This window comes from Vibrio splendidus (genome assembly GCF_024347615.1).
Taxonomy (GTDB): domain Bacteria; phylum Pseudomonadota; class Gammaproteobacteria; order Enterobacterales; family Vibrionaceae; genus Vibrio; species Vibrio splendidus.
Map to the genome: position 1 here is coordinate 115,343 of NZ_AP025509.1, position 230,686 is coordinate 346,028.

The window sequence follows — 230,686 nt, forward strand, 5'->3', positions numbered from 1 at the left end:
ACTGATCACGACCAGAAGCGTAGCGGTAGTAGTTATAACGAACTTTGCTCTTCTTGTAATAATCTTGATGGTAATCTTCTGCTGGCCAGAATTTTTCAAACTTAATCAGTTCTGTTTTTAGTGGTTCACCAAAGATCTGAGCTTTGTCTATCTCCATCATGAAGTTTTGAGCGACGTCTTTCTGTTCTTGGTTATGATAGAAAATAGCAGGTCGATATTGTGGACCTCTATCTACGAAAGAGCCTTTGTCGTCGGTTGGGTCGATGTGTTGGAAGAATTGGTCAAGCACCTGTTCATAGCTGACCACATCAGGGTTATAGGTCACATTGATCACTTCGATGTGGCCAGATTTACCCGATGAAACTTGTTTGTAGGTTGGGTTTTCTAATTCACCACCAGAATACCCAGAGATAACGTCTGTCACGCCTGTCAGTTTTTCTAGATCGGATTCTGTACACCAAAAACAACCACCAGCCAGTGTCGCGATTTCAGTTTTACCTGAATTAGCCGTTTTATCCATTGTATTGGCAGTGCCAGTCTGGCTTACAAACAGCGAAATCAGTGGTAATGCAACCACGAGTGATACCAATATTTTAGATAATTTATTCATAGATACCTCATCTTGACGTTTTTCTCATTCGATTTTGAATGTACGAATAGAGACAGGTTTTAGATGGAAAAAATTACACTATTCATGAAAAAAATATCTCAAATAGAAAATCTTGCTCATAAATGCCGCCAGTAGTAGGGTGTAGGCATTGATATAAAATACCAAATAATGATGACGTTTTCGTACATCTAAGGAACAACATGCAAGCAGAAGTTAAATGGGTCGAAGGCTTTAAATTCCTAGGTCACTCTCAATCAGGCCATTCTATTGTTATGGATGGAAGCGGCGGTGCTACAGCGCCAAGCCCTATGGAGATGGTGCTCATGGCCGCTGGTGGTTGTAGCTCTGTTGATGTAGTGGACGGTTTGAAATCTGCAGGCCAGAACATCACTGGTTGTAATGCAAAACTTGAAACAACACGCCGTGAAACCGCACCAAAAATCTTTACCGTTATTAATATTCATTTTGAAGTATCGGGTGACAACCTTGATCCTGAGCTTGTTGCTAAAGTCTGTGCGGATTCATTAGAGAAATACTGTTCAGTATGTCTGATGCTAGGTGCAGGCGTAGAGATGACTCATAGTTGGGAAATCGTCTAGTCTTCTGATTGTACAGCTTGGCGGTAGGCTAATCTTTACGGCTTACGGCTTACGGCTTATCGCTTGCGGTTTATAGGCATAGCCAGATAAAGAAAAGGGCGGAGCACTTTAAAGTGCTCCGCCCTTATTATTTTAACTAAGGTAGAGTGCTGTTATTCAGCAGCTTCTACGATAACTTCTTCAACTTTGACTTCTTCTTGGTATTCAAAACCAGGGATCGTTGCGTCAACACGACGGTTTTGAGCACGACCTTCAGCTGTAGCGTTTGATGCAATTGGATTCTCTTCGCCTTCACCTGAAGCTGTAATACGGTCTGCTTCAATGCCTTGCTCTTCGATGTATGCGGCTACAGCAGCAGCACGTTTCTTAGAGATCATTAGGTTATACTCAGCTGCACCTGTTGAGTCTGTGTGACCAACAACAGCTACTGAAGACTGAGGGTGAGCTTTTAGTACTTCAACTAATGGCATTAGCGCAATTTTACCATCTGTAGATAGTTCAGTGCTGTTAGTTGCGAACATTTCTTGAGAGTAGCTCTCTGTTTGCGCTTTAGTTACAACGACAGCCATCTTCTCTTCAACGACAACTGCAGGCTCTGTGATTGGCTCAGATGGCGCTTGAGTCACTGCTACTGCAGAAGCTGTTGCAGCCGCCGCTGATGCTGTTGTGTTGCCAGTACCGAAGTTGTAGCTAACACCGACTGATAGTAGGTTCGAGTTCAGGTCTTGAACGTAGTTGTCGTCGAAATCATCAAAATATTGGTATTCAACACGAACTGCCCAATCAGAAGAAAGCTGCTTCTCTAGACCGATGCCAGCAGAAAGAACAACGTCATCTTCGCCACCGTGTGAAATGTAAGCAGGACCTGCTTTAAAGAATACGTCGAATTCTTGTTGTACTGCTAGGCGGTACATTGGAGTCAATGAGATGGCAATGATTGGGTCGCTGAATTGGCTTGTAGTACCATTTTTTGTAAAACTAGTTTTGTAGTCTCCAAGGAAATCAGAGCTTAATTCAATACCAAACTTGTCTGAGAAGTTATAGCCAGAGTAAATACCTGCGCCGATTGCATCATCATCACACTTCGTACCGTCAACACACGCACTGTCTAACCAGCCCATGCCCACTTTTGCACCCACATAAGTGGTTGCAGCGATAGATGGAGCCGAAGCCAATCCCGAAGCAGCGATGACAGCACACATGATTTTTGACAGTCTTTTCATAATCTTATCCTTGGGTTTATTTTTTATTTTTGTCTGAACCTGCTTATAAAAGATAACTTACTGGTTTACGACACTGCTAAAGTAAGTAAATCAAGGCGTTGGCTCAGGTTGAAACGATTTAGAATTCATTGACGTATTGTTAATCTGATTGCGTATTGGAGTCAATGAAATTGTTAAAAATTATATATTTAAGGTGCTATTTACTGATTTGTTTGTCAATTAAATGTTGTCTTAAATGTTGGAAAACAAAGAAACCTCGTATCACGGTTAGTTGATACGAGGTTTTAAGTTTTATTCTGACGAATTATTAGGTTACATAATTGGATTTGCTTGAATTATGGACGATCACCCTCAAGCAATCGCTTTTCGATATCTGCAATCACTCCAGGTAGGTCTGCAATGGTATCGATCAGGTAGTGCGGGTTTGATTTGTTTAGCTTAACGCTTGCTTTTTCACGTGCAGCTGTAAGTGTTGTCTCGTCTGCATCTAAATATTCTTGGTATGTTAAGCCTGCTTCGTTACCCGATAATACAAGTCCAACTGTCCACATGCCTGCGTTGTGACCTTCATCGATACCAGGTGCTGCATCATCTACTTTCACACACGCTGAAACGCTGGTTACGGCAAGGTCGATTACGTTTTTAAGTGCCATAAATGGAGCAGGGCGACCGCCTTGAGGTAGGTCATCGGTTGCTACGATGTTGTCAGGGTGGTAACCGTAATCTGCAGCCGCAGGGATTAGCACATCCATCACTTCACGTGGGTAACCTGAACAAGACCCGATCTTCACGTTCTTCTCTTTTAAGTTATTGACCACTTCTATCGCGTTTAAAATTGGAGCTGCGTGATCGGCTACTTTCGCTTTTTGAAGAGGCATGAATGCCGCGTAGATCGCGTCAACATCTTCACTTGTCATGGAGCGTCCGAATTGAGCCTTCCAACGAGCGTCAACGGCTGGAATTCGACCAACTGCTTGGATGTGGTCCCATTTGCCGATCCCCATAGGTTCACGCGCTTCTGCTAAGTCGATATCAAAGTCGAAACCTTGTCTGAATGCTTCAACAAAGATGCTGGTTGGAGCAAACGATCCAAAATCAACGATAGTGCCAGCCCAGTCAAAGATAACCGCTTGGATAGGTGATGTCGTGTTCATAATAGTGTCCTATTGTGTGTCACTTCCCGCCTGTTTAAAACTCAAAGGTTCAATCGGGAGGTTACGGGTTGTTTTAGGTTATTGGTTGCTTGAAATTATTGCTTCAAGGCACGCTTTAAAAGGAGATTCAAAGGTATTCAAAGTCATTGCAGACTTTTGCTATCGCTTTTTCGAATACAGTCAGAGCGATTTCTAGTTCGCTGCGGCTGATGATCAATGGTGGGCTTAACTGAATCACGTTACCTTGTGACACCTTAAAGCTCAGGCCATCGTTCAGGCATTGGTAAAGTACTGCTTCTGCTTCGTCGAAAGCTCTGGTCTTAGTGATATGGTCGGTGACCAATTCCACGCCCCAAAGCAGGCCGATGCCGCGAACGTCACCAATAACTGGGTATTTCTCTTTCATTTGAAGCAGCTGCTCACGCATAAATGCGCTGTCGGCTTGTACTTTTTCAAGTAGGTTTTCTTGCTCAATCACTTCCATGGTGGCGAGTGCTGCCGCGCAACCAAGTGGGCTTTTTTCATGGGTGTAGTGACCAAGGGATACTTGCGCTGCCGTGTTGTATTTGTCTTTAGTGATCATGGCTGCGATTGGAACTAAGCCGCCGCCAAAACCTTTACCGATACAAAGAATGTCAGGTTCGATATCAAAAGCTTGGTGAGTGAACCATTCGCCACTGCGACCCATACCGTTTGGAATGTCGTCGATGATCAACATGACGTTATGCTTATCACAAATCTCACGGATGCGCTTCCAGTAAGCTTTGCTTGGTACTTGCACGTCTGTGTTACGAACTGCTTCTGCAATGAAGGCACCAATGCCACCTTCTTTTTCAATCACATATTCTAGGTAATCGGCGTAGTGCACATCGCATGCAGCCTCACTTTCACCGCCTGCGTTTTGCCCACGAAGCGGGAAAGCACCACGGTAGGAAACCGCTGGTGGAATACGTTCTACGCCAGCCATTAACGGCCCCATACCCTCGCGAAAACAAGCTTCACCACCCACTGAAATTGCATCCAGTGACGCGCCGTGGAATGAATCCCATAGCGACACTACTTTGAAGTTGTTGGTGACATGTCGAGCCAGCTTGAGCGCCATACCAATAACTGAAGTACCACCGGGAGCAAACAACACGCGATTCAAATCACCACCGCAGATCTGTGTGAGTTTCTCAGCACACTGAACGGCCGTCTCATTGGTGAAGCGACGTGGTGAAAATGGCAACGACGCCATTTGCTGAGTCACTTTATTAATAATATGTGGGTGGCCATAACCAAGCTGATGAACATTGTTACCGTGAAAGTCCATGTACTTTTTGCCCGTCGCATCTTGAATGTAGATGCCTTCGGCTGCTTCAAGTGTGTCTAGGCAAGGCGTTGACATGGCTTGATGAAGAAACACGTCAGAGTCACGCTTTAACATCGCTTGAGTCGCATCATCGTTTAGTGATTCGTTCCATTTTTCGCGTGCTGGCGTGGTATTCACATCGCCTTCGCTTCGAAAGTGCGTCGCCTTTAGAATCGGCTCTTGATTGGTCGTCGTCATTATTTGATGTCCCAGTACATAGCGTTTTTCACCGCGCCAATGAGAGCTTCAATGTCTGACGGGTAAACTTCACCGATGTTACCGATTCGGAAGCAGTCTGCGTTTGAAACCTTGCCCGGATAAATCACAAATCCTTGCTCTTTCAAACGGTCATAGAATTCTTTGAATTGGTAATCGCTATGAGTTGGAGAATAGAAAGAAGTAATGATAGGTGAATGAAGGTCATCATTAAGCAGTGGTTCAAAGCCAAGGGAACGCATACCTGCAACCAATGTGGTTTGGTTGGTTTGGTAGCGACTATGACGAGCTTCGATGCCGCCTTCTTGTTCCAATTCAAGTAGAGCTTGGTAGAAAGCGCGCACTGTATGAGTCGGAGAGGTGAAGCGCCATTTACCATGGTTGCTTTCCATGCAGTGCCACTGGTCAAACAGGTCAAGGCTTAATGAGCGAGCTTGGCCTTTGCACTTCTCTAGTTCTGACTGCTTTGCAATAACAAAGCCGAACCCAGGTACACCTTGAATACACTTGTTTGCCGAGCTGATCATGTAATCGATACCTAAGTCAGCAATATCCATAGGAATTCCACCAAAGCTCGACATCGCATCTAGAATGACGGTTTTGTTGTGCTGTTTTGCCAATTTGGCAATTTCTTCAATTGGATTCAGCATACCCGTAGTGGTTTCACAGTGGACAATCGCTACGTGAGTAATGTCTGAATCCATGGCCAATGCCGTTTCCATTTCGTTCAAGTCAGGTTGTGATGTTTCACCTGGGGAAACGACATGGCATGGAATGTTTAAGTATTCTGCGATTTGAGCAATCCGAGCCCCATACGCACCGTTGTCAACAACAAGAAGCTTACCGCTTTTAGAAATAACGCTACCGATTGTTGCTTCAACTGAAGCGGTGCCGCTACCTTGCATTAGTACGCTCGTGTAACCCGTTTGCTTAGTCGCCGAAGTCACTAGCTTGCTACGAATCACTTCAACAACGTCTTTGTTGTATTCATCATCCCAAGTACACCAATCTTTTAGCATCGCTTGGCGAACGGTTTCAGAAGTAGATAGAGGACCCGGTGTCAGTAGTAGGTATTCGTTTCTCATGTTCAATTCTCGTTATCTGTGTTTTGGACTATACCAATATTTACGGTTACTTTAACAACCAATTTAAACGGTCGTAAATAGCCCAAACGTTATTTTCACAAAAGCTTCATATTCAAATTTGTCACTTGTGTTGAGAAAATTTCCGATCTTTAAATTGCCATTTTTTGTTCATTTAACCGTCATAAAAGTCGATTAGGTTAATACTCATCATCTGGTACATACCAACGTAAAGGCGTGTACTAGTCACCTAAATGAATTTATGGGTATAGGTGCCTCTTGATGAGGCTTCTAACTTAAGAAACGTTAAACCTAGGCAGCTTTAAACCTCGATAACTTTTAATTTTGGCAACTTCTCACTTTAGAGTTGAGCCTGACTGGAGAAAATGATGAAAAACCGTTTTATGAAAGGATCACTTGCAGCGTTAGTAACTCTACTCGCTGGTAATGCTTATGCAGCACAGGAAGTGACGGTTTACACCGCTTTTGAAACTGACATTTTAGCGAAATACAAGAACGCATTTGAAAGTGAAAACCCAGACATCAACATCAGGTGGGTACGTGATTCAACTGGGATCATGACGGCAAAATTATTGGCCGAAAAAAACAACCCGCGCGCAGAGGTAGTTTGGGGACTTGCTGGTTCTTCAATGGCACTGCTTAAAGAAGAGGGCATCCTGAAACCTTATACGCCTCAAGGTGTAGAAGCATTACGCGCTAACCTTAACGACCCGCAATCTACTCAAGCTTGGTATGGCAACGACGCATTTTTCAATGCGGTTTGTTTCAACGAAGTAGTTGCTAAGCAATTGAAACTACCTGCACCTAAATCTTGGGATGATCTAACAAAGCCTATCTACAAAGGACACATTGCAATGCCAAACCCAGCGTCTTCTGGTACCGGCTACATGCAGGTTTCGGCTTGGTTACAAAACATGGGTGAAGACCAAGGTTGGAACTACATGCAGAAGCTAGACCAAAATATTGCTCACTACACGCACTCTGGTTCTAAGCCATGTGTTCAAGCGGGCATGGGTGAAGTCGCTATTGGTATTTCTATGGCGAGCCGTGGCGCTAAGCTGAAAACTCAAGGCGCTCCACTTTCAGTTATTACGCCTGAAGGCATCGGATGGGAATCTGAAGCGGTAGGCCTTGTTAAGCCTTCTGATGCAGCACAACGTGTTATCGATTGGTCTATTTCTAAAGCGGCAAACGAGCTTTACATCGAAATGTACCCAGTTGTTGGTCACCAAGATGTGACAGGCAAAGCAGAGAACTTCCCTAATGTAGAAAAGAACATGGCAAAAATGGACTTCGCTCGCATGGGCAGCGAACGTGCCGACGTTCTTAAAACATGGTCTGAGAAGTTTGATGCTAAATCAGAGCCAAAATCTTAATCTGACGACCTATTCAGTTACGTAACTATTTAACTATTTAGCTCATTAGAAGTTAGAGATCAGTAAAGGAAGGCTTCGGTCTTCCTTTTTTAGTTTACGCCTTTAGGTTTTAAGTAAGGTACAACAAATGACAAAGCACTACTCATATTGGTTCAAGCAAGCGTTAGAACAAGAGTTTGGCAACATCAATGAGGGGCTAGATTCGGCGAAGTCGCTCCAAAAAGACGTCAACTGTGATATCGCCATTGTTGGCGGTGGCTATACGGGTTTATGGACGGCGATTTTAATCAAACAACAGCAACCCGAAAAGCATGTTGTCGTGATTGAAAAAGGTCTATGTGGTAGCGGTGCTTCTGGTGCGAACGGCGGTTGCATGCTGACGTGGTCAACTAAGTATCCGACGCTGAAAAAGCTCTACGGAAAAGAACAAGCGAAATGGTTGGTTAAGGAATCGGAAAAGGTTATATACGAGATTGAAGCCTTCTGTAACGAACACAAGATTGACGCGCATCTATATCGAAGCGGTACTTACTACACGGCGACCAATGAAGCGCAAAAGGGTGGAATGGAGCCTGTTGTTAATGAGCTGGTTAAGCAGGGTATCAATAGCTGGAAGAAGTGCGACAATTCTTTGGCTGATAAAGCGGGATCTGATCGCCACATTGAGGGTTACTACTCAGAAGCTGCGGGTAGTGTGCAGCCAGCGTTATTGGCGAGAGGTTTGCGCCGAGTCGCGCTCGAACTGGGTGTTGAAATTCACGAAAACACAGAGATGACATCACTCGACTATGGCTCCCCAGCTCGAATTCAAACCAAAGGCGGTTCCGTATTTGCGGATAAAGTGATTTTGGCACTCAATGCGTGGATGCTCGATCACTTTAAAGAGTTCAAACGCAGCATTGTGGTTGTCTCTTCAGATATGGTAATGACCAAGCCTATTCCTGAAAAGCTCAAGCAATTTGGCCCAGAGAAAGGGGCGGCGGTGGTGGATTCGCGTATCTTTGTCCACTACTACCGAGATACCCAGGACGGACGACTCATGTTGGGCAAAGGCGGCAATAAATTCTCGTTCGCCAATCAAGTTGAAAGCATGTTTAACCAAACGACCAACTACCTGCCGATTCTCAATCAATCGTTCCAAAAACTGTTCCCTAAATTGGAACAAAGTGAATTCGATTACAACTGGTCTGGCGGCTCAGATCGTTCGGTCACCGGATTGCCATTTTTCGGTAATCTAAAAGGCCAAAGCAACATCTATTATGGGCTTGGTTATTCAGGCAATGGCGTTGCTCAAACCCGTATGGGCGGAAAAATTTTGTCTTCAATGGTACTCGATATCGACAATGCTTGGACACGAAGTGGTTTAACTAAAGGCCCGTTAGGACACTTCCCGCCAGAGCCATTTCGTTGGGTAGGTGCGATGATGGTGCGTGATGCGGTGCGAAGAAAAGAGAACGCGGAAGATTCTGGTAACACGCCATTGTGGCTAGATAAACAGTTATCCAAACTCGCAGGTGCGGCGGGCAAAGCCGACAAGGTTGAATCATAGATTAATCTAACGTTTAAATTAGAAGTTTACATTTAGGCTCTCAGTGATTTATGGGCAAGTCACTGAGGGCTTTCAACGTTGAACAAACTTTTAATGCTGAACAAATAGCAATCTTTAATGCTTATTATATCTGCAATATAACTGTCATTTAGCTACTATAAATTTGTCACTCAACTGCAATATTCTCAGTTTAAATTTGGTATATACCATATAGAGAGTGCTGTAGTATGAGCAACCAAACTTATTTGAATATTGAAAACGTTGTAAAGCAATTTGGCCAATTTACAGCGTTAAAAGACATCTCCCTATCGATAGATAAAGGCGAGTTCGTCTGCTTCCTTGGCCCATCTGGCTGTGGAAAAACCACCTTATTACGTGCGATTGCAGGTCTAGACTTGCCAACTTCAGGTTCTATTGAGCAGAACGGTAATGATACGACCTTCTTGCCACCAGAAAAGCGCGACTTTGGCATCGTGTTCCAATCTTACGCTTTGTTTCCAAATCTCACTGTAGAAGAAAACATTGCGATTGGTCTGAAAAATCAAGGCATGTCGACCAAAGAAGCCCTTGAGACGGTTGAGTCTTGGTTAGAGACCATCGGCTTACCAACGTCTGGCCAAAAGTACCCAAATCAGCTATCTGGTGGACAACAGCAGCGTGTTGCTCTGGCTCGCGCATTAGCGTTGTCTCCAGGCTTGTTGCTACTCGATGAACCGCTGTCTGCGTTGGATGCGAAGGTAAGAACACATCTGCGTGACGAGATCTGCCAACTGCAACGCAAGTTGGGTATCACCACTATCATGGTGACGCACGACCAAGATGAAGCCTTAACGATGGCAGACCGAATTGTGGTGATGAACCATGGTGTCATTGAGCAAGTAGGTGCCCCACAAGAGATCTACCAAAAACCCGTCAGTCGTTTTGTGGCTGAGTTTGTTGGCAGCATGAACTTCATTCAAGCTTCTGTCGCAGCGCAAGGCAAGATACGTATTGCTGAGTCGATGTTACCGTTGCCGGGTTTAGATAACCTCACGCCAAAACTTGGTGATGTTTTCGATATTGCCGTTCGTCCAGAGCAAATCCAGTTTGTGGATCGTTTTAGTGAGTCATTACCCGTGAGAATCGTATCAAGCGAATTCTTAGGGGCGTTTTATCGTGTTGAGTGTCAATTGCAACATGACTCCACGGCGAAAGAGATCATCGTTGATGTATCAGTCAAAGAGTTCAATCGATTGAAGCTGCGTCGCAGTGATATTCGTTATGTGGCGTTTGACCAAGAAGGCCTGAGAGCTTACCCATCGAAAAGCCTGCAAGTGATGAAAGACGAGGCGGCGTAAATAATCATGGAATCGACTCAAATGATGCAATCTAAGCTGCTAATTCAACGACGAGTACAGCCTTTTCTTGCTCGATTAAGTAAAGACAACGTAATCCTATTTGGGCTGTTGGCCTTTTTGTCTGTGTTCATGACGCTGTTTATCCTGATGCCACTGTGGGCAATGTTGAAAAAAAGCGTTCAGAATGCAGACGGAGAATTTGTAGGATTACAGAATTTCGCAACGTATTTTGCTTCTCAAAGCATGTGGCAGTCGGTAGGCAATACGTTCACGCTTGGGTTGTTAGTGACCGTTGTCGTGGGAGTATTAGCGTTTGGCTATGCCTATGCTTTGACTCGTTCATGCATGCCTTTTAAGGGGCTTTTTCAGGTGTTGGGTTCAGCGCCGATTCTGGCTCCTTCATTGCTTCCAGCGATCAGTTTGATCTTCTTATTTGGTAATCAAGGTATCGCTAAAGAAGTCTTAGGTGGTAACTCGGTGTACGGCTTGATTGGTATCTCACTGGGCCTGATATTCTGGACGTTTCCACACGCCTTAATGATTCTGACTACTTCATTGAGAACGTCTGACGCTCGTCTGTATGAGGCGGCACGTGCACTCAATACTTCATCGCTAAAAACCTTCTTCATGGTGACGTTACCTGCGGCAAAATACGGCTTGATAAGTACCTTGATCGTTGTGTTTACGCTGGTGGTTTGTGATTTTGGTGTGCCAAAGGTGATCGGTGGTAGCTACAACGTTCTGTCTACCGATATCTTTAAGCAGGTAGTAGGGCAACAGAATTTCTCTATGGGCGCGGTGACCAGCATCCTATTGCTATTGCCTGCGTTGCTTGCGTTTACCGTTGACCGCTGGGTTCAAAAGAAACAAAAGAGCTTGTTTGATACTCGCTCCGTCGCTTACCAACCAGAGCCAAACACTCTACGTGATGGCGTGTGTTTACTCTATTGCACCGTAATTTCAGTGGCTGTTGTTATCGTGCTAGGCATGGCGATATACGGATCTATGGTCACTTTCTGGCCTTGGAATAAAACGCTAACGCTAAATAACTATAACTTCGCAGAGATGAGTACTTATGGTTGGACGCCATTTTTCAACTCTTTAACCCTCGGTGCTTGGACTGCGATTATCGGTACCGTATTGATTTTCTTAGGCGCGTACTGCATTGAGAAAGGCCGCGCATTTGGTCCTGTTCGTCAGGCAATGCAAATGCTCAGTGTGGTACCGATGGCCGTTCCGGGTATGGTGTTGGGTTTGGGGTATATCTTCTACTTTAATGATTTGAGTAACCCACTAAACTTCTTATATGGCACGATGGCGTTCTTGGTGATTAATACGGTGGTTCACTACTACACAGTCGGCCACATGACAGCGTTAACCGCATTAAAACAGCTGCCTGAGGAAATAGAAGCGACGGCGGCTTCGGTTAACCTACCGCAATACAAGCTGTTCTTTAAAGTGACGGTGCCGGTTTGTTTACCTGCGATTTTAGATATTGCGACATACCTGTTTATTAATGCACTTACCACGACATCTGCGGTAGTATTCTTGTATTCTACCGATACGATACCTGCGTCAGTTTCAGTACTGAATATGGATGATGCGGGGCAAACGGGTGCAGCAGCTGCCATGGCGGTGATGATCATGATATCGGCAGCGAGCGCGAAGTTGATTCATATGTTAATCAACAAGTTATTCGAGAAGCGCACCCAAGCTTGGCGTAAACGCTAGCGAACCATTTTATATTGCAGTTGGCCAAGGAGTGGCTGACGACAAGAACAAGAATAGAAGGAAATGAAGTGCAGTACGTAAAAATCAAAGATGTCGTCGTAGAGCAGATAGAGTCGGGGATGTTAACACCACGACAGAAGCTGCCTGCGGAGCGAAAACTGGCTGAATCGTTTGATACAACACGAGTTACGTTACGTGAAGCCTTGTCTTCACTTGAAGCGGAAGGACGAATTTATCGAGAAGACCGACGTGGTTGGTTTATCTCTCCAGCGCCACTGCGCTACGATCCAACACAAACGCTGAACTTCACGAATATGGCTTTGTCGCAGAATCGTAAGCCAAAAACAGAGTTGGTGGCGGCGAAAGGCATGTTAGCAACCAAGGAAGCAACTAGGCTTCTTGAGCTGCAACCTTTTTCGGATGTTTATCGAGTAGACAGAGTTCGTTACCTTGAAGACAGGCCCGTTGTGTATGTGACCAACTACATTCGACCTGAGCTGTTCCCTAACTTGCTTGATTATGACTTGTCGAAATCGTTGACGGACATCTACCGCGAGCACTTTGGTGTGGTGTATCAGAAGATCCGTTACCGAGTGAGCACAACGTCTTTGCTTGGCGAAACAGCGCAAGCCCTGCGCGCGACTTCTGGCTCTCCGGCTATGGTGGTTGAGCGTGTTAATTACAATCAAGACGGTGATTTGATTGATTGCGATATTGAATATTGGCGTCATGACGCGATCAGCATCGAGTCGATCGCACAGCTAGAGCGCTAGTCATACGTTATAACGTTGGCATATCTGCAATTATGCAGGATTGCCCAATTGAAACGCTCAAAGGTCTCTTATTCGGAGGCCTTTTTTATCACCTGTTGTCAGCCGTTGTGCTAATTCATCAATAATTTAGGAATGAAATGGAATTCTCTGCGATTGTAATCGTGATCATTTCGGCTTTGCTTCACGCGGGTTGGAACGTTCTAGGTAAATCTAATCAAGGCTCGGGCTCGTCTTTCTTCTTAGCCTCTGGCTTTGCCGCCGCAGCGATATTGACGCCTTACTTGATCTGGTATGTTCACAGTGTTGGACTGTCAAATATCTTACTTCCATTCTGGCAACTGGTTTTCTTGAGTGGGATCTGTCAAATCATCTATTTGATTGGGTTAGGCGCGGCCTATAAACAAGCTGATATCGGTGTGATTTACCCAATGGCACGGGCACTGCCTGTGTTGATGGTGGGTTTAGGCACGGTGTTGATAGGCTATGAATTGTCGGCGAATCAATGGATTGGGTTCACTTTGATTACCTTGGGTTGTTTGTTTGTACCACTTAAGAAGTTTTCAGATCTTAGGTTAAAAGCGTATCTCAACTTTGGCGTACTGTGGGCGTTGATCGCGGCCATTGGTACCACGGGCTATTCCATCATTGATAAAGAAGCGCTTTTGTTACTCGATCCTTTGAGCACACCAGTTATAACTAACAAGCACACCGCGATTTTCTATCTAGGCATTCAGTTTTGGGCGATTGTGATTCCACTGAGCCTGTGGTTGCTCGTGTCGAATCAAAAAATCGAATTTCATAATGCTTGGTTATTGCGTAAAAGAGCAACACTTGCTGGCATCATGATGGCTTCGACTTATGGCTTGGTGCTGTTTGCGATGACCATGACTGAAAATGTCAGCTTGGTTGTCGCTCTAAGGCAAGTAAGCATCATCTTCGGCGTAGTGATGGGGATCTACTTTTTAAAGGAAAAGTGGCACGCCACTCGCGGTGTAGGTGTCTCTTTTATTATTGCAGGCTTAGTTATCTCACTGACTTAAAAGGTTTTTTAATTTCCTTTCCTACTTACAATGTGACTTTTCAGTCACATTGCCCTTATTGATAGCAAACGTTTTACTAATGTTAAAGATGTGATCCTTCTCATAGACAAGGCTGTAAAGTTACCGGTAACATTCACCTCAACGTTACCGGTAACATATAATAACAAGCCGGACTCTGTGAAACTCATAAGGATACCCAAATGAAAGCTCTGACTAAAACGCTGATTGCCGCTTCCCTCACTGGTCTATTTGCTACTTCAGCAATGGCTGCAGACTTTAAACTTAAGATTCAATCTTCAGATCCGTCTGGCGATTTGAACTTCAAGGTTCAGCAGAAGTGGGCTGAGCGAGTAGAGACGATGTCTAACGGACGTATTGATATCGATCTACTTCCTGTTGGCGCTGTGGTTAAGCACACAGAAACGCTTGGCGCGATCAAGATGGGCATCCTAGATGGTCACATCACAGCAACAGGTTACTTCTCTGGTAAAGATCCAGCTTTTGGTCTTATCGGTAACATGGTTGGTGCATGGTCAGACACAACACAGCTGCTTCAGTACATGAACTACGGTGGTGGTAATGAGCTAATGACTGAACTGTACAAGCCTTACGGTGTTCAGTTCGTTGGTGCTTCAACAACCGGCGTTGAATCATTCATTTCTAAAAAGCCAATCGACGGTGTAGCGGATCTTAAAGGTCTTAAACTGCGTGCGCCTGAAGGCCTAGTACAACAAGTATTTGCAGCCGCGGGTGCGACTCCAGTAAACCTGCCAGGTTCTGAAGTATTTACTGGCCTAAGCAAAGGCGTAATTGATGCAGCGGACTACACGGTATTCTCTACCAACCAAAAAGCGGGCATGAACGACATTGCAACACACCCAGTTCAACCGGGTTTCCATTCACTACCGCTTATCGATATCTCTATTTCTCAGAAGAAATGGGACAAGATGCCAGCTGATCTACAAACAATGCTGCAAACATCAGTGCGTGACTTCTCTTACGACATGACGACTCAGCTGAAAATGGCTGACCAAGCGGCACTTAAAGAAGCTCAAGCGAACCCAGAAATCACTATCCACGATTGGTCTCAAGAAGAGCGTAAGAAGTTCCGTGAAATCGCGAAAGGCCAATGGAAAGTATTTGCAGAGCGTTCTGATAACGCAGGAAAAGTTTACACCTCAGTGACTGTGTTCCTAGAAGAAAACGGCTTACTGTAATTTAAACTTAGTTTACTGACGGGGGAGGGCATTGCTCTCCCGTATTCTCCCAGGATATTTGGCCCATGACAGACAAAACTCCCCATGCCCCAGCTGAAAACGACGAGCAACCAAGAAATGCGCTTGATCGTTTTGTTATAAAGTTCAGTAATCTCGTGAGCTGGTTTTTTATCTTTACTGTATTGATTTCATTTTATGAAGTTGTGATGCGTTACGCATTCGATGCCCCGACCACATGGGTACATGAAACAGCTTCTTTCATCGGTGGTTCTTTATTCATTATTGGTGGTATCTACGCGTTTGCTGCGAATAAGCACGTGCGTGTGGTTCTTATCTACGATTCAGTGTCTAACCAAGCACGCAAATATCTTAATCTTGTTCACCACATTGTTGGTTTGGCCTTTGCTGGCATGCTCGCTTATGCGGCTTACTTCACCGCAGAGGAAGCATGGTTTGCACCATGGGGTGAATTCCGCCTTGAAACATCAGGTTCAGTGTTAAACGCGCCTTATCCTGCGCTGCTGAAAGGCCTGATCTTTGTCGTTTTGTGTGTTCTTGTTGTCCAGTTTGTATTGCACCTAATCCAAGAGTTGATGGGTCTAAGGAAGAATGACGATGTTTGATTTATCTTCTATTGGTATCGCATGGGGCAGTTTGCTCATGCTGGTTATGATGATTGGCTTGCTACTGACCGGTATGCAGCTAGCGTTCGTAACAGGCTTTGTCGCGATTTTCTTCACTCTATGCTGGTTTGGCCCTGATGCCTTACCTTTGATCGCAAGCCGTACCTACAGTTTTGCTTCTGGTTATGTGTTCTTAGCAGTACCGATGTTCGTTTTGATGGCGGCTTTATTAGACCGTTCGGGCATTGCTCGCGATTTGTTTGATGCAATGAAATCTGTCGGCCGTAAAGTTCGTGGTGGTGTGGCAGTACAAACCTTATTAGTCGCGGTTCTATTGGCTTCCATGTCCGGTGTTATCGGGGGTGAAACGGTATTACTGGGTATTCTCGCACTGCCACAAATGCTTCGTTTAGGTTATGACCGTAAGCTTGCTATTGGTACAACCTGTGCAGGTGGCGCACTTGGTACCATGCTTCCGCCAAGTATCGTACTGATCATCTACGGTATGACAGCTAGCGTATCGATTGGCGACCTGTTCAAAGCTTCTTTCTTGCCAGCGTTTATCCTTGCGGGCTGTTATATCGGTTACGTATTGATTCGCTGTAAGCTGAATCCTTCTCTGGCTCCTCTTCCGAGTGATGATGAGACAGAAGAAGATATCGCAAATCAGCCAAGCTACTTCAAGGCTCTGTTCTTCCCACTGCTTTCTGTAGCAACAGTTCTAGGCAGTATCTACACGGGTATCGCTTCAGTAACAGAAGCGTCTGCATTGGGTGTGGTTGGTATCATGATCAGTGCGCTAATCCGTGGTGAACTGAACTTCAGCATGTTGAAAGAGAGTGCCATCGCAACCATGCGTACCTGCGGCATGATCATGTGGATTGGTATCGGTGCAAGCGCATTGGTTGGTATCTACAACCTGATGGGCGGCATTGATTTTGTTGAAGAAACCATCCTTGCGCTCAGTGGCGGTAACGCGACAGTAACGCTATTAATCATGATGGCTATCTTACTGGTTCTAGGCATGTTCCTTGACTGGGTAGGTGTGGCACTTCTAACAATGCCAATCTTCGTTCCGATCATCACTGGCCTTGGGTTCGACCCAGTTTGGTTCGGTGTTGTGTTCTGTCTAAACATGCAGGTGTCGTTCTTGTCACCACCATTTGGTCCAGCGGCTTTCTACCTGAAATCGGTAGCACCAAAAGACATCAGCTTAGGTGAGATTTTCTCTTCACTACTGCCGTTCATTGCACTTCAAGTATTGGTGCTGGCACTGGTTATTATCTTCCCTCAGCTCGCGCTTTGGTGGCAATAACAGCAAAGGTTCCTGAGCGAATCTAATGTTCAGGAACCGATCATCAGCAACACAAGTTTAACTATTAGATTCGATTGTCAGCCCCTGTTTTGGTTGGGGCTTAGGGAAGGCTTGCCTTATGAAAAGCAAAAAAATACTCGTGATGGGCGTATCTGGATGCGGAAAAAGCCTAATTGGTAGCCGTATCGCACAGGCTTTAGATCTTCAATTCTTTGATGGCGATGACTTCCATCCGCAAAGCAATGTAGAAAAAATGCGTCAAGGTATTCCGCTGACTGACGAAGATCGTCAAGGATGGCTAGAAACACTCAACAAGCAATACATTGAGCAGCCAAGTGCTGTGATTGCATGTTCTGCATTGAAACCTCAATATCGCGACATTCTACGGAAGAACAATGAAGGTTTAGTTATCGTGTACCTACAAGGTAGCTTCGACACCATTTGGAACCGCCACAAAGCGCGCGAGAACCATTACTTCAATGGTCAAGAAATGTTGAAAAGCCAGTTCGCAACCTTGGTTGAACCGAATGAAGCCGATGCGTTGTTTGTTGATATCTCACAAGATGTCGAACAGGTAGTAGAAAGTGCACTCAAACAAATTAAGCAGATAGGCTAAACCATGACTCAGTTAAAAAACGACATCGCGATGATTGGTTTAGGCGTTATGGGCAAAAGCCTTGCACTCAACTTACTGGATAACGGCTTTAACGTTACTGGCTTTGATTTGAATACAGACAACATTGAGCGCGCTAGTTCAGAAGCAAAGCTGCTTAATGAATTGTTTACTGGTAAAGGTCAGTTCACACAAGGGACTAGCCTTGAGCATGTACTGCAAGGGCTAGCGAAGCCGCGTGTAATCGCTTTGTCGGTTCCTGCTGGAAAACCTGTCGATATCGTCGTCAATAGCTTGCTTGATGCTGGCTTAGAAAATGACGACATTGTTATCGATACAGGTAACAGCTTATGGACAGATACCGAGGCACGCGAAGTGAGCTACAAAGGCAAACTGCGCTTCTTTAGCACCGCCGTTTCTGGTGGTGAAGAAGGCGCTCGTGTTGGCCCTGCGCTGATGGCGAGTGGCGACCAATCGGCTTGGCAATATGTGAAACCGATGTGGGAAGCGATTGCTGCAAAAGTGGATGCTAATGGGCTACCGGTTGCTCAGTTTGAAGCGGGTGAAGCGTGCGCGGCGTATGTTGGTCCTTCAGGCTCTGGGCATTACGTTAAGATGGTTCACAATGGCATTGAATACGCCGACATGCAGCTTATCTGCGAAGTGTATCAGTTCATGCGTGATGTACTTGAAATGCCAGCTCAAGAGATTGGCCAAGTTTTCGAACAGTGGAACAACGGTGTACTTAATAGTTACCTGATGGAAATCAGCGCTGATATTCTTCAACAAGAAGATGTGGCGACGGGTAAGCCATTCGTTGATGTTGTGCTTGATAAAGCAGGGCAGAAAGGCACGGGATTGTGGACAGCAGTTAACAGCCTTCAAGAAGGGTGTCCAACCCCAACCATTGCTCAAGCGGTTTATGCACGTGCGATGAGCGGTCAGAAATCACAACGCGTTCATGGCAGTAAGCTTCTTAAAGGCAATGTTGCCGATGCGAGTCAGTTGGATAAAACAGAAGTTATTTCTGAGCTTCATGATGCTCTATATTGCGCCAAGTTGTCTGTTTATGCACAAGGCTTTGATTTATTAAAGACAGCGTCAGACAAAGAGGGTTGGAATCTCGATTTCACTCAAATAGCTAAGATCTGGCGAGCAGGTTGTATTATTCGTGCAGCATTCTTACAAGGTATCACATCGGCTTATCAACAAAATGGTGAGCTGGCGAACCTGTTGTTTGACGAGGTTTTCATCAAACAAGTGGAAGAGCGTGAGCTTGTTTGGCGTATCGCCGTTGCTAACTCAGCTTTGTATGGTGTGTCGATGCCGGGAATTAGTTCTGCATTAAGTTACTTTGATTCTCTGCGCTGTGAAGTGTTACCAGCGAATCTATTGCAAGCGCAACGTGACTATTTTGGTTCTCATACCTATTCGCGAGTCGATAGAGAGGAAGCCGAAAAATTCCATGTTACTTGGAGTCAGTCCCCAAGAACTGAAGTAAAAGTAAACGCTTAAACAATCAATAACGCCCTCAACAAGAGGGCGTTTTTAATTATGATGCTGTATCAACATTTTACTAAATTAGGCTTCAAATTCCACGTCAGTCGGATACACTGTTACCAGTAACATAACTCAAAAATAATAATTACTAATTATGTCGAATAAGAAAAAACGTCCAACATTACAAGATGTTGCCAACTTAGTTGGTGTCACAAAAATGACCGTCAGTCGCTGCCTGAGAGACTCTTCTCAAGTATCAGAAGCACTGCGAGATAAGATCAGCGCTGCAGTAGACGAGCTAGGTTATATCCCTAACCGCGCACCAGACATTCTTTCCAACGCAAAAAGCAATGCGATTGGTGTTTTGGTCCCCTCGTTAACTAACCAAGTTTTTGCTGAAGTTATTCGTGGTATTGAGCAAGTCACCGCGCCTGCGGGTTACCAAACCATGATTGCTCACTATGGCTATAGCGCAGAACTGGAAGAGCAGAGCATCGCTTCGCTGCTTTCTTACAACGTTGACGCGATTATCCTTTCAGAAAACGTTCACACTGATAGAGCGCGTAAAATGCTGCAGACTGTTTCTATCCCAGTGATTGAAATTATGGATTCGGTGTCTCCCCGTATTGAACAAGCGGTTGGCTTTGATAACTTCGAAGCGGCAAGAGCAATGACCAAAACCATGCTCGACCGGGGGCGAACCAATGTTGCTTACTTAGCGGCTCGTATGGATGAACGTACGCGCTTAAAAATGGCCGGTTATGAACATGCGATGCAAGAAGCCGACAAAACGCCAGTAACGCTGCAAACGGAAGACGCTTCCTCGTTTACTCTTGGTGCAAAACTGATTGGTGAGTTACTTGAGAAACACCCTGAAGTGAATGGCATTTTCTGTACTAACGATGATTTGGCCATTGGTGCTTTTTACGAGTGTGTACGACGTGGTATTCAGGTACCAGAGCAGATGGCGATTGCAGGTTTCCACGGACACGACATCACCGTGGCGATGACGCCGCGTTTAGCGACTGTAGTAACACCTAGGGAGCAGATCGGTAAAGTCGCTGCAGAGCAAGTTGTAGCGCGTTTGCAAGGTAACAATGAATGGGTGGCAAAGCTGGATCTTGGTTATGAGATTGAAGTAGGTGAGAGTATCTAATCTTACACTTCGGCTTTGATCTTCATCGGATTCAAACTAAGACGCCCTTAACGATATGAACTTCGCTAAGGGCGTTTTCTATTTATCTAGCAAAAAGATGTATGTCGTAACAGACTTAACCTGCTAAAGCTTGAGCATCTTGTTGCTTCAACACTTTGTGGCCATCTTCAGTGACGCCACGTTTCCAATAACTACTGATGTAGATGTTCTCTTTCGCGACTTCTTTTTCGTTGCGGAAGTACTGTCTTAGTTCGCGCATGCTTTCAAATTCACACGCCGTCCAAATCGAAACCTGCCCCTCTAACCATTCTGTGTTGCGAACTGTTTGTGAAAGTGTTTCTTTAGTTGCATCTTCAATTAACCAAGTGACTTTTATACCTTGAGGTACTTCAAGTGTTTGCTTGTCTGCTGCTGAATTGATCTGAATGACAGCGTGGCCTGCTGCGTGTTCCGGAAGCGTTTTTACTTTTGCAGAGAGCGCAGGTAGCGAAGTCATATCTGCCACCAAGAAGAACCAATCCGATTCTAGATTCAGCCCTTGAATTAATCCAGGGCCTGCCACTGAAACCGTGTCACCTACTTCTGCGTTCATTGCCCATCTTGCAGCAAAGCCACATTGCAGATCTGTGGTGATGTGGCGTACGAAATCAACCTCAATCGACTTTTCGACAGGGTTGTACTGACGAATGGTGTAAGTGCGCATGGTTGGGCGCTCACCTTCGTTCAGTTGACTTAAATCTGTGGTGCCGAGTGGCGAGAACAAAAGCTTGATGTAGCCGCCGGCACATTCGGTTGGGTACTTACTTAATCCTTCACCGCTAAGCGTTATACGCTGCATATTCGGTGTAATGGTTGAGGTTTGAGTAACGGTTAATGTGATAGGGCTAGGCTTGCTCATATAAGGCTCTCTTAGATTTTGATTTCCACATCATAATCCTGAACAAGAAAACACTCAATACTAATAATTATCATTTACTTTTATTTACACAAGCGCAACGTAACTTGAACCCGATATCAATAGAAACAAAAATATCGACAAAAAAAGCCCTTTAGAAAACTAAAGGGCTTGGTGTATTGGAACTGTTTAACGTGAGCAGAATTAGCTGTTTGCTTGCTCTAGTTCGATAGTTTCTTCAGCGGCTTTCGCTGCTTCTAGCATCTTACGAATAATGAACGATGCAGCCATTGCGATACCCACCATTACAACCGCTAGGATAGTTAATAGTTGGAAGTAATCACCGTAAACCGTTTGAACGATTTCTTGTGTGATCTCTTGGCCTTTCTCAAGTGCAATAGACGTTGAGAATACAGCACCAACAATGCCTGATAGTGCGATTGCGACAGAGAATAAGCTTACTGAGAAGTTCTCGATGTGCTTAGGTGCAACAGACAGAATGAATGCTACAACCATAGAACCAACAATAACCTCACCAAATGCTAGGAAGAAGTGGATTGCTAAGAACACTTCAGGGCGAATCAGAATATCTTCACCAACGGTTGTTACTGCCATCGTTAAGATACCGAAAGCGATCGCCGTCAGAATGAAAGAGAAACCTACTTTGGTTGCGGTAGAGAAATGAATGTTTTTCTTTTCTAGTTTAGAGAAGATGCCCGTAATGATAGGGCCTGCAACCATACACCAAAGTGGGTTCATTGCCATCGACGCTTCAGGGGCTACTGGGATGAAACCGAATAGATCGCCACGCATTGTGTTGATTGCAACCATTGTCATCGATGTCATCATTTGACCGTAGTATACGAAGAAACATGTCGTCAGGAATGTGATGATTAAGATCGTGCCCATCTTCAGCATGTCTGACTTCTTCGATTTCATCATCAAAGAGACAAAGTAGATGATCGCTGCACCACCAATTGCGTACACGATGTTCTGGCCGATATCCATGTTAGAAAACATGAAGAATACCAAACCAATCATTGCAGCAGAAAGGCCAAGGAACGCAGCCCAGTGTTTAGTGCTTACTGGTTTTTGGTCGATTTCAGCACTTGCTTCAACAAGGCCTTTGCGAACAAAGAGCATCATCAGAAGTGCGGCACCTGCTAGAGCAGCTGAAAGAAGGAAGCCACCGTGGAAACCAACAACAAGCACTAGCATCGGGAACAAGTACTGGCCTAAAAGCGCACCAATATTGTTGACTGAGTAGTTGATAGGGTAGCAGTTTTCGAAATCTTCCTGAGTTTTGAACGTGCGTTTGTAAAGACTTGGGTAAGAAGGGGACATCAAACCACGCGCATAACTCGCTAAAGCAATACCACATAATGCCATTGGAACATTGGTCGCCGCGGCACCGAGTACCAGTAGAGCATAACCACTTGCGAACCCTAGAAAGGCAATGGTCAACGATCGGTATGCGCCTAAAAATTTGTCGGCGATGAAGCCACCTGCAATAGCAAATAGCGGTCCGATTGCAGAGAAAGCACCAACAACCATCATTGTGTCGGCTTCATTGTAGTTAAGATCTTCAAGGAAGAAACGAGTCAAGATCACCATGACGCCATAGAACGAAAGTCCAAACATCATTTGGCAGAACATCATTGATTTGTTTAATCTATTCCACATTATTTTATTCTCACATTAGTATTAAGATGTAGTGTAATAACCTAATTATAATACCATCACTAGCAATACATAAAATGAAACATGCATCCCAAACAGAACTTTACTCGATATACCTTTTCTTATGAGTGCATTGATATTTCTCATGAATGAAATTTGCAATGTTAGATTTTGATAATGGATGCATAACTGTGAGAAATTTAACTACCTTCATTTGTGGCTAAGTAATGAACGGATAAAGGAAAAGTTAACATTGGCCATCTTGTAAAATGTTCAAGTGAGTATCACTTTCAATTGGCTGTTGGATTTTAGTCAATAAAAAAGCCAGCTTGGTGGCTGGCTTTTGTTTGGATATCGAAAACTAAGTTTACAATAACGGTTCTGAGTGAGGCGATTTCTCATAGTGCGTGTCAACGATGTATTGCGTTTCAACTATTCTCTGTATCTCGACTATTCATCGCATCTAGCTATTCACACGGTGGCGCCATGTGGATAAACATATGCTAATATCACTACCAAATGGGTCTTTATGGTTGTGATATGAAAAAAGCATATTCTTACATTCGTTACTCTTCACCTCAACAAGCAAGCGGTGATAGCTATCGCCGCCAACTGGCGGCTACACAAGCCTACTGTGATGCTCATGGCTATGATCTTGATACTGAGCTATCCATTTACAAAGAACTTGGTGTAAGTGGATTTAAAGGCGACCAAGAGCACTTAAAGCAATTTATCAATGATTGTGAAACGGGAAAGGTCAAGAAAGGGAGCTTGCTTGTAGTCGAAAACCTTGATCGGCTTTCTCGACAAGCGATTAATGTCGCTATGCGACAATTCCTGAGTCTTCTCGAATACGTTGATATTTACACCTTACAAGACAAGAAACACTATTCGAACAATGACGGGCGAGATAGTGAAAACCAACTTTTAGACATAATGACAAGCCTTATCATTATGTCGAGAGCGCACGAAGAAAGCCTTACAAAGCAAAAAAGACTAAAAGAATCTTGGTCAAACCAAAGAAAAAACGCTCATAAAATCAAAATGAGTGGCTGTTATCCTCATTGGTTGGTTAGGTCTGACGATAAAACGGAATTTTTTATCAAAGAAGACCGAGCGCAAATCATCAAAGATATGCTTGATATGTGCATAAACGGACTGGGAGCAACTCAAATACTGCGCCATTTAAATGAAAACCTTGAAAAGTACCCACCACCATCACTCAAGAAAGAGTTTTGGGTTAGGTCAACGGTTAAACGACTTTTGTCTGATCGAAGATTGCTTGGTGAGCATCAACTTTACAAAGGGCATCATGCCAACCGTGAACCTGTTGGTGAGCCAATAAAAAATTATTTTCCACAAATCATTGATGAAAAAACATTTGTTAGTGCTCAAATTTCATTAAAATCAAGAAAAATCGGTGCGGGAAAAGTAAAGAAAGGAGTTTTCTCGAATGTTTTTAGAGGTTTTTTGCGCTGTGGTCATTGTGTTTCAACAATGGAATACGTCAACAAATCAAGCAAACAAGCTTCCACGCTGTATTTAACTTGTAGTAATGCAAAGCGAGGGGGAGACTGCAAACACTCCAAACATTACCGTTATACACCGTTAGAGCACATGTTAATTCATTTATCTACGGCTAACGGTTTTATGCCAAAGCCTGAACAACCAAATGATTTACATCAACAAATGGAATTACTGAAACATAAAAAGGAACAATCCAATAAAAAGCTCTCTGTATTACTTGAACAAGACTTTACTGCGCCTTTGATAGTGGCAAAGATGGAACAATTAACGGTAGACATTGGAAAACATGATGAACAAATAAGAGATATTGAAGAAAGACTGTTGATAATAAAGCCTGATTATCAACATGAAGAACTGTATCACGATGTGATTATTGAATCTGATACAACAAAGAAGTTTACCAATAGAACGATGTTTAATGGTTATCTGAATAAGAAAATTAAGAGTGCATATATTTATTCAATAGGACTATTGCCCTGTATTTTATTTAAAATGCAAAACAAGAATGTCCATACACTTGTTTTAGACGAACGTTATAATTTTGGAGGGTGTACGTTACCAAATGAAAAAGAAACGCTTATAAGGCTAAATGGTGAAGCCTTAGCACCTGTTGATGAAGTTATCTGGAAGATGCTGAACAATTTGATTGATTTGTTGGGTGATGTTGATGAGAAAGACGAATCGATGATCAAATTGGGTAGGAAAATAAGTCTTTTGATGAGTAAATTTATTATGGATAATCAAAATAACGATTTGTTAAATGAAATAATGATCTTAATTAAAAAAAATAGTCGCAAAGCGACAGTCTCTGAAAATTGTAAGGGCTGAGTCTTTTGTATGATTTTAATTATGAAAAATGTTTTATTTTTAAGGTCATTTTTGCCCCCCTAAATGTAAAAGGCTGGTGAACAACCACCGCCTTTCCTCTAAACTTATAATCTCTCGAAATTAAAGTATTTCTCAACTTGATAAACTTTCAAACGATCATGGAAAAAATCCCCATTATAACAAATATCCTCTAAAATAGCTTTTTTAAACTTTAAAATAGGTGGTAAATCATTCTTAACACCATAAAAAAGCCTTGTTCCTGAGTAGAGCCTCATAAGACTTTCTTTTGGTATAAATGCAAATTCGCCCTCAACAACAACACTGTTTAAAAGTTCTTTTTCAAGTTCACCATAATCAAACTCGAGATTAACGTGTATATACATCGAATAATAAATATTGCATTTATTTTTTCTTTTTGTATCCAACTTCTCTAAGAATCCGTTTTTAACAAGACTTCTGACAATTCTTCGAGTGTTTGAAACATCTAATTTTTCTTTATTGATTATATTGTAGTTATTAACAAATGCTAAAACATTTAACTCAAAAACCTCATCTTTTTTAGACAAAAAACCAAATCTTAATACATAATCAACCATTTGTAAGAACACATAAAGTTCTTTTTTTGTTAAAGAACTATCAACAAAGCCATCTAAAACCGAATATTTGTCTATAAATCTCTTTTGTTTCATATAAAACCCTCTTTTATTAAATCTATATAAATAAAATACCACACATATAAAAGGTGTCAATACTGACACCCATAAATATTAAAAATAAACAAGAATTAAAATTATTTTTTAAACAAAAGCGCAAGTAAAAAATGAACACATTTCAAAAAAACCTTATTTTAAGGGAACAAATCAAATACAAAAGACTTAAAAAATTAAATCAAAGATAATAAGGTATACCATTATCTTGCGTTTGGTGGTTTTTTATGGGTGTCAAAAATGACCTTAAAATTATTTAACCGAAATAAGAAAAAGATTTTTTTAAACAAGCAACTTAACAATAATGAAAATATTAGTGGATTTAGATTCATACTCCAAGATCTTGCTATGGAGTATACTGAAATTAATCTAAAAATTTAGATTGAAAAATTGTTGTAAGTTTTGACAACTTTTTTATACTCCATACAAAATGGAAATAGTTATAATTCTAAAAATTCCCCGAGAAAAATTACATTGCAAGACGAAAGGTATATACTCTACTCCAGTGTGTTGGAGTATTTTTATAAACCGTAAAAGTATCATCTTCGCTCAATACAACATCCTTCCAGTCAAAGGTAAGCAACTTAAAATTAAGAATAGAGAGTTTAACATTCTGATGGTGGTACATAATGGATAAAGTAACTCAATGGACAGACACACGATTTTGCTCTTTCCAGAGAATGTTTGAACGAAGTGAGTAATCGCTCTTTTTATTGAACTCGTAAAGTTCTCAACTTTGCTCTATATATTAAATCTTTTAAATAGATATATATATTATATAGCGATCACGACTTGTGTTAAAAAAAACGATCACGACTTGTGTCTTTTTGATAAATGGTCAGTTTTAGACTTTATTTGCTTCTTTCGAGCTATCAATTTTATAACTCCCTGAGTTATGACAAGCTACGTTACGACAATCTGGCTGTACTAAATTTAAGACATAACATAATCAAAGGCATACAATTTCGCTCTTTCCAGAGAATGTTTGAACGAAGTGAGTAATCGCTCTTTTTATTGAACTCGTAAAGTTCTCAACTTTGCTCTATATATTAAATCTTTTAAATAGATATATACATTATATAGCGATCACGACTTGTGTTAAAAAAACGATCACGACTTGTGTCTTTTTGATAAATGGGCAGTTTTAGGCTTTGTTTGTGTTTTGTTTTAATGAGGAGTTGTGAATTAGTGGATGGTTATTATCTTTGGATTGATAATTATTTTTAATTTAATAGTGGGTGTGAGGTTGACTAAAAGTATAGTTCTGGTAGAACTTCTATTAAGGCAGAAAAAAAACCTTCATAAAATGAAGGCCCCCTCTCTTAACGCTTATAACTTTCCCCAAAGTTAACTACAATATAAATCTAATTTAGGATTTGTCAAGAGTTAATTTTGAAAAAAGTTGTTTTTCTGTCTGATGATTATAACAAAAACGGAAGGATATAACAAAATGACTTATAAAAACAAATTTAAAGAAACATTTTTCAACATCAATAGAAAACACCTAACTGACAAAAGTGTAAAATCACGCTTTATCAACCCTTCACTAAACGAATCGCAATTAAAGTTTAGAAACTACCTATTATCACGCACTCAAATGATGAAAGATAAGAAAAACACTTTCTTTGTATCTTTATCAACAAGAGACTCTAAGCGTTGCGACTACCCATTTACCAACGAAAAATCAATCACAAGCATTGTTAGCGAGTGGAATGACCCTTATTTCGATCTATCATATGAATATGACCATACAACGGAAAGACAGGCACTGAGAGTGGCTGTAAACCCTGTATACTTCGATGATTTTGCCAATGCTTCACTTCGTGTGGAAATCACCTCTGTAAACACTAAATCTTTTTCAATCTTTGCAAGAGAATTGAAAAACATCTTTATTTCATCAAATGAAGAAAATTACATATACCTAAACGATTTTTGTGGCGAGGCAAACAAGTTTAATACCACTTCTATTACATGTTTGAAGATGCGTCATCAAACATTCAAACACGCACTAAAAAAAGCCCTAAACTCATGTAAAACTGTTGATTCCGAATCAATTAGATGGTGTAGAAAAACATACAGATTTTTCTACAAACTAACTACGGCTACAACAACATTTAAAGAAATGGTTAAAAATATTCAAAAATTAGGTTCTGAGCATGTTGTGGGAATTAAAAACTTGCTTAATAGCATCCGTAATACGCCTAAAAATGAAAAAACTAATGAACAGCACAGCTTTGCTCAAAAAGAAGCAAAGGACGCTTTAAACAGCATAAATAACAACAAAGTAAACGAAAAAACAAATGACAAGATTTTAAGTGATGAAGAATTTGAGGACTTTATACTTAATTTTGAGTTTTAAATTAGAGTTAAGCTCCATTGTGTTTTTTGAATTATTTTAAATAAATGGTTTAATATAAAAAAAAGGAGATTTTTATGAAAAAATATGGATTCACATTAATAGAGTCATTAATTGGTTTGTCAATTAGTGCTATTGCCGTTGGTGGCATAATGAAGTTTCAAGCAAAAAACACAGAAAAAGAATTAACACAACGATTTATAGACCAGTCTTATGAAATAGTAAGGGCTGTCGATCATAGGATTGCAGTCGATGGTTATGATCCTGATTTATGGACTAATAAAACGTGGAAAAATGAATCAGAAATAGTTAATAACTTGATAAATAAAAGCTTAACATCAAAACATTTAAAAAACTGTAGCGGTGGAACGTGGAATCCTGCAATAAATTCAGAACAAAAAACAAAAATAATTGCATGTAAACAGTGGGAAACAAGAAATAATAATGGAGAATCAATGAAAGCCAATATTTCTGTTGACTCTTCTGGTTTTATCCAAGGTTTTAACTTATACATAAGCTATACAAATAATGCAGATTTCAAAAATAACTTTATGAACATAAAGAAAGCAATGCTGAAAACAGAAAATGGTATAAACCAAGAAATCACAGGTTCTCATTACATTGATTTTGTATCAATTGGCACAAAATCAGAGATTGCTTCTTCTAAATGCTTACAAAATTTAAGTGATTGTGCGATAAGGTTTTCCATTGATAGAAATGGAGGGAATGAATATATTCGTGCCGATGGTTCAAATTCAATGATCGGAGAGCACCTTACGTTTGTAGAGACAAAGGGGCAAGCCCCAATGAAATGTGTAAGGTGGAAAAACACAAAGGGTGATGGTTCTGGGGTGTGGAGTAGAAATGCATTAGATGATTGTGGAGTTGGCGTATATAAAGAATCTGGTCATCCAGCAGTTGTTGATGTGGCAGCAGAATCAGGCACATTTGAAAATATTTTACTTGATAGAGAGTGTAACAAGTATATTAGGTCTGGGAATGATGTAATTGCATCAGGGAAATCCCCTTGTGGAACAACATCAAATGGTGAAATAGTTCAAGTAGTAGAAAACATTCAAGCAAGAAAAGCGACAATACAAGATGCTTCATTTGCTGTTGCTAATATTAAATCATTAAAAGCTGACACTATATCCACAAAAACTCTGGAAGCTTCATCGTTAATCAAATCTTTAAATGCAGATTTTAGTGGTTGGGTAAGAATTGGCGGCAATGCAACAGTTTCAGGAAATTTGAAAGTTGGCGGTCTTACTGCTTTAAAAAATGCCACTGCTGATGCTATCGGGACGACCAGACTTGTGGCAAATAATGTAACATCGAAAAAAGGTAGATTTGACGAAACAAGTGCAAGAGATAAGATGTCTGCGCCAATAGGCGATTTTGATAACATAAACAGCGAATTAGCTAAAATTAAAAACGCTATGAACGAACTAAGTTCATCTAATAACAATGATGGTTTAGAAGCTTTGTGTAATTCGATTGATGACGTACACATATCCACATATTGTGCAGGAGGAGGTAGACATGAACGTAGGTATCATAGATATAGAAGTTATTATTGGGATAGTAAAAGCAAACAATGCGAAAATCGAACCTATGATAGACGTAGTGGAACTTGTTAAATATAGTTAGTGAATAACCACTGTCTTCTGGCGGTGGTTGTTTACCAGTTGCAAAAAAAAATTATTACAATATTCAGTTTGTGAGTAATTAAAATAAAAGAACTCTTTCGAGTTCTTTTTAATACAGTTATTAATTGGAGTTGAACTTTTTCTTTCATATGGTTTCATGTATTTATGAATTAATTTAAATAAAGGAAGTTAACTTTGTACAATCTAATTATAGCATTATTGGCTATTTCACTATTTTCATCGGCATTATGGGTTGGTGTAGATTATTTGAATTATGAAAAACATGATCAAAAGATCACTAAATCAAAAATAATAACTGATTTTCAAACTTATGAACTGGCTATAAACACTTATAAAAAAGCAAAAAACATATACCCATCGAATAGTAATTGGGAAAACGACATGAAATCTTTGAAGTTAATGTTACCCAAAAAATTCCGAAGGGTTGTATAAATATAATGCAATGCAAAGCCCTTATGATAAATCGGCTCAAATTGTTGGTGTTTGCTTAGAAAAAAACATAAAAAGTTCATACTTAGGAGTTGTAGAATCTCTACATGAAAGAGGAATCACTGTTTTATCTGACACATGTTTTTCTTTGGAAGATAAATTATTGGTCAAATCGGAAAAAACTGTGCATTTTGCATTGACTCAATGGATTGAGGTGGATTGGAGACATGTAAACAAACCTACTAAAACAGGCGTAAGCTATGGTAAGTGGTCTAATTGGGTAAATGACGGTGCAATCTTCCATTGTGGTACATATTCACCTGACGCTTCAACTGTTAATCAAGGGAAAAGCTTCACTCAAACGGCTTCATGCAAACAAAAACAGAAACGTACAAGAGATGTTTTTGATGTTTATAGTAATGGAATAACAACAAAAAGGGATGCACAAAATCAAGAAAAAGAGATCTCTACAAATCATTCAAGAAGTGCAATAGGGACAATCCCTTGTATTACAAGATCTGATTTAGAATCTATGGTTATTAATGGTGATGATGTTACAAGGGTGAATACAGGATGTATTACTGATTTCGGTGGTATTTTTTATAGATCAGATTCATTTAATCAAGACATTAGTGGATGGGATGTGGGAAATGCTTTTTATTGGCGTAAATTCTCCAATGATTCAGGTTTGTCAGAACACCAAAAGCCGAATAAGTTTAGGTAATTTCAGAAAAAGAACTCTTTCGAGTTCTTTTTTTTGTTTAATACGGTCATTTAATTAAAGTTAAATTTATGAGAGATTGATTATTTTCATTTTTATGATTTCATATTATTAGCAACAAAATATTTTAATAAAAGGATTTAATATGAAAAAAATAATAATGTTAACTCTTGCAATGTTAGCGAGTGGAGTGTCAATGGCTAAATACGTAGTCATTGTTCAGAATGGCAATGGTTCAGAATATAAAATAAAAGAACCAACAAAAACAGGAACAAGTTACGGCAATTGGTCTAATTGGGTGAATGAAAGTGCAATTTTCAATTGTGGCACATATTCACCTGACGCTTCAACTGTTGATACAAGTTCAAGGGTTAATCAAACGGCTTCATGTAAACAAAAACAGAAACGTTCAAGAGATGTTTTTGATGTTTATAGCAATGGAACTACAACAAAAACCGTTGAAAATGAAAATAAAAATATTGATGTTACTGATTCAAAGAGTGTTTTTGGGTGTATAACAAGATATGCTTTAAAAACCATGATCTCCAATGGTGATGATGTTACTCAAGTTAATACTGGTTGTATCACTGATTTTAGCTCGCTGTTTTTTTACAAAAAATCATTTAACCAAGACATCAGTGGTTGGGATGTTTCAAGTGGGACTAATTTTGCGGGTATGTTCTTTGGTTCAAGTTCATTTAACCAAGACATAGGTGGTTGGGATGTCTCGAAAGGCACTAACTTATCCTTTATGTTCAATTCCGCTAACGCATTTAACCAAGATGTAAGTGGTTGGGATGTATCGAAAGGCACTAATTTTGCGGGTATGTTCAGTAATACAACTGCATTTAACCAAGACATAGGTGGTTGGGATGTATCGAAAGGCACTAATTTTAAATATATGTTCGGTACTGCAACCGCATTTAACCAAGACATAGGTGGTTGGGATGTATCGAAAGGCACTAATTTTGCGGATATGTTCGGTAATGCAACTGCATTTAACCAAGACATAGGTGGTTGGGATGTTTCAAGTGGGACTAATTTTGCGGGTATGTTCTTTGGTTCAAGTTCATTTAACCAAGACATAGGTGGTTGGGATGTCTCGAAAGGCACTAACTTATCCTTTATGTTCAATTCCGCTAACGCATTTAACCAAGATGTAAGTGGTTGGGATGTCTCGAAAGGCACTAACTTTTCCTTTATGTTCAATTCCGCTAACGCATTTAACCAAGATGTAAGTGGTTGGGATGTATCGAAAGGCACTAATTTTGAATATATGTTCGGTACTGCAACCGCATTTAACCAAGACATAGGTGGTTGGGATGTATCGAAAGGCACTAATTTTGCGGGTATGTTCAGTAATACAACTGCATTTAACCAAGACATAGGTGGTTGGGATGTATCGAAAGGCACTAATTTTGAATATATGTTCGGTACTGCAACCGCATTTAACCAAGACATAGGTGGTTGGGATGTATCGAAAGGCACTAATTTTGCGGATATGTTCGGTAATGCAACTGCATTTAACCAAGACATAGGTGGTTGGGATGTTTCAAGTGGGACTAAATTTGCGGGTATGTTCAGTGGTTCAAGTTCATTTAACCAAGACATAGGTGGTTGGGATGTCTCGAAAGGCACTAACTTTAGTTCTATGTTCTGGTCATTTGGTGGTTCAAGTTCATTTAACCAAGATATAAGTGGTTGGGATGTATCGAAAGGGACTAATTTTGAACATATGCTCCATAATGCAACTGCATTTAACCAAGATGTAAGTGGTTGGGATGTATCGAAAGGGACTAATTTTGAACATATGCTCCATAATGCAACTGCATTTAACCAAGACATTAGTGGTTGGGATGTTAAGAGTGCAATATCTTGGACAGGTTTTAGAGAGCAGACTTCATTCGACAAAACCCTTTCCCCACCTAAGTTTAGGTAATTTCAGAAAAAGAACTCTTTCGAGTTCTTTTTTTTACTTCCGCTTACTCCAAGTTTCAATTTATCAAGCTTTGGCAAGATCTGAGTTTCGCCTAAGTCGTTAAAACACATCTTAATGAAGGTTTAGAATGTTCTGTATTTTATTTGAAGTATGTAGACGCTAATTATTAAGAAATTCAAGCTTATCTACGTTTCTTAATTCATTATTACCATCAATAGCTTGGTACTTTCCAAGTCCCATTACTGCAATTGGCTCATTAGTTTTTTTATCATAAGCAATGCTATAATCACTTTCTGTTCCTTGTAGAACAACTGTTGTATGCCCTTCATTACCAGTGACGAAATTAACGTTCTTGTTCAATATTACTTTGACATTATTTTTACCATTCAATTTTATTTTAGTAAGATACTGTGAATGGTTTGTGTATGGTTTTGAACTATCGAACCTCATTGAAAATTCACCAGATAACTTATCTGACATATAAGCTGTATATTGAAGTGTAGGGTGAAAAACTTGTTTAACCAATTCTGACACACCATCACGTATCCCCGAACTTGAGAAAGATGAGCGATCTTTCATCTTGTAGATCCCCCACATACTTGTGTTTGGTCTACTTGTGTCGTTCCACGCACCCCATAAACCATAATAAGCATCAATAACCGATGCAAAATATTCTTGGTCTAAACTTATTTCATCTTTCCACTCTTTATACTCATCATCTTCTGGTGTCCAAAAACTATTAGCATATGCACTTTTTTGATAATTGTTTATACCGAGCTGTAATTGAGGTGTAGCACCATCGATTCCAGTTCCAGAATTTAATACACCAAATCCAAAATCATGAACTAAATGTAGAATTTCCTCATATGAAGCATCACGGTGGTTATAATCTTGCTTCATGTACCAATCACCACCTTCTACTTGCATTTCATTTTCGTAAAGAGGTTGTCCCCAAAGATCATCTTCATTATCTTCTGAGTGAGTTCCATTTTGAAGTTTTAAAATGGCATTGTTGTTCGCCATTTTATTTGCAACTTCTGACTTGTCATATGCAAAAGTAGGATCAGTGGTTAGATAATGTTTAAGTATATTGTATGAACGTGCGATTTGAAATTCTGATATTTTGTCTTGAATTAATATGTGAATATTTTTTCCGTTTGGTGCTTTATACCCTACATATCTTTTATATCCCTTATCTTCATACTTTTTGAAATTACTTGGTGTTTTTTCAATCTTTAAAAAACCAAGGTCTTTGATTACGTTAGATGTCGTTGGTGGTGTTGTTGATGTTTTACCAGATCCACCTTCACTACCGCACCCTGATAAAATCAAAGCTGTAATAGCACTTACTATAATTTTGTTCTTCATTCTTTCTCCTTAGTAATAATAATCGTTTTTATTAACAATATCATTACCATAATTAAATTAATTACTCAAGTTATAAAATGTATTTTTAAACTTGTGTTTTGTAAAAAAACCCGCAAAAACCCCGCACTTAAATATACACATAGAAGAAAAACCCCTGTTATAAAGATTAATTGGGTTAAGAAAGACAATTGTGTATCTATTATTGTCTTTGATTTCTTAAAATAAAGTTATCAACTTTGATAACTTAAAAAGGAGCTAATGGAAAAAACGTTATTTTCGTTTCATTGCTTTCTGTCGTTTTTCTTTCGAAATCAATAAACCCTGCATCTTTTAATTTTTTTAAACATCGTGAAAAACTCGTTTTCTTCATTCCGTTGAATAAGTGCTCAATATCTGCATATTTAGTAAAAGATACGTTGTTATTGTATTCTTCTTTTTGTTTTAACAATGTGTAATAAACAAATAAATCACTTTTTGAAATATCACTTTTAAAAAACTCTTCAATCATTCCCAATAAATCGTTAAGTTCTAAATTTTGATTCTGCATATTTTCTCCTTGGTTATATAAATAATATAACACAAAAAAATAAGTTATCAAGATTGATAACAAAAAAATAGAGCCAATCGTGGTTCTGTTTTTTATCAAACATTTTTAACACTTATAATCTTTGTATTTAGAGGGTTTATTAAATGGATTCTATTCTAAACTAATAAGGTAGGTTTAAAACGAGCTGTAACGCTCTATATGACGATTTAAGACAATATGATAAGGGAATATACAAGAAAACCAAAATGAAGCCGTAAGAAGTGTTTAAGATTAAAAACAGTTTAGAGAATTTCAAACGGAATAGGTCGAGCGTCAGATTTTTTCTAAAAGAAACAAGGTTTATGATGTGAAAAGGGGTTTTGGAACAAAATCTCTATATAATTATTATATATTATTTAATTATTCTCTTAAGATCTTTTCTCTTAAGATCCTAAGATCTGTTAAGTCTTTAAGATCTGTATAGGGACCGATGGGAGTGTTCTCTCCCCTACCCAGATACCATAAAAAAAACATTCAAAAACATAAAATATTTCATAGTATCAAGGTATAGGAGAACACTACCGCCAGTCCACTCATTGGGGTCCTTAGGTCGGCTTATCAACCCTCAGTAGGTCAACAAGCAGGAAAGCTTACAGTCAAATCTGAACAACTGCCACCGTACCACCTTCCAAACATTTTTATGTAATTCATCTTTTAAATCTGTTTATCAACTGCTTTTAAAGTTGGTATGCAAAACTGATTAGTAGGCATTGTTGATGAAATTACTATGTCATCTCTATGGTCGCTCCCTCACGGTAAATCCTTGTATGGAGCTGAAGCAAGTCAAACCAAAACATCTTTAATTCCAAAATGACTTGTATTGTTGATTTAACAAGGATTTAAGCGTAAAAAAGAGCATAATCCTTGTTGAATTATGCTCACCAGTCTTAACAATCTTAATTTTTTTTCTAATAAACCCTTGCAATCTTCAAAATGTATGTTAAAAATTAAATTAAGATTATCGAGGTCGGGAAACTATCAACAATCTTGGAAGGGGCTTCGTTTTTCGAAGCCCTTTCAACTTATAATAATTAAGCTATCATGTATATGACACTTGTCAAACGATTGAAAAACTTAATAAAAGAAAGACATTTCATTTTGTGAAGTGTCTTTTTTTTGTCCTAAAAATTCAAAATGCCACTATATATTGTGTCTTAATTAAAAACAAACACCATATGTAGTGTTAAACATTATAGTAAAATACAAGATATAGTTATTGAGTAGTGTCTTTGAAAATAAAAACCACTATATGTAGTGGTAGAATTATTTTAAATGTTTTTTATTTAAATAAAATTTAAATAAAATTTAAATAAATTGACTTAACTATTTGTTGTGATAAAAATATAAGTAAGAGGTTAAACCCCCTTATTATATTAACATCCTTTAAAAAGAATCCATTCGTGGGTTCTTTTTTTTGTTTTAAATTTTTACAACTTATAATCTTTGTATTTAAAGATTTTATTAAATAGATTCTACTCTAAACTAACAAAGTAGGTTTAAAACGAATTGTAACGCTCTATATAGCGATTTAAGACAATATGATAAGGAAATACACAAGAAAACCGAAATGAAGACGTAGGGAGTGTTTAAGATTAAAAATTCTCTTAAGATCCTGAGATCTGTTAAGTCTTTAAGATCTGTATGGGGGATAATGTTATCGACATAAAGAAGGGAAGGGCTTGAAAATACAAGATCTAAAAAAAGCCGCATGAAGCGGCTTAATTTATAGTTTAAATATTAGTTAGTGTATCTCAATCACTTAAAATATTTTGTACTCATTTTAATAACTATTTCAGTATTACATTTAAATAATCATTGTCAACAGATTATCTTATAAATATTTAAGCATGTTGTTATTAAGGAAATAAAAAAGCCACATAATTATGCGGCTTCTTTTAAGGAGTAAATGTTTAGAGATTTATTTTTACTTATTTTAATAACAATTATTATTTTTCCATACAAAAACAAACCTGTCAGCCAATTAAAAGAATATTTGACACCTCACACTATTATGCTAAATAAATAAACAGGCTCGGATGCCTATTTAATTTAATAATAAAGGAAAATAAAAATATGTTTAGTTTAATTATATCAATTATCGCAATCGCACTTGTTGCTGCACTTGCACTTGCTTCAATCTACTACGGTGGCGCAGCTTTTCAACAAGGTTCAACTGATGCAGAAGCTTCAACAGTAATGAATCAAGGTCAACAAATTCAAGGTGCTATTACTCTGGCAAATGTTGATGAGAAATATACGGCAGGTTCAACAGCAATTGCAGACCTTGCACCAGCATATCTGAAAGAAGCTCCAAAAGTTCGTGATAAAGCGTGGTCAATCGCTAAAATCGCTGGAACATCAACACCTGTGGGTGATACTTATGTTGCAACTGTAGAAGTACAACCAGAAGTTTGTATTGCAATTGAGAACATGAGATTAACAACACCAATTACTGTTGCTCCTACTGCTGCACTAAAAGGTGAAGCATTAAATTCATACGGTTGTCATGATACAAACAAAGCTTACTACAAGATTTAATTTGTGATCAATTAGAATTAAAAGAACTCTTTCGAGTTCTTTTTTTTACTTCGGCTTACTCCAACTTGGAGTGAGTCTTACCCCCAACTTCTGCATCAACCCTTTCTTATTCTTGCTATTTATGCTTTCTTCCATCACTTCTTCACGTTTTAAAGCAGACTCTTCGTTATAATCATTAGTCGCCAATATTAGCAGCTCATCAAGGGTGTATCTACCAACATCATAGCTCAAAATTGCGTCTGTATGTTTTGAATAGTCAAATTCAATGTATGTTGGCTCCGTATTAGATGCGATTTTTACAATTTCGTTATCTGGTAATCGAATAGTAGAACCTGCTTTTGCACCAAATACCATATTCAATCTATTAACAACACTTTTTGCCCTATCAACTCTCTTACCTCTCTTCATTTCTTCATCAAAAGCAAGATCTTCTTGTCGCTTAAGCTTGGCAGCCTCCCTCTCTTTTCTCTTTATTTTAAGCCTTTCTTCTTCTGCAAGTTCTTCTTCAAGCTTTAACTTATCAAGTTTTGGTAGGAACTGCTTTGCTCCAAAATCGTTAAAAACACGCCTTAATGAAGACTTAAAGTGGTCTGTGTATGAATGAATAAACTCTCTTGCTTCATCATTCACTATGTAAACAATATCTTTGCTTCGATCATAAACCAAATCAATAAGACCATTAACAACATGATGCAGTTTTGAAATTGTCTGGTTTAGCTTCACAACTGACTTTTCGGCTTCTTTCTTCTCCTTTTCAAGCCTTCTCTTATCGCCTTTTGTTGCAATCAAATCACGTTCTGCAATACTTAATTGATTTTCTACCTTTGACTTACTCTTTTTTGTCGTCTGATAGTCGTCTTTAAGCTTCTCATACTTGCCTTTATTGTCGTTAAATGCCTTTTCATACCTATTAGATAAGCCTTTAAACTTAATAGCTTCTGCTTTTGCCTCTTTGCTCTCCTTAACAAGCGTTTCGTTTTTATTAACCAATGCTTCGTTTGTATTGGAAAGGCTGTTATTTTCCTCAATAAGAGCGATATTAGAGCCTGATAATTCAAGATTTTCATCCATCAAAGCTTGGTTAGAATCCGCATACTCGGCTTCGATCTTCTCTTTTTCAGATTTAAGTTTAGTTTGGTATTGTGTAGTTTCTTGATCAAGTTTTTCTTTAAATTTGGTTTCAAGTGTCGTTTTCAGTTTTTCCGTTTTCTCTTTAACACTCTTGTCATAATGGTTTTCAAGCTGTGTAAACTTCTTTTCAAACTCTTCTCTCAAAAGGTTTTCATAATTGCCGTAACGTGCAGATTTAGCCTTGTTTGGTGTATCCACATCAGCCTTTATCTTGTCTCTTTCAAGTTTATTAGCATCGTTTTTAGCAAGCATACCGAAGCGAAAAGAAACATTGTGTTTCTCCAAAATCTGGTTTGCAAAATCATAAAATTCACGTTGATATGCTTCACCTGCAAGCAACTGATTTTCTTTACTCGCCTTGTTCCATTTTTTATCACAATCAATACTAAAACCCTGTTTAGTAGCCATTCTTTTCATTAACTGATAGGTAAAATCTGGTAAGTCATAACACTGGTTTTCTTTGTTTAAACCACTAATGATTGTGTGTGTATGGTCGTCTTCTGCGTTATCTTTCTTTGTTCTTTCGTCTTTATGGATAAAGATTTTTAGCATATCAAAGGGCTTAAAATGCTCTTTATGCCAACTTTCAAGGACATCTATAACCACTTCATCGGGTAGTGATAAACCGTTATGTTTAGGTATTTTTAAAAGTCTTTCTTCAATAGCCACTGCAGAAACTGATTTGGTCGGGTCCATAGCTCGCTCGGCTTCCATTTTCTCGACATTATCTAAAAGGTTCTTTATATGCTTCTTTTTTGCCCCAAAAGATTTTACTTTTTCATTCTTATCAACGTTTCGATAGTAGCGGTCTAATGATGTAAGTGTTTCATCAGAAATTGCTTCATAGCTCTTTTTAGCTCCGTTTTTTAAGTCTTTATTATCTTCTTCAAACTTTGTATGTTCTTCTTTAAATTTGGTTATATATGCCATTTCTGGGGCGGTTAAGGTGCTATCTTTAAGGTTTGAAAAGTATTTAATACTCTTGTTTACCAAGTCTCTTTCACCCTGTGAAATGCCTGATTGTTTGTTCTCGTGTTCTTCTGATACTCGTGTTATATCGTCTTGAATAAGGTGATTAAACTCGTCTGTTAGCTCTTGAACTTGGTCAAACCAACGTTCTCCACACTCAATTTTTTCTGACATATAAGAACCATCATCATTTCGTTTATACGAAATAATGACGTTATTCTGTGTTAGTTCTGGATTGAAATCGCTCTTTCTCTGCCTTGTTCCTTCCATGTAATTTCTAAACAAATGCCATAAAAGGTTTCTGGTTTTCTTCTTTTCTATGATCTTATAGCGTCTGTTTTTAAACAGAACGGTAGATAGTTTCTTTTCGATCTTCGTGTAGTTTTTATCAAAAACTTTTTGCACAATCTCTTTTGCTTTGTCGCTCATTTAGTCCTCTCTGGATTCAGAAAGTAATCAGAATGGCAAATCATTTTTGAAAACTTTTGTTAAAAACTCGTTGGAGTTTTTGATCAAAGTTTGAGTAAATGGTGGGTGGGAACTTGGAAGAAAATATTCAAAAAGTCGATAGCGTTTGAATGTTTTTTGAAAAGTTTCTGGTGCTGCTTTTGCTCTTGATCTTGCTCTGGCTCTTAAGCGCTAAAACTGCAAGTTTTCCATTTACCTCACGACACTTTATTGATACGAAGTAGCAAAAAGTGGCGGGGGGACTATAAATGGTTATTGATACCCCACCAAGAAAATAAGTTTTGAGGTTTTTCAACCCCTCGTTTTTGTTGCCAATTTTGATAACTTTTTTATTTGATATCTGATTTCGTTATACCATTTTTTTAACATTTGCCAAATTGTGATCATTTTCGAAAATTGAAAAGGGTGGACAATTTGTTATACATATATTTAACGGGAGTTTGTTTTATGGATGATTCAAAAAATAAAAAAAAGGAAAGCGTTCTTGATGTCATCAATCGAGAATTTGAAATGGAACAAAAAAAGCGAGATGATGTTTTTTTCAAAAAACTTTTGAAATACTTCGCTTCAAATTATAAAAATTGATTTAATAATTTTCAATATATGAATTAATAGTTTCATTAATTTTTAAGGAACTATTATGAATGAAATATATCTTCAACGAACCTTAAAGAACTACTTGATGTTGAATACTATTCCATTGAAGTTTTTTTACACACATCAATCGAATTGAATGATTATGATGTAATAATCGAAGACATAGAAGCTTTAGAGGCTGCTCTCAATATTGATCCGTACAATTATGAATCAACAACAAACTTGATCATTTTTATAAAAATGTTTAAATAATTATTGAATAACTTCTATAAGGGGAAAAAGAAAGATGGTTGAAATAAAACATATAACAAACAAATACAACATAATAAAAAAGGAAATATCAAGGTCAAATATTTTAAAGCTAAGTGTATTGCTGTTAACTGCATCACTACTAATTACAATCTTTTTTTAATAGTAATCTTGAAATTATTGTTTTATGATGTATATATAAAATACATTTATTCTCCAAATAAAACTTAGTTCAATTTATTAACAAGCCTAAGAACCCAACACTTTTGTTGGGTTTTGTTTTTTGCTTAAATTAAAAAAAATGCTCTAATAATATTAGGAACATTTAACAAGGAGCGTTTACCATGATTTATAATATGTTTTTAAAAGAGGATTTAATTGTATTACTTAAAGCGAAAGATTTCAACAATGATACACAATACATACCGATTGAAGTTTATAGAAACGAAGTTGAAAGCAAAAAGATAATAATTAAAGAAATTGAAGACCTTAGAAGAAAAAATGATCTTTTGTACGATGAATATCTTGATGCTTTCAATGAACTTAACGAATTCAAAGAAAAAAATGAAATTGCTGCAAGTGATATTCAAAGTGCCATTTTTGAGATAAATTACTGTATTGAGTCCATGCAAAACTTAGAATTTAAAATGATTGAATTAGGTGGAACACCTAAACACGAAGATTTTGACTTTGAAGATATGAAGTTCAAATCAAAAACAAGAGATGCTTTTTTCAAAGATAATGACTTGGACGATGATGAAGATCTGGACGATTTAGATGATTTTGACTTTGATGATGACTTAGATCTAAAAGAGTAGCGTATAAAAGGAGTGGCATTTGACCACTCCTTTTTTGGTTTTAAATATTTAGTGGTGTTATTGGCACAAGTTGATCACCGCTAAACCACCTAAAGACGTTTCACGGTACTTCTTGTTCATGTCTTTACCTGTTTGGTACATGGTTGCGATAACCTTGTCTAACGAGATAAGACACTTGCTGGTGCGTTTTAGAGCCATACGTGATGCGTTGATGGCTTTCATTGCACCCATTGCGTTACGCTCGATACATGGCACCTGAACAAGCCCGCCGATCGGATCGCATGTCATGCCCAGAGAGTGCTCCATTGCGATTTCAGCTGCGATACAGATTTGCTCGTTGCTGCCACCGCGCAAAGCGGTTAAGCCAGCAGCAGCCATTGATGAAGATACGCCGACTTCACCCTGACAACCTACTTCTGCACCAGAAATTGAAGCATTGGTTTTGTATAGGATGCCGATAGCGCCAGAGACTGCCAAGAAGTCTTTCAGCTGCTTGGTGTCGAGCTCTTTAATGAAACGATGGTAGTACATTAATACCGCAGGAATAACGCCAGCCGCACCATTCGTTGGAGATGTTACCACTTGGCCACCCGCTGCGTTTTCTTCGCTTACAGCAAAGGCAAACAGGTTAATCCAATCCATGATCTCCATTGGATCATTTTCAATCGAAGCATTCGCCTCAAGCTTTTTCAAAAGAGCTGGCGCTCGACGGGTGACTTCTAGTCCGCCATCAAGAATACCTTCAGTATCAAAGCCACGCTGCATACACAGAGACATCACCTTCCAGATTTGGTCAGCTTTTTGGTCAATCACATCCATATCTTGGAAAGACACTTCATTGCGCAGGATTAAGCCACCAAGGCTAAGCCCTTGCTGCTCTGACAATTCAAGTAATTGGTCGGCAGAAGAAAAAGGGAACTCAACTTGTGTTTCTGCTTCTTGCTTGCCGTTTTGTAGCTCATCAGCGGTTGCGATAAAGCCACCACCAATCGAGTAGTACGTTTCCATATCTAGAAGACTACCGCTTGCGTCAAAGGCAGAGATAGTCATGCCATTTTCATGCAACGGAAGGTTAGTCTTGTGGAAAAGTAGGTCGCTTTCTACATCGAAATGAATTTCATGGTTACCGCTAACCAATAGAGATTTATCTTCAATCGCCTTGCGCATTGCTTGGTTAGCACTGGTAATCTTAATAGTGTCGGGGCGGTTACCGAGCAAACCTAACAAGGTCGCTCTGTCTGTGTGGTGACCAATACCCGTCAATGATAACGAGCCATATAAGTCGATTTGAATACGCTTCACTTGCTTAAGCTGAGCATCAATTTTTTGGGTAAAGTTAAACCCAGCGATCATTGGTCCATTTGTGTGGGAGCTGGACGGGCCAACCCCAATTTTGTAGATATCAAAAATAGACAGCATAGTAACTTCCTGTGAAGACGGTTCGATGAACGAACTCTGGTTAAAGTATATCTTTTGTTAACCTCACTTCTTTGAGTGAGCGTATTCTTTCAATGAGATTAATGTTAACAAGCGTGTAGTTCGATGAAATACAAGACCGTGCTATTTTTGCTTTATATAGCTGCACGTTGATTCTTGTGTACCTTAAGATGTTGCTATCAATAGTGAGCATTATTGCGAGCTACATTTAGGAATTTAAAAATACTTTTGTTAAGAACTATTGTATACATAATTCACTCCATCTAATCACTAAAACGAGACTTGAACATAAAATGAGCATTAATCACCTCCTTATTGTGCTAGGTAAGCGACTTAATGGGAATAAATTGACTGATGAAGGCATCAGTCGAGTTGATGCTTTGGTGGAGTATCTGGCGGGGCCTTTGGCAGAAGAGTCTATTCAGAAAACGGGTGTTGCATTTTGTGGTGGGGTGACAAAAGGTCAAACCACCTCTGAAGCGGATGCAATGCACCAGTATTTTCGAATTCTGGAAAGCCAGCGAGAATATCCGTTTTCCTTGGGGGCGATTTTGCTTGAGCAGAATTCGACAAATACGGTTGAGAACATTCAGAACTTAGCTTCAAAGATGATTGAAAGTGGACTGTTTACCCGCGGGCAGAGTGTGAAGGTGACGTTCGTTTCGAATGACTACCATTTACAACGTATTTTCGAGATCCAATCACTAATGGACGAACAAGGCTTGCTTAAGGTTTTGGTCGAGAAGTGCTCAGCACTTGGGGTGGAACTACAAATCGCTCCTCAGCTAGAAGCTCATGTTGCTGTGCCATATCCTCATCAAAATACTCAAGGGCAATTGTTTTTGTGGATGGATGTGCTGACAACCTATCGAGTTTATCTTGAAGGTGTTTCTGCGGGCACATTCAAGCGAGATTTGGAGTTAGTTAGGGGGGAGCCTGAAAGACTGTCGTTGGAGTCACTGATAGCTGTAAAGGCGTTAGTAAAGGGGGCACCTCATTTTGACATCGTCGACAGCTTACTCCCAGTATTGGAGGGCTGTATCCAGCAGACTTCCGTGGGTACCGACATAAAAAAAGTCAGGGAATACCTAGCTCTACTAGATACTAACCTGACTTTATTGAATCGTTATTTAGACCCGGAATCGGATCACACACATCGCTGGTGGCGATAGATGTTTATTTCTTTCTCGTGATGCCAATAACGGTCTTTAAGCTTGCAAACGCAATCAGGCAGTAAGCCAAAAGTTCAGTGCCTTCTTCTGCGATGTTTTTAACCACGCGAACATAATCATCGCCCATAACATTGTGCCAAAAGCTGCCCATGCCAAATAGACGAGAGAACACCAACAGTAGCATTACGCCAGTAACGAGTAAGTTCATGTGTGGGGAAGCAAGAATAAGCGCAAGCTGATCAATGGTTCTTTTACCATTCTTAATCGCATAGAAAATTGCACTGCCAGCAACCAATAGGGCAGGGACAACCCATGCACCATGTACGATCTTGTCGAACCAAAAATCCATTTCACGAATGAACAACACTGCGAAGAATGCGCTGATAAGAAGAGCTGCGTGCTTAACTTCGCGCTTCTCTCTTGCTAAATAAGCAAAAGAGCCAGACGTCACGATAAGCAGTAACTGTTGCAGCATTTCGGTCGCCGAGATCTCACCAACATTGCCATTCAACAATACAAAATCAATTCGAAGTGCAAGGTTTGCGACAATGCCTATCGCTAAAACAACGAGAGCTGTTTGGCATCGTTTGTAGATCACTTGAGATGTCGACTGGGAAAGGGTGAACTCTGGCAGTTCAAACGACATTGGAGTTTGTTCATTGGTTTTAGGTTGGCTTTTCATAGTAATTCAATGTGTAAATATTTGTAACGGGCAGGCATTCTATCGGCCTAGGTTAGGCTAATGTCAGAGCTATGTCAGAAATAAAACAGCGTTCAATTGGTGTGTGTGTACGGTAAACCGCTGCCTTATGGCAGGCAGTTTACGTAACATAATTGAATTTTTAGGGGGAGGGTTTTAAAGCGTTGATATTGGAAACTTGTAATAGAAGTTATTACTTTTCAGTTTCTTGCTCATGGTTATTGCGGTAGTACTCCCATTGCTCGATACGTTCACCGTCATCGAATACACAGTAAGTTGTACGCTGATTGTTTTCAGTAACCGTGTCTAATTCACCGTCCTGTTGAACACAATAAACCGCTGCGGGGTTAGCGACTGAAACACGTTGGCCTTCGCTATATTCTGCATAGTCGTTTGCACAACCGCCTAATACAACGGCACATACAGCCATCAAACCAATTTTCTTCATGTCTATCTCCTACGTGATAACTCTATAATCGAATGCGTTAAGTTCTACAGAACCAAATGAGAAGCTCTATGAAATTAGTATATTTTAGATTTCAGAAAAGGTTGTCCTAATTTGGTCAAGATATTGAAATAGGTTGATATTTCGCTATTTTTAAGTGCTTTTTGAGTGTTTGATCAGGCTGACATAGCTGATGTTATAGCAGGAACGGCCTCCGTCAATAAGGCATTACTTGATGGTTATTTTGACTCGATAGCCGTGGGCGAACAGCGATCAAAAGCAGAGGGTATGTGTTCTTGTGGGGGACGGAGAAACTCGAATCTATTGATGATTATGATATGATGCCGCCAAATTCAGTAGAGCAGTCAGAATCATGAGACACCTAAAAACCACCATCCACCCTGATATCGATCATCTAGACAATAAAACGGTATACAAGCGTAATGCTGCCCGCGCCATTGTATTAGATGGTGAAGACATTCTGATGCTCTATACAGAGCGTTATCACGACTACACCATTCCTGGTGGTGGTTTGGATGAAGGTGAAGATGTGATTGCTGGTATGGTGCGTGAACTCGAAGAAGAGACAGGCGCGAAGAATATCCATAGCATTAAGCCGTTTGGCATTTTTGAAGAGTTCCGTCCTTGGTATAAAGACGGTGCGGATATGATGCATATGATCTCTTACTGCTACTCATGCAAGATTGATCGCGAGCTGGGTGAAACGGCTTACGAAGATTATGAAGTGAAAAATGGGATGAAGCCGGTTTGGATGAATATCCATGAAGCGATCGCTCACAATGAAAAGACCATGGCTGAGAGCTCTAAGAAGGGCATGAGCATTGAACGTGAAACCTTTTTGCTGCATTTAATTGCCAAAGAGATGCTTTAGCCTTTATCAGTACAAGCCTGTTAAGCTATTTATTTGCCGCCACTTTTGGCGGCAAAGTTGTTTCTAGCAATGCTAAAATGTAATAGCGGTAATCAATTATTGAATATGGTTGATATTGTCAACTAAGTAATTTTAATGTATCTTTAGCTCAGTGATGACCCTATCTAGCTAGCTGCCCGGTCATATCGCTAGTTCTCGCTGTGAGCCTGCCCTAAACAAAGAATACTATGAATAAAAGACAGTTTATTGCCCATTATCTGCGCATGAATCGCACCTCGTACTTACTGGCGATTGTGTTCATTTTTCTCGTCAACTGGTTACAAGTAGAGATCCCTCGTTATATCCAATTGGCGATAGATTTGATTGATGACGCTTCTTCAACTGGCCATCAGCAGCTGCAAAGCTATGTTTGGATTGTAGTCGGCATGTCTGTCGCCATGGTGGTGGTGAGAATTCTGTCTCGTATCTATGCGCTTAATCCGGGGCGAATTACAGAAGCAGAGCTCAAAAGTACACTTCTACAAAAGTTGAATCGCTTACCAAGCAGCTTTCACGAACGCTTTGCTTCAGGTCGACTGATCTCGATTATCAACAATGACCTTAGTGGCATTCGACTGCTGTTTGGTGTCGGCTTCTTGCAGTTCTTCAATGCGTTGCTTGCGTTGTCGCTGACGCCTCTTTACATGTGGCGCATATCGCCAGAACTCACACTGTATTCGATCATTCCTATCTCAATCGCTTTTGTGATTTTCCGTGTGGGCTTCAAGCGTATGAAAACACTGCATTTAGAGCACATGAAACGTCTACAAAACTTGTCTGCTCAGCTAATGAGTTACCTGTCTGGGATTGATTTGATTAAGAGCCAGCAGATGTCACCTTGGGTGAAAACCGAAACTGAAAAGCTTAACCAGTTATTGCTTGAGTGCCGCCTTAAAATTACACGTATTCAAGTCTTCTTTATGCCGGTACTCGACTACGCCAATGACCTGATGAAAATCATCATTCTTGGGCTTGGTGGCTACATGTTAATGAGACAAGAGCTAACCCTCGGTGAGATTACTGCTTTCCTAACTTACTCTGTTTTACTGGCTATGCCATTGATGCAACTTGGCAGAATCGCGACCATTTATCAGCGAGGCATGGTAGGTATTCAGAGTGCACAGACCATTCTTAATGCCAAAGTCCCAGAGCTTGATGAAGATAAGCTCACTGAGTTAGATGTTGAATCGCTGAAGGGAAAAACGTTTTCCGTTCGCAACCTCAGCTTCAGCTATTCAGGTGAAGACCGTCTGATTCTTGATGACATCAGCTTTGATATTCCAGTTGGTAAGAAAGTGGGTGTGCTAGGTGGAATCGGAGCGGGTAAAACGACATTAGTGAACTGCTTGAACCATCACTTGGATGTACCAGAAAGTTCGGTTTTTCTTGGCGAAAGAGATGTCACTAGCTTCTCACGCAGTGACTTGCGCCGTTACGTGAAAACCGTGACTCAAGACCCTTTCCTGTTTTCAGCAACCGTCGAGGATAATATCCGCTTTGGCAGCTTAGATACTGACTTGGCAAAGAGTCAGGTTGATGAAGTGCTGGAGCTCAGCCAGTTGGCGAGTGACGTTACTCGTTTTGAGCATGGTGACCAAACCTTAGTCGGTGAGAAAGGGATCATGCTGTCAGGCGGCCAGAAGCAGCGCTTAAGTATTGCGCGTGCTTTATTGCAACCCACCGATCTGATCATCATGGATAACGTTCTATCGGCCGTCGACTATGAAACAGAACGAAAGATCTTGGAAGGCTTGTTTAAGCGCTTGGAAAATCAATCAGTACTTGTGGTTTCACACCGTGTTAATGCCCTTGAATATATGGATGAAATCATCGTGTTGAACGAAGGTAAGGTGATCGCGAAGGGCGACCATGCAACGTTATTGAAAACGTGTGATTACTATTACGATACATGGCAGTTACAGCAGAATGAAACGGAGGCAGCAGCATGTTAAAAGGTGTTGATCTCAAGTACCTCAAGCACTTTTTTAAGTTTGCTAAGAAATACAAACGCTCTGCGATTCTGGGCATCGCTATGCTTCCTCTCTCTGTCATCACGAGCTTGTTGTTCCCTTGGCTGATCATTCAAGTTATTGATGTTCACCTGAGCCATGGGGATATGGATGGACTGCTCGAGTATGTATTCTATCTCGTTGCCGTGCTGGTGGCGAGCTATGTGGTGGATACCACCTATTCGTACAACCTGCGTAAAACCGGGCAATACACGATAACTGACATGCGCTCAGTGTTGTTTGCTCGCGTGCTCAAACTGCCGCGCAGCTATTTTGATAACACACCGATTGGTGTAACGCTTTCACGATTAACCAGTGATTTGGAAACCATCGGCGAGACATTTGTTCAGTCGGTTGTAGGGCTAGTTAAAGACAGCATCAATACCATTGCTCTGTTGGTGATGATGTTCTTCATTGATTGGCAGTTAACGATGATTGTGTTGATCATTATGCCGCCAGTGATGTATTTGACGGTGTATGTGAGAAACCGACTTCGTGCTCTCTATAAGGTGACTCGTTCTTCGCTGGCTCGCGGTATTGGCTTTTTACAAGAAGTCTTATTTGGCATGAAAACGGTTCAGATGTATCGAGCCGAAGAACAAGTAGAACAACGCTACCAAGGCTATACTGATGAGTTTCTGAGAGCACAGAAGAAAATCAATAAATACGATGCGATTTTGTTCTCGTTTATCTCGGGCATTACCTCAATCACGATCGCAATTATGATCTGGTATGGCTCTGAGCAAGTGATAGAAGGGGCACTCACCTTGGGTGTGTTGATCGCATTCATCAACACTTTAGAAAAAGTGTTTGTTCCGATCCGTGACTTTACTTCGCAGATCGCTTCGATTCAGAGTTCATTTGCAGCGTTTGACCATATTGAAGAGTTGTTTGTTGAGCCGACTGAAGAGGAAGGACGCAACCTGCTACCATCTAACAAGGTTGAGAAACAGCTCGAACAGTTTGTGAGCCTTGAGTTTAATAATGTGAGCTTCCGTTACAAAGACGACTCTCCCTACGTTCTAAAGAATGTCTCGTTTGTATTGGAGAAAGGGCATCAAATCGCGCTTGTCGGTTCGACGGGGTCGGGCAAGTCGACGATTCTGCGTCTGATCTCTAAAACCTACCAAGACTATGAAGGCAGCATTTTGTTGAATGGAATAGAGCTGTCGCAGATCTCTAGTGAAGACTCTGCTCATTTGTTCTCAATGATGATGCAAGATGTACACTTGTTTGAAGAGACAATCCAATTCAATATCGCACTGGGCAAAACGCATCTATCTAGAACTGAGGTTGAACAAGCAGCACGCTATGTGTACGCCGATAAGTTTATTGAACAATTGCCACAAGGTTATGACTTCAACTTGGAAAAGAACGGCTCCAATTTGTCGGTAGGGCAAACGCAGCTTATTTCGTTTGCTAGAGCGGTTGCACAAGGTGGACAACTGATGATGCTTGATGAGGCGACCAGCTCGGTAGATTCAATCACCGAAGACCTCATCCAAAAAGCGATGCAGCGTCTGTTTAAGGAAAAAACCGTGATTGCGATTGCACACCGTTTGAGTACCGTTCGTCACTCGGATACGATTCTGGTATTGGAACAGGGTGAAATTGTTGAGCAAGGTAATCATCAACAGCTAGTCGCACACAATGGAATTTATGCTGGCTTGTTACAAGAGTCGATTGTCGAAACGAACGATTCCCAAGTTACGGTAGCCTGATTGCCTCAAATCAGGCTGTTGTTTTCGATAGGACAAACTGGCCTTGCCTATGCTTCTCCAGTTTCTATTGTTTTCTAATATTCCCAATAGGTTAGGGAAATTAAACATATTTTTCGATTATTAATATGTTATGATCTCCCTACTACTAAAGGGGTGTCTTCGGGCATCGGGATGTATGCGAGCAAAACGTAAGTGCTTGTGTCAGTCACTTTCTGGCGAATATGGAATCGAAGATGTTGTTGGAAGAAATTGTAGAAATTATCGAATTAACCGACTCAGACCATTTATCTCAAGCAATGGAACTGTTTAACGAGCATGGTTTTGTTGATGCTGAGTCTTTACCTTTTATGAATGTTGTTTTTGAAACAGCACCGGATCACCTTGCGAAGAAGTTGTCGCAGATTGGTTTTAAAGGTTTAGTGCAAGTCGAAAAGAATGAAGATGCATCGGGCTTCACCATTATTGATGCTGACCGTGTTCTGCTGAAAGACTCTGCTTAGCTGTAAGATTCTTCTTAATGACAAGAATAAGATTCAGCTTAATGAAAAGACTCTATCCAGTTCAGTAACACCCGTTATGATTATTTGAGGTTAACACAGTGACAACAGCAACCGTTTCATCAACAGAGCAACACATTTCCAATGAACATGCGCTTTTAGGTGCATCGTTATTAGCGTCTCAAAAAGTTGAGTTGGCTCTGTTCAGTGTTATCTCTAAATTAGCTAAAGCACTGCCAAAGGAACAACAACAGTCGTTAGGTTTGGATTTGGATACCTTTTTAAGGGAAAAGCCAAGTGAGCAAGCCTCCACGCTGAGCCTATACGAACAGACGTTTGGTGAGCAACTTCCTTTAAAGACAAATGAAATCAGCGATTTTATTTATCACCGAAACTTGGTAACTCGTGGCTTTTGGCGTGTGACTGGGGCTGATGTTAAAGGCGGTGAGAAGCTAGCGAACCCAGATCTTTATTTAAAAGAGTTCTTGGCCAAGTGTGAATACTGGCAAGTGATGATTGATACTCAAACCAAGTAATCAAATTGAAATAAGAAAGCCATAGCGTACATGCTATGGCTTTTTTATTTGTGTAAACCATGCTGTATTTTTTAAAGCAGATGATTACCACGAATACTGAGAACATCACTGATATTACTTTAAATATCCCTCCAAAATTTAAAGCATCATCTTCAATACATAGTTCCTAGAGACAAAGTGGTGTTTAAGTGCAGCACAAACATGAAGAACAACTAAACAGGCTAGGGCAATACAGCTGGCACGATGTAAATAGAAAAAGAAGCCGTTGATCGCAGGGTCGGTAATTGGGTTATTCACGCTCACCAACCAGAATAACGAATAAGGTTCTTTTAGCATCAAATAACCCGTGGTGAAAACCATAAACATCACTAGATACATCAGGGAATGAGCAAGTTTAGCAACGCATTTTTGCCCTTCAGGTACAGACAGTGGCATGGTTGGCGATGACCTGAAGTAACTCCAGACATAACGAACCACGAATAATGGCGTCGCAATGGTCGCCAATGACATGTTGAGCACTGACAGAAAAGAAAACAGTTCTGGATGACTGGTGACATAGTGCATCACATACCCTGCGACTGTTGCATAGATGATGACAGACGCCATGACCCAGTGCAGCACCCGGCTCATTAAATCGTATCGTGGATTGTTCAAATTAACCTCGCTCTGATCGTTATTAATATAAGATTCATCTCGATGCAATAAATCAACTCTTGGTATATTCGCATCGCGAATTAATTATATAGAACAGTATTACGCGGTATTTTTATAATTTAGAAATTAATGATGTTGCTTCAGGTGTTTTATAATTATCAATGATGTTTTAGAGTGTTAATTCCAATAAGGAGAAGGCAGAATTGCCGACTTTCTAGCTTGTCTTGCGATTAAGAGATACAGTTAACAAAGATAAAATATATAAGGAATGTATAAATGCTTCGAATCCTATTGATTGCAGTGTTCTCACTGGTCACGACCATGAGCTTTGCAAGCGAGGAAGTTAAATACTCAGAGAAAGAGTATGTAGACCGACCATTGATGGAACGCTACATCTTAGATGAGCTGAAGCAGTTGCGAATGGAACAGCAAGATCTGGAAAGGCGCTTGACCATTCAGATGACCGATCGTGAGCTTACAGTCGCCGATAAGTCATTGAACTATGCCAATGTCACGGTCACGTATTTCTTCTACATTATTGCGGGTGTTGCTTCTCTTATTGCATTGGTTGGTTGGCAATCACTGAAAGATCTCAAACACACCACCAAGGAAATGGCTGACCAGCGACTTAATTCGATTGCTCAAGACTACGAGAAGAAATTCAATGTTCTTGAAAGGGATCTTAAGCGTAAGACCAGAATTATCTCAGAGAACAACCGAGAAATAGAAATCATCAATGAGATTCACAATTTATGGCTCAGAGCGCAAAACGCTCAAACCGCCGAGCAGAAGATTGAAATTTACGATGAGATATTGAAGGTTCGTCCGGGTGATTTAGAAGCGTTGACCTATAAAGCGGATGCTGCGATGGATATGCAGGAATACCACTGGGCAATGAGCCTATGTAACCGCGTGTTAGAAGTGGATGACCAAAATGCCCACGCCTTGTATCAACGTGCTTGTTCGTATGCAAGGTTAGGAGCAGAAGGTCAGGCTATCGATGACTTAGAGCGTTCTATTGAAGCCAGTGGTTCCATGAGAGAGTTGCTAGCTGAAGAGCCAGACTTTGAGATGCTGCGCGGCTTAGATCGTTTTGAAGCGCTCTGTGAAGAGTAATGTCACATAAGGTGGTGGGCTTCACATGCCCACCATATTTTGGCAACTTTTGTGGAACGGTTTCTTACATTTCGTTTATTTTTTTCAATTAATTGTTATGTTATAACACTTGCCAAGTTCCTTGTTATAACCGCTAAGTATTTTATGAAGTTCCTCCCTATTGGCCTGATCGTTATCGCTATCAGTGCATTCTCGCTTTCCGTTTTGCTCCATTTTCAATCCGAAGTACCAGAAGAAATCTCAATTCAAGTCACCCCTTATAAAGATTTATTAACTCATCAAGAGGGGGCATCAAACTCATATACAGATTCAGAGGCAAGCTCAAGAACGTTGGTAAAAGTTCATTACTTTGTGAAGGTTGGAGATACGCTCAGCAGCATCTTTTCGTCATGGAAACTGCCTTATGAGACAGTTCAAAAAGTGATGGAAGCGGATCTTGAGTCTTTGAAGCTCGATACAATAAAACCTGGCGATCATCTAGAGTTGCTTTTGGATAGTGACTCTAAACAACTCGTAGAGCTGATTTTCCATGAAAGTCTCGTAGAGCAAGCTGTCTTCACTAAAAATGATGATGGAAGCTTTAATTACCAATTCCATGAAATGCCTAGCGAATGGAAAGAAAAGCTCTATAAAGGCACTGTTCATGGCAGTTTTTCAACGTCAGCATACAAAGCGGGATTAACAACCGCCCAGATAGCCAATATTACTCAAACGTTAAGAGACAAGATTAACTTCTCAAAGCAGTTAAGAGCGGGCGATGAGTTTAATGTGTTGGTCAATGAGCAATACACAGGCGACCATCTAACAGGAAAAACAGAGATCCAAGGCATATCGATTAGGTTACGAGGCAAGGAAGTGGCCGCGTTTCTTGCTTCAGATGGACGCTTTTACGATAGAGAGGGTAACAGCCTTGAGCAAGCGTTCAATCGCTACCCAATAGACAAACAATTCCGAAGAATTACTTCGCCATTTAACCCGTACCGTAAGCACCCAGTGACCGGACGTATATCTCCGCATAATGGTACTGACTTCGCAACACCCGTAGGGTCGCCAGTTTATTCAACCGGTGATGGTCGAGTTATTGCTATTCGTAACCACCCGTATGCGGGGAAATACATAGTGATTGAGCATAACAGCGTTTACAAAACTCGCTATCTGCACTTGAGCCGATTCTTGGTTAAGAAGGGGCAACAGGTTAAGCGTGGGCAGAAAATTGCGTTGTCTGGCACGACTGGTCGCGTAACCGGGCCGCATTTGCATTTTGAAGTACTGGTGCGTGGAAGAGCTGTGGATTCGATGAAAGCGAATTTACCTTTAGCGAGTTCTATCTTACCTGAAAATAAAGGTGCATTCTTGGCGAGAGTTGCCTCGTTTGATGACATGCTATCCGGGCAAAAGGTTGCACGAGTAACATCAAGCTAAGTATCAGCTTATAATCGTTCTAACCCTCTGGCGGCAATCATCAAAGGGTTGGAACGAGTTTTCATTAGGCTGCTTGATTGCCTAATAGATTAAGCGACGACAACCGCTGTGCCGCTGGCTGATACCATCAACATGCCATTACCTGTTCCCAAGACTTCATAATCGATATCGACACCCACCACTGCGTTGGCACCCGCTTCAATCGCTTTTTGCTCCAACTCTTTGAATGCGTAGTTGCGTGCTTTTTCTAATTCTTTCTCGTAGGTGCCAGAACGTCCACCCACAAAGTCACGAATTCCTGAAAACATATCTTTGAAAACATTCACCCCTAGAATGGCTTCTCCGGCAATAACTCCTTTGTAATCGACAATACGTTTGCCTTCAACAGATTGAGTGGTGGTAATAATCATAATGGCCTCTTGTAAGCTTGATGAGCTGTTACTCGCTGTATGGATTGATAGTTTGGTCTTACTCTTGAATAACATCGCTCAGAGTTGTCTCTGAGCGTGTGAATTCATGCCTCAACCATGTTCTCAGTTTTAGCACACTTTCTTGTTTTAATTTGTTTTTTGGGCAAACAAAATAGAAATCTTGGTGTGGGTTCGCGACGGGTTCGCCCAGCTCCACTAGCATCCCATGGCTGATGTCATCTTTCACAAACAAGCGATGCGTAACCAACACACCTAATGAACGAATTGCAGCCTGCACGGCTTGAATCGAGACATCAAACGTTAGATTGCTATGGAACGTCGGCATTGGTATTTGATAATGATCACACCACACCTGCCAGTCATGCTGTCGTCTTGGGTTAAACGCACCAATGGTTGGGTTTTGTTTCACGAGTTGTTCAACGCTTAACCCTATTTGGTTTTTCAATAGAGCAGGGCTGCACACCAAGACTAGTTCATCGTCGCCGAGCTTTTCGCTGTAATATTGTTCCCACTCGTTTGGCTTGCCATGTACGAGGGCAATATCGACACCTTCTTGTTCGATATCGAAAGGGCCTGTTAATGTCGAAATACGGATATCAAGAGAGGGAGCAAAGGCTTGGAAGTCGGGCACTCGAGGGATCCACCAGTGCATGGCGAGTGAATTGACCATGTTGAGAGTAATGCGGTGATTGTTAGGCGTTCTGGCAAGCTCTTCTGTCGCTTCTATCACCTGTTCCAGTGCTGGCGCGACTTTACGATAATATCGCTTACCTGCGGAATTTAGAACAACACGACGGCCGACACGTTGGAACAGCGGCTTATTGACCAGTTGCTCCAATGATTTGATAGCTTGGCTTACCGCAGAATGACTGACGTACAACACGCGAGCGGCGTCGGTCATGCTGCCTGTTTCAGCTACAGCGATGAACGCATAAATGGATTTAAGCGGAACGAGTTTTTTCATTGGTAAGTTTTCCTTACAGTTATGGTTAATATTACTCGCTATTTTTCATCACGTCACGCTTCTAAAATAGGTGTCATAGGAGGTGATAATTATGTCTGATATTACCAAGGCGACGACTTTCATGTTGTTGTCGACGTTCAGTTTGTCTTTAAGTGGCTTGATGGCCAAGTATCTATCTGAAACGATGCCCATTTCGTTATTGAGTTTTGTGCGTTTTTTCTTACCCAGTCTGTTTTTATTTCTATTCTTGATGTTTTACAAGATCACGAAACCTTCACTCGATATGTGGAAGCCTTTAGTGATGCGAGCGATCTTTATGGTGGCATGCCAGTGGTGTTTCCTGACTTCATTACAAACCTTAACGTTGGTTGAAGGTGTGGTGTTATTCAGTACGGGCCCGCTGTTTATTCCGTTGTTAGAAAAGTTAATGTTTGGAGCTAAGATTCATACAACGACCATCGCTTGTTTAGCGATTACCTTTGTTGGTGTCGTGATGATGGCAGGGGATTGGTCACAGTTTGAGTTTGGTTCGGAGTTCTTTAGACCTGCGCTATTGCTTGGACTTCTAGCGGGTGTGTTTAACTCTGGCTCGCAAGTGAGTCTGTACCGAGCATCTAAAACCAGCCTGACACCCGCAGAGCTTAACGCATGGACCTTTTTAGTCGCAGCAATACTCGTTATACCTATGCTCGTGTTTACTTCTGTTTCTGCTGTACCAGATGTACTTAAGGGGGATAGTGTGTATGGAGCTTTAACGACTTTGCTGTCGTTTGATGACTTGCGTTGGATTGGACTTGGTGCATTTGGACTCGCACTGTTTACCATCAATACTCAAATTTTCCGCTCCAAGGCTTATAAGCTTGCAGACAGCGGTTCCCAGTTGGCACCACTGATTTTTACTAACATGCTGTTTAGCGCCTTATGGCAGGGGTTGTTCTTTGATGATGTGTTTTCTACTCAGCAGATGATTGGCATTAACCTGATTGTTGTGGCGAGCATTACCAACACGCTATTAGCGAAGAGACACAGCAAAGCAAAAGCCAAGCAAACGCCGCGAGTCACAGTGGCTGTAGCGACGGTAACGACTGTAGTGGACGTTGCGGTGTTGGAGTCTGCGGCTAAAAGCTAATCATTGACCTTATAGCCTAAAGACTAAAGACTAAAGACTAAATGGTTAGCTCAAACTTAAAATAATGAGCGTATGTACTCTTTTACTCGGTCGATGTGTTCGTTTGGTTCAATCTCGCAACGCTGTTTAGTCTCTAGGAATCGCTCAGCGTATTTGTCGTAGATTTTGTTTTCTAAGAACAGCAAATACAGCTTGGGATCGATATGACCGCTGGTGGCCATGTCGGTCATGATGTTGAGTGATTCGCTTAGGAGTTTACCTTTCTTATACGGGCGATCACTAGAGGTGAGCGCTTCAAAGACATCAGCAATGGCCATCGCTCTGGACGGTAGAGGTAATTGGTCTTCGCTTAAGCCTCTTGGGTAGCCCTTACCGTCGATACGCTCGTGGTGTCCGCTGGCGATATCCGGAATATTCTGGAGGTAAGACGGATAAGGCAGCTTGTTAAGCATGGTGAAGGTTTGAATAATATGATCGTTGATCATGAAACGTTCTTCATCGTTTAACGTGCCACGATGAACTTTCAAGTTGTGCAGTTCACCTTGGTTGTATTTGACCTCTCCTGGCTTAAGCACAAACGCTTCTTGCCATACATCAGCAGGGCTAAAGCCATTATCCCACGGTATTTTATGTTCGGGTTTATCAGCAAGTAGCGGTTCCATCACCGGTAGTATTTGGTCTTTTCTTGCTGGCTCAGCTTCACTCTTCTCTGTCGTGTCTTGTTGTTCATTGAATCTCTCTTTTTCAGACCAAGATAACCCTAGCTGATCGTCGAGTGTTCGTTTCCATTGGCGCTTGGCTATTCGGTCTAAGCGTTCTAGTTGTTCGTCCGTCATCGACTCTCCACCAAGGTTACATTCAGCAACAAAGGCAAATTCTTCATCCAATTCTGACAAGCTTTGTTCGAGGATCTTAAGCTGATCCTCTTGAAGCGCTCCGTTCGCTATCGCTTTCCAGTAGTCGGTTTCAGCCTGTTGTTTTAACAGTTCGAAACGCATTCGCACTTCGTGGATTCGGTCGTAAATGGTTTCAAGTTTTGTCGCTTTGTCTACGACATACTCAGGTGTGGTTACCTTGCCGCAGTCATGAAGCCAAGCGGCGAGCATTAACTCTTCCCACTGTTTACTATCCAATGAGAATTGCGGGTAATAACGGTCATCATCAATGGTTGCTTGAGTCAGCCATTTGGTCAGTTCAGGCACGCGTTGGCAGTGCCCGCCCGTGTAAGGTGATTTGGTATCAATCGCTGATGCAATCAACTCGATAAAGGCATTAAGCATGTCTTTCTGTTGCTGCATTTGGTCAATGTTATCTTTGGCTATTTCCGCAAAGCTGAGCAGTTCTCGTAAGAAGGCGTGCTTGTCTGCCTGCATCTTGGTAATCGGTCTTTCATAGCCAATTGCGACGATACCCACCAACAACTTCTCACGGTTTAATAGTGGAAACAGGTACAGATCTGAATTGAAGATCGAATCTTGGTAATAGTTGAGAACATTGTCTTCTCGGTTTAAGTGGATGGTTTCTCCAGATTTAAGCTGGCACAGCAACCAAGGGGTGTGCTTGATGAAGTCATTGATGTCGGCCTTAAAGGGAAGAATGGCGAGGTTCGCGGCCGTATCAAACACATCTTTCTCTTTTGATTGAGTGAACAGGACGATGGTTTCTGCTTTGGTAATTAAATAGCTTTGATGAGCAATATTCTTGGCTAAGATCGAAAATTCCTGATTACCTGCCGTGTCGCGAAGTAGCGTAATAAGATCATGAAGTGTGTGTTCCATCAGCTCAATTGAGTGGGCGAGGTTAGCCACTTCTTGAATCATGCTTTTGGGATAATGAGTTCGCCTGAAGTCAAATCGTGCGATGTTGTCGGTGAGTTGCATCAGCGTATTAAGCGGCTGAGACAAGCGATTGGCAACAAACCATACGATAGCGAAGCAGATGAACAACATCCCAATCGCGACGGCGACTTGCTTGTCACGCATCGAGATAAGATCAGAGAGCAACTCATTGTGTGGCGTAGCCTCTGCCAAATATAAAGTGACATTCTGAGTGAGCTCAACAGGCGTTAGCGTTAATGCCCAAGTGTTTAAGTTGTACTCAACGTTTTTTAGGTTGAGGTTTAATTTCTCCTCGTCGGAGATAAGTGGTGCTATGACGGATGCTTTCAATGCTTCCATCTGTTCACGTTTGGGCACATTAAAGAAGCTTTGGTCTTGCTCACTGCCAGAGAGTTTCCCCGTCGTTTGGTTATTCGTTTTCTCAGTTTTACTTGTGTCGTTTGGCTGGGAGGTAAGCTTGGGAATCGATAGATCAAGTTGATGTTGGCCGAGAAGGTTGAAATGTTGATCGAACAGAGCGAGTCGGGTTTGTGGAGAGTAGGCCAATTCACTGATCTGGGAAGAGAGAGATTTCAACGTGAAGTCGGCACCAACGACATGCTTGCCATCCAAAGAACGTCTAGAAAGCGTGATGCCATTGGTTTGCAGGAAATAGAACAGGTAGGGCTCAGAGAGTTGTATTGAGCCGTCAGGCTTTGCGTTACGAAACCAAGGTCGAGTCGTGGGGTTGAACTTACTCTCGGCTTGTCGGGTACTGATCACTTGGTGTGCGCCATCGAGAAAGGTAATAAAGTTTTCACCATCTAGATTGGTGCTGCTGACCATCATGGTCGCTTTGGCGGGAGCGTTGTTGTCGGCTCTCTGTTTAATGGAACTCAGAGGGCGAAAGATTCGGAAATTGCCATCTTCAGAGCCATAGAACAGAGCAACTAAATTGGTATTTTGTTTGAAGATGATATCGACCGAAGCAAGCCAAGATTCTTTTTCGACGGAGGAGGTTTGATTAGCAACAAACGGGCTCACTGCCATCACGTTTAAGGTTGTGATGACTGGGGCAATAGCTTGTTTAAATACCGATTCCAGCTTATCGCGATGTTCATTACTGACTTCGCGCACGGTGCCTAAAAGCAGTTCTTGAGAGTGCCGATAACTTATCGAAATCAGTACGGTACCGACAAGAGTGGTCAAAATTAAGAAAAGGCTAGTGATGTGGATACTCAGCGGATATCGTCTTCTTCTCATCTAACACTCCAGTTTGTAGACTGGTTTAAGTATTGACGAACTTGGGTAGGTTGCAAAAAATTGGCGTAATTACCGAGTATGTTCGATTTTACTTAGATAAGAAAAGCGTTAGTGTCGTCTGGTTAGCCACGTATTATCGTGCTGTGTAAATGAACTCACAAGAAACCCTTATGTTTAGGTGCTAATTGTCACTTTCAGCTGATAAACTGGTCGAATTGTTGCCATTAAGCATTCCTTTTCAGAAGCACTCCTTTTCAGAAAAAGGTGCAGGCACTTCTTTCCAGAAAGAGGCTCAGAGTTACTTTCTGAAAAACGTTTTTTGACCAAGCGAAGAGAGCATTGATTCATGGAACTCAAAGTAGATACCCACACCCACACATACGCAAGTGGTCATGCTTACAGCACGCTGATCGAAAACGCGAAATCGGCGAAGCAAAACGGTTTAGCTATGTTTTGCACCACCGATCATTCAGAGTCTATGCCGGGCGCGCCACACTATTGGTTTTTCAGTAACCAGCGTGTGCTCCCTCGTTTTATTGAAGATATCGCAATTATTAGAGGTGTCGAGTCAAACATCATGAACACACAGGGTGAAATCGACATTCATCCGAGTGTGGATAAGAACTTGGATTGGGTTATCGCGAGTTTTCATGAGCCAGTATTTCGCCCATCGGATGCCGCTACCCATACAGAAGCATTGTTGAATGTGATTAAAGGTGGTCGAATTGATGCACTTGGTCACTTAGGAAACCCAAATTTTGATTTCGATTTTGAAGCTGTGATTCAATGTGCAGCGGAACATAACGTTGCGATCGAAATTAACAACACCACGCTTAAAGGCAATAGCCGAGTTGGCAGTGTTGACCGCTGTTATGAGATTGCAAGAATAGCGAAAGCGAAAGGTGCGTTTATTACGACAGGTAGCGATGCGCATTTCTGCGTAGATGTCGGTGGCTTGGACTTAGTCGCTGCATTGTTAGACAGAGTAGGTGTGGATTCGAATAAAGTGGTCACTCATTCGCCACAGCAGTTTTTGGCATTTTTAGCATTGCGTGGCCGCCAATCTATTGCTGAATTTTCGGTATTTGAGTGATGGAATGGCCGTTACTTTATACTTTTTAGTCATTGGTTAGCTAGCTAGTTTGCATTTCGACACAATCAATTTTTGTGCCCGACGGATTTTTGTATACACTAGCCGAAAATAATAAAGTCGAAGTGCCACAACAACGATGGCGCTATCTTCAAAGACATCGCTTCACCTGGAGAAACAATGAAAACTCGCTCAATCCTTTTATCTGGCTTAATCGCTGCTTCGCTATTGTCTGGCAACGCTTTTGCTAATGTTGACCTTAAGAAAAACATGCAAGAAATGAAGCTTGCGTTCAAACAAGCAGCAGAAGCTCAAAATATTGAAGAGATGCAAAAGCCTATCGTACGTATCGACACGCTAGTTGCAGAGCTCAAAACGGGTGTTTACCCAATTGAGAAAGAAGAACACTTCATGGAAGGTTTCAAAAAGATCAGTGCATCGATTGATAGCATTGAGAAGAAGCTAGACCAAGGTGAATTTGAATCTGCACAGCAAGAGCTTCGTACTATCGATGGCCTTCGTGAAGAGTATCACGAGAAGCGTAATCCAAGCATTTGGAGCAAGATCTTCGGTTAATTTTCTAATCAATTGAGTTTGCTAGATACGTAACAAAGAGCAAAACCTCAAGATTCGATTTCTAAAACGCTGCCTTACATTATTCTTATCAAGAAGGTGTAAGGCGGCGTTTTTTATTGCCTTTTTTATAAACAGTTTGTTATGTAGAGTTTCGCCACATTTTCTTGGCTCTTTCGTTGTAACCAGTTTTTAACTAAAAAGAGTGTGCGTTAGCTTCAATTTTTTAACCTGATGTTAATCTTTACGTTTACCTATATAACAAGTGCCTCATAATAAGGGAAATTTATAAAGATTAGGAATAATGCGCCGAACCTCGTTCAATTTCTCCATGTTACTCGCTACAGCATTAAGCTGGGTGCTAGTGACGTTAATGCCTGTTATCAATGCTCATGGTAATAGTGCGGGAGTATGGGCGTCGTTATGTACGGTCAACGGCTTTGAACTGGTTCAAATTGAAGAAGGCGAGCCCAATACTCACAAAGGAAAGCCGTGTCCCTTTAGCCATTTTTCCACGTTTCACCAAGACGAACTTCCAACTACACTACTAACAACTCGACTGAGTTCTATTGTCTCCGACAGCTACGCTTTTTTGGCTCTAAGCGAACGCTATATGAGGCAAGCCCCGCGCGGTCCTCCCTTTGATATTGCTTAAACCTACCCCACTAAAATAATTAAAAAATAAAGTATTAAGTAAAGTTAACCATACTCAGATTACTTTCTGATTTTTCAGAAGGTATGTTTGCGTGTGTCAAAGGAAATAATAATGTTGAGAAATGAATCTCAAACCCCTGCGAAAGCACAAGCGACTTCGCAGTCTAAAAGCAGTGCAACAACCGGTTCGGAAACCAATATAAAAAGCAAAGACCGCAATAAAACTCTCTACTTCCTCACTTGGCGCTGGCACTTCTATGCCGGGCTATTCGTTATCCCGTTTATGCTAATGCTGAGCATTACAGGCTTGGTGATGCTGTTTGATGATGAAATCGAATTGGCTTTCCACCACGAAGCCATAGAGATTGTTGCATCGGGCGACCCTATTAAGGTTTCACAACAGTTAACTGCTGTGCAGAATCAATACCCACAAGGTACGGTGACACAGTTTGTACCGAGTAAAGTCCCTGAGCTTGCGAACCGATTTTCTGTATCACTTGAGGATGGCACTTCTGTTTTCGCCACGGTGAATCAATACACTGGCGAAGTGGTAGGAGAAATTCCCCGCAGCGATAGCCTGTACCAACTCGCGAATGACATCCACGGCACTTTGTTGATTGGTGATTGGGGTGATTACCTAATTGAGGTCGCAATAAGCTTGTCTATTCTGTTACTCATCAGTGGCATCTACTTATGGCTACCAAGAGATAACGCGAGCCGCGCTGGTTTTCTTAAGCTTAGATTTGGTTCAGGAACGCGTATTTTAATGCGTGACTTGCATGCGAACATCGGTGGAACACTGTCATTCATTCTTCTGTTATTTATTCTATCGGGATTATCATGGACAGGTTTTTGGGGCGGTAAGCTTGTTCAAGCATGGAGTACTTTTCCTGCTCAAATGTGGGACGACATTCCTCTGTCTAACGAAACGCATGCTTCTTTAAATCACGGGTCGGAAGAGGAAATGCCTTGGAACTTAGAGCAAACACCACTGCCTTTGTCTCAAGATAAGCCAGCCGAACATGTACATCACACAGAAGAGGCGACTGAGCCTCATGAGCATTCTAAGATGGGTGAGGATCACTCTCAGCATGTGTTATCCGCCAGTAATTTCTCTATTGATGATGTGATAGCAAAAGCTCAATCTCTTGGTTTTACACAATATAAAGTCAATTTTCCGCGCTCAGAAACGGGCGTTTACACCGTGGCTGCCAATACCATGGGCGGTGACATTATCGATCCAACTGAAGATCGCACGACTCACCTCGACCAGTATTCAGGGCGCATTCTAGGAGAGGTGACGTGGCAAGATTACAATTTATTCGCCAAAACTTTAGCTGTTGGTATTTCTCTACACCAAGGTGATATCAGTATCATCAACAAGCTTCTAAATGCGTTGTTCTGCGTTGCGTTCGTCGTTGTGTCGGTGACTGGTGGTGTGATGTGGTGGATGCGCAGACCTTCAGGCCAAAGGAAGTTGGGAACGCCACCGAAGTTTGGCGATGCTGGCCTTTGGAAAGCAGGCTTAGTGACTGTGGTTATTATTTCGATATTGTTTCCACTCGCGGGTGCGACGATTGTGACTGCAATGCTATTGGATTGGTTACTGTTTTCACGCGTTGAGAAATTCAAGACCGCGTTGAGTTAATTGACATGAAAACGGACTTTCTCTACTTGAGAAGGTCCGTTTTATTAATCAGATGAGCTCTTCTTCTGTGAGGAAGACTTTAGACTAGATGCTGCTCTAGATTTGATAAAGCTTTAGATCTGATACAGCTTTAGATCTGATAAAGCTCAAGCGGCAGGCCGTCTGGGTCTGCGAAAAACGTAAATGATTTCCCCGTAAATTCATCAACTCGAATTGGTTCGACTTCAATGCCTTGTTCTTCCAAATAGCTTTTGGCATATTGAACGTCATCAACACAAAAAGCCAAATGTCTCAGCCCTTGAGCTTCCGGAAAGCTTGGTCTTTCAGGTGCGTCAGGGAAGCTGAATAATTCTATTTGAGCGCCATTAGGCAGTGCCAAGTCGAGCTTATACGACTGGCGTGCTTCACGATAATTCTCCGCAATCACTTCAAGCTTTAAAACTTCCGTATAAAAGCGTTTAGAGACTTCGTAGTCTGAGCAAATAATGGCGGCGTGGTGTATTCCTTTCAGCATCAGTTTATTTCTCCTGCCAGCTTGTCACCCAAGTGTTCCATCGCATAATCAATGAACACACGCAATCGCGCAGGCATGTACTTGGTTTGAGCAAACTGCATCGCGATAGCGCCATGGTAATTACTCTTGATGGTCCAATCTTCCAATACTTGAACTACAGAACCTTCAGCTAATGCATCTTGAATTACGAAGTCATGGAAAATACCTACGCCAAGCCCTTCTTTAACACCTTTCAATCGCATCTGAGAGTGGTTCACAGCGTAACGTCCGCTGACGGGTACTGTGTAAAACTCATCATCTTTAAGGAAGTCCCAAATGTGGTCTTTATCTGTTTCTGCAAGGTATAAGCAGTCGTGCTCAGAAAGTTCGGTAGGGTGGTGAGGGATTCCTTTGGCATCTAAATAGTCGGGGCTCGCACATAACACGAGGTTTGTTTTTCCGAGTTCTTTCAATACCAAACTCTCGTCAGGTTTGTCGGTAAGGCGAAAGGCAATGTCGATGCCTTGGCGCAATATGTCGATGTCGCCATCGGCGGCTCTTAACTTGAGTTGAATCTCAGGGTACTGATTCAAGAATGGAACAACGAAAGGCTGTAGCACGGAGTTCAAGAAGGCTTCTGGCGCTGCTACTGTTATAGAGCCTGCAGGTTCAGTATGGTCAGAGGTAGAAAGCTCAACCGCTTGTTGCGCCGCATTAATCATGACCACGCTTTGATCGTATACCAACTGGCCTGCTTGCGTGATGATCAATGTACGAGTGGTTCGCTCGAACAGTTTTACTGAGAGTGCTTTTTCTAGACGTGTGATCAATTTACTCAACGCTGAAGGTGTAACGCCTAGCTGCTTTGCTGCGGCGGTAAAGCTACCCTCATTCACAACTAAGATAAACGAGGCGAGATCGGGAAGTAGGGCGATGAGTTTTGGGTTAATCATAAGTATCCAGTTAGACTAATTTCAATGGTGACCATAACCTTAATTGTGATTGATCTCTTCTGATTTGTGAATCAATTTCATTAATTGACACGCGTAATCTCAACCGTGATAGAAGCCGTTCTTTTGTTGTTCCTATTTCATATTACCCAGTTATTCAGAGCTCAAGTCAATATGGCGATTCCGTTGCTTCAAATTGGTTGTTAGATGCTTTTGTTATATGAATGTAAATACTTGTAGTTACTTGTTAAATTTAATTTAAACGGTGTTAGTATCCTCCCAACTTGTGCTGAATCGAATCAGCCATATTTCATCGTTCGAAGAGAACTTTTAACTTCGAGTTCGGAAGAGCAAAACATAGTCAGAGGTAAGTATTTTGCAACGTACTGATATCACTCCAACGCAATCTCCCGCGTTAGCCGCGTTAATTAATAACGATTATGAGCTTAATTTCCAAGAATTTATGGATCAAATACAGCTGGCGAATAAACCTATGTCTCTGGCTTCCATTAGGTTCATATTGGATAACATCGAGCTGAGTAAAGAAGAGATCAAGTCGTTGGCGAGTTTTGATAAAGAAACATACTGCCGACAAAGACTTTTCAAGAATGACCACTGCGAAGTTTTAATTTTGAGTTGGCTAAATGGGCAAAGAAGTAAAATACATGACCATTTGAATACGTCTTGTGGCGTAAAGGTTCTACATGGGCAAGCAACGGAAACCCTGTTTGAAACGGCGGCTAATGGCCATATTTTTGCTTCTCAGTCGACTCATTTCCAAGAGGGCAGTGTGACCGTCAGTAAAGATAATGATATTCATCAGATATCGAATCTACAGGCTGGCGATGAGCCGCTCATTACGTTGCATGTGTATTCACCCCCTTTAAGCCAATTCCACCTCTATCAGCTAGAGAGCGGTAAGTCGGAGCTGCTCGACATACAACAAGAGTGCTGGGCCTACGAGATTTAAAGTGCGTTAAACGAAGACAACTTTCTACTTAAATGGTCGTGGTAAGGCTAAGAGGAGGCGTAGAAAGTCTGTCGTCTAATTTTTCTTTAACGCTATGCATTATAAAATTTTATACTATTTATGAACTTCGCATATCCACGGTAGTCATATGGCTCACAAATATAAAATAATGAGCTGGATAAATTATGACTAAACGTGGGTTAGTGTCTGTGGCATGTGCCACGCTGCTAGGTGGAGGTGCGTATTTCTATTTTCAAACTTCAACGCCTATTGAAGCCTTTCCAACCCTAACGGTCTCCACGGGGACGATCGAAAAGCAGGCGGTTGCGGTGGGGTATATCGTTCCCGCGCACTCTGTGTCTATCAAATCTCAAATTGATGGGATCGTTGGTGAAATCTATGCCGGTGTTGGTGAATACGTAACGCAAGGTCAGCCGCTTATTAAGGTTCGCCCTAACCCTACCCCGAAAGCGTTGACCGATGCCTCGACCGAATTGATGCGAAGTGAGGCGAACATTGAGTCAGCAAAACAACAACTCGCTAATCTGCAGAGTTTGGTCGAACAAGAAATCATTCCTAAGAACTACGACGAATATGTGACTGCACGTTCCAATGTGAAATCAGCACAGGCTGACGTTATGCAAAAACGTCAGAACCTCGAATTGATTCAAAGCGGGGAGTCGACAATTGGTAACTCTCGCCTCACCTCTACCATTTATGCTCCGATAGACGGTACGGTGTTGAATCGAAAAGTCGAGGTAGGAGAACCGATTATTTCTACTGAATCGAGCCAAGCGGCAACAGAAATGATGTCATTGGCCGATATGAACAGTCTGATTTTTAAGGGCAGTGTTAGTGAGCATGATGCAGCCCAACTTACTCCGGGGATGCCAGTAACACTGACCGTTGCACCTTATCCAAGTATTGAAATAGAAGGGGTACTGACTAAGATTGCGATTCAGTCTGAAAGTCTTAACTCAACAGCTGATAGTAGTTCGGGCAAAAGTTTTGATAACGGTTTTGAAGTCGAAGTTGGCGAGCTCAAAATACCTCAAGACGTCCGACTACGTTCAGGGTTCTCATCATCTGCTCAGATAATTCTAGTTAAATCAGAAAATGTACTCACTCTACCAGAGCGCGCACTGCAATTTGAAGGCGATAGCCCTAACGTATTAATCCCTGACAGCTCAGAACAAGGCTTCCACAAACAAGCGGTAAAACTGGGCCTATCAGATGGTATCAATGTTGAAGTCATCGAAGGTGTGGAGTTAGACGAAGCCGTCATCGATAACAGTATGATGGGGGCAGCACATGGTTAAGCCAGCGCTGTTTAGTTGTTCACAGCGATTATACAAACCTCTGTTACCTCGTAAATCGCCCCTGTTGAGTCTAGGCAGCTTGCTATTAGCAACTGTGCTTAGCTGCCCTTCATATGCCATTTCTATTGAACAAGCATGGCAGCGCGCCAAACAGACGGATCCTGATTACGAGAAAGCCCGAATTGGTGTTCAACTCGGCGAGAGTTCGGTGGATTTAAGTCGCAGCTCTTTATTACCCGCTTTAAGCGCGAGCGCTTCAGCAGACTGGAGCGAAGACCGCAGTAGTTCAAATCGTTATGGTGCAGAGCTGTCTCAGGTTATTTGGGACAGTAGCCTTTGGTCTGAATTAGATAAAGCACAATCAGATTATCTGAAATCCCAGCTGGAATTGGCTCAAGCACATAATGATTTGGCGGCTAAGTTACTTCTGGTTTATCTCGATATAGGCAGCGCCCAAGGTAACTTACAGCTCACCAACAGTAAGTTAGAGGAAGGCAGCAAGCTGCTAAAAATCTTCGAAAAACGCTATCTAGCAGGCAAAGTGAAATCGATTGATGTGGAAGAGATGCGTGCTAATCAGTTGTCTGACAAAGCCAATATTCTGCGAGCAAAGGCAGAGTTAGAAAGTAAAAAGTCAGAGCTGGAAGCGCTGATAAACCAAGCTCCTGATTCAGTAGATCAAATTCGTACTGAGAACTTGGTTGAGCCTCCTATGCTGGTGGCTTCTCAGCAGCAGTGGCTTGAGTTAGCGAGAAATAATAGCCCTGAATTACTGGTTGCCATAAAAGGCGTTGAAGCGCGTGAGCTAGACAAAAAGTCCGCCCAAGGAGGTTATTATCCAACAGTTAAAGGGCAAGTGGGCTATAACGACAATGATCGGTTGGACAACGGTGAGTTTAACGCGGGTTTAACTCTTAGTGTTCCTATTGATTTAAATGGTTCAACACGCGCCAAAGTGGACCAAACTTCGCTTAACTTGTTGACGGCTAAGCAGGATTTACGAAAGGTTGAAATAGACATCAAGAAGCGAATTGATCAGAACTTTACTCAAGTGAAGCTCAACTGGGAACGAGTGTTAATGGCGCATGATGTTGTAGCGTCTCGCGCAGAGGTGTTGAGTAGTAAAGAAAAGTTATACGACGCGGGTTTCCTGGAAGCCTCGGATGTTATTAATGCACATAACAGCTTATTTGATTCAAGGTTCCTTCTACAGACCAACTTATATGATTATTGGCGTCAGAGAATAGGCCTGCTTCAGACAACCGGTAAATTAGATGATGAAGCGATGGCGCTGATCTCTCAGGCGCTGCACCATGGTTAATCTTTTCCTTCAGACTTGGCAAACGTTATTGGCGCATCGGATGAAAAGTGCCTTGGCTATTATCGCAATTTCATGGGGCGTGCTGTCTGTTGTTGTTTTAATGGCGTTAGGAGAAGGCTTCTATCGTTATCAAACGAAGTCTTTCTCATTTTTGGTCAATGACACTCAGGTTGTGTTTCCCTCTAGTACGAGTAAACCTTGGCAGGGCATGCCTTCAAGGCGAGAAATAAACCTTGAACAAGATAAAATTGAGCTGATCCAGCAGGCTGGTTTTGTTAAAGAGGCGTCTGCTGTTTACCTTAAAAGGGATACCAGCGTGACGAACACTCAAGGGCATAATATTGGCAGTATGGTGAGTGGTGTTGCTCCCTCTTATTTTCCTATCTCACAAAATAAGTTGCAGCCTGGTTCACGAAGTATTTCGGTGACGGATATGGAAAACCACACACGGGTGGTTGTATTGGGTGATCGAATTGCTCAAATGGGCGGAGTCGACATTGGCGATCATATTAAGATCAACGGTATTCCATTCTACGTAATAGGCGTGATGGTTGATAATGAAGGAGGAATCTCTTTTGGTGAGAGTCGACGAGTTTTTGTGCCCCAAACTACTTATCTTGACCTCTGGAAAGATAAGCCATGGCAACTGCTATTAAAGCCTGTAGAAGCCATGGATTCCGCATCGTTTAGACGTAACATTGTCAATTTTTTTGCTAAACAGATGCACTTTGATCCTACTGATAAAGATGCGGTCTATTTGCCCGACTTTAGTGAGGGTGGAGACGTGATTACCGGTATCTTTCGTGGTATTCAAATATTCCTGACGGCCAGTGGCGCAATGACTATGGCGGTTGGCGCTTTGGGTGTGGCTAATATCATGTTTCTCTCTGTTACGGAAAGAACTCGAGAAATTGGCGTTCGGCTGGCGATTGGTGCAACACAGGGTTCCATCATGTCTCAGTTTATTATTGAGGGGCTTATCTTAGTTACCTTAGGATCCATCGTGGGATTAATGGCGTCCTTTGGTACGGTTTATTTGCTTGGCTCGATGGCGTTACCTGAATGGATTGGATCACCTGTTATCACGTTAAGCTCGATTGGAATGGCGTTAACGGTGACACTGATTCTGGCGTTCTTAGCCTCTTACTTTCCTGCAAAACGGGCGTCTCGCCTAACTCCTGTTGACGCACTCAGTGCGAGGGCTTAATCATGCTATTACCGATGAGACAAATCTTTCAGGAAATGTCTGCAGAAAAGCTACGACTTGGGCTCACGATTCTGGCTGTTGCGTGGGCAACCTTGTGTATTTCAGCGATGCTATCGGTGGGAGAAGGCATTAGGCAAGGCGTGCTTAAAACGGCACAAAATGGCAATGGTAATTTGATTTATCTATCAGGGGGGATGGCTACGGTTGATTATGGATCTTTTCATCAGGGCAAGCCGCTGACTCTAACAGTAGAAGATACGAAAGTTGTAGAGGCTCTGCCTAACATCAAAGCTGCGGTGCCGACAGCTGTGTGGGATGAATCACTTACTGTTGGGGAGCGAGGGTCTTGGAAAAAAGCGTTAGCGGTAACGACTGAATTTCAGTCGGTGACGAATCTCAAGACACGTCCAGGAGGGCGTTGGTTTAATCCTCTAGACCAAAAGCAACAACGCAAAGTCATCGTGTTGGGTTACCTTTTAGCGGCCGATTTGTTTAACCCTAATGAAAGCTTTAGCTGGTTTGCTACTGTCAAATTAGAGGTCAATCCCGTGGGGAAAACAGTAAAAATTGGCAGCCAAGAGTTTACGGTGATTGGTGTACTAGAGAAAAACAGTGCCAAGGTTGAACAGGGAGATAGCATCAATTATTCGAGCTTTGTTCCTTTCTCTACATGGCAGCGTTTTAATATTAACGGTGACATTAGTGGTATCAACGTTCAACCTCATGATGGTGTCGACAGAGTCAAACTTGCCGATACGATTCGTCAGGTTATTGCGCGCAAACATGGTGCCAGTGTCAGTGATGAGCAGGTCGTTCAGGTTGAGGATATGTTTCTCAAACAAAAAACGATGCAACAATTCTTAGTTGGTCTGCAGGGGTTCCTTGGTGTGATTGGTTTTATCACTTTGGCAGTGGCGGGTATAGGTATTGCTAACGTGATGTATGCAACGGTGAAACGCTCCACAAGAGATATTGGCGTGAGAGTGGCGGTCGGTGCTACTCCAGGGATGATTCGCATGCATTATCTGGTTCAGTCATTGATGACCATGATGATGGGTGGTTTATTGGGCTTAGTGATCACTTATACACTGATTGCTGTGATTCGCTCGTTAGAGCTTGAAGGCAATATGTTTTATGAGCGTCTTGGTAAACCTGTTCCTGAGCTTTCATGGTTGGTTGTCACCATTGTTGTTTTGACGCTGGTGGTTATTGGTGTCGCTGCGGCTTGGCTCCCGGCTAATCGTGCGGCGAAAGTGACTCCGATGGAGGCACTACAAAGTGAATGATGAGATCAAAGACAGCGGAGAAACCATGTCTAACAAATTCTTAGTGGAACTCTCAAATATCGGTAAACACTACTCAAACGGTGATACTGAAATACGTGCATTAGACGGTGTCGATCTCTCGATTGAGAAAGGAGAGTTTTTGTCTATTTTAGGCCCGTCAGGATCCGGTAAATCAACGCTGATGAATATGCTTGGTTGCCTTGATAAGCCGACGGAAGGGGAGTATCAACTGGATGGAAAAAATGTTGCTGCGTTGAGTGCCAATGATCTTGCAGGTATTCGGAACCAAAAAATTGGTTTTGTATTCCAGAGTTTTAATTTACTTGAGTATGCTTCTGCATTGGACAATGTTGCTCTGCCTCTCGTGTATTCTGGGATCAAAGCTAAAGAACGTCGTAAGCGTGCGGCGGCATTACTTGAACAAGTAGGGTTGGGCGATAGACTTGACCATAAACCGAATCAGCTGTCTGGTGGTCAGAAACAGCGTGTCGCTATTGCTAGAGCTTTGGTTAATGACCCTCAGATTATATTAGCTGATGAGCCAACAGGAGCTCTGGATTCCAAGTCTGGCGCTGAGATAGAGGCTTTGTTTAATCAGCTTCATGCTGAGGGCCGAACATTGATTATCGTGACGCACGATAACTCGCTTGCTGAACGAACTAAGCGCATAGTGACGATCAAAGACGGTAAAGTATTGTCTGATCGCCAAGGGCAACATTGCTCAACCTAGAACCTAGAACCTTACAGCTTTCGCTTAGAGCCACTTCATCACGAAGTGGCTTTTTTCTTAAGTGTTTAACACTGATCTTGTACGGACGATATTGAGTGAACTACACTGATAAAAAAGCTAGGTAAGTAACAGATGAATAAAGAAAATTTCCCTATAGAGTTAAAACGACTTCGTGAATCAATCTCTATTTCACAGGAAGAATTTGCAGAGTTGCTTTCCAATTCTCATAGAGCGTTTTTTGGTGTAAATCAGGTGATGGTCAGCCAATGGGAAAGGGCAAAGACGTTGCCTAGTTTTGTTCGTCGTCTTGGTATCGCGAGTTTCTTTCAGGTCGACTATGATTTTTCGGTAGAAGAAATGGTGCAAGTCAAAGCCGCAACAAAGAATATGGAACGTCCGTCTAATGCCGATATTGGCTACGACTATGAGGTCACAAGCGTAGAGTCATACAACATGGGCTTGCTTCCTGCGAAAAGGCTTAAGTCGATTCAAGGGATGCACCTCAAAACTTATGGCAAAGACTTTATCGAGGTTGCTCAGTATCTTGGCGTGAGAAAAGACGATATGCAGGTGCTTTGCTTCTTGTTCGAGGGAGTCATTATTGGTCATGTGGTTTACGATGGCCTCAGTAAGATGCTTTGCAGTGTTGGCGCGGTTAGCATCGTGATTCGACGCAAGATCTTCGATTACATGGCAGATAATTTGGCAGGCATTGAATTTCGCTTTCCGACTCTTGATCCTGCAATGTCCCAGTTCCTCTATGATCTTTACTTAGAGCCATACATGAGCAAGCTCGGCATGCCGTTTTTCAAGGCTGATATAAAGAAATTAGTGAATAATCCGTTCTCTCAAAACATCCAAAACAAACACGATATCTACTTCAAGTACATTCGATATCACGACCTTAAGCAGAAGAAAAAAAGCGTCGAGTTTGTTTTAAGCTAACGTTACTTGAGCTCCAACTATCTACATGACGAATCTAAGATCAGTTAAAGGCAGTGGCTTTGAGTATAGAAAGCCTTGATAGCTGTCAAAACCTAGCTGATGGATTAGTTGACGTGTATCTGTGTCTTCAACGCCTTCCGCAACGGTTTCGATTCCAGACTCTTTGCAGTACGCCAGAGTGCGCTTAACCAAGTCGGAGCTTGCTGGCTCAATACTGTTCACAATCGATTTATCGAACTTCACTTCATCGACATTAAGGCCCATCACCTTATTCATATCTGAATGGCCAATGCCAAAGTCGTCGATTGAGATTTTAATGCCGAGAGATTGAAAGCGTTTGATCTGCTCACAAAGTTGGTCATCGAACTGATCATTTTCGCTGAGTTCAAAAGTAAGCTGCTTTGCTTTGAACGAGGTATTCCAAAGCAATTCACGAACCTTTTCCACGTTATCAGGGTTAGCCAGTACTTTCTTACTGATGTTCACGGCTAAGTTCAGGTGAACAGAAAGCGATTTTACCTCTGTTAATGATTGCTCAAGCACACTAAAAAAGATCTCTTCTTCATAACCTAATGCAAACGCACGATCAATAAACATGCCTGGAGCGAAAATCCCTTCTTCTGGAATGTCTAGGCGAAATAGCGCTTCAACCCCAGTCACTTTCTCGACATTAGGCTGAACCTTTGGCTGATAAAAGCAGGTGTGCCAGTCGTTTTCGAAGGCTTCTTGTATGGTGTGATCGCATAGGGTCATGTGCTTATTTCTCATCTTGTCTCACCTGTATAGCGGCGTAGCGGCCGCACATTCTGAGAGAAGCGGGCATTCATCACTATATCGTTTTGAGATGAAAAATTGAGATTTGATATGAATAAGGAGTAATTATTACATTTTCTTCTATTTCCTTTTATATCAATTGGTTAGATGTTGCTGGTGTGAAAGTGTGATCCTAAGCCAATAAAAGCTCGCATCATATTTTTTTGTAACTGAAGGGATTATTTACAAAATTGGTCATGTTACACTTGCCTTGTTATAGGAGAGCACCCCATTTATGAAAAATTACAGTGACATACTAGCTTTAATAGTTGATGACTCCCCGGTGATCTTGTCGAGTATTCGGAGAATGTTGATTAGCTTAGGCCTGTATGATAAAAATATTTATCATGCAAAAGATCCTAAAGCTGCAATTTGGCACTGTAAAAAAATGGGTTTTGACCTGATTATTTGTGATTATAATTTTTATACTCGCCTTAATGGCAAGCAAGTTTTTGAAGAACTCCAACACTATAGTCTCATAAAGCCAAAAAGTAGTTTTATAGTGATAACTGGTGAGTCGTTATCAAAAATCGTTCGCTCTATCATTGAGCTCTCTCCTGATGAATATATTTTAAAGCCTTTTAATTCAGTCTATTTTACTAACAAGATTAGAAGGTCGCTCGCAAGAAAGTCGGCATTATATGAGCTTTACCAAGCTAAAAATCAAAAAGATTATACTCGTGGCCTTAATTTATGTGACGAACTGGAGTTTAAATATCCTCAATACCACTTTCTAATACAAAAATTTAGAGGGGAGTTCTACGCATTGTTAAACATGTTTAATGAAGCGAAAGAGCTTTATGACTCAATTATTGTTGAAAAAGATGTTGAGTGGGCAAATGCGGGTTTAGCCGATAGCTTAATAGAGCTGGGTGAGTTTGCTAGAGCTCAATCTATTGTCGAAAAAATGCTAGCAAAGGTGCCTAATTCGACACAAGCCATGACGTTAAATGCAAAATATGACATTTATAATGGTGATATTCCTAAAGCGATAAAACAGTTTTCTATTATTTCAGAATTGACTCCTGGTAACCCTGAAAGGGAATTGGTTATTGCAAACTTATGTGTTTCTCAAGGTGATTATAGAAACGCTGCTGCAAGGTTTATGATGTATTATGAACTTAATATTGATACATATCGAGACAGCTTAGAGTCACGCTATAATTACATTCGATGTATACTATTTATTTATGACTCAATTGAAAAAGATAGCCTAGTAATAAATGAAAACCAAATAGAAGAAGACCCTAAAAAATTAAAAATTGAAGCGTTAAATGAATTTAGGCAAATATCACTGATTAAGGATAAAAATAATAATCGAACTGATGAGCAACATGATTATCAGCCTAGTTATGATGTTGATCAAGAGCTTATTATGTGTCATTTATCCATTCTTGAAGGTAAGTTGAGCGAGGCAATTACGATACTTAAGCACATTTATTCAAATGACTTAGTGTTAGGATTTTACAATAAATATCACTTTAACTATTTACTATGCTTACTTTCCTTTAATAAGGAGTTTGGTGAATGCATTAGATCAATTAAAGTGTTATTGGATGAGAGTGATTCCAGTCCTATGCTGTTAAAATCACAAGTTGAGTTACTTAAATCTTTGACCCAACAGCATAAAACGCAAACTGATGCTGTTAACACCAATATGGATAAAGTTACTCATTTAATTAAGTCAAAAGAGCTTGTCGCTGCTTTAGATTGTTTGATTGATGTAAGGTCTAAGAATACTTATATTCGAGAAGTTAACTTACAAATCATCGAGTGCTTGACCCAAGCTTGGCCTTCGAATTTCAGAGCAAGGGAAGTGAAAATATTATTGAAATCATGCTTTAAGGTATGTCGAGAATTGTATAACGAAAAAGAATTAGAAACGTTAAATGTGCTTCGCAACTTTGAGTTGGCTGAAAGCCGAGTTGCGAAACATGCTCTAGATTAACCGTTAAGTATTGTCCAAAATAACTACTGACTTTGACAAACAGTTGTGAAGCTTCTCTAGTGGTACCGGTGCTCCTGTAAAATAACCTTGGCATTGTTCAAAGCCGAGTTCTTTTAAGATGTTCCAAGTCGACATATCCTCAACACCTTCTACAACGGTATTCATCTCAAGAGAGTTGGCTACCTGGAGGAGCATTTTTACTAAGGCTTGATATTTAGGCTTAGAAGGTAAGTCGGTAATAAAGCGCCTATCGACCTTCATTTCAGTAAAGGGTAGATCTAGAAGCTTATCCAACGAGGCATATCCGGTCCCAAAATCGTCTATTGATAGTTTGAACCCGTGTATCCGCAATCTTGCTAGTGTAGCTAGCGCGGTTGGATTGTTTTGGTATGCGTGAGACTCAGTGAGTTCTAATGTTAACTTATGATGCGAAAAGTCATGGAGTGCGCAAACATCTATGATTTGGTCACATACATTAGGGATTTCTAGGTTGCCTTGTGTCATGTTAATAGATACAGAAATATCATAATGGTAAGCGGCAACTTCTTTTACAGCATTGTTTAGTACGACAAAGAACAATTCATCCATCATGTCATTTTCTTCCATACACTCAATGAAAGATATAGGACTTAATGTACCTAAATCTTCATGCTTGACCCTAGCTAGAGCCTCAACTGCGACGAGTGTATTATTTGAAAATAGAACCTTAGGTTGGTAGTGATTTATAATGTTTTTATTTAAAAATGCGCATCTAACATCACTCAGAGTCAGTTGAGGTGGTGTTTGATGATTTTTTTCTTCTTGAATTTGATAGTGAAAGCCATCAATTGATTCTAATAGTTTTGACTTGATGTCAGATTTTCTTAGCAACGTATGATATTTGAAATTTAATAGAGAACAGATATTAACGGTTAATTCACTAATGTCGTCCTCAACAGCAGTGACAATAACAACACCAAGAGAATTATCTATTTCTGATAATTGAAGAAGAAATTTGATTCCGTCCATCTTAGGCATATTGATATCGCAGAAGATTAAGTCGATCTTTTTTGCTTCAATGAGCTTTAACGCTTCTAATCCATCATTAGCGACATATGTTGTCTTATGACCGAGTAAACTCAAATCAATTTTCAACCTTGTACTTTGGATCAAATCGTCTTCAACGATGAGGATGCTTAACTCATCCATCACACATAAGCCTTAGTTAGAAGGTTTTTTACATCTTTGATTGTTGCTGTCATAGCGAGTTTAAGCCTCTCTATTTTTTCTTTACTCTTCTCTGTGTCTATTTCATTTTGCAACGATTGTGCAAGTTCAGAAACAGACCTGATCCCTAGCATATTCGCAGAGCCTTTGATTTTATGAGCCAAACTTCTAACGTCATCTGTCGTGTCTAAATCCTTTAGGTCTTTAGTCATAGAGCTAATAATAACGTTATAGATCTCAATCTTATTTTCTGCGCTATAGTGAGTGAAATTGTCTTCAATTTCCTCTTGGTTATCAAAACTAGAATCGTCATCTGAACTAATGAGAAATTTTGAGATCTTGTTATGAATTGTTTGAGCATCAAAAGGTTTGAGTATTAGCTCATCAAAATTAGGGAAGTCACCAAGTTGGTAATCGCGCTCACCTGAACTACCTACAATATTGATATAGCCGAACTTTACGATATCTTCTTTGATAGCCTTAGCGAGGCTAGGGCCGCTAAGATTCGGCATATGAATATCTGTTATAATCAAGTCATAACCATCTTTACGATTTTGTAATTGAGATAGGGCCTCATTTCCATCATTGACAACATCACTTGATAGTCCCAGCTCTTTAAGTTGGTTCTTCAGTAATAACTGATTCACAATATCGTCTTCAACGATCAATACGTGTCCAATTAGTTGTTGCATTGATTCTTCCTTTATAATTTCTGTTGATGTCTTATCGACCTGTTCTTTAGGCTTTCTAATCTGTAGAAGTAAAGCACTTAGCTGCGAGTTTATATCGTTGAGGGCATCTTCGCTGTGAGAGTATTCATAAGTATCGCAAGCTTGCTGTAGTCGAGTTGCCCCTAAGTTACCAGCCGTGCCTTTTAATTTGTGGATCTCATCGGCATGTTCCATTATTGCCACAAACTCTTCGTAATCGTTGGCAAAGACATCAAGTAACTTAAGGTAAAGGTTGACGTTGCCGGCACTTACTTTTAAGCCTGAGATATGATCAATATGCGGAGCGGATTTCAACCATTCAGGTAAATCAAACTCTGATGTTTCAGTTGTAGGCTGTGATGATGGACTTTGTCTAGAATCCTGTGAGCTAATGCTGTCAGAAAACCACATTATCATCTTGGAGTACATGTCTTCAGTGTTTAAAGGTTTCGCGATAAGGTCATTCATACCCGATTCGATAGCCTTGTGTTTGTCTTGAGGCATGACATTAGCTGTCATCGCGATAATAGGGAGCGAGAGTTTTAGATCATTACGAATGGATGATGTCGTTTGATATCCGTCCATTACAGGAAGTTGACAATCCATCAACACACCGTCGAACTCTTTCGAACGTAAAAGCAACAAGGCTTGTTCTCCGCTCCCACAAATTTCGAGATCTACAACATGTAATAATAGTTCTTTTACTAACTCTTGATTAATATAGTTATCTTCAACAAGTAGAATTTTTTTGCCGTGTAGTTGATGAATGTTTTTAGGTGATTCTATTTTTATCTCTGAATTGTGGTTGACGGCATCCTGCACAGTTAGACTGAATGGTATATCAAAAGAAAAAGTACTTCCTTTGTTAGGTGTGCTTATAACGTGCAAGCTCCCCCCATTAACTCTACAAGTTGTTTGCTTATCATTAAACCTAACCCTGTTCCCCCGTATAACCGAGCAGTAGAGTTATCTACTTGAGCGAAAGGCTTAAAAAGAGCGTCGATATCCTGGTCGGATATCCCAATGCCAGTGTCGGTAATCTCAAACAACACACGAGCACTAGTGCCATTATTTTCGATGCAACTAACATCCATAGAAACATAGCCACTATCACAAAATTTTATGCCATTACCTACAATGTTTAGTAAAACTTGGTTTAGTCTTAATGAGTCACCATTCACTAATTTAGGGACATTTTCATCGCACTGGCAGTTCAAACTCAACCCTTTGTGATGGGCGTTCACCGACATGAGTTTATGGCAATCGTTTAGCAGTTGCTTTAGGTTAAATTGGCTTAACTCAATAGTGAATTTGCCTGACTCTATTTTTGATGCATCAAGAATATCGTTAATGATGTGGATCAGTTGGTTAGATGCAATATCGATGCTCTCAATGTACTTTTGTTGTTTTTCATTTAGGCTAGTCTTTAAAGCTAGCCCTGTCATACCCATAATCGCGTTCATTGGCGTTCGGACTTCATGACTCATATTAGCTAGAAATTGAGACTTTATTTTTGTAGATGATATAGCCTCATCTCTAGCAATTGTTGCCTCGTGTGTAAGCCTTACTAAACTCTTTAATGAATGGTAAATCAAGTACGCTAACATAACCATACCAATGAAAAACAACAACGTTAGTAGCGTAATGAGATAAGAGGTCAGCTTTAAATCACTCACACTATTAATTCTTTCGTCACGAATAGAAAGTATGATTGCTTCGGCTTCTAAAACGGATGGAATAGCTTCTTTAGAATTTTTAATCAATGCATAGTTATTCTTGTTTAATTTAGTAACTATATCAATGTAGAAATCAGTGTCTTCTGATAATTTTGATAGAGAATATGATTTATCTTTGTTTTTTATAAGAGGTATTAGCTCTTCTAAATTGGATTTTATGTTTTTAAGAATACCAATAGCTTCATTTAATTGCTGAGTGTCTAGTCTTCTTCCAAGAGTAAGAGAGTTGACTATTTTTTTGTTTATAGCAGTTTTATCACTTATCAAACTGTTTATAAGTTCAATTGTGTGAGGGTTTCTATAAGTATAGTTGAAATTCAGAACCATCTTTAGATTATTATTTACCAAATTGGAACGATCGGCGTACTCGGCTATTATTGCTTTTCTTTCTTTATTTATCGCAACATACTCCAAAAAGCTCTCTCTATATTCACTGATAAGAACGAGAATTCTTTCTTCATTGTGATCATTTAAATCTAATGTCAGATCCTTGGCCTTTCCAATATAGTCTAAGGCTTCATTTAAATGCTTTTCACTATTATCTCTTACATAACCTAACGTGTTAAGACGAGCTCTATCCAAAGAAAATATCAACTCTCCGGTTGTATGAATACGTTTAAGTACTTCAAAAACTTTATTGGTTCCAGCCCAAGTACCAATTGCCGTGGCAACAAGGAGGGTAAAAACTAAAAGAAAGCTAATCATGATTAACTGAATACGACTCTCTTTTTTCTCACTCTTAGATAATTGATCAAAGTTTGGGATCATTTTGGGCATACATACTCGGACTAATATTAGAAATTTACGACGTTGTGAGAGCACTGATAACTAGCATCTGAATTACAGTAGTTTAACGGCAGATTCCATATAAGGAAGTGGTTTTTGGCGAAAATTTACTTTGTTGGCTGGCCAAAAAAATCATGTGATTCGGTGTGGCTAGAGTAAGGTTCTCAGGTTGCTTAGTAAATAATCGTGTCGCTTCGAGTTACCATTCGTGCCTGAGATTCATTAATGTTTTTCCAACTAAAGGGATAATCGAGAAGGAGATGTTCAACTAGAATAGGGGTATAAGTTTTACAGTGTAAATGATCGAATTGAAATCGTTTACATCCCCTACATAATGCGGCGCGCGATGCTGCTGAATAATAATTAGGAAGGAATAGACAATGTCTTCTGCATTTTACCAACAGATTCAAACTCAAATCGAAGAAGTTAAAGAAGAAGGTCTTTACAAGTCAGAGCGCATTATTACTTCTGCACAAAAAGCAGCGGTTTCTATCTCGACTGGTGAAGAAGTACTAAACTTCTGTGCAAACAATTACTTAGGTCTTGCTAACCACCCAGCTCTTATCGAAGCAGCTAAAGATGGTATGGATCAGCACGGCTTTGGTATGGCTTCAGTACGTTTCATCTGTGGTACTCAAGACTCTCACAAAGAACTAGAGCAAAAGCTATCTACGTTCCTTGGTAAAGAAGACACTATCCTTTACACATCTTGCTTTGATGCAAACGCTGGCCTATTCGAAACGATTCTAGGCAAAGAAGACGCAATCATTTCTGATGCTCTAAACCACGCATCTATCATTGATGGTGTTCGTCTGTGTAAAGCAATGCGCTTCCGTTACTCGAACAACAACATGGAAGAGCTAGAGCAGCAACTTATCGCAGCGAAAGAAGCAGGCGCTCGTCACACACTAATCGTAACTGACGGCGTGTTCTCAATGGACGGCGTAGTTGCTAACCTTCCTGCTATCTGTGACCTTGCTGATAAGTACGGCGCACTAGTGATGGTTGATGACTCTCACGCAGTAGGCTTCATGGGTGAAAACGGCGCGGGTACTCACGAGTTCCACAACGTTGTTGACCGTATCGACATCATCACAGGTACGCTTGGTAAAGCGATGGGTGGCGCTTCAGGCGGTTACACTTCTGGTAAGAAAGAAGTGATCGACTGGCTACGTCAGCGCTCTCGTCCATACCTATTCTCTAACTCTGTTGCACCAGCAATCGTATCTGCGTCTATCCGCGTTCTAGATCTTCTTGCGGAATCTGGTGACCTACGTACTCAACTATGGGAAAACTCTGCTCACTTCCGTACTCGCATGGAAGCTGCTGGTTTCACTATGGGCGGTGCTGACCACGCAATCATCCCAATCATGCTGGGTGATGCAAAAGTAGCGGCTGAATTCGCAGAGCGCGCACTAGAGAAGGGCATCTATGTTGTAGGTTTCTCTTTCCCTGTAGTACCAAAAGGCCAAGCTCGTATCCGTACGCAAATGTCTGCTGCACACTCTCGTGAGCAACTAGACCGTGCAATTGATGCGTTCATCCAAGTTGGTAAAGACATGGCTATCATCTAATTTTAAAGGGGTGCCTTATGCATCCTTTGATTAGATAGAACAACACCCAATAGAACAATAGATTTTTGATTCTCGCCTTACAGTTAGGCGAGATGAACTGGATAACATTATGAAAATTAAAGCACTTTCTAAGCTTAAGCCTGAAGAAGGCATCTGGATGACCGAGGTTGAAAAACCTGAAATGGGTCATAATGATCTTCTTATCCGTATTAAGAAAACCGCAATTTGTGGTACAGACGTACACATCTACAACTGGGATGAGTGGTCACAAAACACAATCCCAGTACCTATGGTAGTAGGTCACGAATACGTGGGTGAAGTTGTTGGCATTGGCCAAGAAGTTCGTGGTTTTGAAATCGGCGACCGTGTATCTGGCGAAGGTCACATCACATGTGGTCACTGTCGTAACTGTCGTGGCGGCCGTACTCACCTTTGTCGTAACACTACAGGTGTTGGTGTAAACCGCACCGGTGCGTTCTCTGAGTTCCTTGTGATCCCTGCGTTCAACGCATTTAAGATCCCTGCAGAAATCTCTGACGATCTAGCATCAATCTTTGACCCGTTTGGTAACGCAGTACACACAGCGCTTTCTTTCGACCTAGTAGGCGAAGACGTGCTAATCACTGGTGCTGGTCCAATCGGTATCATGGCTGCTGCTGTTGCTAAGCACGTTGGTGCTCGTCACGTTGTAATCACTGATGTAAACGAATACCGCCTAGACCTCGCTCGTCAAATGGGTGTAACTCGCGCAGTAAACGTAATGGAAGAGAAGCTTGAAGACGTAATGGCTGATCTTGGCATGACTGAAGGCTTCGATGTAGGCCTAGAAATGTCTGGTAACCCATCTGCGTTTAACAGCATGCTGACTAACATGAACCACGGCGGTAAGATCTCTCTACTAGGTATTCCACCATCAGACATGGCAGTAGATTGGAACCAAGTAATCTTCAAAGGCTTGGTTATTAAAGGTATCTACGGTCGTGAGATGTTCGAAACTTGGTACAAGATGGCTTCTTTGATTCAATCAGGCCTAGATCTAACACCAATTATCACTCACCACTTTAAGGTTGATGACTTCCAAAAAGGCTTTGACGCTATGCGTAGCGGGCTTTCAGGCAAGGTAATCCTTGATTGGGAATAGTCTTTAACTGAGTAACAAGATATTAGAAAGGCGACAGTTATTACTGTCGCCTTTTTTGTAGCGATTTCTAATTTATGAATAATTTAAGTTATTCATATTTAATGGTTATTTTTTGGTATATAAACGCAAGACTGACTTCACCACAGTTTGAATGGATTGCACCAATGGATTCATAAATGGCAGCAGAACATAATCTTCACAGCCAACGAATAAATTGTCTACGAGCATTGATCATTGATTATCACTATCGGTGCAAACGTTGGATTCGCCGCTATCAAAATTCTTGCTGTATTTAATAACCCCACCAATAACAGTCCTCTTAATCATAAGGTTTAGCCAAATTATGCTTAATGTTAATGAATCAGTACCTCTTACTTTCGTTTTATCGGTGGTATATAGCTTTTACTCAACTTACCTAAACTTATGAGAGTACTGAATCATCATTACTGTTGGTCCTAGCACTTTCTAATACTAGACTGCGCTGGGCAGACATAAGCGTAAAAGTGCTTAGGCTCTATCAAGTAAATGGGGTTTGGCACCGTATATTTCTTTTTACTACTAATGTTTGTTTAAGGTTATGAGCATCTATCTACTTTCGATGCTCTCTTGGGGGAAGCTGGGGGAGAAAGGCGATATAGTAAACGGATCGTGGTTTATAAAAAGATTAAGTAATCTCGAATGAATTATTAAAGAAAGCGCTTTCTTTGATGATCTGTATCAAGTTAGTCGTAAAACTTACTGGTAGCCTATGTATAAGGTCTGTTGCATACGAGGAGTGAATGTATTGAACTGGCCGTTTCTTATCCATTCAATTAAAGCTGTGATTGTTAGTTTTAAAAGGCTTAAAGCAAAGACTGGATTAATAGATGGTTTAACTGTTTATGTTGAGGCGATTGTTCAGCTGGAAACCGAAATTTTGGTTACGTTTCTTTGGGAGATTAACACAAAAAAGAAAGCGCTTTCACAGGGTTGGTGACGTCAATAAATTTAAAATATAGCGAAATTAACAGGTCTTCAATTGGTTTATAGCAATGAGCAAATGACTAAAAACAATGTGCTATCAGCCCTCTAGCTTAAAAGAAATAAATATGAAAACAGATAAATCCATCAACATAGTAGGCAATTATTGTCTTTCGGATGCGCTCAATAAAGATTACACCGAGTCACCATTAATTCCAAAAAAGAGTATTTCTGTGATGGGGGAAGAAGAAAAGCTGTCATTTTTCTTCTCTATTGTCGATCAAAGTGCAAACGCCGTTGTCATCACTAACGTGAATAAAGACATTATCTATGCCAACAAAAAATTTGAAGAATTAAGTGGCTTTGGACTTAGTGAAGTTCTTGGAAAAAACCCAAGACTATTGAAATCAAATAAGACCCCAGCAGATACCTACCGCGATATGTACCGTACATTACAGGCAGGAAAATCTTGGAAGGGAGTATTCTTCAATATCCATCGAGACAAGACTGAGTACATTGAAGAAGCTGTTATATCCCCGGTAACGTGCGATAGAGGAAACGTTATTTGTTACGTAGCAGAAAAAAGAGACATTACTGCTCAAGTCGCCGCAGAGGAGCGCGTTAAGAGGCTAGCTCATTTTGATAGCCTAACGGGTTTGCCCAATCGAGCCTACTTTATTGAAGAAACTAACAAGCTTATGGACTTGCAATCAAGTAAAGAGAGCGGTTTTACGATCTTATTTGCAGACTTAGATAGATTTAAAGAATTAAACGATAGCTGTGGTCACCTTGCTGGTGATGCCGCACTAAAGGAAGTTGCGAGACGCATTGCACAAGTCATTTCGCCTAGTGATTTAGCAGCTAGAGTTGGAGGCGATGAATTTATTGTGGTTCACCGGAAACCAACGCAAGAAAGCGCAACACTATTAGCAGCTAAATTGGCAGCAGAACTGAGTCGGCCGATTCAAATTAATAAAGGACAAGAAGCTTTTCTTGGTGTCAGTATCGGTGCAGCCACATGGCCTTCGGACGGCACAACAATGAATGAACTACTCTCGCATGCAGACTTAGCGATGTACGAAGCAAAATCTACTGAGCGGAACTTTGTCTTCTACACAGAACAGGTAGGCATACGCTTTTATCGCGAATTAGAGTTATCAAACAGGTTAAATCAGGCAATCAGACAAAGTAAAGATCAATTCTATTTGGTCTATCAACCTAAATTTTATTTAGAGTCTGGGCAAGTTACAGGCGTTGAAGCTCTGCTTCGTTGGAACGAACCTGAGTTTGGCATTATTAGTCCCGCAGAGTTTATACCTATTGCTGAGAAGCACAGAATCATGTGTCCTATTGGTAAGTGGGTCATTAAGGTCGTCTGCAAACAACTCAGACATTGGCAATCAGAAGGTAGGGTGTTACCAGACAGAATAGCTGTAAATATTTCGGTACAACAGTTAGAGCACCCAGATTTCTTTGAAGAGATCACTAATATAATTATTGATGAGGGGCTATCTCCTACCTTTTTTGAACTAGAGATTACTGAGTCGGTGTTGATGAGCAACTCAGGAAGTACCATATACGTGCTGCAACAGTTAGAGCAAGTTGGATTTAATATTGTCATCGATGATTTTGGTACTGGGTTTTCGTCTCTATCGTACCTAAAAATAATTAATGCAAAGATTTTAAAAATAGACAAATCTTTTGTTCAAGATATTTCAACCAGTATACATGATCAAGTAATCGTTAAATCAGTAGTAGATTTAGCAACTAATTTAGGTTTATCAATTGTAGCTGAAGGGGTCGAAACAGAAGAACAGAAAAGTACATTAATAAGTTTAGGCTGTAACATCGGCCAGGGATTTTACTACTCCAAACCGTTGACAAATAATGAAGTATCAAAGTTTTTTGATTATAAGGATTTTTAATGAATTTCTTAAAATGGAGTGAAGACTTCGAAGTTGGTATTGATAGTATAGACCATCAACATAAAAAATTAGTAGAACTAATAAATAGATATGGTGAGGAAATAAAAGAAAATGAAATAAAAGAGATACAAAAAACACTCAGCGATCTCTCTAACTACAGCATATATCATTTTGCTGAAGAGGAAGGTATTATGGCAAGGTCAGGCATACCCGAAGAACACATAAAAAAACATCGTTGTGAACATGAAAATTTCATTAGTAGTATTGGATCTATTGTCGATTCCTCTTCAAGATTGAATGAGAGCCAGTTATCTCAACTTTTTGACTTTTTAGTCAATTGGTTAGCAACACATATTTTATGCTGTGACAAGAGAATGGTAAAACAAATATCTTTAATCAAATATGGCCTTGAACCAAACAGCGACTTCTTTGATGAAGAATTTGAGTACAATAAAGCAATAGATATCCTTCAATCTTCATTGTTCTAGTGAATTATAATTATGTTGTTAAAGTAATCATAAATATAATATTGGTTTGTAAGTTATGTTTTTTGAAAAAAGTATATTTATAATCGATGATTCTCAGGTTTTCGTTTCATTGTTAAAAAGTATGTTAATAAGATTTGGTTTTAAAAACGAAAATATTGATAGTACGACAGAAAGCGAAAAGGCTCTTAGAATACTAAAAAATAACAGCTTTGACATTGTTTTTTGCGACTACAATATGAATCATCATATTGACGGGGCATTGATACTCGATGAAATAAAAACAAAAAAATTACTTAAGAATAGTTCAGTATTCATATGCCTAACTGGTGATAATAGCTTGAGTGTAATAACTTATTTTATCGAACTAGAACCAGATGACTATCTAATAAAACCATTTAAAGCTAACGATCTTATTGATAGGCTGAAAAAAGTAATGAATAGGAAAGAAGTTTTACATCCTCTAATTAGTTTAGTCGACAATAAAAAATTTTCATCTGCAATATCTCTATGTGAAGAGTTTAAGTTTGACAACCCTCAATACATACCTTATATACTTAGGATTGAGGCTGATTGTCATTTGAAATTAAATGAGATTGAGTCAGCAAAGAGAATATATCTTGAGGCGAGTAAGAGCTCTGATTCTCTGTGGCCAGAAATTGGTTATGGAAACACCCTGAGGATTGAAGGAGAATATGAGAAAGCGAAAGACATATTTAAGGGAATATTAAAGTTAAAACCAACGCATCCGATTGCAAGAAAAAATCTAGCAATGTGTATGCTTGCTTCAAATGATATCTTAGGAGCTTTATCTGAGTTTAGTTTTCTAAAAAAAATAAATCCAGCTAATCCACAACGAGATTTGGTTTTAGCAAACTTATTGTTTTCAACTGGCCATTTTAACGCATCAACTCAAAGTTATCAGAGATACTCAGAGAAAGTTGAAGGTACCAGTAAGTTCGACCCCAAATTAGTATGTATAGCGATATTAACAAAATTGCTTATCTTTATTGAAGATAAAGATAAGATGTTAATTGATGATATAAGAAATGATCTATTTCATTCTCGAGAGTTATACATTAATTATTATCAAGACGATGTAGAGTATGGGATAGCGTTAAATTCACTAGCATCAATACTGCTTTGTTGTGAGAATAAATTTCATGATGCATATCTAATTTCAATAAATGTAGGAACGGAGAAAATTAAGTATAGTAACTTCTATACAACAATAGTAGTTTCTCAAATGTATGCACTTTGCGGGTTAGTAAATAACTATAAAGAAACGATGAATTTAGCAAAAATATTAGTTGGAGATGAGAAAGATGAATCAATAATGCTTAGTAAGTTGGAGTTATACCAAGGAGTTACTCGAGAAGTTAAATCTCGAATGTCAACCTTGCATAACAATAAGCTCAATGCGTTAAAACTGCGAGAAGAAAAAAAACCCAAAGCTGCATTTCATCTAGCTTATGAAGCTTATAAAATAGCTGCATTTAACAGTGATATTTGTCTACTTTTATTAGAACTGGCGGCCCTATCAACCCCAGTTAGCATGACAAGAAATGAAATTAAAAACTTGATCAAATCTTGTTTCTGGACAACTACGCATGATAAAAAATTATCTGAAAAAAATAAAGAACTAGCTAGGAGGTTTTATCAAACCCTACGTATAAAGCTAGAAATATAAAATGATGTTTAAGTAAAAGTCATATCTTAATTTACCATTACCTCGTGCTTAAGTACGTTGATGATGTGTTGATTGGCCAAATAACTTAGATTTTAAATTAACACGAAAATACTTATTGTTAACCCGGTTTTTATTTTTTTCAGAAAATGTGTCGTGACCCTATCACCATTAGTAATTCTTCTTGTATATGATGGCTTCACTAATCCAGTCTGGCCTAGATCTAACACCAATCATTACTCACCACTACAAAGTAGACGACTTCCAAAAAGGCTTCGACATGATGCGCTCTGGTATGTCTGGTAAAGTAATCCTAGATTGGGAATAAGCAAATAGGGGAAACCCTGAGTTATTTCCAAAATCTAAATGCCTCAAAGAAATTTGGGGCATTTTTGTATCTAAATTCTACTTACGATCAACTCACCTCTCTGTCACTTAATGGCCATTTTGCTGCGCAGTAATCTCTAAAATACTCAATAAGCAGTTTCACCTTATTGTTTTACTATTGAAGAGAGGGCTCATGGCTTGTAAACCACTTGCACTGATAATAACTGGAATATTATTAACGCCGAATTTTGCTAGCGCTGATGTCGATATTTCGAAAGCCGAAAACGATCAAGCAGCAGAGCAGGCAGCAAAGGAACTTGCAAACCCAAACACAGCTTACGCTAGCCTCAATTTAAAACTCCAGTATTCAGGTGGATACGATGGTGGAGGAGATACTTTCGCAACCGTATTACAGCCGACACTGCCTTTTCCTATGGATAATGGAGATAAAGTAATCTTCCGTCCGGCTATCTCTTATGTACAGAACGATTTCCATGTGGATACACCAGCAAGCTCGCGGCATATGGATCAGTCTGGCATTACAGACATCTCATTTGATTTAGCTTATGCGCCTAAAATGGAGGGCGGTACTATTGTCGCTTTCGGTCTCTTTGCTTCTTTGCCGACGGGCAGCAGTGACTTAACGGCGGATCAATTTGCTGTCGGGCCTGAGTTTATGGTCGGGAAGGCGAGTAGTGAACGAGTTGTCGGTATGTTCCCCAACCACTTGTATGGCGTTTCTGGAGACGGAGCCAGCCATTCTGATACTCGAATCAACAAGACATCAACACAAGTGTTTTGGGTAGAGATATTAGGTGGTGGTTGGACGGTTGGCTCTGCACCGACATTCTCATATGACTGGAATGAAGATCAGGCAGAAGTTCCACTAAATATAAGTGTCACTAAAACAACGGTGTTGAATGGACGTCCTTGGAAGTTCGGCATTGAAGCGAACTATTATATTGAGAAAGATGAAAAGACACGTCCGGATTTTATGTTGAGCTTTAATATCAGTCCTGTAGTGGAAAATAAGCTGGCGTCTTTGATTGATTAATCTAAGAGTTGAAGAGTAGAAACGAAAAAGGCTGAACGATCATCGTTCAGCCTTTTGTGTTACTGCATTGAAGCGCTTCGATTAACCAGCAGCAACCTGCATGATAAGGCCACAGATGTAAGCGCCGTATGTGCCTAGAGCGTAACCAAGTACCGCCATTAGGATACCTACCGGAGCTAATGCTGGGTGGAATGCTGCAGCTACGATTGGAGCTGATGCTGCGCCGCCAACGTTAGCTTGGCTACCGACAGCCATGAAGAACAGTGGTGCGCGGATAAGCTTCGCCATCACAATCATCAGAAGGGCATGAATAGTTAACCATGTAATACCAATGAAGAAGTAACCTGGGTTGTCTAAGATAGCCGTCACATCCATTTGCATACCGATAGTAGCAACTAGGATGTAGATGAACGCTGAACCAACTTTAGACGCGCCGCTGTGCTCAAGGCTGCGTGTAGATTTGAAGCATGAAGCGATCAGCGCGAACGTTGTTACCATTACGATCAGCCAGAAGAAGCCGGATGTTAGGCTATATTTCGCAAGTTCCGGCGCATTGGTTGAGATCCAAGGTGCAATCATGTCACTGAATAAGTGAGCCAAACCTGTTAAACCGAAGGCAATTGCCGTGATCTTCATGAGATCGGTTGTAGTTGTTGGGCGAGCGTTCTCTTCTTGGTATTTAGAAACCGTCTCTTTTAGCTCTTCGATAGATGATGTGTCTGCTTTTAACCATGCATCAATCTTCTTCTGGCGACCTGCCATGATAAGTAACACGGCCATCCAAATGTTCGCACAGATAACATCAACCGTAATCATTGCAGAGAAGAGTTGATCATCAACCTCGAACACTTCTTTCATTGCTGCTTGGTTTGCACCGCCGCCAATCCAAGAACCTGCCACAGTTGTAAGGCCACGCCATACATCGCCAGATACAAGATCAGGATTAACTTGGTCGATGATTAGAATCGCTAAAGGCCCGCCAATGATAATGCCGACAGTACCAGTTAGGAACATGATGACGGCTTTAGAACCAAGGCCAAATATTTTACGAAGGTCTGCTGAGATGATCAGAAGAACGAGTGCACTCGGTAATAGGTAACGACTGGCAACAAAGTACAGCTTTGAGTTTGATGCGTCGATGATGCCGAAACTGTTCAATAGAGAAGGAACAAAGTAACAGAGCAATAGACCCGGAACGAACGAGTAGAATTTTTTCAGTGCGCTATTTTGGCTACTTTCCGTGATAAAAACACCGCCAAGAATAACAGCTAACATGCCCATTATTACAGCATCATTAGTAATCATTATTATATCTCCTTTAAGGTGAGCGCAAAGGTCTCACTTTTTGAATTGCAGGACTATACCGACAACCGCCATTCGTTACAAATTGTAACGATAGACATACTTTGAAATGTTTATGTTAATTTTGATGGTTTGAATTTGTGAATGTCGTGCGTTATTTATTTGATTGATGAATGGGTTTGTTGGGGCTTTTGCGGCGGATTTAGATATATGCAATGTAATTCAAGCCTTAGAGAGTGGTCGCTATGATTTGGGTGGATGTTTGAATGGCAGGAATGAGTGCATATATAGCCATGTTTATGGTGTGGTTTATGCAGGGTTGGAATGTTTCAATAATGTAAAAATTGAATCCACTTTTGCTATGTGGTCAGAAATTAAAAATTTTAGCTAGATCACACAAATATCTCGGATTATGAGTTTCAGCACCTGATACTTATGTTCATTTGACGTTTTGTAGGGGTTAAATGAAAGAAAAAGCGGCTTAAATAGCCGCTTTTGATGGTTGCATTGCATGGTCATCTAGAGCTGTAGCTTAGACTTCTGCTTAAGACTCTTCTTCCTCAAAGCCATCTGCATAACCTTTTGGTGGTGGTGTCCAACCACGTTCAGATCGAGAGTGTTTGTCTGAACGGTCTTTCTTCATGTCTTCTTTCATCGCATCTTCAAGGTGAATGAAGATTTGTCGGTAGTTGTTGTCGTAGCGTGGATTTTCTTCAGCCTCAGACCAAGCTTGGTAAAGCTTTTCAGACTTACGGCTCTCTACGCGTTGATACGTCGATTTTTGCTGTTCGACGAAGAATGGATGATGACCCAAAGAGCGCAAGGCTTGTGCGCCCATTTCAAGAGCAGAATGGTAGGTCTCTGATTCCACAAAGTCTGCACCTGCTTCTCGTAAGCGATAACTATGACCACGGTCGAATGCGCGGGCTAAGATTTTCACTTTAGGGTAGGTGTGTTTAACGTACTTCACTAACTCAACGCTTGAGTCTTGGTTATCGATTGCTACTACTAGCATTGTCGCTTCTTCGATTCCGGCGGTATGCAACAAGTCGTGACGAGTCGCATCACCAAAGTAAGATTTGATATTGATAGAACGCAGTAAGTCTACTTGGTTCGCTTGGTGATCCAGAACCACCGTATTGACATCGTTCGACACCAACAAGCGGTTAACGATTTGACCGAATCGACCAATGCCCGCAATGATAACGGTGCCTTTCTCTTCAATAGTATCTTCTTCGCGGTCGTTAGATTTTTGTTCGTAACGAGGCAGAATCACTTTATCAAATAGAATGAATAACCCTGGTGTTAGGAACATTGAAAGTGCCACAACCAGAGACAATGTTTGGACGATGCCAGCAGGTAACACGTGGTTTTGAGCCGAGAAGCTCAATAGTACAAATCCAAACTCACCGGCTTGCGCCAAGCTCAATGTAAACAGCCAACGGTCACTGTTTTTGATTTTGAAGATCAATGCCAACGTAAATAGCACTAAGGCTTTAAGAAGCATGACGCCAAGGGTGAGGCCAATGATCAAACCAAAGTCGTTGAATAGAACATCAAAGTTGATGCCCGCACCGACGGTAATAAAGAACAAGCCAAGTAACAGTCCCTTAAACGGGTCGATATTAGACTCAAGTTCGTGGCGGAATTCACTGTTCGCTAATACCACACCTGCAAGGAAAGTGCCCAAAGCCGGTGATAGGCCGACTAGGCTCATTAATGCAGCAATACCAATCACCAACATCAGTGCGGTTGCAGTAAAGATTTCACGCAGACCTGAGCTTGCTACAAAGCGGAACAGTGGACGACTCAAGAAGTGTCCGCCGACCACAACAATCGCAATAGATGCAGTGATCACAAGGCCATAAGCCCAGCCGGGTAGGCCAGCAACAAGACTCAACTCTTCATGGTGATCAGAAGCCGAAGCGACTGCGCTTTGTGCAGCTTCGATTAATTCTGGCAACGCCAATAGAGGGATAAACGCCAACATAGGGATGACGGCTATATCTTGGAACAGTAGGACTGAGAAAGCGTTCTTGCCCCCTTCAGTTTTGGACAACCCTTTTTCATTGAATGTTTGTAGAACAATCGCGGTTGATGACAGTGCGAAGATCAAACCGATGGTGAGTGCTATCGTCCAAGGCTGCCCGAAGAATAGGGCAATACCCATAACAATCGCGGTAGTGCCGCCAACTTGCAGGCCACCCAGTCCCATAAGACGGTTTCTCATTGCCCAAAGCATCTTAGGCTCAAGTTCAAGCCCGACTAAGAACAGCATCATCACTACGCCGAATTCGGCAAAGTGTTGAATGGTTGTCGTCTCTTCGCCAACCAAACCGATAATTGGGCCAATCACAACACCTGCAATCAGGTAACCAAGCACAGATCCGAGACCAAGCCTTTTGGCGATAGGAACCGCGATGACTGCGGCAAGCAAATAGATAAATGCTTGTAGAAAATATCCTGTCATGATTTAACCTCTGCTCATCAGTTCATCAACGTAATGGTTTAGCTTTTCAGCCTTGCTTGCCTTTTTAAGGTCGACTTCGCCCGCAACAAAAGCCTCTAAAAGTGTTTTATAGCTGTTTACGTGATCTTGAATTCGGCCTTCTTCCAACGCAGTACGTGAACCAAATAAAGCCAATGGGGCCAAGTAGTTCATGCCGCACAAAGATGCTGTTTGTTCGATTGGGTGAAGCAGTTCACGTATGGTGAAGTGGTTATAACCGTCTGTCTGATAAGCATCTTTCTTACCACCAGCGGTGATACTGCATAACAAGCTTTTACCTTGCAGTTCATTACCGTCGGTGCCATAAGCAAAGCCATATTCGAGAACAAGGTCTTGCCATTCTTTAAGAATCGCGGGGGTTGAGTACCAATATAGTGGGAATTGAAAAATGATGATGTCATGGTCCAACAGGCGTTTCTGTTCACGGTCGATATTGATCTTGAAGGTTGGGTACTCAGCATAGAGGTCGACACAGGTAACCCCGTTAATGCGTTTGGCTTGTTCAAATAAGGGTTTGTTAGCTTCAGAGCGATGCTGAGAAGGGTGGGCGAATAGTACCAAGACTCGATTTTTCGACATATAGCCCTCTTTGTCCATTAACGAATAATATTTATTGGAATTATAGATATACAATAATAGAAGAATGGTTGAACAACAACGAATTAGCCCATACTTATCTATTTAGATGCGTGTGTTTTTAGGTACTTAATTATATAAAACATCCGTCAATTTGAGTATTTCCGGCACAAGCCGCCGATGACTGAGTAAAACTAATTATTCACGAATAGTAAAAGCGAATATGGGCATTTTATGTCACCGTTGGTGGGTAACGTAAATAATCCAATAACCCTACATAGAACGATAATGAATAAAGGAAAAACTATGAGCATGGACTTGCGTCAACAATGTGATTTGTTGCTTTCCGGTCACCTAGAACCGACTCCAGCACAAACATTCGCTCAGATGGCTGAATGGTGTGAGAGACACAATGTGAGCCATGATAGCTACGGCGATGGTGAGTTTATCGAGAGCTTCGAAAACAAAGTCGCGGAACTGCTAGGTTATGAAGCGGCTGTATTTGTGATTACCGGCACCATGAATCAACCCACAGCATTAGAAATTGCGTGCCAAGAGAAAAGAAACCCTGTAGTGGCGATGCATGAATCGAGTCATATTATGCGTCATGAACGCCAAGGGTATCAGCTCCAAAACCGCTTCAACGTACTTCCAGTCGGCAACGTATTTCGCACTTGGAATGTTGATGACTTAAAGGCGTGGCCTGATGAGATTGCAGCCGCTCTATATGAATTACCCATGCGTGAAATCGGCGGCCAATTACCAGAATGGGATGAGCTTGAAGCGATCAAGCAGTACTGCAAAGAACAATCAATTCACCTTCATATGGATGGTGCGCGTTTGTGGGAATGCGGCGCGTATTACCAAAAACCATACAGCGAAATTGCCAAGGCTTTTGATAGTGCCTATGTTTCGCTTTATAAGGGGCTGAACGGTCTCGGTGGTTCACTGTTACTGGGTGATAAAGCCTTTGTGGCGAAAGCATCTGCGTGGATGAAGCGTCAAGGCGGCAATGTTTATCACCGAACGCCTTATGTGGTTTCAGCGGCAATGCAGTTTGATGAGCGATTAGAGTTGATGCCATCACTGTTTGAGCGAACAAAACAGATCTACCAAATCTTACTCGATTATCCTCAGTTCACGGTTAACCCGCAGCAACCGCAGGTCAACATGCTTCATCTTTATTTACCTGTGAGTTACGAAGACGGCATTATTGTGAGAGATAACATAGCGAAGAAACACAAGATTTGGATAGGAAACCCAGCGATCAGTGAGTTGCCAAACCAATGTAAGATTGAATGGTATGTAGGGGATAACCTACTAAATTTGCCTGATCATGAGCTGATAGACATTCTAGATTTTATTAGCGAAGAGCTGATTTGATTAACGAAGAGCTGATTTGATCACGGAAGAGTTGAGTTGATTACAGAAGAGCTGGCTGAAGAAGAACTGATCTAATTGGAACTGAAATGGATACAGGAAAGGGTTCTTATATCCATTTATATAGCTAGGATGTCCGGCTCTGTTACATATACTGGTTGATGTACACGTCGACTAAGAACATGAACACTGGGACTGTGCTGAGAAGTCCGAAGAAGACGATTGGCACCCAGTTTTTCATTTTCTTTTTAGGTTGCTCAGTGTTGTTCATAAATTCGGCCTTCAATTAGTTGTTATAGCTATTGTAGCTGTTTAGCTTTGTGGTACTAAAAATCTAAGAGCATGGTATCAAATAAAATCGATGAGCCCTATGCGGATTTGACGTTTCGTGGCGTGTATCAATCACATAAAATGTAAGTGATTCATAAACGGTTCATAAAGGTTCAACAATAATGAACCTATTCGAACAAGTATTGCCTTACTCGGCATATGAAATAAACAGTATTACAAGATTTGGAGAATACAGAATGAAAACAATAGGAAACATCATTTGGTTTCTGTTCGGTGGCGTATTTATGGGGCTAGCTTGGTGGTTCTTCGGACTGCTCGCATTCCTTACCATCGTTGGTATTCCATGGGGTAGAGCGTGTTTTGTTATGGGTAACTTCTCATTCTTCCCATTTGGTCAGGAAGCGATTTCACGTGAAGAGCTGACCAATGAAATGGACATCGGTACGAGCCCGCTAGGCGTGATTGGTAACGTGATTTGGTTCTTATTTGCGGGTATCTGGCTAGCAATCGGTCACATCATGTCAGCTGTGGCGTGTTTCATTACCATCATCGGTATTCCGTTCGCGATTCAACACCTTAAGCTCGCGGTTATCTCGCTGGCGCCAATCGGTAAGACGGTTGTCGATAAACGTGAAGCAGAAGCGGCGCGAGTAAGAAATTACAAAGGTTAAGATTGCAGTCTACGCCTTGATTGAACTGAAAAAGCACATCGTATGATGTGCTTTTTTATGCCTCTGTTCTTATCTCTCGATGCTTATATCTCAAACACTAACTAGGCGTTGTTGAACTAGATACTGTTGAGCTAGATACTGTTGAGCTAGATACTGTTGAACTATACGTTGTTGAACTAGACATTATAGAGCTACACATTATTGAACAGGACTTCAAGCCGAAGGGTGATGTTGGCTTCTTCGGTATGTTTCTCATGGGGTTCTCGTTCCCATTGATAACGAGGGATGAGTTCGTAGAACAGCCACTCTTTCCATACGTTTTGTCGGTAGGTAACCGAAACCTGAGCGTATTCGTAATGATTATGAGGCTCATCCGTTGCATTAATTGTAGCGCTATATTGAAGTGCTTGGTCTTGGGCAAGGTAGTGATACAAGGTTAATCCCGTACCATAGTTCCAACCTTTGAGATCGTCGTTGTACCCTGCAAAGCTTGACCATCGAGCCAAGAAATCATCACTTAAAGAAAGATCAAAATCGACGTCAGTGATCTCGCCAGTTTCTTGTTTTTCTTGATATACCCGCTGGGTAAGTCTGAATACCACATCGGTTGTGAGAGGGTAGGTAAAACGATAGCGAGCTTCAATACGCGGTCGTAATGTCGCCTTAATATTGAAGCTGCTATAACCTTTGGCATAAGCGTCGTAACGCAGGCCTAACGCACTGTCCAATTCATCTGAATCATTCGGGAAAAAATCCAAGAACTCTTCATCGCTGACAGACTCGTAGATCAACTTTAGGCGTTTACTCACAAAAGGAAGATGCAGACGCGCCTTGAGTTTTGTTGAGTAGTCGACATCGCCACCTTCCGAGTAAATAAAATCGTTATACCAACGGACGGACGTTCCAGCTCTGGCATCTTCGGTAATGCGGTCATCAACAAAAAAACTGTCAAACCACAGAGCGGGTTGGCAAAATTTACTGTTCAGGAAATGGTAAGCCTTTTCGACAGGGGCGTCTTCTAACGGCTGACTGTGGCACTCATTTTTCTCCTCTGCTTGAGCGGAGTAAGCAAGAAGTGATGCTAATAATGAGGTGCTAGCTATCTTACGACTCAATGGAACCTGTTTGCATTCTATATATCAATAGTTTAACTATAACTAAGCGATTGCAACAATGCGACTTTTTAGTGATAAGTGATTCGCGGCTAGTAGAAAAGGAAATGATTTGAAAGGCATCGGACAGAAAAGAGAAAACGGGCTCAGAGTTGAGCCCGTTTGTGTTAGCTATAAAAAGTGACTTGTATTTAGATTACATTGCCGCTTCGAAGATTGCTGAGATCTCTTCGTGTGTCGCCTGTTTAGGGTTAGTGAAACCACAAGCATCTTTCAGTGCGTTGTCAGACAGCGTTGGGATATCTTCTAGCTTCGCACCAAGTTGCGCGATACCAGTTGGAATGTTCACGTCGTTTGCAAGTTGAACAATCGCGTTGATTGCTGCTTCTGCGCCTTGTTCTGCCGTCATGCCTTCAACATTCACACCCATTGCTTTTGCCACATCACGTAGACGCTCAGGACAAACTTGTGCGTTGTAGCGTTGAACGTGTGGAAGCAAGATAGCGTTACATACACCGTGAGGAAGGTCGTAGAAACCGCCTAGTTGGTGCGCCATTGCGTGAACGTAACCTAGTGAAGCGTTGTTGAAAGCCATACCCGCCATGAACTGTGCGTAAGCCATTTGCTCACGAGCTTCAATGTCTTCGCCGTGCGCTACCGCTGTTCTTAGGTGTGCTTGCACAAGCTCGATTGCTTTAATTGCTACAGCGTCTGTAATTGGCGTTGCTGCGATAGAAACGTAAGCTTCGATAGCGTGCGTTAACGCGTCCATGCCTGTTGCAGCAGTTAATGATGCAGGTTTAGCAAGCATCAACTCAGGATCGTTTACTGAAATTAGTGGTGTTGTGTGCTTATCAACAATAGCCATCTTGATGTGGCGAGCTTCATCAGTAATGATGCAGAAGCGTGTCATTTCAGATGCAGTGCCAGCCGTAGTGTTAATAGCAATCAGTGGCATCATTGGCTTTTCAGATTGGTCTACGCCTTCGTAATCAGCAATCTTGCCGCCGTTAGAAGCAACCAGAGCGATACCTTTTGCACAGTCATGTGGAGAACCGCCACCGAGAGAAACAACAAAATCACAATTGTTGTCAGTCAGCAATTCAAGGCCATCGTTCACGTTAGTGATGGTTGGGTTTGGTTGAGTACCGTCGAATATAACTGCGTCTACGCCGCGTTGGCTAAGAAGATCTTGTACCTGCTTAACTACGCCAATTTGATTCAGGATCTTATCAGTTACGATCAGACCTTTTTTGAATCCTTGAGACTGAATGCTATCAGCAGCATCTTTCAAACAGCCAGTACCCATGAAGTTGATTGTAGGGATGTAAAATGCAGTAGACATTGGAAAACTCCGTTAATTATGATTTTTAATTTCCTACATGTTGTCGGCATTCAAGTGGTCGACCATTGATCTGGAACAACTTTGATTCCGAACTACCACTTTGTGGCTAGTCGTTGTGATAGGGCTCATATAGCAATCGTTTTCATGGATTTTGGCTGTGTTCTTTGTCAGTAATGGATAGTAATAAATTGATTCAACTAAGGGCAGAATGGTGCTCTATAACAATGAAAAGTAAGCTTTTTCATTGAAAGCTGCTCTAGCTAGGCTTGTGTCGACTTTTTATCTGAGTCGTCACTGCATTCAATTTGAGGTTCTTGTGACTCTTCAGAATCAAGCGTGTCTTCTGGCTCCTCGTCATAGTATTTGACAAGAAAAGGGGTGAGCATGACAGACGACGGTAAAAAGTGCTTCATAGTACCTCCCGGTACCTAAGTGTATTTCTTGTATGGTATTGGTTTAATATGTGGCAAAATTTGCGATACATCATGACTTGTGGCTTGTTTTCTATAAATTATTAGATTTATATACAGGCTCACAAAATTGAGAGTAAAGTGATGCTCCGCCCTTTGAGGCAACGATAAAAACAACGACAAAAACAGTGCATGCACTGCTCAACAGCGCGAATAATAGGAAATAAAATGAAGTACGATTGGATATTCTTTGATGCAGATGAAACCTTGTTCCATTTTGATGCTTATCAAGGAATGAAGCTGATGTTTTCTCGCTTTGGTGTGGATTTCAGCGAGCAAGATTATTCGGCTTATCAAAAGGTTAACTTACCACTTTGGGTCGATTACCAAGATGGTCGCATTACCGCAGACCAACTGAAACATACGCGCTTCGAAAGTTGGGCTGAAAAGCTTGAAACAACAACCGCTGCTTTAAACAGTGCATTTTTAACGGCGATGGCGGATATCTGTTCTTTGTTACCGGGTGCGCAAGAGTTGATGGAGTCTTTAAAAGGCAAAGTGAACATGGGCATCATTACTAACGGTTTTACAGAGCTTCAGTCTATCCGTTTAGAGCGTACAGGAATGACGGATTACTTTGATCACGTGATTATTTCTGAAGAGGTTGGGGTAGCCAAACCGGATGCCGAGATTTTTGAATATGCGCATAAGCTGGTTGGGTTGCCATCGAAACAAAGAATATTGATGGTCGGGGATAACCCACATTCAGATATTCTAGGCGGACTCGATTTTGGCATTGAAACTTGCTGGTTAAATAGTCAAGAAAAGGCAACACCAGCAGGCATCAACCCTCACTATCAAGTGAAGTCTTTGGCTGACTTACAAGCTCTGCTGTTGGCTTAGTTAATAGTTAACAACTGACTGCTACTAGCGAATACGCAATCACAATCACAATCGGTTGATTTCGTTAATTGACCAATGCTTTGCAAATTGATTGGTGCTTTGTAAATTGATAGCTGCTTTGTAAATAAAGCATTGATGGCCGAGTACGAAAATGTACTCGGCCAATTATTTTTAACTTGGTTTAACCATAGAGTGACCATCTAAAATAGATAAAGGAAAAGGCGTGCTGAAATCTCATCGTTATAGCTGCTACGGTATTATCGCCATTTTACTATGGAGCTGTTTGATTGCTCTGTCTCGTAGTGTCTCAGAACAGCTAGGTCCAATTGGTGGTGCTGCCAGCCTTTACACGGTGAGTGCGCTGTTGTTGGTCTGTGTTATGGGTTTACCAAAGTTGTCACGCTTTTCTAAGTCTTACTTGCTGATTGGCGGCGCCTTGTTCGTTTGTTATGAGATTTTCCTGGCTCTGGCTTTGGGAATGGCGAACAGCCGACATCAAGCCATAGAGATGGCCGTAATTAACTATCTATGGCCTGCACTGACGGTGTTGTTTGCGGTGTTGCTGAGCGACAAGAAGATTAACTGGTTGGTTTATCCAAGTATCTTTTTGGCATTCTTCGGTGTGGCTTGGAGCATCAGTGGTGACCAAGGTCTATCTGTTGATCAAATTGCTGCCAACATTGCGACTAATCCTAAGACCTATTCTATGGCGTTTTTTGGTGCGATTATTTGGGCTGTTTACTGCAACTACACACAGCGCGTTGCTAAAGGGCAGAATGCGATTGTGCTTTTCTTTATCGCTACGGCGATCACTCTGTGGATCAAATACGCATTGAGTGATGAAACAGGCATGGTGATGACAACGAGTGCGGCGATTGATTTAGCGTTAGCTGGCGCTTGTATGGGCGCAGGCTATGCGCTTTGGAATACGGCAATTCTGGGTGGCAATATGGTATTTCTTGCGACCATGTCGTATTTTACGCCAATCTTCGCAACCGTACTCTCTTCGTTGATTTTAGGCTTGTCGTTGACCATGACATTTTGGCAGGGCGTTTGTATGGTAACCGTTGGTTCACTCGCTTGCTGGTGGGTAACAAGAGAAAAGCCGACGGCAAAGGCGTCGGCTTCTAAAAAGGTTCAATCTCACTCTTAATCTGAGTTTATCTTCTCGGATGAGGAGTGTCCTCGTTTGCTATGGAAAACTTAACTCGCAACATTGAGATTCAATTGAAGCTCATAAGGCATCTTAGATAGGCGTCGCTTAAGCTGGCGGCGCGTTCGTTCAATATCATCGACCGCAATGGCTTGTTGGTCGTTAGTATGAATATCAACGTTAATTCTTAGTTCTGGGCCAACCTTAGTCACACCCATCAGCTCCAAATCTTGATCCGCTTCTTTGTCTACCGCGACAACGTTCTTATCTACCGCGTCACAAATATCTTTGTTTGCCGACATCATAAGCAGTTCGCGCATTGCTTCACGTAACATGTCGAAAGGCACTTTGATGAAGTAGAAAGACATCAGCAACATCATCATTGGGTCGGCATACACCGCGTATTCTGCAAGTGGAGAAAAGGTAATTAACCAAGCTGCTACGAAACCAGCCGTTACTGCCACACTCAGTAGCGTATCCATCTGCCACTGCTTAGACTCTGCTTGAATCAGACCTGAAGAAATACGCTTGCTCTTGTTAGCGATGTACCACCAAGCATAACCACAACCCAACACGTTGAAAATACCAAACAGAGTCGCGATAGAAGCATCAACTTCACGACCACCCGTCATCAACGCACCAATCGCAGAGTAAAGTGAATAGCTAACCACTAGCAGAATCACAATGGCTTTAATCGCAATCACAATTGGTTCAATGATGGCTCGACCAAACGGGAACTCCCTATCTGATGGGCGATTAATGTATTTCGATGCAGCTAGTGACAATAAAGTTAGCAGTAAGCTGATAAGAGAATAGACACCGTCAAATACTATGACCAGAGAGCCAACGAGAAGACCCAACACCAATCCGCCAACTGCGAAGCCTGATGCTAAAAGGGCTGAGAACAATAGTACTCGATTTTCGTTTTGGCTTTTCCTGTCACACATAAAATTTTCCAGATGTTTTTGATAACTTCATTGTTCTAATATTGAGCTAACTTTACAAACTTTATCTGATGATGTTTATATGTCAGTAACTCGTTTTATATTCAAGCTGTTATTATTCAATCACTTATTGGTGACTTAAGGTGTCAGTAAAATTGACGTTGAGTGTTTCTTGGGGATGGTGTGCAACTGAAATAGGATCGTTTATGATTAATAAAACACATTAGTCGCTAGGGTCTCATTGATTTCCTAGACTCTGCTGAGACTGAGACTGAGACTGCACGGATTGGAATGGACAAGGAATGGATCAATATGAAGTTTGACGATATCAGTGATAACGAATTGTGGGTGATGGCTAACCCGATCATGGATAACTTGATGGACGGTTCAACTAAGGTTGATCATGCTCAGCACTGTCGAGACTTTACCCAAAGGATGAAAGACATTGTTACGCCGGAATATTTAGAAAAGGTATGTCACCATTATCAACACAGCAATGGCTTTTTTGCTGAACGAAAGCAGGTCGCACTATTTAGACGCTCAGATTCTATCGCCTTTGTGTGGAAGCAAGCGTATACCATTGCGAAAGGCGAGTTTGTGGCTGAAATGGTGTTGGTTGAAGAAGACGGACGCTATTTAGTTGATCACGTGATGGTCTTTTAAAGAGAGGGCTTTCTATTTGTTAGATGATTTTAAGTGTCGAGATAGAACATTATCTGACACTTTAAAAATCAAACAAGTAATCGCTGATCTGATCCGCTAACCAATTCATACCAGGGTGTTCTGCCATACCTGCCGCGGTAAACATACAGTAGTCCTCTTGAGTCAGGCCATAAGTGTGCTTGATCACCGCTAGCTCTTGTTCACGCAATAAATGGCGAATCAATGGTTCTGGCATTACGCCCCACGCCTCTTCACGCAAAATTGTATCCAACATGAAGTCGAAGCTAGAGAAGCCAATATAACGGCGAGAGAAGGGCTCAAGCTCAGGATTATCCTTCTCATTGAGATAAACCATGGTCGCTTGCATCGAATTTCTCAATACTTCATCCGATACTCGTCGCATCGCACTCAGATCATGTCCTTTCTTACACACAGACATCATTCGAATCTTACCAAGTGGATTGTAGATAATTCTTGGGTCATCGACACGTTCGTAATCGACGCCAAATGCGAAGTCGACTTGCTGAGTTTCAACCAAGTTAGCTAAGTCGCCACTCGACGCGAGAACGAAGTTGAATGAGGTAGAAGGGTACTTGTTATTTAAGGCGTGAGATAAATCCTGCCACATTCCATCGGGTAGGGAGTCATCTCGTGCAATCCAAATTTCCGCGTTAAATTCACCTGAAACATGCAAGCAGGTCTGTTTAATACGCGCTGCTGTCACCAACAAGCCTTCGCAATCTTTGTAAATGGCTTTGCCCGCTTCAGAAAGTTCAACGTGGTTTCCGCTGCGTACGAACAGCTCGACATCTAACTCTTTTTCCAAGGCTTTAATCGACATGCTGAGTTTGGTTCGGTTGCATTCTAGCTGGCGTGCAGCTTCAGACACTGATCCTAAATCAGCAACGGAACAAAAGGCTTGGACTTGAGAAAGGTTCATTTCATTTCCATATTGAGCGGGGGTCGGTGCATATTATCTGAATATTGTGCTGACTATCTTAGAAATAGTCCATCTTTGCATGATAACTCTATGACGAATTGACTAATTTGGTTTATTCTGGGGAAGTTCCGAACCTACAAGAAGTAAAGATGGAGGCCATGATGGCGAAACAATGGGACGAGTACGCCGTTGATTGGGATAAAGATCCCGCGACCGCAGTATTCGCACAGTCCGTATTTGACCAGTTAACACCGCTCGTTGATTTAAACGGAACCCGTGTCCTTGATTTTGGTTGTGGTACAGGATTACTCAGCCAGAAAATATCTCCTTTAGCAAAAGAGATCATCGCACTTGATATCTCTGAAGGGATGATTGAAGAGTTAGATAAGAAAGAGTTACCCAACGTTGAACCTGTTGTTGATCTTTTATCGCGCGGGCTTGCAGCGCAGCATCCAGCATTCAGAAACCAGTTTGACCTAGTGGTAGCCTCTTCGGTGTGTGGTTTTATCCCGAACCTACAAGACACAGTCAGTCTGATTTACACGCTGCTTGAAAACGACGGCACGTTTGTACACTGGGATTGGTACTTAGAGAACGACAGCGAAGACTACGGTGTAAGCCAACAGCGCTCAGAGAATGTATTAAGTGCAGCTGGCTTTGCAGTGGTTGAAGTATCAACGCCGTTCTCGATCAACACTCCACAAGGAGAGTTAAAGGTATTGATGGGTGTTGGACGCAAACAAGTGCTTCCTCATCTGTAATCCTGTGTATGCCTAGAGCTAGCCTCGGTAATGCTCATCTAAAATAACGAAACCCACATCAACGACCTTAAGGTCAGTTATGTGGGTTTTCTATTTTTAGTCGTTTGTGTTTCAAACAGGCGAGCCATTGAGTGCTTTTAATATCTTCACTATCACTATCACTATCACTATCACTATCAACGCCAACACTGGCTTCTTTCTTCCCACTTCTTTCATAGATAAGCTAATTTCAGGCAATTAACAAATCACTCATTTCCATTTTGGAAATATAGTCTTGCATACATTTCATTAGTGGAAATGTAACAGTGAGATATAAAATAAGCCCATGATAATATTAAGGGTTTCATCATGAGCCACCAATCTGCTTCTCCACAACTTTCAGAGCAACAACAACGCTTTAGCAATATCATTTCAGATGCCCACCTGTCTCCAAAGCAGAAGTCGAGTTATCTTGCCTTAGAAGCTGAAGCAAGCTTGCCGTATATGCCGGTAAGCAACGAAGTAGAGCAAGCCCTACAACAAGGTGTGCTATGTGACATGTTTGAAGGGCATGCACCATTTAAGCCGCGCTATGTACTTCCAGACTATTCTAAATACTTACATCAAGGCTCAAAGTATTTAGAGCTTAGCGCGGCAACTAATTTCGATGAAGCATTGAACATGCTTACCATCCTTTACCACCATGTTCCGTCTGTGACATCAATTCCGGTATACCTAGGTCAGTTGGATGATGTACTGATGCCATTTGTTGGCGACTTGACGGATGAGCAGGTATATCAAAAGCTTAAGCTGTTCTGGATTATGCTGGATCGCACACTGCCAGATGCCTTTATGCATGTGAATATCGGCCCGACCGACAACATTGTGTGCCGTACGATTTTGCGTGTAGACGCTGAACTGAAGCAGATCGCACCAAACCTAACCTTTATGTACGACCCTGCTGTGACACCTGATGATCTACTTCGTCATGCGGCAAGCAATATCTGTGAGTGCAGTAAACCACATATCGCAAACTATCCAGCGCATGCCGAGGCTTACGGTGAGAAGCGTTTTGGTATTGTGAGCTGCTATAACTCTTTGCCTTTAGCGGGCGGTTCAAACACCTTGGTGCGTATGAACCTAAAGCAAGTGGCGTTGAAGTCTGAGGACAGTGCTGATTTCTTACAACAAGTATTGCCGAATTACAGCGACATCATGATCGAATTGATGAACGCACGTAGCCGCTTCTTGCATGAAGAGTCTAATTTTTTTGACGGCTTCCTGACCAAAGAAGGTCTTATCGAAGAAGACCGCTTTGCGCCAATGTTTGGTATTTATGGCATGGCGGAAGCCGTCAACATCTTGATGGAGAAAGAGGGCCAAGCAGGGCGCTATGGTCACGATGAACAGGCGAATCAACTCGGTCACCGTATCTCTGAAAAACTGGCTGAGATCGTCGAAAGCTCTGAAGTGAAATATGGGCTGGAAGGTAAGGCTCTGTTGCACGCTCAAGGCGGTATTAGTTTAGATGAAGATGTGACTCCGGGTGTCCGTATTCCTTATGGCACTGAACCGGATCCTGTCTCTTACGTTCGTGCTACCGCGGGTCATCATAAGTTCTACACCTCGGGTATCAGTGACATTCTGACCATCGACGAAACAGTGAAATCAAATCCTGAAGCGATGTTTAACCTGTGTAAAGGCGCGATTCAGGCGGGTTACCGTGAGTTCACGGCTAACGTTGCATCAAACGATTTGGTTCGTGTAACGGGTTACATGATCAAACTGTCTGATATTGCGAAATACGATGAGCAAGGCTCACGCACCAATACCACCTTCTTAGGTGCTGAAGCTGCGAAGAACACGGGCATATTAGAGCGTAAACCACGTGTAGCGAGCTTAGAGATGTCGCCGACATACGAATAGCTTTAACGTGAGTGCGTTATGTGTGTGATGCGTTTCGAATACGAACAATGTGAATTATGAAAATTTCTGATCTAACAACTCAAATGGCTAGGGTTAAAAATAATAAGACAGAAAAACAAGCGAAGGTCAGCCGTGTGCTGACCTTTTCTTGTGTTGACGGCCCGGGAAACCGCTTGGTGCTGTTTCTTCAGGGCTGCAATTTTGACTGCATTACTTGCCATAACCCTCATACAATCAATCACTGTAACCATTGTGGAGACTGCGTTAGTGGCTGTCCAAGCAATGCTTTAAGCATGATTAATGGCAAAGTGAATTGGGACCCAGCAGCCTGCACCAACTGCGATCAATGCATTGATGTCTGCGATCATAAGTCGAGCCCGAAAATCACCACAATGGCAGTCTCTGAGGTGCTTGAACTCGTCAGGCATAACCAATTTTTCTTAAGCGGAATCACTATCTCAGGTGGCGAGGCGACCATGCAGTTGCCGTTTATCATTGAGCTATTTCAAGCGATTAAAAGTGATCCGCAGCTAGCGCACCTTACGTGCTTTATTGATAGTAATGGTTCGCTGCCACTGCAAGGTTGGGACAAGGTGTTGCCTTATCTTGATGGCGCGATGATTGACCTAAAATCATGGCAATCGGAAACACATCAATGGTTAGTGGGCAGAGGAAATCGTCGGGTGTTTGAAACCATCAATTATCTTGCAGGCAAAGGAAAACTGCATGAAGTTAGGTTGCTGCATATTCCGAATAAAAGCGATCTTGAAGATGAAGTTGAACAAGTGGGGCGATACTTGAAGGCGCTACCAAGTGATGTTCGTATTCGGCTGAATGCGTTTCAACATCATGGTGTGATTGGCGAAGTGCTAAAATGGCCTAAATGCACCGAACAACAGATGCAGATCTTTCACGATAAGCTCTACACCATAGTTCAAAGACCGATGCAAACCCCTGAAGTTTATACTTAGTTTTTAAGTTTCTTAGGCGGTTAATCAGGCTTCTAAGAACGTCAAGTTTCTAAAGATATTAAGCTTCTAAAAATATTAAGCCTCTAAAAACAGGTCACACAACCATTTGATCGCTTGATCATTCATGTTGGGCTTGTTCCACACTAAGCTATACGCCACCTTACCGTAATCAAAAGGCAAGGGTTTGCTCACTAAACCCTGAGCTTGCTTAGCATGTTCAGCCCACTGTTTAGAGCAGGTGAATAGGAAAGGCGTGTGGTGACACAGTACAGCCGCTGCACCGAAGTCCGCGACCGATATTGCCATATCTCTTGGCTTATGACATTGAACTAAGTTTTGCTCAAAGTAAGGCTGAGACAGTTCGTTATCTAAAATCCCAATGTGCTTGTAATCTAAGTAGCCTTCAATTGTCAGTTCTTGCTGTGCAAGAGGGTGGTCTGCGCCCATCAAACAAACCATTTCGTCTGGAAGAATTGTTTCCCAAACCAGCTCCTTATTATCGGTCGGTGGCTGGGAAATATCATGGGGCAATAAGATCAAGTTGATCTTACCGCTGAGCAAAGCATCAAACCCCAGCTGTTGCTTCGAATAGATGTTGAGTTTGGCTTTTGGTGCGAGTTCAGTGGTAATTTTGCTGAGCTTTGATGCGAATACTTCAAAGGTACTTTCGCGCATCGAAAGTGAAAAGCTGCCTTGGTATTCTTGAGGGGTAAAACTCTTCTGATGAAGCAGTCCGTTCATGCTTGAAAGAATCGCGTGAACAGTCGGAGCTACCTGCAAGGCAAATGGCGTCGGGATCAGCTTGGTGCCATCTCGATAGAACAGTTCGTCATTAAGAATGTCACGCAATTGAGACAAGGTTTTGCTCACACTCGAAGGGCTTACACAAAGTTGTTCTGAGGTTTGAGTAACGCTGTGGGTGTTCAGCATAATATGAAGCGCAGTGAGGTGCTTAAGGCTCACTCTAGATAAGTGTAAGTAATCCATTTATGACTCATACATTGAGAATGGCTTGATATTTGGCGCAACACACAAAACAACAAGCCAATCTGACAAAGGTTATTAACGAGCTAGTTTATGGTGCGCTCGTGAAAAGTGGCCAGCACAAAACGCACCGACAATCGACAGTTCACCCGCCAAACACAGTGCAGCACAAACTTCAGCGAGTGCTTGTGATTTACCGTTGCCATGAAGCCCAAGCAAGTCCAAACATGCTTTTTGACTTGGTAAGCCGGTACCACCGCCAACAGTCCCTAGCATTAAGTTAGGTAGTGTTACGCTCGCGTATAAACCACCTTCTTTATTGAGTTCCATGCGAGTCATACCAATCGCTGATTCAGCAACACAGGCAGCGTCTTGTCCGCAAGCAATGTAGAGCGCAGCAAGTGCATTTGCATAATGAGCATTAATACCAATCGTACCGCTCAAAGCACCACCGACGGTGGTCATTTGTCCGAACTGCACCATTTTCTCTGGTGTAGTGTGGAGGTACTTAGCGACAAGCTCGGCAGAGATATTAACCTCGGCTGTGACCTTTTTACCACGAACGCTGCGCAAGGTTTGAGTATTGGCTTTTTTATCGCCTGACAAGTTGCCATCTAGGAAAGCATGATCGGGCTTAACCGGCGTATTTTCTATGATGTACTCAAAAACTGCATTGGTGGCGATGGTCACCATGTTTTGACCAGAAGCATCACCAGTTAGAAATTCAAACACCAAGTAAACATGGTTACCTTCGATGTTGATATTGATGTCGGTCAGCTTGCCGTGTGATGTTGTTGATTCAGCCAAGGTTTTAAATTGGTCATACTGGGTCACAGCCCAAGCAACAAACTGTCCGGCTTCAACTAATCCTTGGAATGCGAAACCAGGAGTACGTGTGACACCTTCATTGAGCAACATTGCACTTGCGCCACCACAGGCCGTAATCAGCTTAGAACCACGATTGTAAGACGCAACAAGCGCTGCTTCTGTGGTTGCGAGTGGCACGAGGTAATCGCCCGTAGCAAATAGGCCATTGACTCTTAAAGGGCCAGATATTCCCACAGGGACTTTAACGGTACCAATAAAGTGCTCAATGTTTTTCTCATAAGCTTGGATCTGACGTTGTGTATGAGGGTCGAGGAGCTCTTGTTGAGAATCTGAATTGTCGAGAGCTGTCCAGCGACGTGCTAGATTTTTTTCTGTCAGATAGGGGCTAGGAGTCAGCTTATTTACTGGCTTTTCAAAATGAGGCTGAAGCTTTTTTTCTAATGCGTCTGCGGAGATGTCGCCTCCTAAAATAGAAACATAGTCACGGCGATGCAGATTTAGTTTTGGCATAAATAGTATGAAGTAAAGTTTGTGCAGCAAAATTGGTTTGCGCTGATTCTACCGAGTAATAAACCAGAAACAAGCGCCTGATATAATGAGTTACAGTTTGTATGGGTTTAGCAGCAATTTGTTCGCCTAAGCAAGACAACTTCGTCAAAAAATGCTCACTATGAGATTGAACTAGATATGGATATCGAGAAGGCTGCCGATGGCTTCGTTTTGACGATCAATCACACTCGCACCAACGCGGTTGTAACTTGCGCTTTGAGTCAGTTTGATGAGTGCATCCGTTGAGGATGAAGATGGTTCCGGTTCTTTTTCTTTAAACGAAATGGATTGTTCAGGTTCTATTTGGTTAAAGCTGAAATCGCTGGTTTGGAAAGCGTCATCGGATTCTAGAGAGTGTTTGGAGGCTTGGTTGAGCTCGATTGCGGCTTCTTCAGCCATGTTGGTTGACTGCTGAATAATGGCGTAACCAGATTGAATACCAGATATCGACATAGCAGAACCTTTTATTGACGTATTGAATGAGTCTAGGCGGACGATATTTTGAGCGCAATGGTGAACAGGTGAAATTTACGGTGAAACGGTGAACTTAAGCTAAAATAGTGACGTCTGTCTATTAATTAAACAGGTCATTCAGTGCGTTTAACTCTTCATCAGTCAGCAGAGAAGGCTGGTCCGTTTCAAGGTTGCCGTCGATTTCACCTTGAAGTGCTTTCAATTGCTGTGGGCTAAGAAGCTGTATTTGCTGCTTAAATACTTCAAATTGCTGTGTATTCATAATGTGACCTTTGTTCAAATCCATATGCTCTATAGAGCATAGCCTACTGATTCAGGAAATCAAACAAGATTAAGTGAATATTAAATGAAGTTTGAAGTTTCCTAAAACTAAGACAACTATAAATTTCTGTGGTCGTTTTTTGTCCGAGAAATGTTAGGCAAAGTTATGGTTGGGTCAATCAAAGTCAGAGAATTCCTACAATGTAAAAATCCCCGCATCCCTTGTGGTGCAAGGGTAGGCAAGTAATTGCTCTACCCAATTGGGGGTATAGATAGAGCAATATATAAATCACATTTCATGATCAAAAGGTGAGCGATTGGCGGTATCTTTTTGTTTTTACAGTATTTTGTTTGTTGTTCAAGAAGCTTCTGTTTCAAACGGCTTATCTATCTTTACCTTAACCGCAAACTTGGTCGCTAAGGTATGCAATTCTGGAAGCATTCGATAGATCAAATGCAGCTGTTGTAGAACCATTCTGACAGAACTCTCGTCTTCTTCTCGCCACTCACTCAGACGTTTATCCAGTTCAGGGTCGTAAGCGTTTTTTACTTCACACTGTTCTTGGTGGGAGTAGAGTTGATCATTTAGAGCGTCGAGATGTTCGTGTATTACTCTGTGTGCATCTAACACCAGTTTGTGTGTTGCTTCATCATCGATACGTGTTCTGTGAGCACCTAAAGCAGAGATATAACTGAGCAGAGCATGATTAAGTGTTAGGAATCGAAAACTCTCATCTTCAGAGGTGCGGTACTTGCCCGGTTCAACCAGCATACTACTGATGGCCGCAGTCAGGTTGGCATCGTTATTGTGTGCACTGCGGCGCGCAATGCGGTAATTAAGGGTGTCTTTTTTACCTACACGATACTGGCCAATGATCTGAGCGAGATAATTCTTATTGGAATCGAGCGCATCTGCCATTACTTTGTGCAATCGCTTTGATTGCCAATCAGGCAACACGTAAATGACAGCAAGTACGGCGAGGGCACAACCAATAAAGGTATCCGCTAGTCTTGGCAATACCACCGCGTAGCCTTCCCCTAATTGGTTAAAGCAGAAGAGTACAAGCAGCGTTATAAAGCCGGTCGCAAATCCGTAGTTATTGATTCTGAATGCAAAGAACATCACGCCACTGATCACAATGAAAACTAACTGGCTCTCTTGAGACGGGAAGAAGGTCAGTAGTGGTACGCCAATCAACAAGCCTGCGACGGTGCCAATGACACGAGCCGTCAGCTTTTGTCGTGTTGCACTGTAGTTTGGCTGGCATACAAACAGTGTCGTCAGCAAAATCCAATAGCCACGCTCTATGTCAAAACCTTGAATGATCCCGTAGCCGAGCGTCAATGTGATTGCCATACGAATCGCATGACGAAACAGCATCGAGTCGGTATTCAGGTTGGCTTTGATCTTGTGCCACATTGCCGTCAAAGTATGAGGGTTGGTATCGTCCAATACATCTTCTTCCAACTTTTCCGCATCCGGGTTACTGATATTCGAGAGCTGCTTCTCGACGGTAGCTAGGTTATTGAATAAGTAATCCAATTGGTTGAGCAGTGATTTCCACTCGGGCTTGTTCTGTTGGTTAAGATGGTTAAGCGAAGACATTAACTCATCAAGTGCTAATACAGATTTATCGCCATGTTGGTATTCAGCTCCGACTTTCAATGAGCTCGCCACTTCTTTACAGGCTGTGGCTTGGGCTTCGAGTAGATACTTGAATCGAAATAACACATCAGAGCGTTCAAAGTGCTTTGCCAGCTCTTGATAGCGGTAGTGGGTAGAGCTCACGCGCTCATGAATGTCTTGTGCGATGAAATAGGTGTTTAGGAATCGGTCACTCGGACCATCAATGTGCCCGCGCTTAGATCGGTTAAGCAGAGTTGCTTTACACATGTTGAGTGCATTAACGGTACTGGCGTTTAACTTAGCTTCAATAATGCGATGTGGCTGAGGAATAAGATCAGATACAGGGTAGAAGAGTTCTGCTTTTGAGCCGATGTAATTGCCGATTTGATCGAATACCGTTGCTAGGTTCTGTTGTACGGGCTGCATCGGCCAGACAATCTGCCAAATCATCGACATGAAGTAGTACCAAGCGGCGCCGGTTAAAAGTAGAAGCGGTTGAAACCAAAGGTTGGTGCTCTCATGGGCACCGAGCATGGTATAGATAGCAACAAGCAGAGAACCAAACGCGATACTGGCGTATTTAGGGCCAATTGCACCGAGTATAATAAAAGAGAAGGTTGAAACGAAAAGCCCTATCGCGAACAGCCAAGGCGTGTCGAACAGAATCTCAATAGAGAAGGCTGCAACGGCAAAACAGATAAAGGTTAGCGTGAGTGCTTTCAAACGCCCGGTAAAGCTGTCATCACTTTCAGCAAGAGCCGCAGCAATAACACCTAAGATCAAAGGTGTGATGAGTGTGTTTTGTCCATAATACCAAGCAGGAACCACAACACCGAGTAGAGTGATGAGAATTAATACGCTGTAATTTATGGTTTTATTCGCCCAATAGAGGCGCAATTTGGCTGAGAAGTCCACAGTCGCTCACTTGACACACTAAAACCATAATCCTAACAGAAATCAAGCACAAGAATTTGATACTTATCCATAATTGCCCCTAGATGGTCATGAAAGCATCGATAAGATGTGAGACATTATTAATTCTCACAGCATCATGATATAAATTCAATATTCCCAATTAGAGAGCACACTCCAATGCAGCTAAGCGCTAACAAGACTGCACAGTTTTTTATTCAAAATGAATATCATCAAGTCGAACTTGATGGTCCACGCCTGCTGTTATCTTCAGTAGGCAGTGAAGAGCGAATCCCGTTTACTATTTGGAGTGGCAAGATCGCGATAAAACGCGGATTGTTTTGGGGATCGTTACAGTTCTTTGCTAATCAACAAGATGGCAAACAGCGCAGCTGGTTAGTACAAGGCCTACCTTGGGAACAATGCCGTCAATTTGCACGCGCATCGGTTGCTGCTTATCAGAAGTGGCATGACACACAATGTGAACAATTGGCTGAACACGTTCCTCAATGGGAAGCTGAATTGACACGTCTTGAGCAACTTCCTGCTTTCCTAGCGCATTCTAAAGTTAAGACTTGGGTCGACATGGTTAACTCAAGTTTAGAAAACATGACGATGACTTTAGAAGAAGCGGCGCAGCGTATGCCAAACCGGATTGCTCGAATGCAGCCATGGTTGTCTGAGACAGAAATTAAGCAAGCCGAAAGAAATCAGCAGTGGTTAGAAACAGAAAGACAAAACTGGGAAGTATTGTTTGCTCAATGTGAATCGTCACCACTCAATTTATCTCAGCAATATGCGGTGTTGATGAATGACGATCACAACCTTATTTTAGCGGGCGCTGGTTCGGGTAAAACCAGTGTTCTTACAGCTCGCGTCGCGTATTTACTGCAAAGCCATCAAGCTCAAGCTGAAGAGCTGTTATTGCTCGCATTTGGTCGCGAAGCAGCGGAAGAGATGAAACAGCGCCTTAACAGCAAAATTGGTTTATCAGCAGAGAAGGTGCAAGTGAGTACTTTCCACCAGTTGGGTTTAAAGATCCTTAATCAGGTTGAACCTGAACGTGTGGTTATCTCTCCGTTAGCGCTCGATGACAATCAACGCCAAGCATGGTGTATTGATTGGTTGAAAAAGCACTGGATGACGCCGACTAACTTCAAACGCTGGCAAAAGCACCTGTCTAAATGGCCAATCGCTTATTTAACAGGTGATGACGAACTTGGTAGCCATGTTTCAAACCTCAAGTTGATTGGTTGGCTTGAAAAGCAGCTTGAGCAGTTGAATGCATCGGGTTTATCGAAGAAAGAAGTGCAACAACAGTTGATTGATCACAGAGACTACACGCGTCTCAACAGCGAGCTTTCACTGTGTTGGCCATGCGTGACAGCATGGCAAAAAGAACTGAAAGAACAGAATCATATCGACTTCTCAATCATGATTATCCGAGCAACTCAGTATGTCGAAAAGGGCAAGTTTATCTCGCCTTGGAAGTTCATCATGATCGATGAGTATCAAGACATCTCGCCAGATCGCCTTGCCTTGGTTGAGGCGCTGTGTAATCAGTCGAAAGCGCAACACCAAGCTTCTATTTTTGCGGTAGGTGATGATTGGCAGTCGATTTACCAGTTTGCGGGCGCAGATGTTGATTTAACGACGGGCTTTAAGGATCGTTTTGAGAGCTCGACGATTCATCACCTAGATACGACTTACCGATTTAACAACCAGTTAGGTGCTGTTGCCAATCGTTTTGTGCAGGAAAACCCGATTCAGCTTCCGAAAGAACTGAACAGCTTCAAACAACAGAAGCAGAAGGCGGTGTACAGTGCGCCAAGCAAAGAAGTGGAGAAGATCCTTGATCAGATTAACAGGCAAGTAAAAGGTAAGGCCAGCAAGTCAGTATTGCTACTTGGACGTAACCATTACCACAAGCCAGAGTTGTTGGAAGACTGGAAGAAGATCTTTACCTCCATTGACATCAAGTTCATGACTTGCCACGGCAGTAAAGGTAAAGAGGCGGACTTTGTCATTATTCTTTGTGTTGACGAAGGACAGTTCCCGACGAAGAAGAAACAGCTGCATATTGATGGCGCATTGACTGAATCATCAGATGCGTTCCCTTATGCGGAAGAGCGTCGTTTATTTTACGTGGCAATGACGCGAGCGAAAGAGAAAGTATGGATCACGCACAGTGGCGACGGTTCTGGTTTTGTACAAGAACTGCATGGCTCTGATTACCCTGTCGTTCGTAAAAAGTGATGTCACTTGGCGTAATTGTCTAAGATTAGATCTTCAAGCCCTGCCTTAATATCACAAGGCAAACGTATAAAGCAGAAGGAATCAGCTATGGAACACGGCTCTATTAACTACATTGAATTTGCTGCGAAAGACATCGCTGCAACTAAGGCGTTTTTCAGCCAAGTGTTTGGTTGGAGCTTTGAAGACTATGGCCCTGAGTATTCTGCTTTCGAAGGTAAAGGCTTAATGGGTGGGTTCTATTTAGCGGATCTGGCGTCGAATGCTGAAAGTGGCGCAGCGCTGATGGTTTTCTATAGCGAAGATCTTGAGCAAACCGAGCGTGACGTGCTTGATGCTGGTGGCGAGGTAAATCGTGAGATCTTTAGCTTTCCCGGCGGCAGACGTTTCCATTTCAGAGAGCCAAGTGGCAACGAAATGGCGGTATGGAGTGACAAGTAGCGAGTTAAGATTCTGGTGAACAAAAAGCCTGCGATGAAGCAGGCTTTTTAGTCTGTGACGTTATCTTGGTTCTTAACGAAGCGTTTTTCTTAGTTCTTAGCGAAGCGAGCTGCTTAGTTAAGAGCGCTGAACCATTAAGTTCGCTCAGCTAGGTACGCTTCGTAGTCTGGGATCTCAATGATCACTTCTTCTTCAAGCAGTGAAGAGTTAAATAGGAAGTTAGCGGTAGCACGGTTGGTTGCCACTGGAATGTTCCAAACACTTGCGATACGAAGCAGTGCTTTTACATCTGGGTCATGTGGTACGGCATTCAGTGGATCCCAGAAGAAAATCATCATATCGATCTTGCCTTCAGAGATAAGCGCACCAAGTTGTTGGTCACCGCCCATTGGGCCGCTGATCATGCTCTTGATTGCTAGGCCAGTTTCTTTACTTAGTAGAGAACCCGTTGTGCCCGTTGCATAAAGGAAGTGCTTTTGTAGTTTTTCTTTGTTCTCTGTGACCCATCTAAGTAGCTCAGGTTTGAAATGGTCATGAGCGACCAAAGCGATATTCTTATGCGTTGGCATAGTACGCGTCGTTTTTTGCATGAATGTTCCCTAAATGATTGTTTCGTTTTTATTGTTTTGAGTTCTTCAGCCAATATAGCACTAAGGATTCACACTGAATACCGGACGAAACTCAGAAGGTGACAATGAGTCGGCGATAATTTGATCTTTGAGTGTTGCCGGTGTCAGTGCTTCAATCATGGGTGCACTGTGTTCTTCATAAGGTTGACCGCGTAAGTAACTGGTGGCTTGTTTTACCGATAAGCGACCTTGCTCAACCATTTTATCTGTTGGTGCAAAAAGCACCTTGTTACGAAGTAAGCCGCGGTAGGTTCCGTGACTTAGGTAACTTGAAATTAATCCAATTTCTTTGGTTTTACCGGCTGCTCTCAGCTCACTTATCGCAGCTTCAATCGCGACTGCGCTTCCGACAATATATTGAATCTCCGGCTGCTCGATGACTTGTTGTACCAAGTTTCTTTGCAGTTCTTTATCGTTGTCTGCCCAATAGCTTATCGCAATTTTGATATCGCTCGATTTGATTGCATCATAAAACCCAAGAGCTACAGGCTTAGTACCGCCACTTGATTGTGGGCCAAGTAACAAGGCGATAGGTGTTTCGCCTGATCCTTTCGGATGTCGTTTCGACAAAAACTCTCCGACTTGAAATCCCATTTGATACCAGTCGACACCGACCGTGCCTTTCAATACCTTTTGTTGTTCTTCATTGACGGTTAACTCATTCACCGTAGCAAACACAGGGGTAGAGCCAACCCAATCCGTAAGATTGTCATGGTAAGCATCGGGTGAAACTGTGCCTAAAATAATGGCGTCGGCTCCCCATTGTGTGCAGAGCACCAACTGTGACGCTTGCTTACCAATGTTTGGGTATCCGCCGGCTTCTAATACTCTTAGCTCAACTTGCTGCTTTTCTGCTTCAGAGACCATGCCGTAGTTAACAGACAACCAGTAAGAATCCTTAAGGTGCGGATAAATGGCACAAATTTTCTCTTTATGTGATGTGGCTTCGGCAGGTTTTATTGGGCTCAAAGGCTCGCTAGCACTCGCGACAGAGGTTACTGTGGCCAGTAGTGAGAGAATGATTTTTGAAGCTAAAGGTCTAGATAGCATGAATTGCCGTTTTATTGGTTTTAGATAAGAAACACTGCAAAATATAGCGTATTCTGCATGGGTAAAGAAGAACGTTTTAAGGTTTAAAGTTTATGTTGTTAGCCTCAGCGAGTATTGGACGCAAGCTACTGGCCTCATTCTTAGTGATGGCACTGTTGGTTCTATTGTCTGCATTGATTGGTGTTTCTGGTTTTAGCTTTGTAGCAAAAACGGAAAGAAACGTCGTCGATTCAGCGCTTCCTGCCATGATCGAAGCTCGTCAAGTTTCTGAGTTGAGTAACCGTATTATTTCGTCGGTACAAACGCTTTCTAATGCGAGAAACGAGGCCGAACGAAAAGAGGCTGGCACTGTGTTGTTTGGCCAGCTTGAAGCACTTCTTCAGCATATCAAAGAGCTTGGTGTCGACAGTTTTGATTCGCAACTTCTCAATAAACTCGAAAACAATGTTCAAAGCGTTATTAACACACTGGCTGAACTGGGTGTCTCGGTTGAACGTAAGCTTTGGTTAAGCAAGGAATTGACGTCTCGTGTTGAAGAGATGCGTCTACTTGCCGAAGAGTTAGAGCAGCTCACGCGAACTCAAGTACTGAATACTGCCACCATTGCGGTTGCTAACGTAACGCACATCTACGACCTGCTAGAAACCAAAGAAACCGATAGAGCCTACCAAGCCTTAGACGCACTTGTTGAAGTTGATCTTGATTTGTCTGAGCGTCTGCACGAATTGCATTTGCTGGCGTTCAAGATGCTCAATCAAATTGAAGAAACGCAAACCGTCACCAACGTTGAACGTATTCATCAAATCCAGTCTGAATTCGAATCCAACCTAAGAATCATGGCGCGCCGCGTTAAAGCGGTGGAAGATCCGACTCGTTCTGCGCAGATGTCTCAGTTGCTTGAAGAGTTGAGAAAACGCCAGGTCGTGTTTGATATATCGCTAGAACAATATGAGAACACCAAAAAGTCAGAGTTTCTGATGCAAAATACGTTGGAGCTGTTCTCTCAGCTCAATACAACGGTTAACCAACTGGTTGATGATTCAAACCGAAGCACAAAAAAAGCGGTTGATGAGCTGACGAGTACGCTGAATCTGGCTCAATGGTCGCTGTCTGTGATTTCGGTTATTGGTTTGGTTATCGTCGCATTTATCGTTTGGCGAGTGGTTTATATCTCGGTTGTCAAACGCCTTACTGAATACTCATCGGCCTTGATGTCTATCGCACAAGGTCGCCTGAATATTGATATCTCGGTTAAGGGTAATGATGAGTTGGCTCATATGGGCGAGGCAATCATCACCGCCAGAAACACCGCGCAAGCACTACAAGTGGTCGCGGTTGGCGAAGCTAAGGCAAAACGTGAGCTCGAAGAGCACAAAGAGCACTTAGAAGAGTTAGTAACAGACCGAACTTATCAACTGCAAAAGACTAATGAGAAGTTGAATGTCGAGGTGGGTAACCACGCTAAAGCTCGCAATGCGGCAGAACAAGCAAGCCGTGCCAAGTCTGCTTTCCTCGCGACGATGAGCCATGAAATACGAACGCCTATGAATGGCGTATTAGGTACGGCTCGATTGCTTAAAGATACCGGCTTAGACCCGCTGCAATCAGGCTATGCGGACATCATTAACCGCAGTGGTAAGAATCTACTCGCGATTTTGAATGACGTACTGGACTATTCAAAGATAGAAGCTGGACATCTAGAAATACGCGCGGCTTCTTTTGACCTTTACCAGATGGTTCAAGATACCTATCAGTTAATGGAAGGGCGCGCCGCTGAGAAGAAGCTTAACTTTGATTTTCACATTGAAAGTGACGTTCAACGCTATTGGCGTGGTGACGTAACGCGAATCAGCCAAATATTGAATAACTTGGTCGGTAACGCGATTAAATTTACGGAAAGTGGCTCGGTCGATATCTTTATCAGCTTAGATATCGAAGATGAAAATAGAGTGATGTTTGAAGTGTCAGATACCGGTGTCGGTATTGATGCAAGTGAACAGGCGTGTTTGTTTGATGCCTTTACCCAAACCGATAGCGGCCGCAACAAAACCGGTGGCACAGGGCTTGGATTGGCGATCAGTAAAAGCATCATGTTGGCAATGAATGGGGATATTGGCGTTCATTCGGAAGAAGGCGAGGGCAGTCAGTTTTGGTTCTCATTGCCACTTGAAGTAGGTGAGAAAATTGAAACGAAAGCAACAGTCATTGAAGCTTGTATCCGAGCGAAGGTACTTCTGATTGAAGACAACCCTGTGAACTGTATTGTTGCCGAAGGCTTTTTGAATAACCTGGGCCACGATGTTGTGATAGCGACAACCGGACAAGAAGCGAGAGCCATATTCAGTGAGCAAGAGTTTGATATTGCGCTGGTGGATATTAACTTACCAGATTGCGATGGCGTCGAGCTAATTCAACAGCTTAAAGACGATGCGCTTCAGCATGAGAATGAAGAAAACGTAACACGCAAAGTACCACCAATGATCGCAGTATCGGCTCACGTGTTTAACGAGGAAGTGGAAAGCTACTTGTCGTCTGGCTTTGATGGCTTCTTGCCTAAGCCGCTAGAAAAAGAGGCACTTTCTCAGCTCATTGTGACACAGCTTGATGGCAAGGCTTTGTTACTGCCACAACCTGATCCTAACGATTCTATATGCAGTCAAAACAACAAACCTCAACGTAATAAAGGCAACGAGTTGTGCTCATCTCAGATGGTGAGCGTCGTCTCTGATCTAGCCATCAAGGCTTTGCAAACTGAAGACGAAGGAGAGATTCCTGTGAAACTGATTGATTCCAAAGTGATAGAGGGTGACCTATCGATTCTTGGATTGGATAAAATGAAACAGATCGTTGTGCTGTTCGAGGAGAGCAGTAACCTTACCTTGGATGAATTAGTCGAGGCAAGCGAAGCCGATAACGGACGAGAAGTGAAGTCTTTGGCGCACAAGCTCAAAGGATCGGCGGGCAGTTTAGGTTTATTAGCACTGTACAATTTGTGTCAGAGTATTGAAGCTAGCGAACAACCATTATTGCAGTACCGAGATAATGCCCACGCTTTATCTGAATTGGTTAAAGACTCGTTAGAGGCGCTACTAACTTATGTTTCCGCTTAATGATGTGATCTTGCTTTAAACTTGATCTAATCAACAAGTCAAAAAAATCCTCTGAACGAATATTCGTCAGAGGATTTTTTATACCGCGCAAGTCAGCGTTCTTTCTGAAAAGCTAACCAAGGCTCAAGGGTTATCTCCGAGGTTCAAGGCTGTATAGCTAAGTCTTAGGAGCTAGAGCCACGTCTTAAGGGCTAAAGCCAAGGCCCAAGAGCTCGAACTAAGGCTTATCGCTTACTACCTATTCTCAAAGCGGTTGTAATCCAACAACCCAAACTCGATCGGTTGATCTTGTTGATACCAACGATGTATGCGATCACTGAACGGCCAGAACTCGCTAGAACTGCGTCGTACCGCAAACTTATCCAGCAGCGCCACGTAGTCTTCTTCTGTGTTTAAATTTTGCAGCGTTTTCACCAGAGTCGGTATCTCGCTCTCGGTTAAAGACAGGTAAGCGGCAGGGTAGCTACCGACAACGCCTCGTACGAGCGTTAAGTCATCATTGGCGTAATCGCGGTTACCTTCTTCATTAAACAAGCTTGAAATGTTGCTGTGCGCATTATTGTGAATCATGGTGAACAGCTGTTCTTCGCCGTTTTTGCCTTCAATCATGATCATCACTAATTGAGGAACATGACGCAGGCCAACTCCCTTTATCAAATTCACTTGGTTAAGCAGTGCTTCGTTCTTTCGACCAAAACCTGTTTCGACAATATCAAAACGACTATCGAGGACAGGTGCGAGCTTATCTTTGATCATATTGAGCAGTTCACGCTTAGGATCGGCCGTTTTGTAAACCACACTTGTTGGTTGGTCGAAAGGGGCGATATTGCGTTGCAAGTAATCGCTCAGTTGTGCACTTTGGTTTTTGTACCAACTTGAGTGTTCAATATGGCGAACATCTTTAGGAAGAAGGGTTAAGAAGTTACTTTCACCCTCAAGGCGCAAGAAGTCCATAAACATACGCGTAATCAGCTGGTGGCCGAAGTTTCCGTACACATCGAAACCTGCGACAAGAAGGTAATGAATGCGCTCTAGTAAGGCGTAATCAAGGATCCATGCTGTCTTAGGCTGTGAACCAACTAAACCCTGAACAACCGAAGCGCTATCGAAGTGTCTAAAGATAGTGAGAGCGGCATTTGGGTTGATGCCATCGCCATCCCAAATTATACCGGTGTCTAGGTTCACGCCACTATCGAACCATTGGTTGGTGAAGTCTGATTTCGCATTTAGGTATCGAGCCTGTTGCTTAGAGTAACGTACCCAGTTAGTCGCTGGTACGGTGTTACTTTTTAGCTCGCTAGGTAGTTTTAAGTTTTTCTTCTGGCTGGCGTAGAAAGCGTTTATTTCTGGTAAATCGGCTTTCTCTGGATCAATGAAGAAAACCCAAAAACGGTCGTTAATCACATTCAAGGCAAGTTGACCACGACACACCGGCCCTTTGATAAAAGCCATGATGGTGTTTTGCGCATTGTCCAACATGAAATGGAAGCGCGAGTTTACTGGCAGCGCTTCAAACGAAGTCATAGGGTTAGCTGCGACATCAATGTTGTAGCTAGGGAGTTGTTTCACAGAGTAATTAGCATCGACAAACCAAGTGATCCACTTTTGTAGTCGTTCTTTATTGAGTGCGAAAGGCATGTGCGTTTTGTCGACGATGGTGCCTTGTTCTGGAATCAGGCGGTAGTAAACACGTTCTACTTTTGGATCGTCGTATGGGCGACGAGTCGTGATGCGTTGCACCGCTTCACCTGGAGGCGTTGCAGAGCGAACAAGGGTGAAGAAACGCGTTGGCTGCGCCAAATCAGAGAAGTAGACGTGCGATAGAAACAGGTGCTCATAGATGTAACGTGCTGAAAGCTGGCTTTTATTGTCGCTCTTATTGAGAGAGCTTTCGTAGACATTAACGAGCTCTTGCTCCGCATTATTCAGTGGAATGTGGTCATTCATTAACGCGCCATTTTCTAACCAACTCATTAAAGTCGCGTATTCTGTTTTATCTAAGTTCGGCATCCCATAAGGCATCCCCCAAGTTGGGTAATCTCTCTCGTATTGGGCATATTCTTCAATCGTTGGGCACTGTTGGTCGCGATCGGTTGAAAAGTCGAAACCTTCAAGCTGGGTTTGATCTGGAAGTGGGTGGTTCTCTTTCTGGATCAACATTCGAGAAACAAGACCAGCATCTAGGTTAGCCGTTGAATTCTGCATACGTTCGTTGAGGACTGGATGAAAATCCGCATCGCGCCACTCTTGTGTGGTTAAAGCATCTTCAAACAAACGAGTAGGGGCTGAGGCGGTTAAACGGGTGCCTTGATAAACGAGTGCCTTGCTCGCACCTCGGTCGATACCTTCTACCGAAGACATCTTGAGCTGGCAAGGTGCGTCATAGCAAGCGTGACAAACCACACATCGGTTATCAATGATGGGCTTCACTTCATCAATGAAGTGCTGTGCTTGAGCCGATAGAATAGGCGCTTGGCGATCGCGAACTTGTTGTTTGCCAAACAGGTCGTCGAAGTTTAAACCCGCGTAGACGGCACAACCTGAGAAGACGCTAACAAAAGCTAAAATGAAGAGTTTTTTCAAATTCATACGTATTTATATATTAAGCATTTTCTCTAATTATATCGAAAATGATTGAAAATGCTCATGTTCTAACAATCTTATAGATAAGATCTTGATGGGACTGAGCAACTTATCGAGGTGAGTCACTCACCCAAGGTTGGAGTTTGGAGTGTCGAACTAAGGCTTACTGATTGACGTAACAAACAGAGAAAGGGACAGACAATCGCTCAAACTCTTTGATCCAGCGCCATTGGTTGTCTTGCAGTTTGTCTCCGGGGCCTTTGACTTCAATCCAATGAAACTCTTTGTCCTTGAATGCAATCAAATCGGGCATCCCAGTTCTAAATAGCTTTAAATCACTCAATATCACTTTGAAAAGATCAACAATCAAGGCGTTGGGAATAGCCTCCATACTGTGCTCGACGAGTGATCTGGGGAAGTAGTTCCAATGGACAAATGGGTTGGCGATACCGTGTTTTTGGTCGTAAATATTGAGTAAGTGGTTCAGCCCATGCTTGGATATAGTCTGAAACACCGCTTCGACCTGTTCGGCTCGTTTGTCTGCGAAATCGGAATGGTATAGATCCAGAGGTCGATGTTGGTATCGATTGATAAAGGCGCCTTCAACATCTGAAAAAATGACCTCCCAAAAGGCCAAGCCGAACAAGCCACATAGAAAACTGTTCTCAGAAAAATAAACATCCCATCCTTGGCTTTCAAGGTGTTGCTTTACCGCAAGCTCAACTCGCGTTTGGCTTAGGTTTAACTCCAGCTTTATCTGTTCGCAATTTGGTTTTGAAGCGCGCGGAACTTTGTGTCCTTGTTTCCGTAGTAGCCTGTCTTCAAGCTTAATAGCAACTTCTAACTCTGACACATCCGATGGAGTAGCTTTCATTTGCGTGACAATGTCACACATTAAGTCTAGCTCACCTTGTTTGTCGTAGATGCGTGCAAGTCGCTCTCTGCTAGGGGGAAGTGTAGATTGCCTGAACCAAAAGACAGCTTGGTCGTTAAGGTTTAACCGTTCTAGATCGCGAGCAATATCATTGATTAAACGCGATCGTTTTCTGGCTATGCTCCTGTGCCCCGATTCAGCGGGTATCGATTGTAAAAGGAGTTCAAGAAACTCTGGGTCTTTGCGGTTACCTTCTGAATACAAGCGTTGAATATCGCGCATCTGGAGTAATTGATTGAGTTGATCTCTAGAAGTGAAGAAGCGGCGCTGCTTGCTTAATGGGTAGTTCTCAAAGGTATTGAGCCCAAGGTCGCTTAACACGAACTGGCTTAAGTCTTGATAGGTGTTAGCAAAGAACAGCAACAGTAATACATCGATAACTTGAGATTCGACGACGTAAATACAGTCGAAGTTTAGGTTTTGAAATTGATCAAAAGGTTGTTGCTCAAGCCGTAACAACAACTCATCTTTCTTGGCAGTTCTGTGGTTCTTAAGGGCGGGGAATATACTCAACAGCTCTGGTTTAGTGAGTAAATGCAATCCGAGTTCGACATTGCTAATGACAAGGTCATGTTGTTCGGCGGGATGACTCAACGCAATAAAGCCTGCGGTGCTTAGTTCTTGTAGTGCGGTATTTAAATCAGGGATCTCAACATAGTTGAGTTTATCGCTGCGAAACCAACGGCCTTTACGAGAAAGCAAACGAACCATTGAACATTGGCTTGAAACGGAAAGACGTTTGTATGCGGACAACCAACGACATTCATCGTCACTTAGAAGATCGGTATAGAGCGTTTGAGCGTGTTCAACCAACCGATTGAAGTTATCGAGATAATAAGTAGAGGAGAGCTGAAGAGTGGTTTCTATCGTCAATGGGTTCGTCGCTTGATACAAAAAGAGCCTAACCCTAAGGTTAAGCTCTTCAGTAACAAATTCAATTTTTTCTGATGATTAAGCTTGAGATGCTTTTAGTTCAGAAACTTTAGCTTCAGAGATTGGCTTCGTGATGATTGCAAGAACAATACACACTGCCATCATAGCTGCAGAGATTGTGTAAGCTAGGCCGTAACCTTCGCCGTTTGTCATTGAGTAACCAACAACTGCTGCACCGATAGCGCCGCCGATACCCCATGCCGTGTAAAGCACGCCGTAGTTAGTACCGTAGTTTTTCAGGCCGTAGAACTCAGCAGTCAATGTTGGGAATACTGCTAGAAGCGTACCGTAACCAACAGCTGCGATAGCCGTACCAATGATTAGCGTGAATTCAGAGTTGAACGTAGCGAATAGAGCCATGTTCGCGCCTTGAAGGATGAACGCTAGAAGTAGAGTACGTACGCCACCGATTTTATCTGCAAGCATACCCGCAGCAACACGGCCGCCTGAGTTGAATACAGCAAGGATAGACGCTAGGTAAACTGCGTTTGGTAGGTTCGCTTGAACGCTAGCAATCGTAGTGATGTTACCGATGATCATGAGACCAACAGAAGCAGCAAATGCGTACATGATCCATAGAGAGTAGAACTGAGGAGTCTTCAGCATTACTTTCCACGTTAGGTCTTCAGTCTTCTTAACTGCTTTAGGTGCTTGGCCTGCTTTTACTTTAGGCTCAGCTGGCGTGTAATCCGCTGGTGGGTTGTTGATTGTTGCTGCTAGAGGTACTGCAATCGCAAGTACGCCGGCACCAAGAATCATAAAGCTTGTTTGGATACCCATGCTGTCGATTAGCGCAGAAGTGAGTGGCGCTAGGTAAATAGCAGCAAGACCAAAACCTGCAGCGATTAGACCGTTAACCATCCCTTTCTTAGAAGAATGGAACCATTTCATTGCTGATGGCGAAAGACATGCGTAGCCAAAGCCGATACCAGCACCTGTCATCACACCAAACGTTAGGTTTAGCATCATAGGAGTCGTAGCGAAACCAGAAGCAATCATACCGAGGCCAGTAAGCGCTGTACCAAGAATAAGGATCTTACGTGGGCCCATACGGTCTTGTAGGATGCCTGCAACAAGAAGACAAACAGAGAATGTGATAGTTGCAATAGCGTAAGGTGCAGATGCTTCAGCAGCACTCCAACCAGCTTCGGTGACTAGCGCCTTGTTAAATACACTCCAAGCATACAGGATGCCAAGACAAAGGTTGATACAGAAGCCTGCTAGCAGGATACGTGATGCTTTATCAATCTTGCTCATTTTTATTCTCAGTTTTGTCGTTGGTTAGTGGTGAGCCACTTAACTAAAGACGGGTTATTGTGATTGTTTCTTCAAAATTAGTTTGCGTTTATCAACAGACAGCGCAAAAGAGCGCGGATTATAACCAATAAAAATGTGATTGGAATCTCTTTTTCCATTTTTGGTAAATAAACTCAAACTTGTTAATAAGTTGTTTTTTATTGGTTTTGCAATTGTATTTAATACCTTTCTGTTTTGTTCTTTTTAACGTGGCGATCCTATTTTTAAAGGTGTTCTTCGATAAGTATTTCTGAATTTCCACGTATTCCGTGCGGATATCACAGAGTTACGAATTATTTTAATTATTTTCTAAGGTTAATTTTGTGTAACAAAATAAATCGAAGTGGAGCTTTGTCCATATGAGACAAGGAGTAACGAAGTTTTATTAAAAACAAAATGTTAACCAGTTGTTATGGGCGGTTTTTGGCGGTACCTTTGCTTACATTTTGTTCGATTGGAGGGGTTGTGTTGTTGAAAAAAAGTGGGAAAATAGTACGCAAACTGAGATTCCAAATTTGAAAGGATGCGTTTCCAACTTATGGCGAGGCGAGTATTATGAAACTGTTTTTAATTCTATTGATGTCAATTTCTGGTGGTGTAGCGGCAGCTGACCATATCCACTCTTTCTTGTTTGGCTTCTATATTGCTGCATTGGCAGTGGGTAGTTGCTATTGGTTAGCTTTCCGTAGCACGCGTTTCCCACAGTTAGCTCTAATGTTATTGATGTGTGGCTTTTTCGCGAAAATTGCAGTGACAGTTGTCGGTGTTTCTTGGGGTATCTCGAACGATATCATTCAATCGCCGTTCATTTTCTCATTGTCATACCTGTTCTTCTTAGTGGTTGTGTCTTACGTTTGGTTTGCATACCGCGATAAGTTGACGCTAAAAAAGCGCGCTAAGCAGGTAGAAGACTCTCGCAAGCAAGCGGCTGCATAATTGCAGAACTAATACAGAATTCTAAAAAGAGCTTTCTTCGGAAGGCTCTTTTTGATCTGGCCTTAACTTGAGTGAACTCTAGCTATAAGGCAGATAAAAGAAACCCCAGTATGGTGACATACTGGGGTTTCTTGTTATTTATCTAGTATCTAGCCGCTATCATCTAGCAAATACAGGTCTTAACGCGTGTTACTTCTTCATCAACTTCGCTAGATCGGCAAAGGGATTGTGCGTTGCTGATTGATGGTCGTCTAAACGAGCCTTGGCATCAACGCCGTAACGGTCATGGTCTGTGTATTTTGAATGCTCATGATCGTGACAGTACAAGCACAGTAGTTCCCAGTTGCTGCCATCTTCAGGGTTGTTTGTATGGTCGTGATCCACGTGGTGAACGGTAAGCTCTCTCAAGTTTGAGTAAACAAATTCACGTGCACATTTACCACAAACCCATGGGTACAGTTTTAGTGCCTTTTCGCGGTAGCCTTTCTCTTGGCGAGCGTACGCTGCACTCGAGCCTGTGTAATCAGAAGACATTGCCAAATCCTTATCAATTGTAATCTCCCGATTTTATCACAGCTTTCTGGAAGCTGTAGGAATGTCGTGACTAAATCACGTGTCGTACTAACCTATATAGGGCTTAGGTTTGATTGAGCACTTATCTTTTACGTGTACTATCTCATAAAGCAGGTTATGTCTTTCTGGAATAAGCCATGCTTAACAGTTTGAAAAGAAATTGTATTTAGGGGTTTTAACCAAGGGAGCGTGACCTAATATCAGTTAAAGCTACCCTATATTAATAAGGAAATATCATGTCAGAACAATACACACCGCCAAAAGTTTGGGTTAACGATACTGATGGTGGTAACAAGTGGGCAAATATCAATAGTCCTGAATCTGGCGCTCGCTTTGATAAAGAGCTTCCTGTTGGTGATCATGCTTTTCAATTGTATTCCCTTGGTACACCTAACGGTCAAAAAGTCACTATCTTGCTGGAAGAGTTGTTAGCGGCAGGTGTTAAAGAAGCTGAATATGATGCGTACTTGATCAACATTGGTGAGGCGGATCAGTTCTCTTCTGGCTTTGTTGGTGTAAACCCGAATTCGAAAATACCAGCACTTGTTGATAAGTCTGGTGACGAAGATGTGAATGTCTTTGAATCGGCATCCATCTTGATGCACTTGGCCGAAAAGTTTGGTCACTTTTTACCGAAAGAGGGCGCAGCTCGCACTCAAACATTAAATTGGTTGTTCTGGGCGCAAGGCTCTGCACCATTCCTAGGTGGTGGCTTTGGCCACTTCTATGCTTACGCCGATGAAAAGCAAGAATACCCAATTAACCGTTTTGCGATGGAAGTGAAGCGTCAACTAGATGTATTAGACAAACAGTTAGCGAATAACACGTATGTGGCAGGCGAAGAGCTTAGTGTCGCAGATATCGCGATTTGGCCTTGGTATGGCAACCTTGTACTAGGTAAAACATATGATGCCGCTGAATTCCTTCAAGTTGAGTCTTACGCCAACGTAGTTCGCTGGGCGAAGCAACTAGAAGCGCGCGAAGGTTTCCAGCGCGGTCGAGTGGTTAACCGTTCATTTGGCGAAGAGTGGGAGCAAGTACCAGAGCGCCATTCTGCAGAAGACATTGACCGTGTTTTAAAGCTACGCCCGTAGTGATTTTAAAACGATAGTCGACACCAGTATCCTAGAGTTTGTTTTAGCGGCCAACGTTAACTCAAACTCTAGTTTTTTGTTCCATCGAATCATTCCTTCCTTATATCAGCCTTTCGATAAATACAGTTACTATTCGCTTTCACTTGTCAATTGCTGTTTTTATTTATGTAATTGAATATTAATGGCTTTTACCCTGTTTAATACCCTGTTATTAGAGTTATTTCATACTTTATTACATTTCAACGATTAACTATTTATTGTAATGTTATAACATAACAATAAATTAATTGGTGATGTATCTTAGAAAGGAAAAAGTTGTGAATAAAAAATTGGTTTCTCTAGCGGTTGGTAGCATTCTCGTTTCCCCTGTTTTTGCCGACACGTTGTCGAACCCTCAAATTGGTGTCGTTCTTGATGGGTATTATCAAGACGGTCAACGTAATAACTCAGAGCGCGGCGAAGGCTTTGGTCTTGGTCATACAGAACTGAACATGTCTGCGAATATCGATGATAAGTTTTATGGCTCTTTGACTACGGTTATTGAAACTCACGATGATGAGACTGAATTACTGCTCGAGGAAGCTTTCATTGAAACACTGACGATGCCTTACGGTTTAAGCATTCGAGGTGGTCGTTTCTTGTCTGATTTCGGCTACCTAAATAACCAACATATGCATACCGATAGCTTTGTTGAGCGTCCTGCCGCTTACCGTACATTTTTAGGCTCTCATTATTACGATGATGGTGTTCGTGCAAACATCGTTCTTCCTACAGATCTGTATGTGAAGTTCGGTGTTGAAGCGCTAAGTGGTAGTAAGATGTCGTCTGTTGATGATGGCTCTGATGTGGGTGTTTACACTACAACTCTTAAGCTGGGTGACGACTTTTCAGAGTCATCAAGCTGGCAGTTTGGTTTGAGCTACTTACGAAATGAAAACGGTAAAGTTCGTGAGTTTGGAGAGCATGATCACGGGCATGACCACGACCACGATCATAGCCACGGCGCGGCGGTAACGGGCTCAAACTTATACGGTGCTGACTTTGTATGGAAGTGGGCTCCAAACGGTAACTACAAATACCAAAACTTCACGCTTGCTGCTGAATACATGTTGTTAGATGGCATCGTCGATGACAAATTCAAAAATGACGCAGAATCACCAGATACACTAGCAGGCTACTATGTATCGGGTGTCTACCGATTTAGCCCAAGCTGGTCTGCTGGCTTGCGTTACGGTGAAGCAGAAAGCTATGATGGACACGCACATGGTGACCACATGCACTTTACTGCAATGAACGACAAAGAAGCAGATGCAATGATCGCTTGGGATTCATCTCATTTTGGTACAGTTAGAGCGCAATACTCTCGCGTTGAAAACCAAAGTAAAGAGACAGATAACGTATTTACCCTTCAGTATGTGATGACCTTTGGGGCGCACGGTGCTCATGCATTCTAGGAAACTCCTACTTACAATGGCAACGGGTGTTGCCATTGTATCCTCATCTATAATGGTATCTTCGCCTGCAATGGCGTTGAATATTTTCGTTTGTGAGCCTGAATGGCAAGCACTTGTTCATAGTCACGCTCCTGATGCCAACATCTATTCGGCGACTACGGCTAAGCAAGACCCGCACTATGTTCAAGCAAGACCATCACTTATTGCCAAAATGCGTCAAGCAGATATGGCAATGTGTTCAGGGTCTGAATTAGAAGTAGGCTGGTTACCAATGCTGCAAGTACGCAGTGGTAATCCTGCGGTTCAAGATAGCGCGCCCACCATGTTATACGCGAGCGATATGGTAGGTATGCTTGATACCCATGACCATGTCGATCGAAGCATGGGAGACATCCATGCTCACGGAAACCCACATGTTCAGTTTGCTGCTGAATATATGATTCCTATATCGAGAGAGGTCACCAAGCGTTTACAACTGCTTGATCCTGACAATGCACATATCTACATGCGAAATGGAATGAAGTTTCGTGCCAACTGGCGTAATAAATTGGCAGAGTGGGAAGCGAAAGCAGAGCCGTTACAAGGTAAAAAAGTGGTCGGGTATCATGCTACATATCGTTACCTCTTTGACTGGTTAGATATGGCGCAAATTGCTGATTTAGAACCTAAGCCTGGGATATCACCGACTACGTCACATTTACAATCATTGACCAAGTTGGATCCTGCTTCGTTTGATGCGATTGTGTATTCATCACACCAAGACCAACGTCCTGCTAATTGGCTTAACCAGCAAATCAACAAGCCTACGATACAGCTACCATTGACGGTTGCAGAAGGTCAGAACCTTGACCAAATGTACGATCAAGTCATTGATGAATTGCTTAGAACGCTCGTTAACCCAGACACATCAACGAGATCATAATGTTGAATGAATATGGTTGGTTGGCACCTGCGGTATTGTGTGGATTAATTGCATTAGTCGGCAACATTGTGCTTGGGGAGCAAGTCCTCAAGCGCCAGATCATCTTTATTGATCTCGCTGTCGCGCAAGTGGCTGCCCTTGGCGCCGCTTTGAGTCACTATTGGTTGAGCCGATATGCACAGTTTAGCGGCTCTTGGTTTGCAGAGATGATTGGCCCGTGGATCATGTCATTGTTGCTATGCGGATTAATTGCGTTAATGGAAAAGCGTTATAAACAACACTTAGAACCAATGATAGGAAGTTTGTTTGTGGTATCGGCTTCATTAGCGATTCTATTGGTCAGCAAAGATCCTCATGGCGCCGATTTTATTCAAGGCATTCTCAACGGGCAGCTATTGTGGTCTACCTGGGATGATGTCTGGCCATTGGCAATAATCACGACCGCGATGTTGGTGTTGATTAGCGTAAAGCCTGAATTTATGCAGGGAAGTGGCTTTTATCTTATCTTCGCTATTTTGATGCCGATCACCGTAAAGCTGACTGGGATATATTTGGAGTTTGCGTTACTGGTGATACCTGCGTTATGTGCAGCTGCGTATAACGGCGTTCGCTTCTTTATCGCGAGTATTGGGGTTGGCACTGTCGGTATTTTATCGGGCTTAGCGGTGTCGGCTTATTACGATTTGCCAAGTGGCGCCAGCATTGTCATCACGCTGTTTTTGGTGGGGGTGATGTTTAATATTGTGATGAAGTTGATTAGAAGCACTTGTACTGATAGTTCGACACGAGCTTGTGGTTAGGAAAAGGCCTCTAAGGTTTAACTTGGAGGCAACGAACCTGACGTTAACAAGACCATGGCGCTTTCTCTGTTTAGAACCGATAGCGCTGGCATATTATATTTAGATTTAGCTATTAAAGGCAGTTTAGGTATAAAATCGCGACATCATAATTCTAAAGGATGGTGCCATGTACCACGGTCATATTTATTTCCCTCTGCGCTTTGCAGAGCAGGCAGAAACACTGCGTCAGAAAATTCTATCGGAACGTAAAGATGTGTTAGAGACTTTCCCATTAATACAGCGTTTGGTTGGCCCACATAAGATGCCAATGTTCGAGATTCATTTTGCTAACAAAGAGTCGGGTATTGTTGAATGGCTTGAGCAAGAACGCGGTGATATGTCGGTGTTGATTCACCCTGTGACTGGCGGTGAAGAAACTTTGGATCACACAGTAAGAGCGACATGGCTTGGTCGTGAGCTGGGTGTATTCGAAGATACGCTGACTAGCTAATTTTAATTCTGCGCCCGACAGTGTGTAGCTAATAAGCGTACTTAGTAACTTAGTAATTTAGTAATTTAGTAATTTAGGTGCTGTCGGGTGTGTCGGTGCACACCTCGTTTTGCTCATTGTCTTCTTGCCTAAATTCTAGCTTCTCCAGCTATTCCCCAATAACAGTGATACCGCTACCGACACACCTAATGCGATCAATATATTAGGTAAGTACAGTCCCCAAATCGCGACACAAACCGCCACGGTTACCACAGCCCATAACAGTGTTTCTAAAATCCAAGTACCCATAAAATAACTCCTAACTAGATTGTGCGACTAGCATAACCAAGTGAGGGTAAACTTTTGGTCACCATCCAATAACCATTTAGAAAATCGCTATAGCATGACTTTGACGATGAACTCATTGTTGTGAACTTGATGAGTAAACTGCCAACCTTGGTTCTGACAAACGCGATCAATGAGCTCTAGGCCGATACCAAAAGAGGTTTGTTGTTCAGAGTCGTTTGCTAGGTTTTCATCTTCCAAACGATTGGTTACCTCAAACTGATGTTCTGTCAGTGTGATTCTGATATCTCCGCTACCACCATGTTGAAATGCATTTCGGACCAAGTTGGTGAGCATAACCTCTGTTAACTCTCGGGGAAGGGAGTGTTCGCCTTGGTCGACCTTGGTGTGGATCTCTACTTCTTTGTTTTTGAGAAGGTAACGTTGGCTTTCGATGATGTTGTTGAGCAGGGGAGTCAGCTTGATTTGCTCATAGTTGGTTTCCATTTCGCTATTACGACTCATCCACAACAGAGTCGTTACCAAGGCTTTCATGCTGGTGGCTGAACGTTGGATTCGTGCGACGGCACGTTGGCCGCTGTTGGGAATGCTTTCAGACAACCGAACCAGCATATCGCCGCTGGCTGAAATAGTGGCGATCGGTGTTCTTAATTCGTGGCTGGCTGCTCTTAAGAAAAAGCTTTCACGTTCATTGGCTTGGCGTTCACCTTGAACGCTTTTAATTAGTTGGGAAGCTAACTGATCGATCTCTTTATATCGAAACTGAGTCAGACCTTCAGTCTTGTCCACATCCAGAGATTCAGACCATTTTGATAAGGTAATAATCGGTTTGGTGATTCTGTGTATCAAAAGGCGAATGATCAAGAACACCAAGAGCAATAAGGCGCCGATAGCGATAAAGGCGTTGTTAATTTGAGCTACAGAATCAGGAGGGTTGAGCTCGAATAGATTCAAGTAGATGGCTTCGTCGTATTCAGAAATGATGTATAACGCTTCGTCGCTACCTGATATCGGATGCTTGGCGGCATAGAGGTATTGGCCTGAATCATTGTTAGGTGATTGCTCGTAGTGTTCATAAATTGCGTCGTTATCAAACGCTTTCCAATCAAAGGTTTGTTGAAACTTAACGGGCAGATCTGAATAACTTAGAAAGGCTTGGAATGTTGGGTTTTGGTAGTCTGGCAGTTGCCCTGTTTCGATGTATTGCTGCTCTGCCACTTCCAGCTCATATAAGAATCCATATTTTGCCGATTCATTGAGACCAATATGATAGCTCTGAGATACCATCAAGCTGTAGATGGCAGTGAGTAATACGACGATGCCAAATAAGTAGAGGTAGATATCACGCTTGATACTGACTCGATTCATGTTCGGGTGCTTCATGATGACTCCCCATGTAAGACAACACCAATGCCATGAACCGTGTGAATTAGTTTTGAGTCAAAGGGCGCATCAACCACTTGTCGAAGCTTAAACAGGTGCGCTTTCATGCTATCAGAGCTTGGCATTTCGTCTTCCCATGCTTCTTCAAGCTTGGCTTTGCTCACCACGTTAGGGCTGTTTCGCACTAACATCACGAGCATTCGCCAACAAACTGGGGAGAGCTTCAATAGCTTGCCGTCTCTAACAGCTTGGTGCTTGTCTAAGTCCAGCTTGAGATCTGCCACAGACAGAGACGTCACCGAACCTTGAGAGCGACGTATCAGCGCCATCAGCCGTACTTTGAGTTCTTCCATCGCAAAAGGCTTCACTAGATAGTCATCCGAACCGACCTCGAACCCCGCGATCTTGTCTTCTAACGTGTCTCTTGCCGTTAACATGAGAATCGGAGTGGTCACGCCTTGCTTCCTAAGAGATTGGCAGACATCAAGCCCATCCATTTTAGGCATGTTGATGTCCGTTAAGATGATGTCATAACGCCCCTCTAGCGCAAGATTGAGCCCAGCACTGCCATTGTAAGCAAAATCGAATTCGAAACCGTCGAGTTCCATATAGTCTGCAATGGCTTCTGCCAAGTCGCTGTCGTCTTCAATCAACAAGGCGTTAATGCTCATAAGTGTCCTTACTTTGTTTCTCGTTCTCTTTTCCAAGCCCAGATAGGCGGCTGAATAAGAAGCTGTAGTCGGTAGTTCCAATTTGGCGCGTGCCATAATTGTTGGCACAGTTTAACGTAGCCGTGGAAATATACCTTAAATGGGTTCACAGAGTTGATTCTTGGGAACACACCATATCTGACTTCTTCCTCTTCTTTGGTGAAAGTGCCGAACATACGATCCCAAATAATAAAGATCCCAGCATAGTTCTTATCAAGATACTGCTTGTTGGTCGCGTGATGCACTCTGTGGTGTGAAGGCGTATTAAACACCGCTTCAACAGGGCGGGGTAGTCGTTTAACGGTTTCAGTGTGCAGCAGTGTTTGAAACAGTTGAACAAAGGTTTCACACATTAGAACCACAAACGGATTGAAACCCAGCAGAATTAGCGGCAAATGAAAGAAGAACGGGAAGAACCAATCTAAAGGCCCAAAGCGGTAAGCGACCGAGATATTAAAGTAAGGCGAGCTATGGTGAACCGAGTGCGTTCCCCAAGCTAAACCGTTGCTGTGCAAGAATCTGTGTTCCCAGTAGTAAGCGAGATCGGCCAAGATCAAGCAACCAAGAATTGTCCAACCGGATATTGGCAGTTGAGTTAGGCTGAAGTTCTCGTAGGCGTAAACAAACGCACCAACATAAGCTAACCCGACGAAGAAAAGGGTAACCAACAAGAAGAACAAAGTGACTAAGTTAGTCGCGCTGTCTCCCAACATATTCCAGCTGAGCTTTTTCTTAAAGGCATAGCGGATAAGCTCAAAGATAAACAGAGCCAGAGCAAGCAGTAGAAAGTTGTCATCGACCCAAGTCTCGGTAAGGATGATGCTTGTTTCTGTGAATGTTTGAGAGAGAAAGCTCCCAATGCTATCCAAAGTGAAATCCATAACTAAATCCTTTACTGGTTGTTCTTATAATAGACGTATAACTCGCTAGAATCTGGCAACCCATGCTGATTGAGTTGGTGGTGTTCTATAACCATGTCCACTTCTTTTAAAATCGCGATACCTTCCCAAGCTTGTGCTAATTCCTGTTCAGTATGTTCGCCGTTACTTAGCAGAAGTGTGCCTTGGGTTTTGCTCGGAATATTAATTAAGGGTTTGTTTTTATTTGATTTTGATTGCTGAGTCGGGAAGCCAATCGTGATTGTGGCTTCGCTGAAATCTAAGCTGATGTCTTGATAGATAACGATGACTTGTTGTTGTGCGATCTCCTCATCATTTGTTTCTAGGTTTTGATAGAAATCGACCCACAGTTCAGGCACGGCCTCTAAAGGAATGGTTTTGCTTAAGCCTTGTAGATTGGTCGTTTGTGTAGATTGAGAAGCAATAGGTTGCGTGTTTGTCGTGACCTGTGGCTTTGCCTTGACAGGCTTAGTTATTGAAGTTTCAACCGTTGATGCCATTTTGATGGGCTGCTCGGTTGAGGCATCCGCAATCGCGGGCTGAATATGTAATAGCCCCCAAACTGCGCCAGTAATACCGACAGTCGTGAGTATTGAAGCGAATAATTTCATGCTCTTTCCTTGTTGTTCATTTTTCTTATCAAGGACAGTAAAGGAGGAGAGGTAAACAAAAGGTAACCGTGGGGGATTGTTTTGGTCAGAGAGTATTGGTGATTCATTAAAAAAGGCTCCTCAAATGAGGTAATGCCGTTCGGATAAGCATTATTGCTTGAACCTGAACGGATATTTGGCTGGGACAAAGAGGACTGAACGTGGAAACGTTCGGTCCTTTCTTTTATCTGGAAGAATGAAGTGACTCAAACTGTCTCTCATCCTTTTCAGTTTTACAGGTAGAGTTCCGTCTGGGCTTAAAGCTAACCAACGTAATTGCGCATCAATAAGGTTAATTGCGGCGGTAAAACTGACCCTAGTCGCTCGAACCCCGGCTTCTGAAGCTATCTTAACCATCTCTAATCGCACTAAGTTATAGGCAAGTAATACGCCCCAAAGCTCTTGCTTCACACCGGCAGAAAAACGACTTCGTAAAGTGACGTGACTTTGCAGTTGAGTCTGTTTAATTTCACCATAACCTTCTTCTATCTCCCAGCGTTGCCAATAAATACGCAGCAGGCTTTCTAGCGAGTATCTACTAGGGTCTGTAAGTGAAGTAATAAAACCTTTTATCTCACCTTTTGGCTCTTGATATAGGACTAATCTAGCTTCCCAACGTGCGGGTAAATTCGGATTCTGCCGTTGAGCTTGAGGAGATATGGGCATTGAGATGAGCATGTCGTTCTCCGCATATTTCTCCAACACTTCATAGCGTAGCTTACGTTTTGCCGGCATTAACCAGTGAGCATTTTCCGCACTCTCTTGCCACGACAACAAGAGGTCTGCCGAGAAATAACAACGATCAAATAAGGTCAATGAATGTGCGGGGATATCATTGAATAGACGCTTAGCTAAGGTCGTTTCACCGACATGACAGCCATCAAAAGCCGCCCCCATAATCATTCGAGTTTCTGTTGACATCAAAGCGACTAAACGAAGTTGAGGGTAAGGTTTCAATTTTTTAGAGATGAACCCAAATTCTTCAGCGTTCTCTGGGGAATCTTGGCACCTAAATGTTGTTCCATCCACAGCAAGAACATTAAGCTCCAAGTCTTTATCTTGTTGAAGGATATCTCCGTTCCAAGCCTTTACCGTTGTGTGAAACAGAGCCGCTAATGGACTCTCATCTAGACGTCGGCGTGAATCAGTTAGGACACTAGGTGCAACACGAGACCAGCTATCTTCAGGTTTAGGCTGAAGCGCAATGTCTAATGAACTGCATACCTCTTTGATAGACATGTTGCGTTGCAGCCCCATCCAAATAACTAACCAGACAGCTTGCTGAGCGGGAAGCCGACGTCGTCTTATGCTCGCTTTATTGGTTTCAAGAAGAGCTTGTTCTATCCACTCAATCTGAATGGCGTCGACGACAGATTCATAATTGTCGGCATCTTCAATGGTCTCGTGTGCCATTGCTAATTCTTGTTCAAGCATAAAAAAATCCCCATCAACGTTGTTGATGGGGATTATCTGCTAACTGCAAGATCGTTCAAGTCTTCTTAAACGATCGGCATTACCTCAAATGAGGAGCCTTTGTTTTATCAAGAGTCTCTGTTTGTCATCTAAACAGAGTAGGGGGATTAAGCCTCTGCTGCTACTTTATCGCTGCTCATCTTTTTAAGAGCTGCGTAACCAAAGCCTGTTACTGCTGTACCTGCTGCAATCGCTACTAGGTACATAAGAACTGGAGAGATAGCGCCAGGAATCAGTAGTACGAACAAGCCGCCGTGTGGAGCCATTAGCTGAGCACCAAACATCATTGATAGAGCGCCAGTTAGTGCGCCACCTGCCATACAAGCTGGGATAACACGCATTGGATCTTTCGCTGCGAATGGGATTGCACCTTCAGAGATGAAACATAGGCCAAGAACGAATGATGCTTTACCTGCTTCACGCTCGCCTGCTTCAAACTTGTCTTTCACTAGGAAAGTCGCAAGGCCCATACCTAGAGCTGGAACCATACCTGCTGCCATGATTGCTGCCATTGGTGCGTAAGTTTGCGAAGCCAGTAGACCAACACCAAACGTGTAAGCCGCTTTGTTTACCGGGCCACCAAGGTCGAAACACATCATAGCGCCTAGAATCACACCCAGAAGAATCGCGTTAGACGTTCCCATGTTGTTTAGGAAAGTTGTCATTGCGCTCATCACGCCAGATACAGGGCCACCCACGATGTAAACCATCACAAGACCAGTGAACAAACTCGCGATAAACGGAATGATCAGGATAGGCTTAAGGGCTTCCATGGACTGTGGAAGTTGAACCTTGTCGGCAATGAATTTCGCTGCATAACCGGCAATGAAACCTGCTGCGATACCACCTAGGAAACCTGCGCCCGTTGAGCTAGCCAGCATACCGCCGATTAGACCTGGAGCCAGACCCGGACGGTCAGCAATCGAGAATGCAATGAAACCAGCAAGAACAGGAATCATTAGAGCGAATGCAGAACCACCACCGATAGTCATCAGTGCTGCTGCTAGTGTGCCTTCTTCTTTAAACGCTTCGATACCGAACACGAAAGAGAGTGCGATAATCAAACCACCCGCAACTACCACTGGAAGCATGTGCGATACACCTGTCATTAGGTGCTTGTACACGCCTTTCTTCTCGTCAGCAGGTGCTGAATTTGAAGAAGCAGTATGTTGGTATGGTTTAGCTTCTGCGAATGCTTTTTCCATCTCTTGCTTTGTTTTCTTAAGCGCAGGACCCGTTGTCGTTTTGTATAGCGCTTTGCCGTTAAAACGATCAAGAGGAACGTCGATGTCGGCAGCGATGATAACAAGATCAGCGTCTGCGATTTCTTGGTCTGTCAGTTGGTTTTTAGCACCTACAGAGCCGCGAGTTTCCACTTTGATTTGGTGACCTAGGCGTTTGCCTTCTGCTTCAAGCGCTTCAGCTGCCATAAAGGTATGTGCAACGCCAGTTGGGCAAGCCGTAATCGCTACGATCTTCTTGCTGCCTGTGCTTGTTGTAGAAGAGTTTGGAGAGGTACCAGTCACTTCAATAGTGCTTTCAACTTGAGATGCGTCTAATACTGTTGCTTCTGCTACCGCTTTCTCTAGAAATGCTTTTGCATCCGCAGTGCATTCCGAGATAGCCGCTTGGTACACCTTTTTGCCAACAAAGCGCGCTTTATCAACATTGGTGTTAGCTGCGATAACCACAACGTCGCTGCTGTCGATAGTGTCTTGCGATACGGTTGAGTCTGGTAGCACGCTTGATTGACATTCAATAGCGGCGTTCCAACCCAGTGCTTTTGTCGCTTGCTCTAACAAGCCTGCGGCGATGATGCTGTTTGCTACGCCACTCGGGCAAGCTGTGATAATGGTAATATTCATAATAAACCTTTTGTCCTATTTGCTTGTGTCTAACTGGCTAGTTGGAGCACTAAGCGACTGTAATTGGATATTTTGTAGTACTGAATCCAGCTCTTGTTGGCTGGTGATGCCCACGCCTACCTGTGAAACTGCTAGAGCAGATAGGGCGGTTGCGAATTTAATGAGTTCTGGTTTTGGCATCTGTTGCATGTGACCCCAACACAGGCCAGCAACTAAGGTGTCACCTGCGCCTACTGTGCTTACCACTTGCATACGCGGTGGCTGAGCATGTAGCCATTCACCTTGGTTTAGCCACATCACGCCTTCTGCGCCAAGTGATACCACGATGTTATCGATGCCTTTTTCACTTAGGGCTTGGCCTGCGTGTTGGCATTGGTCACGTGTTGTCAGTTCTGCGTTGAATAGCTGAGACAGCTCTTCATCGTTTGGTTTAATCAACCAAGGTTGTGCATTGATACCGGCTTTTAGTGCGTCACGGCTGCTGTCGAACAACACCTTTTTACCTAGGTCGCGCAAGCGTTGTACCCAAGAAGCGCAAAGCTCAGGGGAGATACCTTGTGGCAAGCTGCCTGCAATGACGAAGTAATCGTGTGTTTCAGCAAGCTCTAATAAGGTTTCTTCAAACGCTTTGATAGCGTCAGCATCAACAGGGACACCTGGGAAGTTGATGTCGCTTACTTGGCCTGAGTTCTCAACCAGCTTTACGTTGATACGAGTCGCGCCATCAACACGAATGAAACGGTCAGTTGCGCCCATCTGTTCGAACAGTTGGCAGAACGCTTCTTCGTTATTGCGACCAAGGAAACCTGTTACGGTCACTTTCGCGCCAAGCTCTGAAAGAACTTTTGCTACGTTTACGCCTTTGCCCGCTGCATGCAGAGAGCCTTTGTTTACTAGGCTCACTGAACCCACGTTAAGTGCGTCGATAGCGCCTGTTAGGTCGAGAGCAGGGTTAAGCGTTACGGTAACGGCTTTGATTTGTTTATCAGACATATCGATTCCTTAACCTTCGCCAAGGCCTGAAGCGATAGCTTTACCAATCGATTCAAGTGCTTGTGCTGCATCTTCACCTTCAGCAACAAACTGAAGCTGGTGGCCGTGTTTAACGCCAAGCGCGATTACTTTCATCAAGCTCTTCGCGTTCACTTCTTTTCCGTCGCCATCTAGGTTTGAAACGCGGATCGTTGATTCAAACTTCTTCGCTTCAGCAACTAGCATTGCACCCGGACGAGCGTGTAGGCCGTGTGCGTTTTTGATTTTGAATACTGCGCAGTTGTCATCGTCTTGAGACGCTGTAGAAACTGCTTCACCTTTTAGAAAGCCAATCACTTGTGCTGCATCCGCAGTCAACAGTTGTTGCTGTTTACCTTCGAAAACCATCTTGCTTAGGTTTGCCAGAATAGATTGGTGTGCGCTGTTACAAGCAGCGAATGCGACCAATGCTTTCACTGGTGTGCCTTCGTACTCACAATGGTTTGCCGTTGAAACGAAAGATACGCCAGTGCGAGTTACGCCTTTATCGCTGCCCAACAACCACAGGCCTTGGCCTAGGTGAGTCGGTGTTTTTGTTACTAGGTCAGCAACGAATGCGTTGTCTGTACAACCTGTGTTCTTAAGTAGGCCGCCTGCCACTGCCGACATTTGAACCATGTCGCTTGCAGGGAATAGTAGCTGAACTAAAGAAGCGTCTAGGTCGGCTTCTAGTTGAACTTCGCCGTTAAGTAGGGCGATGATTTCGTCTTCTGATTTCGCTTGCTTTAATTTCTCTTCAACACCGTCAGCCGCTAGTACTTTCGTTAGCTGCTTAAGAATGCCTAAGTGCTCGTCAGATTTAGCCGCAATACCAATTGCTACGTAAACACGGTTGCCGTCTGCCCAATCAATACCTTCAGGGAAGTGATGTACCGCAACGCCTGTCTCTTCTACTAGGCCACGCGTGTCAGTGGTTCCGTGAGGAATCGCGATGCCGTTACCTAGGAACGTAGAGTTCTGGTTTTCACGGTTCAGCATTCCTTCAACGTAGCCAGAGTCAACTAAGCCTTTCGCGGTCAGGTCGCCAGCAATGTTCTGGATAGCTTTGAATTTGTCTTCGGCAGTTTGGCCTAGAGTGATGTCAGATTTTGATAATTTAAGCATGGTGCCTCTTTAGCGTATCGCTTGAGAATTTGTGTATCGCTACGATTCAGTCTAGAGCAAGATTTATGGAGCTTAACTCTTTGTCTTACGCTTGCTGAATCGGTTCAGCATTCAGTGTAAAAAAATTCAGCAAAGCCGATTTTGGTTTTCAGAATAGTTTTGCTGCGTGTCGTAATTTCAGTTTCGTTAATAACGAGAAGTTGAATCACAACAAATGACGCTCAATCCATTCAAAAGGATGATTGAAGTCACTTTTCAGATTTTGCTGAATCCTTTCAGCTTTTATACTGAATCGATTCAGCATATAATTCAACTAATCCGAGGATCAGATCATTGGTTATATGATCCTACGCACAAAATACAGGTCACCCATATGACACTTGATGAAATTGCTAAATTGGCTGGAGTATCGAAAACCACGGCCAGTTATGTCATCAACGGCAAGGCGCAGAAATACAGAATCAGTGAAAAGACGCAGCAGAAAGTCATGGCGGTGGTGGAAGAGTATAACTACCGACCAGACCATGCTGCTTCGTCGCTGCGTGCTGGTAATAGCCGTTCATTTGGTTTGATTATTCCTGATCTGGAAAACAGCAGTTACGCGCGTTTAGCAAAATTGATAGAGCAGAACTCACGTAAAGTGGGCTACCAGATTTTGATTGGTTGCTCAGATGATGACGCTGAAACCGAACGTAAAGTTGCGGAAGCGCTTGTTAGCCGTCGTATCGATGCCTTGCTAGTAGCGAGCTCAATGCCAGACGCCAACGAGTTCTACTTGAAGCTGCAAAACTCAGGCACACCCGTAATCGCGATTGACCGTCCGTTAGACGATGAGCACTTTGCCTGCGTGATCAGTGAAGATTTCGAAGCCGCGTTTGAACTGACGCATTCGATTCTCGATGACAGCATTCACAGTGTTGGTTTAATCGGCGCGTTACCTGATCTGAACATTTCGCGTGAACGTCAGTTGGGTTTTGAAGCGGCGAACAAAGCGCATACTCAACAAACAGGGCTAACAGAAAATAAGCCGATGGTTGTGGGTTATGGCGAGCACTTTGATAGAGAATCTGGACGTGAGGTTTTTGAAGAGTGGATTGCAAAAGGCACAATTCCTGATGCGATTGTGACTATGTCTTACACCTTGTTAGAGGGTGTGTTGGATGTGATGGTTGAAAAGCCAGAGCTGATCAATCAAGTAAAACTGGCGACCTTTGGTGATAACCGACTGCTCGACTTCTTGCCTTTTAAAGTCCATTCACTGCCACAGCAGTTTGAAGTAATTGCCGATAGTGCTTTTGCTTTGGCGTTAAATGCATCCGCTAAGCGTTACCAAGCTGGCATTGAACTCGTGCCAAGAAGCTTAGTGAAACGAGGCTAATTCCAGTTAGTTTATACAAGCTAGGTTAGACTTGGACACTTAGCTTGAACTTGGAATTAACTCGAACCTGTAATTAACTCGAACCCGTAGTTAACTCGAACTAAGTAATAAGCCCAACTCTACAATGGCAACAATGCCGAGCAACAAAGCCAACACCTTCCAAAACTGGATCGGGTTTCGGTTTATCAAAGGTTGCTTGGCTTTGCTTTTCACCAAGCTTTGGTTTGGTGTGTAAAGGTCTGCCACAAAATCTCCCAACACTTGATGACGTTCGCTTGGTGATTCCGCGCAGGCTTTTTGTAACACCAAATCTACCCAACTGGGTAAGTCCGCTCGTTTCTGAGTGATGGGTTGGTATTCCCACTGATGATGACGAGATTGCTTAAGCGACTGTGCAGTCATTTCAGAGTAGGGCAATTCACCAGTTAGCATCTCATAGCCGATCACAGCGATAGAGAACAGATCTGAGCTGGTGGTCGCGCTGTTATGTTTGATGGTCTCGGGTGCAATGTAATTGACCGCACCTAATGGAGTGTCGTCTTTGTCTGCGAGCTCTCCCTCTTCAAGTCCTCTGACTAATACAGCGCCAAGGTCGATGATTTTTATCTCACCATCATGTTGAAGCATAATGTTCTCGGGCTTTAAGTCTCGGTGCACCATGTCTGCGCGTTGTAATACTCGAATACCTTGTGTGATTTTTTCTAGTATGTCGCGTACTTCATTGAGTGACGGTTTTGGATTGTCGTACATCCATTGTCTTAGCGTGATGCCTTCTACCCATTCGCAGATTTGATATAAGAATTGCGAGTTCTCTGGCGTAGGGTAGACCTTCATTACTTTCTTATTGTTTAGCAAGATGCCCGCCCATTGTTCATTAAAGAAAGCTCTCAGTTGTGAAGGGCTATCATGATATTGGACGGAAGGGACTTTCAGCACGAACTCGGTTTGTGTCTCTTTCTGCATCACACGATACACATGGCTTCTAGAGCCTGCATACAACACCTCAAGCACCATAAAGTTGTCGATACTTTGCCCGAGCTTTAACGCGGGTGGGATGGCACGTTTAGCCAGCTTTTCATGGAACTCAATCAGCGAAGGTTTAGGTAGATGGCTGACTTGCACAATCAAACAACTCACGTTGTCTGAGCTATTGTGGCTTAAAGCAGTGTTACAGATGGTTTGTGCTGCGTATTCAAAATCCGCTCCAGGCTTATCGATGTGTTCATTGAAGGTGTTGGGCGAGACAAATTCATGCACACCATCCGAAGTGAGGATAAAGCAGTCGTTTTTCTTGATGGGTAGGGTTTGATAGTCAACGTTGAGTTGGTTGTCCATGCCTAAGGCGCGTGTAAGATAATGCTTCTGCCCCATATTTTTACGGGTGTGGTCGCGGGTAAGCTGGCGTAATTCTCCATCTCTTAGTAAGTAAATGCGACTGTCGCCAACGTGGAATATATGTGCGGTGTTCGATTTGAGTATCACGCTGCTGAACGTCGAAACGAGGGCGTTGTGGTTCACTTGTTGTGCAGGATGAATGTTAGAAACAGACGTGTTGAAGAGCCAAGAATTGAGTGAGGTTAAGACTTTCTGTGCTGAACGCTGAATACTCCAGCTATTTGGAGTGGCGTAATAGTCGTCGATAAATTGCATCACGCTGGTGTGACTGGCTTTCTGGCCGTGTTCACTGCAACTTGCCCCGTCTGCTATGCAGACGACACTGCCTTTCAACTCTTGCTCAGTACGAGTTTTGGGGTGCTTTACAATGATGGCGTCTTGGTTTTCATCACGTATGCCTTTACTCGAATAACCGCCAAACTTAAGCGTTAATTGGTTGTTTGATTCCGGCGTGACGACTTGCCCTTGGCTGAATGAAATTGTCATAACTGGTCTTCTTTTAACTGTTCTTCTTCCCGCTTCCTTGACAGAACATCCTAGGAAGAACAAAAGCTCTAGTGAACGTAGAGCCTCTGAACGAAGCACCAAAGCGTTGATATATCCGCTAAGGTGCCTCTCCCGATTCAATAATATCTATGCTTCTTAGTACAGAGACTAATTTGAAACATTAATCAGCGTGACACTGCCGTCGTCGTTTACTTCGGCGATTTGACCGTTAGGCTCTTCCATGAACAGTAGAGTTACAAAGCCAAGTACCGCTGTTGCAGCAATCACTAAGAAGAAGGTTTGGTAGCTCACGAATGACAACACAGTTAGGTAAACTACCGCACCCACGTTACCGTAAGCTCCGGTCATACCTGCAATCTGACCTGTCATACGACGCTTGATTAGAGGAACTGTTGCGAATACTGCACCTTCACCCGCTTGTACGAAGAAAGAACACGCCATCGCCGCGACAACCGCTAGCCATACAGGCCATGTGCTGTCGACTTGACCCATTGCGAAGTAACCCACAGCAAGACCAATCGTTAGAATAAGCAGTGTTGGTTTACGACCGAATTTGTCTGAAATCCAACCACCACCTGGGCGAGACATTAGGTTCATAAAGGCATAAGCCGATGCAACCATACCTGCAAGAACTGGTGTTAATTCAAAGGTGTCAGAGAAGAACAGTGGCAGCATAGAAACAACAGCCAGTTCAGAACCAAATGTCGCGAAGTACAATACGTTAAGTACCGCAACTTGCTTGAATTTGTACTGGTGAATCTCTGGTACTTCTTCTTTAAATACGTTCTTGTTTACTTTCCAAACTTGCGATACTTCGTACACGTAAAGCGCAGCCAAACCTGCGTAAACCGAGTTAACCGCCATGTCAGAAAGCATATTGATGTTGCTTGGTGATAGCTTCCAAGTCAGTAGCGCTAAAGCGGCATACATTGGGATCTTCATAATAAGTAGGAAGAAAAAGTCACCCTTTGATGTCACTTCCATTGCCGTTACTTGAGCTGGTTTGAAGTAAGTAGAACCTTTTGGTGTATCCGTTACGTTTTTGTAGAACACAAACGAGAACGCTAAGCTCATAAGGCCAGTAATACCAACCGCATAACGCCAGCCGTCTTCACCACCAAACGCTAAAGCCAGAGTTGGAAGTGTGAATGCTGCCGCTGCTGAACCGAAGTTACCCCAACCGCCGTAAATACCTTCTGCAGTACCCAATTCATTGTGTGGGAACCACTCAGACACAAGGCGAATACCGACAACGAAGCCAGCGCCAATGAAGCCAAGTAGGAAACGAGCAATTGCCGCTTGAATGAAAGAGTCTGCCATGGCAAACATAAAACAAGGGATTGAACAGACAGCGAGTAGCGAAGAGTAGACCAATCTTGGGCCGTATCTGTCGGTTAACATACCAATGGCGACACGCGCCGGAATGGTCAATGCGACGTTGAGAATAAGCAGTGTTTTGATCTCTTCAGTAGAAAGACCAAGCGACGTTTTTACCATTTGCAGTAGTGGGGCAAAGTTGAACCACACAACAAAGGTGATAAAAAAGGCCATCCAACTTAGGTGTAAGGTTTTCATCTTACCCGTAAATGAAAGCAGCGAAAATTTTGTGTTATCCATGGTTTAAATCCTTTAAATCTGGAAAATTACCCGGCTTTAGCTCGTGCGTTACTTCCGAAATTCGAACGCATTCATGTGGCTAAACCCTGTGCCGAAATTGCTCACGCTGATAAAGCGTTTACATGATGATGTCGGCGTTTAGTTAACTGGCGATAGCAAGCGGTGCGAGAACCTGAACCTGTTCTCCTTGCTTGCGAACTTCAAATTTTACGAGCTTGAGATCGGGTTGTTCAAGGCACGCGCCAGTTTCTAAGTGGTAATGCTGCTTGTATAAGGGTGAGGCTACGTAAGGCTCACCGCTTAATGAACCAATGATACCACGTGACATCACATTCGCCTTGCCAACAGGATCGTAATTAGAGAGCCCATAAAGCGTGTCACTGCGCTTACAGTAAAAAATAGCCACTTGGTTATCGTCTACTTTGGCGCAAATACCACCGTTTGGGGTTAGGTCCCGGGTGTTGCATACGGTTGTCCAATTTTCCATGACTTTCTCCTAGTCAAAACATAAAACTAATAATCAATTTAATTAGGGTGATAGCCGACAGCAGTTTTCTTGGGCTGCGCCGCTGTCGACTATCGATATTGGGTTTAGTTGTTACTTATTTACTCACCATCCATTAGGCTTACGAAACTTCCGTGACTTCGATTTGGTCGGCCTTGGTTAGCATTTCATCTCGTTGTGAATCTGAAGAAGAGCTCAAGCTCGGCTTAGGAAAACGCTGCTCTCGTTCTTTGATGAATGACAGGCTAGTGTCCATTTCTTCGCTGTTGATGTAGTGCTGGAAACGCTTCATTTTTTCAGGGTTTTCGATGGTGGTTTTCCATTCACACTGGTATTTTTCGATGTTGAGAGCGATATCGGCTTCAAGTTCTTCAGCAACATTGAGCTTGTCTTCAATCACGACTTGCTTGAGGTATTCAATGCCGCCTTCAAGGTTTTCCATCCATACCGATGTACGCTGTAGGCGATCCGCGGTACGTGTGTAGAACATCAAAATACGGTCGATGTATTGCAGCAGGGTGGTTTCATCAAGGTCGGTAGCGAAAAGGTCACCATGGCGAGGGCGCATACCACCGTTACCACAGATGTAGAGGTTCCAACCTTTGTCGGTGGCGATAATGCCAAAGTCTTTTGATTGGGCTTCTGCACATTCGCGCGTACAGCCAGAAACCGCAAACTTGATCTTGTGTGGTGAGCGTAAGCCTTTGTAGCGGTTTTCTAGTCGAATCGCTAAGCCAACACTGTCGTCGACGCCGTATCGGCACCATGTGCTACCGACACACGATTTCACGGTACGTACCGATTTACCGTAGGCATGGCCCGTTTCAAAACCCGCATCAATCAGCTTTTTCCAGATGATTGGCAGTTCGTTAAGTTGCGCGCCAAACAAGTCGACACGCTGACCACCAGTGATCTTGGTGTACAGGTCGAACTCTTTAGCGACTTCGCCAAGCACGATCAATTTATCTGGAGTGATTTCACCGCCTGCAATACGCGGAACCACAGAGTAGGTGCCGTCTTTTTGCATGTTGCCAAGGTAGATGTCGTTGGTGTCTTGCAGTTCGATGTGTTGATCTTCGAGGATGTAATCGTTCCAGTAGGAAGCCAGAATCGAACCGACAGCCGGTTTACACACGGTACAGCCCAATCCGTTTCCGTGAGAATCTAACAGCTCATCGAAGGTCTTGATTTTGTTGACGCGGATAATGTCGGTAAGCTCTTGGCGAGAATACGCAAAGTGCTCACAGATATCGTTAGAGACTTCCACACCTAGGTTACTTAGCTCGCTATCGAGAACCTGTTTAGCAAGGGCAGAACAACCGCCACAACCTGTTGAAGCATTAGTGGTTTCTTTCAATGCAGCCATCGTGGTGCAGCCAGCAGAAACCGCGTCTTTAATGTCACCTTTGGTCACATCAAAACACGAACAAATCACTGCGCTATCGGGCAGAGCTTCAACACCCATTGCCGAACCTGAGTCATCGGCCACGTTAGGTAAAATCAGCACTGATGGGTTTTCAGGAAGAGGCATGTCATTTTGCTTTATTTGCAGTAGCGAACCGTAAGCCTCTGCATCACCGACCAATACTGCACCGACAATCTTTGTACCGTCTGCCGAGATGATCAGGCGCTTATAAACTTGTTCAATTTCATCGTTATAGGTATACGACTGAGCGCCTTCCGTCTTGCCATGTACTTCACCAATACTGGCCACATCGACGCCAAGTAGTTTGAGCTTGGTGCTCATGTCGGCACCAGTAAATGCAGCATCGTCAGTGCCGCCGGAGACAATATGCGAAGCCGCGACTTTCGCCATGGAGTAACCGGGGGCGACTAAGCCGAAGATCTTGTTGTCCCAAAGCGCACATTCACCAATCGCATACACGTTGTCGATGTTGGTTTGGCAGTGATCGTTAATCACGATGCCGCCACGTTCACCAATGGCAATATCAGAGCTGCGAGCTAGAGCATCTTGAGGGCGAATACCTGCAGAGAACACGATCATATCGGTTTCAAGGTGGGTGCCGTCTGCAAAGTTCATTCTGTAGCGAGCGTTCTCACCTGCGACTATCTCAGAGGTGGCCTTCTCGGTGTGAACTTGCACCCCAAGGTCTTCAATCTTTCTGCGCAGTAGGGCACCGCCACCGTCATCTAATTGAACGGCCATCAGGCGAGGTGCAAATTCAACCACATGGGTTTCCAAGCTAAGGTTTTTGACTGCGTTTGCGGCTTCTAAGCCAAGCAGACCACCGCCAATCACTACACCAGATTTGCTGCCTTTGCTAGATAGTTCAATGGCGTCTAGATCTTCGATGGTGCGATAAACGTGGCAGTGTTCTTGGTCGTTACCGGGAATAGGGGGAACAAAAGGGAATGAACCGGTCGCCAGAATCAAGGTGTCATAACTCTCGGTATGTCCCGATTCAGTCACAACGCACTTATTTTCAGTATCTAGTTGAGCGACTTTCGCGTTGAGAAGGTAATTGACGCCATTGCTTTGGTAATACTCTTCGCTGGTTAATGCCAAATCATCAGCATTTCCGCGCTTGAAGTAAGCGGTCAACTGAACACGGTCGTATGCCAACCTTGGCTCTTCACTGAAAGTAATAACATCAAACTCATCACTCTCTGATTGCAGGATGTTGTCGATAAATTTGTGTCCAACCATGCCGTTACCAACAACGACGATTTTCTTCTTGCTCATAATCCATTCCTTATTCTCGGCGTCACCATCACTAGCATCTAATTTCTAGTCGTTAGCAGATGAATACCGGGTTGAGATTCCACTCAATTCATAATCATCAAGAAAAACAAAAATGTTTTTTCTAAGTCTTGGTTTCTAGTGGAGCAAGGAGGGTGCCAGATTGCGAGTTGTTCATTTAAATAAAATTTAATCTATATATTTCAAATATTTAAAAATTTGAGGTGGCACGTAATTACCCCTAAAGTGGTATGTAAAATTTTTGTTAGATTTATATAAATGAGCATTTGTGGTGCAACTTTCTGCAAGATGGTGCAAAAGTTAAGTTTCTATCTTGGCTAAGTTCGATTTTGTTCAGCGTTGATATTTTTTATTTCATTAAGTTGTTGTTTTTAAACGATAATATTTCAATTCGGTCGACTGGTATTAAGTGGCGTGCTATTTGCTTGGTTTGAGTTATTACAATTATGGATAATTGAGCGAGAAACGGATGACCGATTCAAACAGCGGCTGGATAAAATCAACCTGTGCTTATTGTGGTGTAGGGTGTGGAATAGAAGCGAGACCGACATCGCTAGGGAAACTAGAAGTGCGTGGTGATAAAGATCATCCATCAAACTATGGAAAGCTATGTACTAAAGGGGGTGCGCTTGGTGATACTGTCACGCCTTTAGGACGCCTAACACAGCCTGCTCATATTCAGAATGAGCAAAAACAAGAGCTGGATTGGAACAGTGCCACTCAGTTGGTTGCAGACAAATTCAATCAAACGATCGAAGAATTTGGGGCCGATTCGGTTGCGTTCTATGTTTCTGGTCAGCTGCTTACCGAAGACTATTACGTTGCCAATAAACTGATGAAAGGCTTCATCGGCAGTGGCAACATCGACAGTAACTCTAGGCTGTGTATGGCTTCAACCGTGGTCGGGCATAAGCGTGCATTTGGTGCAGACACAGTTCCTGTCTGTTATGAAGATCTCGAGCAAGCCGATCTCGTCGTGATTACAGGCTCAAACCTCGCTTGGTGTCACCCTGTGCTATTCCAAAGGTTAAGAGCCGCCAAACAAGCCAACCCCGCATTAAAAGTGATCGTCATCGACCCTCGTTATACCGACACTTGTGAAATTGCAGATATCCACTTGGCATTGGAATCCGGTTCAGATGTCGCACTGTTCAATGGTTTGTTAGCCTACTTAGATGACAACGACCAGCTAGATGCTGACTACATTGAACACCACACCCAAGGTTTTACGGAAGCCATTCGATCCGCAACTCATTACCGTTATACCGAGTCAGGCTGGGGCGATAAAAGTGTTCCTGAGCTCACAGGGTTAACAGAGCAGCAGCTGAAACAGTTCTACAGTTTGTTTGCATCGAATGAGAAGGTGCTGACCATTTACTCCCAAGGTGTGAACCAATCGACACAAGGGTGTGACAAGGTGAATGCCATTATTAACTGCCATTTAGCCACCGGAAAAATCGGTAAGCCGGGCATGGGGCCATTCTCTGTAACGGGTCAGCCGAACGCAATGGGCGGGCGAGAGGTGGGCGGTTTAGCCAATACTTTAGCAGCGCACTTTGAATTTGGTGATCCGCAATCACACCAAACCGTCAGCGAGTTCTGGCAAACCGACAGCTTAGCCACACATGCGGGTTTAAAAGCGATTGACCTGTTTGATGCCATGAATGAAGGCAAAATCAAAGCGGTGTGGATCATGGCAACTAACCCAGTCGTGAGCCTACCTGACAGTGAGAAAATTAAAGCGGCATTAGAGAAGTGCCCATTTGTGGTGGTGTCTGATTGTATTGCCGATACTGAGACCACTCGCTTGGCTGATGTGGTGTTGCCCGCGCAAGGGTGGAGTGAGAAGTCGGGTACTGTGACCAACTCGGAGCGCCGAATCTCACGTCAACGCCGCGTGTTGCCAAGCCCAGGGGAAGCCAAACCCGATTGGTGGATATTAAAAGAAGTCGCACAAAAAATGGGATTCAAAGAGCAATTCGAGTTCCGCCACGAAGGTGAGATCTTCAAAGAATATTGCGAGATGACAGCGCTCGGCAATGAAACAGGCAAAGCCCGTGACTTATGCTTAATTGGACTCACGCAACTGGATGAGAAAGGCTATGGCGAACTCACTCCACAGCAATGGCCAGTATTAGAGTATCAACCAGAGATCATTGAGCAGCGCATGTTCACCAATGGCGAGTTCTTTACAGAATCGGGTAAAGCACAGTTTATTGCAGTTGAGCACGATAAACCGATTGCCGATACCAGCCTGGAATTCCCGCTTATCATGAACACAGGTCGAATCCGAGACCAATGGCACACCATGAGCCGAACGGGCTTGGCCGCAGGCTTGGGTGAACACACCCCAGAACCGTTTGTTGCCATGCACCCAGATACGGTTTCAGAACTGAACTTGGATGAGTTCGGGCTAGATTCGTTCAACCGCACGACTATTAATCCAGTGGTGAAAGTGCGCAGCGCACAAGGCGAGTGCCAAGCGCGCTTAGTGGTGACCAAAGAGATGCGCCGCGAACAAGTCTTCATGCCTATCCACTGGAACGCACCCACCGCCAAAGACAGTAAACCGTGTGACTTGATCTTGCCTCATACCGATGCTGCATCTGGTCAGCCAGAATTCAAACACACACCTGTTGTGGTAGAGCTGTGTGGCTATCGCAGTGAAGCCGCACTGGTCAGTGACAAGGTGATGGATTGCAGCGGTTTTGATTACTGGGTACGCCAAAGAGTAGAGGGCGGTTTTCTGTATCGCATCTCATCATCCAAGAACCCAATGGAGCTGGTGATTCAGCTTGCCAACACCCTCGATGCATTACCAGAACCTAACGCGGAGGCGATCAAATCACTCCATTACCACGGCAATAAATCATTCAAGAACTATGGTTCAGCCAAGCTGGGTCAGTCCGGTGTAAAGCAAGCCTTCGTGGTGAACAGTAAGCTCGACCATCAAAGCATCGACTGGCTGGTGGAGTGCCTAACTCGAGAAGCCGATGAAGAGTTCGAAGCCGAGTTTTTGAGTACCATGGCAAAGTAGCCGACTACCTCTAACCTATTAATACCCAAAGTTAAGCGCCGACAATTACGTCGGCGTTTTTATTTTTAAGTATGCGACACTGATTGATTAAACGACAAGTTTCACATATCATCTCACTAGCTGGTATGTCGTTCTGTAATTTTCAGGTAGAGGTAAGTTGATGTCTAAGTTAGCCAACGCAAGAAAACCGGTCTTGTATCATACGCTGGCGAATTCAGCGCTGCTTAGGAGTGACCATGTATAACCAAGGCGACCTCTGCCCACACTGCGGCTTAATCATCATGCTCCCTACAGATATTGAACCCAAATGCCTAGGTTGTGGCGAAGAAATCAACGAGCAAGATGACGACTAAATCACACATTGGTTCACTTTCTACATTTTGCAGAGACTATATGGAATTTTTCTGCTTTTCGTCATGTTTAATATAGGCGTAAGCAGGTAAGGTTCTGTTATTAAATGAGTTATTAGACAGAGCCTGAACGGTTTAGATTACTAGACAGAATTGTTTCAGCGACAAAATGCAGAATTATTCTGTCTAATATAGCTGTTATACATAAGAGGTTATTTGGTGGAATATAGTCACGAAGAATATGGGAAAGTACTTCAAGTAGTCGGTGAAAAAATTGATAAGTATGCGATACCGATTTTTATAGTCGATCAATCGAAAAGACCAGAAATAGTAGGTACAGGCTTTTTTATTAATTATATTGATTGTATTTATTTTGTAACAGCTTCGCATGTTATGGATGAACTCAATGATGCTGGATCTTTATTAAAAATAGCCTTAGGTGGCGCTATTTTTTCATTGGAACTTATAGGGTTAAAAAGAACAATATCTACTGAAAAAGGTATCGCAGATAATCATTTTGATATAGCGGTTTTGCCTATCAGTAAAGATCATGGATTATATTCACGCTGTTTACAGCAAGCAATTCCTATATATTCTAGTATGTTAGATAAAAAGTTTCTCACTGTAGATATGCAAATATTACAAGGGTTTCCAGTATCAAAAAATAAGACTACAAGTCGATTTAATCGAGTGACTAATGATTATAGTAGTGCTTTGTGGACGTATTCATTTATGTTCGATGACTGTTGCGATTTTGAGTCTTTAGGTAAAAGTCCAGATTATCATTATGCAGTTAAATGGTTAGGTAAAGTTAATGGTCAAAAAATACCGAATCCTAGAGGTTGTAGTGGCGGTCCGTATTGGTTTGTACCTGATATTGAAAATGTAGATAATCAAATCTTAGCTGGAGTGTTTATTGAATATTGGAGTAAACATTCAGTAGCTTTTGTTACAAAAATCGAGCATGTGGTTAAATTGATCGAATGCGATTATGTATAACAATCGCATCAACACGATTTGCTACATTCGGCATTGTCGGTTTCTTTAAGTTTACCGTGTTAAGTGGTAAATTTGAGCTTAATCTGCATGGTAGCAAACGTGTTATGCAGGCGTTATGACTCACACAATATTTCTGGTTAGGCAGTCTAGGAAAATCATGGGATTTAAATTTCGTAAACGTATAAAAATTGCACCAGGACTTCATGTCAATCTTAGCAAAAGTGGTATTAGTACCTCTATCGGCAAGCCCGGTGCTACCGTAAATATTGGTAAAAAGGGTGTGAAAGCAACAGTCGGAATTCCAGGCTCTGGGCTTTCATATAGTCAGAATTTATCCGAGAATAACAGTTTTAAGGAGAGCAACTCACAAACCGAAAATGGAGGTTTCTTCTTCGGTAAGGTGTTAGCCGTTATTGTTACATTCTTCTTTGCGGTGAATTTTTTTAGTTCCCCCTCGGAACCTGCTGTATCTGTGAGTACGGTAGAGGCTAAAAGTTTACGTGTGCGTGCAGAGGCAACCCTAAACTCAAAGGTTATTAACCAATTAGTAGCTGGTGATGAGGTTGTGGTCTTGAAAACTAATAGTAGTTGGGCATTAGTAGAAGGCAATGGTGTAAAAGGCTGGGTTGCTTCAGAGTACCTATCAAGTCCTAAGTCATAACAAGCTGTTTAAGAGTGATTCGCAACGCGTGGCATTTTTAGTATGCGTTGGTTTAAGTGATTAAGGTGGTCTGCTGCGGCATCGGTATTGCGTTGCTCACACCTCAACAGGGCGTTATGAGTCTTGGTTTTATATTCAACATCGTTATTAAACTATCATGCTGATATGATGGTTTTTAATTAAATTCGTACGGAGCTATTTTTAGGTGATGTTTAGGTTTTACTTTTTCATACTTTCGCTGATTTCGACGGGAGTTTTAGCTACCGAGGCTGAACGCTCATACATTAATCACAGTACAGCACTTTTCAATGAAGTACAGCTTATAAAAAGTGACGTTGAACGACTTAAATTAAATAATGGAAATTTAGTGATTAAATCAGGGGTAGACTCTGAACTGGCAAGAAAAGTAATTAGGCTTGAGCTCATGCTCGATGATTTAGAAAGCCAAATTTACGAAAATGGGTCAACAACAGAACTTTCAGTAATTAAAGAGAATTTATTTAGTCGAATCGACTCTTCGGATGAAAGTATCGCTAATTGGGGTGTAATTTTTGGACTCTTGGGGACTGGTTGGGGAGTTCTAATTACTTTGATAACCATCTATATAGGGTATTTAAACAATAAAAAAGCGGATGATGTTGTTCGGCTATGTACAGAACAAGTTGACCACTGGATTGAATTTAACGCTCCCAGAATTTTAAAAGATGGCTCTGAAAGTTACATTGAAGAAATTAAGAAAATGAGAGATGAAGCTGAAAGGTACTTATTGTATTATCAGCAAGACCATAATGAAGGGCGTAAAGCTAGTGAATATAATCTCAAGGACGAATTTACTGACCCTGTAAGTGAAAGGGTTAATGAAGTCATCAAGTTTTATCAACAACAAGATTTTGCAGAAGCAATTTTGAAAGCAAAGTTTATCCTAGATGGAACCGTAACCATTAGAGATAAAATCGAGCTGCTTCAGATAGTATCATATGCCTACAATGCTATAGGCAGGCCTGATTTAGCTGACGAGTATAATGTGGAGCTGTTAAGAGTCATTAATAATTCATCTCAAACTATCTCTGCGTTCAATCGTGCGAATATCTTGTTTAAGATTTCAATGAACAAATACTCAATGAATCGAAAGTCATACACACCTGAAGTTTTGCGACATTTGAATGACTTAATCTCGGAGTTCCTAAATTATACAGATATTAGAATTGTTCGAATAGTAGCTCAAGCAAGGATGTTGAAAGCTATAATTAACGAAAATTCGGGATACTACGCATCCGCAAAAGATCAATATAAAGAGATTATTACATCTTACCAAAACAGAAATGATGAAGAATTGTCAGAGGTTGTTGAGAAGTGTCGTAGCAACCTTCGTGATTTGAACGAGTCAGACTCATAACAAGCATTTAAGAGTGATTCGCAACGCTTGGCGCTTTCGCTTTCGCTTCGCGCTTCGCGCTTTCGCTTCGCGCTTCGCGCTTTCGCTTTCGCTTCGCGCTTCGCGCTTTCGCTTCGCGCTTCGCGCTTCGCGCTTTCGCTTTCGCTTCGCGCTTCGCGCTTTCGCTTCGCGCTTCGCGCTTTCGCTTCGCTCAAGTATAGCCAAGCGCTGCTCACACCTTAATGCGGCTACATGGATTCCCCCGGTTGTCAAACATCCGCTAAACTTATGTTGATGGGTTTTGGACTGCCGCTCTACATTCGGCCTACTTATCGACGATTCGCATACGTCGTGGCCCTGATGACTTGCGCGACTGCGGTGCCTTATTCGTTAGATGACATCTAGTGTGTCCGCCGCATTAACAGGCTCTCCGCAAGTGGTCTTAACCTATCTCCATCATTAGCGTCTGCAATGACCCGGTGGGTTTAACTCTTTATGCTGCTTAGTTTTTTACTTAAGCAGCATAGTTTTCGTATTCTGTTTGATTGTGTAAAAGCGACCATATAATTCGTGCGTTCTTCGCGGCAAGTGCCACTATCGCTCGGTTCATTCCTCTTCGTTCTAGAACGCCTCGACACCACTGACTTAACTTATCTTGCTTGTCGCCAAGGTTGGCAATTACGGTCCTTGCGCCATGAACTAATAGTGTTCGTAAGTATTTATCGCCATGTTTGGTTATCCGACCTAAGCGTGGCTTTCCTCCCGTCGAATATTGTTTTGGTACGAGTCCTAGCCAAGCAGAGAAATCACGGCTTTTATCAAATTGAGAGCCGTTACCTATCGAAGCAAGTATCGCAGTAGCGGTTTGCGGTCCAATGCCCCGAACTTTCATCACTCGTTGAACATTAGTGCTGACCTTAGCAAAAGAATCGAAGACTTGTTCAGTATCGGCGATACGTTGATTCAATTCACCAAGGTGGCGATAAGCATCGGCAATCACTGTTCTCGCGAGGTGTGGTAGTTCATTTTCTGCGTCTTCCAGCATTAAGGGAACCTGTTTCATTAATGAAGAGCGGCCAACAGGAATGGTTAACCCGAACTCAGAAAGTAGGGCACGCATGCGATTCATAAGCGCGGTGCGCTCACGAACCCAATGCTCTCTCATTCTATGTACCGATAAGATGGCTTGTTGCTCGGGGGATTTTACAGGCACAAAGCGAGTAGATGGTCGCTGAACAGCTTCGCAGATAGCAACAGCATCATTAAGGTCGTTCTTTCCCTTAGTTCGATAAGGAATTACGTATTTAACAGCCATAATGCGGGCGTCGTGCCCGAGTTTATTGAGTGTTCTTGCCCAATAATGTGCACCACCACACGCTTCAACGCCTATACGCATGAGTGGCATATTTGCTATTGTAGTCAGTAGTTTAGAGCGAGTTACCGACTTATGAAGTATGACCTTACCATTTTGGTCTACGGCATGAAGACTAAAGTGGTTTTTAGCTAGGTCGATACCGCAGAAATAAGAATAATCAGACATGGTGCCTCCGATGCATTTAAGTACCACATAAGTGTGGCAGATCCTCGGTAGGGGGAATCCATGTCATTCGTTCGGAAACGTAATCGAGAAGAGAGGAAAGTTGATTGAAAAAGATTTTATCATTTGTGGTTGCTGTATGTTTGGTTGGTACTCTTTACTCGCTGACTCAAGATGGTTTGACGAATCGTGAAGTAACACTCTTTAGCTCAGCGCTTGCGTTGCTATCTATGGCCATATCTTGGTTAATCACCGATATATATTCTGAAAGTAGTAAGCAGAGTGCTTTGGAAGACGCGAAGAAATTCCATACAGAAAATATTAAAACCTATGTCGTAAATGCCTCTGAAAAAGTAAACAATATTTCCAACGAGCTAGATAGACTTTCAATTTGGTTGAAGCAAATCAATCAAGATTATGCTGACAGTGATCTACATGAAGTAATTGTAATGCGTGAACGTGTTGCTAGTGCAACACATTTAATTGAGACGTTAAAATCAGTGAATGATACTACTGTCAACGACTGGCGTGGTATTATTGATGGCGAAATTAAGACCTATCGCGAAAAGGAAGAGATAGAGAAACAAAAACAAATAGACGGTTTGTTATTACGTATAAAGAATTTAGAAGCTTTAGATGCGCAAGGTGAGGAGTCCTTTGAGTCTGTAATCAATGCACGTAAAGACCTAGATGAACTATTATCTGATCAAGGAATCGTCTTAAATCAAAAGAAAAAAATACAACATGTAACAAGAAAGTGCCCCAATTGTTCAACAACTGTTGGTTATGACCAACACACTAGGAATGATAACTTTAGACAGATCCGCTGTAATAAAATCAGTTGTAACTCAATACTAATTTCGAAATATAGTGAACGTGACAAGAACTTTGAAGTAATAGTTCCAGACACCCATGAAGAGCAGGTGGAGTGTTTTAATTGTGGCTCTTCGTATAATTTTGAATTGCCGATATATGAAAATGCATATGCAAGAGAAAAGTGTGATTGTTCAAATCTCATATCTATCAAGTATCGGGATGGAGAGTTCAAGATTTCGCAGTCTCACCCCTCACAAACCCAGCCTAAAGAAATTACTGAAGAGTTCTTAAAACAAGTTTTGGCTGCACTTCCCTCTCAGCCATGGGAAAAGGAAGTACATAAGCAAGTAGCTCAAGATCTAAATGAGACAAATAGTATGGTTCAAAAAGCGATTAAGCAGCTAATTAAACGTGGCGATTTGTATGATCAGGTGGATGGTAAGCTTTATGAATATCGCGAGGTGAATGCTTCCTAACAAACTGTTCAAGCGTGATTCGCAACGCGTGGCATTTTCACTATGCGTTGGTTTTAGTGGTTTTAGTGGTTATGGTGTTATGCGGAGAATTCAGTATTGCGTGCCTAACACCTTAACAAGGCTACATGGTCTCCCTCTTTTGTCAACAATAGCTCCCGCTGACAACAGTGGATCGGACAGCAGCTCTACATTCTGTGTTTAATCGGAATCGTTCCGTCACCTTGATGATATTCGCTTGATGCCAGCCTCATTCGTTAAACAGTATTTATTACTTCCCAATTAAACAGGTTTAGGCATCTCGGTCTGGTCGTATTGTCACCATTTGCTATTGCTTTGACTCGGTGAGTGTTAACCGTTTACATAGTTAATCTTGTACTCTTTTCCTGTTGTTAATAATGCCCATATTATACGAGCGTTTTTTGCTGCTAGGGCGACAGCTGCTCGTTTATAACCTCGGCGTTCAACGAGTAGATTTCACCAAATACTGTTGCGATCGGTTTTCTCTTTACATCGTGCAATAACGGCTCTTGCGCCATGAATAAGTAGAGTGCGAATGTGTTTTTCGCCTCTTTTGCTGATGCGACCAAGATGAACATGACCACCTGTTGAGTATTGTCTTGGAACCAACCCTATCCAAGCGGCAAATTGGCGGCTAGATCCAAATTGTTTGGCGTCATTGACGGTCGCGACAATGGCACTTGCACTGTGTTCACCGACACCTGGAATATCCATGAGGGCTTTGGCTGAAGCCATCTCACGAACTAAAGCAGAGACTCTACGATCATAGTGCAATACTTCTAGGTTAAGGTGTTGAATCTTGTTCGATAGATCTTGAAGTAGCTCTCGAGCGAGTATAGGCAAACCATTTTCTGCATCTTCAAGGACGCTACCAATGGTGTTTTGAGCCGAGTAGCGACCCTGAGGCATCACAATACCAAATTCGGAAAGCAAACCTCTGAGTTGGTTAATAGTCGCCGTTCTTGTTTTAATTAGCCCCTGTCGAATACGGTGTAGGCAAAGCACAGCTTGTTGCTCTTCACTTTTTATAGAGACAAATCGTGTTTTGGGTCTAGATACCGCTTCACAGATGGCCTCTGCGTCATTGGCATCGTTCTTCTCATTTTGTCGATATGGAATAACGAATTTGGACGCCATAATTTTCGGGTTATGACCTAGTTTCAGTAGCTCTCTCGCCCAGTGGTGTGCACCAGAGCACGCCTCCATACCGATGAGGCAGGGCGGTAACTTCGCGAATGTGTCTAAGAGTTTGTTTCTTTTGACAGTTTTGCGTAGGACGCACTTGCCATATGCATCAACGCCGTGAATACTGAACACATTCTTGGCGAGGTCAACGCCAATAGTTTTAATGGTGGACATAGTAACCTCCAGTTCTTCAGCGTGTACTAAGTAAGTATGGCACGCAGAGTGTCAGGTAGAGGGAGTCCATATCATTCGTTAGGTAGCTAAGGAGTTTTAAGTAGAGCATATGAAACCAAGTATAAGTGATGTATTAAAAGCTCTTCAGGATAGTTGGTCTTTAGAAAGCACTGAGGAACCAGAAAACTGGACTCAATCTAATCCAAGTCGTGGGCAATGTGGAATATCTGCGCTAATAATTAACGACTATTTTGGCGGAAAGCTAGTTCTATGGAAGGTATTTTTGGGTGAAGATCAAGTTGGCTTTCATTACTCAAACGAGTTACCCGATGGCACGCTATTTGATTCAACTGGCGATCAATTCTGGGAAAGTGAAGAGCTAAAAGAACCTTCTTCGTTTGAAAGACCAGATAAACTACCAAAAAATGGAGCTGACCGGTATTTGGACTTATCAAATTTGGTTCGTAGTAAATTGGAAAGTTATCGGGTAGGAGCGGAAGTCTCTACCTAACGCGGCGTTATACCGCAATCAATCATCTAACCTTTTCATAGCTTTACGGTAAACATCGCTACGTTCGCGTTTCCCGACTGCTAAGACGGTTACAATGATGACATCGTCTTCAACTTTGTAGACGAGACGGTAGCCCGATTGGCGCAGCTTAATCTTATACATGTTGTCAGATCCAGAGAGTTTTGAAGCCGGAACATGCGGGTTATCTAAGCGCTCGATTAGCTTTTTCTTAAATTGTTGTTGAAGCGTTGAGCCAAGCTTTTTCCACTCTTTGAGTGCACTCTTTTTAAAGTCGAGTTTATAGGTCATCAATATTTACCGAAATGCTCTCTTCAGATTCACGCTCTTTCGCAATAGTTAGTAGTTCAAGGTCTTCGAGTCTATCCATCATCATTTCGTACGCTTCGGCTGGTACGCAATAAAATGCTGGCTCATTTCGGTTCAGTACAGCAACAGGTTCACCGTAAGCACTAGTTGCAACTTTCATAGGGTTAGCTTTCAACTCAGTAATGCTTGCAGCAACATCGGCTAAAATTCTAGTGGTCATGTAATAGGTCTCTTAAGTGGTCTTTGTTTCGGTCATTTTAGCCTCAACCAAGCGGTATAACAAGTTGCTTAAGAGTGATTCGCAACGCGTGGCATTTTTACTATGCGTTGGTTTATGTGTTTAAGGTATTATGCGGAGGCTAAGGTATTGCTTTGCTCACACCTTAGCAAGGCGTTATAGAGACTCAAAAGGAAACTATACATGGAACTAGTAGGAAGGTTATTGGGTTATGAATTTTTTGTACCTTTTTTAGTAACATGCGCGATCTATGGCGTACTCTTTGCCTTGGTATATTTTATTTATAAAACAGTACGTTCATTTATTGTTAAGTCCTATATCTCACATAGCTTGAAGCCAGAAACCAATTATAAAATTCAAAAGATTATTGCTATAACAAAAAGCATCAATGTTCCTGGTGAATTACCGGATAACTACCAATCTTTATGGAATTCAATATACAAGAATAAAAACAACTATGAGAGTATGAAGAGCTCTATTGGTTTTTTTGAATTAGCAATGTGTAACTATAAAAAATCAGATACAGATTCAGCTGACTTACTAGAAATCATCGATTTACTTGATAACTTTAAAGAGCAAGCACTTCGTCAGAGTAAGTATTTTTATGAGACTTGTGAAGCTATAAATATTTCGCTTTCATATGTTTTGGTTTCAAAGCACTTTCTGGTGTCAAGTGATTCGCTATAACAAGCATTGAAGAGTGATTCCCAACGCTTAGCATTTTCAGTTTAAGCTTGGGTTTTGTGTTTACGGCGCATTGGTTTAGGTTAGGTGGTAGCGTCGTTCGCACCTAAATTGGTATTTATACGTTTTGGGGAACTAATGATTCAGAGTATTTATGACGAGATGTGGCAAAGGTTTGAGCTAGCATCAGCTCACAACGATTATGAGCTAGACTCGCATCTATTAGATATTGCTAGTGATACCCGAAGGGGGATTACAGCTTTGGCATATTTAAAGCAGGGTAATCGTTCTGTTCTTGATGAAATCATGAGCTTTCAGAAAGCAGTATGTGAAATAGAACCCAACCAATACTACCATCCGCTTGAAGAACTGCACCTAACCGTTCTGTCGGTAATTTCATGCGTACCAGAGTTTGAACTCAGCGAAATCAATATTCATTCTTATATCGAAATATTTCGTTCAGTCTTGAGTTCAAATCAACAGATAGAAATAAAATATCAAGGTGTTAGTGCGTCCCCCAATTGCATTCTACTGCAAGGTTTTCCAGTCAGTGATTCTTTGGAACAGTTTAGAAATGAACTTAGAACTCAATTAAGCGAAGCGGGGTTAAGGGTAACTTTTGACAGCCGTTATAAGTTGGTTACAGCGCACAGTTCATTAATTCGGTTCAGAGTCCCAATTAGTGATAGTCGGCAGCTTTTTAGGTTGTGTCAGCAGTATCGAAATTATGATTTCGGTAGCATCGTACTGAAAGACTTTGAACTGGTGTTTAACAACTGGTATCAAAACTTGGTAGTAACGAAGTCTTTGGCTAGAGGTTCTTTGTTAGACTAAACGCGCTTATAACAAGTACCTAAGAGTCAGCCTAAACCTCACATCATCAAATATCCAGTGCACGATTTCAAAAAAAACAAACAACTAAATCAGAAACCCCAGCACTTGGCACTTTATGCCAGTCTTGGGTTTGTTGTTTTGTTGAAAGGGCGCCAATAACAGGCGCCCTTTGTGTTAGTTGGCAACACTGTAAGTGTCGTAGTCGCGCAGTAAGAAGAGTGCGACACAAGCTGCGAGCATTGGCCAAGAGGCAAAGAACAGTAGGTTATTGAACGGGTCGATGTACTTAGCGAAAGAGGCGAAAGTAGAGCCCGCATGCAGGACCAAAACTGCGCCGTAGGTGTATTTTTTCCACATGCCAACCACGAATGCGCCTAAAAATCCGAGCTGCGCGACACCCAGCGCCATCATCGCGTTGTCAGAGATGTCGATGCCATAAAAACCAGACAGTACTTTTGTCGCGTGTTCAGGGACAAGGATCTTATCTAAGCCCCAGAACAAGAAGACGATAAAAATGCCGACTCTCAGCAGCAATAGGCTTGTCGCCAATTTGGTTTGAAGTGTCTTTTCCATGATATTCCTTTTGTGCATTCAAGATGCGATGACGTTAAATGTTCATCAAAGGAGACCTATGGCTTTTGTGTTTTCTTTCGGGGTTTTTCAGTGACTTATGTAACAAGGAATGTCTGATTAATCTTTGTTTATATAATATGTCATTTTTTTGATGTGGTATCATTCGTGCAGTTGATTATTAATGGATATATAACGTGAAAAAACACCTACTATTATCGCTTTCGGTTTTAATTTTGGCTGGTTGTGGAGCCCCTCGTTACACAGGGAGCGCGATTCCAGAACCTACGACTGAAGTGGATGTTGTGATTGTTAAAGACGCTGAAACACGTGAAGGTTTTTTAAATACCATGGAAACGTGGCTGCAAGATAACGATTATACCTACACCGTCGTACCAGATAAGTCGAAGCACGATCTTGATAAGCTAACATTGGAGTATGAAGGCCATTGGGGATGGGACTTAGCGTTGTTCTTAAAGCAAGCGGAGATCAATGCTTATCAGAACGGGCAAAGAGTCGGTGAAGTAGAGTTCAAAGTTCCATATACGGCTAACCCGAATAAGTTCGGTAATGCATCTAAGCGTATTGGTTTCATGATGGATACAGTATTTGGTAAGAAAACCGCTGAAGAAGCGACGAAAGCGGCCAATTCATCTGATTCAAAAGCGACGAACTAGTCTAATTGGTTTACTAGTTCATCCCTTTATTCACTTTCTATTTCTCTTTAAGCTCTGCTCGAAGAGACGAAGATGTGAAGCCGTTGCTTTTACCGTTACGGCTTCACATCGTTCATATTAATTAAAGCTCTTGTCTGAAGTGGCACCTTACTCATTTCGTTTGGTATTCAGGGCCTGGTCTTAATTAACTTTGTTAGCTTTGCTTCTTTTCATTTCGAGCCAGCCAGATGAGCGGCAGTATGATCATCGCAGTGCCAATCGCCATTGCAATATCAGGCATTTCACCAAACCAGACCAACCCAACTCCCACCGCACCGAGTAAGCCGCTGTATTCAGCACTGGCGATTTTATTGCTTTCTGCCGATCGGTAAGTGACGACACATATCGCTGCGTAGATGAGGATAAAGCCACTTGAACCTGCGGCAGTGATAAGTGGTGACCAATCCCATTCACGGCCTTCCCAAATGGCGAGTCCAAGTGATGCCGGAACGCCTGCTAAATTGGTTAACAACAAGGTTTGTGCCACGGTTTGGTGCTTCGGGAGTTTACGGATCAATAAGTTATTGCTGGCAATGGTTAACGCTACGATAAGCGCTGCAATGGCCGCCCAATCGATCTCTGTCGGGCGAATGATGACCAGAACGCCCATAAAGCCAAATATTCCAGCAGCAACTGAGTAGCGGCTGAGTTGTTCTTTGAAAAATACCAAGGCTAACGGCAGCATCATCAAAGGTGCGGCGTAGAAAATCGCGTTGGCGGTGGCCAATGGCATAGCATTGATGGCAAACACCATAAAGATCGCACCCAGTAACCATATGTGCGCGCGCAGGGCATGCCATTTCAGCCCATCGGTGAAGCTCTTTTTACTCACGCCAAAACAAAAAGGCAGAAGGATTAACACGGCAGTTAGCTGTCTGAAGAAGACAAATTGAAACACAGCAATGTCTTCGCCCAAGGTTTTAATTAAGGCATCAGAGAAAACCGCAATTAGATTACCGACAATGAGTAAACTCATTGCCATTCCAACAGACATTGAAGGCATGATGAAGCTCCTATCATTGACTGACGCGTGTTCAGTGTGAGTTAAAGATAAAATGAAGAAGTGTGATGGCGTAATCTTAATGCATAAAATCGTTTCATATATAATGATAAAAATTCACTTAGTATGAGCTGAGCTAATAATGAAATTACCACCTTTAAGAGCAATACAATGTTTCGAGTCGGTCGCTCGTTTTAATAGCTTTTCTCAGGCGGCTATAGCGCTTCATGTTACTCAAAGTGCGGTGAGTCATCAGGTTCGCTTGCTGGAGGAATACTTAGGTGAAACCTTGTTTGTGCGTCAGGGAAGGCGTTTATCGCTCACCCCGATAGGAGAGCGTTACTACGAAGAGGTGTCTCATTCATTGCAGAATATCGCGCAAGCCAGCTACCAAATCCGCGAGGGTGAAAGTGGGAAAATTCGGATTGCAATGTACAGTTCTTTGGCCGTTAAATGGTTGGTGCCTCGGCTCGAAAACTTACGCCAACAGCATCCAGAAATCGATTTAACGTTAAGTATGGTGGCCGATGAGCCAGAGTTCTCGGATCAAGTTGCCGACTGCTTTATCACGGCTAATCCGCCAAAGAAAAACTACGTTAGTGACTTCTTATATAAAGAGCAGCTATATCCGTTTTGTAGCCAAAAGGTGTGGCAGAGAATCGAAGATAAACCTTTGCCAGAGGCACTATGGGATCAGCAGTTACTTTCAGTAAATTCAATCTTCAAGGAAGGCGGTGAGGCGAAAGACTGGGCTAAGTGGTGTGAACTCGGTGGTTTCAGCCTGCCAAAGGATGTGAAAATTAGCCCATTCAGCCACATGGTACTGGCCGCAGAGGCCGTGAAGTACCATCAAGGTATCGCGTTCCTGAACGACTACTTTCTTAATGACCAAGATCTTCAACAAAACTTAGTTCGTATCCCAATGCACGATTTACCGACTGGCGACAATATGTACTTTGTCTACAAAAATTCGAGAGCCAAGCAGTTTGAAATCAGAACGTTAGGCCATTGGCTCAAACAGCAATGTTTTGATTATGAGTAAACGGTGAAGCGTAACATTGAAAGAAACCGCTCACTCTCAGATACATGCGTGGTATCTAGATAACACGCATATATTTTAGGGGCGTGAACTACGCTCTTATGTTCGTTGGAAACGCTTCAAGTGTCCTAACTCGATGTAAAAAGATTGTGAGGCAGGCTGCCATCAATGAGTCTGCTTAGACTTGTTCCCATTCTGGCGTTGAGGTGGATGAGAGTTTGTCTTCATTATCTGCAGCCATATGTTGCTGTCTGAGCAAACTTATCGTCAGGCTTATTGGCATCGGCTTATAAAAATAGAAGCCTTGGATATAGTCGACGCCCAGTTTAGACAAGATGTTCACTTGGGATTCGTACTCAACCCCTTCGACGATCACTTGCATACCTAAGGTGCGGGACAACTGAAGCATGGACTCCAGCAAAGGGATACCAAGGCTTGATTCGTCGGAAATATTTTTCACAAACACGCGATCGATTTTGAGAATGCTGAACGGGAATTGTCTCACAAAGTCTAAGCCCGCATAGCCTGTACCAAAATCATCAATCGCGACTCTTACGCCCATATTCGATAGTTTGGTTAGATAGACGCGTGATGTGCGAAGTACTCATTAATTCTAAGGAATGTGCTGAGGTTTCTTGAATATTTTAAGCTCTGTTCCATACTTGTAGATATTCAACATCAAACGTTTAATCACTAGATGAATTCCGATAATAAAAATTCATAACTTCAAGGATGTATATGAACATTACTTCTGTTTTGCCTAACGTGAAGTTATCGGATGTTGTTTTTTATGTGTTAATAATATCCACTATATTACCAGTATGGTTATATGAATTCCCAGCGATGATTGATTTTCCTCAACATATAGCCCAGCTCTCAGCTTTAAAATCGCTCGTTTCTGGTAATGAATTCTATGGTGATTTATATGAAATAAATTGGTTTACTCCTTATATTATAACCAATCTATTTTTGTTGTTTTTTACTTTGATTACATCTCCTGTCATTGCTCTTAAGATAGGTATTACATTTTACTTATTATCCATCCCTCTATTTACTGGACTAATTGCTAAGGAAATAGGAAAACAGAAAGATATTAGGATTTTAACAATACCATTTCTTTATTGTCTTCCATTTAATTGGGGATTTATACCATTTTTAATAGCTGTTGGTTTTAGTGTAATGTGGTTGTACTATTTTATAGTCTGCGATAACAATCCTAACAGTTTAATTAATGTTATTTTTTCATTTTTTATTATTTATTCTCATGCAATAGCATGGGGTCTAATCATGGTGTATATATTTTTCATTTGCTTTAAAGACGGGTTTAACTTATATCTAGCTAAAGGGATTTTAAAGATATCATCCCCTCTAATATTCATTATAATCTGGTTGATTTCATTGAAAAGTAATGCAAGTTTAAATATGGATGAAGAACTTTTTACATACCATTCTGTCATGTATAGATTTTTTAGCTTAATCGGCGCTAATCTCATGGGGAATGATAAATTTTTTGGATTTATTAAATTCTGCATTATCTACTATCTAATAAGAGAGTGTTTTGTCTTTAAGTTGAAAGGAAATATTTATGCTAAATTATCCTGTTTGTCTGTTATTATATTTTTAATTTTACCGAATAGATTGGTGTCAACGGGGTTCTTCTCAGATAGATTATTGATACTGCTACCTGTTTTTTTTGCCCTCTCTATATCTGAAATAAAATCTAAAGGAAAACTTTACTTATTGACGTCTATTGCTGTTGCTCTAAGTGTAATACCAAGAGTTAATCGTGTTATTGAGAGTAACGAAAACTTAAATGTGGTTTATAAGTTTGAAGAGTTTATTGATGAGAGGGCGAGATTAATATTTTTATCCAATAATAATGACTATTCATCAAGTGACTATAAAATTCTTCCTGAGCCATATTTTTTGTGGATCCCTCAGATGTTAGTGGTTAAAAAAGAGTTAGAGATAGACTTCAACTTTGCATACTTTCACCCTGAAATGGTTCGATTTTCTAATGAGGTTGATAACAATGTTAAAAATTTTTCATCCAGAACAAGGTATGATTATCCTGAAGTAAAATGGGAAAATTATACATATTACGACTATGTTTTAATTAGAGACTGTTCATTCTTAGAGAATGAAATATCGAGGGAAATTCCTAAAGGAAGCTTTGTTATCGGTAAGACAATAGGTTGTTGGACTCTTTTAATAAGGAATGTTTAATGCATAGTTACGACGATGTTTTTTATGAATATATAAATATTGGTTCTGTTAAATCGGCAAGAGTTGTCATTCCTTATATTTCCGAATTTATAAATGTTAGCAGCGTGCTTGATGTTGGTTGTGGGCAAGGAGCTTGGCTAAGTATCTGGGAAGACCAAGATGATATTGAAGTTGTTGGCTTGGATGGAGGCTATGTCAATAGTGAAAGGCTGATGATTGATGAGAGAAATTTTTTTTCAATTGATGTTTCTGAAAAATTTGATCTTAATAAGAGGTTTTCACTGTGTCAGTGCCTTGAAGTTGCGGAACATATTAAAGAGGAATATTCGGATACGCTAATTAAAAACTTATGCATACATTCAGATGTTGTATTTTTTTCTGCCGCTTCTTCTGGGCAAGGTGGAGAAAATCATGTGAATGAAAAACCATATTCTTACTGGAAAAATAAGTTCCATAGTAATGGTTATGATATGTTTGATCCGATTAGGCCAAGGTTGGTTAAACATAATGAAGTCGAGGTATGGTATAAAAATAATATATTTATATTTGTAAAGAAGGGAACGAAATACAGTGATATGCTATCCGATTTTAAAGTAGAGTCAGATCATGACATTAAAGATTATGCATCACTAACAAATAGATCTATTAAGTTTGTTATAAGACTCCTTCCGGTTAGAATTATGACATTTATAGCAATTTTAAAAAAACATATATTTGTAATGATTTATAAAATAAAAAGGCATCTAAATGTCTCATATTAATTTAATTGTTGTATTAACCAGTGTGGCTTTTGCATCATTAGGACAGCTATTTCTAAAAATTGGCGCAATAAATATAAATTTTACGAAGTGCTTTCTCAATGTTTGGTTAAGTTGTGGGATAATATGTTATGTTGTTGGCGCTATACTTTGGATTTATGCTTTATCACAAGAAGACCTAATAAAGGTATTTCCTTTTACTGCGCTTACGTTCTTTATAACTTATTTCTTTGGTTACTTTGTTTTAGGCGAAAGTGTCAATAAGTACGATATTTTTGGTTTAATATTAATAATAAGTGGGTTGCTCATTATAGTTAATAACTAGAGGTGAAAGGTTTTGTTGATTCCTAAATTATGTATCGTGATTCCTTGTTATAATGAAGAGGATATATTTAGTTACACATTAAATTGTGTTAGTGATTTAATGTTGGAACTGATTGAATCCCAGATGATTTCTACTTCAAGTTATATCTTATTTGTAGATGATGGAAGTAGAGATAGAACTTGGGAGTTAATACTAGAAGCAAGTAAAGATGATTTCTTGGTGAAAGGAATTAAATTGGCAAGTAACGTCGGGCACCAAAAAGCACTTTTTGCAGGGCTGTCATACATAGATGGTGATATTTCAGTGACCCTAGATGCTGATCTTCAAGATGATATTTACATAATTAGATCTATGTTAGAAAGTTATCGACAAGGTATTGATGTCGTATTCGGTGTGCGAAGCTCTCGAGACTCAGATCGGTGGCTTAAGAAGACCTCTGCAAGATTGTTTTATAAATTTATCTCATTTTTAAGAATTCATCATATTGAAAATCATGCGGACTTTCGTTTGATGTCGCGCAAGGTCACTAGTGCGTTACTGGAACATCGAGAATCTAATCTATATTTACGAGGACTCATTCGTCAGATTGGCTTTAGTTCGAGCGTCGTAAAATACGTAAGAAATGAACGTAGTCTTGGTAAAAGTAAGTATTCATTAAAGAAAATGATCTCTTTAGCACTTGATGCTATAACCTCTCATTCAATTGTACCTTTACGTGTAATTACGTGCCTGGGGCTTGTTATTTCTTTTTTTTCTTTTATTGCAGGCATAAACTCTCTCTATATTAAATTTACAGGTGAAGCTATTGATGGTTGGACATCTTTGATCACTTCTATTTATTTTCTTGGGGGGGTTCAGTTAATGAGTTTAGGTGTGATAGGAGAGTATGTAGGGCGAACCTATATTGAATCAAAAAAAAGACCTGGTTTCTTCATTGATAAAGAAACCGGCTGAGTTTGGATTACATGTTGTTTATTAAGCAAGCGTTTAGGTTTCTTGTGTGATGTTTGGGCTTTATAGTGGAGTCATTAGACTATAACTAATTTTCGTGCTTATGTTGCTGTCTGAGCAAACTTATCGTCAGGCTTATTGGCATCGGTTTATAAAAATAGAAGCCTTGGATATAGTCGACGCCCAGTTTAGACAAGATGTTCACTTGGGATTCGTACTCAACCCCTTCGACGATGACTTGCATACCTAAGGTGCGGGACAACTGAAGCATGGACTCCAGCAAAGGGATACCAAGGCTTGATTCGTCGGATATGTTTTTCACAAACACGCGATCGATTTTGAGAATGCTGAACGGGAATTGTCTCACAAAGTCTAGGCCCGCATAGCCCGTACCAAAATCATCAATCGCAACTCTTACGCCCATATTCGATAGTTTGGTTAGGTTGCCTCTGATTTTGACCATGTCGGCATCAGAACATTCACCATCTTCGGTTACTTCGAAAACCACCTGCTTGAGAATCTCAGGGTGTCTTTTAAAGATGCTGATCACCTTGTTAGAGAAGTTACTATTGGACACAACGTTGCGGCTGATGTTGACGCTGATGTACTTTGATTCGAACACGTCTTGATTGCTTTTCAACGTCACTAATACTTTGCGCAGCACGAAGTAGGTGAGCTCCTCAATCAAGCCTAAGCTTTCTGCCAGAGGAATGAAGATAGCAGGGGATACATTACCTTCAATAGGGTCATTCCACCTGAGCAGCGACTCGCAGCCTACAATTTCAGTTGTGTTTTGGTTGACGATAGGCTGCATGTGAACATGTAAGTGTTTGTTTTTGAGTGCGCTAGACAGTGAGTATTCTAAGCTACGCTGGCTTTGCTTCTTATGTTTGATGGAAAGGATAATAATGGTGGTGATTCCGGCCATCAGAAAGCCAAACCACAAATAGTTCAACAGGAAGTTCCAATAATACTGATAGCCAATGTATGACGTGATGGTCAGCGGGTAAGCGTTCGATTGTATTCGTACTTTGGCAATAGACGGTGCTGTATCAGAAGGGTGAATATCTTTTTTAATCACCTCAACTTTGGCCTGAATTCCGTGCTTGCTCAGGTTTGTTTCTACAATGTCATAGATGAAATGTGGTGGGATCATCAGGCTCACTCCGGCATCTTCTTTGTTCGAGAAAATGAGCATGATGGACTGAACTTGCGTGATGGCCGAGTTGGAATACGACAAGGTTGTTAAGTTCAGGGCGTCATTGAGTCTTTGTCTGATGGTGCTGTACAGGCGAAATGAGACTTCGCCATCGGTGGTCGAGCAGTAAAAACGATCGTCTTTATTGAATACCGCCGCTTCTTTTACCCAATCGGCATCAAAAACGTTTTGGCGAAGTTGCCTAACCATCGAGTCGCAAGTGTGGTCCGGTGTGATGCTTGATAGAAAAAGGTCAAACCTTGATTGAATGCTCTCAAGCCTTGTTTCGACAAGCCTCGATGTGTCTTCCGTTAAATTCTGGTAGTGAGACGGTGTAAAAGGGATAAGCAATGCCATAGAAAAAAAGAAAGAAATGGCAAAGTAGAACGAAGTCTTGGCAAAATGTTGGTACTTGATATCCATAGTTGGAGAAGCGTTACCGGTTTGGGTGAGCATTCAAGTTAATTTATAAATTTAATGATAGCGATGCAAGGCAATGCATAAATAGTGTGAATGTGCGCACGTGTTATTTATTGAAATAGAGTATTTTATCGTCTTACTATAAAAATCAGAACGTTAGATATGCTTCCAAGGTTGAGTGTGTCGTTTTTTTGTTCAGTACTTTTGCGTTTTTTGATGAAGCGGATTGTTGCCGGTTTTTTATCATCAAATTGAAAACTGTAATTTTTGAAATAATGCGAGTGAGTGGATTTGAGCGTAATGATAAAAAATATGATTTGGATGTTGCTGCGTGTTTTGATCGCCTATTTGTTGATAGGTCCTACTTACGCGATCCTTATTTTGTCTAATACAGCAACACCTGTCTTTTTAGATACTAAGGTTGAGGTTTTAGCCTGGATCTCTTGTTTCCTTCTTGTGATTGGTTATGTACTGATTAGATTTTCTAAAACGAGGTACATGGGAAAATTATTATCGCTTAGTGTATTGGGGGCGGTAGTGTTAATCATGTATGTCGATGAGCGTTATCGGATTTTTGGAGTCAGCGTTAACGCTTGGAGCTTATTTTTAGCCGTTCTATATTTGACTATGCTTTTGTATTTCATTTTTCCAGTTAAGCAATTTAAGCCTTTACTGAGCTTAGTTCCTGTCGCTGGGGTATCTTGGTTTTTAGTTTGGACTTTCGTGGGTCCAATAAGCTTACCGTATGAGTTGATTAGCAATAAAACAACAATTTCAATAGCGAACTATCAAAAGGTAATCGACTTGCTACCTGAGTTGTACCTAGATGGTTTCCAGTCAGGTTTATTTTCCATGCTTCTTGTTCTGTGGTTATATGCTTTCATAATCTTGTGTCATAACCCTAAACGCAGTTATCAACAATTGGCGTCTCATGTCGTTAAGATTCGTAACGCTTGGTATTAATAGGGCGCATACACGTGCTTTTGAATTAGGGGAACAATAATGAAAAAGGTTTTAACGGTCGTGTTATTAACGTGTTTACCTTTGCTAGCATCAGCATCCGATGATGCTATCGATTGCGAGAATGCTATGAACACGCTAGAGATCAATCAGTGTGCGGCAATTGAGTTGGAATCTGCACAAGCGGAACTGGATAAATACCTTGCAGCCAGCTTTGAGCACAATGCTTATGATGCTGAGCTGGTAGCGTCAATTAAGAAAGCTCAGGAGAGCTGGCAGGCGTACATGACAGCACACTGCGACTCTGTTTACACCCAATGGCGTGATGGTTCCATTCGAGGGATTATGGCGCTTTCCTGCAAGACGACGTTAACCAAGCAGCGTACGCATGAAGTGTGGGCAAATTTCTTAACCTACATGGACAGCACTCCACCAGTTTTGCCAGAGCCTAAATTAGCGCCGTAGGCAGATTTGAAATGCGTACAGGACTGTGCTCCTGCTTCAACCTTTGGCGTGCTAATAAGAAAGCGATAGGGGATTGTCTTACTCTGTCGTTCTTAGTTCTTAGTTCTTAGTCTCTAGTTTGAAGTATTAAAGCTTGAAGCGTTACAGTTTGAAGTATTACCTAGCAAGGATTCTATTTTGAATAATGTCAGCATCACCCTTATTCAGCTTGAGGTTGAATACAAAAACAAACAAAAGAACATTGAGTCGGTCTCTGATCTTTTAGAAGCGGAATCGACAGTCGGGGATATCACTCTGTTGCCTGAATTGTTCACTACTGGATATATTTTTAACGATGCTGAAGAAATTCATGAACTGGCTGAAGATTTCAACGACAGCAGTACTATTGATTCGTTAACTCAGATGGCAGCGAAGCATCACACCTTGATTGTTGCGGGTATTGCCGAGAAAGATAGCGGCCAATATTACAATAGCGTCGTGGTGGTTGATGGTTCAGGTTTACTTCATAAATACAGAAAAGTCAGTCAAACCAAATTCGACAAACAGTATTTTTCACGTGGGTGTGAGCTCCTTACGTTTGAGCTCAAGGGCTTAAAGTTTGGTGTTGCGATTTGCTTTGATATTTGGTTCCCGGAGATCATGAGAGCGTATCAGTCGGTCGACGTTATTCTCCATCCCGCGAATTTTGGTGGTCATCATAGCTTTGCTATTGCTCAAGCGAGAGCTTTAGAAGAGGGGTGTCATGTCGTGACGTGTAATCGCGTTGGGCAGGATGTGGTTGATGCGTTTACCGCGACTTATTGTGGTAGCAGTAGAACCTATTCACCAAAGGGAGACTTAATGCTTCAGCTCAACGACAAGCAATCTGTAGAAACTGTGAGTATTCAAGATCTCTCGATTGCGCCGCAATACAATGGTATTGATGTCGAAGATGAGATCCAGCAAATAACCGCCCTGTTAAACCGTTCAACCATTAGACCGTTAGACCGTTAAATCGTTAGAACAAAGACTAGAGCGACATAAGATCGAAAAGCGCAAAGTGATTAAACCTTGCGCTTTGGTTTGAGAGTGAATTTTTTTAAGTTTTATCATTCATTTGAGTCTGGCGCTCAATCGAATTAACCGCTTTCATCCGCTGAGCTTGATGTATGTTGACCGTCAGTCGATTGAGCAGCTTTTGCAGCAGTTCAATATCAGGCAGTTGCTGATCTTTTGCCTGCACTTCTAGCTCTAATGCCTGCTTAGAAAGCATGTTGAGACCTAAGTTTAGCGACATACCTTTAATGGAGTGCAAGGTGCGACATAGTGGCTCTAACTCCTTCGATAAATAGTATTCGATGACTCGATCAACAGATTGTTCGAACTCAATAATGGTCGAATCGATAAGTAAGCTGAATCCTTCCGTGTCGTCTTTAAGTATGCGTATCACTTCTGACTGACTTATCTCTTCTTCTGTTAATCTCAGTGTTTCAATTGGCTTGCGATGAAGTTCGACGATGTTTTCGATGTCACTCGAGCCTTCGGTTTTTATTTGCTTAGGTAATCGATTCGAAAATTGTTGCAGGGCGTCGAAAAAGCTCTCTTGTTGCAGAGGTTTAGTCAGAATATGGTCGACACCGGCTTGAATGAAGTTGTCATGAGCTTCACGGAAAACATCAGCCGTGTAGGCGAATATCAAGGTGTCGAGTTTTAGTTTCTCGCGGATGTACTGAGTGGTCTCGATCCCGTTCATTTCCGGCATGTGATTGTCCATCAAGATCAGGTCGTATTGATTGATTTTGAGGCGTTCAATTGCCAATTTACCATTCTCCGAAAGATCAACATGATGGCCGAGCTTTTCACAGAAGCCTTGTGCCACGATCGCATTAATACGATTGTCTTCCACCAATAAAATACGCAATGAATCACAAGTCAGGTTTTCTGTATTGATTACTGGTGTGACGATATCCCCTGTTTTTCCTTCTTGCCAAGCGATAGGTAGAGAAACTTGGAATTTTGTACCAAGCCCGACAGCGCTCGTCAGTGTTATTTCACCATTCATCAAGTTGACTAGATTCTTAACGATCGCGAGGCCAAGCCCCGTCCCGCCAAACTTTCTTGTGGTTGAAGTGTCAGCTTGTTCAAACGAATTAAAAATTTGCTCGTGTTTGTCCTTTGGAATGCCAATACCCGTGTCTGTTACCGTGAGAATAAGTTGGTTGTTTGGTCTGTTGAGATCCGCTTGAATGGACACGTGACCTTCTTTGGTAAATTTGGTCGCATTACCGCCCAAGTTGAACATGATCTGACGTAATCTTGCACAGTCTCCGATCAGCTGGATGCTTGTTGGTATATTATTTTCGATTAACAGGCGAATGCCTTTTTCATCGGCCAAAGGTTTAAGCGCGCTACGTACAGGTTGTATTACTTGGACAAAATTAAAGGGTGCAAAGTCTAACTCAAGCTTATTTTCTTCCACTTTCGAGAAATCTAATATGTCGTTGAGTATCGTCATTAAATGATGGCCAGAATCGAGAATGAGATCGATGTTCTCTTTTGTTTCCGGCTCTTGGGTTTGGCTGGCAATGATCTGGGAGATACCAAGTACTCCATTCATTGGCGTTCGAATCTCGTGGCTCATGGTCGACAGAAACTCGCTCTTAGCCTTTACCGCCGCTTCTGCTTTAGTTCTTTCTTCGACTAACTCCTGATTTTTCTCTCGCATTTCGCTGTCATTTTTTACGAGGTTTGTTGTCATTTTTTGAAAGCTTTGTGTGAGGAGAGCCACTTCGTCTTGGCTGTCGTTCTTTGAACCAAGTTCGAGAGTCGCAGCGCCTTGTTTCAAATGGCCAGCGGCAACTTGGTTCGCTGCTTGAAGTAGAGTGTGTAATCTTCGTTTAATTCGCTTGGACGACCACGTAGCGACAAGGAGTGAGATAAACACCGAAAACAGTGTTCCCAGAATGAGTACATAACTGGTTTGATTGGCTGAGCTTTCGGACTTGGCGACTCTGACACTGATAAGTTGTTGTTCAATTTCAATAAATTGAGCAATCTCTTGACGGATCTCATCAATCAGTCTTTTTCCGGTTCGCTGCTGAGTGAGATAGACAACACTTTGCATTTCAGCTTCACCTCTGTTCACGAGGTTGCGCTGCATGATCTCTTTCTCTCCTGATTTTTCTAGCCATGTGTTGTGGATAGCATCAATTCGATTAAGGCGTTCAACTTGAGGTGGGTTGTCACTCACTTGAGTCGCAAGGGTTTGAATTTTTTGAGGCCATACATCAAGTGCTAAGTAGTAGGGTTCTAAAAAAGCGAGGTCACCGGAGATCAGATAGCCACGCTGAGCCGTTTCCATGTCTACTGTTAGGCTGAGAAGTTCTTGAGCCCGAGCGATGGCTTTGTGTGTATGAACGACCCAATTATTGTCTTTCACAATATTTCGGGTGTTGTCGTGAACAGAAAAAGCAACGATAAGCATCAAAGCGATAGGAATAAAAAAGCTAACCAATAGCTTCTTCTGTAGGGATATGTTGTCAAACCAACCCGCGATCATAAAACAGCGCTCTCCATGTCGATGTCATTTCATTGTTAGTGTAGATGATAATCAGTAGCTAAGTGCGTAAATAGTTGCTAAGCGCACAAATGCATAGGTTGGGGGTGTAAGTCCTGCATATAAAGGGTATTTATGGAGCAACTAAAAGTCGTAATTATGTACCAAAGACAAAAAAGCTAGCCCGAATAAGCTAGCTTTCAACTGTATCATGGGCAGGTTGAGCCCTAAATCGCTTTTACGCTGCTTCGCTCTACAAGAGTCGGTTCTAGTTCAACGACTTGCGGGTAGGCGTCTGGCGTTTGTAGTCGGCTTAACAGGGTATCGACCGCCGCTTTACCTAAACGGTGCTTTGGCTGGTGGATTGTGCTTAAAGCGGGTGTCATGTACTTAGATAAGTGGATGTCATCGTAGCCAATGATAGACAGGTCATTTGGAATCAATGTGCCATCTTGAGCTGCCGCATGAATCACACCCATCGCCATCATGTCGTTACTAACGAACAAGGCCGAAGGCATTTGACCACGGGCTTTTAATGTTTGGTAAGAATCAAAGCCACCATCACATTCGAAGTTTGATTCAACAATCCACTTAGGGTTGATCTCTAAATTCGCTTCTTCCATTGCTTGTTTATAGCCTTGATAACGAGAAGAGGCTTGGTTGCGATGTAGTGGGCCAGTAATACAGCCAATATCCGAGTGACCATTATCGATCAGGTGTTTGGTTGCCATGTAGCCACCTTGATGCGAGTTGTCTTGGATTTTATCACTTGCGAACAGCATTGGACCCCAGTCCATTACCACGACAGGTAACTCTGGGTAGCGCTCGAACACATCGATATGTTGACCTTCAAGCGTTGAACACATCAGCATCAAGCCATCGACGCGCTTTTGTAGCAAGGTATCGATAGAGGATTTCATGCGTTCGCTGTCGCCTTCGGTGTTACACAAGATAAGGTTGTAACCTTTCTCGTAGCAACGACGCTCAACACCTTTTACTACCTCACCAAAGAATGGGTTGGTAGAGGTGGTAACCAGCATGCCCAAGGTTTTGGTTTGCTTCATTTTTAAGCTGCGAGCCAATGCAGACGGCGCGTAGTTGAGTTCTTTGGCCGCACTGTTAACACGCTCAGCAATCTCTTCACTGACAAAACGTGATTTGTTCATCACATGGCTCACGGTAGACGTTGAAACTTTTGCAACCCGAGCGATGTCTTTCATTGTTGCCATATAAAATCCTTGTGGGAATCACTTTTCCACGTTGGGCGATATTCTGCCTGAAAACAGGGGCTTATGCTTGTTATTTGTTGTTACCGATTAACAGTCAAAATCAAGCTAAGCAGACAGTTGCTCTGCCAAAAACGCATCGGTTTCAGCACGGCTTGGAATCGACGTTTGAGCGCCAAAGCGAGTCACTGAAATGGCAGCGGCAGCGTGAGCAAACTTAATCGCGCGTTCTAATGGCATGTCTTCAAGCAAGCCTGTGACTAATGCGCCATTGAAAGTATCACCAGCGGCGGTTGTATCCGTTGCTTCAACGCGGAAGCCTGCGATTAATTCACCTTCGCTAGCTTCATTACCTTGACCACGATGACTCACCCACACGCCTTTCGCGCCTAGCGTGATCATTACCGTTTCGATGCCTTTAGCATGCAGAGCCAAAGCTGCCTGATGAGCAGATGCGTTGTCCGTCACGGTAATGCCCGTCAGCACTTCTGCTTCGGTTTCGTTGGGTGTGATCACATCAACACAAGCAAGCAGTGAATCCGATAATGGACGAGCAGGTGCCGGGTTAAGAATCACTTGCGTGCCGCTCTCTTTTGCTACTTTTGCTGCGTATTCAATGCCTTCAATTGGCGTTTCAAGCTGAGTCAGTAGGTATTTAGCGCCGCGAATCTTCTCTAGATACGGTTCGATTTGGTCGCAAGTCAGCTTGTTGTTGGCTTCCGCAGAAAGACAAATGCTGTTTTCGCCCGTTGCTGATACTTGGATCATCGCGATGCCCGTCGGTGTGTTTTCTGCAACGATCACACCGTCGATGTTGATGCCATCTTTGGCAAAGTCTTGACGGATATTGATGCCAAATGGGTCGTCACCAACACAGGCGATAAAGCCAATGTCTGCGTTTAATCTTGCTGCTGCTACGGCTTGGTTTGCGCCTTTTCCGCCAGGGATGACCTGATAGTTACCGCCAATCAAGGTTTCACCCGGACGAGGGAACGAAGGAACTTGCAGTACGTGGTCAGCGTTAACGCTACCTAAAACAATCAGTTGAGTCATGATACGAGCCTTATGATATATCGTATTTGAAAATGCATGGGTCTTTCTCATGGTGTTGACTGCGCTCTCGTTTGTAAGCGGCATGAGAAACAGCGATGCACTGTCGGAGTTTTGCTTTTTGTCTTGAGCCAATGAGCTAAGCAAAGCAGGGGATAGGGGACCCCTGCTTTATATCGTGTTATCTAGTAACGATTACTTAGCGATGATTTTTAGAGGTACTGGTACGTACTCGTCTACTGTTTCACCTTTCAGTACTTTGTCTGCCATTTCAACACCTAAAGAACCTATTAGGTCAGGTTGTTGTGCAACCGTTGCGCCAAGTAGGCCACGGTTAACAGCAGCGATGCCGTCTTCAGTGCCATCAAAGCCAACGATCATTACGTCTTTACCTGAAGCTTGAACTGCGCGAAGTGCACCTAGTGCCATTTCATCGTTTTGAGCGAATACCGCTTGTACGTCTGGGTTAGCTGCAAGCAAGTTTTCCATTACGTTCAGACCTTTAGTACGGTCGAAATCAGCAGGTTGGCTTGCAAGAAGCTCAAGGTCGCTGCCGTTTACTGCGTTCATGAAGCCTTCACCACGTTCACGAGCAGCAGAAGTACCAGCAATACCTTCAAGTTGTATTACTTTTGCTTTCTCGCCTACTTTTTCCATGATGAAGTGACCTGCCATTTCGCCGCCGATTACGTTATCAGAAGCAATGTGGCTCACTACGTCACCACGGCTCGCGCCACGGTCTAGCGTTAGTACAGGGATGTTTGAACGGTTAGCAATACGAATAGCGTTAGATACTGCATCTGAATCTGTAGGGTTAATCAGGATTGCCTTAACACCACGAATGGTTAGATCTTCAATGTTCGAAAGCTCTTTGCTTGGGTCGTTTTGAGAATCAAGAACGATAAGCTTGTAGCCTAGCTCTTCAGCTTTCGCTTCTGCGCCATCTTTCATGGTTACGAAGAATGGGTTGTTCAATGTAGACAGAACGATTGCCATTGTATCTTGCGCCTGTGCAGACACAGATACCGTTGTAGAAAGAAGAGCAGCAGAAATAAGAGTCGCTAATTTTTTCATGGTGTAAGTCCTTTGTGTAGGGTGAGCTAGGAGGTGAGTCCTAGCTCGTAGTTACATTATTTATAGATTCTAATATTTTAAGGTAAAACAAACTGTTACTTTTATTAAACTAGAGTGTTACTTGTATTAACCTAGAGTGTGAATAGGTTTTATTTGTTTTTGTTGTCGACCAATACCGCCAGAAGAATAACCACTGCTTTTGCAATCATCTGGTAGTAAGAAGATACGTCTAATAGGTTTAGGGCGTTGTTTAGGAAGCCGATAATCAGAGCACCAATCAATGTGCCCATGATGCGGCCACGACCGCCGGCTAAGCTTGTTCCACCCAATACTACTGCGGCGATGGCGTCTAGCTCATAACCCATACCTGCGGTAGGCTGAGCTGATGACAAACGAGATGCCACGATGATGCCTGCAACCGCTGCTAACAGACCACAGATTGCGTAAACGCCGATTTTTACTTTGTCTACGTCGATGCCAGACAGGCGAGTTGCTGATTCGTTGCCACCCAGTGCGTAAACGTAGCGACCAAAACGTGTGTGGTTAAGTAGGTACCATACTGCAGCGAATACCACGGCCATGATCCATACTGGAACTGGGATGCCCATTGCGTAGCCTGTACCGAACCAAGCGAACGCGTCTGCTGTGTCAGTAAAGCCAGTCGAGATAGGACGACCATCTGTGTAAACCATGGTTACGCCGCGCAATAGAGTCATTGTTACAAGCGTTGCAATGAAGGCTTGAACCTTACCCTTGGCGATAATCACGCCACTGATCGCACCCAATGCTGCGCCTGCTACTAGAGCGGTTGGCACTGCGATCATCACTGGGATTTCCATGCCAATCATGCTGGCTGCGAAAGCACCACAAAGTGCAAGTACAGAACCAACACTCAAGTCGATACCCGCGGTTAAGATAACCAGTGTCATACCTACTGCGATAATGGCGTTAATCGAAGTTTGGCGCAGGATATTGAGGATGTTATCGACGGTGAAAAAGTTTGGGTTTAAGAAAGAAACGACAACAATCAGGAAGATCAAAGCAATCAATGACTTTTGATCAATCAGCCACTCTTTGCTGATTAACGGCTTTTTCTTTGGAGCTTCAGTTGTTTTGCTCATGGTTTTAGTACTCATGCTGCGTCCTCGTTGATCTTTTTACCGACCGCACACGCCAGTAATAATTCTTGGTTTGCTTCTTTAGCATCAAATTCACCGCTTACACGGCCTTCATGCATCACCATGATGCGGTCACTCATTCCTAACACTTCTGGCATTTCAGACGAGACCAAAATGATGCTCATGCCGTCGGCTTTAAATTTATTAATGAGTTGGTAAATCTCTTTCTTCGCACCGACATCGACACCACGAGTGGGTTCATCAAGAATCAGTACTTTTGGTTTGGTCATCAAGCCTTTAGCAATTGCGACTTTCTGTTGATTACCGCCAGAAAGGTTGCCAATTATTTGTTCGCGAGTCGGGGTTTTGATGTTGAACAGCTTGATGAAGTCATCAACTGCAATCACTTCATCTTTATGTTGGATTTGACCTTTCTTAGTCAGCAGATCCAGTGCACATAACGACATGTTTTCTTTCACTGAAAGTCCTAGCACAAGGCCATCGCCTTTACGGTCTTCAGAGATGTAAGCAATGCCATTGGCCAAGCCATCTTTCGGGCTTACAGGGTTGATGGTTTTGTTTTCTAGGTTGATGACGCCGCGCTCACTTGGAAGGGCACCGTAAATCACTTTCATCAGTTCAGTTCGGCCAGCACCCATAAGACCAGATACACCCAGGATTTCGCCGCGCTTCAGAGTAAAGCTCACGTCATGGACACCAGAACCCGTTAGGCCAATCACTTCAAGACAGGTTTCACCGTGGCTCTGGCCGATACGTGGATATTGCTCGTCCAACTTACGGCCAACCATCATTTCGATTAGGCCATCTTCGTCGGTGTCTTTTACTTCACACTGACCAATAAACTTACCGTCACGAAGCACGGTGATGTCATCGCAAATTTCGAAGATCTCTTTCAAACGGTGAGAGATGTAAACAATGCCGCAGCCTTCAGAACGTAGCTCGTTAATCACCTTAAATAGCGACTCAGTTTCGGTATCAGTGAGCGCATCGGTTGGTTCATCCATGATGATGACCTTAGATTCAAACGATAGGGCTTTTGCGATCTCTACCATTTGTTGCTCACCAAGGCTCAACTGACCTAAAGGTGTTTTTGAACTGTGTTTCACGTTAAGGCGTTTAAGTAGCTTGTCGGCTTCTTGGTACATCTCGTTCCACAAGATGCGACCCATGGTTCCCGTGATTTCACGACCTAAGAAGATGTTCTCGGCGATGGTTAACTCAGGAATTAGGTTCAGTTCTTGGTGAATGATACTAATGCCTGCTTGTTGAGAGTCACGCGGTCCTTTAAATGCAGCTGGTTTTCCTTGGTAAGCGATAGTGCCGCTGTCCAAGTGGTAGATACCCGTAAGCACTTTCATAAGCGTGGATTTACCTGCACCGTTTTCACCCATTAACGCCATTACGCGTCCTGGATAAACGTTGAGGCTTGCCTTATCCAGTGCTTTCACACCAGGGAAGGCTTTCTCAATTGAGCTAAGTTCTAAAATGGCTTGAGTCATGTCGGTTCCTTTACTCGGGGCCAGTTGTATTTGGTTGTGTCTATCTTTTTTCAGCAATGACGCTGGACTGTCTTTGCGTTTCGCTTGAGCTAAAACGTTACGCCAGCTTGGAAAATAACATTTGCGTATGGTGTGCACTCACCAGTGCGAATCACCGCGCGGCTTTCATGCGTACGCTCTTTGAATTCTTCATGAGTGATGTAAGTAATCGAAAGCGGTTTGCCGCAACGCGCTTCTTCTGTCTTGATCAAATCAATCAGCGCAGCGTGATGGTCTGGGCTTACTTTCGCAAACTCTTCTGCGATGACAACGCCTTCAATTTGAGATTCATCCAGCATGGTTTTTACTGTCTGCTGAAAACTTGGAACACCGTGAGTCAAAGCAAGGTCTATGCGAGTCACATGATCCGGAATCGGCAACCCTGCATCACAAATCGTGATTTCATCTGTATGGCCAAGAGTCGCCACTAGGTAAGAGAGCTCAGAGTTTATTAGGGTACTTTTTTTCATATCACGACCTATCGAAAAATAACGTTTAATGGGTTGAGAACAACTCAAGAAAAAGCCATCGAAACGTTTCGATAGTGATAATAGTGTGTGATTTATCATTTGCACGTTTGATTGTTTTAGAGTGTGATAACGATCATCGAAACGTTTCGATGGGGCGTTTTTTGGTGATCGCAATCACTTTCATCGGCAATTAAGAAGGTAAGGCAACGTAACGTTAACTTAAGGCAAAGGGAGCTAAAGTTTATTCACCGGAACATTTTGAACAGATTCTATAGGGGAGGTTTTAAGGGGTGTTTCTATTGCTACATATCCAGCTTCATTGGTATTGGGTATGACGAACAACGTATAGCCATATCGAGGAATCGTAACAATTTTGATGTTAGATGCTCTCAAGCGAACAAAAACATTCCTTAAGCAATAAATGACATTGGTTAGTGCTTGTGTCGGCACCGTTTCGTTTCCCCAACATGCGTTCACGATGTCTTTTCTAGGGATGGGTTGTCCGGCGCTTTTCGACAGTAGACAAAGCACGGAAAACAAGTGGTGACGTAAATAGATCTTGTTCCCCTGTTTGTTCGTGATGTTTCGAGTATCTACATTAAGAGTTAGGTCGCCAAAGTGGATTTCGTTATTCATTGTTTTTCGATCTTTCTCATTCTTCATTGTGGAGGAGTGGGTTGGGATAGCAGATAAAGCGCGCGGATTATGCAAAATAACGTCACTGTTGAAAGTAAGCATGCGTAAGTCTGCACGAATAAAATCTAAAAATGGGATGGTTTGAAAATTGCTGGGAGGTTTTTTTAAGAAATAGATAGATTTTATTTGTCTATTATTCAGATGGTTATTTAGCTATAACTGATTATGTTGTATGAGATTACAAAGTGATTATATATTTATTTATTTTTTTGTTTTCTGTGAGATTAACCTGCTTGCCAATTCGACGGGGTGTCGGATAACTCTAACAAGATTGTGCAGCACAGGAAGGCGTAACAATCTTGATTTGCATTAAGTAAGGTCAAGCCGTAATGAACAAAAAATTTCTTCTAAGCATCGCAATGATGTCAGTATTTTCAGCAAACAACGTAATGGCAGCGGACAGCGGTTTCTACCTAGGTGGTGCAATCGGTACGTCTGGTGTGGATGACGGTGGCATGTTTGATTCTGTAAATGTACCCGTTAGCTTTGAAGCAGAAGACAACACATATCGTTTGATTGCAGGTTACAAATTTAATCGCATCGTTGCGATTGAAGCGCAATACACGGACTTTGGTGATGTTGTTGCTAAATCACCAGGTCGTAATGATGGTTTCACTTGGACACCTCAAATCTTTTCAGTAACGGCTAATCTTGGTTACACGTTTGATAATGGCGTTCGTCCGTTTGGTACTATCGGTTTATCGACTATTGATCTAGACATGAAGCTTGCAGACGGCTCTCGCCCTTCAGAAAGTGGTTTTGATGATACGGGAGACGGCATCCGTATGGGTGTTGGTGTTGAATACACACCACCTACAATGTCTTCGTTGAGCTTTCGCCTAGCGTACGAAGCCGATGCTTTTGACATCGAAGATAACGACAACGGACACAAGACAGAAGAAACCGTTGTTCTGGACTCTTTTTACTTAGGCGCAATGTACACATTCTAAGTTTAACACCTTGCTAAACGGTAAATCGGTTCTAAATGGGGCGTCGGTTGGCTCAACCCGTTTGGCTAAAGTGGAAAGCCGCAGTTTTTGACTGCGGTTTTTTTCTGTCTGTTACAGCTTGCGTTTGTACATGTTCGGATTAGGTAAGACGCCTGTTTAAAAGCGAACCTGAATCAGGCAGTTAAGCTTCACGAATATGAGCGGTTACAGCAACGATGGCATGGTCAGTACTGAATTGATCGTGTTCAAAACTAGGATTGATGAGGTGATGATCGACCACGGTGTAATCAGACAATTCCATCAAACTTGAAGAGTTCTGACAATCGAATTCGTTCGACATCAAAATGTAATCCAGTACAGACCCAGAAGCTCCGTAGTAATGGGTTGGTTTACGCTGTTCAAGCAAGTCTTCTTCATGCAATTGATGATAGAGATCCCAGCTGTCTTTTAAGCAGAAGTGCGATAACCAATGTCTACTCGCTTCATCTCGGTTCAACGAATAGCTCAACAGTCCTTTGAACTCATCGTGAAACAGTGGTTTGTTAAAGTCACCCATTAACACAACTGGCTGATCGGTTTGATAGCGCTGATTGGTGATGTATTGATGCAGCATCTGAGCTTCTAGACCGCGCTGCACACTCGATAGCCAAGAACCAAGTTGTTCTTGATGAAGCTTAACCAGCGTGTCACTTTGCGGCTTTTTATCTGCTGAGCGGCTACAGGATTTTAGCGGTTCAGTTTTGGGTTCGGTTGGACGTTGCGATTTGAAGTGCACCACATAACAATCAGTCGAGCCCAAATGGGGTAAGGTAATTGTGGCGTGTACTGGCGTTCGGTTGAATGAGAAACTGTCACTAAGATTGAAGGCTGAAAGCAACTCTAAATCGGGTTTAACCGGCTGCACTTTTTTAATCGGGTAGCGAGAGGCGATACCCACGACAGGCGAGGTATACAGGTAATCATCTTCAACATGCGCGCTATCGACGACAGCAAAGTACGGGTAACCAAGCTCTTTCATCAATTGCTCTAAAGAATGCGAGCTAAATATCTCCTGAAAGCCAATCACATCGCAATCTAATGATTTAATCGCTTCAGCCATCCAATGTTGCTTCTTCTGCCATTCTTCGAAGCTGTAGATGTTCTCAAAATCATAATAAGCATTCGGTGGCTCGAGGTAGTTCAAAAGGTTGAACGTTGCGAATGTTATTTGGTTTGGTTTGTTCAAGGTTGAATCCTATTGAAATCACTCTTTTAAGGATATCTAAAATACTGAGATATTGTTCGGATTTAGTTAGTTATTTTCATTTGATCTAGCGAAGGTTGTCGCTTTCTGCTCAGATTCTCTCAATTCGATGCTCTTTAGGTGTCGAGTTTAATTTTATATACGATCAATCGATCGTTTTTTTATGGTTTCACAATGAAAAAATATACTTCTCTCGCTCTTGTGTTGTTGAGCGTTTTCTTTTCTACGTCATCGTTGAGTCATTCCTTAGAACCTCAATCTATTGAGCAAATTGAATCTCGTGTATCGGCACGCATTGGTATTGCTGTTTATGATTCTGCAACTAAGCAAACATGGAGTTATAAGGGCGACGAACGCTTTCCGATGATGAGTACCTTTAAAACCCTAGCTTGTGCAAATCTTCTCTATGACTTTGAAAATGAAGGGTTAGATTTAGAATCTAAGGTTGGGGTTAAATCTGATGAGCTTATTGCTTGGTCTCCGATGACTAAAGCGTTTGTCGGTAAAGAAATCTCACTCACAGGTGCATGTGCTGCAACCATGGAAATGAGCGACAACACGGCCGCTAATATAGTGTTAGCTGGTATTGATGGGCCTAACGGGTTAACAGAGTTTTTGCGTTCAATCGGAGACCGCGAAACGCGTCTTGACCATATCGAACCCGATTTGAATCATGCTCGTCCGGGCGATGAGCGTGACACCACGACACCAAACACTATGGTAAAAACGTTAAACGAATTGGTGTATGGCAACGTGCTATCAGAAGAATCTAAAGCTCAGCTAAAGACTTGGATGATGGATAATAAAGTCTCCGATGGGATGATCCGTTCTATTCTGCCGGATGGTTGGAATATTGCCGATAGGTCTGGAGCGGGCGCTTATGGCTCACGTGCTATCACGGCTATCGTGTGGAGTGAAACTCGCGCTCCGTTAATCATCAGTATCTCTCTTACAGAAACCGAGTTAACCATTCAAGAGCGTGACACTGTGATAAATGAAATTGGTCAACTCATCTTTGATGCGTATCGCGTACAGTAGTTAATACCACGTTCAATAGTTAATACCCACTTCACTATACTTCGCGCTAGTCACTGGTCCAGCTTCGGTGCTAGCGTGTTTTATTCTTTAGACTGAACCGAGCAATTTGTAAATAAACCGTCAGAGATGGAGTGCTGATGGTTTTATTAGTTATTACATGATGTTAGATTTGAACCTATACTTGATTTAACGGCATGCATTCAAAGCCGATTAATTAACTTGAATATCGAATTCATGACATTTGAAGGGAGAGTCAAATGGGAACAGTTTTTCGACGCAAAGCCTCGCAGCGCACTCAGTTTTTCAGGTCTAATTTAAAGTCCTGTGCAATCATGTTGCCGCTTATTGCTTTACAACCCTCCGTTACTTACGCTTCTGAAACCCAATCAACTCCTGCTGTCACCGTTATTGAAACCACACAACTGGTTGGTTTTGGTGAAGCAAAATATCCAGCCGATTTTACTCACTTCGATTACGTTAATCCTGATGCGCCAAAGCAGGGCAAAGTGACCTATGGCAGCATAGGTACCTACGATAGCTTTAATCGATTCGGTTCCCGCGGCGTTGCTGCAAGTTACACCGGAGAGATTTACGATACCTTGATGTTTTCTCCGAGTGACGAGATTGATGCGTACTATCCATTGATCGCTTCAAAGGTTCGCTACGCCAGTGATTTCACGTGGATGGAAATCGACATCAACCCAAATGCTAAATTCCAAGATGGCGAGCCAATCACCGCGCATGATGTTGCCTTCACTTTTGACAAGTTCTCAACCGAGGGCGTGCCTCAATATCGTGTGTATTACAAAGAGATTAAGTCAGTAAAAGCGGTCTCTGATTTGGTTGTTCGTATTGAAATGAACAGTCCAAACCGCGAAAAACTGTTCAGCTTCGCGCAAAGCACTCGTGTATTGCCGAAACATTTCTGGAAAGACAGAAAGCTGTCTGAGCCTCTAAGTGAGCCACCAGTCGGTAGTGGTCCCTATAAGATCATCAGCTACAAATCAGGCCAAAGTGTTACCTATGGTCTAGATGAAAATTACTGGGCAGCAGACTTACCAGCTAACGTTGGCCGTAATAACTTCAAGCAGGTGCAATACGATTACTACCGTGACGACACGGTAATGCTGGAAGCCTTCAAAGCAGGGGAGTTCGATCTTCGAACCGAGAACTCGGCTAAGTTCTGGGCCAACTCTTATACGGGCGCGAACTTCGATAAAGGCTACATCATTAAAGAAGAGATCAACCACGAGAAGCCTGAAACAACACAAGGTTTCGTCTTCAACATTCAATCTCCTGTGTTTTCTGATCCTAAGGTACGTGAAGCGTTAACGTACGCGATGGACTTTGAGTGGATGAACAAGAACATGTTCTATGGTCAGTACAAACGTACCCGTAGCTACTTCCAAAACACAGACTATGAAGCGAAAGGCTTACCAAGCGAAGCTGAAGTCGAGTTGTTGTCTCAATACAAAGATCAGATTCCACCGCGAGTTTTCACCGAAGAATTCCAACCACCCGTTACCGATGGCAGCGGTCGTATTCGTAGCCAGATGCGTACCGCTTTCAAATTGTTGAAAGAAGCGGGTTGGGTGCTGAAAGACAAAGTAATGACCAACGAAAAGACGGGCAAGCCGATGTCATTTGAGTTGCTGATTTACAGCCCAACTACGGAACGTATCGCAACGCCGGTTCAAAAGAACCTTAAGCGCATGGGTATTGAGATGAAGATCCGTACCATCGATACGACTCAGTACATCAAGCGCTTGCGTGATCGTGATTTCGATATGGTTTCGTCGTCATTTTCCGCAAACCCTTATCCTAGCCCGAACTTAATGATCGTTTGGAACTCTAACTACATTGATTCTACTTACAATACTGCAGGTGTTATCGATCCAGTGGTTGACGCGTTAACAGAAGAAATTGCGCGTAACCAACAGCATCCTGAAAAGCTTCTTACTCTAGGTCGTTCACTAGATCGAGTATTGCAGTGGAATTTCTACAACATCCCGCAATGGCACGTTGGAGAGTATCGCGTAGCAATGTGGGACAAGTTTGAGCGTCCAGATGTATTGCCTAAATACGATTTAGGTATCGATACATGGTGGATTTCAGAAGAGAAGGCGGCATTGCTTCCTGAAAAACGTCGCTAGGAGTTAGTTAGCATGGCCGCGTATATATTTCGACGTTTATTGTTGGTGATCCCCACGCTGTGGGCGATCATCACCATCAACTTTTTCATCATCCAGATTGCGCCTGGAGGCCCGGTAGAACAAGCAGTTGCTCAATTAGAAGGGCATAACTCTGGCATCATGGAGCGCTTTTCTGGTGGTGGACAGGAAGTTGATTTAAGCGAAAGTGATCAAGCGTCTGCCAGTGGTTATAAAGGCTCACGCGGGCTTGATCCTGAAGTGGTTGAAGAGATCAAAAAGCAGTTTGGTTTTGATAAGCCGATCCACGTTCGCTACTTCGACATGTTGAAAAACTACGCGACCTTTAACTTCGGTGAAAGCCTGTTTAAGGGCGGCAACGTTATTGATCTCATCATCGAGCGACTGCCGGTTTCCATTTCCTTGGGGTTATGGAGTACCTTAATCATCTACGTGATCTCGATACCCTTGGGCATCATGAAGGCGATACATCACGGCTCTCGGTTTGATATTTGGTCGAGTGCGGTGGTGATTGTTGGTTATGCGGTGCCGGGCTTCTTGTTTGCGATCATCCTGATTATTTTGTTTGCGAGTGGTAACTACTTCAGTTGGTTCCCGTTACGTGGACTCGTGTCGAGTAATTTCGACCAACTTAACTGGTATCAGCAAATAGGCGACTATTTTTGGCACTTAGCTTTGCCTATTTTTGCCATGGTTATCGGTGGCTTTGCAACACTGAGTATGCTGACCAAAAACTCCTTCCTTGATGAAATCAACAAGCAATATGTGGTGACCGCGCGAGCGAAAGGTTTGGACGAGAGCAGCATTCTCTACAAGCACGTTTTTCGTAATGCCATGTTGATCATTATTGCGGGTTTCCCGAGTGCATTTATTAGTATTTTCTTCACGGGTTCTATGCTGATTGAAGTGATGTTTTCACTCGAAGGCATCGGTCTGCTTGGCTTTGAGTCGACCATTCAGCGAGATTACCCAGTGGTGTTCAGCTCTCTCTATATCATGACCTTGCTAGGCTTGGTGCTGAGCATTATCTCCGACCTGACGTATACCTGGGTTGATCCTCGAATTGATTTTGAAGCGCGTTAATGTCGAATGAATAAAAAGGTATTGATAATAAATGTTTAACAACCCTTTAGCTGAAGCTCGTTGGTTACGTTTTAAAGCAAACAAGCGTGGTTTTATCTCCCTTTGGATATTTACTATTTTGTTTGGACTGAGCCTGTTCGCTGAGATCATCGCCAACGATAAGCCTTTATTGGTTTCTTATGATAATCAGTGGTTTGTGCCTGTCATTAATGAGTATGCAGAGACCGAGTTTGGCGGCGAGTTTGAAACAGAAGCCGACTACAAAGACCCGTATGTTATCGAACTCATTGAAGACAACGGTTACATCGTGTGGCCAATCATTCCTTTTAGCTACGATACGATAAACTTCGATATTTCAGGCGCGGTGCCATCGGAGCCAGATTCAGTGAACCGGCTAGGAACCGATGATAAAGGGCGCGATGTGCTAGCTCGCATCATTTATGGGTTCCGTATTTCCGTTCTATTTGGTTTTATTCTGACGATTGTATCGAGCGTGGTCGGCGTCGTAGTCGGGGCGACACAAGGTTACTACGGTGGTTGGGTTGATCTGTTTGGTCAGCGCTTCATTGAAGTTTGGTCGGGCATGCCGACCCTGTTCTTGTTGATCATTCTGTCGAGTTTTATCGAGCCAAACTTCTGGTGGCTGCTCGGAATAATGGTGCTCTTCAGTTGGATGAGTTTAGTTGGGATTGTCCGAGCTGAATTCTTGCGCTGCCGAAATTTTGATTATGTAAGAGCCGCGCAAGCGATGGGTGTTGATGACAAACGTATTATGCTTCGTCACATGCTACCCAACGCGATGGTTGCATCGTTAACCATGATGCCGTTTATCCTTTCAGGCTCGGTCACCACATTAACGTCGTTAGATTTCTTAGGTTTTGGTCTTCCTGCGGGTTCACCTTCATTGGGTGAGCTGTTGGCGCAAGGTAAAGCTAACTTACAAGCGCCTTGGCTTGGCATCTCTGCCTTCGTTGTGCTTTCACTGATGCTGACGTTACTGGTCTTCGTTGGTGAAGCGGTGCGTGATGCTTTCGACCCACATCAACAGAAGTAAGGATAGGTTATGACTTCAAATACAGTTCCTACTTCAGGGTTAACAGCAGAGGCTGCTAATGAATCTCCAGTTCTGACCATTGATAAATTGTCGGTAGGGTTTGGGCGTAAAGACTCGATAGAACAAGTGACGCAAGATGTCTCTTTAGAAATATACAAAGGTGAGACATTAGCGCTGGTGGGCGAGAGTGGTTCAGGCAAATCGGTTACGGCTAATTCAGTATTGAAACTGCTGCCTAAAGGCTCGTCACACTACTTGAATGGTAAGATCAATTTCTCTGGTACCGACATTCTGAGTTGTTCTGAAAGGCAATTGCGAGGGATTCGTGGTGGCCGCATCGGCATGATCTTCCAAGAGCCTATGGTGTCGTTGAACCCACTTCATAGAGTCGGTAAGCAGCTGGTTGAAACTCTTTCTATTCACCGAGGAATGCGAACCAACAAAGCGCAAGCCTTGGCGATAGAGTGGCTTTCCAAGGTGGGTATTCGCTACCCAGAGCAAAAGATTTCAGCCTATCCGCACGAGCTATCTGGTGGAGAACGCCAACGCGTGATGATCGCGATGGCGCTGATTAACGAACCTGAGCTGCTTATCGCTGATGAGCCCACTACGGCTTTGGATGTATCAGTACAAGCGCAGATCCTCGACCTGTTAAAAGACCTGCAACAAGAACTCGGTATGGCGATGCTTTTCATTACTCATGACTTGAGTATCGTTCGTAAAATTGCCGACAGAGTAGCGGTAATGAAAGATGGTCGCTTGGTTGAAAGCAATGACTGTAAAACACTTTTTAATGCGCCAGCTCACCCTTATACGCAAAAGCTTATCAACTCTGACCCGAAAGGCTTGCCTGTCCCTGTGTCACCCGAAAGCAAACCGCTACTCGATGTAAATCAACTTCGTGTTTGGTTCCCGATCACGGGTGGTTTATTCAAGCGCACCATTTCTCATGTTAAAGCCGTCACCGACATGGAGTTCACTTTGAAGAAAGGACACTCAATCGGTTTAGTTGGCGAAAGTGGTTCTGGTAAATCAACAACCGGTATGGCGATACTTAAGCTGGTGGATAGTGAAGGATCAATTACCTATTCGAGTGAACAGCTTCAAGGTTTAGACCGAAAACAAATGCTGCCGTTTAGAAGCCGTATGCAAGTGGTCTTTCAAGACCCATTCTCTGCGTTGAATCCAAGAATGTCGGTTGCTCAAGTGATTGGTGAGGGTTTGTTAGTGCATCAACAATTGGATGAGAATGAACTCGACCAACGCATCTGTGACGTAATGAAAGAGGTCGATCTCGACCCTGAAACGCGCCACCGTTATCCAAATGAGTTTTCTGGCGGTCAAAGGCAGCGTATTGCGATTGCTCGTGCTTTGATTTTAAAGCCAGAGTTTATCTTGCTTGATGAGCCAACATCGTCATTGGACAGAACCGTTCAAGCTCAAGTACTGGATTTGCTGAAGTCACTTCAAGAAAAGTATGGCCTGACCTATTTGTTTATCAGTCATGATCTGAATGTAGTGAAATCCTTATGTCATTACACCATTGTGATGAAAGCTGGTGAGGTAATAGAGAAGGGTGACACTGAGACTCTGTTTGGTAATCCGCAGCATGAATACACCAAGCAACTTGTGAGTCTTTCCAATGTTGGTGGTGTGTAGCTAGTACATTACTCATAGATTAGCTCCTCTCTCATTAGACCAATAAATCGCTTCTGTTTCACAGTGGCGATTTTTTGCATTTGATTTCGATTTGTCACCATATCAATGCGGCTTACAAACATGTTTGAATTGTCTAAGCGGTTCACTTTCTAAGTTACAAACAAATATTAACCACACCTTCTAATTCTAAATTTATTATTGATATCTAATTTAAGATTATGATTTTAAAGGGTAAAGTTTGTTAATTGAACTGGTTAAAATTAAATGGAATTGTAAGCTAATGTAGGTAAATGTAACCATTTGACTACTTTATTTTATTGATTAAATTGATGAAATATTGCTTTAAATGGAATTTGGCTAGTTAGGATGATTGCATATTTACTGAAACGTTTTGCTTTAGTTGTACCTACGTTTCTTGGTATTACGATTTTGATATTCGCGATTACGCGATTTGTCCCTGGGGGCCCTGTTGAGAGGATGCTTGCAAACATGCAGCCTCAAGGGGACGGTGGTGGCGCGTCTAGTCTCGTTGGCCAAAACTCAGCTCTGTCTGAAGATCAGCTTGCTGATCTAAATAAATTTTATGGACTAGATAAACCGGTAACGGAAGCGTATTTCGAATGGTTAGTTCGACTTGTTCATTTTGATCTAGGCGAGTCGACACGCTACTACGAACCTGTCAGTGACATGATTTTTGAGCGCCTGCCAGTCTCTGTTATGTATGGTGGTGTTACCTTTTTTATTAGTTATTTTATCTCGATTCCTCTTGGTTATTTTAAGGCGATGAAGCACGGCAGCGTTTTTGATTCTGTTTCATCAATCATGATTTTTGTCGGCTATGCCTTACCGGGATATGTAGTCGGCGTGCTTCTTATTACGTTTTTCAGTTATCACCTAGAGTGGTTCCCAATGGGGGGCTTTGTTGATGATGACTTCGACGACTTCAATACTTTCTCAGAGCAAATTACTGATATTTTGTGGCATGCGGTCTTACCTTTGCTTTGTTACCTGATAGGTGACTTTGCGACGTTAACCATGACCATGAAGAATAATTTGATGGAAAACTTATCGTCAGATTACATTCGCACCGCTATCGCTAAAGGTTTGCCTTTCAGAGAGGCGATTCGTAAACACGCACTACGCAATAGTTTAATTCCAATCGCTAGCCACTTTGGCAACTCTCTTCTTTTCTTTATGACGGGCTCTTTCTTAATTGAGGTCATTTTCGATATTAATGGCATAGGCCTGCTTGGTTATGAATCAATTGTAGAAAGAGACTACCCAGTGGTTATGGGTATTGTTGCAATCAACGCTTGCATATTGCTGCTTGGCAATATCTTGTCTGATGTCTGCGTTGCATTGGTTGATCCTAGAGTGAAGTTTGGAGCTTGATGATGATTAAATTAAATCCGCTGACGCTAAAGCAGATCAAGCGATTCAAACAAATAAAGCGTGGATACTGGTCGCTGATAATTCTATCTGTAATGTTGTTACTGTCTCTTTTTGCTGAAGCGTTGATCAACAGTAAGGCTTTGGTGGTGCGTTATCAGGGGGAATATTACTTTCCCATTGTATCTGATGTTTACTCAGGTAAGACATTTGGTTTGGAGTCTTCGGGAGAGGCAAACTATCGACTGCTTCAATTAGCGCTTAAAGATAAAAACAATGGCGACTTTGCGATTCTACCTTTAGTGCCTTGGAATCCTTATGAACAAGACTTCTCCGGCGAATATCCACCACATGCTCCAAGTGCCTACTCAAAGCACTATTTGGGCACTGACGTAATCGGGCGGGATATTTTAGCCAGACTGGTTTACGGATTCAGAACTGCAATGGGATTTGCTCTGATAACAATGATCATTGCATACAGCATTGGTGTAACAGTGGGCTGTGCAATGGGTTTCTTTGGTGGCAAGTTTGATCTGATTGTTCAAAGAATCATTGAGACTTGGTCAATGGTGCCGTTCCTTTACGTGATCATGATTTTGGTTTCGATAGCGCAACCAACGTTTATGCTTTTCGTATTGATTAATGTGACTTTTGGATGGATGGGTATTACTTGGTATATGCGGACGATGACCTACAGAGAATCGGCCCGAGAGTATGTCTTAGCAGCAAAGGCTTTAGGAGCATCAACAGCAAGGATCATCTTTCACCATATTTTACCCAACACGATGGTGATGATCGTCACTCTGGCGCCTTTCACTATTGCTGCAAACATTACAGCTCTTACCGCATTGGATTATTTAGGTTTAGGTCTTATTCCACCTACCCCTAGCTGGGGGGAGCTTCTTCAGCAAGGTAAGTCAAACTTAGATTCCCCATGGATTGTTGGTTCTGTTGTGACCGCAATTGTCGGTGTGTTGGTTATGGTTACATTCATTGGTGAAGCGATAAGAACAGCCTTTGATCCAAAAAAATACACAGTTTATAGATAAGCACTAGGAAGTGATGATGTACAGATATGGACTATTCGCTTTGTTGTTGAGTTTTCTAGCTCAAGCACAGCAAACACCAGACAATTTGGAATGGCATAGTAACTGGGTTGATCCAGTATTTGCGTCTGATGAAGCTAAGCGCGGAGGCACACTACGCAGCTATATGCCTAGCTTTCCACAAACACTGCGTTCAGTTGGCCCTGACGCGAACTCTGGCATTCGTTTCTATTTAATGGATGGCACACCTAAATTGTCGCAACGACATCCAAATACAGACCGCTGGATCCCTCAACTGGCGAATGAATGGGCATTTGGGGATGATCACAAGACAGTTTATTTCAAACTGAATCCTGATGCGAAATGGTCTGACGGAGAGAGCGTAACGGCTGACGACTATCTATTTATGCTGACGTATTACCGTTCGAAAGACATTATTGATCCTTGGTATAACGACTTTTTCCGCAACAGCATCAAGGCCGTTGAAAAATTCGACGACTATACGATCAGTATTACGATGGCCGAGCCTAAAAGTAATGATGAACTTATGGCTCTTATCAATATGCCGAGTCACGGAGTACAGCCTCGTCCTAAGCATCATTTTGTTGATATTAACGATGGGAATAAGGATGGCATGGATGATAATTTTGTTCGTAAATACAACTTCAAGTCAGAGCCTACAACGTCGCCTTATTACATATCGAAAGTAAATAAAGGCCGCAGCATTACTTTTTCACATGTTGGTGATAGCTGGTGGGGGTACGGAAATAAATACTATCAAAACCGATTTAACGTGGAAAAACTTCGCATCAAGGTAATTCGTGATAGTGATATTGCACGTAAGCACTTTGAAAAGGGAAAGTTAGACACGTTTGCGATGGTACAGCCTCAACTGTGGCATGAGAAAACCAGCTCAGAACCTTTTAGCCATGGTTTTATCCAAAAATTCTGGGGCTTCAATCAAAGGCCACAAGGCGCTGGCGGTTTATGGATAAATACATCCATGCCACTGCTGAACAACATTAATGTTCGAAAAGGCATTACTTACGCTACTGACTTTGATGGCATGATCAAAAACGTGTTGCGAGGCGATTACTCCAGAAAACCTCATGCTATGGGATTTGGACACGGTAAATACGATTTAGAGGGTGTAGAGGCTCCACCGTTTAGACCTGAACTGGCGATTGGTTATTTCGAATCTGCAGGTTTCGATAGTATCGGTTCTGATGGTATTCGTATGAATGCCAGTGGGGTTCGTTTGAGTTTCAAAATCACATATGGCTACAACATTTGGACACCAAGAGTTGCCTATCTAAAAGAGCAAGCGAAGTTAGCTGGTCTAGAGCTCAACTTAAACCTTGTTGATGGTTCTGCTGCATTCAAATTTATTCTCGAGAAAAAACACCAGCTTGCTTTTCTTAATATGGGCGGAGGGGAGATACCAGCTTACAAAGAGTACTTTCACTCGACAAATGCCAACCGTCCTCAAACTAATAATCATACAAATTTCAGTTCACCAGAGCTAGATCAGAAAATTGAGGCGTTTATTTCTGAGTTTGATATGGAAAGGAAACAGCAGCTATCTCAGAACATCCAAAGAAAAATAAAAGATGCGTATGTCATTGTGCCTGGCTATATGGTGCCTTATACACGAGATGCCTACTGGCGTTGGATTAAGTTCCCAAAGAACCCAATGACGAAGAAGACTGGCGCCATGTTTAATATTTTAGATACCAGTAATTTCTGGATTGATACAGACCTAAAAGAAGAAACTCAGTTGGCTTCTAAAGAAGGTAAAGCATATCCACCCATCACCATCATTGATGACAGATATAAGCTCTAAGGATGACCGTGGAATGAACCAAAATATTGTACTAAAAGTTCGTGACTTAGAAGCAGAGTTCAGTACTGATGAAGGCATTGTCAAGATACTGAAAGGTGTGTCCTTTGACGTGAAATCAGGCCAAACACTCGGTTTGGTTGGGGAATCGGGCAGTGGGAAGAGCGTAACTTCCATGTCTATTATGGGACTACTTCCTAAGCCTTATGGAAAGGTCACGGCTGGAAAAATAATTTATCGTGATACAGACCTTACAGAGGTACCTGAACATGAGATGCATAAGATGCGTGGGAACCGTATCTCAATCATTTTCCAAGACCCTATGACTGCCTTGAACCCTGTTCAGACAATTGGCAAGCAGATTGTCGAGGTTCTGGATTTGCACCATAACCAGATGTCTAAGTCTGAAAAGATAGAGTACGGAATTGGTTTGCTTGAGAAAGTTGAAATTCCAATGCCGAAACTACGTTTTAAAGAATACCCTCATAGCCTGTCAGGGGGGATGCGACAAAGGGTAATGATTGCAATAGCTCTTGCATGTAAGCCTGACATCTTGATATGCGATGAGCCGACGACTGCATTAGATGTAACGGTTCAAGCATCAATTTTGGAACTGATAAGAGAGCTTCAAGAAGAGACCGGGATGGCAGTGATCTTTATCACTCATGATCTAGGTGTTGTTGCGGAAATTTGCGATGAAGTCGCTGTGATGTATGACGGACGTATTGTTGAGCATGCAGAAATTTTCGAACTTTTCGATCACCCACAACATCCGTATACAAAAAGACTCTTGAGCTTAATTCCAGATCTCAATGTCGAGCCGAAACAAACCATTCAAATCAACCCAATTGATTTGAATGAATTCCCAGAATACAAGGGGAATTGATTATGTCAGAAGTCATTAGAATTGAAGGGCTAAAACAGCATTTTCTATCAGGTAAGAACCTATTTAAGAAAGGTTATGTAATCAAGGCTGTTGACGGTGTTTCATTCTCAGTGAAGCAAGGTGAGACGTTAGGTCTGGTTGGAGAGTCTGGCTGTGGAAAAAGTACGCTTGGTAGAACATTACTCAAACTGTATGAGCCATCCGCTGGGAAGATCTTTTTCGAAGGCGAAGACATCACCCATTACAGTACAAAAAGAATGCGTCCACTTCGTCGAGATATGCAGATTGTATTTCAGGATCCTCTAGAATCATTGAATCAGAGGCATACAGTAGGCGGCATACTTGAAGAACCTTTTATTATTCATGGGATTGGTTCAAAGAAAGACCGAAAGCAATGGGTTTTAGAGCTACTCGATAAGATCGGATTACCTCACTTCGCCGTAACCCGTTATCCGCACGAGTTTTCTGGAGGGCAAAGGCAGCGTATAGGCATAGCAAGAGCAATAGCATTAAAGCCAAAGTTATTGATTTGCGATGAGTCAGTATCGGCATTAGATGTTTCTGTGCAAGCACAGATATTGAACTTATTACTAAAAATACAAAAAGAGATGAACCTTTCCATTATTTTTATTTCACATGATCTCTCTGTCGTTAAGCACATTTCAGATAATGTGGTCGTAATGAAAAAAGGTAAAATAATTGAGTTTGGAAGTGTGGAAGACGTTTATAAAAACCCAAAAGAAGAATATACAAAAACTCTATTGGCGTCGATTCCAATAACGCATCCATCTCAAAGGAACAAAATAAAAACAACGAGGTTAGTTAAACAGGCTTAAAACTGGAAAAAGAAAATGTAGATATAATACGGAAGTGTAATACAAGAAGGAAAATATGAATAAACTACTTATGTTGCCAGCGTTCATGCTGGTGGCGCCTTCGCTCGCCCTAGCAAATAATTTGCAAGATGAGTGGGAGTCCAAAAACAATGAAAACCCTTGGTCTGGATACATTAGTGCTGACTATTCTCGAAACGGATATGAAGACAGTGCGTCTTTAGCAAATCGTTCGGCTTCTGCAACTGGCGTTGTCCGATATTCGTTTTCAGACAAATCTCGACTCCAAGTAGTGGCGTCAGGTTACCACTTGTCCGACGGTGATGAATATGGGACTAGGGGACAGTTCTGGAATGATACGTCCATCTCATGGGGGCGCAATGGATTATTCAAACCAACTGATGGTTCATCACTGAGTGGCGAGGTGAGAGTAATATTGCCAACGTCCAAATGGTCAAGGAGGAACGATCTAACGTTAGGAACTAGGTTGAAAGTCAGGTGGAGTGCTCCATTCGATAATTGGATTGAAGGGCTTTCATTGAGTAATACGTTATTACTTAGAAAAAACTTTCACGAATATAAAACAGCCGGTGGTAATCAGCTTATTGAATACCAATTGAGTAGCCAATTTTCTCTTGATTATGTTTTTGCAGAAGACTTCTATTTTAACATTTTTGTAATGCCTAGACAGTCATGGAATTATAACGGGAGCACGTTTGATCCAACTCTATTACATGGGGAAGAGGTGGGCTACCAAATAACTAAGAGTATTTCTATTTCTGCTGGATTGACTAATGGCATTAGTTATTACAACCCAGAAAGAGGTTCAAATCCTCTTAATGATTTAGTCGATTTAAAGAAAACAACTTATTACGCAGTGATTAACTATCAATTCTAATATTGCACCGTTCGCATTGAAATTAGATAGTTAGAAATAAAAATGTAATATAATTATAAATATAGGTAAATTATGTTTAAACACGCAATTATCGCAGCAAGTATTGCCGCAATCCTCAGCGGGTGTGGGGCCGAAGATCGTGCCTATGACACCTATGAAAAACCAACCGAAGAGATTTCTGTTCAATCTCTAGATACGGAATCACTTTGGATGTACATGCCGTCGACTGGTGAAGCTCCTCGCTATGCTATGACTCAACGTGGCTTTTTCCAAGGCGATCCAAAGTTAGTAACGCTTCGTTTTGATGAAACTAATGGTATTTATGTCGAAGAAGTTGATCGCGATAAGGTCAATGCGACAGATGAAAGTCGTTGGGATGCGGAAATCAACCGTGCTCCTGTACTTAAGATTCCTGGAGAGTTCCGCCAGTATCGTTGTGCTGAAAATAGCTACGGTGAGTGTACAAACAAAGAAGAAATTAACGCCGATGAAGATGTGCCATGGAGTCAGGCGACGCACTTTGTACCTAAATATGAAGAGATTCAATCGCTATCTCAAGACACAATTAGAGCTTGGTATACCTCCAGTAACGTTACGGAGTCTGCAGAACCTCGTTTGATTTCATACGAATACGATCCTGAGGGTGGGGTAATTAACGTTGAAGTAGAACGAACCTTTACTGCAGAAGCGGAAGATCAATACCAGTTTGGTGGTGAACTTAACGACTTATCATTCAAAACACGTTTTTTCTATTCTCTTGTTAAGCTCGATAAGTTAGCAAGTGAAAATTACGAACCTATCTATTATCAAGGCCAAGACAGCGCATACTTTGGGTTCTTCAACGATAGCAAAGAAGTAAAAACTCACACCGGTGAGAGTAACGTACAGGGTTCTCGTTTTTCTTATATTAACCGATTCAATCCGGATCTAGAGTCGATCGATTACTACTTAAGCGACAGTTACTTCGATGATGGCAATGAAGCGTACCTGCAGCTTACTCTTGATACTATGAAAGAGGTAAATCAATCATTAGAAGGCACGGGAGTTCCTCGCATTAACATTGTTAATAGTGATAAGAAAGCGGGTGTGCAAACTGGTGACTTACGTTATAACGTGTTCAACTTGATCGCGGATCCGGTAGACAACGGACTTCTTGGTTATGGCCCATCGGCCACTAACCCATTAACGGGCGAAATTATTCATGCGCATGTTAACCAATACCTAGGTGTCATTCGCTCGGCAAGTCGTCGTACATGGGATGACCTTGCGAAACGCTACAACCGCCAAGAAATTGCAAAAGTACAACCTGCGGTTGTGGTGGAAAAAAGCAATGCTTCGAAATCAAGCGCTGAGCCAACCGAAATTGATTTGTTCAATAAAATGCTCGAGGAAGATCGAGGACCATCGGTCAATGTTCCAGCGTTGAGTGAACGTGAAATTAATTTGGTGGCCAAAGATAATTTAGTCGATTCACTTCCTGAAGCTGATTTGGATTTCAAATACGATACCAGCAACCAAGATCTCGCTCTACAGTCATTCTATAAACGCCAAGATATGTTGAAACGGTTCTCTGAGCAGAATGTATATAGCGTTGATGCGATGTGGTTAAGTACCCAATCAAAGGGCTTAGTGAAGGGCTTAGATTATGCCCAAGGTGGCTATTTCGCCGACGCTGATCAAAGCAAAATGAAAACGTGGGAAGAACTGACGATTGATCAGCAGAAGTTAGCAAGCCAAGCGATTTCGAAACACATGTTCAAATCAACATTGATTCATGAACTTGGGCATAACCTTGGTTTACGTCATAACTTTATGGGTTCCACAGATGAAAGCCATTTCTATACAGAGGCTGAGCTTGCACAAAGCAAAATTGGGCACCTTGATAAGCCAGCGGCCTACAGTTCGATCATGGATTACGGTGCATCAATATTTGATGAACTGCTGACGTTCGGTAAGTACGACAAGGCCGCTTTACGTTTTGCTTATGCTCGTCAGGTTGAAACAAATGAGCTCATCGTTAACACAAATAGCGAAGGTGCTGATGTCGCTGTAGTAGACGCCACTGGAGCTCAAAAGCGTAAAGTATATTCTTTGGCTGAGTATGACCGTCAGCTATCTAATGACTATAAGGTTTATCCAACGGGTGTTATTGCACACTTGAGAGCTAACGCTGGTCAAAATGGTATTCCAGATTCGTTAGTGAGCTATCGCTATTGTACGGATGAACACACGACCACTAACTTGTTATGTGATCGTTTTGATGAAGGTACAAGCCTTCAAGAAGCTACGGAGTTTAGAATTCAGCGATACAAAGATAGTTATGACACGGTTAACCAAAGAAATGGACGTGAGAGATTTGAACAGTACCATCAATATAATTACTTCTTATATCGAATGGGAGAGTTCCAACAAATTCGAGATATCGTTGAAAATGTTGGTGAAATTGACTTCATGTTTGCTCGTTACTTAGGCGCAAATACAACGAATAACAAAGGGCAAGTTTTCGAAGAAATAGCGGGAAACAACTGCGTGGATTTTCGAGGTAATACTATTCCATTAGAAAATTTGTCTGCAGGTGTTCGTCCAATTTGTGATACCTACAATGCAGCTAATTTAGCGGCAGATTTCTTCTTAGAAGTGCTAACTGCACCTGATAAGGTGTGTGAAACTGAAGAGTTGAGTGGTGTGGATGGAGTCCCTAACCGCTATCGTTTCGCCAAATTATCTGATCTTTGGTTAACGTATCAAGGTGGTATGTCGCAAAATCGCGATGTTCCAACCAGTTGTTTCGATGAAGAGTTAGTTCAGATGTTAGCAAGCCAAGCTAACGAGATCGTAATTCGTTCTGAAACTCGAGATGGAAGAGTATGGGCTAGCTTAAAAGCGAATAACCCTTACCAAACATCGTCTTCTTCTGTTGATTTGTTAGGCGTATGGCCAGACAAACTACTAGCAGCGCAGATGTTAGTTAAACGTGATACACCTTTCAAATCAACAGAGAATTCGAGCTTAGCGTTGGTTGATATGTCAGACAAAATTTCACATTTGTATACGTATCTATCCGATTTAACGGGTAGAGCTGAAGCTCGCCAAGCTATTTTTGTTGATGGGAATGGAGATTACGTAGAGACAGTTCTAAAGTACAAGCAAGACATTACCGAAACAATTGAGGCGACACCTTCATACCTATGGCCAATGAAGCGCTACTTCTCAATGGGCGGTAATGAAGCATTTGTGTATTGGACTGATGGAGCTAGACAAGATACTAAGGTGCCGTATTTCGGTACGCTTCTGAAGAACTTAAACAAATACAATCGAGCAAATGAGTATGGTTTGAGTGATTCTGTATCTGGGTTTAGCGACTCTATCCACATCAACTATGCGAATAGTAGTTATGCCGACGAAGATGGGATTAACTTTACTTGGAAAGGGACAAATTATTCGTTGAATTCACGTAATACACTTGCAAATGCTTTAGCTTCACGCGCTTTGTATAAAGAAGACCAAAAAGCACGAGTCGATAAATTGAATGGTTTGCCATATCGAGTTCGTAATGCACTTTCTGTGTTTAAGAATACTCGAGATCGTAACGAAGCACGTATTATTGCGGTCGGTGATAAGCAGGCTCTAGTCGCTCTTCGAGATACTACAGGATTCGCGCGTTGGACTATGTTTGATAACCAATTTGAAGAATATGACGAAGATGGTGAGAAATGTTTACGATTTAAAGTCGATGGCGAGTCGACCGAAGATCATATGAAACGTAAGTGTAACCCTCAGTCAAGCTTGCAAACAGTACAAAATAGTTCGATTGGTAAATTTGAAGATGAAGAGCACGACCGTATATTCGATTTGGCGCAAATCTTTGGTAACCAGATAGCGGATAACAACACCAGTTCGACGAATGCTGCTCATAAAGAAGTGTATAACTATGATCCTGAAGAGTTAAGACTTTGGAGCTCTAACGAATACACAAACTATCGTCGCGCATTTGAACAGTTCCCCATTTTCGATGACTAAACAGGCAACGCTTAGATAAACTCGCAAATCGAACCGATTACCTTATTAAGGTAATCGGTTTTTTTGAGTATAAAATTAAGAGTATTTAATATATTTTTAGCTGCATTACCTTTTATTTATATGTTATATAGATGTTTTTGTTATTTTTATAAATAGAAGCTATGTAAAAAGAATGTGCTGAATTTTGATATAAAGAAGCGGTTCGCAAGCTAGCAGAAGGCATGGTGAAAAGGATTTATGACCAACCCGAAACTCGTGATCGTAGAAGACGATCCCATCTTAAGAGAGATGTTACAGGAATACTTTGAAAGCCAATCTTTTGAAGTCGTCACTATTTCTGATGGAGCATTAGCGTGTGAGCAAATTTTAACTATTCAGCCCGATATTGTTCTACTTGATCTCATGTTGCCAGAAGTTGATGGACTGACTATTTGCCGACAAGTGCGAAGTCAGTTTAATGGAAAAATACTGATTCTTACGGCGAGCGATGATGATTTCGATCATGTAGCCGCTTTAGAAACTGGCGCCGATGACTTTATTAGTAAACCCATTCGTCAAAGAGTGTTACTGGCGAGAGTGAGGATGCTTTTACGTCGTATCCCTGAAAGTTCTGTAAGTGCTGAAGTGAGTAAGAATGAATTGGTTTTTGGTAAGTTAAGTTTAAATCGTGTTACCAAAGTTTGTACGCATATTGGACAAGACATATCGATAGCGGAGAGTGAATTTGAATTGCTTTGGTTATTAGCTTCTTCTCCGGAGCAAGTGCTATCACGTAATTTTCTTACTCAAGAATTGAGAGGGGTAGATTACGATGGCATTGATCGTTTTATCGATAACAAAATCGTAATCTTACGTAAAAAGCTTAACGACATAACTGTCCCACCTAAAAAGATCATCACTGTAAGAGGCAAAGGCTACTTGTTCGTACCAGAACGTTGGTAACGGTAGCTGATAAATAACATGCGACGTATCTATTTTGAATATCTAGCGGGACTGACTGTTATCTTCTTAGTGAGTATATATTCCTATGCTTTTATTGTTTACAAGTTAAGCACTGACTACGAATACATATTACGAGACCATGAAGCAGAAGCTTATCAAGAATTGATTGATGTGGTTTACCGCGAAAAAGGTTTGCTTGAAACGCAGAATCTATTAAAAAGTTTTGCAAATAAGACTCGGCAAAACCTGCGAATCATCCCATTTGATAACGCTCCAGAATTAGTGAGAAAAGCGTTTCAGCAACAAGGCCGAAATGTCTACTACCATGACGAATACTTCCTTTGGTTGAGGTTGGTTGGAAGTGATGAGTTATATGAGTTATCTAAGAACAAAGATTCTTATCTGAGGAAGCAAATCAAGTTTGAAAACCGGCTTATTTGGGTTTTTGCCATAACTGGTTTTGCGTTTAGTGGCCTGTTTTTAGTTTGGAGAATAAAGCGCCGATTAAACAACCTTGAAATGGCGACAGTAGCTTTTTCTCATGGTGAACTATTAGAGCGAGCATCTGAGAAGAACAGCATAAAATTGGGGACGTTGAACCGCAGCTTTAATGTCATGGCAGACAAGATAAGAGATTTAATCAATAGTAATAAGTCTTTGACCAACGCGGTAGCACATGAACTAAGAACCCCTATATTCCGGATTCAATGGCAAGCTGAGTTGTTGAGTGATTTGGAGCCAACGAAGCAGCAGTCTAAGGCTATAGCTCGTATTCTTGCGGATACTGAAGAAATGGAAGATATGGTCGATGAGTTGTTGTATTACGCCCGCTTGGAAAGGGGAGGTTTTGAGTTACTTAAGCAACCTATTGATGCTAATGAATGGCTAAACGAGCGTTTTAGTATCTGGGAGAAAGAGACAACCCTCGATCTCATTAAGGTGCCATTAAAAATTCCAGCCTCTTTTTATGTCGATCTAAAATTATTCAATAGGGCGGTGGATAACATCGTAAGGAATGCGTTTAAGTTTGCTGATACTAAGATCGTTATTGAGTTATGGTATACCGATAATGAATTTGTTATTGAGGTTCATGATGACGGCAAAGGCGTTGAAGCGGAGCATTGGCCTTTTTTGTTTGATCCTTTTTACAGCGCTAATGCAGCGAGGAACAAGGGGAAAACGGGCCATGGTTTAGGGTTAGCTATTGTTAAACAGGTGTGTGACCGTCACCAAGCACATGTCACTGTTGGTGAAAGTTACTTGGATGGTGCTTGTTTTGCCTTGTCGTTTCCTCGGCTTGAGCTATAAATTCAACATGGTCATTTTGTTGTTTTAAGATTACACTGCGCCCAATATTCCAGAAGTACATATTTAGGTAGAGGTCACCATGGACCAAGAACATTACGAAGACGCTGATTACGAAGGCCAAGAGCTGGGCGAAGAAGGCGAAGAGATTGAAATTGAAGCAATTGGTATTGATGTTTCATCACAGCCAATCGAGCTCTACAAAGTGTTTAAAATTGCTAACCTAGTGAGTGGTGGCGGTGAAGCTAAGCACATCATCTCTGAAGGCTACGTAGCGGTAAATGGTGAGCTAGAAACGCGCAAGCGTCGTAAAATGTACGATGGCGACTTCTTTGAATTCAACCAAGAATACTATGTAGTGGTGTGTGATCAGCCAGTACAAGAAGAGTCAGAAAAGCCGAAAAAGAAAGAAGCGCCTAAAAAAGATAACAAGGCGAAGAAAGGTCAGTCTAAAAAGGATTCTAAGAAGAAAGAATCTAAGAAAAGCAAAGCAGAAATGCTAAGCGCAACGGCTGAACCAAAGAAAGAGAAAAAAGAGAAGAAGAAAGAAAACAAACCGAAAAAGAAAGCGGATACGCCAAAGCCAACACGTGACGACAAAAGCGGCCGTAACTCGATTGAATTCTTCTAAAGTTATTACTTTGAAACGTAAGCACCGTTAGACCCAGGTTTTACGTTAAACAGATATCAAAAGGCTCACTATTTAGTGTAATGCCGATCGTTTAAGAAGACTTGAACGATCTTGCAGTTAGCAGATAATCCCCATCAACAACGTTGATGGGGATTTTTTATGCTTGAACAAGAATTAGCAATGGCACACGAGACCATTGAAGATGCCGACAATTATGAATCTGTCGTCGACGCCATTCAGATTGAGTGGATAGAACAAGCTCTTCTTGAAACCAATAAAGCGAGCATAAGACGACGTCGGCTTCCCGCTCAGCAAGCTGTCTGGTTAGTTATTTGGATGGGGCTGCAACGCAACATGTCTATCAAAGAGGTATGCAGTTCATTAGACATTGCGCTTCAGCCTAAACCTGAAGATAGCTGGTCTCGTGTTGCACCTAGTGTCCTAACTGATTCACGCCGACGTCTAGATGAGAGTCCATTAGCGGCTCTGTTTCACACAACGGTAAAGGCTTGGAACGGAGATATCCTTCAACAAGATAAAGACTTGGAGCTTAATGTTCTTGCTGTGGATGGAACAACATTTAGGTGCCAAGATTCCCCAGAGAACGCTGAAGAATTTGGGTTCATCTCTAAAAAATTGAAACCTTACCCTCAACTTCGTTTAGTCGCTTTGATGTCAACAGAAACTCGAATGATTATGGGGGCGGCTTTTGATGGCTGTCATGTCGGTGAAACGACCTTAGCTAAGCGTCTATTCAATGATATCCCCGCACATTCATTGACCTTATTTGATCGTTGTTATTTCTCGGCAGACCTCTTGTTGTCGTGGCAAGAGAGTGCGGAAAATGCTCACTGGTTAATGCCTGCAAAACGTAAGCTACGCTATGAAGTGTTGGAGAAATATGCGGAGAACGACATGCTCATCTCAATGCCCATCTCTCCTCAAGCTCAACGGCAGAATCCGAATTTACCCGCACGTTGGGAAGCTAGATTAGTCCTATATCAAGAGCCAAAAGGCGAGATAAAAGGTTTTATTACTTCACTTACAGACCCTAGTAGATACTCGCTAGAAAGCCTGCTGCGTATTTATTGGCAACGCTGGGAGATAGAAGAAGGTTATGGTGAAATTAAACAGACTCAACTGCAAAGTCACGTCACTTTACGAAGTCGTTTTTCTGCCGGTGTGAAGCAAGAGCTTTGGGGCGTATTACTTGCCTATAACTTAGTGCGATTAGAGATGGTTAAGATAGCTTCAGAAGCCGGGGTTCGAGCGACTAGGGTCAGTTTTACCGCCGCAATTAACCTTATTGATGCGCAATTACGTTGGTTAGCTTTAAGTCCAGACGGAACTCTACCTGTAAAACTGAAAAGGATGAGAGACAGTTTAAGTCACTTCATTCTTCCAGATAAAAGAAAGGACCGAACGTTTCCACGTTCAGTCCTCTTTGTCCCAGCCAAATATCCGTTCAGGTTCAAGCAATAATGCTTATCCGAACGGCATTACACTATTTAGTGAGCCTTTTTTGTAGGTGTAAATTAGGTCCTGACCTAATTTTGTTTTTGATGAGCCACAAACTCTACAAACTTATCCCTAAGTGGGTTTTCACTCTCTCCATTCCATATCAACCCGACTGGCCAAGTGGCGTGTTCACCTTCTAACGCAATGAATTCCACATCGGTGTTACTAATGTACTGCGCGCTGTTTGGCACAATAGTGAAACCGATATTGGCCGAAACTAACGCCAGCAGGGTAAGAATGTCGTCGGCTTCTTGTGTCTTTGATAAGTCGATTTTATTGGAAAGACAATATTGCTGAATCTGTCTGTCTAGTCCGGGGCCACGGTGTTGAGCGAGCTTTAGGTAAGGCCATTTCGATAACTCAGAGATGAAGTGATTTTTGCTTGGCGCTTGCTTGAGAAGATCTTTGTGTATCGCGACCACAAGCGAATCATTGAACAGTGTTAGGCTTTCTAAATCCGATGATTCTGGTATCCGATTGAAGCTGATATCGAGATCATGGCTCAACAACTCATCCGTCTGCTGCTTAGAAGGTGTGTCATTTAAGGTGATGTGAACATTTGGCTGCTGTTGTTTATACGCAGCAATTAGTTTAGGTGCTTCATGATAAGTGGAAACACCAAAGCCAATGTTCAAATGCCCCTGAGTCCCTTTTACTACCGAACCTGAAAGCTGCTCAAACGCCTGCATTGAATGAACCAAACGTTGGGCTTCCGGCAGCAACGTTTTTCCTGCGTGCGTCAGCTCTGCGCCATTTCTACCACGAGAAAACAGAGACGCCCCAATGTTGGATTCAAGTCGTTGAATCTTTTTAGTGAGAGCTGACTGAGTGATGTAGAGCTGCTCTGACGCCAAACGGTAATTGCCCGATTTAGCGAGCTGACAAAATGCCTTCAGTAGATCAAATTCCATTCCAAATGCTCATTGAATTGAGAATATGTTTCATTATATGGAATTGAATTGATTTTTTATACTGAGTTCATACCAATCAGATAAAGCAAAGCTTGAGGACGAATAATGAAGAAAGACATCAAAGTAGCGTCGGTTCAATTCAACCACCATGCGGGTGACAAGGCGTATAACCTATCTGTGATAGAACAATATGTTCGACAAGCTTCGGAGAGTGGCGTGGAGATCATCAGCTTTCCGGAGATGTGCATCACTGGCTACTGGCATGTGTCTGCTTTGTCGCGAGATGAAATCGAAGCGTTAGCGGAACCTGTACCGAGCGGTGAATCCACTCAAAAGTTAGTTTCACTGGCAACGCGATTTGGCATGAGCGTTGGCGCAGGCTTGATAGAGCAGGGTACTGATGGCGAGTTATACAACACTTACGTATTTGCCATGCCAAATGGAGAAGTTCAGAAACACCGTAAACTGCATACCTTTGTTAGCCCATATATGAGCAGTGGCGATCAATACACGGTGTTCGATACGCCGCATGGCTGCAAAGTCGGTATCTTGATTTGTTGGGATAACAACTTGGTTGAGAATGTTCGAATTACTGCATTGAAAGGCGCCGATATTTTGATTGCACCACACCAGACAGGCGGTTGTCAGTCACGTAGCCCCAATGCGATGAAGCGCATTGACCCTGAGTTATGGTTTAACCGAGATGAAAACCCAGATGCGATTCGTGCAGAAATGCAGGGCAAGAATGGCCGCGAGTGGCTAATGCGTTGGCTGCCTGCAAGAGCGCACGACAACGGTATGTTCGTGGTGTTTAGTAATGGTGTCGGCGTTGATATGGATGAGGTAAGAACAGGCAATGCGATGATCCTCAGCCCTTATGGTGAAATCATCACAGAGACTCACAGCGTAGATAACGATATGGTGATTGCAGAGCTAAAAGCAGAAGAGTTAGATATGTGTACGGGCAGGCGCTGGATTCGTGGCCGTAAGCCAGAGCTCTATCATTCACTCACACAGCCTCTTGGTCATGAGCTTGATCCGCACCAAGCGCGTTTTGCAGAGAAGTGATTTTTAATATGCGGGTGGATAATACGGGTGGATAAGGTGAAAGCAGGGAAGAGTTTGAGTCGATAACATCTGATGTAGTCTACCCACTTAAACCGTTTTTAAGTGGGTAGACTATTTACATATCAGCAGTTAATTACACAGATGACGAATCCAGCAGAGTACGCAATGAGGCCTATCTTTTGGTGTCTAGTGTCTAGTGTCTAGTGCGAGAAGACGTCAGTTCTGATGCTCGAAGCTGAGCAACGGCTTTTGCTAGTTCAAGCTGAGCTTGTGCAAAGTTGATGTCTACATTGCCCTTATTGATATTTTCTAGAGCTGCATATTTCGCTTCTTCTGCGCGAGCGCGGTCAATATCTTGGCCGTGCAAGGCAGTATCGGCTAACACCGTTACCACATCCGGCTGAACTTCCAGCATTCCGCCAGAGACATAAAGCACTTGCCCTTCTGATTTAGGATCTGTGACAAACACTGTTACGCCCGGCTTGATCTTACTGAGAAGCGGGGAGTGACCGGGGCGAATCCCCAGCTCACCATCAGCGCCAGAAACGGCTAGGGCATACGCTGGACCTGAAAACAGCGTACCTTCCGCACTTACAATATTAAGTTGAAATGTATTATCTGTAATTCCGATAGCCATGGTGCACCTGCCTCTTAGAGTGATTTTGCTTTGTTAAGCACTTCGTCGATAGAACCACAGTACAAGAATGCCTGCTCTGGGATATCGTCATATTCGCCGCCTAACAGGCCTTTAAAGCCTCTTAGTGTTTCGCTTAGCGGTACAAATACACCTTTCTGACCGGTAAACACTTCGGCTACGTGATAAGGCTGAGTTAAGAAACGTTCAATCTTACGAGCGCGAGATACCGTCTGTTTATCTTCAGTTGAAAGCTCATCCATACCAAGAATCGCGATGATGTCTTTTAGCTCTTTGTAGCGTTGCAGCGTTGTTTGGACTTTTTGTGCAATGTCGTAGTGCTCTTGACCAACCACAAGCGGGTCCAATTGGCGAGATGTTGAATCCAATGGGTCGATTGCAGGGTAGAGGCCCAATGCCGCGATATTACGAGACAGTACAACGGTCGCATCTAAGTGAGCAAAGGTTGTTGCTGGTGATGGATCGGTCAAGTCATCCGCAGGTACGTATACCGCTTGGATAGACGTGATAGAGCCTTGTCTAGTCGAGGTGATACGCTCTTGAAGCACACCCATCTCTTCAGCGAGTGTTGGTTGGTAACCTACTGCAGAAGGCATACGACCTAACAGCGCTGACACCTCAGTCCCTGCAAGCGTGTAACGGTAAATGTTATCAATGAACAACAGTACGTCACGACCTTCATCACGGAAGCGCTCAGCCATAGTCAGGCCTGTAAGTGCAACACGTAGACGGTTTCCCGGTGGCTCGTTCATTTGGCCGTAAACCATGGCCACTTTGTCTAGTACACCGGCTTCTTTCATCTCGTAGTAGAAGTCGTTACCTTCACGAGTACGCTCACCAACACCGGTAAATACAGAGAGACCTGAGTGGGCTTTTGCGATGTTGTTGATAAGCTCCATCATGTTGACAGTCTTACCTACGCCAGCACCACCGAACAGACCAATTTTACCGCCCTTAGCGAACGGACAGATAAGGTCGATAACCTTAACGCCGGTCTCAAGAAGTTCAGTGCTGTTTGCTTGTTCTTCATAAGAGGGTGCTTCACGGTGAATTTCGTAGCTTTCTTTTTGACCGATTTCACCGCATTCATCGATAGGCTGGCCAAGAACGTTCATGATACGGCCTAAGGTTTCTTCGCCCACAGGAACAGTGATTGGAGAACCGGTGTTTTCAACAGTTAGGCCTCGGCGCAAGCCATCTGACGTACCCATTGCAATACAACGAACGATACTGCCACCCAGTTGTTGCTGAACTTCCAATACGAGAGAGCTTGCTTCCTCGCTAGTCACTTTCAATGCATCATAAACGCGTGGGCTGTTGCCGCCGCTGAACTCGACGTCTACCACCGCGCCGATAACTTTAACTATTTTTCCAACACTCATCTCTAAATCCTCAAATTCTATTCTTAACCCACTCTTTTCTGCCCTTAGACAGCTTGAGCACCTGAGACTATTTCACTCAGTTCTTGGGTAATGGCAGCCTGTCGCGCTTTGTTGTATACCAACTGCAAATCATCGATGAGTTGGCCTGCGTTATCGGTCGCCGCTTTCATGGCCACCATTCGGGCTGCCTGCTCACAGGCAATGCTCTCTACGATGCCTTGATACACTTGCGATTCAATGTATCGATGTAACAGCTCAGAGAGGATGTCTCTTGGTGCTTGTTCATAGATGTAGTCCCAACGACGTGCTTTTTTCGCGCCTCCATCGGCTTCAGAATCTGAAGGGTGGGGCAGCAACTGCAAGGTCGTTGGTTCTTGAACCATGGTGTTGATGAACTGGTTATAAACGAGATACAAGCTGTCGATTTTTTCGTCGTCGTAATGCCCTAGCATCGCGTTAACCGTACCTAAAATGTCTTCTAATTTAGGCGCGTCACCAAGGCCTGACGTTTGCGCGATAACATTGCCGCTGCGTTGGAAGAACGAGATAGCCTTAGATCCCACTAAGGTTGTTTCTACCTCGACTCCCTTGGTGCGCCATTGCTCCATTTCTTCTAACACTTTCTTGAACAAGTTCGAGTTCAAGCCACCACATAAGCCCCGGTCGGACGAAATAATGATGTAAGCAACGCGTTTTGGTTCACGCTGTTGAAGGTAGGGATGCTGGTATTCCAGCGACCCTGATGCGACATGAGAGATAACTTTGCGCATGTTCTCTGCATATGGACGTGTTAGCGTCATATTGTCTTGAACCTTACGCATCTTACTTGCCGCAACCATCTCCATTGCACTGGTGATTTTCTGAGTGTTACTAACACTGCCTATCTTGGTGCGAATTTCTTTAGTATTTGCCATTATCTGCTCCTAATTTGTTTTGATTTCCAGCCAACAAACCGGAGCGTTTACCAAGCTTTCAACGCTACAAAGTCACCGAGAAGCTTTGCAAGAGCGCCATCAATTTCATCGTTGTAGTCACCATTAGCGTTGATGGTGTCGAACAACTCTGGGTTTTGACCTTTCGCGTAAGCAATCAATTCTTCTTCAAAACGTGCAATTTTGTTCAACTCTACGTCAGCCAAATAGCCTTTTTCTGCTGCGTAGATAACCGTTGCTTGCTCAGCGACAGACATCGGAGAGTATTGCTTTTGCTTCATCAATTCGGTTACACGCTCACCATGGTCAAGCTGCTTACGCGTCATGTCATCTAAGTCAGAAGAGAACTGAGCAAATGCGGCTAATTCGCGGTATTGAGCTAATGATGTACGGATACCACCAGACAGTTTCTTGATGATCTTGCACTGCGCCGCGCCGCCCACACGAGATACCGAGATACCAGGGTCAACAGCAGGACGTAGGCCTGAGTTGAACAGTTGGGTTTGTAGGAAAACCTGACCATCAGTAATTGAGATTACGTTGGTTGGTACAAACGCAGATACGTCACCCGCTTGAGTTTCAATGATAGGAAGCGCTGTCAGTGAGCCTGTTTGGCCTTTCACTTCACCGTTCGTGAACTTCTCTACGTATTCCGCATTCACTCTTGCAGCACGTTCTAGTAGACGAGAGTGGAGGTAGAATACGTCGCCAGGGAAGGCTTCACGACCCGGTGGGCGTTTCAATAGCAATGAGATTTGACGGTAAGCGACGGCTTGCTTTGATAGGTCATCATAGATGATCAGTGCATCTTCACCACGGTCACGGAAGTATTCACCCATGGTGCAGCCCGCATAGGGTGCTAGGTATTGAAGCGCTGCTGATTCTGATGCTGATGCAACAACAACGATGGTATTTTTAAGCGCATCGTGGTCTTCGAGTTTACGAACAACGTTTGCGATAGTGGAGGCTTTCTGGCCAATCGCCACGTACACACATTTGATGCCAGAATCTTTTTGATTGATGATTGCATCGATGGCTAGCGCCGTTTTACCTGTCTGACGGTCACCGATGATAAGTTCGCGTTGACCTCGACCGATAGGCACCATGGTGTCAACGGCTTTATAACCGGTTTGAATTGGCTGATCGACGGACTTACGCTCGATTACGCCGGGAGCAATCACTTCAACTGGGTCGAGTCGGTCACAACTCACTGGGCCTTTGCCATCGATTGGCTCGCCTAATGTGTTTACTACACGGCCAAGAAGTCCGTTACCGACGGGTACTTCCAAGATACGGCCAGTACCTTTCACTTTCATACCTTCAGAGAGGTCAGTGTAGGGGCCCATAACTACGGCACCGACTGAGTGCGTGTCAAGGTTAAGAGCAAGAGCGTATTTGCCACCTGGAAGCTCGATCATCTCACCCTGCATGACATCCGCAAGGCCATTAATAGTAATGATGCCATCACGAACCGAGACTATGGTGCCTTCGTTGCGAGCTTCGGTGCTCACATTAAACTTCGAGATGCGATCTTTGATTAGATCGCTGATTTCATTTGAATTTAATTGCATAATTGTTACCTATCTCGCGTGAAGTTGATGGGCTAATCGGCTAATTGATGTGTTCAAAGAACCATCGATGACGGTTTCACCCGCCTTGATTACGATCCCGCCAACCAGCGAGTCATCAATAACCTGTTCCATTTCAACCTGACGCTCTAATTTCTTCTCAAGTGCAGCAGTGAGTGATGTAACTTGATCTTGTGTAAGCAATTCTGAACTGGTGACAGTGACAGGGATTACACGTTCATGTTCGTCCTTTAGGTCGCTGAACAAGTTAAACAAGTCTCTGATCACTGCAAGACGGCCATTCTCAGCCAAGACTTTAATGAGATTAATGACGTGGTCATCAACGAGTCCTTGGCAAACGTGAATGATGAGATTGACCAGTTCTTCAGATTGCTGTGTGTGAACACCTTCTGCTGATGAAATCTGTTTAGCGATCGTTTCTTCTTCCGCTACTGTCACAAGAATGGACAGCATTGAGTGCCACTCTTGTAACTTGTTTTCACCTAAAGCAAAGTCGAACGATGCTTTAGCGTAGGGATGAGCAATATTGGTGTAATCTGACATATTGCCTCCGTTTAGAGTTCGCTTATCATTTGATCAACTAACGCTCGGTTCGTTTCAGAATCTAGGTTTTTGCTAATCAATTTCTGTGCACTTTGAATAACAGCATCTGCCATATCCGCCTGAAGTTCACGGCGTAACTTTTGACGTTCGCCTTCTAGCTCAGCTCTACCTTGTTCTAAGATGCGTGCCTTTTCTTGCTCACCTTCTTGGTGAGCTAAGGTGATGATTTCGTTGCGGCGTTTTTTGCCTTGCTCAATCAGTTCGGTCACATTTTTTTTCGCATCTGCGACGAGTTGTGCGCCATTTGATTTTGCTAGTTCTAGCTCTTTCGCTGCATTCTCTGAGTGGCGTAAACCATCAGCGATTTCTTTTTGGCGCTCGTCTAACATCGCGGTGAGAGGGGGCCATACATATTTCATGCATAGCCAAACAAAAATCACGAATGAGATTGCTTGACCAAACATGCTGGCATTTAAGTTCATACCTTCCTCACTAAATCTTGATTATTTACAAATCGATCTTTTCAAAGCTTTTAATTAAGCCACGGCAAAGATGATGTATAGACCGATACCAACACCGATCATCGGTACAGCATCCACAAGGCCCATCATGATGAAGAATTGAGTACGAAGCATTGGAGTAAGGTCTGGTTGACGAGCAACACCTTCAAGATATTTACCCGCTAAGTTACCAATACCAGATGCTGCACCTGCTGCACCTAAACCGATCAGTAATGCACCTGCTACATATAAAACTGCGCTTACGATATCCATTTGTATCTCCGATAAATAATGTGTTAGTTAATTTTTTAGTTATTAATTAGTGGTGTTCTTCTGTTGCCATTGCTAAGTAAACAACGGTCAGTACCATAAATATAAATGCTTGTAAGAATACGATTAATATGTGGAATAAGGCCCATGGAACACTTAGTGCCCATTGCATCCACCAAGGCATTAGTGCGATAAGGATGAATATCATCTCGCCTGCATACATATTTCCGAATAATCGTAAGCCTAGTGATATTGGCTTTGAAATTAATGTTATTAATTCAAGAACAAAGTTAACAGGATATAAAAGAGGGTTATCAAATGGCTGAGTAGTTAGCTCTTTGATAAAGCCTTTCAAACCTTTATTTTTAAACGTATAAGTTAACAATAAAATAAACACACCGAGTGCCATCGACATTGGGATATTTACATCCGCTGTCGGTAGATCTCTAAAGTGTTCTAAACCCATTACACGAGTTAACCCTGGTATTAAATCTATAGGCAATAGGTCGACTGCATTCATTAACAACACCCAAACAAAAGTGGTTAATGCCAGTGGCCCTATTAATCTATCCTCCGCTTGAAAAATCTCTTTGACTAGGTTGTTAACGAAATCAAAGATAAGCTCGATAAAACATTGAAAACGACCTGGAACACCGCTAGTGCCCTTGGTTACTACATATCGAAAAGCTCCAATAAACAGTAAACCCGTGATCCAAGATACCAACATTGAGTCAATGTTGAACGCCCAGAAACCATCACCTGTAGTTAAGAAGGTTAAGTGATGCTCTATGTATTCGTGAGCGGTAGTGACTTGCTCCATACTACACGTACTCCGATCTTGTAGAGGCAGTAATAAATGGTGTTAAGAAGTACCCAATCATTGTGAAAATATACGCGTATAATATTACTGGGTTATCCAATTTAAAAAACTGGAATGCCAGGATAAACATTAAGAACGTATAGGTTATTTTCACGACACGACTCATTTGCATTAAGTCACGTAAACTATAATTAGGATTCTTGTGCACCTTAAGGCTTGCATATATAAAACCAAACAGCGGTGGTAACATCGCGATTACGACACCCAAAGCTGAAGACTCCATATCTACTTTATTACCAAAAAACACTTCATATAAAACTACACCGACGGCTAATACTATTTGGCAGAGAACAACTCTTTTAGCAGCAACAAGGATGTCGCTACTTATCCCATTAAGCCTCATAATAAAACCTTATATTTAACAGTGTAAGTCAATATAAAACACAGTTTGAATATGTTTTGTTACTAGCACTTACTTGTTAATAGCAATTTGACTTGTTAATAAACCTTTACTTGTTAACAAAGAAATAATCTTTCTGGCTTTATATCTCCTGACGAAATTAAACGTTAAAAACTAACTCGCTATCGTTTCGACAAAATATAAACTACGCCTAAAATTATGTGATCAAAACGACAAATATCGGCATCAATAATTCCATTTTTGAAATGAGTGTTTTTCATTTATGAAAGTAATAGTTCTATTATTAAATCCATGAATATTTAAAATGCTTTGTTTATAGTGAGAAAAGGGAGGTTTTACCCAGAAAATTAGAGAGAAAAAATATTAAGATATGACGTTATCAATTAAGCATATTCAATGACTTAGAGTCTTTTCTAAATGTGATTACGGGTTGGTATTCGAAGCGGGGTATAACCAAGATTTTGTTGATATTGAAAGGTTTCGTTTGTGTAGTGAAATAGCAGTATGGTACTCCTTATCATTAAGCTGATTTTTTTTAATATCGTTATCATATTTTCATTATTGATGTATTGGAACGCGAATCAACACGCCCAGCACCGGGTTCAAGATGAAAGTTTGATGAATAATTCAGCGTCCAACCGCTGATGCAACAAGATCTAGGGTCAATGATGAGGGCGAGAAAACATACATACAGATGGAAAGTACGGGTTAATTGACTCAAAAATAGAGGTATCGCTGAGGTTGGGTCGAATTATTATCGGACGAATTCGCAGAGCATCGACCCAGAAGTAACAGTTTCAATACAGAAATAATCGGAATCTAAAGATGTTTGTCGTATCAATAGGCCTATAGGAAGCGCCTTCATTCATGTTTTTCTATTACTCTTCATAGCTTAGGTATTGAATACACAAGTCATGAAAGGCTTGTGCTTGTGGCGAGATCGTACGGTCAGCCAATCTGAAAATACCGATCTGACGCTGTAAGGGCGGGTCAATCAATGGGATCCACACCAAACGGGTTTCATTGGTCGGGAAAGCCAACTTAGGTAGCGTGGTCACGCCTATCCCGAGTTCTAACACCGAAAACAACGAAGTGATGTTCTCTACCGAATAAAGAGCCTGTTCGCTGAGCATTCGTGCGGGTGTTGGGTCAAGTAGGGTACAAGTACCGTTGCGAATGAAGGGTTGTTTTAACAAAGTTTGCCATTCTATTCCCTCTCGTTGAGAGGCGATGGGGTTGTCTTTGAGGCAGACCACACCAATAGGGTCAGAGAGCAAAGGCGTGAAATCGATGCTCTCTTCTTCTAAATGGGAGCTATTTCCGAGGGCAACATCCACCTCTCCAGAGAGTAATCTCGCTTCCACACCTGCCGCATTATCGTCAATTAAGCTGACCTCAACATTGGGGTACTTTTCGCAAAAAGCCCCTAAAACACTAGGGATTAGTTTTGCGGCCACTGAAGGGACACTCGCTATTCGAACTCGCCCTTGTTGGCCAGCTGCTGCAGCACGGAGGTCGTTATCTAATGCCTTGTAAACATTTAAGAATTGAATGATTTTCGGTAAACATATTTCGCCAAAAGGTGTCAGCGTCGATTTGTTGCCCGTTTCAAACAGTGGTTGGCCGAGAATTTTTTCTAGCTCTTTTATTGATGTTGAAAGTGCCGCTTGCGAGCGATTTGCTCGGTGAGATGCCGCTCTAAATCCGCCTTCTTCGACCACTAAAACAAAATGTTTTAACTGTTGTAGCTTAATACTCATGACAGGAATCCTTCTCTAGGCCTTGCTATACCTTACTTTTTTAAAGGTGATAGATTTTATTTATCAAATGCACAAAATTTACCGTTAGATTTATCAGCCGTCAAGGTGCAGTATTTAACCATCTTGAAACATAGTTGTTACAAAGTTGGATGGAATCGTGAACGCACAAACTAAAAAACACCCAGTAAAAACCGAGCTTTTCGCTTCAAAAGCACCACTAGAGTGGGCAATCGTTAATAACGGCACTCTATACACAGCGCAGATTCCAATTGATGAAACTGGCGCAGTAGTAGAAGGCGGTATCGAAGCGCAAACGCGTCAGACTTTTAACAACCTTGTTCATACGTTGGAGTGTGCAGGCGAATCTATGGATTCAGTGCTGCAAGTTCTGATTTACGTGACAGACCGTGAATATCTAAAAACGGTCAACAGCGTATACGGAGAATACTTCAATGCACCTTATCCAAACCGTGCTGCGGTCGTCGTTGCAGGGTTAGCAAGAGAAGAAATGTTGGTTGAGTTCGTGGTTTACGCATCAGCCTCTCAACCTGAATAAAGATACTGTGAACTGAGGCAATTTGCGGATCAAAGCTATTTGTCTGTAAAGATCTTTATTGATACAAGCGTCTTGGTTCAGTTTTAGATACAAGATTTAAACGTTATTTCTTATATAAATTAACGTTTTATTCATTAATCAGATGGTTGCCAGGCTCAAACGCAACCTAACCGTTACAAGGACAGAATGATGACTCAATTACAGAATGTTCAAGCAGAAAACGCACTTTACATTGGCGGCGAATGGCAAGCGGGTGTAAGCACCGTTGCGAACATTAACCCATCAGATATTTCTGAAAACATCGGTAACTTTGCACAAGCAAGTGCTGACCAAGTCCAACAAGCGATTTCAGCGGCAAAGCACGCTCAACCAGAGTGGGAAAAAACGCCTATTGAACGTAAGCAAGCAGTACTTCAAGCAATCGGTGATGAGCTGATTGCACGTTGTGATGAGCTAGGTACGTTACTTTCTCGTGAAGAAGGTAAGCCTTTTGCTGAAGGTCGTGGCGAAATTTACCGCGCAGGTCAGTTCTTCCAGTACTTTGCGGCTGAAGTGCTTCGTCAAATTGGCGACAACGCAGAATCAGTACGCCCAGGCGTTTCTGTAGAAGTGACTCGTGAAGCGGTGGGTGTTATCGGCATCATCTCTCCTTGGAACTTCCCGACCGCGACTGCTGCTTGGAAAATCGCTCCAGCGCTTGCTTTCGGTAACAGCGTTATCTGGAAACCAGCAAACCTAACACCAGCAAGTGCGGTTGCGCTAACTGAGATTATCCACCGCCAAGGCATGCCAGCAGGCACGTTCAACCTCGTTCTAGGTAGTGGTTCTAAAGTAGGTGATGCACTGATCAACTCTAAAGAAGTGAACGGTGTGAGCTTTACTGGTTCTGTTGACACGGGTCGTAAGGTTGCCGCTGCTACAGCGCCAAACTTCGTTCGTTGCCAATTAGAGATGGGCAGTAAGAACGCACTTGTGGTTGCTGATGATGCTGATATCCAAACAGCTGTTGATGCAACTATCGCAGGTTCGTTCTCTGGCGCAGGTCAAAAATGTACAGCATCTTCTCGTCTTGTGGTTATGGATGGTATTCACGACCAATACGTTGAAGCACTGATCAAACGTATGAGCGAGCTGAAAGTCGGTCACGCACTAGAAGACGGCGTGTTCATGGGGCCTGTTGTTGACGGCAACCAACTTGAAGCAAACCTGGGTTGGGTTGAGAAAGCACGTCAAAGCGGCGGTGAGCTAGCATTTGGTGGCGAACGCCTAAGCATGAAACACGAAGGTTTCTACATGTCTCCAACGCTGTTCTTAAACACTAAGAACGATTGGGAAGTGAACCAAGAAGAAGTGTTTGCACCAATGGCAAGTGTGATTCGTGTCGCTGACCTAGAAGAGGTTATCGCGACAACCAACGATACTCGCTTTGGTCTAACGGGCGGCATCATTACTCAAAGCCTACGTACTAGCGCAATGTTCAAGCAACAAGCGCAAACAGGTTGTGTGATGGTGAACCTACCAACAGCAGGTACAGATTACCACGTACCGTTTGGTGGTCGTAAAGAGTCTAGTTTCGGCCCTCGCGAGCAAGGTCAATACGCGAAAGAGTTCTACACAGTTGTGAAGACCGCTTACCAGCGTCCTTACTAATCGGCTTTTTATTAATTAGCTCTCTATTAATTAGAACGGGATGGCTGGAGACATTAAGCCCCTAGCTATCCAGCTATCGAATTGGCCTGATTCACAAAGTCAGGCCAACATCCAAACTCAACACAACAAATGAAATTAGAGACGTGATTTAACCCATTTTTGAAAACATGTTATTTGAGCGTGTTTTCAAAACCGAGCTAGAACACTGAGCTTTCAATAGGAGTGGTTATGTACCAGCAACGGATTGTTATAGATGGATTGCAATACTGCAATTGGAACAGAGAATACTTCCAAACACTAAAGGCGAGCGGCATTACAGCAGTTCACGCTACCGCGGTTTACCACGAGACAGCTCGTGAAACCTTATCTCGCTTTGCAGAGTGGAACTTAAGATTCGAGCAAAATGCAGACATTATCATGCCAATTCATTCAATGGCTGATGTTGAAACTGCGAAAGCGACGGGCAAAGTCGGCATTTTTCTAGGTGCTCAAAACTGTTCTCCAATCGACGATGAGATTGGTCTTATCGAAGTGATGCGTAAGCAAGGTCTTCTGATCATGCAACTGACGTACAACAACCAGAGCTTATTGGCGACGGGTTGCTACGAGAAGAACGATACGGGTATTACTCGCTTTGGTAAGCAAGCAATCGAAGAGATGAACCGAGTGGGCATGATCATCGATATGTCTCACAGTGCCGAGCGTTCAACGCTTGAGGCGATTGACCTGTCTTCTCGTCCTATTTGTATCAGCCATGCGAACCCAACGTTTGCTCATGATGCACTACGAAACAAATCAAACGATGTGATTAAAGCCCTAACCGCACGCGGTGGCTTAATCGGATTCAGCTTATACCCATTCCACCTACCAAATGGCAGCCAATGTACGTTGGAAGATTTCTGCCAAATGGTTGCGACTACCGCTGACATGGTTGGCGTAGAACACCTAGGTATTGGTAGTGACCTATGCTTAAACCAACCTCAAGCCGTTCTTGAATGGATGAGAAATGGTCGTTGGTCTAAAGCAATGGACTACGGCGAAGGCTCTGCGAACAACTCAGGTTGGCCAGATGCGTTGCCTTGGTTCTGTGGTAGTGCGGGTATGGAAAATATTTATAACGGATTGATGCGCCATGGTTTCAGCGAGTCTGAAGCTGGGCAAGTCTTGGGAGAAAACTGGTTTAACTTCTTGAAAGATGGCCTAGAGCCTCAAAGCAAGGGTTAAGTGTTTTCTCACTAGCAATCATCGAATTAGCAGCCTTCTAATTAACCTTCATTTAGAAGTGCTGTTGTAACCAATTTAACTATTCAAAAGGAACAACGGTCTATTTCGCAACGCGGTAACCCAAACATGGATTAGCCTGCCCAACACAAAAAACAATAGGGCAGGTGTTAAATACACCTCTTGTAGTCATCATTTAAATGACAGCTGCAAAGAAACCTCTGGAGTCAGAGTATGTCTGATTTAACCAATAGCGTGAAATCTTCAAACGTAAATGCGGGTCAAGCAAACACAGCAAGCAAAAAACCTCAGTCTGAATCTACTTCAGACAAATTAGGACTAACCAATCCAGCACTTTGGTACAGCGGCGGTTTTATCGCTCTGTTCGTAACGCTTGCTTTGTTTGATGGGGAGCTACTCTCTACCCTAGTAAACACGGGCTTTGCATGGTCTGTAAAAGTGTTCGGCCCTTATTGGCAAATGCTTCTTCTTCTGACTTTTCTTATTGGTCTTGGCCTGGCGGCAGGGCGAACAGGCAAGGTTATCCTAGGCGGCATCGCGAAACCTGAAATGGATGGCTTCCGTTGGATGGCGATCATCTTCTGTACGCTACTTGCGGGCGGCGGTGTGTTTTGGGCAGCAGCAGAGCCGATCGCACACTACGTTAACCCACCACCTTTGTATGGCGCACAAGAAAACGCACAGCAAGGCGCAGTGAATGCGTTATCACAATCATTCATGCACTGGGGTTTCCTCGCATGGGCAATTGTGGGCAGCTTAACGTCTATCGTGGTTATGCACCTTCACTACGACAAAGGCTTGCCTCTTAAACCTCGTATTTTGCTTTACCCAGTTTTGGGCGAAAGAGCACTGAAAGGCCATACCGGCGCACTGATTGATGCATGTTGTATTGTCGCTGTAGCAGCGGGTACCATCGGTCCGATCGGCTTCTTGGGCTTGCAAGTCAGCTACGCTCTGAATGAACTGTTTGGTATTCCAGATGGCTTCACAACTCAGCTAATCATCATCTTGTTCGCTATCGTGCTTTATACATTGTCGGCATTAAGTGGTCTAAACCGCGGAATGCAAATGCTAAGCCGTTACAACGTAATTTTAGCAATGGCATTGATGGTTTATATCCTTATCTTTGGTCCAACGAACTTCATCTTCAATGGCTACATTCAAGGTGTAGGCAGCATGATAGATAACTTCATCCCAATGGCCACATACCGTGGTGACGAAGGTTGGTTAAGCTGGTGGACAGTGTTTTTCTGGGGTTGGTTCTTAGGTTACGGCCCAATGATGGCAATCTTCATCGCTCGTATTTCACGCGGCCGTAGTATTCGCCAATTGGTATCAACCATTAGCCTTATCGCACCGTTTGTAACTTGCTTCTGGTTCACGATTGTTGGTGGCTCTGGTCTTGCGTTTGAAATTGCAGATCCAGGCAGCGTAAGTAAAGCGTTCGAAGGCTTCAACTTACCAGGCGCACTACTGGCGGTAACTCAGCAGCTACCTATGCCGATGCTTATCTCTATTCTGTTCTTGATCTTAACCACGATCTTCATCGTAACGACCGGTGACTCGATGACTTACACCATCAGTGTGGTTATCAGTGGTGAGACAGAACCGAATGCAATTATTCGTACTTTCTGGGGTGTGATGATGGGGGTAACAGCGTTGATTCTGATTTCCCTAGGTTCTGGCGGTATTTCAGCGCTGCAATCGTTCATTGTTATCACAGCGGTACCCGTGTCCTTAATCTTACTGCCATCGCTCTGGAATGCGCCTCAAATCGCAATCAAGATGGCAAAAGAACAGGGTTTTTAAAGAGCAGGCTTTTTTAAATAAAAGGGCTCTGTAAGACAAGAACTCTGTAAAAAAGAGACTGTAAGAAATTGATTAAGTAAGAACAAATCAGCCTTCGAAAGAAGGCTGATGCAAAAATTCCGAAAGGAACAGAAAACCCGAACTGGTGAAAATACACCGGACGGCAAAGTATTTAGGTCAATCGATCTAGTCAGGACAAATAATAAGGGGTGAGCTCGCTTGCCCCACATAACGTGAAAGCTAACCAGCATACTGTAACAACGAATGCTTCAAATGACGGCAACGATCGGTTCTGAATGGCTAGCAAAATCCTATAACTATAAGGTGGTGAGCAAAATGGATGCACATCGTTCTACCTACACTGAATCAGCATTACGTGACGCAACAGTCGTCATGGCACCGGAAAGGCTAGGTGCGATGCACCAAACACGTATCAGCTTTGTAAGAACTCTGATTCGTAAAATGGCGCAGCAAGAGTGGAAAGTGACGAAACATGAATGGCAATTAGACGCTCAGGGTTTTGGTCATGTTATCTATAAGCTAGCGACGCCAAACCATGTTTATCATTTGGTTGTTTTTTGCGATGAAATTGCAGATGACGAACGAAATGACCGTGTAATAGCTGAAAAGTGGGACGTAACGTTTGCGCTTGTTCTTGGTGATGTTGATGTCACCCTACTTGAAAGACTTCGCGCGAATGTACCGCTTCAAGAAGCTGGCCGTAATCCTAACAATGTGCTTGTTTTAGCGCGTGCAAACAAAAGTGTACGTGTGTTTGAACATATCGTTAGTCACTTGGCTAAAGGTGTTCAACCAACGCCCAAAGAACTGGCTGAAGTAGGCTACATCCTGCGAACCACTGCCGTTTATGGTAATGGCAAATTTGGCATCGCTGACTTTAAAATCTTAGAGAAAAATGAAGATTTCAATCAGTCGTTTAGCGCTCAAATGTGTGCGGTGTATATGCTGCGTGAGTTCAGCCTAGATTGGGTTCATTACCTAGCAGAGCAACAAGGCGGCGAACAAGCGATTTCTTTACATCGTGGATTACAACGCTACCTAGGCGTTGGTAATGCGACAGGTTTAGGCATGGCGCCATACCTGATTAACCACCCAAGTATTGTTGACCAGTGGATGACAACCCGTGAGCATGCATTAGCTGAAGTGTTAGCGAGTCAGACTGATACGGCGTTGATCGAGCCACTACGTACACTAGTTAAAAAAGCGATTTGTCATTTAGAACAAGTCGTTACCATCAATGAAACACAGCAAGAGCTCAACAAAGCCGCTGTTGATGATTTGAAAGAAACAGAGCAATCGCTAGAAACGTCTGTCAGCCAGTGTGATACATGGGCGCAGTTAGTCGAGCAATCTAAGCAAATGAGTATGGAAGCCCAAGAAATCCTTATCTCATGCTTGATGGAATTGTACCCAGAATTAGTGGACGCCCATCAAGAGCAAATGAATTGCAGCGAAACACTGTCGCTTCCTAGCGGCAAAAAGATTCAAGACCTTCTTGTTGTATTAGAAGAAAAGTACCGTTGGGCGATCACGACCGACTTTACTAAAGCAGAAAACAACTACTGGTTCTGGTATCGCTCTCAAGACAAAGAAGAGCCAAGGCTCGGAGTTCGAGGCGAAGAGTTGGGTGAAGAGCGTGAATTGCCGTTGGATATCGGCCGTCAAGCTTATCGTTTGTACCATGCTTTATTGCAATTCGCGCCTGAGCTTTCATTGGCTGAATTCCTAGTTAAACAGCCACAACACCGTGCAATTGCACGCCGTGTATGGACGCTAGGCAACAAAGCAATGGGTGACATTCAAATGAATGTGCTTCACCAAGATTCGCCGCCAATGCACTTACTGCGTTGTAAGCTTGCGATGTTTGGTGCAACTAAGTTTGATCCTCGCTCAGATCGCTGGGTACGAGTGACGTTTTTCCAAGGAGCGCCATTGCTTGATGAAATTCATCAGGACGAATGGGTGTTCCCAATATTACCAAGTGAAGCTGAACTGTCTGGTTCGCAAAATGTTTCAATTCACAGCACAACGGCGAAAGGCCAACATGGAGGTAAATCGTTATGATCGTTTCTCACAATGAACTGGTAGCGGCCGTCAATAAAGCCTTTCTGGGGATGCGTCGTACATGTGGTGAAGCTGATGTGATAGCGAACATGGTGGCAGATTTACAAATGGTCGGTTTGGATGGTGTTCGTCATTTTAACAGTGCGAGCAACTTCATCGGGCTAGAGGACGACCGCCCTGTCGATATTCAAGTGCGCAGTGATAATACGGTTGAAGTCGACCTGCACAAGGCGAGTTTGGCGTGTCATCTTCCTGTGATTATGGACTATTCGATTGAAAAAATGGTTGGTAAGAAGACGCTGGAAATTGAGCTAAATAATTGCCACAACCGTTGGTTGGCGTATAGCGAGCTTGTAAAACTGGCTGCGAAAGGTATCGCGTGCATGGCACGTTGGGATAACGGCTCTAACCCTAAGAGCACTTTGTATGTGCTTAATCGTGGTTGCGTTGCACCAGAACTGTTTTTATCAGATTTGCCACTGGCATCGGTCGAACATATCCACAATATGACCATCGAACTTTCCGTCCAGGATTTCGATATCGAACGTTTGTCAGATGGCTACCAAACACACATTGAATCGGAAGCGCTTTTTAAAACTCAAGAGAAAGCATGGAACGATGGCATTGAGGTGGATGATGGAGAGTGGGCGGCACTGAAAGAGACCGCTACCGCAATCCTAGTTCAGAACAGCGAACGCTCGACTCAAGGTGCCGGTGAACTGACGGCTTCGTAGTCGCTAGATTTATTAGGTTCATTAGAACTAACAGGTTCGATAGATTAACGGCAAATAAGCGAGTTAGTTTATCAACACAGATAAAACCAAAGAGCTTAACGTATCCTCACCTCGTTAAGCTCTTTTTATTTGCCTCACGCTTTGGATTTGCTTTACCTCATTCATTTACTCTCTCGCTGGATCAACCTCTTCTAAACTGACTGTTTTGACACACGCTGTTACCCATTGAGAGGTAATTGAACATTTAAACGAAGCACCTTCACATTCATGTTAAACAAACGGTTTCATTTACAAGCTACTATGCGTATCTTGCTCATAAGGGTGCCAAAGGGCGCCATTTTTATTCGTACCAATGACTTTAGAATCAGATAAAAAGGAATGAAGCGTGCAAGCTAACTTTATTGATGGAACCACCCTGTATCGTCAGCACTCTTTCGAGTTGCCACTTGATTATCAAGCCAAAGATGGACAACAGATCCAAGTCTTCGCACGTGAGCTGGTTGATCTCGCTAAAGATGCGCAAGAGCTGCCGTGGCTGATCTACTTTCAGGGCGGCCCAGGTTTTCCTTCTCCACGTGTTAGCGGGCAATCGGGTTGGCTAAAGCGTGCATTACAAAGCTATCGTGTTCTGCTTCTGGACCAACGTGGTACAGGCAACAGCACGGTTATCAGTCATGAAACGTTGGCGCCCCTTTGTCCAGAACAACAAGTCGAGTACTTAACGCATTTCAGAGCCGACAATATCGTTCGTGACGCTGAAGCGATTCGTGAGCAGTTTGGTGTTAAACAATGGTCTACGATTGGCCAAAGCTTTGGTGGCTTCTGTACACTGAGCTATTTGTCACTGTTCCCACAAAGTCTACAGCGCTGTTATGTAACGGGTGGTATTCCGTCTATTGAGCGTGAAGCTGATGATGTTTATCGTGCGACTTACAAGCGTGTAGAAGACAAAAACAGAGCTTTCTTTGCTCAGTTCCCTCAAGCACAAGCTATGTGTCGCGAGATCTCTGATTACCTGCTTAACAATGATGTGAGACTGCCAAACGGTCAGGCGTTTACAGTTGAACAGTTCCAGTTGATCGGCATTAATCTTGGTGGCGGCGAAGCAAACCTTCCAATGTATTTCACACTGGAAAGTGCCTTTGTTGAAGTGAACGGTAACAAGCAGCTGAGCTATAGCTTCCTAAATCAAATGCAGCAAGAGCAGGGCTACCTAACGAACCCAATCTACGCGATTTTGCATGAATCGATTTACTGCCAAGGCACTGCGTCTAATTGGTCTGCACATCGAGTTCGTGAACAGTACTCACACTTTAACTACCAAACGGGTAGTGAATTCTGGTTTACCGGAGAAATGGTGTACCCATGGATGTTCGACCAACTAGAAACGCTGAAGCCATTACGTGAAGCGGCAAACATGTTGGCTGAGAAATCAGATTGGGGTTCTTTGTACAATGCAGAGCAACTGAGCAAGAATACGGTTCCGATGGCATGTGCGGTTTATGCGGATGATATGTATGTAGAGCTGGATTACAGCCGTGAAACACTTGCGAACATTCCAAACTCAAAAGCGTGGATCACTAACGAGTACGAACACAATGGCTTGAGAGTGGATGGCGAAAGAATTGTAGATAAATTGGTGACGATGGTTGAAGCGTTAGAAAACCTGCCAAAATAATTAGACGGTTTACGTTAGAAGCTGTCTACGTTAGAAATCAGATACGCTAGAAACAAGAAAACGCTGCATCCGTGCAGCGTTTTTTTTATGCCATCGAACTCTGTTTTACTTGGTATCTAGTTGATCACTAGATACCGAGTAAAACGATAGAGTTTAAGAACCGGGAGGGATAGTTCCTAAATTCATTAAGGTTGGATGACGATATCTTGATTTTCAGTGGTCGATAAGCTGGCGCGGTTCTGTTCGATAAGTTGAGCCGCATAAGAGGGAGTCACAGCTTGAATTTCGCCTTTTGAACGAATGGTTAGTGCTTCCCACGCATGATCACGGTATTTGCCTGTTTGTGTATATTCAATAAGTACTCTCATGATTCTTCCATCCGATGTGTGGTTAACGTGCTACTAACATTAGCGCCATTGTTGAGGTTGCACACCTGTTAAAAATGGAACATAAGATTAACCAAATGAGAATGCGTGTAACTTGAAAAACAGGCCTAACTGCACTTATCTTACTTAACCGTACTTATCGTAACTAACGACGTTTATCGTAACCAACCGTCCTTATCGTAAATAGCGTCCATAAAAAAACGCTGCACAATGGCAGCGTTAAAGTTGAGATAGGTTGAAGGTTGTTTAGCTGTTTTCTAAGCCAACAATCTTGCGTGCAGACATCACTGCACTATCCAAGTCGGTCAATCTACCAGCACTTGCTGGACCAAGAACTGATGAATATAAAGCCAACTGCTTCTCAAATGATAAA

194 protein-coding genes and 3 pseudogenes (2 of these 197 cut by a window edge) are annotated in these 230,686 nt (G+C 42.5%); 110 read left to right on the plus strand and 87 right to left on the minus strand.

Annotated elements, in window-relative coordinates; translation table 11 throughout:
- Nucleotides 1-610, minus strand: partial view of a peptide-methionine (R)-S-oxide reductase MsrB gene (gene msrB, locus OCU90_RS17960; protein ID WP_061023266.1) — the 5' portion only. 533 nt of this gene lie to the left of the window's left edge; the window shows 610 of its 1,143 coding nt (coding positions 1-610); it begins with the start codon at nucleotides 608-610; its stop codon lies off the left edge, out of view.
- A gap of 200 nt (nucleotides 611-810) precedes the next feature.
- On the opposite strand from msrB, the gene OCU90_RS17965 reads away from it, so the two are divergent.
- Nucleotides 811-1,209, plus strand: a complete 399-nt coding sequence (locus tag OCU90_RS17965) for an OsmC family protein (RefSeq protein ID WP_061023269.1) — start codon at nucleotides 811-813, stop codon at nucleotides 1,207-1,209.
- 152 nt (nucleotides 1,210-1,361) lie between these two features.
- On the opposite strand, the gene OCU90_RS17970 is transcribed toward OCU90_RS17965, so the two are convergent.
- The 4 genes from OCU90_RS17970 to phnW form a co-directional block, all read right to left on the minus strand.
- Nucleotides 1,362-2,432, minus strand: coding sequence for an OmpA family protein (locus OCU90_RS17970; RefSeq protein ID WP_017079665.1), 1,071 nt, complete (start codon nucleotides 2,430-2,432; stop codon nucleotides 1,362-1,364).
- Nucleotides 2,433-2,767: 335 nt separating this feature from the next.
- Nucleotides 2,768-3,586: a phosphonoacetaldehyde hydrolase gene (phnX, locus tag OCU90_RS17975; protein ID WP_061023271.1), complete on the minus strand. Its 819-nt coding sequence runs from the start codon at nucleotides 3,584-3,586 to the stop codon at nucleotides 2,768-2,770.
- A 127-nt stretch (nucleotides 3,587-3,713) separates the two neighbouring features.
- Entirely contained in the window at nucleotides 3,714-5,135 is a 1,422-nt protein-coding gene (locus OCU90_RS17980; protein ID WP_061023273.1) for an aspartate aminotransferase family protein, read from the minus strand.
- A complete protein-coding gene (phnW, locus tag OCU90_RS17985; protein ID WP_061023275.1) occupies nucleotides 5,135-6,238 on the minus strand; it encodes a 2-aminoethylphosphonate--pyruvate transaminase in 1,104 nt (367 codons plus the stop codon). The genes OCU90_RS17980 and phnW overlap by 1 nt, the downstream gene beginning before the upstream one ends.
- A 383-nt stretch (nucleotides 6,239-6,621) precedes the next feature.
- Here phnW and OCU90_RS17990 point away from each other — a divergent pair, with 383 nt between their 5' ends.
- The 12 genes from OCU90_RS17990 to gntR all read left to right on the plus strand — a co-directional run bounded on the left by OCU90_RS17990 (nucleotide 6,622) and on the right by gntR (nucleotide 20,486).
- A complete protein-coding gene (locus OCU90_RS17990) occupies nucleotides 6,622-7,632 on the plus strand; it encodes a putative 2-aminoethylphosphonate ABC transporter substrate-binding protein (protein ID WP_061023278.1) in 1,011 nt (336 codons plus the stop codon).
- Nucleotides 7,633-7,759: 127 nt separating this feature from the next.
- A complete protein-coding gene (locus OCU90_RS17995; protein WP_061023280.1) occupies nucleotides 7,760-9,181 on the plus strand; it encodes an FAD-dependent oxidoreductase in 1,422 nt (473 codons plus the stop codon).
- 227 nt (nucleotides 9,182-9,408) lie between these two features.
- Nucleotides 9,409-10,518, plus strand: coding sequence for a putative 2-aminoethylphosphonate ABC transporter ATP-binding protein (locus OCU90_RS18000; protein ID WP_004730144.1), 1,110 nt, complete (start codon nucleotides 9,409-9,411; stop codon nucleotides 10,516-10,518).
- A 21-nt stretch (nucleotides 10,519-10,539) separates the two neighbouring features.
- Nucleotides 10,540-12,249: a putative 2-aminoethylphosphonate ABC transporter permease subunit gene (locus OCU90_RS18005; RefSeq protein ID WP_391782647.1), complete on the plus strand. Its 1,710-nt coding sequence runs from the start codon at nucleotides 10,540-10,542 to the stop codon at nucleotides 12,247-12,249.
- Nucleotides 12,250-12,317: 68 nt separating this feature from the next.
- Nucleotides 12,318-13,022 carry a phosphonate utilization transcriptional regulator PhnR gene (gene phnR / locus OCU90_RS18010; RefSeq protein WP_061023284.1) on the plus strand — a complete coding sequence of 235 codons (705 nt, stop codon included), beginning with the start codon at nucleotides 12,318-12,320 and terminating at the stop codon, nucleotides 13,020-13,022.
- Nucleotides 13,023-13,159: 137 nt separating this feature from the next.
- Nucleotides 13,160-14,062 carry an EamA family transporter gene (locus OCU90_RS18015; protein WP_061023286.1) on the plus strand — a complete coding sequence of 301 codons (903 nt, stop codon included), beginning with the start codon at nucleotides 13,160-13,162 and terminating at the stop codon, nucleotides 14,060-14,062.
- Between the two features lie 200 nt (nucleotides 14,063-14,262).
- Entirely contained in the window at nucleotides 14,263-15,279 is a 1,017-nt protein-coding gene (locus OCU90_RS18020; RefSeq protein WP_009845626.1) for a TRAP transporter substrate-binding protein, read from the plus strand.
- A gap of 65 nt (nucleotides 15,280-15,344) precedes the next feature.
- Nucleotides 15,345-15,902 (plus strand): TRAP transporter small permease subunit, encoded by a 558-nt coding sequence (locus OCU90_RS18025; protein WP_017079674.1) that lies wholly within the window; start codon nucleotides 15,345-15,347, stop codon nucleotides 15,900-15,902.
- Nucleotides 15,895-17,217, plus strand: a complete 1,323-nt coding sequence (locus tag OCU90_RS18030) for a TRAP transporter large permease (RefSeq protein WP_017059512.1) — start codon at nucleotides 15,895-15,897, stop codon at nucleotides 17,215-17,217. Before OCU90_RS18025 ends, OCU90_RS18030 begins: the two co-directional genes overlap by 8 nt.
- 118 nt (nucleotides 17,218-17,335) lie before the next feature.
- Nucleotides 17,336-17,833 carry a gluconokinase gene (locus OCU90_RS18035; protein WP_061023288.1) on the plus strand — a complete coding sequence of 166 codons (498 nt, stop codon included), beginning with the start codon at nucleotides 17,336-17,338 and terminating at the stop codon, nucleotides 17,831-17,833.
- A 3-nt stretch (nucleotides 17,834-17,836) separates the two neighbouring features.
- The gene (gene gndA / locus OCU90_RS18040) at nucleotides 17,837-19,345 is read left to right on the plus strand and encodes an NADP-dependent phosphogluconate dehydrogenase (RefSeq protein WP_061023291.1); all 1,509 of its coding nucleotides are present in this window, start codon (nucleotides 17,837-17,839) and stop codon (nucleotides 19,343-19,345) included.
- Nucleotides 19,346-19,484: 139 nt separating this feature from the next.
- Nucleotides 19,485-20,486: a gluconate operon transcriptional repressor GntR gene (gntR, locus tag OCU90_RS18045; protein ID WP_081089980.1), complete on the plus strand. Its 1,002-nt coding sequence runs from the start codon at nucleotides 19,485-19,487 to the stop codon at nucleotides 20,484-20,486.
- A gap of 115 nt (nucleotides 20,487-20,601) precedes the next feature.
- On the opposite strand, the gene OCU90_RS18050 is transcribed toward gntR, so the two are convergent.
- Nucleotides 20,602-21,384, minus strand: a complete 783-nt coding sequence (locus OCU90_RS18050; protein ID WP_061023296.1) for a siderophore-interacting protein — start codon at nucleotides 21,382-21,384, stop codon at nucleotides 20,602-20,604.
- A 201-nt stretch (nucleotides 21,385-21,585) separates the two neighbouring features.
- Nucleotides 21,586-23,064, minus strand: a complete 1,479-nt coding sequence (locus OCU90_RS18055; protein ID WP_017094988.1) for a peptide MFS transporter — start codon at nucleotides 23,062-23,064, stop codon at nucleotides 21,586-21,588.
- A 537-nt stretch (nucleotides 23,065-23,601) separates the two neighbouring features.
- On the opposite strand from OCU90_RS18055, the gene OCU90_RS18060 reads away from it, so the two are divergent.
- Nucleotides 23,602-25,416, plus strand: a complete 1,815-nt coding sequence (locus tag OCU90_RS18060) for a recombinase family protein (protein ID WP_061023298.1) — start codon at nucleotides 23,602-23,604, stop codon at nucleotides 25,414-25,416.
- Between the two features lie 104 nt (nucleotides 25,417-25,520).
- Here the strand turns inward: OCU90_RS18060 and OCU90_RS18065 are convergent, their stop codons facing one another.
- A complete protein-coding gene (locus OCU90_RS18065) occupies nucleotides 25,521-26,105 on the minus strand; it encodes a hypothetical protein (RefSeq protein WP_061023300.1) in 585 nt (194 codons plus the stop codon).
- Nucleotides 26,106-27,573: 1,468 nt separating this feature from the next.
- On the opposite strand from OCU90_RS18065, the gene OCU90_RS18070 reads away from it, so the two are divergent.
- The 4 genes from OCU90_RS18070 (at nucleotide 27,574) to OCU90_RS18085 (ending at nucleotide 33,238) form a co-directional block, all read left to right on the plus strand.
- The gene (locus OCU90_RS18070; protein ID WP_061023302.1) at nucleotides 27,574-28,482 is read left to right on the plus strand and encodes a hypothetical protein; all 909 of its coding nucleotides are present in this window, start codon (nucleotides 27,574-27,576) and stop codon (nucleotides 28,480-28,482) included.
- A 74-nt stretch (nucleotides 28,483-28,556) separates the two neighbouring features.
- A complete protein-coding gene (locus tag OCU90_RS18075; RefSeq protein WP_061023304.1) occupies nucleotides 28,557-30,119 on the plus strand; it encodes a type IV pilus modification PilV family protein in 1,563 nt (520 codons plus the stop codon).
- A gap of 472 nt (nucleotides 30,120-30,591) precedes the next feature.
- Nucleotides 30,592-31,302, plus strand: coding sequence for a BspA family leucine-rich repeat surface protein (locus tag OCU90_RS18080; RefSeq protein ID WP_061023309.1), 711 nt, complete (start codon nucleotides 30,592-30,594; stop codon nucleotides 31,300-31,302).
- A gap of 142 nt (nucleotides 31,303-31,444) precedes the next feature.
- Nucleotides 31,445-33,238, plus strand: coding sequence for a BspA family leucine-rich repeat surface protein (locus OCU90_RS18085; protein WP_081089981.1), 1,794 nt, complete (start codon nucleotides 31,445-31,447; stop codon nucleotides 33,236-33,238).
- Between the two features lie 159 nt (nucleotides 33,239-33,397).
- Here OCU90_RS18085 and OCU90_RS18090 read toward each other — a convergent pair whose 3' ends face one another.
- Nucleotides 33,398-34,606 carry a hypothetical protein gene (locus OCU90_RS18090; protein WP_061023313.1) on the minus strand — a complete coding sequence of 403 codons (1,209 nt, stop codon included), beginning with the start codon at nucleotides 34,604-34,606 and terminating at the stop codon, nucleotides 33,398-33,400.
- A gap of 244 nt (nucleotides 34,607-34,850) precedes the next feature.
- Nucleotides 34,851-35,153, minus strand: a complete 303-nt coding sequence (locus tag OCU90_RS18095) for a hypothetical protein (protein ID WP_061023315.1) — start codon at nucleotides 35,151-35,153, stop codon at nucleotides 34,851-34,853.
- A 2,112-nt stretch (nucleotides 35,154-37,265) separates the two neighbouring features.
- Between OCU90_RS18095 and OCU90_RS18100 the strand changes: the two genes are divergently transcribed.
- The gene (locus tag OCU90_RS18100) at nucleotides 37,266-37,730 is read left to right on the plus strand and encodes a hypothetical protein (RefSeq protein WP_061023316.1); all 465 of its coding nucleotides are present in this window, start codon (nucleotides 37,266-37,268) and stop codon (nucleotides 37,728-37,730) included.
- A gap of 45 nt (nucleotides 37,731-37,775) precedes the next feature.
- On the opposite strand, the gene OCU90_RS18105 is transcribed toward OCU90_RS18100, so the two are convergent.
- The gene (locus tag OCU90_RS18105; protein ID WP_061023319.1) at nucleotides 37,776-40,259 is read right to left on the minus strand and encodes an ATP-binding protein; all 2,484 of its coding nucleotides are present in this window, start codon (nucleotides 40,257-40,259) and stop codon (nucleotides 37,776-37,778) included.
- A gap of 486 nt (nucleotides 40,260-40,745) precedes the next feature.
- Between OCU90_RS18105 and OCU90_RS18110 the strand changes: the two genes are divergently transcribed.
- On the plus strand, nucleotides 40,746-40,883 hold the full coding sequence (locus OCU90_RS18110; RefSeq protein ID WP_155647278.1) for a hypothetical protein: 138 nt from the start codon (nucleotides 40,746-40,748) through the stop codon (nucleotides 40,881-40,883).
- A gap of 605 nt (nucleotides 40,884-41,488) precedes the next feature.
- Nucleotides 41,489-41,962, plus strand: coding sequence for a hypothetical protein (locus OCU90_RS18115; RefSeq protein ID WP_061023321.1), 474 nt, complete (start codon nucleotides 41,489-41,491; stop codon nucleotides 41,960-41,962).
- Nucleotides 41,963-42,019: 57 nt separating this feature from the next.
- Here the strand turns inward: OCU90_RS18115 and OCU90_RS18120 are convergent, their stop codons facing one another.
- Nucleotides 42,020-43,381 carry an L-serine ammonia-lyase gene (locus OCU90_RS18120; protein ID WP_061023323.1) on the minus strand — a complete coding sequence of 454 codons (1,362 nt, stop codon included), beginning with the start codon at nucleotides 43,379-43,381 and terminating at the stop codon, nucleotides 42,020-42,022.
- A gap of 311 nt (nucleotides 43,382-43,692) precedes the next feature.
- Between OCU90_RS18120 and OCU90_RS18125 the strand changes: the two genes are divergently transcribed.
- Nucleotides 43,693-44,571, plus strand: a complete 879-nt coding sequence (locus tag OCU90_RS18125) for a YdcF family protein (RefSeq protein WP_061023325.1) — start codon at nucleotides 43,693-43,695, stop codon at nucleotides 44,569-44,571.
- 4 nt (nucleotides 44,572-44,575) lie between these two features.
- Here the strand turns inward: OCU90_RS18125 and OCU90_RS18130 are convergent, their stop codons facing one another.
- Entirely contained in the window at nucleotides 44,576-45,253 is a 678-nt protein-coding gene (locus OCU90_RS18130) for a hypothetical protein (protein ID WP_017081259.1), read from the minus strand.
- Between the two features lie 211 nt (nucleotides 45,254-45,464).
- The gene (locus tag OCU90_RS18135; RefSeq protein WP_017079683.1) at nucleotides 45,465-45,719 is read right to left on the minus strand and encodes a putative hemolysin; all 255 of its coding nucleotides are present in this window, start codon (nucleotides 45,717-45,719) and stop codon (nucleotides 45,465-45,467) included.
- Nucleotides 45,720-46,089: 370 nt separating this feature from the next.
- On the opposite strand from OCU90_RS18135, the gene OCU90_RS18140 reads away from it, so the two are divergent.
- From OCU90_RS18140 to OCU90_RS18160, 5 genes are all read left to right on the plus strand, one after another.
- Nucleotides 46,090-46,608 (plus strand): NUDIX hydrolase, encoded by a 519-nt coding sequence (locus tag OCU90_RS18140; protein WP_061023327.1) that lies wholly within the window; start codon nucleotides 46,090-46,092, stop codon nucleotides 46,606-46,608.
- A gap of 227 nt (nucleotides 46,609-46,835) precedes the next feature.
- On the plus strand, nucleotides 46,836-48,599 hold the full coding sequence (locus OCU90_RS18145; protein WP_061023329.1) for an ABC transporter ATP-binding protein: 1,764 nt from the start codon (nucleotides 46,836-46,838) through the stop codon (nucleotides 48,597-48,599).
- Nucleotides 48,593-50,377 carry an ABC transporter ATP-binding protein gene (locus OCU90_RS18150; protein WP_061023331.1) on the plus strand — a complete coding sequence of 595 codons (1,785 nt, stop codon included), beginning with the start codon at nucleotides 48,593-48,595 and terminating at the stop codon, nucleotides 50,375-50,377. The genes OCU90_RS18145 and OCU90_RS18150 overlap by 7 nt, the downstream gene beginning before the upstream one ends.
- A 233-nt stretch (nucleotides 50,378-50,610) precedes the next feature.
- Nucleotides 50,611-50,877: a hypothetical protein gene (locus OCU90_RS18155; RefSeq protein ID WP_004730176.1), complete on the plus strand. Its 267-nt coding sequence runs from the start codon at nucleotides 50,611-50,613 to the stop codon at nucleotides 50,875-50,877.
- Between the two features lie 98 nt (nucleotides 50,878-50,975).
- Entirely contained in the window at nucleotides 50,976-51,410 is a 435-nt protein-coding gene (locus tag OCU90_RS18160; protein WP_004730177.1) for a hypothetical protein, read from the plus strand.
- Nucleotides 51,411-51,548: 138 nt separating this feature from the next.
- On the opposite strand, the gene OCU90_RS18165 is transcribed toward OCU90_RS18160, so the two are convergent.
- Entirely contained in the window at nucleotides 51,549-52,016 is a 468-nt protein-coding gene (locus OCU90_RS18165) for a cytochrome b (RefSeq protein ID WP_061023333.1), read from the minus strand.
- 324 nt (nucleotides 52,017-52,340) lie between these two features.
- Here OCU90_RS18165 and OCU90_RS18170 point away from each other — a divergent pair, with 324 nt between their 5' ends.
- Together OCU90_RS18170 and OCU90_RS18175 are read left to right on the plus strand one after the other, a co-directional pair.
- On the plus strand, nucleotides 52,341-53,180 hold the full coding sequence (locus OCU90_RS18170) for a tetratricopeptide repeat protein (protein WP_004730180.1): 840 nt from the start codon (nucleotides 52,341-52,343) through the stop codon (nucleotides 53,178-53,180).
- Nucleotides 53,181-53,324: 144 nt separating this feature from the next.
- Nucleotides 53,325-54,602 (plus strand): peptidoglycan DD-metalloendopeptidase family protein, encoded by a 1,278-nt coding sequence (locus tag OCU90_RS18175; protein WP_061023336.1) that lies wholly within the window; start codon nucleotides 53,325-53,327, stop codon nucleotides 54,600-54,602.
- An 89-nt stretch (nucleotides 54,603-54,691) separates the two neighbouring features.
- On the opposite strand, the gene OCU90_RS18180 is transcribed toward OCU90_RS18175, so the two are convergent.
- Both OCU90_RS18180 and OCU90_RS18185 read right to left on the minus strand, forming a co-directional pair.
- Nucleotides 54,692-55,012, minus strand: coding sequence for a heavy metal-binding domain-containing protein (locus OCU90_RS18180; protein ID WP_004730185.1), 321 nt, complete (start codon nucleotides 55,010-55,012; stop codon nucleotides 54,692-54,694).
- Nucleotides 55,013-55,070: 58 nt separating this feature from the next.
- On the minus strand, nucleotides 55,071-55,997 hold the full coding sequence (locus tag OCU90_RS18185) for a LysR substrate-binding domain-containing protein (protein WP_061023338.1): 927 nt from the start codon (nucleotides 55,995-55,997) through the stop codon (nucleotides 55,071-55,073).
- A 91-nt stretch (nucleotides 55,998-56,088) separates the two neighbouring features.
- On the opposite strand from OCU90_RS18185, the gene OCU90_RS18190 reads away from it, so the two are divergent.
- Nucleotides 56,089-57,126, plus strand: a complete 1,038-nt coding sequence (locus OCU90_RS18190; protein ID WP_061023340.1) for a DMT family transporter — start codon at nucleotides 56,089-56,091, stop codon at nucleotides 57,124-57,126.
- Between the two features lie 56 nt (nucleotides 57,127-57,182).
- On the opposite strand, the gene OCU90_RS18195 is transcribed toward OCU90_RS18190, so the two are convergent.
- Nucleotides 57,183-60,206, minus strand: coding sequence for an HD domain-containing phosphohydrolase (locus tag OCU90_RS18195; protein WP_061023342.1), 3,024 nt, complete (start codon nucleotides 60,204-60,206; stop codon nucleotides 57,183-57,185).
- Nucleotides 60,207-60,552: 346 nt separating this feature from the next.
- Here OCU90_RS18195 and OCU90_RS18200 point away from each other — a divergent pair, with 346 nt between their 5' ends.
- The 4 genes from OCU90_RS18200 to OCU90_RS18215 all read left to right on the plus strand — a co-directional run bounded on the left by OCU90_RS18200 (nucleotide 60,553) and on the right by OCU90_RS18215 (nucleotide 64,171).
- Nucleotides 60,553-61,299, plus strand: coding sequence for a phosphatase (locus OCU90_RS18200; RefSeq protein WP_061023344.1), 747 nt, complete (start codon nucleotides 60,553-60,555; stop codon nucleotides 61,297-61,299).
- Nucleotides 61,300-61,476: 177 nt separating this feature from the next.
- Nucleotides 61,477-61,872 carry a cytochrome b562 gene (locus OCU90_RS18205; protein WP_004730193.1) on the plus strand — a complete coding sequence of 132 codons (396 nt, stop codon included), beginning with the start codon at nucleotides 61,477-61,479 and terminating at the stop codon, nucleotides 61,870-61,872.
- A gap of 301 nt (nucleotides 61,873-62,173) precedes the next feature.
- Nucleotides 62,174-62,524 (plus strand): hypothetical protein, encoded by a 351-nt coding sequence (locus OCU90_RS18210; protein WP_061023346.1) that lies wholly within the window; start codon nucleotides 62,174-62,176, stop codon nucleotides 62,522-62,524.
- A 111-nt stretch (nucleotides 62,525-62,635) separates the two neighbouring features.
- Nucleotides 62,636-64,171 (plus strand): PepSY-associated TM helix domain-containing protein, encoded by a 1,536-nt coding sequence (locus OCU90_RS18215; protein ID WP_054543028.1) that lies wholly within the window; start codon nucleotides 62,636-62,638, stop codon nucleotides 64,169-64,171.
- A 130-nt stretch (nucleotides 64,172-64,301) separates the two neighbouring features.
- Here OCU90_RS18215 and gloA2 read toward each other — a convergent pair whose 3' ends face one another.
- The gene (gene gloA2, locus OCU90_RS18220) at nucleotides 64,302-64,685 is read right to left on the minus strand and encodes an SMU1112c/YaeR family gloxylase I-like metalloprotein (protein WP_061023348.1); all 384 of its coding nucleotides are present in this window, start codon (nucleotides 64,683-64,685) and stop codon (nucleotides 64,302-64,304) included.
- A complete protein-coding gene (locus OCU90_RS18225; protein WP_004730200.1) occupies nucleotides 64,685-65,617 on the minus strand; it encodes a LysR family transcriptional regulator in 933 nt (310 codons plus the stop codon). Before OCU90_RS18225 ends, gloA2 begins: the two co-directional genes overlap by 1 nt.
- Before the next feature lie 373 nt (nucleotides 65,618-65,990).
- Here OCU90_RS18225 and OCU90_RS18230 point away from each other — a divergent pair, with 373 nt between their 5' ends.
- From OCU90_RS18230 to OCU90_RS18260, 7 genes are all read left to right on the plus strand, one after another.
- On the plus strand, nucleotides 65,991-66,584 hold the full coding sequence (locus tag OCU90_RS18230) for a cysteine dioxygenase (RefSeq protein WP_017079740.1): 594 nt from the start codon (nucleotides 65,991-65,993) through the stop codon (nucleotides 66,582-66,584).
- 185 nt (nucleotides 66,585-66,769) lie between these two features.
- Nucleotides 66,770-67,903, plus strand: a complete 1,134-nt coding sequence (locus OCU90_RS18235) for an efflux RND transporter periplasmic adaptor subunit (RefSeq protein WP_061023350.1) — start codon at nucleotides 66,770-66,772, stop codon at nucleotides 67,901-67,903.
- The gene (locus OCU90_RS18240) at nucleotides 67,896-69,224 is read left to right on the plus strand and encodes a TolC family protein (protein WP_081089982.1); all 1,329 of its coding nucleotides are present in this window, start codon (nucleotides 67,896-67,898) and stop codon (nucleotides 69,222-69,224) included. Before OCU90_RS18235 ends, OCU90_RS18240 begins: the two co-directional genes overlap by 8 nt.
- Nucleotides 69,217-70,431, plus strand: coding sequence for an ABC transporter permease (locus tag OCU90_RS18245; protein WP_061023351.1), 1,215 nt, complete (start codon nucleotides 69,217-69,219; stop codon nucleotides 70,429-70,431). Before OCU90_RS18240 ends, OCU90_RS18245 begins: the two co-directional genes overlap by 8 nt.
- Nucleotides 70,432-70,433: 2 nt before the next feature.
- Nucleotides 70,434-71,717: an ABC transporter permease gene (locus OCU90_RS18250; RefSeq protein WP_061023353.1), complete on the plus strand. Its 1,284-nt coding sequence runs from the start codon at nucleotides 70,434-70,436 to the stop codon at nucleotides 71,715-71,717.
- Between the two features lie 25 nt (nucleotides 71,718-71,742).
- Entirely contained in the window at nucleotides 71,743-72,447 is a 705-nt protein-coding gene (locus OCU90_RS18255; protein WP_026012387.1) for an ABC transporter ATP-binding protein, read from the plus strand.
- A gap of 132 nt (nucleotides 72,448-72,579) precedes the next feature.
- Nucleotides 72,580-73,392: a helix-turn-helix domain-containing protein gene (locus tag OCU90_RS18260; protein ID WP_061023356.1), complete on the plus strand. Its 813-nt coding sequence runs from the start codon at nucleotides 72,580-72,582 to the stop codon at nucleotides 73,390-73,392.
- Nucleotides 73,393-73,413: 21 nt separating this feature from the next.
- Here OCU90_RS18260 and OCU90_RS18265 read toward each other — a convergent pair whose 3' ends face one another.
- Complete coding sequence (locus OCU90_RS18265; protein ID WP_061023427.1) at nucleotides 73,414-74,145, minus strand: EAL domain-containing protein; 732 nt, start codon at nucleotides 74,143-74,145, stop codon at nucleotides 73,414-73,416.
- Between the two features lie 295 nt (nucleotides 74,146-74,440).
- On the opposite strand from OCU90_RS18265, the gene OCU90_RS18270 reads away from it, so the two are divergent.
- Nucleotides 74,441-76,153, plus strand: a complete 1,713-nt coding sequence (locus tag OCU90_RS18270; RefSeq protein WP_061023357.1) for a response regulator — start codon at nucleotides 74,441-74,443, stop codon at nucleotides 76,151-76,153.
- 3 nt (nucleotides 76,154-76,156) lie between these two features.
- On the opposite strand, the gene OCU90_RS18275 is transcribed toward OCU90_RS18270, so the two are convergent.
- The 3 genes from OCU90_RS18275 to OCU90_RS18285 are packed head-to-tail and all read right to left on the minus strand — an operon-like array spanning nucleotide 76,157 to nucleotide 80,582.
- Entirely contained in the window at nucleotides 76,157-77,341 is a 1,185-nt protein-coding gene (locus OCU90_RS18275; RefSeq protein ID WP_061023359.1) for an EAL domain-containing response regulator, read from the minus strand.
- Nucleotides 77,341-78,957, minus strand: coding sequence for a response regulator (locus tag OCU90_RS18280; RefSeq protein WP_240513407.1), 1,617 nt, complete (start codon nucleotides 78,955-78,957; stop codon nucleotides 77,341-77,343). The genes OCU90_RS18275 and OCU90_RS18280 overlap by 1 nt, the downstream gene beginning before the upstream one ends.
- Nucleotides 78,945-80,582 (minus strand): histidine kinase dimerization/phospho-acceptor domain-containing protein, encoded by a 1,638-nt coding sequence (locus OCU90_RS18285; RefSeq protein WP_240513408.1) that lies wholly within the window; start codon nucleotides 80,580-80,582, stop codon nucleotides 78,945-78,947. The genes OCU90_RS18280 and OCU90_RS18285 overlap by 13 nt, the downstream gene beginning before the upstream one ends.
- Before the next feature lie 389 nt (nucleotides 80,583-80,971).
- On the opposite strand from OCU90_RS18285, the gene OCU90_RS18290 reads away from it, so the two are divergent.
- The 7 genes and pseudogenes from OCU90_RS18290 to OCU90_RS18320 all read left to right on the plus strand — a co-directional run bounded on the left by OCU90_RS18290 (nucleotide 80,972) and on the right by OCU90_RS18320 (nucleotide 89,744).
- Nucleotides 80,972-82,165 carry a glycine C-acetyltransferase gene (locus OCU90_RS18290; protein ID WP_017059545.1) on the plus strand — a complete coding sequence of 398 codons (1,194 nt, stop codon included), beginning with the start codon at nucleotides 80,972-80,974 and terminating at the stop codon, nucleotides 82,163-82,165.
- Nucleotides 82,166-82,274: 109 nt separating this feature from the next.
- A complete protein-coding gene (gene tdh / locus OCU90_RS18295; RefSeq protein ID WP_017105200.1) occupies nucleotides 82,275-83,306 on the plus strand; it encodes an L-threonine 3-dehydrogenase in 1,032 nt (343 codons plus the stop codon).
- Nucleotides 83,307-84,394: 1,088 nt separating this feature from the next.
- Nucleotides 84,395-86,191 (plus strand): sensor domain-containing protein, encoded by a 1,797-nt coding sequence (locus tag OCU90_RS18300; protein WP_240513409.1) that lies wholly within the window; start codon nucleotides 84,395-84,397, stop codon nucleotides 86,189-86,191.
- Entirely contained in the window at nucleotides 86,191-86,679 is a 489-nt protein-coding gene (locus OCU90_RS18305) for a bacteriohemerythrin (RefSeq protein ID WP_061023365.1), read from the plus strand. The genes OCU90_RS18300 and OCU90_RS18305 overlap by 1 nt, the downstream gene beginning before the upstream one ends.
- A 55-nt stretch (nucleotides 86,680-86,734) precedes the next feature.
- A complete protein-coding gene (locus OCU90_RS18310) occupies nucleotides 86,735-88,366 on the plus strand; it encodes a response regulator (protein ID WP_061023368.1) in 1,632 nt (543 codons plus the stop codon).
- A gap of 184 nt (nucleotides 88,367-88,550) precedes the next feature.
- A pseudogene (tdh, locus tag OCU90_RS18315) lies at nucleotides 88,551-88,691 on the plus strand (L-threonine 3-dehydrogenase); the annotation flags it as partial.
- Between the two features lie 192 nt (nucleotides 88,692-88,883).
- Nucleotides 88,884-89,744 carry a hypothetical protein gene (locus tag OCU90_RS18320; RefSeq protein WP_061023370.1) on the plus strand — a complete coding sequence of 287 codons (861 nt, stop codon included), beginning with the start codon at nucleotides 88,884-88,886 and terminating at the stop codon, nucleotides 89,742-89,744.
- 81 nt (nucleotides 89,745-89,825) lie between these two features.
- Here OCU90_RS18320 and OCU90_RS18325 read toward each other — a convergent pair whose 3' ends face one another.
- The 3 genes from OCU90_RS18325 to OCU90_RS18335 form a co-directional block, all read right to left on the minus strand.
- Nucleotides 89,826-91,049, minus strand: coding sequence for a DUF819 family protein (locus OCU90_RS18325; protein ID WP_017105084.1), 1,224 nt, complete (start codon nucleotides 91,047-91,049; stop codon nucleotides 89,826-89,828).
- 541 nt (nucleotides 91,050-91,590) lie between these two features.
- Nucleotides 91,591-93,516, minus strand: coding sequence for a monovalent cation:proton antiporter-2 (CPA2) family protein (locus OCU90_RS18330; protein ID WP_061023374.1), 1,926 nt, complete (start codon nucleotides 93,514-93,516; stop codon nucleotides 91,591-91,593).
- A 3-nt stretch (nucleotides 93,517-93,519) separates the two neighbouring features.
- The gene (locus tag OCU90_RS18335) at nucleotides 93,520-94,134 is read right to left on the minus strand and encodes an NAD(P)H-dependent oxidoreductase (protein ID WP_017060908.1); all 615 of its coding nucleotides are present in this window, start codon (nucleotides 94,132-94,134) and stop codon (nucleotides 93,520-93,522) included.
- 303 nt (nucleotides 94,135-94,437) lie between these two features.
- Here OCU90_RS18335 and OCU90_RS18340 point away from each other — a divergent pair, with 303 nt between their 5' ends.
- Nucleotides 94,438-95,514, plus strand: a complete 1,077-nt coding sequence (locus OCU90_RS18340; RefSeq protein WP_061023376.1) for a threonine aldolase family protein — start codon at nucleotides 94,438-94,440, stop codon at nucleotides 95,512-95,514.
- Between the two features lie 142 nt (nucleotides 95,515-95,656).
- Here OCU90_RS18340 and OCU90_RS18345 read toward each other — a convergent pair whose 3' ends face one another.
- Nucleotides 95,657-95,782 (minus strand): hypothetical protein, encoded by a 126-nt coding sequence (locus tag OCU90_RS18345; protein WP_017060906.1) that lies wholly within the window; start codon nucleotides 95,780-95,782, stop codon nucleotides 95,657-95,659.
- A 256-nt stretch (nucleotides 95,783-96,038) separates the two neighbouring features.
- On the opposite strand from OCU90_RS18345, the gene OCU90_RS18350 reads away from it, so the two are divergent.
- Nucleotides 96,039-96,473 (plus strand): YccF domain-containing protein, encoded by a 435-nt coding sequence (locus OCU90_RS18350; protein ID WP_061023379.1) that lies wholly within the window; start codon nucleotides 96,039-96,041, stop codon nucleotides 96,471-96,473.
- A gap of 191 nt (nucleotides 96,474-96,664) precedes the next feature.
- On the opposite strand, the gene OCU90_RS18355 is transcribed toward OCU90_RS18350, so the two are convergent.
- From OCU90_RS18355 to OCU90_RS18365, 3 genes are all read right to left on the minus strand, one after another.
- A complete protein-coding gene (locus OCU90_RS18355; protein WP_061023381.1) occupies nucleotides 96,665-97,588 on the minus strand; it encodes a hypothetical protein in 924 nt (307 codons plus the stop codon).
- 193 nt (nucleotides 97,589-97,781) lie between these two features.
- Nucleotides 97,782-98,930, minus strand: coding sequence for an L-threonine dehydrogenase (gene yiaY / locus OCU90_RS18360; protein ID WP_004730228.1), 1,149 nt, complete (start codon nucleotides 98,928-98,930; stop codon nucleotides 97,782-97,784).
- A gap of 260 nt (nucleotides 98,931-99,190) precedes the next feature.
- On the minus strand, nucleotides 99,191-99,343 hold the full coding sequence (locus OCU90_RS18365; RefSeq protein WP_004730229.1) for a hypothetical protein: 153 nt from the start codon (nucleotides 99,341-99,343) through the stop codon (nucleotides 99,191-99,193).
- A 225-nt stretch (nucleotides 99,344-99,568) separates the two neighbouring features.
- Here OCU90_RS18365 and yjjG point away from each other — a divergent pair, with 225 nt between their 5' ends.
- Both yjjG and yddG read left to right on the plus strand, forming a co-directional pair.
- Entirely contained in the window at nucleotides 99,569-100,243 is a 675-nt protein-coding gene (gene yjjG, locus OCU90_RS18370) for a pyrimidine 5'-nucleotidase (protein WP_017089582.1), read from the plus strand.
- A gap of 223 nt (nucleotides 100,244-100,466) precedes the next feature.
- A complete protein-coding gene (gene yddG / locus OCU90_RS18375; protein WP_017079752.1) occupies nucleotides 100,467-101,396 on the plus strand; it encodes an aromatic amino acid DMT transporter YddG in 930 nt (309 codons plus the stop codon).
- A 50-nt stretch (nucleotides 101,397-101,446) separates the two neighbouring features.
- Here the strand turns inward: yddG and OCU90_RS18380 are convergent, their stop codons facing one another.
- Entirely contained in the window at nucleotides 101,447-102,343 is an 897-nt protein-coding gene (locus tag OCU90_RS18380) for a cation diffusion facilitator family transporter (RefSeq protein WP_004730235.1), read from the minus strand.
- A 309-nt stretch (nucleotides 102,344-102,652) separates the two neighbouring features.
- Between OCU90_RS18380 and OCU90_RS18385 the strand changes: the two genes are divergently transcribed.
- Nucleotides 102,653-103,003 (plus strand): hypothetical protein, encoded by a 351-nt coding sequence (locus OCU90_RS18385; RefSeq protein WP_061023384.1) that lies wholly within the window; start codon nucleotides 102,653-102,655, stop codon nucleotides 103,001-103,003.
- Nucleotides 103,004-103,064: 61 nt separating this feature from the next.
- Here OCU90_RS18385 and OCU90_RS18390 read toward each other — a convergent pair whose 3' ends face one another.
- Complete coding sequence (locus OCU90_RS18390) at nucleotides 103,065-103,943, minus strand: LysR family transcriptional regulator (RefSeq protein WP_004730238.1); 879 nt, start codon at nucleotides 103,941-103,943, stop codon at nucleotides 103,065-103,067.
- 161 nt (nucleotides 103,944-104,104) lie between these two features.
- On the opposite strand from OCU90_RS18390, the gene OCU90_RS18395 reads away from it, so the two are divergent.
- From OCU90_RS18395 to OCU90_RS18405, 3 genes are all read left to right on the plus strand, one after another.
- On the plus strand, nucleotides 104,105-104,704 hold the full coding sequence (locus tag OCU90_RS18395; RefSeq protein WP_004730240.1) for a class I SAM-dependent DNA methyltransferase: 600 nt from the start codon (nucleotides 104,105-104,107) through the stop codon (nucleotides 104,702-104,704).
- Nucleotides 104,705-105,052: 348 nt separating this feature from the next.
- A complete protein-coding gene (locus tag OCU90_RS18400) occupies nucleotides 105,053-106,609 on the plus strand; it encodes a YjjI family glycine radical enzyme (RefSeq protein WP_061023386.1) in 1,557 nt (518 codons plus the stop codon).
- A 56-nt stretch (nucleotides 106,610-106,665) separates the two neighbouring features.
- Nucleotides 106,666-107,580 (plus strand): YjjW family glycine radical enzyme activase, encoded by a 915-nt coding sequence (locus OCU90_RS18405; protein WP_061023388.1) that lies wholly within the window; start codon nucleotides 106,666-106,668, stop codon nucleotides 107,578-107,580.
- Between the two features lie 75 nt (nucleotides 107,581-107,655).
- On the opposite strand, the gene OCU90_RS18410 is transcribed toward OCU90_RS18405, so the two are convergent.
- From OCU90_RS18410 to yccS, 5 genes are all read right to left on the minus strand, one after another.
- Complete coding sequence (locus OCU90_RS18410) at nucleotides 107,656-108,567, minus strand: LysR family transcriptional regulator (protein WP_029406309.1); 912 nt, start codon at nucleotides 108,565-108,567, stop codon at nucleotides 107,656-107,658.
- Between the two features lie 75 nt (nucleotides 108,568-108,642).
- Nucleotides 108,643-109,902, minus strand: a complete 1,260-nt coding sequence (locus tag OCU90_RS18415; RefSeq protein WP_054542826.1) for a hydroxymethylglutaryl-CoA reductase — start codon at nucleotides 109,900-109,902, stop codon at nucleotides 108,643-108,645.
- A 171-nt stretch (nucleotides 109,903-110,073) separates the two neighbouring features.
- Nucleotides 110,074-110,394 carry a hypothetical protein gene (locus OCU90_RS18420; protein ID WP_004730251.1) on the minus strand — a complete coding sequence of 107 codons (321 nt, stop codon included), beginning with the start codon at nucleotides 110,392-110,394 and terminating at the stop codon, nucleotides 110,074-110,076.
- A 121-nt stretch (nucleotides 110,395-110,515) separates the two neighbouring features.
- Nucleotides 110,516-110,701 carry a hypothetical protein gene (locus OCU90_RS18425; RefSeq protein WP_004730253.1) on the minus strand — a complete coding sequence of 62 codons (186 nt, stop codon included), beginning with the start codon at nucleotides 110,699-110,701 and terminating at the stop codon, nucleotides 110,516-110,518.
- 333 nt (nucleotides 110,702-111,034) lie between these two features.
- Complete coding sequence (gene yccS / locus OCU90_RS18430; RefSeq protein WP_004730255.1) at nucleotides 111,035-113,218, minus strand: YccS family putative transporter; 2,184 nt, start codon at nucleotides 113,216-113,218, stop codon at nucleotides 111,035-111,037.
- Between the two features lie 177 nt (nucleotides 113,219-113,395).
- On the opposite strand from yccS, the gene helD reads away from it, so the two are divergent.
- Nucleotides 113,396-115,471, plus strand: a complete 2,076-nt coding sequence (gene helD, locus OCU90_RS18435; RefSeq protein WP_061023390.1) for a DNA helicase IV — start codon at nucleotides 113,396-113,398, stop codon at nucleotides 115,469-115,471.
- 87 nt (nucleotides 115,472-115,558) lie between these two features.
- Nucleotides 115,559-115,909 carry a VOC family protein gene (locus OCU90_RS18440; protein ID WP_061023392.1) on the plus strand — a complete coding sequence of 117 codons (351 nt, stop codon included), beginning with the start codon at nucleotides 115,559-115,561 and terminating at the stop codon, nucleotides 115,907-115,909.
- Nucleotides 115,910-116,043: 134 nt separating this feature from the next.
- Here the strand turns inward: OCU90_RS18440 and OCU90_RS18445 are convergent, their stop codons facing one another.
- Nucleotides 116,044-116,499: a methylglyoxal synthase gene (locus OCU90_RS18445; RefSeq protein ID WP_004730260.1), complete on the minus strand. Its 456-nt coding sequence runs from the start codon at nucleotides 116,497-116,499 to the stop codon at nucleotides 116,044-116,046.
- A gap of 60 nt (nucleotides 116,500-116,559) precedes the next feature.
- Entirely contained in the window at nucleotides 116,560-117,507 is a 948-nt protein-coding gene (gene torT, locus OCU90_RS18450) for a TMAO reductase system periplasmic protein TorT (RefSeq protein WP_240513410.1), read from the minus strand.
- Between torT and OCU90_RS18455 the strand changes: the two genes are divergently transcribed.
- Together OCU90_RS18455 and torS are read left to right on the plus strand one after the other, a co-directional pair.
- Complete coding sequence (locus tag OCU90_RS18455) at nucleotides 117,452-117,616, plus strand: hypothetical protein (protein ID WP_231903598.1); 165 nt, start codon at nucleotides 117,452-117,454, stop codon at nucleotides 117,614-117,616. The two genes, torT and OCU90_RS18455, sit on opposite strands and share 56 nt — an antisense overlap.
- Before the next feature lie 64 nt (nucleotides 117,617-117,680).
- The gene (gene torS, locus OCU90_RS18460) at nucleotides 117,681-120,698 is read left to right on the plus strand and encodes a TMAO reductase system sensor histidine kinase/response regulator TorS (protein WP_061023396.1); all 3,018 of its coding nucleotides are present in this window, start codon (nucleotides 117,681-117,683) and stop codon (nucleotides 120,696-120,698) included.
- A 234-nt stretch (nucleotides 120,699-120,932) separates the two neighbouring features.
- Here the strand turns inward: torS and OCU90_RS18465 are convergent, their stop codons facing one another.
- From OCU90_RS18465 to OCU90_RS18475, 3 genes are all read right to left on the minus strand, one after another.
- Nucleotides 120,933-123,287 carry a fatty acid cis/trans isomerase gene (locus OCU90_RS18465; protein WP_061023399.1) on the minus strand — a complete coding sequence of 785 codons (2,355 nt, stop codon included), beginning with the start codon at nucleotides 123,285-123,287 and terminating at the stop codon, nucleotides 120,933-120,935.
- 157 nt (nucleotides 123,288-123,444) lie between these two features.
- Complete coding sequence (locus tag OCU90_RS18470; RefSeq protein WP_061023401.1) at nucleotides 123,445-125,109, minus strand: VRR-NUC domain-containing protein; 1,665 nt, start codon at nucleotides 125,107-125,109, stop codon at nucleotides 123,445-123,447.
- Between the two features lie 57 nt (nucleotides 125,110-125,166).
- Entirely contained in the window at nucleotides 125,167-126,405 is a 1,239-nt protein-coding gene (locus OCU90_RS18475) for an L-lactate MFS transporter (RefSeq protein WP_061023403.1), read from the minus strand.
- 594 nt (nucleotides 126,406-126,999) lie between these two features.
- On the opposite strand from OCU90_RS18475, the gene OCU90_RS18480 reads away from it, so the two are divergent.
- Nucleotides 127,000-127,380 carry a hypothetical protein gene (locus OCU90_RS18480; RefSeq protein WP_004730275.1) on the plus strand — a complete coding sequence of 127 codons (381 nt, stop codon included), beginning with the start codon at nucleotides 127,000-127,002 and terminating at the stop codon, nucleotides 127,378-127,380.
- A 189-nt stretch (nucleotides 127,381-127,569) separates the two neighbouring features.
- Here the strand turns inward: OCU90_RS18480 and OCU90_RS18485 are convergent, their stop codons facing one another.
- Entirely contained in the window at nucleotides 127,570-127,914 is a 345-nt protein-coding gene (locus OCU90_RS18485; RefSeq protein ID WP_004730279.1) for a YajD family HNH nuclease, read from the minus strand.
- Between the two features lie 275 nt (nucleotides 127,915-128,189).
- On the opposite strand from OCU90_RS18485, the gene yghU reads away from it, so the two are divergent.
- From yghU to OCU90_RS18510, 5 genes are all read left to right on the plus strand, one after another.
- A complete protein-coding gene (yghU, locus tag OCU90_RS18490; RefSeq protein ID WP_017082522.1) occupies nucleotides 128,190-129,047 on the plus strand; it encodes a glutathione-dependent disulfide-bond oxidoreductase in 858 nt (285 codons plus the stop codon).
- 317 nt (nucleotides 129,048-129,364) lie between these two features.
- Nucleotides 129,365-130,501 carry a hypothetical protein gene (locus tag OCU90_RS18495; RefSeq protein WP_081089983.1) on the plus strand — a complete coding sequence of 379 codons (1,137 nt, stop codon included), beginning with the start codon at nucleotides 129,365-129,367 and terminating at the stop codon, nucleotides 130,499-130,501.
- A gap of 16 nt (nucleotides 130,502-130,517) precedes the next feature.
- Entirely contained in the window at nucleotides 130,518-131,423 is a 906-nt protein-coding gene (locus OCU90_RS18500; protein WP_099426169.1) for a metal ABC transporter solute-binding protein, Zn/Mn family, read from the plus strand.
- A gap of 2 nt (nucleotides 131,424-131,425) precedes the next feature.
- The gene (locus OCU90_RS18505) at nucleotides 131,426-132,223 is read left to right on the plus strand and encodes a metal ABC transporter permease (RefSeq protein ID WP_061023429.1); all 798 of its coding nucleotides are present in this window, start codon (nucleotides 131,426-131,428) and stop codon (nucleotides 132,221-132,223) included.
- A 166-nt stretch (nucleotides 132,224-132,389) separates the two neighbouring features.
- Entirely contained in the window at nucleotides 132,390-132,713 is a 324-nt protein-coding gene (locus OCU90_RS18510) for a DOPA 4,5-dioxygenase family protein (protein ID WP_017089599.1), read from the plus strand.
- A gap of 135 nt (nucleotides 132,714-132,848) precedes the next feature.
- On the opposite strand, the gene OCU90_RS18515 is transcribed toward OCU90_RS18510, so the two are convergent.
- The 9 genes from OCU90_RS18515 to fruB form a co-directional block, all read right to left on the minus strand.
- The gene (locus OCU90_RS18515) at nucleotides 132,849-133,001 is read right to left on the minus strand and encodes a hypothetical protein (protein ID WP_009844874.1); all 153 of its coding nucleotides are present in this window, start codon (nucleotides 132,999-133,001) and stop codon (nucleotides 132,849-132,851) included.
- A gap of 87 nt (nucleotides 133,002-133,088) precedes the next feature.
- The gene (locus tag OCU90_RS18520) at nucleotides 133,089-134,381 is read right to left on the minus strand and encodes a sensor histidine kinase (protein ID WP_081089985.1); all 1,293 of its coding nucleotides are present in this window, start codon (nucleotides 134,379-134,381) and stop codon (nucleotides 133,089-133,091) included.
- Nucleotides 134,378-135,052, minus strand: coding sequence for a response regulator transcription factor (locus OCU90_RS18525; RefSeq protein ID WP_061023409.1), 675 nt, complete (start codon nucleotides 135,050-135,052; stop codon nucleotides 134,378-134,380). The genes OCU90_RS18520 and OCU90_RS18525 overlap by 4 nt, the downstream gene beginning before the upstream one ends.
- A gap of 8 nt (nucleotides 135,053-135,060) precedes the next feature.
- On the minus strand, nucleotides 135,061-135,972 hold the full coding sequence (locus tag OCU90_RS18530; protein WP_061023411.1) for a sterol desaturase family protein: 912 nt from the start codon (nucleotides 135,970-135,972) through the stop codon (nucleotides 135,061-135,063).
- Between the two features lie 11 nt (nucleotides 135,973-135,983).
- A complete protein-coding gene (locus OCU90_RS18535; RefSeq protein WP_061023412.1) occupies nucleotides 135,984-136,601 on the minus strand; it encodes a hypothetical protein in 618 nt (205 codons plus the stop codon).
- A 150-nt stretch (nucleotides 136,602-136,751) separates the two neighbouring features.
- Nucleotides 136,752-138,074: an IS4-like element ISVbsp1 family transposase gene (locus OCU90_RS18540; RefSeq protein WP_009845967.1), complete on the minus strand. Its 1,323-nt coding sequence runs from the start codon at nucleotides 138,072-138,074 to the stop codon at nucleotides 136,752-136,754.
- Nucleotides 138,075-138,220: 146 nt separating this feature from the next.
- The gene (gene fruA / locus OCU90_RS18545) at nucleotides 138,221-139,978 is read right to left on the minus strand and encodes a PTS fructose transporter subunit IIBC (protein ID WP_061025979.1); all 1,758 of its coding nucleotides are present in this window, start codon (nucleotides 139,976-139,978) and stop codon (nucleotides 138,221-138,223) included.
- A gap of 15 nt (nucleotides 139,979-139,993) precedes the next feature.
- Entirely contained in the window at nucleotides 139,994-140,971 is a 978-nt protein-coding gene (gene pfkB, locus OCU90_RS18550; RefSeq protein ID WP_061025981.1) for a 1-phosphofructokinase, read from the minus strand.
- A gap of 9 nt (nucleotides 140,972-140,980) precedes the next feature.
- Complete coding sequence (gene fruB, locus OCU90_RS18555; RefSeq protein ID WP_061025984.1) at nucleotides 140,981-142,114, minus strand: fused PTS fructose transporter subunit IIA/HPr protein; 1,134 nt, start codon at nucleotides 142,112-142,114, stop codon at nucleotides 140,981-140,983.
- A gap of 373 nt (nucleotides 142,115-142,487) precedes the next feature.
- Here fruB and cra point away from each other — a divergent pair, with 373 nt between their 5' ends.
- Complete coding sequence (gene cra / locus OCU90_RS18560) at nucleotides 142,488-143,492, plus strand: catabolite repressor/activator (protein WP_061025985.1); 1,005 nt, start codon at nucleotides 142,488-142,490, stop codon at nucleotides 143,490-143,492.
- Nucleotides 143,493-143,582: 90 nt separating this feature from the next.
- Here cra and OCU90_RS18565 read toward each other — a convergent pair whose 3' ends face one another.
- The 4 genes from OCU90_RS18565 to nirB form a co-directional block, all read right to left on the minus strand.
- A complete protein-coding gene (locus tag OCU90_RS18565) occupies nucleotides 143,583-145,373 on the minus strand; it encodes a bifunctional protein-serine/threonine kinase/phosphatase (protein ID WP_061025987.1) in 1,791 nt (596 codons plus the stop codon).
- 168 nt (nucleotides 145,374-145,541) lie between these two features.
- Nucleotides 145,542-147,011: a NarK family nitrate/nitrite MFS transporter gene (locus tag OCU90_RS18570; RefSeq protein ID WP_061025989.1), complete on the minus strand. Its 1,470-nt coding sequence runs from the start codon at nucleotides 147,009-147,011 to the stop codon at nucleotides 145,542-145,544.
- A 142-nt stretch (nucleotides 147,012-147,153) separates the two neighbouring features.
- Complete coding sequence (gene nirD, locus OCU90_RS18575) at nucleotides 147,154-147,498, minus strand: nitrite reductase small subunit NirD (RefSeq protein WP_004730303.1); 345 nt, start codon at nucleotides 147,496-147,498, stop codon at nucleotides 147,154-147,156.
- A gap of 139 nt (nucleotides 147,499-147,637) precedes the next feature.
- Complete coding sequence (gene nirB / locus OCU90_RS18580; RefSeq protein WP_061025991.1) at nucleotides 147,638-150,220, minus strand: nitrite reductase large subunit NirB; 2,583 nt, start codon at nucleotides 150,218-150,220, stop codon at nucleotides 147,638-147,640.
- A gap of 472 nt (nucleotides 150,221-150,692) precedes the next feature.
- Between nirB and OCU90_RS18585 the strand changes: the two genes are divergently transcribed.
- The 4 genes from OCU90_RS18585 (at nucleotide 150,693) to OCU90_RS18600 (ending at nucleotide 156,681) form a co-directional block, all read left to right on the plus strand.
- A complete protein-coding gene (locus OCU90_RS18585) occupies nucleotides 150,693-153,275 on the plus strand; it encodes a molybdopterin oxidoreductase family protein (protein ID WP_061025993.1) in 2,583 nt (860 codons plus the stop codon).
- A gap of 569 nt (nucleotides 153,276-153,844) precedes the next feature.
- Nucleotides 153,845-154,624, plus strand: a complete 780-nt coding sequence (locus tag OCU90_RS18590; protein WP_061025995.1) for a hypothetical protein — start codon at nucleotides 153,845-153,847, stop codon at nucleotides 154,622-154,624.
- A 157-nt stretch (nucleotides 154,625-154,781) separates the two neighbouring features.
- A complete protein-coding gene (locus OCU90_RS18595; RefSeq protein ID WP_061025998.1) occupies nucleotides 154,782-155,285 on the plus strand; it encodes a DUF4236 domain-containing protein in 504 nt (167 codons plus the stop codon).
- 205 nt (nucleotides 155,286-155,490) lie between these two features.
- Nucleotides 155,491-156,681, plus strand: a complete 1,191-nt coding sequence (locus tag OCU90_RS18600) for a hypothetical protein (RefSeq protein ID WP_143700575.1) — start codon at nucleotides 155,491-155,493, stop codon at nucleotides 156,679-156,681.
- A 493-nt stretch (nucleotides 156,682-157,174) separates the two neighbouring features.
- Here OCU90_RS18600 and OCU90_RS18605 read toward each other — a convergent pair whose 3' ends face one another.
- The gene (locus OCU90_RS18605; protein WP_061026117.1) at nucleotides 157,175-158,200 is read right to left on the minus strand and encodes an IS110-like element ISVisp6 family transposase; all 1,026 of its coding nucleotides are present in this window, start codon (nucleotides 158,198-158,200) and stop codon (nucleotides 157,175-157,177) included.
- A 104-nt stretch (nucleotides 158,201-158,304) separates the two neighbouring features.
- On the opposite strand from OCU90_RS18605, the gene OCU90_RS18610 reads away from it, so the two are divergent.
- The gene (locus tag OCU90_RS18610; RefSeq protein ID WP_061025735.1) at nucleotides 158,305-159,489 is read left to right on the plus strand and encodes a hypothetical protein; all 1,185 of its coding nucleotides are present in this window, start codon (nucleotides 158,305-158,307) and stop codon (nucleotides 159,487-159,489) included.
- Nucleotides 159,490-159,837: 348 nt separating this feature from the next.
- Here the strand turns inward: OCU90_RS18610 and OCU90_RS18620 are convergent.
- Nucleotides 159,838-160,866: pseudogene (locus OCU90_RS18620) on the minus strand (IS110 family RNA-guided transposase).
- Nucleotides 160,867-160,975: 109 nt separating this feature from the next.
- Here OCU90_RS18620 and OCU90_RS18625 point away from each other — a divergent pair.
- The gene (locus tag OCU90_RS18625) at nucleotides 160,976-161,377 is read left to right on the plus strand and encodes a YunG family protein (protein ID WP_061025733.1); all 402 of its coding nucleotides are present in this window, start codon (nucleotides 160,976-160,978) and stop codon (nucleotides 161,375-161,377) included.
- Nucleotides 161,378-161,395: 18 nt separating this feature from the next.
- On the opposite strand, the gene OCU90_RS18630 is transcribed toward OCU90_RS18625, so the two are convergent.
- Complete coding sequence (locus OCU90_RS18630) at nucleotides 161,396-161,686, minus strand: type II toxin-antitoxin system RelE family toxin (RefSeq protein WP_005464658.1); 291 nt, start codon at nucleotides 161,684-161,686, stop codon at nucleotides 161,396-161,398.
- Complete coding sequence (locus OCU90_RS18635) at nucleotides 161,676-161,924, minus strand: type II toxin-antitoxin system Phd/YefM family antitoxin (RefSeq protein WP_004730320.1); 249 nt, start codon at nucleotides 161,922-161,924, stop codon at nucleotides 161,676-161,678. Before OCU90_RS18635 ends, OCU90_RS18630 begins: the two co-directional genes overlap by 11 nt.
- A gap of 201 nt (nucleotides 161,925-162,125) precedes the next feature.
- On the opposite strand from OCU90_RS18635, the gene OCU90_RS18645 reads away from it, so the two are divergent.
- Together OCU90_RS18645 and OCU90_RS18650 are read left to right on the plus strand one after the other, a co-directional pair.
- The gene (locus OCU90_RS18645; RefSeq protein ID WP_061025731.1) at nucleotides 162,126-162,629 is read left to right on the plus strand and encodes a hypothetical protein; all 504 of its coding nucleotides are present in this window, start codon (nucleotides 162,126-162,128) and stop codon (nucleotides 162,627-162,629) included.
- A 135-nt stretch (nucleotides 162,630-162,764) separates the two neighbouring features.
- The gene (locus tag OCU90_RS18650; RefSeq protein WP_061025728.1) at nucleotides 162,765-163,460 is read left to right on the plus strand and encodes a 2'-5' RNA ligase family protein; all 696 of its coding nucleotides are present in this window, start codon (nucleotides 162,765-162,767) and stop codon (nucleotides 163,458-163,460) included.
- A gap of 174 nt (nucleotides 163,461-163,634) precedes the next feature.
- On the opposite strand, the gene OCU90_RS18655 is transcribed toward OCU90_RS18650, so the two are convergent.
- Complete coding sequence (locus OCU90_RS18655) at nucleotides 163,635-164,033, minus strand: hypothetical protein (RefSeq protein ID WP_061025725.1); 399 nt, start codon at nucleotides 164,031-164,033, stop codon at nucleotides 163,635-163,637.
- A 194-nt stretch (nucleotides 164,034-164,227) separates the two neighbouring features.
- Between OCU90_RS18655 and OCU90_RS18660 the strand changes: the two genes are divergently transcribed.
- Nucleotides 164,228-164,707: an Sbal_3080 family lipoprotein gene (locus tag OCU90_RS18660; RefSeq protein ID WP_061025723.1), complete on the plus strand. Its 480-nt coding sequence runs from the start codon at nucleotides 164,228-164,230 to the stop codon at nucleotides 164,705-164,707.
- A gap of 193 nt (nucleotides 164,708-164,900) precedes the next feature.
- Here the strand turns inward: OCU90_RS18660 and OCU90_RS18665 are convergent, their stop codons facing one another.
- Nucleotides 164,901-165,749, minus strand: coding sequence for a DMT family transporter (locus OCU90_RS18665; protein ID WP_061025722.1), 849 nt, complete (start codon nucleotides 165,747-165,749; stop codon nucleotides 164,901-164,903).
- A 139-nt stretch (nucleotides 165,750-165,888) separates the two neighbouring features.
- Here OCU90_RS18665 and OCU90_RS18670 point away from each other — a divergent pair, with 139 nt between their 5' ends.
- Nucleotides 165,889-166,788, plus strand: coding sequence for a LysR family transcriptional regulator (locus OCU90_RS18670; RefSeq protein WP_061025720.1), 900 nt, complete (start codon nucleotides 165,889-165,891; stop codon nucleotides 166,786-166,788).
- A gap of 175 nt (nucleotides 166,789-166,963) precedes the next feature.
- On the opposite strand, the pseudogene OCU90_RS18675 reads toward OCU90_RS18670, so the two are convergent.
- A pseudogene (locus tag OCU90_RS18675) lies at nucleotides 166,964-167,365 on the minus strand (EAL domain-containing protein); the annotation flags it as partial.
- Between the two features lie 158 nt (nucleotides 167,366-167,523).
- Here OCU90_RS18675 and OCU90_RS18680 point away from each other — a divergent pair.
- From OCU90_RS18680 to OCU90_RS18695, 4 genes are read left to right on the plus strand one after another with little or no spacing between them, the layout of a single operon-like run.
- Complete coding sequence (locus tag OCU90_RS18680) at nucleotides 167,524-169,011, plus strand: hypothetical protein (RefSeq protein ID WP_061025717.1); 1,488 nt, start codon at nucleotides 167,524-167,526, stop codon at nucleotides 169,009-169,011.
- Entirely contained in the window at nucleotides 169,011-169,772 is a 762-nt protein-coding gene (locus OCU90_RS18685; protein WP_061025715.1) for a class I SAM-dependent methyltransferase, read from the plus strand. Before OCU90_RS18680 ends, OCU90_RS18685 begins: the two co-directional genes overlap by 1 nt.
- Nucleotides 169,759-170,094 (plus strand): EamA family transporter, encoded by a 336-nt coding sequence (locus OCU90_RS18690; protein WP_061025712.1) that lies wholly within the window; start codon nucleotides 169,759-169,761, stop codon nucleotides 170,092-170,094. The genes OCU90_RS18685 and OCU90_RS18690 overlap by 14 nt, the downstream gene beginning before the upstream one ends.
- 12 nt (nucleotides 170,095-170,106) lie before the next feature.
- Nucleotides 170,107-171,048 carry a glycosyltransferase family 2 protein gene (locus OCU90_RS18695; protein ID WP_240513418.1) on the plus strand — a complete coding sequence of 314 codons (942 nt, stop codon included), beginning with the start codon at nucleotides 170,107-170,109 and terminating at the stop codon, nucleotides 171,046-171,048.
- A gap of 85 nt (nucleotides 171,049-171,133) precedes the next feature.
- Here the strand turns inward: OCU90_RS18695 and OCU90_RS18700 are convergent, their stop codons facing one another.
- Complete coding sequence (locus OCU90_RS18700) at nucleotides 171,134-172,666, minus strand: EAL domain-containing protein (RefSeq protein WP_061025710.1); 1,533 nt, start codon at nucleotides 172,664-172,666, stop codon at nucleotides 171,134-171,136.
- A 312-nt stretch (nucleotides 172,667-172,978) separates the two neighbouring features.
- On the opposite strand from OCU90_RS18700, the gene OCU90_RS18705 reads away from it, so the two are divergent.
- From OCU90_RS18705 to OCU90_RS18715, 3 genes are all read left to right on the plus strand, one after another.
- Nucleotides 172,979-173,626 carry a hypothetical protein gene (locus tag OCU90_RS18705; protein ID WP_061025737.1) on the plus strand — a complete coding sequence of 216 codons (648 nt, stop codon included), beginning with the start codon at nucleotides 172,979-172,981 and terminating at the stop codon, nucleotides 173,624-173,626.
- A 39-nt stretch (nucleotides 173,627-173,665) separates the two neighbouring features.
- Nucleotides 173,666-174,088: a lysozyme inhibitor LprI family protein gene (locus tag OCU90_RS18710; RefSeq protein WP_061025708.1), complete on the plus strand. Its 423-nt coding sequence runs from the start codon at nucleotides 173,666-173,668 to the stop codon at nucleotides 174,086-174,088.
- Nucleotides 174,089-174,265: 177 nt separating this feature from the next.
- Complete coding sequence (locus OCU90_RS18715) at nucleotides 174,266-175,081, plus strand: carbon-nitrogen hydrolase family protein (RefSeq protein WP_061025707.1); 816 nt, start codon at nucleotides 174,266-174,268, stop codon at nucleotides 175,079-175,081.
- Nucleotides 175,082-175,166: 85 nt separating this feature from the next.
- Here OCU90_RS18715 and OCU90_RS18720 read toward each other — a convergent pair whose 3' ends face one another.
- From OCU90_RS18720 to OCU90_RS18755, 8 genes are all read right to left on the minus strand, one after another.
- Nucleotides 175,167-177,626, minus strand: a complete 2,460-nt coding sequence (locus tag OCU90_RS18720; RefSeq protein WP_061025706.1) for a CHASE3 domain-containing protein — start codon at nucleotides 177,624-177,626, stop codon at nucleotides 175,167-175,169.
- A gap of 224 nt (nucleotides 177,627-177,850) precedes the next feature.
- Nucleotides 177,851-178,852 (minus strand): substrate-binding domain-containing protein, encoded by a 1,002-nt coding sequence (locus OCU90_RS18725; RefSeq protein WP_004730338.1) that lies wholly within the window; start codon nucleotides 178,850-178,852, stop codon nucleotides 177,851-177,853.
- 105 nt (nucleotides 178,853-178,957) lie between these two features.
- Nucleotides 178,958-179,902, minus strand: coding sequence for a ribokinase (gene rbsK / locus OCU90_RS18730; RefSeq protein WP_061025704.1), 945 nt, complete (start codon nucleotides 179,900-179,902; stop codon nucleotides 178,958-178,960).
- Nucleotides 179,903-180,094: 192 nt separating this feature from the next.
- A complete protein-coding gene (gene rbsB / locus OCU90_RS18735; protein WP_009844904.1) occupies nucleotides 180,095-180,973 on the minus strand; it encodes a ribose ABC transporter substrate-binding protein RbsB in 879 nt (292 codons plus the stop codon).
- A gap of 149 nt (nucleotides 180,974-181,122) precedes the next feature.
- Nucleotides 181,123-182,109: a ribose ABC transporter permease gene (gene rbsC / locus OCU90_RS18740; RefSeq protein ID WP_004730344.1), complete on the minus strand. Its 987-nt coding sequence runs from the start codon at nucleotides 182,107-182,109 to the stop codon at nucleotides 181,123-181,125.
- Entirely contained in the window at nucleotides 182,106-183,611 is a 1,506-nt protein-coding gene (gene rbsA, locus OCU90_RS18745; RefSeq protein ID WP_004730346.1) for a ribose ABC transporter ATP-binding protein RbsA, read from the minus strand. Before rbsA ends, rbsC begins: the two co-directional genes overlap by 4 nt.
- Nucleotides 183,612-183,700: 89 nt before the next feature.
- On the minus strand, nucleotides 183,701-184,120 hold the full coding sequence (gene rbsD, locus OCU90_RS18750; RefSeq protein WP_029405037.1) for a D-ribose pyranase: 420 nt from the start codon (nucleotides 184,118-184,120) through the stop codon (nucleotides 183,701-183,703).
- A gap of 234 nt (nucleotides 184,121-184,354) precedes the next feature.
- The gene (locus OCU90_RS18755) at nucleotides 184,355-184,756 is read right to left on the minus strand and encodes a winged helix-turn-helix domain-containing protein (RefSeq protein WP_017081200.1); all 402 of its coding nucleotides are present in this window, start codon (nucleotides 184,754-184,756) and stop codon (nucleotides 184,355-184,357) included.
- A 389-nt stretch (nucleotides 184,757-185,145) separates the two neighbouring features.
- On the opposite strand from OCU90_RS18755, the gene OCU90_RS18760 reads away from it, so the two are divergent.
- On the plus strand, nucleotides 185,146-185,766 hold the full coding sequence (locus OCU90_RS18760) for a porin family protein (protein WP_017092018.1): 621 nt from the start codon (nucleotides 185,146-185,148) through the stop codon (nucleotides 185,764-185,766).
- Nucleotides 185,767-185,947: 181 nt separating this feature from the next.
- On the opposite strand, the gene OCU90_RS18765 is transcribed toward OCU90_RS18760, so the two are convergent.
- Entirely contained in the window at nucleotides 185,948-186,991 is a 1,044-nt protein-coding gene (locus OCU90_RS18765) for an endonuclease/exonuclease/phosphatase family protein (RefSeq protein ID WP_061025702.1), read from the minus strand.
- Nucleotides 186,992-187,183: 192 nt separating this feature from the next.
- On the opposite strand from OCU90_RS18765, the gene bla reads away from it, so the two are divergent.
- The 16 genes from bla (at nucleotide 187,184) to OCU90_RS18845 (ending at nucleotide 209,286) form a co-directional block, all read left to right on the plus strand.
- Complete coding sequence (gene bla / locus OCU90_RS18770; protein WP_061025701.1) at nucleotides 187,184-188,047, plus strand: class A beta-lactamase; 864 nt, start codon at nucleotides 187,184-187,186, stop codon at nucleotides 188,045-188,047.
- Nucleotides 188,048-188,304: 257 nt separating this feature from the next.
- Nucleotides 188,305-190,200: an extracellular solute-binding protein gene (locus tag OCU90_RS18775; protein WP_061025699.1), complete on the plus strand. Its 1,896-nt coding sequence runs from the start codon at nucleotides 188,305-188,307 to the stop codon at nucleotides 190,198-190,200.
- Between the two features lie 12 nt (nucleotides 190,201-190,212).
- A complete protein-coding gene (locus OCU90_RS18780) occupies nucleotides 190,213-191,301 on the plus strand; it encodes a microcin C ABC transporter permease YejB (protein ID WP_004730359.1) in 1,089 nt (362 codons plus the stop codon).
- A 31-nt stretch (nucleotides 191,302-191,332) separates the two neighbouring features.
- Nucleotides 191,333-192,355 (plus strand): ABC transporter permease, encoded by a 1,023-nt coding sequence (locus OCU90_RS18785; RefSeq protein ID WP_061025698.1) that lies wholly within the window; start codon nucleotides 191,333-191,335, stop codon nucleotides 192,353-192,355.
- Nucleotides 192,356-192,364: 9 nt separating this feature from the next.
- Nucleotides 192,365-194,014, plus strand: coding sequence for a microcin C ABC transporter ATP-binding protein YejF (gene yejF / locus OCU90_RS18790; protein ID WP_061025697.1), 1,650 nt, complete (start codon nucleotides 192,365-192,367; stop codon nucleotides 194,012-194,014).
- A 366-nt stretch (nucleotides 194,015-194,380) separates the two neighbouring features.
- On the plus strand, nucleotides 194,381-195,406 hold the full coding sequence (locus OCU90_RS18795; RefSeq protein WP_061025695.1) for an ABC transporter permease subunit: 1,026 nt from the start codon (nucleotides 194,381-194,383) through the stop codon (nucleotides 195,404-195,406).
- 2 nt (nucleotides 195,407-195,408) lie between these two features.
- On the plus strand, nucleotides 195,409-196,452 hold the full coding sequence (locus OCU90_RS18800; protein WP_029405077.1) for an ABC transporter permease: 1,044 nt from the start codon (nucleotides 195,409-195,411) through the stop codon (nucleotides 196,450-196,452).
- A gap of 16 nt (nucleotides 196,453-196,468) precedes the next feature.
- On the plus strand, nucleotides 196,469-198,292 hold the full coding sequence (locus OCU90_RS18805; protein WP_017089910.1) for an extracellular solute-binding protein: 1,824 nt from the start codon (nucleotides 196,469-196,471) through the stop codon (nucleotides 198,290-198,292).
- A gap of 13 nt (nucleotides 198,293-198,305) precedes the next feature.
- A complete protein-coding gene (locus tag OCU90_RS18810; protein ID WP_169798679.1) occupies nucleotides 198,306-199,175 on the plus strand; it encodes an ABC transporter ATP-binding protein in 870 nt (289 codons plus the stop codon).
- A gap of 2 nt (nucleotides 199,176-199,177) precedes the next feature.
- Nucleotides 199,178-200,011, plus strand: a complete 834-nt coding sequence (locus tag OCU90_RS18815) for an ABC transporter ATP-binding protein (protein ID WP_081090027.1) — start codon at nucleotides 199,178-199,180, stop codon at nucleotides 200,009-200,011.
- 55 nt (nucleotides 200,012-200,066) lie between these two features.
- Nucleotides 200,067-200,906, plus strand: a complete 840-nt coding sequence (locus OCU90_RS18820; RefSeq protein WP_004730379.1) for a hypothetical protein — start codon at nucleotides 200,067-200,069, stop codon at nucleotides 200,904-200,906.
- Between the two features lie 72 nt (nucleotides 200,907-200,978).
- Nucleotides 200,979-204,926 carry a zinc-dependent metalloprotease gene (locus OCU90_RS18825; RefSeq protein ID WP_061025692.1) on the plus strand — a complete coding sequence of 1,316 codons (3,948 nt, stop codon included), beginning with the start codon at nucleotides 200,979-200,981 and terminating at the stop codon, nucleotides 204,924-204,926.
- 237 nt (nucleotides 204,927-205,163) lie between these two features.
- Nucleotides 205,164-205,868: a response regulator gene (locus tag OCU90_RS18830; protein ID WP_017092383.1), complete on the plus strand. Its 705-nt coding sequence runs from the start codon at nucleotides 205,164-205,166 to the stop codon at nucleotides 205,866-205,868.
- Between the two features lie 18 nt (nucleotides 205,869-205,886).
- A complete protein-coding gene (locus OCU90_RS18835; protein WP_061025691.1) occupies nucleotides 205,887-207,176 on the plus strand; it encodes an ATP-binding protein in 1,290 nt (429 codons plus the stop codon).
- A 79-nt stretch (nucleotides 207,177-207,255) separates the two neighbouring features.
- Nucleotides 207,256-207,804 carry an RNA-binding S4 domain-containing protein gene (locus tag OCU90_RS18840; protein ID WP_009844928.1) on the plus strand — a complete coding sequence of 183 codons (549 nt, stop codon included), beginning with the start codon at nucleotides 207,256-207,258 and terminating at the stop codon, nucleotides 207,802-207,804.
- A 159-nt stretch (nucleotides 207,805-207,963) separates the two neighbouring features.
- Nucleotides 207,964-209,286: an IS4-like element ISVbsp1 family transposase gene (locus OCU90_RS18845; protein ID WP_009845967.1), complete on the plus strand. Its 1,323-nt coding sequence runs from the start codon at nucleotides 207,964-207,966 to the stop codon at nucleotides 209,284-209,286.
- Between the two features lie 65 nt (nucleotides 209,287-209,351).
- Here OCU90_RS18845 and OCU90_RS18850 read toward each other — a convergent pair whose 3' ends face one another.
- Nucleotides 209,352-210,233 (minus strand): LysR family transcriptional regulator, encoded by an 882-nt coding sequence (locus OCU90_RS18850; protein ID WP_061023081.1) that lies wholly within the window; start codon nucleotides 210,231-210,233, stop codon nucleotides 209,352-209,354.
- 105 nt (nucleotides 210,234-210,338) lie between these two features.
- Between OCU90_RS18850 and OCU90_RS18855 the strand changes: the two genes are divergently transcribed.
- A complete protein-coding gene (locus OCU90_RS18855; protein ID WP_061023079.1) occupies nucleotides 210,339-211,301 on the plus strand; it encodes a nitrilase family protein in 963 nt (320 codons plus the stop codon).
- Nucleotides 211,302-211,494: 193 nt separating this feature from the next.
- Here OCU90_RS18855 and OCU90_RS18860 read toward each other — a convergent pair whose 3' ends face one another.
- The 10 genes from OCU90_RS18860 to OCU90_RS18905 form a co-directional block, all read right to left on the minus strand.
- Complete coding sequence (locus OCU90_RS18860; protein ID WP_004730391.1) at nucleotides 211,495-211,938, minus strand: F0F1 ATP synthase subunit epsilon; 444 nt, start codon at nucleotides 211,936-211,938, stop codon at nucleotides 211,495-211,497.
- Between the two features lie 14 nt (nucleotides 211,939-211,952).
- Complete coding sequence (gene atpD / locus OCU90_RS18865) at nucleotides 211,953-213,338, minus strand: F0F1 ATP synthase subunit beta (RefSeq protein WP_004730394.1); 1,386 nt, start codon at nucleotides 213,336-213,338, stop codon at nucleotides 211,953-211,955.
- A gap of 44 nt (nucleotides 213,339-213,382) precedes the next feature.
- The gene (gene atpG / locus OCU90_RS18870; protein ID WP_009844931.1) at nucleotides 213,383-214,252 is read right to left on the minus strand and encodes a F0F1 ATP synthase subunit gamma; all 870 of its coding nucleotides are present in this window, start codon (nucleotides 214,250-214,252) and stop codon (nucleotides 213,383-213,385) included.
- 47 nt (nucleotides 214,253-214,299) lie between these two features.
- Complete coding sequence (atpA, locus tag OCU90_RS18875) at nucleotides 214,300-215,841, minus strand: F0F1 ATP synthase subunit alpha (RefSeq protein ID WP_009844932.1); 1,542 nt, start codon at nucleotides 215,839-215,841, stop codon at nucleotides 214,300-214,302.
- Between the two features lie 9 nt (nucleotides 215,842-215,850).
- Complete coding sequence (locus OCU90_RS18880) at nucleotides 215,851-216,402, minus strand: F0F1 ATP synthase subunit delta (RefSeq protein WP_004730398.1); 552 nt, start codon at nucleotides 216,400-216,402, stop codon at nucleotides 215,851-215,853.
- 11 nt (nucleotides 216,403-216,413) lie between these two features.
- Entirely contained in the window at nucleotides 216,414-216,884 is a 471-nt protein-coding gene (locus OCU90_RS18885) for a F0F1 ATP synthase subunit B (RefSeq protein ID WP_004730401.1), read from the minus strand.
- A gap of 54 nt (nucleotides 216,885-216,938) precedes the next feature.
- Entirely contained in the window at nucleotides 216,939-217,175 is a 237-nt protein-coding gene (gene atpE, locus OCU90_RS18890) for a F0F1 ATP synthase subunit C (protein WP_004730405.1), read from the minus strand.
- A gap of 46 nt (nucleotides 217,176-217,221) precedes the next feature.
- Nucleotides 217,222-217,992: a F0F1 ATP synthase subunit A gene (atpB, locus tag OCU90_RS18895; RefSeq protein WP_061023077.1), complete on the minus strand. Its 771-nt coding sequence runs from the start codon at nucleotides 217,990-217,992 to the stop codon at nucleotides 217,222-217,224.
- A gap of 1 nt (nucleotide 217,993) precedes the next feature.
- A complete protein-coding gene (locus OCU90_RS18900) occupies nucleotides 217,994-218,395 on the minus strand; it encodes a hypothetical protein (protein WP_004730409.1) in 402 nt (133 codons plus the stop codon).
- An 896-nt stretch (nucleotides 218,396-219,291) separates the two neighbouring features.
- Nucleotides 219,292-220,173: a LysR family transcriptional regulator gene (locus OCU90_RS18905; RefSeq protein WP_004730410.1), complete on the minus strand. Its 882-nt coding sequence runs from the start codon at nucleotides 220,171-220,173 to the stop codon at nucleotides 219,292-219,294.
- A gap of 157 nt (nucleotides 220,174-220,330) precedes the next feature.
- On the opposite strand from OCU90_RS18905, the gene OCU90_RS18910 reads away from it, so the two are divergent.
- The 7 genes from OCU90_RS18910 to OCU90_RS18940 all read left to right on the plus strand — a co-directional run bounded on the left by OCU90_RS18910 (nucleotide 220,331) and on the right by OCU90_RS18940 (nucleotide 229,927).
- A complete protein-coding gene (locus tag OCU90_RS18910; RefSeq protein WP_004730412.1) occupies nucleotides 220,331-220,729 on the plus strand; it encodes a RidA family protein in 399 nt (132 codons plus the stop codon).
- Nucleotides 220,730-220,918: 189 nt separating this feature from the next.
- Nucleotides 220,919-222,379 (plus strand): aldehyde dehydrogenase family protein, encoded by a 1,461-nt coding sequence (locus OCU90_RS18915; protein WP_061023076.1) that lies wholly within the window; start codon nucleotides 220,919-220,921, stop codon nucleotides 222,377-222,379.
- Nucleotides 222,380-222,607: 228 nt separating this feature from the next.
- Nucleotides 222,608-223,603 (plus strand): membrane dipeptidase, encoded by a 996-nt coding sequence (locus OCU90_RS18920; RefSeq protein WP_061023074.1) that lies wholly within the window; start codon nucleotides 222,608-222,610, stop codon nucleotides 223,601-223,603.
- Nucleotides 223,604-223,834: 231 nt separating this feature from the next.
- Nucleotides 223,835-225,430 (plus strand): BCCT family transporter, encoded by a 1,596-nt coding sequence (locus OCU90_RS18925; protein WP_017111918.1) that lies wholly within the window; start codon nucleotides 223,835-223,837, stop codon nucleotides 225,428-225,430.
- 273 nt (nucleotides 225,431-225,703) lie between these two features.
- Nucleotides 225,704-227,515, plus strand: a complete 1,812-nt coding sequence (locus tag OCU90_RS18930) for a hypothetical protein (protein WP_061023072.1) — start codon at nucleotides 225,704-225,706, stop codon at nucleotides 227,513-227,515.
- Nucleotides 227,512-228,249, plus strand: a complete 738-nt coding sequence (locus OCU90_RS18935; protein ID WP_061023070.1) for a DUF3726 domain-containing protein — start codon at nucleotides 227,512-227,514, stop codon at nucleotides 228,247-228,249. Before OCU90_RS18930 ends, OCU90_RS18935 begins: the two co-directional genes overlap by 4 nt.
- Nucleotides 228,250-228,634: 385 nt before the next feature.
- Nucleotides 228,635-229,927, plus strand: a complete 1,293-nt coding sequence (locus OCU90_RS18940; protein ID WP_061023068.1) for an alpha/beta fold hydrolase — start codon at nucleotides 228,635-228,637, stop codon at nucleotides 229,925-229,927.
- A 185-nt stretch (nucleotides 229,928-230,112) separates the two neighbouring features.
- Here the strand turns inward: OCU90_RS18940 and OCU90_RS18945 are convergent, their stop codons facing one another.
- Entirely contained in the window at nucleotides 230,113-230,295 is a 183-nt protein-coding gene (locus OCU90_RS18945; protein WP_004730424.1) for a hypothetical protein, read from the minus strand.
- 264 nt (nucleotides 230,296-230,559) lie between these two features.
- Nucleotides 230,560-230,686 carry the 3' portion of a PAS factor family protein gene (locus OCU90_RS18950; protein ID WP_004730426.1) on the minus strand. 101 nt of this gene lie beyond the right edge of the window, so 127 of the gene's 228 nt are visible here — the last part of the coding sequence; its start codon lies beyond the right edge, outside the window — the gene reads right to left on this strand; it ends in the stop codon at nucleotides 230,560-230,562.

Excerpts from the sequence above, each read along its gene's own strand:
- OCU90_RS18135 (WP_017079683.1), bottom strand. The coding sequence starts at position 45,719 with ATGAAGAAAATTGGTTTGATGGCTGTATGTGCCGTTGTATTAGGCGGT.
- OCU90_RS18885 (WP_004730401.1), bottom strand. The coding sequence starts at position 216,884 with ATGAACTTAAATGCCAGCATGTTTGGTCAAGCAATCTCATTCGTGATT.
- OCU90_RS18440 (WP_061023392.1), top strand. The coding sequence starts at position 115,559 with ATGGAACACGGCTCTATTAACTACATTGAATTTGCTGCGAAAGACATC.
- OCU90_RS18120 (WP_061023323.1), bottom strand. The coding sequence starts at position 43,381 with ATGCTGTCTATTTTTGATATCTACAAAATTGGGGTTGGCCCGTCCAGC.
- OCU90_RS18925 (WP_017111918.1), top strand. The coding sequence starts at position 223,835 with ATGTCTGATTTAACCAATAGCGTGAAATCTTCAAACGTAAATGCGGGT.
- OCU90_RS18425 (WP_004730253.1), bottom strand. The coding sequence starts at position 110,701 with ATGGATTTGAACAAAGGTCACATTATGAATACACAGCAATTTGAAGTA.
- fruB (WP_061025984.1), bottom strand. The coding sequence starts at position 142,114 with ATGCTTAAATTATCAAAATCTGACATCACTCTAGGCCAAACTGCCGAA.
- OCU90_RS18690 (WP_061025712.1), top strand. The coding sequence starts at position 169,759 with ATGTCTCATATTAATTTAATTGTTGTATTAACCAGTGTGGCTTTTGCA.
- yejF (WP_061025697.1), top strand. The coding sequence starts at position 192,365 with ATGACTTCAAATACAGTTCCTACTTCAGGGTTAACAGCAGAGGCTGCT.
- gloA2 (WP_061023348.1), bottom strand. The coding sequence starts at position 64,685 with ATGCTGAAAGGAATACACCACGCCGCCATTATTTGCTCAGACTACGAA.
- gntR (WP_081089980.1), top strand. The coding sequence starts at position 19,485 with ATGTCGAATAAGAAAAAACGTCCAACATTACAAGATGTTGCCAACTTA.
- OCU90_RS17990 (WP_061023278.1), top strand. The coding sequence starts at position 6,622 with ATGATGAAAAACCGTTTTATGAAAGGATCACTTGCAGCGTTAGTAACT.
- OCU90_RS18065 (WP_061023300.1), bottom strand. The coding sequence starts at position 26,105 with ATGAAACAAAAGAGATTTATAGACAAATATTCGGTTTTAGATGGCTTT.
- OCU90_RS18225 (WP_004730200.1), bottom strand. The coding sequence starts at position 65,617 with ATGATTAACCCAAAACTCATCGCCCTACTTCCCGATCTCGCCTCGTTT.
- fruA (WP_061025979.1), bottom strand. The coding sequence starts at position 139,978 with ATGAATATTACCATTATCACAGCTTGCCCGAGTGGCGTAGCAAACAGC.
- OCU90_RS18210 (WP_061023346.1), top strand. The coding sequence starts at position 62,174 with ATGCGCCGAACCTCGTTCAATTTCTCCATGTTACTCGCTACAGCATTA.
- OCU90_RS18540 (WP_009845967.1), bottom strand. The coding sequence starts at position 138,074 with ATGCTTGAACAAGAATTAGCAATGGCACACGAGACCATTGAAGATGCC.
- OCU90_RS18945 (WP_004730424.1), bottom strand. The coding sequence starts at position 230,295 with ATGAGAGTACTTATTGAATATACACAAACAGGCAAATACCGTGATCAT.
- OCU90_RS18310 (WP_061023368.1), top strand. The coding sequence starts at position 86,735 with ATGTTTTTTGAAAAAAGTATATTTATAATCGATGATTCTCAGGTTTTC.
- OCU90_RS17970 (WP_017079665.1), bottom strand. The coding sequence starts at position 2,432 with ATGAAAAGACTGTCAAAAATCATGTGTGCTGTCATCGCTGCTTCGGGA.
- yghU (WP_017082522.1), top strand. The coding sequence starts at position 128,190 with ATGTCAGAACAATACACACCGCCAAAAGTTTGGGTTAACGATACTGAT.
- OCU90_RS18935 (WP_061023070.1), top strand. The coding sequence starts at position 227,512 with ATGATCGTTTCTCACAATGAACTGGTAGCGGCCGTCAATAAAGCCTTT.
- OCU90_RS18755 (WP_017081200.1), bottom strand. The coding sequence starts at position 184,756 with ATGAATAACGAAATCCACTTTGGCGACCTAACTCTTAATGTAGATACT.
- OCU90_RS18075 (WP_061023304.1), top strand. The coding sequence starts at position 28,557 with ATGAAAAAATATGGATTCACATTAATAGAGTCATTAATTGGTTTGTCA.
- atpD (WP_004730394.1), bottom strand. The coding sequence starts at position 213,338 with ATGAGTGTTGGAAAAATAGTTAAAGTTATCGGCGCGGTGGTAGACGTC.
- OCU90_RS18780 (WP_004730359.1), top strand. The coding sequence starts at position 190,213 with ATGGCCGCGTATATATTTCGACGTTTATTGTTGGTGATCCCCACGCTG.
- OCU90_RS18255 (WP_026012387.1), top strand. The coding sequence starts at position 71,743 with ATGTCTAACAAATTCTTAGTGGAACTCTCAAATATCGGTAAACACTAC.
- OCU90_RS18345 (WP_017060906.1), bottom strand. The coding sequence starts at position 95,782 with ATGAACAACACTGAGCAACCTAAAAAGAAAATGAAAAACTGGGTGCCA.
- OCU90_RS18515 (WP_009844874.1), bottom strand. The coding sequence starts at position 133,001 with ATGGGTACTTGGATTTTAGAAACACTGTTATGGGCTGTGGTAACCGTG.
- OCU90_RS18815 (WP_081090027.1), top strand. The coding sequence starts at position 199,178 with ATGTCAGAAGTCATTAGAATTGAAGGGCTAAAACAGCATTTTCTATCA.
- torS (WP_061023396.1), top strand. The coding sequence starts at position 117,681 with ATGTTGTTAGCCTCAGCGAGTATTGGACGCAAGCTACTGGCCTCATTC.
- OCU90_RS18150 (WP_061023331.1), top strand. The coding sequence starts at position 48,593 with ATGTTAAAAGGTGTTGATCTCAAGTACCTCAAGCACTTTTTTAAGTTT.
- OCU90_RS18900 (WP_004730409.1), bottom strand. The coding sequence starts at position 218,395 with ATGAGGCTTAATGGGATAAGTAGCGACATCCTTGTTGCTGCTAAAAGA.
- OCU90_RS18285 (WP_240513408.1), bottom strand. The coding sequence starts at position 80,582 with ATGCCCAAAATGATCCCAAACTTTGATCAATTATCTAAGAGTGAGAAA.
- OCU90_RS18835 (WP_061025691.1), top strand. The coding sequence starts at position 205,887 with ATGCGACGTATCTATTTTGAATATCTAGCGGGACTGACTGTTATCTTC.
- OCU90_RS18535 (WP_061023412.1), bottom strand. The coding sequence starts at position 136,601 with ATGAAATTATTCGCTTCAATACTCACGACTGTCGGTATTACTGGCGCA.
- OCU90_RS18380 (WP_004730235.1), bottom strand. The coding sequence starts at position 102,343 with ATGTGTGACAGGAAAAGCCAAAACGAAAATCGAGTACTATTGTTCTCA.
- OCU90_RS18250 (WP_061023353.1), top strand. The coding sequence starts at position 70,434 with ATGCTATTACCGATGAGACAAATCTTTCAGGAAATGTCTGCAGAAAAG.
- OCU90_RS18235 (WP_061023350.1), top strand. The coding sequence starts at position 66,770 with ATGACTAAACGTGGGTTAGTGTCTGTGGCATGTGCCACGCTGCTAGGT.
- OCU90_RS18390 (WP_004730238.1), bottom strand. The coding sequence starts at position 103,943 with ATGAACCTTTCTCAAGTCCAAGCCTTTTGTTCCGTTGCTGATTTAGGA.
- OCU90_RS18400 (WP_061023386.1), top strand. The coding sequence starts at position 105,053 with ATGAGCCACCAATCTGCTTCTCCACAACTTTCAGAGCAACAACAACGC.
- OCU90_RS18340 (WP_061023376.1), top strand. The coding sequence starts at position 94,438 with ATGAGCATGGACTTGCGTCAACAATGTGATTTGTTGCTTTCCGGTCAC.
- OCU90_RS18420 (WP_004730251.1), bottom strand. The coding sequence starts at position 110,394 with ATGTCGATATCTGGTATTCAATCTGGTTACGCCATTATTCAGCAGTCA.
- helD (WP_061023390.1), top strand. The coding sequence starts at position 113,396 with ATGCAGCTAAGCGCTAACAAGACTGCACAGTTTTTTATTCAAAATGAA.
- OCU90_RS18630 (WP_005464658.1), bottom strand. The coding sequence starts at position 161,686 with ATGACCTATAAACTCGACTTTAAAAAGAGTGCACTCAAAGAGTGGAAA.
- atpB (WP_061023077.1), bottom strand. The coding sequence starts at position 217,992 with ATGGAGCAAGTCACTACCGCTCACGAATACATAGAGCATCACTTAACC.
- OCU90_RS18330 (WP_061023374.1), bottom strand. The coding sequence starts at position 93,516 with ATGACAGGATATTTTCTACAAGCATTTATCTATTTGCTTGCCGCAGTC.
- OCU90_RS18680 (WP_061025717.1), top strand. The coding sequence starts at position 167,524 with ATGAACATTACTTCTGTTTTGCCTAACGTGAAGTTATCGGATGTTGTT.
- OCU90_RS17980 (WP_061023273.1), bottom strand. The coding sequence starts at position 5,135 with ATGACGACGACCAATCAAGAGCCGATTCTAAAGGCGACGCACTTTCGA.
- OCU90_RS18195 (WP_061023342.1), bottom strand. The coding sequence starts at position 60,206 with ATGAGAAGAAGACGATATCCGCTGAGTATCCACATCACTAGCCTTTTC.
- OCU90_RS18080 (WP_061023309.1), top strand. The coding sequence starts at position 30,592 with ATGCAAAGCCCTTATGATAAATCGGCTCAAATTGTTGGTGTTTGCTTA.
- OCU90_RS18190 (WP_061023340.1), top strand. The coding sequence starts at position 56,089 with ATGTCTGATATTACCAAGGCGACGACTTTCATGTTGTTGTCGACGTTC.
- OCU90_RS18570 (WP_061025989.1), bottom strand. The coding sequence starts at position 147,011 with ATGGATAACACAAAATTTTCGCTGCTTTCATTTACGGGTAAGATGAAA.
- OCU90_RS18095 (WP_061023315.1), bottom strand. The coding sequence starts at position 35,153 with ATGCAGAATCAAAATTTAGAACTTAACGATTTATTGGGAATGATTGAA.
- OCU90_RS18115 (WP_061023321.1), top strand. The coding sequence starts at position 41,489 with ATGATTTATAATATGTTTTTAAAAGAGGATTTAATTGTATTACTTAAA.
- OCU90_RS18020 (WP_009845626.1), top strand. The coding sequence starts at position 14,263 with ATGAAAGCTCTGACTAAAACGCTGATTGCCGCTTCCCTCACTGGTCTA.
- OCU90_RS18465 (WP_061023399.1), bottom strand. The coding sequence starts at position 123,287 with ATGAATTTGAAAAAACTCTTCATTTTAGCTTTTGTTAGCGTCTTCTCA.
- OCU90_RS18720 (WP_061025706.1), bottom strand. The coding sequence starts at position 177,626 with ATGATCGCGGGTTGGTTTGACAACATATCCCTACAGAAGAAGCTATTG.
- OCU90_RS18085 (WP_081089981.1), top strand. The coding sequence starts at position 31,445 with ATGAAAAAAATAATAATGTTAACTCTTGCAATGTTAGCGAGTGGAGTG.
- OCU90_RS18100 (WP_061023316.1), top strand. The coding sequence starts at position 37,266 with ATGTTTAGTTTAATTATATCAATTATCGCAATCGCACTTGTTGCTGCA.
- OCU90_RS18635 (WP_004730320.1), bottom strand. The coding sequence starts at position 161,924 with ATGACCACTAGAATTTTAGCCGATGTTGCTGCAAGCATTACTGAGTTG.
- OCU90_RS18800 (WP_029405077.1), top strand. The coding sequence starts at position 195,409 with ATGATTAAATTAAATCCGCTGACGCTAAAGCAGATCAAGCGATTCAAA.
- OCU90_RS18700 (WP_061025710.1), bottom strand. The coding sequence starts at position 172,666 with ATGGATATCAAGTACCAACATTTTGCCAAGACTTCGTTCTACTTTGCC.
- yiaY (WP_004730228.1), bottom strand. The coding sequence starts at position 98,930 with ATGTCTACTGCATTTTACATCCCTACAATCAACTTCATGGGTACTGGC.
- OCU90_RS18500 (WP_099426169.1), top strand. The coding sequence starts at position 130,518 with ATGGCAACGGGTGTTGCCATTGTATCCTCATCTATAATGGTATCTTCG.
- OCU90_RS18140 (WP_061023327.1), top strand. The coding sequence starts at position 46,090 with ATGAGACACCTAAAAACCACCATCCACCCTGATATCGATCATCTAGAC.
- OCU90_RS18445 (WP_004730260.1), bottom strand. The coding sequence starts at position 116,499 with ATGCAAAAAACGACGCGTACTATGCCAACGCATAAGAATATCGCTTTG.
- atpG (WP_009844931.1), bottom strand. The coding sequence starts at position 214,252 with ATGGCAAATACTAAAGAAATTCGCACCAAGATAGGCAGTGTTAGTAAC.
- OCU90_RS18275 (WP_061023359.1), bottom strand. The coding sequence starts at position 77,341 with ATGGATGAGTTAAGCATCCTCATCGTTGAAGACGATTTGATCCAAAGT.
- OCU90_RS18265 (WP_061023427.1), bottom strand. The coding sequence starts at position 74,145 with ATGACCCTATGCGATCACACCATACAAGAAGCCTTCGAAAACGACTGG.
- rbsB (WP_009844904.1), bottom strand. The coding sequence starts at position 180,973 with ATGAAAAAATTAGCGACTCTTATTTCTGCTGCTCTTCTTTCTACAACG.
- OCU90_RS18710 (WP_061025708.1), top strand. The coding sequence starts at position 173,666 with ATGAAAAAGGTTTTAACGGTCGTGTTATTAACGTGTTTACCTTTGCTA.
- gndA (WP_061023291.1), top strand. The coding sequence starts at position 17,837 with ATGACTCAGTTAAAAAACGACATCGCGATGATTGGTTTAGGCGTTATG.
- OCU90_RS18415 (WP_054542826.1), bottom strand. The coding sequence starts at position 109,902 with ATGCCAAAACTAAATCTGCATCGCCGTGACTATGTTTCTATTTTAGGA.
- OCU90_RS18480 (WP_004730275.1), top strand. The coding sequence starts at position 127,000 with ATGAAACTGTTTTTAATTCTATTGATGTCAATTTCTGGTGGTGTAGCG.
- OCU90_RS18760 (WP_017092018.1), top strand. The coding sequence starts at position 185,146 with ATGAACAAAAAATTTCTTCTAAGCATCGCAATGATGTCAGTATTTTCA.
- OCU90_RS18035 (WP_061023288.1), top strand. The coding sequence starts at position 17,336 with ATGAAAAGCAAAAAAATACTCGTGATGGGCGTATCTGGATGCGGAAAA.
- OCU90_RS18685 (WP_061025715.1), top strand. The coding sequence starts at position 169,011 with ATGCATAGTTACGACGATGTTTTTTATGAATATATAAATATTGGTTCT.
- OCU90_RS18395 (WP_004730240.1), top strand. The coding sequence starts at position 104,105 with ATGGCGAAACAATGGGACGAGTACGCCGTTGATTGGGATAAAGATCCC.
- OCU90_RS18005 (WP_391782647.1), top strand. The coding sequence starts at position 10,540 with ATGATGCAATCTAAGCTGCTAATTCAACGACGAGTACAGCCTTTTCTT.
- OCU90_RS18665 (WP_061025722.1), bottom strand. The coding sequence starts at position 165,749 with ATGCCTTCAATGTCTGTTGGAATGGCAATGAGTTTACTCATTGTCGGT.
- OCU90_RS18050 (WP_061023296.1), bottom strand. The coding sequence starts at position 21,384 with ATGAGCAAGCCTAGCCCTATCACATTAACCGTTACTCAAACCTCAACC.
- OCU90_RS18670 (WP_061025720.1), top strand. The coding sequence starts at position 165,889 with ATGAAATTACCACCTTTAAGAGCAATACAATGTTTCGAGTCGGTCGCT.
- OCU90_RS18920 (WP_061023074.1), top strand. The coding sequence starts at position 222,608 with ATGTACCAGCAACGGATTGTTATAGATGGATTGCAATACTGCAATTGG.
- OCU90_RS18850 (WP_061023081.1), bottom strand. The coding sequence starts at position 210,233 with ATGGAATTTGATCTACTGAAGGCATTTTGTCAGCTCGCTAAATCGGGC.
- OCU90_RS18155 (WP_004730176.1), top strand. The coding sequence starts at position 50,611 with ATGTTGTTGGAAGAAATTGTAGAAATTATCGAATTAACCGACTCAGAC.
- OCU90_RS18090 (WP_061023313.1), bottom strand. The coding sequence starts at position 34,606 with ATGAAGAACAAAATTATAGTAAGTGCTATTACAGCTTTGATTTTATCA.
- OCU90_RS18170 (WP_004730180.1), top strand. The coding sequence starts at position 52,341 with ATGCTTCGAATCCTATTGATTGCAGTGTTCTCACTGGTCACGACCATG.
- OCU90_RS18520 (WP_081089985.1), bottom strand. The coding sequence starts at position 134,381 with ATGAAGCACCCGAACATGAATCGAGTCAGTATCAAGCGTGATATCTAC.
- OCU90_RS18000 (WP_004730144.1), top strand. The coding sequence starts at position 9,409 with ATGAGCAACCAAACTTATTTGAATATTGAAAACGTTGTAAAGCAATTT.
- OCU90_RS18290 (WP_017059545.1), top strand. The coding sequence starts at position 80,972 with ATGTCTTCTGCATTTTACCAACAGATTCAAACTCAAATCGAAGAAGTT.
- phnW (WP_061023275.1), bottom strand. The coding sequence starts at position 6,238 with ATGAGAAACGAATACCTACTACTGACACCGGGTCCTCTATCTACTTCT.
- OCU90_RS18840 (WP_009844928.1), top strand. The coding sequence starts at position 207,256 with ATGGACCAAGAACATTACGAAGACGCTGATTACGAAGGCCAAGAGCTG.
- OCU90_RS18125 (WP_061023325.1), top strand. The coding sequence starts at position 43,693 with ATGAGCATTAATCACCTCCTTATTGTGCTAGGTAAGCGACTTAATGGG.
- phnX (WP_061023271.1), bottom strand. The coding sequence starts at position 3,586 with ATGAACACGACATCACCTATCCAAGCGGTTATCTTTGACTGGGCTGGC.
- OCU90_RS18245 (WP_061023351.1), top strand. The coding sequence starts at position 69,217 with ATGGTTAATCTTTTCCTTCAGACTTGGCAAACGTTATTGGCGCATCGG.
- yjjG (WP_017089582.1), top strand. The coding sequence starts at position 99,569 with ATGAAGTACGATTGGATATTCTTTGATGCAGATGAAACCTTGTTCCAT.
- OCU90_RS18215 (WP_054543028.1), top strand. The coding sequence starts at position 62,636 with ATGTTGAGAAATGAATCTCAAACCCCTGCGAAAGCACAAGCGACTTCG.
- OCU90_RS18625 (WP_061025733.1), top strand. The coding sequence starts at position 160,976 with ATGAAACCAAGTATAAGTGATGTATTAAAAGCTCTTCAGGATAGTTGG.
- pfkB (WP_061025981.1), bottom strand. The coding sequence starts at position 140,971 with ATGTCTGATAAACAAATCAAAGCCGTTACCGTAACGCTTAACCCTGCT.
- OCU90_RS18025 (WP_017079674.1), top strand. The coding sequence starts at position 15,345 with ATGACAGACAAAACTCCCCATGCCCCAGCTGAAAACGACGAGCAACCA.
- nirD (WP_004730303.1), bottom strand. The coding sequence starts at position 147,498 with ATGGAAAATTGGACAACCGTATGCAACACCCGGGACCTAACCCCAAAC.
- rbsD (WP_029405037.1), bottom strand. The coding sequence starts at position 184,120 with ATGAAAAAAAGTACCCTAATAAACTCTGAGCTCTCTTACCTAGTGGCG.
- OCU90_RS18260 (WP_061023356.1), top strand. The coding sequence starts at position 72,580 with ATGAATAAAGAAAATTTCCCTATAGAGTTAAAACGACTTCGTGAATCA.
- rbsK (WP_061025704.1), bottom strand. The coding sequence starts at position 179,902 with ATGACTCAACTGATTGTTTTAGGTAGCGTTAACGCTGACCACGTACTG.
- OCU90_RS18185 (WP_061023338.1), bottom strand. The coding sequence starts at position 55,997 with ATGAAAAAACTCGTTCCGCTTAAATCCATTTATGCGTTCATCGCTGTA.
- OCU90_RS18915 (WP_061023076.1), top strand. The coding sequence starts at position 220,919 with ATGACTCAATTACAGAATGTTCAAGCAGAAAACGCACTTTACATTGGC.
- OCU90_RS18200 (WP_061023344.1), top strand. The coding sequence starts at position 60,553 with ATGGAACTCAAAGTAGATACCCACACCCACACATACGCAAGTGGTCAT.
- OCU90_RS18805 (WP_017089910.1), top strand. The coding sequence starts at position 196,469 with ATGTACAGATATGGACTATTCGCTTTGTTGTTGAGTTTTCTAGCTCAA.
- OCU90_RS18105 (WP_061023319.1), bottom strand. The coding sequence starts at position 40,259 with ATGAGCGACAAAGCAAAAGAGATTGTGCAAAAAGTTTTTGATAAAAAC.
- OCU90_RS18795 (WP_061025695.1), top strand. The coding sequence starts at position 194,381 with ATGATTGCATATTTACTGAAACGTTTTGCTTTAGTTGTACCTACGTTT.
- OCU90_RS18145 (WP_061023329.1), top strand. The coding sequence starts at position 46,836 with ATGAATAAAAGACAGTTTATTGCCCATTATCTGCGCATGAATCGCACC.
- atpE (WP_004730405.1), bottom strand. The coding sequence starts at position 217,175 with ATGGATATCGTAAGCGCAGTTTTATATGTAGCAGGTGCATTACTGATC.
- OCU90_RS18405 (WP_061023388.1), top strand. The coding sequence starts at position 106,666 with ATGAAAATTTCTGATCTAACAACTCAAATGGCTAGGGTTAAAAATAAT.
- OCU90_RS18775 (WP_061025699.1), top strand. The coding sequence starts at position 188,305 with ATGGGAACAGTTTTTCGACGCAAAGCCTCGCAGCGCACTCAGTTTTTC.
- bla (WP_061025701.1), top strand. The coding sequence starts at position 187,184 with ATGAAAAAATATACTTCTCTCGCTCTTGTGTTGTTGAGCGTTTTCTTT.
- rbsA (WP_004730346.1), bottom strand. The coding sequence starts at position 183,611 with ATGACTCAAGCCATTTTAGAACTTAGCTCAATTGAGAAAGCCTTCCCT.
- OCU90_RS18270 (WP_061023357.1), top strand. The coding sequence starts at position 74,441 with ATGAAAAATTACAGTGACATACTAGCTTTAATAGTTGATGACTCCCCG.
- OCU90_RS18830 (WP_017092383.1), top strand. The coding sequence starts at position 205,164 with ATGACCAACCCGAAACTCGTGATCGTAGAAGACGATCCCATCTTAAGA.
- OCU90_RS18130 (WP_017081259.1), bottom strand. The coding sequence starts at position 45,253 with ATGAAAAGCCAACCTAAAACCAATGAACAAACTCCAATGTCGTTTGAA.
- cra (WP_061025985.1), top strand. The coding sequence starts at position 142,488 with ATGACACTTGATGAAATTGCTAAATTGGCTGGAGTATCGAAAACCACG.
- OCU90_RS18510 (WP_017089599.1), top strand. The coding sequence starts at position 132,390 with ATGTACCACGGTCATATTTATTTCCCTCTGCGCTTTGCAGAGCAGGCA.
- OCU90_RS18485 (WP_004730279.1), bottom strand. The coding sequence starts at position 127,914 with ATGTCTTCTGATTACACAGGCTCGAGTGCAGCGTACGCTCGCCAAGAG.
- OCU90_RS18880 (WP_004730398.1), bottom strand. The coding sequence starts at position 216,402 with ATGTCAGATTACACCAATATTGCTCATCCCTACGCTAAAGCATCGTTC.
- OCU90_RS18605 (WP_061026117.1), bottom strand. The coding sequence starts at position 158,200 with ATGTCTGATTATTCTTATTTCTGCGGTATCGACCTAGCTAAAAACCAC.
- OCU90_RS18350 (WP_061023379.1), top strand. The coding sequence starts at position 96,039 with ATGAAAACAATAGGAAACATCATTTGGTTTCTGTTCGGTGGCGTATTT.
- OCU90_RS18455 (WP_231903598.1), top strand. The coding sequence starts at position 117,452 with ATGGCACAAATTTTCTCTTTATGTGATGTGGCTTCGGCAGGTTTTATT.
- OCU90_RS18525 (WP_061023409.1), bottom strand. The coding sequence starts at position 135,052 with ATGAGCATTAACGCCTTGTTGATTGAAGACGACAGCGACTTGGCAGAA.
- OCU90_RS18530 (WP_061023411.1), bottom strand. The coding sequence starts at position 135,972 with ATGGATTTCACTTTGGATAGCATTGGGAGCTTTCTCTCTCAAACATTC.
- OCU90_RS18845 (WP_009845967.1), top strand. The coding sequence starts at position 207,964 with ATGCTTGAACAAGAATTAGCAATGGCACACGAGACCATTGAAGATGCC.
- OCU90_RS18110 (WP_155647278.1), top strand. The coding sequence starts at position 40,746 with ATGGATGATTCAAAAAATAAAAAAAAGGAAAGCGTTCTTGATGTCATC.
- OCU90_RS18810 (WP_169798679.1), top strand. The coding sequence starts at position 198,306 with ATGAACCAAAATATTGTACTAAAAGTTCGTGACTTAGAAGCAGAGTTC.
- OCU90_RS18645 (WP_061025731.1), top strand. The coding sequence starts at position 162,126 with ATGGAACTAGTAGGAAGGTTATTGGGTTATGAATTTTTTGTACCTTTT.
- OCU90_RS17995 (WP_061023280.1), top strand. The coding sequence starts at position 7,760 with ATGACAAAGCACTACTCATATTGGTTCAAGCAAGCGTTAGAACAAGAG.
- OCU90_RS18015 (WP_061023286.1), top strand. The coding sequence starts at position 13,160 with ATGGAATTCTCTGCGATTGTAATCGTGATCATTTCGGCTTTGCTTCAC.
- atpA (WP_009844932.1), bottom strand. The coding sequence starts at position 215,841 with ATGCAATTAAATTCAAATGAAATCAGCGATCTAATCAAAGATCGCATC.
- OCU90_RS18475 (WP_061023403.1), bottom strand. The coding sequence starts at position 126,405 with ATGAGCAAGATTGATAAAGCATCACGTATCCTGCTAGCAGGCTTCTGT.
- nirB (WP_061025991.1), bottom strand. The coding sequence starts at position 150,220 with ATGAGCAAGAAGAAAATCGTCGTTGTTGGTAACGGCATGGTTGGACAC.
- OCU90_RS18650 (WP_061025728.1), top strand. The coding sequence starts at position 162,765 with ATGATTCAGAGTATTTATGACGAGATGTGGCAAAGGTTTGAGCTAGCA.
- OCU90_RS18410 (WP_029406309.1), bottom strand. The coding sequence starts at position 108,567 with ATGGATTACTTACACTTATCTAGAGTGAGCCTTAAGCACCTCACTGCG.
- rbsC (WP_004730344.1), bottom strand. The coding sequence starts at position 182,109 with ATGAGTACTAAAACCATGAGCAAAACAACTGAAGCTCCAAAGAAAAAG.
- OCU90_RS18820 (WP_004730379.1), top strand. The coding sequence starts at position 200,067 with ATGAATAAACTACTTATGTTGCCAGCGTTCATGCTGGTGGCGCCTTCG.
- OCU90_RS18855 (WP_061023079.1), top strand. The coding sequence starts at position 210,339 with ATGAAGAAAGACATCAAAGTAGCGTCGGTTCAATTCAACCACCATGCG.
- OCU90_RS18030 (WP_017059512.1), top strand. The coding sequence starts at position 15,895 with ATGTTTGATTTATCTTCTATTGGTATCGCATGGGGCAGTTTGCTCATG.
- OCU90_RS18825 (WP_061025692.1), top strand. The coding sequence starts at position 200,979 with ATGTTTAAACACGCAATTATCGCAGCAAGTATTGCCGCAATCCTCAGC.
- OCU90_RS18205 (WP_004730193.1), top strand. The coding sequence starts at position 61,477 with ATGAAAACTCGCTCAATCCTTTTATCTGGCTTAATCGCTGCTTCGCTA.
- OCU90_RS18175 (WP_061023336.1), top strand. The coding sequence starts at position 53,325 with ATGAAGTTCCTCCCTATTGGCCTGATCGTTATCGCTATCAGTGCATTC.
- OCU90_RS18300 (WP_240513409.1), top strand. The coding sequence starts at position 84,395 with ATGAAAACAGATAAATCCATCAACATAGTAGGCAATTATTGTCTTTCG.
- OCU90_RS18860 (WP_004730391.1), bottom strand. The coding sequence starts at position 211,938 with ATGGCTATCGGAATTACAGATAATACATTTCAACTTAATATTGTAAGT.
- OCU90_RS18655 (WP_061025725.1), bottom strand. The coding sequence starts at position 164,033 with ATGGAAAAGACACTTCAAACCAAATTGGCGACAAGCCTATTGCTGCTG.
- OCU90_RS17965 (WP_061023269.1), top strand. The coding sequence starts at position 811 with ATGCAAGCAGAAGTTAAATGGGTCGAAGGCTTTAAATTCCTAGGTCAC.
- OCU90_RS18365 (WP_004730229.1), bottom strand. The coding sequence starts at position 99,343 with ATGAAGCACTTTTTACCGTCGTCTGTCATGCTCACCCCTTTTCTTGTC.
- OCU90_RS18325 (WP_017105084.1), bottom strand. The coding sequence starts at position 91,049 with ATGATTACTAATGATGCTGTAATAATGGGCATGTTAGCTGTTATTCTT.
- OCU90_RS18180 (WP_004730185.1), bottom strand. The coding sequence starts at position 55,012 with ATGATTATTACCACCACTCAATCTGTTGAAGGCAAACGTATTGTCGAT.
- OCU90_RS18320 (WP_061023370.1), top strand. The coding sequence starts at position 88,884 with ATGGCTTGTAAACCACTTGCACTGATAATAACTGGAATATTATTAACG.
- OCU90_RS18595 (WP_061025998.1), top strand. The coding sequence starts at position 154,782 with ATGGGATTTAAATTTCGTAAACGTATAAAAATTGCACCAGGACTTCAT.
- OCU90_RS18060 (WP_061023298.1), top strand. The coding sequence starts at position 23,602 with ATGAAAAAAGCATATTCTTACATTCGTTACTCTTCACCTCAACAAGCA.
- OCU90_RS18930 (WP_061023072.1), top strand. The coding sequence starts at position 225,704 with ATGACGGCAACGATCGGTTCTGAATGGCTAGCAAAATCCTATAACTAT.
- OCU90_RS18055 (WP_017094988.1), bottom strand. The coding sequence starts at position 23,064 with ATGTGGAATAGATTAAACAAATCAATGATGTTCTGCCAAATGATGTTT.
- OCU90_RS18165 (WP_061023333.1), bottom strand. The coding sequence starts at position 52,016 with ATGGCGTCTGTCATCATCTATGCAACAGTCGCAGGGTATGTGATGCAC.
- OCU90_RS18725 (WP_004730338.1), bottom strand. The coding sequence starts at position 178,852 with ATGGCAACAATGAAAGACATCGCTCGGGTTGCAAAAGTTTCAACGTCT.
- OCU90_RS18905 (WP_004730410.1), bottom strand. The coding sequence starts at position 220,173 with ATGAGTATTAAGCTACAACAGTTAAAACATTTTGTTTTAGTGGTCGAA.
- OCU90_RS18385 (WP_061023384.1), top strand. The coding sequence starts at position 102,653 with ATGAAGTTTGACGATATCAGTGATAACGAATTGTGGGTGATGGCTAAC.
- OCU90_RS18565 (WP_061025987.1), bottom strand. The coding sequence starts at position 145,373 with ATGACAATTTCATTCAGCCAAGGGCAAGTCGTCACGCCGGAATCAAAC.
- tdh (WP_017105200.1), top strand. The coding sequence starts at position 82,275 with ATGAAAATTAAAGCACTTTCTAAGCTTAAGCCTGAAGAAGGCATCTGG.
- OCU90_RS18335 (WP_017060908.1), bottom strand. The coding sequence starts at position 94,134 with ATGTCGAAAAATCGAGTCTTGGTACTATTCGCCCACCCTTCTCAGCAT.
- OCU90_RS18070 (WP_061023302.1), top strand. The coding sequence starts at position 27,574 with ATGACTTATAAAAACAAATTTAAAGAAACATTTTTCAACATCAATAGA.
- OCU90_RS18240 (WP_081089982.1), top strand. The coding sequence starts at position 67,896 with ATGGTTAAGCCAGCGCTGTTTAGTTGTTCACAGCGATTATACAAACCT.
- OCU90_RS18785 (WP_061025698.1), top strand. The coding sequence starts at position 191,333 with ATGTTTAACAACCCTTTAGCTGAAGCTCGTTGGTTACGTTTTAAAGCA.
- OCU90_RS18305 (WP_061023365.1), top strand. The coding sequence starts at position 86,191 with ATGAATTTCTTAAAATGGAGTGAAGACTTCGAAGTTGGTATTGATAGT.